The sequence below is a fragment of the Nitrospirota bacterium genome, assembly GCA_020846775.1.
Lineage (GTDB): Bacteria > Nitrospirota > 9FT-COMBO-42-15 > HDB-SIOI813 > HDB-SIOI813 > RBG-16-43-11.
On the sequence record JADLDG010000034.1, the window covers coordinates 1 to 184,016 of the forward strand.

169 protein-coding genes and 1 pseudogene are annotated in these 184,016 nt (G+C 46.0%); 73 read left to right on the top strand and 97 right to left on the bottom strand.

Annotated features, from left to right (window positions below; translation table 11 throughout):
* The 9 genes and pseudogenes from IT392_04850 to IT392_04890 form a co-directional block, all read right to left on the bottom strand.
* A pseudogene (locus tag IT392_04850) lies at positions 1 to 98 on the bottom strand (NADP-dependent isocitrate dehydrogenase).
* 164 nt (positions 99 to 262) lie between these two features.
* The gene (locus tag IT392_04855) at positions 263 to 562 is read right to left on the bottom strand and encodes a metal-sulfur cluster assembly factor (GenBank protein ID MCC6543815.1); all 300 of its coding nucleotides are present in this window, start codon (positions 560 to 562) and stop codon (positions 263 to 265) included.
* 11 nt (positions 563 to 573) lie between these two features.
* Entirely contained in the window at positions 574 to 1,845 is a 1,272-nt protein-coding gene (locus IT392_04860) for a hypothetical protein (protein ID MCC6543816.1), read from the bottom strand.
* A 12-nt stretch (positions 1,846 to 1,857) separates the two neighbouring features.
* Positions 1,858 to 2,385 (bottom strand): DUF2249 domain-containing protein, encoded by a 528-nt coding sequence (locus tag IT392_04865; protein MCC6543817.1) that lies wholly within the window; start codon positions 2,383 to 2,385, stop codon positions 1,858 to 1,860.
* A gap of 12 nt (positions 2,386 to 2,397) precedes the next feature.
* Positions 2,398 to 2,640 carry a DUF2249 domain-containing protein gene (locus IT392_04870; protein ID MCC6543818.1) on the bottom strand — a complete coding sequence of 81 codons (243 nt, stop codon included), beginning with the start codon at positions 2,638 to 2,640 and terminating at the stop codon, positions 2,398 to 2,400.
* A 14-nt stretch (positions 2,641 to 2,654) separates the two neighbouring features.
* Complete coding sequence (locus IT392_04875) at positions 2,655 to 2,843, bottom strand: DUF542 domain-containing protein (GenBank protein MCC6543819.1); 189 nt, start codon at positions 2,841 to 2,843, stop codon at positions 2,655 to 2,657.
* A gap of 66 nt (positions 2,844 to 2,909) precedes the next feature.
* Positions 2,910 to 3,602, bottom strand: coding sequence for a Crp/Fnr family transcriptional regulator (locus tag IT392_04880; GenBank protein MCC6543820.1), 693 nt, complete (start codon positions 3,600 to 3,602; stop codon positions 2,910 to 2,912).
* A gap of 293 nt (positions 3,603 to 3,895) precedes the next feature.
* A complete protein-coding gene (locus tag IT392_04885) occupies positions 3,896 to 4,036 on the bottom strand; it encodes a hypothetical protein (protein MCC6543821.1) in 141 nt (46 codons plus the stop codon).
* Positions 4,037 to 4,371: 335 nt separating this feature from the next.
* Positions 4,372 to 6,288: an aconitate hydratase gene (locus IT392_04890; GenBank protein ID MCC6543822.1), complete on the bottom strand. Its 1,917-nt coding sequence runs from the start codon at positions 6,286 to 6,288 to the stop codon at positions 4,372 to 4,374.
* Between the two features lie 372 nt (positions 6,289 to 6,660).
* Between IT392_04890 and IT392_04895 the strand changes: the two genes are divergently transcribed.
* The 5 genes from IT392_04895 (at position 6,661) to IT392_04915 (ending at position 12,832) form a co-directional block, all read left to right on the top strand.
* The gene (locus IT392_04895; GenBank protein MCC6543823.1) at positions 6,661 to 9,186 is read left to right on the top strand and encodes a DNA internalization-related competence protein ComEC/Rec2; all 2,526 of its coding nucleotides are present in this window, start codon (positions 6,661 to 6,663) and stop codon (positions 9,184 to 9,186) included.
* Positions 9,173 to 10,783: a Flp pilus assembly complex ATPase component TadA gene (gene tadA, locus IT392_04900; GenBank protein ID MCC6543824.1), complete on the top strand. Its 1,611-nt coding sequence runs from the start codon at positions 9,173 to 9,175 to the stop codon at positions 10,781 to 10,783. Before IT392_04895 ends, tadA begins: the two co-directional genes overlap by 14 nt.
* A gap of 38 nt (positions 10,784 to 10,821) precedes the next feature.
* On the top strand, positions 10,822 to 11,643 hold the full coding sequence (locus IT392_04905) for a hypothetical protein (protein MCC6543825.1): 822 nt from the start codon (positions 10,822 to 10,824) through the stop codon (positions 11,641 to 11,643).
* 4 nt (positions 11,644 to 11,647) lie between these two features.
* The gene (locus IT392_04910) at positions 11,648 to 12,121 is read left to right on the top strand and encodes a DUF4149 domain-containing protein (GenBank protein MCC6543826.1); all 474 of its coding nucleotides are present in this window, start codon (positions 11,648 to 11,650) and stop codon (positions 12,119 to 12,121) included.
* A gap of 165 nt (positions 12,122 to 12,286) precedes the next feature.
* Positions 12,287 to 12,832 (top strand): peptidyl-prolyl cis-trans isomerase, encoded by a 546-nt coding sequence (locus IT392_04915; protein MCC6543827.1) that lies wholly within the window; start codon positions 12,287 to 12,289, stop codon positions 12,830 to 12,832.
* A gap of 36 nt (positions 12,833 to 12,868) precedes the next feature.
* Here the strand turns inward: IT392_04915 and IT392_04920 are convergent, their stop codons facing one another.
* Genes IT392_04920 through IT392_04930 form a run of 3 tightly spaced genes read right to left on the bottom strand, consistent with a single transcriptional unit; the run spans position 12,869 to position 15,301 of the window.
* Positions 12,869 to 14,458, bottom strand: coding sequence for an Ig-like domain-containing protein (locus tag IT392_04920; GenBank protein ID MCC6543828.1), 1,590 nt, complete (start codon positions 14,456 to 14,458; stop codon positions 12,869 to 12,871).
* Between the two features lie 47 nt (positions 14,459 to 14,505).
* Complete coding sequence (locus tag IT392_04925) at positions 14,506 to 14,832, bottom strand: hypothetical protein (GenBank protein MCC6543829.1); 327 nt, start codon at positions 14,830 to 14,832, stop codon at positions 14,506 to 14,508.
* On the bottom strand, positions 14,819 to 15,301 hold the full coding sequence (locus tag IT392_04930; protein MCC6543830.1) for a hypothetical protein: 483 nt from the start codon (positions 15,299 to 15,301) through the stop codon (positions 14,819 to 14,821). Before IT392_04930 ends, IT392_04925 begins: the two co-directional genes overlap by 14 nt.
* Before the next feature lie 191 nt (positions 15,302 to 15,492).
* On the opposite strand from IT392_04930, the gene IT392_04935 reads away from it, so the two are divergent.
* On the top strand, positions 15,493 to 15,951 hold the full coding sequence (locus IT392_04935; protein ID MCC6543831.1) for a hypothetical protein: 459 nt from the start codon (positions 15,493 to 15,495) through the stop codon (positions 15,949 to 15,951).
* An 89-nt stretch (positions 15,952 to 16,040) separates the two neighbouring features.
* Here the strand turns inward: IT392_04935 and IT392_04940 are convergent, their stop codons facing one another.
* Together IT392_04940 and IT392_04945 are read right to left on the bottom strand one after the other, a co-directional pair.
* Entirely contained in the window at positions 16,041 to 16,625 is a 585-nt protein-coding gene (locus tag IT392_04940) for a hypothetical protein (protein ID MCC6543832.1), read from the bottom strand.
* Positions 16,626 to 16,832: 207 nt separating this feature from the next.
* The gene (locus IT392_04945) at positions 16,833 to 17,552 is read right to left on the bottom strand and encodes an NAD-dependent deacylase (GenBank protein MCC6543833.1); all 720 of its coding nucleotides are present in this window, start codon (positions 17,550 to 17,552) and stop codon (positions 16,833 to 16,835) included.
* 126 nt (positions 17,553 to 17,678) lie between these two features.
* On the opposite strand from IT392_04945, the gene IT392_04950 reads away from it, so the two are divergent.
* A complete protein-coding gene (locus IT392_04950) occupies positions 17,679 to 18,137 on the top strand; it encodes a YhcH/YjgK/YiaL family protein (protein MCC6543834.1) in 459 nt (152 codons plus the stop codon).
* A 62-nt stretch (positions 18,138 to 18,199) separates the two neighbouring features.
* Here IT392_04950 and IT392_04955 read toward each other — a convergent pair whose 3' ends face one another.
* Positions 18,200 to 21,322 carry an MFS transporter gene (locus IT392_04955; GenBank protein ID MCC6543835.1) on the bottom strand — a complete coding sequence of 1,041 codons (3,123 nt, stop codon included), beginning with the start codon at positions 21,320 to 21,322 and terminating at the stop codon, positions 18,200 to 18,202.
* A 183-nt stretch (positions 21,323 to 21,505) separates the two neighbouring features.
* On the opposite strand from IT392_04955, the gene IT392_04960 reads away from it, so the two are divergent.
* The 4 genes from IT392_04960 to IT392_04975 all read left to right on the top strand — a co-directional run bounded on the left by IT392_04960 (position 21,506) and on the right by IT392_04975 (position 24,787).
* Entirely contained in the window at positions 21,506 to 21,739 is a 234-nt protein-coding gene (locus IT392_04960) for a NifU family protein (GenBank protein ID MCC6543836.1), read from the top strand.
* A 94-nt stretch (positions 21,740 to 21,833) separates the two neighbouring features.
* The gene (locus IT392_04965) at positions 21,834 to 22,955 is read left to right on the top strand and encodes an aminopeptidase (protein ID MCC6543837.1); all 1,122 of its coding nucleotides are present in this window, start codon (positions 21,834 to 21,836) and stop codon (positions 22,953 to 22,955) included.
* Complete coding sequence (gene thiC / locus IT392_04970) at positions 22,945 to 24,270, top strand: phosphomethylpyrimidine synthase ThiC (GenBank protein ID MCC6543838.1); 1,326 nt, start codon at positions 22,945 to 22,947, stop codon at positions 24,268 to 24,270. The genes IT392_04965 and thiC overlap by 11 nt, the downstream gene beginning before the upstream one ends.
* A gap of 46 nt (positions 24,271 to 24,316) precedes the next feature.
* Positions 24,317 to 24,787 (top strand): hypothetical protein, encoded by a 471-nt coding sequence (locus IT392_04975; protein ID MCC6543839.1) that lies wholly within the window; start codon positions 24,317 to 24,319, stop codon positions 24,785 to 24,787.
* A 65-nt stretch (positions 24,788 to 24,852) separates the two neighbouring features.
* On the opposite strand, the gene IT392_04980 is transcribed toward IT392_04975, so the two are convergent.
* The 10 genes from IT392_04980 to IT392_05025 form a co-directional block, all read right to left on the bottom strand.
* Positions 24,853 to 26,166, bottom strand: coding sequence for a (Fe-S)-binding protein (locus tag IT392_04980; protein ID MCC6543840.1), 1,314 nt, complete (start codon positions 26,164 to 26,166; stop codon positions 24,853 to 24,855).
* 41 nt (positions 26,167 to 26,207) lie between these two features.
* Entirely contained in the window at positions 26,208 to 27,584 is a 1,377-nt protein-coding gene (locus IT392_04985) for an FAD-binding protein (protein ID MCC6543841.1), read from the bottom strand.
* 212 nt (positions 27,585 to 27,796) lie between these two features.
* Entirely contained in the window at positions 27,797 to 29,221 is a 1,425-nt protein-coding gene (locus IT392_04990; protein MCC6543842.1) for a sigma 54-interacting transcriptional regulator, read from the bottom strand.
* A gap of 179 nt (positions 29,222 to 29,400) precedes the next feature.
* The gene (locus IT392_04995; GenBank protein MCC6543843.1) at positions 29,401 to 29,583 is read right to left on the bottom strand and encodes a hypothetical protein; all 183 of its coding nucleotides are present in this window, start codon (positions 29,581 to 29,583) and stop codon (positions 29,401 to 29,403) included.
* Positions 29,584 to 30,019: 436 nt separating this feature from the next.
* The gene (locus IT392_05000) at positions 30,020 to 30,919 is read right to left on the bottom strand and encodes a polysaccharide deacetylase family protein (protein MCC6543844.1); all 900 of its coding nucleotides are present in this window, start codon (positions 30,917 to 30,919) and stop codon (positions 30,020 to 30,022) included.
* Positions 30,916 to 33,582: a DEAD/DEAH box helicase family protein gene (locus IT392_05005; protein MCC6543845.1), complete on the bottom strand. Its 2,667-nt coding sequence runs from the start codon at positions 33,580 to 33,582 to the stop codon at positions 30,916 to 30,918. The genes IT392_05000 and IT392_05005 overlap by 4 nt, the downstream gene beginning before the upstream one ends.
* Before the next feature lie 103 nt (positions 33,583 to 33,685).
* Entirely contained in the window at positions 33,686 to 35,353 is a 1,668-nt protein-coding gene (locus IT392_05010; protein MCC6543846.1) for a site-specific DNA-methyltransferase, read from the bottom strand.
* A 12-nt stretch (positions 35,354 to 35,365) separates the two neighbouring features.
* Complete coding sequence (locus IT392_05015) at positions 35,366 to 35,506, bottom strand: hypothetical protein (GenBank protein ID MCC6543847.1); 141 nt, start codon at positions 35,504 to 35,506, stop codon at positions 35,366 to 35,368.
* Between the two features lie 95 nt (positions 35,507 to 35,601).
* Positions 35,602 to 36,711, bottom strand: a complete 1,110-nt coding sequence (locus tag IT392_05020) for a hypothetical protein (GenBank protein ID MCC6543848.1) — start codon at positions 36,709 to 36,711, stop codon at positions 35,602 to 35,604.
* A 265-nt stretch (positions 36,712 to 36,976) separates the two neighbouring features.
* The gene (locus IT392_05025) at positions 36,977 to 39,844 is read right to left on the bottom strand and encodes a DEAD/DEAH box helicase family protein (GenBank protein MCC6543849.1); all 2,868 of its coding nucleotides are present in this window, start codon (positions 39,842 to 39,844) and stop codon (positions 36,977 to 36,979) included.
* A 180-nt stretch (positions 39,845 to 40,024) separates the two neighbouring features.
* Between IT392_05025 and IT392_05030 the strand changes: the two genes are divergently transcribed.
* On the top strand, positions 40,025 to 40,780 hold the full coding sequence (locus IT392_05030) for a Fic family protein (GenBank protein MCC6543850.1): 756 nt from the start codon (positions 40,025 to 40,027) through the stop codon (positions 40,778 to 40,780).
* Positions 40,781 to 41,610: 830 nt separating this feature from the next.
* Here the strand turns inward: IT392_05030 and IT392_05035 are convergent.
* Both IT392_05035 and IT392_05040 read right to left on the bottom strand, forming a co-directional pair.
* Positions 41,611 to 43,047, bottom strand: coding sequence for an AsmA family protein (locus IT392_05035; GenBank protein ID MCC6543851.1), 1,437 nt, complete (start codon positions 43,045 to 43,047; stop codon positions 41,611 to 41,613).
* Between the two features lie 118 nt (positions 43,048 to 43,165).
* Positions 43,166 to 43,783: a hypothetical protein gene (locus tag IT392_05040; GenBank protein ID MCC6543852.1), complete on the bottom strand. Its 618-nt coding sequence runs from the start codon at positions 43,781 to 43,783 to the stop codon at positions 43,166 to 43,168.
* Positions 43,784 to 44,239: 456 nt separating this feature from the next.
* Between IT392_05040 and IT392_05045 the strand changes: the two genes are divergently transcribed.
* From IT392_05045 to IT392_05065, 5 genes are all read left to right on the top strand, one after another.
* Positions 44,240 to 44,425 carry a CsbD family protein gene (locus tag IT392_05045; GenBank protein MCC6543853.1) on the top strand — a complete coding sequence of 62 codons (186 nt, stop codon included), beginning with the start codon at positions 44,240 to 44,242 and terminating at the stop codon, positions 44,423 to 44,425.
* Between the two features lie 32 nt (positions 44,426 to 44,457).
* Positions 44,458 to 45,219, top strand: coding sequence for a BON domain-containing protein (locus IT392_05050; GenBank protein ID MCC6543854.1), 762 nt, complete (start codon positions 44,458 to 44,460; stop codon positions 45,217 to 45,219).
* A gap of 96 nt (positions 45,220 to 45,315) precedes the next feature.
* Positions 45,316 to 45,468 carry a lmo0937 family membrane protein gene (locus tag IT392_05055; protein MCC6543855.1) on the top strand — a complete coding sequence of 51 codons (153 nt, stop codon included), beginning with the start codon at positions 45,316 to 45,318 and terminating at the stop codon, positions 45,466 to 45,468.
* 144 nt (positions 45,469 to 45,612) lie between these two features.
* Positions 45,613 to 45,960: a hypothetical protein gene (locus tag IT392_05060; protein MCC6543856.1), complete on the top strand. Its 348-nt coding sequence runs from the start codon at positions 45,613 to 45,615 to the stop codon at positions 45,958 to 45,960.
* The gene (locus IT392_05065) at positions 45,957 to 46,139 is read left to right on the top strand and encodes a DUF3185 domain-containing protein (GenBank protein ID MCC6543857.1); all 183 of its coding nucleotides are present in this window, start codon (positions 45,957 to 45,959) and stop codon (positions 46,137 to 46,139) included. The genes IT392_05060 and IT392_05065 overlap by 4 nt, the downstream gene beginning before the upstream one ends.
* Before the next feature lie 74 nt (positions 46,140 to 46,213).
* Here IT392_05065 and IT392_05070 read toward each other — a convergent pair whose 3' ends face one another.
* The 4 genes from IT392_05070 to IT392_05085 all read right to left on the bottom strand — a co-directional run bounded on the left by IT392_05070 (position 46,214) and on the right by IT392_05085 (position 52,100).
* Positions 46,214 to 47,719, bottom strand: a complete 1,506-nt coding sequence (locus IT392_05070) for a TldD/PmbA family protein (protein MCC6543858.1) — start codon at positions 47,717 to 47,719, stop codon at positions 46,214 to 46,216.
* Between the two features lie 39 nt (positions 47,720 to 47,758).
* A complete protein-coding gene (locus tag IT392_05075; protein MCC6543859.1) occupies positions 47,759 to 49,300 on the bottom strand; it encodes a TldD/PmbA family protein in 1,542 nt (513 codons plus the stop codon).
* A gap of 48 nt (positions 49,301 to 49,348) precedes the next feature.
* Positions 49,349 to 50,275, bottom strand: coding sequence for a thioredoxin-disulfide reductase (trxB, locus tag IT392_05080; protein ID MCC6543860.1), 927 nt, complete (start codon positions 50,273 to 50,275; stop codon positions 49,349 to 49,351).
* Between the two features lie 181 nt (positions 50,276 to 50,456).
* The gene (locus IT392_05085) at positions 50,457 to 52,100 is read right to left on the bottom strand and encodes a GAF domain-containing protein (GenBank protein ID MCC6543861.1); all 1,644 of its coding nucleotides are present in this window, start codon (positions 52,098 to 52,100) and stop codon (positions 50,457 to 50,459) included.
* Between the two features lie 184 nt (positions 52,101 to 52,284).
* Between IT392_05085 and IT392_05090 the strand changes: the two genes are divergently transcribed.
* Positions 52,285 to 54,858 carry a response regulator gene (locus tag IT392_05090; protein ID MCC6543862.1) on the top strand — a complete coding sequence of 858 codons (2,574 nt, stop codon included), beginning with the start codon at positions 52,285 to 52,287 and terminating at the stop codon, positions 54,856 to 54,858.
* Positions 54,859 to 54,898: 40 nt separating this feature from the next.
* Here the strand turns inward: IT392_05090 and nuoB are convergent, their stop codons facing one another.
* From nuoB to IT392_05125, 7 genes are all read right to left on the bottom strand, one after another.
* On the bottom strand, positions 54,899 to 55,405 hold the full coding sequence (nuoB, locus tag IT392_05095) for an NADH-quinone oxidoreductase subunit NuoB (GenBank protein ID MCC6543863.1): 507 nt from the start codon (positions 55,403 to 55,405) through the stop codon (positions 54,899 to 54,901).
* A 51-nt stretch (positions 55,406 to 55,456) separates the two neighbouring features.
* Positions 55,457 to 57,034 carry an NADH-quinone oxidoreductase subunit C gene (locus IT392_05100; GenBank protein MCC6543864.1) on the bottom strand — a complete coding sequence of 526 codons (1,578 nt, stop codon included), beginning with the start codon at positions 57,032 to 57,034 and terminating at the stop codon, positions 55,457 to 55,459.
* Between the two features lie 56 nt (positions 57,035 to 57,090).
* A complete protein-coding gene (locus IT392_05105; GenBank protein MCC6543865.1) occupies positions 57,091 to 58,539 on the bottom strand; it encodes a hydrogenase 4 subunit F in 1,449 nt (482 codons plus the stop codon).
* An 82-nt stretch (positions 58,540 to 58,621) separates the two neighbouring features.
* On the bottom strand, positions 58,622 to 59,287 hold the full coding sequence (locus tag IT392_05110) for a formate hydrogenlyase (protein MCC6543866.1): 666 nt from the start codon (positions 59,285 to 59,287) through the stop codon (positions 58,622 to 58,624).
* A gap of 25 nt (positions 59,288 to 59,312) precedes the next feature.
* Entirely contained in the window at positions 59,313 to 60,263 is a 951-nt protein-coding gene (locus tag IT392_05115) for an NADH-quinone oxidoreductase subunit H (protein MCC6543867.1), read from the bottom strand.
* A complete protein-coding gene (hyfB, locus tag IT392_05120; protein ID MCC6543868.1) occupies positions 60,260 to 62,302 on the bottom strand; it encodes a hydrogenase 4 subunit B in 2,043 nt (680 codons plus the stop codon). The genes IT392_05115 and hyfB overlap by 4 nt, the downstream gene beginning before the upstream one ends.
* Before the next feature lies 1 nt (position 62,303).
* A complete protein-coding gene (locus tag IT392_05125; GenBank protein ID MCC6543869.1) occupies positions 62,304 to 62,849 on the bottom strand; it encodes a cupin domain-containing protein in 546 nt (181 codons plus the stop codon).
* A gap of 139 nt (positions 62,850 to 62,988) precedes the next feature.
* On the opposite strand from IT392_05125, the gene IT392_05130 reads away from it, so the two are divergent.
* Positions 62,989 to 63,132 (top strand): hypothetical protein, encoded by a 144-nt coding sequence (locus IT392_05130; GenBank protein MCC6543870.1) that lies wholly within the window; start codon positions 62,989 to 62,991, stop codon positions 63,130 to 63,132.
* On the opposite strand, the gene IT392_05135 is transcribed toward IT392_05130, so the two are convergent.
* The 5 genes from IT392_05135 to IT392_05155 all read right to left on the bottom strand — a co-directional run bounded on the left by IT392_05135 (position 63,116) and on the right by IT392_05155 (position 69,345).
* Entirely contained in the window at positions 63,116 to 63,796 is a 681-nt protein-coding gene (locus IT392_05135) for an HIRAN domain-containing protein (protein MCC6543871.1), read from the bottom strand. The genes IT392_05130 and IT392_05135 overlap by 17 nt on opposite strands.
* A 229-nt stretch (positions 63,797 to 64,025) precedes the next feature.
* Entirely contained in the window at positions 64,026 to 66,719 is a 2,694-nt protein-coding gene (locus IT392_05140) for a DEAD/DEAH box helicase family protein (GenBank protein MCC6543872.1), read from the bottom strand.
* Entirely contained in the window at positions 66,719 to 67,534 is an 816-nt protein-coding gene (locus IT392_05145) for a KilA-N domain-containing protein (protein MCC6543873.1), read from the bottom strand. Before IT392_05145 ends, IT392_05140 begins: the two co-directional genes overlap by 1 nt.
* An 84-nt stretch (positions 67,535 to 67,618) precedes the next feature.
* Positions 67,619 to 68,866, bottom strand: coding sequence for a site-specific DNA-methyltransferase (locus tag IT392_05150; GenBank protein ID MCC6543874.1), 1,248 nt, complete (start codon positions 68,864 to 68,866; stop codon positions 67,619 to 67,621).
* Complete coding sequence (locus tag IT392_05155; protein MCC6543875.1) at positions 68,842 to 69,345, bottom strand: SEC-C domain-containing protein; 504 nt, start codon at positions 69,343 to 69,345, stop codon at positions 68,842 to 68,844. The genes IT392_05150 and IT392_05155 overlap by 25 nt, the downstream gene beginning before the upstream one ends.
* Before the next feature lie 266 nt (positions 69,346 to 69,611).
* Here IT392_05155 and IT392_05160 point away from each other — a divergent pair, with 266 nt between their 5' ends.
* On the top strand, positions 69,612 to 70,331 hold the full coding sequence (locus tag IT392_05160) for a PEP-CTERM sorting domain-containing protein (GenBank protein ID MCC6543876.1): 720 nt from the start codon (positions 69,612 to 69,614) through the stop codon (positions 70,329 to 70,331).
* Here the strand turns inward: IT392_05160 and bcsS are convergent.
* The 4 genes from bcsS to IT392_05180 form a co-directional block, all read right to left on the bottom strand.
* Complete coding sequence (bcsS, locus tag IT392_05165; GenBank protein ID MCC6543877.1) at positions 70,328 to 71,086, bottom strand: cellulose biosynthesis protein BcsS; 759 nt, start codon at positions 71,084 to 71,086, stop codon at positions 70,328 to 70,330. The genes IT392_05160 and bcsS overlap by 4 nt on opposite strands.
* Positions 71,087 to 71,136: 50 nt before the next feature.
* On the bottom strand, positions 71,137 to 72,057 hold the full coding sequence (locus tag IT392_05170) for a hypothetical protein (GenBank protein ID MCC6543878.1): 921 nt from the start codon (positions 72,055 to 72,057) through the stop codon (positions 71,137 to 71,139).
* A complete protein-coding gene (locus tag IT392_05175; GenBank protein ID MCC6543879.1) occupies positions 72,047 to 73,870 on the bottom strand; it encodes a glycosyltransferase in 1,824 nt (607 codons plus the stop codon). The genes IT392_05170 and IT392_05175 overlap by 11 nt, the downstream gene beginning before the upstream one ends.
* Before the next feature lie 246 nt (positions 73,871 to 74,116).
* Positions 74,117 to 75,928 (bottom strand): L,D-transpeptidase family protein, encoded by a 1,812-nt coding sequence (locus IT392_05180; GenBank protein MCC6543880.1) that lies wholly within the window; start codon positions 75,926 to 75,928, stop codon positions 74,117 to 74,119.
* On the opposite strand from IT392_05180, the gene IT392_05185 reads away from it, so the two are divergent.
* The 3 genes from IT392_05185 to IT392_05195 all read left to right on the top strand — a co-directional run bounded on the left by IT392_05185 (position 75,920) and on the right by IT392_05195 (position 78,407).
* Complete coding sequence (locus tag IT392_05185) at positions 75,920 to 76,477, top strand: DUF882 domain-containing protein (GenBank protein ID MCC6543881.1); 558 nt, start codon at positions 75,920 to 75,922, stop codon at positions 76,475 to 76,477. The genes IT392_05180 and IT392_05185 overlap by 9 nt on opposite strands.
* A 117-nt stretch (positions 76,478 to 76,594) precedes the next feature.
* On the top strand, positions 76,595 to 78,058 hold the full coding sequence (pyk, locus tag IT392_05190) for a pyruvate kinase (GenBank protein ID MCC6543882.1): 1,464 nt from the start codon (positions 76,595 to 76,597) through the stop codon (positions 78,056 to 78,058).
* A gap of 178 nt (positions 78,059 to 78,236) precedes the next feature.
* Positions 78,237 to 78,407: a hypothetical protein gene (locus tag IT392_05195; protein MCC6543883.1), complete on the top strand. Its 171-nt coding sequence runs from the start codon at positions 78,237 to 78,239 to the stop codon at positions 78,405 to 78,407.
* A 3-nt stretch (positions 78,408 to 78,410) separates the two neighbouring features.
* Here the strand turns inward: IT392_05195 and IT392_05200 are convergent, their stop codons facing one another.
* Complete coding sequence (locus IT392_05200; GenBank protein MCC6543884.1) at positions 78,411 to 80,006, bottom strand: dehydrogenase; 1,596 nt, start codon at positions 80,004 to 80,006, stop codon at positions 78,411 to 78,413.
* Between the two features lie 136 nt (positions 80,007 to 80,142).
* On the opposite strand from IT392_05200, the gene IT392_05205 reads away from it, so the two are divergent.
* Entirely contained in the window at positions 80,143 to 80,538 is a 396-nt protein-coding gene (locus IT392_05205; protein MCC6543885.1) for a VOC family protein, read from the top strand.
* Positions 80,539 to 80,547: 9 nt separating this feature from the next.
* Here IT392_05205 and IT392_05210 read toward each other — a convergent pair whose 3' ends face one another.
* The 5 genes from IT392_05210 to IT392_05230 form a co-directional block, all read right to left on the bottom strand.
* Positions 80,548 to 80,883, bottom strand: a complete 336-nt coding sequence (locus IT392_05210) for a cytochrome c (protein MCC6543886.1) — start codon at positions 80,881 to 80,883, stop codon at positions 80,548 to 80,550.
* A gap of 142 nt (positions 80,884 to 81,025) precedes the next feature.
* On the bottom strand, positions 81,026 to 81,748 hold the full coding sequence (locus IT392_05215; GenBank protein MCC6543887.1) for an ABC transporter ATP-binding protein: 723 nt from the start codon (positions 81,746 to 81,748) through the stop codon (positions 81,026 to 81,028).
* A gap of 1 nt (position 81,749) precedes the next feature.
* Positions 81,750 to 82,952, bottom strand: coding sequence for an ABC transporter permease (locus IT392_05220; GenBank protein MCC6543888.1), 1,203 nt, complete (start codon positions 82,950 to 82,952; stop codon positions 81,750 to 81,752).
* The gene (locus IT392_05225; protein MCC6543889.1) at positions 82,949 to 84,142 is read right to left on the bottom strand and encodes an efflux RND transporter periplasmic adaptor subunit; all 1,194 of its coding nucleotides are present in this window, start codon (positions 84,140 to 84,142) and stop codon (positions 82,949 to 82,951) included. The genes IT392_05220 and IT392_05225 overlap by 4 nt, the downstream gene beginning before the upstream one ends.
* Positions 84,142 to 84,747, bottom strand: coding sequence for a TetR/AcrR family transcriptional regulator (locus IT392_05230; protein MCC6543890.1), 606 nt, complete (start codon positions 84,745 to 84,747; stop codon positions 84,142 to 84,144). The genes IT392_05225 and IT392_05230 overlap by 1 nt, the downstream gene beginning before the upstream one ends.
* Before the next feature lie 324 nt (positions 84,748 to 85,071).
* On the opposite strand from IT392_05230, the gene IT392_05235 reads away from it, so the two are divergent.
* From IT392_05235 to IT392_05260, 6 genes are all read left to right on the top strand, one after another.
* Positions 85,072 to 85,527 (top strand): hypothetical protein, encoded by a 456-nt coding sequence (locus IT392_05235; GenBank protein ID MCC6543891.1) that lies wholly within the window; start codon positions 85,072 to 85,074, stop codon positions 85,525 to 85,527.
* A 64-nt stretch (positions 85,528 to 85,591) separates the two neighbouring features.
* Complete coding sequence (locus IT392_05240) at positions 85,592 to 85,939, top strand: hypothetical protein (GenBank protein ID MCC6543892.1); 348 nt, start codon at positions 85,592 to 85,594, stop codon at positions 85,937 to 85,939.
* Positions 85,940 to 86,069: 130 nt separating this feature from the next.
* Positions 86,070 to 87,233, top strand: a complete 1,164-nt coding sequence (sucC, locus tag IT392_05245; GenBank protein ID MCC6543893.1) for an ADP-forming succinate--CoA ligase subunit beta — start codon at positions 86,070 to 86,072, stop codon at positions 87,231 to 87,233.
* A gap of 48 nt (positions 87,234 to 87,281) precedes the next feature.
* Positions 87,282 to 88,154 (top strand): succinate--CoA ligase subunit alpha, encoded by an 873-nt coding sequence (gene sucD, locus IT392_05250; protein MCC6543894.1) that lies wholly within the window; start codon positions 87,282 to 87,284, stop codon positions 88,152 to 88,154.
* Positions 88,155 to 88,484: 330 nt separating this feature from the next.
* Entirely contained in the window at positions 88,485 to 90,788 is a 2,304-nt protein-coding gene (locus IT392_05255) for a vitamin B12-dependent ribonucleotide reductase (GenBank protein MCC6543895.1), read from the top strand.
* A 71-nt stretch (positions 90,789 to 90,859) separates the two neighbouring features.
* On the top strand, positions 90,860 to 91,696 hold the full coding sequence (locus IT392_05260) for a radical SAM protein (protein MCC6543896.1): 837 nt from the start codon (positions 90,860 to 90,862) through the stop codon (positions 91,694 to 91,696).
* Here the strand turns inward: IT392_05260 and IT392_05265 are convergent.
* The 4 genes from IT392_05265 to IT392_05280 form a co-directional block, all read right to left on the bottom strand.
* A complete protein-coding gene (locus IT392_05265; protein ID MCC6543897.1) occupies positions 91,693 to 92,145 on the bottom strand; it encodes a hypothetical protein in 453 nt (150 codons plus the stop codon). The two genes, IT392_05260 and IT392_05265, sit on opposite strands and share 4 nt — an antisense overlap.
* Before the next feature lie 54 nt (positions 92,146 to 92,199).
* Positions 92,200 to 93,300: a hypothetical protein gene (locus IT392_05270; protein MCC6543898.1), complete on the bottom strand. Its 1,101-nt coding sequence runs from the start codon at positions 93,298 to 93,300 to the stop codon at positions 92,200 to 92,202.
* Between the two features lie 152 nt (positions 93,301 to 93,452).
* Complete coding sequence (locus IT392_05275) at positions 93,453 to 95,513, bottom strand: thioredoxin domain-containing protein (GenBank protein MCC6543899.1); 2,061 nt, start codon at positions 95,511 to 95,513, stop codon at positions 93,453 to 93,455.
* Positions 95,514 to 95,522: 9 nt separating this feature from the next.
* Positions 95,523 to 96,530, bottom strand: a complete 1,008-nt coding sequence (locus IT392_05280) for an AI-2E family transporter (protein ID MCC6543900.1) — start codon at positions 96,528 to 96,530, stop codon at positions 95,523 to 95,525.
* A 259-nt stretch (positions 96,531 to 96,789) separates the two neighbouring features.
* On the opposite strand from IT392_05280, the gene IT392_05285 reads away from it, so the two are divergent.
* The 17 genes from IT392_05285 to IT392_05365 all read left to right on the top strand — a co-directional run bounded on the left by IT392_05285 (position 96,790) and on the right by IT392_05365 (position 113,357).
* Positions 96,790 to 98,139: a cytochrome c biogenesis protein ResB gene (locus tag IT392_05285; protein ID MCC6543901.1), complete on the top strand. Its 1,350-nt coding sequence runs from the start codon at positions 96,790 to 96,792 to the stop codon at positions 98,137 to 98,139.
* Positions 98,140 to 98,188: 49 nt separating this feature from the next.
* Positions 98,189 to 98,929 (top strand): sulfite exporter TauE/SafE family protein, encoded by a 741-nt coding sequence (locus IT392_05290; protein ID MCC6543902.1) that lies wholly within the window; start codon positions 98,189 to 98,191, stop codon positions 98,927 to 98,929.
* Between the two features lie 90 nt (positions 98,930 to 99,019).
* Positions 99,020 to 100,189: a geranylgeranyl reductase family protein gene (locus IT392_05295; protein MCC6543903.1), complete on the top strand. Its 1,170-nt coding sequence runs from the start codon at positions 99,020 to 99,022 to the stop codon at positions 100,187 to 100,189.
* A 2-nt stretch (positions 100,190 to 100,191) separates the two neighbouring features.
* A complete protein-coding gene (ccmA, locus tag IT392_05300) occupies positions 100,192 to 100,872 on the top strand; it encodes a heme ABC exporter ATP-binding protein CcmA (GenBank protein MCC6543904.1) in 681 nt (226 codons plus the stop codon).
* A complete protein-coding gene (locus IT392_05305) occupies positions 100,859 to 101,536 on the top strand; it encodes a heme exporter protein CcmB (GenBank protein ID MCC6543905.1) in 678 nt (225 codons plus the stop codon). The genes ccmA and IT392_05305 overlap by 14 nt, the downstream gene beginning before the upstream one ends.
* Before the next feature lie 5 nt (positions 101,537 to 101,541).
* A complete protein-coding gene (ccsA, locus tag IT392_05310) occupies positions 101,542 to 102,249 on the top strand; it encodes a cytochrome c biogenesis protein CcsA (GenBank protein MCC6543906.1) in 708 nt (235 codons plus the stop codon).
* Positions 102,250 to 102,257: 8 nt separating this feature from the next.
* Positions 102,258 to 102,764: a cytochrome c maturation protein CcmE gene (locus IT392_05315; GenBank protein ID MCC6543907.1), complete on the top strand. Its 507-nt coding sequence runs from the start codon at positions 102,258 to 102,260 to the stop codon at positions 102,762 to 102,764.
* Positions 102,751 to 103,203: a cytochrome c maturation protein CcmE gene (locus IT392_05320; GenBank protein ID MCC6543908.1), complete on the top strand. Its 453-nt coding sequence runs from the start codon at positions 102,751 to 102,753 to the stop codon at positions 103,201 to 103,203. Before IT392_05315 ends, IT392_05320 begins: the two co-directional genes overlap by 14 nt.
* A gap of 30 nt (positions 103,204 to 103,233) precedes the next feature.
* Complete coding sequence (locus IT392_05325) at positions 103,234 to 105,186, top strand: heme lyase CcmF/NrfE family subunit (GenBank protein MCC6543909.1); 1,953 nt, start codon at positions 103,234 to 103,236, stop codon at positions 105,184 to 105,186.
* Entirely contained in the window at positions 105,186 to 105,731 is a 546-nt protein-coding gene (locus IT392_05330) for a redoxin domain-containing protein (GenBank protein ID MCC6543910.1), read from the top strand. The genes IT392_05325 and IT392_05330 overlap by 1 nt, the downstream gene beginning before the upstream one ends.
* Before the next feature lie 5 nt (positions 105,732 to 105,736).
* Entirely contained in the window at positions 105,737 to 106,210 is a 474-nt protein-coding gene (locus IT392_05335) for a cytochrome c-type biogenesis protein CcmH (GenBank protein ID MCC6543911.1), read from the top strand.
* A gap of 25 nt (positions 106,211 to 106,235) precedes the next feature.
* On the top strand, positions 106,236 to 107,177 hold the full coding sequence (locus IT392_05340) for a tetratricopeptide repeat protein (GenBank protein ID MCC6543912.1): 942 nt from the start codon (positions 106,236 to 106,238) through the stop codon (positions 107,175 to 107,177).
* Complete coding sequence (locus IT392_05345) at positions 107,178 to 108,308, top strand: site-2 protease family protein (GenBank protein ID MCC6543913.1); 1,131 nt, start codon at positions 107,178 to 107,180, stop codon at positions 108,306 to 108,308. It abuts the gene before it with no gap.
* A 46-nt stretch (positions 108,309 to 108,354) separates the two neighbouring features.
* Positions 108,355 to 109,842, top strand: a complete 1,488-nt coding sequence (gene glgA, locus IT392_05350) for a glycogen synthase GlgA (protein ID MCC6543914.1) — start codon at positions 108,355 to 108,357, stop codon at positions 109,840 to 109,842.
* Positions 109,839 to 110,867 carry a 6-phosphofructokinase gene (locus IT392_05355; GenBank protein ID MCC6543915.1) on the top strand — a complete coding sequence of 343 codons (1,029 nt, stop codon included), beginning with the start codon at positions 109,839 to 109,841 and terminating at the stop codon, positions 110,865 to 110,867. Before glgA ends, IT392_05355 begins: the two co-directional genes overlap by 4 nt.
* Positions 110,867 to 111,148, top strand: a complete 282-nt coding sequence (locus IT392_05360; protein ID MCC6543916.1) for an acylphosphatase — start codon at positions 110,867 to 110,869, stop codon at positions 111,146 to 111,148. The genes IT392_05355 and IT392_05360 overlap by 1 nt, the downstream gene beginning before the upstream one ends.
* 19 nt (positions 111,149 to 111,167) lie before the next feature.
* Positions 111,168 to 113,357, top strand: a complete 2,190-nt coding sequence (locus IT392_05365) for a DUF1926 domain-containing protein (GenBank protein MCC6543917.1) — start codon at positions 111,168 to 111,170, stop codon at positions 113,355 to 113,357.
* Positions 113,358 to 113,385: 28 nt separating this feature from the next.
* Here the strand turns inward: IT392_05365 and IT392_05370 are convergent, their stop codons facing one another.
* From IT392_05370 to IT392_05465, 20 genes are all read right to left on the bottom strand, one after another.
* Positions 113,386 to 114,552, bottom strand: coding sequence for a putative glycoside hydrolase (locus IT392_05370; protein MCC6543918.1), 1,167 nt, complete (start codon positions 114,550 to 114,552; stop codon positions 113,386 to 113,388).
* A gap of 119 nt (positions 114,553 to 114,671) precedes the next feature.
* The gene (locus IT392_05375; GenBank protein ID MCC6543919.1) at positions 114,672 to 114,944 is read right to left on the bottom strand and encodes a 30S ribosomal protein S18; all 273 of its coding nucleotides are present in this window, start codon (positions 114,942 to 114,944) and stop codon (positions 114,672 to 114,674) included.
* A 17-nt stretch (positions 114,945 to 114,961) separates the two neighbouring features.
* Positions 114,962 to 115,387: a single-stranded DNA-binding protein gene (locus IT392_05380; GenBank protein MCC6543920.1), complete on the bottom strand. Its 426-nt coding sequence runs from the start codon at positions 115,385 to 115,387 to the stop codon at positions 114,962 to 114,964.
* An 81-nt stretch (positions 115,388 to 115,468) separates the two neighbouring features.
* Entirely contained in the window at positions 115,469 to 115,837 is a 369-nt protein-coding gene (rpsF, locus tag IT392_05385) for a 30S ribosomal protein S6 (GenBank protein ID MCC6543921.1), read from the bottom strand.
* Between the two features lie 96 nt (positions 115,838 to 115,933).
* Positions 115,934 to 116,953, bottom strand: a complete 1,020-nt coding sequence (locus IT392_05390) for an RnfABCDGE type electron transport complex subunit B (protein ID MCC6543922.1) — start codon at positions 116,951 to 116,953, stop codon at positions 115,934 to 115,936.
* A 94-nt stretch (positions 116,954 to 117,047) separates the two neighbouring features.
* The gene (gene rsxA, locus IT392_05395; GenBank protein MCC6543923.1) at positions 117,048 to 117,635 is read right to left on the bottom strand and encodes an electron transport complex subunit RsxA; all 588 of its coding nucleotides are present in this window, start codon (positions 117,633 to 117,635) and stop codon (positions 117,048 to 117,050) included.
* 2 nt (positions 117,636 to 117,637) lie between these two features.
* Positions 117,638 to 118,318, bottom strand: coding sequence for an electron transport complex subunit E (locus tag IT392_05400; GenBank protein ID MCC6543924.1), 681 nt, complete (start codon positions 118,316 to 118,318; stop codon positions 117,638 to 117,640).
* A 7-nt stretch (positions 118,319 to 118,325) separates the two neighbouring features.
* Entirely contained in the window at positions 118,326 to 118,904 is a 579-nt protein-coding gene (locus IT392_05405; GenBank protein MCC6543925.1) for an RnfABCDGE type electron transport complex subunit G, read from the bottom strand.
* Positions 118,905 to 118,911: 7 nt separating this feature from the next.
* On the bottom strand, positions 118,912 to 119,955 hold the full coding sequence (locus tag IT392_05410) for an RnfABCDGE type electron transport complex subunit D (GenBank protein MCC6543926.1): 1,044 nt from the start codon (positions 119,953 to 119,955) through the stop codon (positions 118,912 to 118,914).
* A 26-nt stretch (positions 119,956 to 119,981) separates the two neighbouring features.
* A complete protein-coding gene (gene rsxC, locus IT392_05415; protein ID MCC6543927.1) occupies positions 119,982 to 121,301 on the bottom strand; it encodes an electron transport complex subunit RsxC in 1,320 nt (439 codons plus the stop codon).
* 73 nt (positions 121,302 to 121,374) lie between these two features.
* Positions 121,375 to 121,842, bottom strand: a complete 468-nt coding sequence (gene nrdR / locus IT392_05420) for a transcriptional repressor NrdR (GenBank protein MCC6543928.1) — start codon at positions 121,840 to 121,842, stop codon at positions 121,375 to 121,377.
* 12 nt (positions 121,843 to 121,854) lie between these two features.
* The gene (locus IT392_05425) at positions 121,855 to 123,087 is read right to left on the bottom strand and encodes a serine hydroxymethyltransferase (protein ID MCC6543929.1); all 1,233 of its coding nucleotides are present in this window, start codon (positions 123,085 to 123,087) and stop codon (positions 121,855 to 121,857) included.
* A gap of 14 nt (positions 123,088 to 123,101) precedes the next feature.
* Positions 123,102 to 123,566 (bottom strand): ribose 5-phosphate isomerase B, encoded by a 465-nt coding sequence (gene rpiB, locus IT392_05430; GenBank protein MCC6543930.1) that lies wholly within the window; start codon positions 123,564 to 123,566, stop codon positions 123,102 to 123,104.
* A gap of 97 nt (positions 123,567 to 123,663) precedes the next feature.
* Positions 123,664 to 124,527 carry a class I SAM-dependent methyltransferase gene (locus tag IT392_05435; protein ID MCC6543931.1) on the bottom strand — a complete coding sequence of 288 codons (864 nt, stop codon included), beginning with the start codon at positions 124,525 to 124,527 and terminating at the stop codon, positions 123,664 to 123,666.
* 22 nt (positions 124,528 to 124,549) lie between these two features.
* Positions 124,550 to 126,157, bottom strand: coding sequence for a hypothetical protein (locus IT392_05440; GenBank protein ID MCC6543932.1), 1,608 nt, complete (start codon positions 126,155 to 126,157; stop codon positions 124,550 to 124,552).
* An 8-nt stretch (positions 126,158 to 126,165) separates the two neighbouring features.
* Positions 126,166 to 127,005 (bottom strand): alpha/beta hydrolase, encoded by an 840-nt coding sequence (locus tag IT392_05445; GenBank protein ID MCC6543933.1) that lies wholly within the window; start codon positions 127,003 to 127,005, stop codon positions 126,166 to 126,168.
* 35 nt (positions 127,006 to 127,040) lie between these two features.
* Positions 127,041 to 127,514, bottom strand: coding sequence for a YbaK/EbsC family protein (locus IT392_05450; GenBank protein ID MCC6543934.1), 474 nt, complete (start codon positions 127,512 to 127,514; stop codon positions 127,041 to 127,043).
* 41 nt (positions 127,515 to 127,555) lie between these two features.
* Entirely contained in the window at positions 127,556 to 128,008 is a 453-nt protein-coding gene (locus tag IT392_05455) for a MarR family transcriptional regulator (protein MCC6543935.1), read from the bottom strand.
* Between the two features lie 59 nt (positions 128,009 to 128,067).
* Positions 128,068 to 131,229: an efflux RND transporter permease subunit gene (locus IT392_05460; protein ID MCC6543936.1), complete on the bottom strand. Its 3,162-nt coding sequence runs from the start codon at positions 131,227 to 131,229 to the stop codon at positions 128,068 to 128,070.
* A 12-nt stretch (positions 131,230 to 131,241) separates the two neighbouring features.
* Positions 131,242 to 132,459 (bottom strand): efflux RND transporter periplasmic adaptor subunit, encoded by a 1,218-nt coding sequence (locus IT392_05465; GenBank protein ID MCC6543937.1) that lies wholly within the window; start codon positions 132,457 to 132,459, stop codon positions 131,242 to 131,244.
* A 274-nt stretch (positions 132,460 to 132,733) separates the two neighbouring features.
* Here IT392_05465 and uvrA point away from each other — a divergent pair, with 274 nt between their 5' ends.
* Positions 132,734 to 135,583, top strand: coding sequence for an excinuclease ABC subunit UvrA (uvrA, locus tag IT392_05470; GenBank protein MCC6543938.1), 2,850 nt, complete (start codon positions 132,734 to 132,736; stop codon positions 135,581 to 135,583).
* A 15-nt stretch (positions 135,584 to 135,598) separates the two neighbouring features.
* Here the strand turns inward: uvrA and cydB are convergent, their stop codons facing one another.
* Together cydB and IT392_05480 are read right to left on the bottom strand one after the other, a co-directional pair.
* Positions 135,599 to 136,618: a cytochrome d ubiquinol oxidase subunit II gene (cydB, locus tag IT392_05475; protein ID MCC6543939.1), complete on the bottom strand. Its 1,020-nt coding sequence runs from the start codon at positions 136,616 to 136,618 to the stop codon at positions 135,599 to 135,601.
* Entirely contained in the window at positions 136,609 to 137,916 is a 1,308-nt protein-coding gene (locus IT392_05480; GenBank protein MCC6543940.1) for a cytochrome ubiquinol oxidase subunit I, read from the bottom strand. The genes cydB and IT392_05480 overlap by 10 nt, the downstream gene beginning before the upstream one ends.
* Positions 137,917 to 138,061: 145 nt before the next feature.
* On the opposite strand from IT392_05480, the gene IT392_05485 reads away from it, so the two are divergent.
* The 3 genes from IT392_05485 to IT392_05495 all read left to right on the top strand — a co-directional run bounded on the left by IT392_05485 (position 138,062) and on the right by IT392_05495 (position 139,871).
* Positions 138,062 to 138,388, top strand: a complete 327-nt coding sequence (locus IT392_05485; GenBank protein MCC6543941.1) for a DMT family protein — start codon at positions 138,062 to 138,064, stop codon at positions 138,386 to 138,388.
* A 107-nt stretch (positions 138,389 to 138,495) separates the two neighbouring features.
* Positions 138,496 to 138,858 (top strand): zinc ribbon domain-containing protein, encoded by a 363-nt coding sequence (locus tag IT392_05490; protein MCC6543942.1) that lies wholly within the window; start codon positions 138,496 to 138,498, stop codon positions 138,856 to 138,858.
* A gap of 17 nt (positions 138,859 to 138,875) precedes the next feature.
* Positions 138,876 to 139,871, top strand: coding sequence for a ribonuclease Z (locus IT392_05495; GenBank protein MCC6543943.1), 996 nt, complete (start codon positions 138,876 to 138,878; stop codon positions 139,869 to 139,871).
* 32 nt (positions 139,872 to 139,903) lie between these two features.
* Here the strand turns inward: IT392_05495 and ribA are convergent, their stop codons facing one another.
* From ribA to IT392_05510, 3 genes are read right to left on the bottom strand one after another with little or no spacing between them, the layout of a single operon-like run.
* A complete protein-coding gene (gene ribA, locus IT392_05500; GenBank protein MCC6543944.1) occupies positions 139,904 to 140,650 on the bottom strand; it encodes a GTP cyclohydrolase II in 747 nt (248 codons plus the stop codon).
* A gap of 24 nt (positions 140,651 to 140,674) precedes the next feature.
* Positions 140,675 to 141,511: an MBL fold metallo-hydrolase gene (locus IT392_05505; GenBank protein MCC6543945.1), complete on the bottom strand. Its 837-nt coding sequence runs from the start codon at positions 141,509 to 141,511 to the stop codon at positions 140,675 to 140,677.
* Between the two features lie 21 nt (positions 141,512 to 141,532).
* A complete protein-coding gene (locus tag IT392_05510; protein ID MCC6543946.1) occupies positions 141,533 to 142,381 on the bottom strand; it encodes a tRNA (adenine-N1)-methyltransferase in 849 nt (282 codons plus the stop codon).
* A 145-nt stretch (positions 142,382 to 142,526) separates the two neighbouring features.
* Between IT392_05510 and IT392_05515 the strand changes: the two genes are divergently transcribed.
* Positions 142,527 to 145,448, top strand: a complete 2,922-nt coding sequence (locus IT392_05515; protein MCC6543947.1) for a GAF domain-containing protein — start codon at positions 142,527 to 142,529, stop codon at positions 145,446 to 145,448.
* A 3-nt stretch (positions 145,449 to 145,451) separates the two neighbouring features.
* On the opposite strand, the gene IT392_05520 is transcribed toward IT392_05515, so the two are convergent.
* From IT392_05520 to def, 7 genes are all read right to left on the bottom strand, one after another.
* Entirely contained in the window at positions 145,452 to 145,997 is a 546-nt protein-coding gene (locus IT392_05520) for a cytochrome c3 family protein (GenBank protein ID MCC6543948.1), read from the bottom strand.
* Positions 145,963 to 146,382 carry a hypothetical protein gene (locus IT392_05525; protein MCC6543949.1) on the bottom strand — a complete coding sequence of 140 codons (420 nt, stop codon included), beginning with the start codon at positions 146,380 to 146,382 and terminating at the stop codon, positions 145,963 to 145,965. Before IT392_05525 ends, IT392_05520 begins: the two co-directional genes overlap by 35 nt.
* 29 nt (positions 146,383 to 146,411) lie before the next feature.
* Positions 146,412 to 147,218: a cytochrome c3 family protein gene (locus IT392_05530; GenBank protein ID MCC6543950.1), complete on the bottom strand. Its 807-nt coding sequence runs from the start codon at positions 147,216 to 147,218 to the stop codon at positions 146,412 to 146,414.
* Positions 147,219 to 147,293: 75 nt separating this feature from the next.
* Positions 147,294 to 147,668: a cytochrome c3 family protein gene (locus tag IT392_05535; GenBank protein MCC6543951.1), complete on the bottom strand. Its 375-nt coding sequence runs from the start codon at positions 147,666 to 147,668 to the stop codon at positions 147,294 to 147,296.
* 129 nt (positions 147,669 to 147,797) lie between these two features.
* Entirely contained in the window at positions 147,798 to 148,652 is an 855-nt protein-coding gene (htpX, locus tag IT392_05540; GenBank protein ID MCC6543952.1) for a zinc metalloprotease HtpX, read from the bottom strand.
* A gap of 141 nt (positions 148,653 to 148,793) precedes the next feature.
* On the bottom strand, positions 148,794 to 149,747 hold the full coding sequence (locus IT392_05545; GenBank protein MCC6543953.1) for a methionyl-tRNA formyltransferase: 954 nt from the start codon (positions 149,745 to 149,747) through the stop codon (positions 148,794 to 148,796).
* Between the two features lie 6 nt (positions 149,748 to 149,753).
* Positions 149,754 to 150,290 (bottom strand): peptide deformylase, encoded by a 537-nt coding sequence (gene def / locus IT392_05550; protein MCC6543954.1) that lies wholly within the window; start codon positions 150,288 to 150,290, stop codon positions 149,754 to 149,756.
* A gap of 215 nt (positions 150,291 to 150,505) precedes the next feature.
* Here def and IT392_05555 point away from each other — a divergent pair, with 215 nt between their 5' ends.
* Positions 150,506 to 150,979, top strand: coding sequence for a TlpA family protein disulfide reductase (locus tag IT392_05555; protein ID MCC6543955.1), 474 nt, complete (start codon positions 150,506 to 150,508; stop codon positions 150,977 to 150,979).
* 43 nt (positions 150,980 to 151,022) lie between these two features.
* Here the strand turns inward: IT392_05555 and lpdA are convergent, their stop codons facing one another.
* Positions 151,023 to 152,423 (bottom strand): dihydrolipoyl dehydrogenase, encoded by a 1,401-nt coding sequence (gene lpdA / locus IT392_05560; protein ID MCC6543956.1) that lies wholly within the window; start codon positions 152,421 to 152,423, stop codon positions 151,023 to 151,025.
* Between the two features lie 89 nt (positions 152,424 to 152,512).
* Between lpdA and IT392_05565 the strand changes: the two genes are divergently transcribed.
* The gene (locus tag IT392_05565) at positions 152,513 to 153,202 is read left to right on the top strand and encodes a response regulator transcription factor (protein MCC6543957.1); all 690 of its coding nucleotides are present in this window, start codon (positions 152,513 to 152,515) and stop codon (positions 153,200 to 153,202) included.
* Between the two features lie 161 nt (positions 153,203 to 153,363).
* Positions 153,364 to 154,374, top strand: a complete 1,011-nt coding sequence (locus tag IT392_05570) for an ATP-binding protein (protein MCC6543958.1) — start codon at positions 153,364 to 153,366, stop codon at positions 154,372 to 154,374.
* 19 nt (positions 154,375 to 154,393) lie between these two features.
* On the opposite strand, the gene IT392_05575 is transcribed toward IT392_05570, so the two are convergent.
* Positions 154,394 to 156,640 carry a beta-propeller domain-containing protein gene (locus IT392_05575; protein ID MCC6543959.1) on the bottom strand — a complete coding sequence of 749 codons (2,247 nt, stop codon included), beginning with the start codon at positions 156,638 to 156,640 and terminating at the stop codon, positions 154,394 to 154,396.
* 135 nt (positions 156,641 to 156,775) lie between these two features.
* Between IT392_05575 and IT392_05580 the strand changes: the two genes are divergently transcribed.
* The 3 genes from IT392_05580 (at position 156,776) to IT392_05590 (ending at position 158,245) form a co-directional block, all read left to right on the top strand.
* The gene (locus IT392_05580; protein MCC6543960.1) at positions 156,776 to 157,459 is read left to right on the top strand and encodes a DsbA family protein; all 684 of its coding nucleotides are present in this window, start codon (positions 156,776 to 156,778) and stop codon (positions 157,457 to 157,459) included.
* Between the two features lie 6 nt (positions 157,460 to 157,465).
* Entirely contained in the window at positions 157,466 to 157,960 is a 495-nt protein-coding gene (locus tag IT392_05585) for a DoxX family membrane protein (GenBank protein MCC6543961.1), read from the top strand.
* A 93-nt stretch (positions 157,961 to 158,053) separates the two neighbouring features.
* A complete protein-coding gene (locus IT392_05590; GenBank protein MCC6543962.1) occupies positions 158,054 to 158,245 on the top strand; it encodes a hypothetical protein in 192 nt (63 codons plus the stop codon).
* Between the two features lie 142 nt (positions 158,246 to 158,387).
* On the opposite strand, the gene IT392_05595 is transcribed toward IT392_05590, so the two are convergent.
* A complete protein-coding gene (locus tag IT392_05595) occupies positions 158,388 to 159,407 on the bottom strand; it encodes a Fic family protein (GenBank protein MCC6543963.1) in 1,020 nt (339 codons plus the stop codon).
* Positions 159,408 to 159,475: 68 nt separating this feature from the next.
* Here IT392_05595 and IT392_05600 point away from each other — a divergent pair, with 68 nt between their 5' ends.
* A complete protein-coding gene (locus tag IT392_05600) occupies positions 159,476 to 159,583 on the top strand; it encodes a hypothetical protein (GenBank protein MCC6543964.1) in 108 nt (35 codons plus the stop codon).
* Between the two features lie 7 nt (positions 159,584 to 159,590).
* Here IT392_05600 and IT392_05605 read toward each other — a convergent pair whose 3' ends face one another.
* On the bottom strand, positions 159,591 to 160,271 hold the full coding sequence (locus IT392_05605; GenBank protein MCC6543965.1) for an SOS response-associated peptidase: 681 nt from the start codon (positions 160,269 to 160,271) through the stop codon (positions 159,591 to 159,593).
* Between the two features lie 307 nt (positions 160,272 to 160,578).
* Between IT392_05605 and IT392_05610 the strand changes: the two genes are divergently transcribed.
* The 3 genes from IT392_05610 (at position 160,579) to IT392_05620 (ending at position 161,852) form a co-directional block, all read left to right on the top strand.
* On the top strand, positions 160,579 to 160,863 hold the full coding sequence (locus tag IT392_05610) for a BrnT family toxin (protein ID MCC6543966.1): 285 nt from the start codon (positions 160,579 to 160,581) through the stop codon (positions 160,861 to 160,863).
* Positions 160,860 to 161,120, top strand: a complete 261-nt coding sequence (locus IT392_05615; protein ID MCC6543967.1) for a BrnA antitoxin family protein — start codon at positions 160,860 to 160,862, stop codon at positions 161,118 to 161,120. Before IT392_05610 ends, IT392_05615 begins: the two co-directional genes overlap by 4 nt.
* 471 nt (positions 161,121 to 161,591) lie before the next feature.
* On the top strand, positions 161,592 to 161,852 hold the full coding sequence (locus tag IT392_05620) for a BrnA antitoxin family protein (protein ID MCC6543968.1): 261 nt from the start codon (positions 161,592 to 161,594) through the stop codon (positions 161,850 to 161,852).
* 334 nt (positions 161,853 to 162,186) lie between these two features.
* On the opposite strand, the gene IT392_05625 is transcribed toward IT392_05620, so the two are convergent.
* From IT392_05625 to IT392_05635, 3 genes are all read right to left on the bottom strand, one after another.
* Entirely contained in the window at positions 162,187 to 162,660 is a 474-nt protein-coding gene (locus tag IT392_05625; protein MCC6543969.1) for a hypothetical protein, read from the bottom strand.
* Entirely contained in the window at positions 162,596 to 163,315 is a 720-nt protein-coding gene (locus IT392_05630) for a DUF433 domain-containing protein (protein MCC6543970.1), read from the bottom strand. Before IT392_05630 ends, IT392_05625 begins: the two co-directional genes overlap by 65 nt.
* Before the next feature lie 166 nt (positions 163,316 to 163,481).
* On the bottom strand, positions 163,482 to 164,105 hold the full coding sequence (locus IT392_05635; protein ID MCC6543971.1) for a hypothetical protein: 624 nt from the start codon (positions 164,103 to 164,105) through the stop codon (positions 163,482 to 163,484).
* A gap of 52 nt (positions 164,106 to 164,157) precedes the next feature.
* Here IT392_05635 and IT392_05640 point away from each other — a divergent pair, with 52 nt between their 5' ends.
* From IT392_05640 to IT392_05690, 11 genes are all read left to right on the top strand, one after another.
* Positions 164,158 to 164,388, top strand: coding sequence for a hypothetical protein (locus IT392_05640; protein MCC6543972.1), 231 nt, complete (start codon positions 164,158 to 164,160; stop codon positions 164,386 to 164,388).
* Between the two features lie 160 nt (positions 164,389 to 164,548).
* The gene (locus IT392_05645; GenBank protein ID MCC6543973.1) at positions 164,549 to 165,349 is read left to right on the top strand and encodes a hypothetical protein; all 801 of its coding nucleotides are present in this window, start codon (positions 164,549 to 164,551) and stop codon (positions 165,347 to 165,349) included.
* Positions 165,350 to 165,907: a DUF1788 domain-containing protein gene (locus tag IT392_05650; GenBank protein MCC6543974.1), complete on the top strand. Its 558-nt coding sequence runs from the start codon at positions 165,350 to 165,352 to the stop codon at positions 165,905 to 165,907.
* Positions 165,908 to 165,914: 7 nt separating this feature from the next.
* The gene (gene brxC, locus IT392_05655) at positions 165,915 to 169,346 is read left to right on the top strand and encodes a BREX system P-loop protein BrxC (GenBank protein ID MCC6543975.1); all 3,432 of its coding nucleotides are present in this window, start codon (positions 165,915 to 165,917) and stop codon (positions 169,344 to 169,346) included.
* Between the two features lie 11 nt (positions 169,347 to 169,357).
* The gene (locus IT392_05660) at positions 169,358 to 170,539 is read left to right on the top strand and encodes an AAA family ATPase (GenBank protein MCC6543976.1); all 1,182 of its coding nucleotides are present in this window, start codon (positions 169,358 to 169,360) and stop codon (positions 170,537 to 170,539) included.
* Positions 170,536 to 171,180, top strand: a complete 645-nt coding sequence (locus IT392_05665) for a DUF4276 family protein (GenBank protein MCC6543977.1) — start codon at positions 170,536 to 170,538, stop codon at positions 171,178 to 171,180. Before IT392_05660 ends, IT392_05665 begins: the two co-directional genes overlap by 4 nt.
* Before the next feature lies 1 nt (position 171,181).
* Positions 171,182 to 174,670, top strand: a complete 3,489-nt coding sequence (locus IT392_05670; protein MCC6543978.1) for an N-6 DNA methylase — start codon at positions 171,182 to 171,184, stop codon at positions 174,668 to 174,670.
* The gene (gene pglZ / locus IT392_05675) at positions 174,670 to 177,003 is read left to right on the top strand and encodes a BREX-1 system phosphatase PglZ type B (protein MCC6543979.1); all 2,334 of its coding nucleotides are present in this window, start codon (positions 174,670 to 174,672) and stop codon (positions 177,001 to 177,003) included. The genes IT392_05670 and pglZ overlap by 1 nt, the downstream gene beginning before the upstream one ends.
* Before the next feature lie 2 nt (positions 177,004 to 177,005).
* Complete coding sequence (gene brxL, locus IT392_05680; GenBank protein MCC6543980.1) at positions 177,006 to 179,060, top strand: BREX system Lon protease-like protein BrxL; 2,055 nt, start codon at positions 177,006 to 177,008, stop codon at positions 179,058 to 179,060.
* Positions 179,061 to 179,096: 36 nt separating this feature from the next.
* On the top strand, positions 179,097 to 182,945 hold the full coding sequence (locus tag IT392_05685) for a tetratricopeptide repeat protein (GenBank protein MCC6543981.1): 3,849 nt from the start codon (positions 179,097 to 179,099) through the stop codon (positions 182,943 to 182,945).
* 100 nt (positions 182,946 to 183,045) lie between these two features.
* Positions 183,046 to 183,525 carry a hypothetical protein gene (locus tag IT392_05690; protein ID MCC6543982.1) on the top strand — a complete coding sequence of 160 codons (480 nt, stop codon included), beginning with the start codon at positions 183,046 to 183,048 and terminating at the stop codon, positions 183,523 to 183,525.
* A 118-nt stretch (positions 183,526 to 183,643) separates the two neighbouring features.
* On the opposite strand, the gene IT392_05695 is transcribed toward IT392_05690, so the two are convergent.
* Positions 183,644 to 183,940, bottom strand: coding sequence for a nucleotidyltransferase family protein (locus IT392_05695; GenBank protein ID MCC6543983.1), 297 nt, complete (start codon positions 183,938 to 183,940; stop codon positions 183,644 to 183,646).
* Positions 183,941 to 184,016 lie beyond the last annotated feature (76 nt).

A 184,016-nucleotide genomic window follows, 5' to 3' on the forward strand; every position in this document is an offset into this window, starting at 1 on the left:
ACCACCCCGGCTGCCTTCGTAAATGCCTGTACTATAGGCAACAGCGAATACGTAGCAAGAGCCGGCGCCTCATCTGTCTTTGTCCACATAATCTTTGCTTCTTGTCTTGTCATGACTTCCTCCTCTTTGCCAATAGTGATCAGGAAATATTTTTTTTAATAACGATAATACAATAACAAAAGAAGCTACATGTTTCAATCATTATTTTATTTTTTTAATGGGGGAAATGAAAGGTTTCTTATGAAAACATCATGAGTAAAAACTATTTCCAACCGAGCTGCTTCCGGGCCCAGTCGCTGATCCGTTCAGGAGTCCATGGAGGATCCCATACCAGGTCAACCTTAACGTTTGATACGCCTTCAAGCTGTCTCACAGCATCCTCTGCCCCTCTCGATATACTTTCATGTAGAGGACATCCTGCTGTGGTCATGGTCATCTTGATGACTACATCGCCACTATCAAGCTTTACATCGTAAATAAGTCCCAGGTCAACTATGTTAATACCTATTTCAGGGTCAATGACATGTTTCAATGCGGTTAATATAAGCTGTTCAGAAAGCATTTATATCCGTCCTATTTACGTGTAAATACCGTCAGCATATTATAGCCAAACAAAAGCGATGCAACAAATGTTATAGTTAAGCCAACTCCTAATATCATCTGATTCTCCAGGTATAAACCGACGATTACGTTCGGAACACCAATATTTATAAGCCAGAACTGGATGTTGCCAACCTTCTCGGAAAACATGTCTTTAAGAAGAGGCACCTTTTCCTTTCCGACCTTATCACTGTATTTGTGAAACCAGACCAGGAATGGGACAATCTTGTACATCATACCGATCATCAATAATGTAATACAACCAAACAACACGGTAAATCCATATATAAGTATTATACGCTGACGTATATCAGGAGATATATTAATTAACGAGATAATGACTCCAAGCACAGCAGCTAATGGTATATATGCATACGATAACATAGCGTGGCGAAGACCTATATCCAACGCCTTTCTCATTCGGCCTTTCATTATGATCACAACCTGATAAGAGAACATAATCAGACCTGCTAAAATAAACAGTGTGCTGTAAAAAGGTCTGTGCGAAAGAAACTCGACAATAATACCAATAATGCCAAGATTAACCAGCGAGAATGCGGTCCATCCAGGCCAGGTCCTGTATGAATATGATAGAGTAAACATTGGGAGGAGTTTGTATGACACCCCCATGATAATCATGGAAAACCACCCGCCGAATCCTATGGCCGCATGCAAAGCAAGGTAGTTCAGGTGGTTGCTCTTTATAAAGGGCATACTCAGGTTAAATCCAAGGAATAAACCTATGGAGGCAACGATGGTCAGGTAGACTATCGCAGCAATAATATGGGCTATTGTAATATTAATACTCTTTACCTTACGTAAGGTCAGGGCAACATTTATAACGAACAGGAGGATAGCGGAAAAGGCTATGCCTGCAGCCCAGGCCATCCCGCCTCCCTTCGTAGCAAAGAACCAGAAATGACCTGCAATAGTTACGACAGCCAGGACATAAAACCACAGACCCCATTTTGCAATCCAAACGCTGAAGAGGGATGTTTCAAGTATTACAGGCACAAGTTGCGTCATTGCACCCATTATAATCAGAGTGGCCCATCCAAGAACAGCTATATGTGCAAACGACAGGATTTTAGGCTGAAAATGGAATCCGGAAATATAACCTGAACTCAACAGCATAAGCCCATTTAAGAATATAAGGGTTATTGTAGCTATGATGAAGTAGAGGCGCACAACCTTAAATGGCGGTGTAAAAGGTGTCGCTATACTACCTGGAAATGAAGTACTCATGAACGTATTTACCTACCCCTTCTTTGTAATCCTGACCTTGTAATATCCCTCTTGTATCTTTTCTGAAGATGCCTGAAACCCAAGGTGCTCGAGCTTGTCATAAAGCATAACAGGTTCGCGGTGATGATGTACGAGCAGGGTGGAATTCTTACCAACCTGTGGAAGCAGCTCAAGTATCTTTACCATAGGCTCCGGCGGTTCGAGGCCCCGGACGTCAATCTCAATGGTCTTTTGCTCTTCAGAGGCAGATTCTTCATTCCCGGCAATTTTGCCTGCCGGGGCCCCTGTTTCGCCTTTGTAAAAGTAAATATGCCATAATCCATTTATCTGTTCTGTTTTGTGATCATAGCCCTTCATCTGCAATACTGTATACAATGGCACCGGTTCGAAAACGATAACCAGGTGTAACACCTGATCATCGCTCATACTGCCAAGTGTCTTTATTATGAGGTTGAACGGGTCCCTGCCGGCATCTAATTCAGGTCGCACATCCAGATCTACAATCTTTTCCTTTGGTAAACTTTTCAGTTTCTCTATCATTCTAATTATCTCCTATTGTTTTTTTTCTATTTCCACCTTCCATATCTCCGGCCCCTGCGCGATATACTTCCATCCATATTTGCCCTGCCTCTCAAACTCAAACTGATACTTAAGCGGCACCGGGTCATGATCATTAATAATCAGTAATATTTCACCCGGATTCAGGCTGTCAAATGTCTGAAATATCCGTGGATGCTTATCCCTCGGTGGTATAACCCTTACGTCAAGTTCTACAATCTTTTTTTCTGTTTGCATTTTCTACCTCCTTATTATATTACACATTGATCAAGAGCCTTCATTAAGTCATCCAGGACAGCCTTATCTTCCCTGGCTGCCTGTTCAAGGCTTCTGTTTCCGCCACAACAGGCATCTATGTTAAACGTGGTAAATATACCGACACTCTTAGGGTAGAGTTTCAACACCTGATTGACTGTCATCTCTTTAGTTATTCCCGGCATCTCATTACCTCCTTGTATTATAGAATTTAACAGTAAGACTGATAATTCACAATGATATATATCATACTAATTATCACTTTCTTGTCCGATGATCTCCTGGAGTCTGTCAGGCTTGAGGATAGTAATTCCACTTTTTGCTGTCTCTATGACCCCCTCCTTCTGGAATCTGCTCATTACCCTTATGGTGGTCTCTATTGTGGTTCCAACCATACTTGCTATATCCTTACGAGTCAGGTGCAGATTAATACTCTTCCCACGGTCTTTATCAGTCATATTGGCAAGTTTCAAAAGAGTGGCTGCAATCCTTTTTTCTACCCTGGCAGTCAGAGCCGCCTCAATCCGTTCTACGAACTCTCGTTGTTTCCTGCCCATAGTCAGAAGGAACTTGGCAGCAACCTCAGGCATTGTTTCAAGGATTTCAAAACAGTGAGTATGGTGAAACTTAATAACTGTAGTTTTTCCCACGGTAAGCGCAGATGCGGGGTATGGCCTCCTGTCAAACACTGCAACCTCACCAAACGTATCCCCGGCCTTGAACATGTGCATTATTATCTCTTTACCATCTTCTGCCTGCTTTATTGCCTTAATATTCCCCTCTTTAACTATACAAAACCAATCCGGTGAGTCTCCTTCATAGAAGACATATTCACCATTATTATAGATAAACTCCTGTGCCATGTTGGATATTCCGGTTAGGTCTGTATCCGAGAGTGAAGAAAACATCGGAAGGTTTTTTAGAAATTCTTTTTTGGAAGTCATAATCTCAGAGATAAAGCGATAATCTTATGACAGATTATATCCCGTTCTTATCTGAAATGGAAGTCAATATATGTGAGGGATAATAAATCCTGTGTATCAGGAACTAAAGTCGACAGCGTCAGAAGTGGTCTTTTCATTATCCGGACTGTATTCAAGGTGTGAAATTATTTTTTGAATTAGAGAGTTCTTCTCATCTTCAGTCATTGTAACAAATAGAGGACTCAAACTGAGTGTTTCTTCTATATGATCATCCAAACTTTCATCTCCTTAAAAAATACGGTGAACGATCTACATCAGGCATTACCGGAAAATGGTTGAATATAAAAGGGCACGTCTTTAGTCACACCGACAATCTTTTCAATTATCGCCAAAGTATCCTGAGTCGGCAAATGCATTTCAACACTTAATATATACGTCCTGATAATTTCATTCATGACCTTCATCCCCCAGTCTTAGTTGCATATGGTATTATTTTGCATTTTGTATGCCATATCAAGAAAAACAGTTACGTTTGGGCAGCACTCTATAACCTATTGATATTATAGAATATACAAAAATATAGACAGAGACGGATGTCAGGGTTCGTTGAGTTGAGTACGTGTAGAAATGGAAACAAATGTTATAAAGTGTGTAGAAATCGTATCCTCCATAATAATTGTGTAATTACTACACAAAAAAGATGGGGAACAACTGCTGTGCAGTTTGTCCCCCATTCAACATGCATAGAAAGGTACATCAATTGATAACCGCTGGTACTGGTCTTTGCCCTCTAAATCATGGCAAGGGCTCCACCAGCCTTAAGCATAGGGATGTCCTTCTCTGAAAATGCCGGTTTAAGTTTGATCTCTGTTCCTCCATTTACAACCAGAGTAAGCAGCTCAGACGATATGTCAGATGTATTCAACGTGACCTTATCTCCCTGCTTAATTTTTCCGTAATCTTCAGGATTGGCAAATGTAAGAGGAAGGATACCAAAATTAATAAGGTTTGCAAGATGTATCCTGGCAAATGAGGTTGTAATTACTGCCTTGACCCCGAGAAACATGGGGCAAAGTCCTGCGTGTTCACGACTGGAACCCTGTCCGTAGTTTTCACCCCCCACAATAAATCCATAACCTCCACTGTCACGCAATGCCTCTGCACGGCTCGCAAATGTAGGGTCAACCTGCACAAATGTTGCCTTGCGTGCGTACTCAGGAACATTAGACCTGAGCGGCAGGTATTTTCCGGCAGGCTGAATATGATCAGTTGTTATATTGTCTCCAAGATAGAGCAGCACCTCACCAGAGATTTTATCCGGCAGAGGTCTGAATTCAGGAAGAGGGGCAATATTGGGTCCACGAATAATCTTCACCTGTTTTGCAGCTTCTTCAGTATATGGAGGGATAATCATCCTGTCATCTATAACCGGAGATGTTATTTTAATCACAGGGGCCTTTCCCAGAGTCCTGGGATCTGTCATTACGGCTGTTAATGCGCATGCCCCTGCAACCTCAGGACTAACCAAATATGCCTTAGCCGACTTCGTACCTGTTCTACCGGCGAAATTTCTGTTAAAGGTCCTGACAGTCACTCCACCACTTGGCGGCGCACCGCCCTGCCCTATACATGGGCCGCAAGTTGCCTCCAGTATCCTGACCCCGGCTGCAATGAGCATGGATAAATGCCCTGACTTCTCAATCTGTTGATAAACAGCACGGGATCCGGGAGAAACTGTAACTGAGACATTAGGATTTACGACCTTACCATTTAGTATCTCTGCAAATATTGCCAGATCACGGAAAGAACTATTGGTACAACTGCCGACGGCAACCTGGTCAACTTTCATACCGGCAAGTTCTTCTACTGTTTTTACATCTCCCGGACTTGGATCAACAGCCAGCAGCGGGACTAATGACGACAGGTCAATTTCTATAGTATCGCTGTAAACAGCATCCTTATCAGCAGACAGAGCTACATACTGATCACCGCGACCCTGACTCTCAAGCCATGCCTTAGTCACCTCATCACTTGGAAACACTGACGTGGTTGCACCGGTTTCAGCGCCCATATTAGTAATCGTGGCACGTTCAGGAACAGCAAGTGTCGCGACTCCCGGCCCGGAATATTCAAAGACCTTCCCAACCCCGCCTTTTACACCAACACGCCTTAATAGCTCAAGGATTACATCCTTGGCGGAAACCCATTCAGGCAATTTCCCTGTAAGCCGAACATTTACAACTTCAGGCATCTTCAGGCCAAACGGCTTCCCCGCCATAGCGAATGCCACGTCAAGACCACCCGCACCTATCGCAATCTGCCCGACACCTCCTCCGGTAGGGGTATGGCTGTCCGAGCCTAACAGGGTCGTTCCAGGAACTCCGAAACGTTCCATGTGAATCTGGTGACAGATACCATTACCAGGACGGGAGAAGTAAATCCCGTGTTTTGCAGCTATGCTCTGGAGAAACAGGTGATCATCAGGGTTCATATAATCCTGCTGTAATGTGTTATGGTCAACATAACTTACCGACAGCTTTGTCTTTACCCTTGGTACACCCATAGCCTCAAACTGAAGATATGCCATTGTACCTGTTGCGTCCTGGGTCAACGTCTGATCAATCCTGACAGATATTGACTTGCCAGCCTCCATACTGCCGGAGACCAAATGCTCCTGTATGATTTTTTGGGTAAGATTTGCTCCCATTTCATTCTCCTTTCTAAATTATACAAAATAGTTTATACGGGTTTAAATAACGAGGGGAATTTATGTTGTCAAATACCTGATACTGCACCCCCTTAACCTTAAGAGCCAAGGGAATTTAAGTATATTTAATAAAGGCAGATGTGTCAATATTTTTTTTACAGCGTTTTAGCCATTTTATGACTCCATTTTAGTCCCTTGACAATGACTTTTCATAGACTATATTTAATTTTATAGACCTGCAAAAAAAGTCCTTTCCCGGACCATCATTATTACATGCCTGACATTTGCCTGACATTTGCCTGACATTTGATGGACCCGTTAAACAAATCAATTAATTGTAAGTTCCATACGAACTATTTTGAAGGTATATTCATGCGACAGCCGCTCGTTATCATTACACTTTTCTATATCTATGGCATTGCCACCGCTGACCTGTTCCATTATTTCCCAATCAGCACAATGACAATTACCGTCCTGGTTCTTATAACCATCTCCGGCATCAACAGATACAGGGGGAAACCACTTCTTGTCCCCATACTAATTATGGTGACGGCAATTTCTTTTGGTTTCTCATATACGATTTACATGGAAAGAATCCCTGCCAACGACATTTCTAATTTTGCAAGTGGTGAAAAAATGACCATTACTGGAACAGTATCCGAGCCTGCAACACATTATTCACAAAGAGTTGTGGCAACCCTGAAGTCAGCGACGATACGAAAGGAGAATCACGAAGTGCCTGCAAGCGGAATGATCAGACTCACAATTTATGACCCTGAAACAGAGCTGGACTATGGCAATGAAATAAGATTCACAGGAAGACTTAAAAATATCCGCGGTTTTAAGAATCCATGCATGTTTGATTATGCAAATTATGTGTCTCGTAAAGGTATCAGGGCAGGGGCAAGCTCTGGCAAAAAAGAGGCGATTATCATAACCGGAGAAGCCGGTAACCCGATTATGAAAAAGATATACCGGTGGAGAGAGGAAATCCGCCTGTCCATCATCCATGGGCTTTCATTCCAGTCATCCGCTGTACTTCAGGCAATGATAATCGGGGCAACCGGTGACCTGACCCCTGAGTTGAGGGATAAATTTACAGCGGCAGGAGTCACCCACATACTCTCCATTTCAGGTTCTCATCTGGGTTTCGTTACATTCCTTGCCTTTTTCCTCACCAGATGCTTATTCACCCATTTACCTCACAGTTTATTCCTGCGAATGACCTTATATACAACCCCGTCAAAGATATCGGCAATTGCAACGATACCCCCGATAATCTTTTATTCGGTTCTATCAGGAGGAGAAACTGCCACAATAAGATCCCTGATCATGGCGATTGTCTTCTTGCTGGCCATCCTCATTGAAAGAGATGACGACCCGGTATGCACATTGGCAATGGCAGCCTTGCTTGTCCTAATCTGGGATCCGCAGGGATTATTTGATATATCGTTCCAATTATCATACACCGCAGTCTTATCCATGATTATAACTGTCAGCAGATACAATGACACAGGCGATGGAAAGGTTATCACAAAATGGCATAAGGTATGGCAGAGGAAGTTAATGCTTCTACTGCTGCTTACATTCAGCGCCACTGTCTCTACAACACCTATAGTCACACATTATTTCAATCAGATAACCTGGGCTGGTCTTCTGTCAAACATGATAATAATACCGTATGCTGGATTTACTATTGTACCCATTGGCCTTTTTACCAGCTGTCTTGGACTGATCCTGAATGTTGATGTAATCCCGCTTGCAAAATTTAACGAAATCCTTCTGACCCTTTTCCTGAAGATGACAGACATATTTGCAGGCCTCCCCTTTTCTGTCATACATACCCCTTCACCTGACATCATCTTCATCTTTTTTTCTTATCTGCTCCTTATTTCACTCTTCTACCTGAAACAAAGATGGGCAAAGATCACGTTATTAATCTCACTATTTCTAATTGCCGTTTTAATAGCCGGGCGGATGTTCAGCAAACCCGATAAAGAAATGATGCGCGTTACATTCCTTGATGTCGGGCAGGGAGACTCGGCCATTATAGAGTTTCCAGGCCGGAAGTTTATGGTAGTAGATGGCGGAGGAACCTTCAGTGACACATTCGATATAGGCAGAGCGGTGGTTGCTCCATATCTCTGGAACAAGGGAATACGAAGTATTGATTACATGGTACTTTCACACCCACAGAGAGACCATGTTGGAGGGCTAATATACTTACTGGATCAATTTCACGTCAGTGAGGTCTGGAGCAATGGAATAACCAGCCCTGCAACATATTTATTTGACAGGAGAATCAGGGAAAAGGGGATAAGACATCTGAAGGTAAATAATAATATGGAGCAGAAAACAATAGGGGGATGCAGTGTACAGATTCTTAATCCTCCTCCAGACATTTCAGGTTTTCAGACTGAAAATTCCAGATTGATTAATGATCTCTCTGTTGTTATGAAGATTACATGTAACGACAACTCTATTTTATTAACAGGGGACATTGAGAAAGAACAGATCAGAAAAATGGATGCAGGCAGGACGATTCTCAGGAGCAATATAATTAAGGTCCCCCATCACGGGGCACGGGGTTCCGTAGACAGCAATTTTATATCATACGTAAGACCGGACATTGCAGTTATATCGGCCGGATATCAGAACTCATACCACCATCCCTCTGCTGAAGCAATTTCTTTATACAAGAGGGCTGGTACGGCTATTTACCGCACTGATTTGGATGGAGCAATAATAGTGAAATCAAGTAATGGAAGAAATGATGTCATAACTTACTACGACACTCTCTTAAAGAAAGTTTCCTCAGACAGGGTGACATCAATACTATTCTCAGAATTTATAAATATTAAAAAAGCGATTGGAGGATATTGCAATGGGGGCTTATAAAAGGATCGGAGAACTGCTTGAACAGGTCGGGATAATAAGCATTGACTCCATAGATAAGGTACTCGCCGAACAAAATGGCGCTCACTTGAGATTCGGAGAAATTCTCATTTGCAAAGGACTGGCATCCGAGGATGACATAGCAAAAACACTCTCAATACAGCATGGGCTTAAATATTATGATGTGCGTAATCTCGCTGTCATGCCTGATGTTCTCTTGCTCGTTCCTGAAGATTTGGCAAAGCGGCATTCCGTACTGCCGGTATGCATAAAGGACAAGACCCTCCACATAATTACACCTGATCCCCTGGACATGGACGCTGTCAAAGAGATTGAATTCTTCAGTGGAATGAAGATAAAAACCCTTATAGGGTCAAGGTCTGCAATAACCGAAGCCATCAGATATCACTACAGGTTCGAATCATCCGTCTCAGAGTTTAAAGGATTGGCATCGCCCTCAGGAAATATCCCGGCGCCGGAAACCGGCGGCAAATCCGCACCGATTATCAGACTGGTAAACATGCTTCTTTCAGAGGCCGTTGAAAACAGGGCCAGTGACATACATATAGAGCCTTCCGGAGATTCTGTTGCTATACGGTACAGGATTGACGGAGCCCTGCTGGAGAAGACACGGATTCATTCAGGGATTCATGGTCCATTGACATCACGCCTTAAGATCCTCGCACGATTAAACATCGCAGAGAGGAGGCTTCCTCAGGACGGGGGTTTCAGATTAAGGCTTCTGGAAAGGGAGATTGATGTTCGGATTTCAACACTTCCGGTAACCGGTGGTGAAAAGACGGTAATTAGAATCCTTGATAACACGCAGACTACAGTATCGTTAGAGAACCTTGGCTTATCTCAACATGAATACAGCACGATTCAGAGTCTGATTAATAGAAAGAAAGGGATTATCCTGGTAACCGGCCCAACCGGAAGCGGTAAAACAACAACCCTTTACGCAATCATAAACAGGATTAAGTCCGGCATGCTCAATATTGTTACAGTGGAGGACCCCGTTGAATATAAGATACCCGGCATTAATCAGGTACATGCCAGGTCGGATATCGGCCTGACATTTGCCAGAAGCCTGAGATCCATCTTACGCCAGGACCCTGACGTTATATTGATAGGCGAGATCCGCGACGAAGAAACTGCTGCCATTGCTTTCAGGGCGGCCATGACAGGACATCTCGTACTAAGCACACTTCATACGAACGATTCCGTGTCAGCGATTACAAGGCTCAGTGATATAGGTATACCGGGACATATTATGGCATCCACTATTATCGGCATTGTTGCTCAGCGGCTGGTCAGGAAATTATGCCCGCATTGCGGCAGAGACGGTAATACGCAGGCCGCATGCTATTACTGCAACAGGACAGGCTTTCTTGGAAGAACCGGCATCTTTGAAATATTTACCATCACACCTGCCGTAAGGGAACACATAGTATCAGGTGGCACAGAAACGTCAGTTCGAAAGGCGGCAGCAGAATCCGGGATGATGAATCTATTTAACGATGCAACGGCTAAAGTGAGGCAGGGCATAACTACTGAGGAGGAAGTCTACCGAGTCATTGACGCCGCAGTTTTATTGTAAATCTGTCAATATTGGTTAAACTCTGCTATTATGAATTCATGCAGTTATCTCCAAAGCAGTGGATAGATGTCTTGCAGGAAATCGGCAAATGCCTTCTTGAGAGAATTCCCCAAATAGCCGGCAGTGCAGATGCCTCAGTCAGTCTCGGGCGCGGTGCAAGCGGCGATCATACATTTCTTATTGATGAAACAGCAGAAAAAACTATAATAGAGAAATTGGAAAAGACATGCGTTAAAGGACCCGGGTTTACCCTGATATCCGAAGAATGCGGCATTAAACAATACGGAGAAGACAGTAACATAGTCATACTGGTTGACCCTATTGACGGAAGCAATAATGCAAAAAGAGGTGTGCCCTACTATGCCGTTTCTATTGCAGTCCTTAATGGGAAAAGGCTCGAGGACCTTGTTGCCGGATATGTCCTGGATGTGTCATCAGGCAAAGAATACTGGGCTATAAAGGGTGAGGGCGCCTGGTACAATGGGAAAAGGATTGAATGTCGAGGCAGTGAAGGGTTGGAGATGGTAGCGTATGAGGCTTCTGTTCCAAGGAAGGACATTGACAGGATACTCCCGGTACTCAGATCTGCAATGAAGGTGAGGTGTCTCGGGGCCACAGCCCTTGACCTTGCTATTATGGCAAATGATGCTATTGATCTCCTGCTTGTCGCCACACCGGCAAGAAGTTTCGATTTCGCTGCTGGAATGCTCATACTTCAGGAAGCAGGCGGCATTATTACAGATATGGACGGAGGAGATATCAACCGGATTAATGCAGGGCTCGAACGTACAGTACCGCTCATAGCGGCTGCGAACAAGAAACTGCATAAGCAGGCAGTTGAACTATTAAAGTTATCTTAAAGCTATGATTATTTTATTAAGATTTCTGCATCTGCTGTCGTTGGTAGTATGGATCGGGGGAATGATTTTCCTTGTCGTTATAGGCGCCCCAAGTATATTCAAGGTGTTACCAAGAGAAAGCGCCGGTGATGTTCTCGGCGAAATATTTCCCAAATACTGGATAATGGGTTATTTATGTGGCGGCACTGCCCTCGCAACTGTAATCTTGTTGTCATTTAAAGAGCATCTGTTTCCATGGGGCAAGATCGGACTCCTGATCCTGATGACTGTCCTGACACTCTATCTTGGGCTTGTTGAGGCTTCAAGGGCCAGAGAAGTGAGGCTCCAGATCAGGGCTGAAGAAGACACCGTCAGAAGAGAAACCCTTAAGAAGGAATTTAAAGTCCTTCACAGGAAGTCGGTTGCCCTGAATGCTGTAATACTGATATGCGGGTTGATTGTATTATTTCTTATGACAGATTATAAGGAACCATTTTAATATTTCCTGTAAGTGTTGCATTTTGAGCGGCAATAGTTCTGACATCACAGTCAATGCTCCCGTATGCACTTGCATTTTCTGCCGGCGCTATGATATAAACAATCTTTAATATGAAAGGAGAAGTATATGCAGTTTTCTATCTTAAGTTTAATTATTGCAGCATCAATGGTCATGATGGTAGTATCCGGAGAAGCTGATGCAGAGGACAGGAACCCGGTTGTACTGATGGAGACATCAGCTGGGAACATCAAGATTGAGTTAGACCAGAAAAATGCACCGGTAAGCGTAAATAATTTTCTGTCATATGTGGATGACAAGTTCTACGACGGGACGATATTTCACCGTGTCATATCAAATTTCATGATCCAGGGTGGCGGATTTACTCCGGATATGCAGCAGAAGCCAACAAAGGCACAAATAAAAAATGAGGCCGGCAACGGTTTAAAGAATAAGAGGGGTACCATCTCCATGGCAAGGACAATGGTAGTAGACAGCGCAACGGCCCAATTCTTTATAAATGTCGTAGATAACGACTTCCTGGATCACCGGGATACATCGCCTCAGGGTTTCGGTTACGCGGTGTTCGGCAAGGTACTGGAAGGAATGGATGTGGTTGACAAAATAAAGGGTGTAAAGACAGGCACTAAGATGGGATTCGGCGATGTCCCTGTGGAGACCGTTGTAATAAAATCTGTAAGAAGGGCAAAATAACCACCTGCTCCCCTTCGAAAAAGTGGGAGAAGCATTTCAAAATACCCCGGCAGATACATTCCCGGCATTATCAACTGCACATACGCGGTAATAGTATGTTGTCCCGCTGATCAATCCTGAATGGATATATGATGTTTCAGGGCCTGAATAAATTTGAGTCCCGCTCGAGCACGAATCTGGTATACCGTTGGTGCTATATACAAGCTTATATACACCTATCCCGCTGGTGACATCGGCGAAACCGCTCCAGCTTAATGAGGACTGCCCGACCCCTGCCGTAACAGTTAACATACCATCAACCGGAGGTGTAGAATCAAGTAATATATCATCTACGAAAAAACTTGTCCTGTTGCCATTGCTTTCTTCGAACCATGCGAAGACGACCTTAAAACCGTCTCCTGGCGGAAGTATCCATAACCTTGAGGACGTGTAAGGCTCCCATGATGAACATGCTGGTGTGTTACTTATGCACATTTGGGAAATGCCTACAGGAGAAGTTGATAAAAGCAACAGATTAACGTCTGTTGAGGCAGTAAAAAAAGCTTTATCGTTAATGATGACAGAACCTGAAGGTGGATTTGTATCAATTAATACTGGCGCTGAAGCAACCTCGACAGACTCAGGACTCTCTCCGAAACCATTGCCTGCTGTCACTACGTAAAAATAGTTTTTCCCATTAATAAGATTTGTGTTTGTGTATGAGGGCGATGTAATTCCAGATATCTTTGTGCCTGTAGTCTTCGTAACCCCCGTGTTTTCAGCCCGGTAGACGTTGTAAAATGAAGCTGCCGGCACTGCATCCCAGGCAATCTTGATCTGGCTGTTACCTGAAGCCGCAATTAAACCGGCAGGCGCCTCAGGTATCGTGCCTGGTAAAGGCTGGTCCTCAGTTGTAAACCGCCATTCGTAGACTGACGCCATCTTTTTGCCTGCCATATCTTCAATATCCGTTGTTAGAGTTGCGGTGTAAGTGGTTGAGTAAGAGAGAATGCCTGAAGGATGAAACTCTGCACGCCCTCTAGTTGAGTCGTAAACCACAGAACCGTTCACGGTAGTTGCGCCATTATTAAGTCTAAATGTCGAGTCATTAATAGATGATGCAGCCATCTTTTCGCTGAATGCAGCGATTATTGTACTGGTTGCAGGGACACCAGTTGCTTCTGGCTTTGGATTAGTTGAGTCTACAAACGGCGGTGTATTATCATCTCCGATGTACGTCATTGATATCAAACCTGCAGACGTTTCCACTCCTGACATAACACTTATACCACTTTTTTCGCCTCTCCAGGCATTTGGAATTCCAGTGACGGTCCCCGTTATTCTTATGGTATAGTCAGCTCCGGCCGGAACGTTTTGAATAATACCGGCGTGGAGTTCACATGACCAGTCTCCCGCGGCTATCTCCACCCCTGACTTATTTACCACCCTTACATTAATGTGTGTTATACCGTAGTCCATGCAGATATTGACAGATGTCGCTGCTGCAGCACGAGACATAGTTACAGGGCGTGAAAGTTGTAATTTGAAAGAGATGGAACCGGTGTCAGATGATGGATATTGATTGCTGCCGCAGGCGGTCAGGAAGATTAACAGGATGATATAATATGGGATTATTTTAAACTTCACTTTGTTAAAGGTTCTTTCATTAGCACAATTCTCAAGGTCATGTATTATTACCAGCTCACGTTAATACTGCCAGTGCCGCCTCCGTTATTTCCTCCGCCACTTCCTCCTCCGCTCCCTGCGACAGCTACGATGCCGACGATGGCTGCAATACCGGCAACTGCCCACAGCCATTTATTGCCGCCTTTCCCTGATGTTGCTTTCTCTGTCTCACCCGACATGTCCTTTTCAGGCGTGCCAACGGATTCAGGAAGGTGGGTTGTAATATTGTCCCGGGAAGAGAGGATTATTTCACCGGAGAAGGATGATTTAGGAAAATTGAAGATTATTATTATCAGAATCATGCTTGCTGCAAATATCTTTTTAACGTACCTCATCTGCCTTCTCATTCCGTATTGTAAAACCCTTTTGTATAATCAGGGTGCCGTCAAGATAAACCCTGATCTGCCACTCTCCCGGGGAGTATGATGCCTTGTCACCCCGGATTGATAACCTGTGCCATGCAACCACTTCTTCCCTGTACCTCCCTTTTGAGGCGCTCATGACATAATCACCTGAGGAGGTATAGATATCTCCTTTGGGGCCGACCCATTCCCACCTGAGTCTGTGCTCACCTGTCAGGTTCTTAAACTTGACGTATGAGATAGCCTCTGTGTCTTCTGTAGAAAATGTAAGGGTCGGTTCTATTGGCACTGCAGTGGTGTCTTTTACATACAGCCTCCTTGTCAGGGTTGCTTCGGCAAACTTCATGTTTGGGGCGGTTGCTATGTCTTTCTTAGCAGTGGCGCAGGCGAAAATCATGGGAGAAATTAATATTAATATGAAAAATGTGCTTAACCTCTTCATTTATGGACGTAGTAAAGACCTCTGCAATAAGAATGGATTTGACGATTTTAAGCACATAGACTAACCATTGTCAACGGTTCATTTTATTTTAGTTAGGAAAATCCTGTATTATGTGATATGATGTCAGTTGAAATCATATCAGATGTATAACTCTTAACCCCGGTCTGTAATTAAACAGGAAGGATACACCTATGAGCAATGATTATTCGGTCAGTGGAAATGTTGATGGATGGTGCACAAAATGTAAACTGGTATTAGCCCACACAATAATGGCTATGGCTAACAATTTGCCGGTAAAAGTCAAATGTAACACTTGCAACAGTGCACACAAGTTTCGGGCAAAACAATCCGGCATAAGCAAACCAAAATCGGCAAAATCAAAAAGCCCTGCCCGTAAAGTTAAGACTCAGGAGGCAAATTACAACGATTACATGTCCAGGTTATCAGATTATGATCTAACCAGGGTTAAGATTTATAGTATGGATGGAAATTATAAAAAAGATGAGATTATTGAACATTTCAAGTTCGGGGTCGGAATAGTTTTATCATTGATTCAAACTAATAAGATAGAAATGCTTTTTAAGGATGGTCCCAGAATCCTTGTTCACAATACCGCGTTGGGTTTAAATCAAAACTATTTGGCAACATAAATAGTTGCCATTTTTAGTCACCGCCATACATTAGGTATTTGAGTAGCTGACTTGGTTCAGTAGCAATATCTGTTTGCGCTATTGCCGCACTACTTCTTCATCTCTTCTGCTTCGAGCTGATCAAATGCCTTATCAGCATTCTTACGCACGAAGTCGCGAAGATCGCGATTAAGCTCTTTCGCCTTATCCAAACTTTTCTTGAAATTATTAATGTCCAGTCTCGCAAGGGCGTACATAGTCCCATTTGAGGGGTCTTTCCAGTGGTCAATAATCATTACGCCACTGAGAGTTACTGCAGAAAAGGTCTTTACAGCATGTTCGATGTACAGTCCCCCGGATGCAGCCTCGCTTTCGGTACCTGTTGTTCCGACAGTAGTAGACTCCATATAATTACGAATGATAGAAGCGGTATAGGTCTCGAATACCTTACCGATCTCAACACGTGCCATGTTCTCTGCCGTTGTCCTGGCAATGGATTTATTTTTAATACCATTTACAGAACCAACACCATATAAGACTTTTTTTTCTGAATCTTTAAATACAACGCTCCCATGAGTTATCCATCCGGGAGATATAACCTCCGTCGGCAACTTTTTTGCACAACCGGATATACAAGGCATTCCCAGAATAACAACGATAAACCCGGCATACATGCAGCGTTTTATCATTCCCATGCTAAATCCCCCTGTACTTTATTTTCTATAACGATTTCTGATCTATCATGACAAGCGCCTGTGAAAGAACCGGCACAACTATTAAAGTCTTTATGTCTAACCTCATTGAATTTATTACTAATGACGTGACTCTTCAAAGATGAGATTATGCTATGGATACTGCGTAATATTACTAGACTGCACCGGCACTGTCAATGTACGTGGGCATCATATTAACCCGGGCAGAACCTCTGAGGCACGGCCGGCAAGGACTTCATCTGCAAAAGATGAATTCGGAGTTTTTTCAGGATTTATCTCAACTATGTACGCACCTGAGCTCCTGGCGGCATATGCAAATGATGCGGCTGGCCGAACAACCCCTGATGTGCCGATAACAAGAAGTATCTCACATGAGTGCAGGGCATCCATACTGCGGTCAATATCGTCTGGATTCAGGGATTCTCCAAACCAGACTATATGTGGACGCAGGAGTCCCTGGCAATGAATACAGTGAGGCAATATTTCAATCGGCACATCGTAATTGTCTGACAAGTCCTCACAGACAGTACACCTTGTCCTCCATATGTTTCCATGCATCTCAATAATATTGGCTGAACCTGCCTTGCCATGCAGGCCGTCAACATTCTGCGTGATCAGGGTAAATCCCTTTGCCCTTTTTTCCATTTCAGCAAGGGCATAATGCGCAGGATTGGGATACTTCGATGAAATAATCTCCCTGCGCCAATTGTACCACTCCCATACAAGCCGCGGATTGTCCCTGAACGCCTGTGGTGTGGCAAGGTCTTCGGCCCTGAAGTTACGCCAGAGTCCATCCTTACCACGAAATGTTGGGACACCGCTATCAGCAGAAATACCTGCACCTGTAAGCACTGCTATAGAAGATGAATGGGCTATGTGTGATTTAATACTGTTTATCTTTTCCAACATCGCGCGAGTCCTGCCTTTGTCCTGCAGCTATTAATATGCCTTCACCTTTTTACATCATCATTATATACTAAATAAGAGGAGAGGGAGTTGTAAATAACAGAGACTGATAAATGCGGGGATTATGATATGATCGTTACAGATATCAGGCATATCGCTCATCAGATTTCAATGTCATCAGCTCTTAAAATGGCAATTGATTTTCTGCAAGAACCGGACATTCATGACCTCGCTGACGGCAGGGTGAACATAGACGGACAACATGTGTTTGCCCTTGTCCAGCGTTATGAGACCATAATTGCAGACATCCCCAGATTTGAATACCATAGGGCATTTATGGATATTCAATATATCGTATCCGGAGAGGAGATTATAGGCTGGGCCCCGGCCGGACGAATGGTGGTTACAGAGTTATATAACTCTGAGCAAGACATCTGCTTTGGTATAGTTCCGAAGGGGGAAATAACACCTGTCTATCTTCAGGCAGGGCAATTGGCAATACTCTACCCGGAAGATAGTCATGCGCCTAAGTTAGCCGCAGGTTCACCATCCCAGGTTACAAAGATTGTTGTTAAAGTCGCGGTATGACACGGCATTCCTAACTGCCTGTTTGATTGTCTACCTGCTTCGATATGCCGGATCATCTATCTCTATTTTGCTGAACGTTGTATACTGTTTTTTATGGTAATAAAACCATCAGAGTCTATAACGGCTATATCACCGGTAACGTACCAACCGTCTCTCATTTCCTCTTCTCTATATCCTGCTCTGCGGTCCGCCTTAATGCCCTGCCCCAGGTAGCCCATCATCTGTCCCGGCCCTTTAACAAGCAATATCCCCTCTTTACCAGACGGGAGATCTGCGCCGGTATCAACATCAACCACCTTTACTGCAACTCCCGGCAGGGGATGTCCGGCAGTTCCTGGTTTGTTGCCTGTTTGACTTATATCTCCATGTACTATATCAGGTGTATTAACCGAAACAACCGGCCCCATCTCTGTAGAACCATACCCTTCCAATAAATCGAGTCCAAATTTTTCTCTGAACTCAACTGCAATGGATTCATGCAGCTTCTCTCCCGCGACCACAGCATATCGTAATGTCGAAAACTCCTCCCGTGTGCATTTGTCAATATATGAAGAACAATAAGCTGGAGTACTGATAAGTATCGTAGCCTTATGCCTTGACACCATTTCACCAATAGTACCGGCCTCCATAGGATTTGAGTGATAGGCCACACCAAACCCTGTAATAAGCGGGAACCATACCGTAGCAGTTACACCAATGGAAAGAAATAATGGCAAAACACCTATCAGGCGATCTTCTTTAGTCAGATTGAAAACCTGGTCAATACCTTCAATATTTGAGATGATATTATGATGAGACAGCATGATCCCTTTAGGAATCCCAGTATTGCCGCCTGCAAATATTAAATATGCAAGATCATCGGGCATTGATTTACCATGATTGATGTATATGTTAAGGAACCTTAAAGGGAATAATCTGCCAACCGCTGCTGTGAAGATCTTTCTGAACGTTGATACGCCTCCCATCAGGTCTTCGAGAAAGACCATTCCTTCCATCTCTTTCATCCCGGCCTTCTCCAGGAACAACCGCGAAGTCAGGATTGTTTTTATACCGCTTTGTCTGATGGATGACGCAATAGCATCCTTGCCTGCTGTGTAATTCAGATTTACCACTGACTTTCCAGCCATTAATGCAGCGACATTCGCCAGCGCTCCACCTACAGATGCCGGCAGCATAATCCCTGCCGCAGACACTCCGCGGCAATGCCTTCTTATCAAACGGGAAAGCAGCAGACTTCCGGTCAGGGTCTTTCCATACGTAAGCTCCTCACCGTCTGAATCAGCCATGCAGAATGAGGCCCAATTATTTCTTGCAGTTCTTACGAATCGCAGGTGAAGCAAATCAAGCCGGTTCCTGCGATATTTGACAGCTGCGGCTCCAAGCTCAGTGGTCGCCTGCCGTACTTCACGAGCAGTAGCATTTGAAGCAAGCGGTTTGCCAAAAGACACTGTAACAGTACGGAATATGCCTTCAGGCAACTTATAAAAGAATCTGCTCCCCCTGAAACTGAAAATACTCCCCCATACCCTGTCGAGATGAACTGGAATAACAGGGACATCCAGTCCCTCTGCAATCTTCTCGAGACCCCTCTTAAATGGACGAATATTGCCCGTCCTGCTGATCTCACCCTCTGCGAATATACAGACGACATTTCCATTAATCAGCTCGTTTCGGGCCTGTTCAATCGCTCGTACAATATCTCTCCTGTTATTGGGAGACAGCGGTATTGCCTTCATCAAACGAAAAAACCACTGGAGCGATTCTATATCATAATAATCCCTCGCAATTATAAACCTTATAAACCCCGGAACCGATGCTCCAATGAAAAACGGGTCTGCAAACGATACGTGGTTGCTTACCAGAATGGCTGGTCCCCTTACGGGAATATTTTCTTCCCCGACAATCCGTATCCTGTAGACAGTATGTGTGAGTATATAGAGCAAAAAACGGATCAGGAAATCAGGAAGCTCACCGATTATTATCGCTGTTATTGCAAAAGAGAAGACGCCGGCAATAAGTGCAATCCAGTCAGCGCCTATGCCGATCAGATCCCTTAATAACCACAGGATACCTGAAGCCATAAGAACTCCAAGGGTATTTACAAGATTATTAGCCGCGATCATGCGGCCCTTTTCCTGTGGACCGCTTTTCTGCTGGAGCAATGCATTAAGGGGGACGACAAACACACCTCCGGAGAATCCCAGGAATATAAGGCAAACTGCTGACATGGCAAATGATGAGAGAGAAAAAGAGAGAAGGATCGCGAATAATCCCATACCTAGTGAACCAAGTGGAACAAGACCGGCCTCTATCCTGTCGCCTGAGAGCCTGCCTGCAAGAATACTTCCCGCGCCCATACCGATTGCGAGGAATGTTACGAGTATACCAATCCACTTATCATCAAGTCTCATAATCTCTTTACCAATAAGAAGTATATCCATCTGCAGGAGCGCGCCGATGAACCAGAGATATGAGATCCCAATCACTGTCATAAAGAGGAGTTTATTATGGTACAGACGACTAAGGCCAATAGATATCTCTCCCCACGGGCTAATGCGAAAGGCATTTTTTGCTCCTGACGAAGGAACCCTCGGGATACCAAAACTGGTACAGATGCCTGTAAATGCTGTAACTATGACAAGAATACCAATCCATCCAATGCTGTCTTTCCAAATACCGAAGATCATCCCTCCTATGGCAGTCCCCATAATAATCGCAAGGAATGTACTCATCTCCAGCAGGCCGTTGGCCCTCGAAAGTTCTTTGTCCGGAAGCATTTCAGGGATAATCCCATACTTGGCAGGACTGAAAAAGGTTGACTGCAGCGCCATCAGGAACAAGACAACAAGCATAAAGTCAATACGGCCTGACCATAATGCAAAGAGCGCCAACCCCATGGCAACAATCTCAAAACTCTTGGTAACAATAAGTACACTGCGCTTACTGAATACATCTGCTATATGTCCTGCGTAACCGGAAAACAGGATAAATGGAAGAATGAACACAGCCCCTGCAAGTGAGAGGTAGGCACTCCCTCCATTACCTCCTCTTGTCGCAGCTTCAACAGCAAACAGAGAAACAACCATCTTGTAGATGTTATCATTGAAGGCACCGAGGAATTGAGTCCAGAGGAACGATTGGAAACCGAAATTTTTCAGAAGATCTGTGTATTTGCCGGAGGACATGATGTATCTATGCTTTCTCTACCAGTTTAGAAAGATCTTGGCAACCTGGTTCACTGTTTTATTAATCAAAATCCCCCATTACCCCCTTTAACAAGGGTAAATTGGGGGATTATTTGCAGTTGCAAATTACTACATGTTACTGTATTATAAACAAAATAGCAAAACATAGGAGGAGGTAATTTAATGGAGACAACAATTGATCAGACAAGGGTAGAGGAAGTCCTTGCCATGATACGGCCTGCCCTTCAGCGAGACGGCGGGGACATACAACTTGTGGGTATTGAAGGGGCTACTGTAAAAGTTCGCCTGGTAGGCGCATGTTCCGGCTGCCCAAGCTCCACATATACGCTGAAACTGGGTGTAGAAAGACAACTTAAGGCAATGATCCCTGAGATAGAAGAAGTAATCTCAGTATAAAGCCAGATTAAAAGGGGACGGTTCTGTTTGTTTGCGTTAATTTCTTTACAAATAAACAGAACCGTCCCCTTTTACGTGCAGAAATAAATGTATAATGGATAAGGCTATAGAAAAACTCTTCAGCATCAATATGGGCATTCATAAAGGTGAAAGTGTGCTCGTATTTACCGACCATATGCAGGAGGGGCGTCTTGTTCCTAAGGAAATGGACAGATGCCGCCGCCTTGAAAATGCCGCTGAACGTGTGGCTGAACTTTCTGCTAAACTCACATCAACACAATTCTACAAATACGATTCACTTCCCAATAATGGATATGAACCGCCTGAACCTGTCTGGCTGATGGCATTTGGTAACAAGGCAGTTAAGGAATTACGAACCAGCGGCATACTTGAACGATTGATAGCAAAAAAGGCGATTGACGGTGATATTGAAAAGGCATTCGAAATATTATCTCCATATAAGGATGATATGGTTAATGTTGTTATTGGTATGGCTAATTTCTCAACCAGCCATACAAGATTCAGGCATCTCCTGACAAAGATAAGCGGGGCACGTTACGCAAGCATGCCTATGTTTGATCCTGACATGTTTGCCGGCCCGATGGATGTTGACTGGAATATCGTCAAAAAACGTACAGAAAAGATCGCCGGCCTTATCACAGATGCAGAATCAGTTATCATGAAATGTCCACTCGGTACAGACTTACGATTGAGTGTAAGCGGCAGGGGTGGATTTGCTGACACAGGGATTATAACCGGAAAGGGAAGCTTCGGGAACCTGCCTGCCGGCGAGGTATACGTTGCCCCTTTAGAAGGGACGTCTGAAGGGGTCATGGTATTGGAATGGTCCACAACAAGAAAACTTTCCCCGCCTGTTACCCTTACCGTTAAAGCAGGCAATGTAGTAAATGTTGACGGGGACCATGAATTTGTAAAGTATCTTGAAAATATTTTCAAAGTGAGCCCAACGGCATCAAATATTGCAGAACTCGGCATCGGGACAAATGATAAGGCATCGAGACCCGACAATATCCTGGAGGCTGAGAAGATACTCGGTACAACACACATTGCACTTGGCGACAACACCACCTTTGGCGGAAAGACAAGCGCCAATTTCCATGAAGACTACGTATTCTTTTCTCCTACCCTTGTCCTTGAATATAAGGATGGGAGGAGTGAAACTATCATAGATAAGGGAACACTATATGAGAAGTAACTGGATTAAACCCCGCATCGGTAAAGACAACGTAACGCAGATGCATTATGCAAGAATAGGCATCATCACAGAGGAGATGCGTCACGTTGCTGCTGTGGAGGGTCTTGAGCCTGAGCTTATCCGCTCAGAGATCGCCGATGGACGTTTTATCATACCTGCCAACATATACCATCCTAACCTTGAGCCAATGGGTATAGGCATTGCCGCAAGGTGTAAGATTAATGCCAATATCGGCAACTCTTCACTCAGCTCCTCAGTAGGCGAGGAGCTTGAAAAGCTTAATCTTTGCGTCAAGTACGGGGCAGATGCCGTAATGGATTTAAGCACAGGGAAACATATCCACGAGATCCGTGAGGCGATGATACATAACAGTCCTATACCATTAGGGACCGTCCCAATCTATGAAGTACTTGAAAGGGTTAACGAGATACATGAACTTACCATAGATGACCTGCTCGATATAATTGAGATTCAGGCAAAACAGGGTGTAGACTTCATGACGGTACATTGCGGACTACTTCATGAGTTCCTTCCAATGGCGGCAAAGCGCCATATGGGGATCGTAAGCCGCGGTGGTGCAATCATGGCCCAGTGGATGGCTTATCATAATAAGCAGAATCCTCTTTATACACACTTTGACCGTATTCTTGAGATATGTAAAAGATATGATGTAAGCCTCAGCCTTGGCGATGGCCTGAGACCCGGCTGCCTTGCTGATGCAAGCGATGAGGCACAGTTTGCAGAGCTGTCAGTACTTGGCGAACTTACGTTGAAGGCATGGGAGGAAGACGTCCAGGTCATGATAGAGGGACCGGGACACATACCGTTAGATCAGATAGAGATGAACGTAAAAAAAGAGATAGAGCTGTGTCATGGGGCGCCATTCTATGTGCTGGGTCCTATTGTAACTGACATTGCACCGGGTTACGATCATATAACATCAGCAATCGGAGCTACCGTAGCCGCCACAGCCGGCGCTGCCATACTATGCTATGTGACTCCCAAAGAACACCTTGGTCTTCCTAATCTTGAGGATGTAAAAAATGGGATAGTGGCATACAAGATAGCAGCTCACGCAGCAGACATTGCCCGTCACAGGAAGGGAGCAAGGGACAGGGACGATGAGATATCAAAGGCACGGTTTGCCTTTGACTGGAACCGTCAGTTTGAACTGTCTTTAGACCCTGAAACTGCAAGGGCTATGCACGATGAAACCCTGCCACAGCCCTCTTACAAAGATGCGTCCTTTTGCTCAATGTGCGGACCAAAGTTCTGCTCGATGAAATTATATCAGGAAGTACCATCAAAGGCATAAGATTTCGTAACAATTTAAAAGTGCTTAACAAAGGGAGAATCTAATTATGAAAAAAGTAAATAAAAAAGTTGCAACTGTGCTGGTTGAAGTATACACAGCTGAGGTAGGCGCAGTTGGTATATACATGGACCAGCACACTAAATGTGCTGGCAAAGGCTATAAGAAAATTGCAGATATGCTCAAAGAGGATGCTGTTGATGAAATGAAGCATGCAGAGAAACTTGCCGAGCGAATCCTTTTTCTGGGCGCTGAAGTAACCTATCAAAAACACATGGTACCCGACATGGAACAGAAAGAAATCATTGACATGGTTAAGACTAATATCAATATAGAGATCGAGGCAATAGACAGACTGAATTCCGGAATCTCAACCTGCTTCTCAGAGAGAGATAACGGAAGCAGGCTGCTGCTTGAAGAAATTCTGAAGGATGAAGAAGATCACCTCGATAAATTAGAGATTATTTATGACAATATTAAGAAGTTTGGAGATCGGTATGTAGTATCACACCTGATATAGTGTCTACGGTTAAATAGGGACAGCGACTATTTATTTGGAACCAAATAAATAGTCGCTGTCCCTATTTAACCCATCCTCTCTGCAATCAATTCAACAATATGTTTGACCTCAACCTTGGCATTAATCTTGTGTAGTCCATCCTTTAGTTGTACCATGCACCCGGGACATGCAGTGGCTGCAATCTCAGCGCCAGTTCCTTTTATATCCTCGGCCTTGAGCATATTTATCTCAGTAGAAAGCTCATAGTTAGTAATACTGAAACTCCCTCCGAGCCCGCAGCACCTGCACGGGTGTTTCATCTCTTTTATATCGAATCCCGCTGTTTCAATAAGTTCACGGGGCTCATCCTTAATACCAAGCCCCCTGCGCAGATGACATGGATCATGATAGGTGACAACAGCCCCGCCTTCTGATGTATTCAGTCCTGACATTGAAGCAGGCAACTTCAATTCATTAACCAGCAAGTCTGTAATGTCTCGTACCTTACTGCAGAAGGCATCCACACGCATTTTCATTTCAGTGCCTTCATCCTCAAGTAGTTTCCTGAATTTGTTTTTTAGTCCATCTGTGCATGTTGCACATGCTGTAGTAATAAAATCAAGGTCATGTGATTCAAATACCTCAAGGTTTTTCAGCGCCAACGCCTTCGCATCCTCAAAGTCTCCCATACTGGTGGCAGGCATACCGCAACAGGTCTGGCCAGACGGGACCACTACTGCAGCACCGGCCTTTTCCAGCACTTTAAGTGATGCTAAACCGATATCCGGCATTACGTAATTTATGAGACAACCTGCAAAGAAGCCGACCCTTGAGGTTTTTGCTGCTGATGACCCCGCTCTCACTCCTTCGAACTCTCCCAGGACAGGACTTTCTTCCGTAACAATATCAAGAAAGAACCTCTTTGCAAGAGGCGGGACGAGTCTCTCGTCCGTAATATAAGGAAGCGGCAGCCTGCGCTGTAAACCACCGGTATTTGACACATCTTTGAAAACAACCCTTTGAGCAATAGATGCAAGCTTAAGGGTCTTTCCAACAAAGCCATCAGGCTCCCTCAACCCCTTCATGATTGCTGATGTTATGAGAGGCACCCCCCTGTCATTTATTACCTCTGCCCGTGCCGCCATAATAATTTCAGGAACAGGAATGCTGTTCGGACAACTCTGCTGACATGCCCCGCAGAGCAGGCACTCTGATATATGTTTTACAAACGTGTCGGATAACCCAATATCCCCACTGATATATGCATCAATAAGAGTGAGCTTCCCCCTTGCGCTCGCAGTCTCCCTCCCCAGAGTAATAAGCGTGGGACATGTACTTCTGCATGTACCACAACGAACGCACATGGAAAGCTCTCGAATGTAATCAGCAAGTTTCTTCATATAATAATGTTACCTCAATCACGTCATTTCCCACTCATTGCTTATGCAAAGATCTTCCCGGGATTCAATATTCCTTTCGGGTCAAGCACTCCCTTTATCTTCTTCATCACTTCAACAGCAACCGGATGAAGCTCCATCCCTGAATAAACCCTCCTGGTAATACCTATCCCCTGCTCACCTGAGATAGAACCTCCAAGCCTTACGGTCAGGCCCATTATTTCATCAGCTGCCTCCTCAGCCCTTCCAACCTCCTCAACATTATTCTTATCCAGCAATATATTTACATGAATGTTACCCTCGCCAGCGTGGCCGAAACATGCGATAACAATGCCCTTCCCTCTCTCAATATTCCTAACTGCCTGCAGGAACTCAGAGACCGAACTCAGCGGGACAACTATGTCGTGAACTATCTTATCCGGCCTAATGTTTGCAAGAGAAGGGGAGATTGCCCTCCTCAACCACCATATGTCTTTCACCTCCTTCTTGGATGTAACCCTCCGTACATTTACTGCCCCTTCCCTGAGACAGATATCACTAACCGCCCCGGACCTTCGTTCTAACGACTCTATTTCACCATCAATTTCTATCAATAAAACAGCACCGTTATCAGTTTGAAAATCAAATCTGTCACTTTCCCTTGTACATTTAACTGATGCCATGTCCATAAATTCAACAGCAGACGGTTTGACACCAGAACCCATAATCTCAACTACAGCATTTCCAGCTGCACACTCATTATCGAAGATTGCAAGTATCGTATTGACAAACCTGGGAAATGGAAGGAGTCTCAGGGTTGCCTTCGTTACGATGCCAAGTGTCCCCTCAGAACCAACGATAAGGCGAGTGAGATCATAACCTGTTACACCCTTTACGGTCTGAGTACCTGTCTCCATTTTCTCACCGGTTGGCAGCACCACCTCAAGCCCTAAGACATAATCGCGAGTAACACCATACTTTACAGACCTCGGCCCGCCGGAACAGTTCGCAATATTTCCTCCAATTGTGCAGTACCTCATACTCGTCGGCTCAGACGGAAAGAAAAGGCCGGACTTACCAAGCTCCATCTGCAGTTCGAAATTCACAACACCGGGTTCAACAACAGCAATGAGATTCTTAGTGTCAATCCTAAGTATCCTTCGCATCCGCTCAAGAGACAGGACAACCCCTCCACTGATCGGGATACTCCCTCCGGAAAGACCTGTACCAGCGCCTCTCGGAGTGACATTAAACCTCTCCGTATTTGCAAGACTGAGAACCTTTGAAACCTCTTCAGAATCAGACGGGAATACTACAGCATCAGGAAGGAATATTTGCTTCGTCGCGTCACAGGCATAGCATAATCTATCCTCTTTTGAGGTCAGGACATTATCACTACCTGCTATATTCTTCAAACTTCTTATTACTGACTCTGACAACATAACATATTCATTATATCATGCCATCAGGGCAAGAACTATTTCTTGTGTGCAAAGAATCAAACACCACAGCTTATATCAAAGATTTTACCTATTAAATTGATGCTATAATGAGTGAAAATGCCTATTTCCGGAAGTAATTTCCCTTTTAAATCAGAAGGATAGCGTGGTCCGACCCCTAAGAGGAGACCCTAAGAGAAGAGAAAAGAAACAGACTAAAGATTTTCTTTCCCAATATCAAGCGCCTTCAGCTTTCTCCACAGCGTAGTTCTGCTCATATTCAGCCTTCTGGCACACTCCAGATAATTCCAGTTGGTCTCAATAAGGAGACGGATGACAAACTCTCTCTCCAATTCTCTGAGGGGGTCATGTTTATTTATAACCTTATCAATGATGCTCTTGTTTTGAATATCCTTAGGAAGGTGTTCGGGATTAATAGTCGCCCCATGACATCTGATAACGGCATATTCTATAATATGTTCAAGTTCCCTGATGTTTCCGGGATAATGATACTCCATAAGAAACTCCATTGCAGCGGGAGAAACATTCCCCACCTTAGCACCCATCTCCGTGTTAAACTTTTCTATAAAATGTTTTAAAAGGAGCGGAATATCATCTTTTCTTTCCCGCAACGGTGGGACCAGTACAGGCACTACCTTTAGTCTGTAATAAAGGTCTTCCCTGAATTCGCCCTTTTCTACAGCAAGTCTCAGGTCTTTATTAGTAGCGGCAATCACCCTGACATCTACCCTTATTGTCTTTGAATCACCAACCCGTTCTAATTCCCCCTCCTGAAGCACCCTTAAGAGTTTTATCTGAGTATGGAGGGCAACATCTCCGATCTCATCCAGAAAAATGGTCCCCTGATTTGCCAGCTCAAACCTTCCGGTCTTATCTGTTATTGCACCGGTAAAAGCACCTTTGACATGCCCGAAGAGTTCACTCTCCAGCAGGCCTTCAGAAAGGACAGCACAGGTTGCCTTAACAAACGGTCTGTTGTTTCTTGGAGAATGCAGATGTATGGCATTTGCTATTAACTCCTTTCCTGTTCCTGTTTCTCCTTCGATAAGAACAGTTGCCTTTGTAGGGGCTACTTCCCGTATCAACTCATAGACTTCATGCATGCGCTGGTCTTTCCCAATGATGTTCTCAAAGGAATACTTATTCTTGAGTTCATTATGCAACTCTTTAATAATCGTAATGTCCCTGAACGTCTCTATGCCTCCGATAATTTCATTATTGCCATCCCTGAGCAGAGCCGTATTGATGCTGAGAAAAAGTTTTCGCCCCTTTCTTTCAAAGAAAGTTTCATAGTTATAGACAGGCTCTCCCGTCTCTAAAGTTGTGTTGATCAGACAACCAATGGTGCAACCCGGATGTGAAATAACCTCATTGCACTTTTTATCACCTATAATGGACTCCATGTCCGGCCGCCCTAACATCTCTTCTGCAGCACGGTTGATAAAAAGGATCCGATGGTCCAGCCCTATGACCACTATACCATCTGCGATGCTGTTTAATATTGTCTCGCTATTAACGTCAAGATACCGCTGGACACTTGCGGCATTAGGAAGGATACCTGCAATACTATCAAGGATGGCATCGCTTGATATCTTAGATGGGCTGTCTTCTCTGTTCATATTACTATTATATGCCATCTTTCCAACAGGAACAAATTTGCCGGGAAAATGCTGCCACTATATGATCCGGATGCAGCAAAATAAAAAAGAGTATGAACATCCTGCCGCCTGAAAATAAAAACCCCCCATGAGTGGTATGCTTATGAGGGGCTGCCATGCAAAACTATGCAAAACAAAACTTACCAGAGGAGAAAATAGGCGGCAACTAACATCCCTATTGAAATAATTGCACCAACTGAGACACCAGAGATATATAAATCTCTCTTCTCTATATCCACTTTATTTAATTCTTTTTTTGTCCCGTCCACATGACTGTTGTTGATGTGATTTAAGCCATGATGGAAAGTATGAGTCGTTTCCATGTTAAACACCCCCTTCCAGAAGTTAATAGACCCTTTTGGGTCCCTCATTTGCATCCCTTATGCTTAATATATATTTCAAAAGGCATGCCATTTAATAACAAATATTTTTCATGTGTAATACATTGATTTCATTAATAAAAACAAGACAAGACAAAAGAGCTAAAAATATGACATCGTTTCAATTATGAAACAAATAAGAATAGTACTCCTTAGCATTACATTAACTATCAAATAGTTATAGTATTTTTCCAATTCTGAAACATTTTCATATTTGAAACATACAAACTTCATTTAAAAGCACATAATATTCACCATTTGGTAGAGCAACTGGGGCAGACCACACGGCAGCGGCAAGAGTATTCGTGGTATTTTAAACATGCTGTCATTTAAGATTCCGACTTTCAACATCTTCGTTACTTAGTGACGCCAAGCCACTCTATTGACTTGTAAACCTCTCTTCCACATGTTCATCAAAATACTGCAACCAGTAACTAAGCTCCCGTTCAACAGCCTGAATCCGTGGTATGCGGAGCGGGTCAAAGGATTTGTGGAATGGAGGGACTGCCGGGCCGCCTGTTACCATCATCACGCCTTTATGCCTGTATGATACACCCTCATATGTACCGTTCAGCAGGGTGCTTGTGTCCTTCGGATAAATCCCCATGGGAAGGGAAAGTGATTTGACCTCGTAGCCCGGCACCGCCTCCTGTATCGCCTTGACAGCAAGCGCAAGCTGACGGCGCACACCTTCGGGGCTCTGTTTTGACAGCGTTGCATGCCATAAGGTGTGATTGCCGATTTCAAAGCCTTTGCGCACCAGGTAGCGGAGCTTCTCCTGTGTATATTCAGGCTGGTTAAAAAGCTTATTTGGCGGGTCAGCCGCAGGCAGGACGTAGAAGACTGCCGCTAATCCAAAATCGGGATGTTTTGCATGGAATGATTCAAGTATGCCCACTGCACAGTCAGGATCCACCTTATAACCGCTATTTCCATCAGAAAGAAACCTGAGCTGTCCCGGTGATGAATCATCGAAGGTCAGGATAAGCGGCGTCTTTCCATTCCCAACCCGGATACGGCCTTCCAGAAAATCGTCCATCCGTGTCAGCTGGTAGCCTTTCTCATAGAACCTCTGCAGGTCTTTCCTGAAATTCTCAGGCGTCCGTGTCCAGCGGGACTCAGGATAGTCAATCTTATGGTATTCAAGGATCATGACCTTGCCTTTATTATCAGATGGAAGAGATTCAGACATGACTGATGATGGATTAACAGTAGATACAACCTGAATGATAAATATGATACTCAGAATCTTATGAATAAGATGTGCTCTGATTTTCACGTCTCACATGCCCTCACCAAATAATTGAAACTCATGTTAGCCTGAACAATGTTATGTGGTATAAGGACATACTTCCACTGCTTGCCGCTGTTTTGCGACGTGAACTCAGTGGCATATTTGCAGTGTTGCAGAGCCGCCTGACTTTTTTCTTGAACATCCTGGTCATCTATGGCGCCCTCTTTCTTTGTCTCCACCATATAAATAGTGTCTACCGTCTCAACGATAAAGTCAGGATTGTATTGCTTGGAGTTATGCCTCCAGTAGATGTGAAACTGCCTCTGAGCCGGTCTCATCCATTTTAATACCGCCGCTTCATTTTCCAGGATGATGGCAAAGTCCTTTTCTGTCTTGGAGTCGAATTTATAAAGATTATGACAGGCCTTTCTGAATCCGCAGAAAACCTTGCCCGGGATTGCACTTGTTGGAGTTATGGTATCGGTATAATGATGTATGCTGTCCTTTGTATATTTGGAGAAATTGTGTTCTTCAATTTTTGTAAAAGGTTTTACAACCGGTTGTTCAAAGCCTGTCGTCTCACAATAGAAATGCACCATTAACTGGGAATAGATATACCGTCCTATCTCTTTCTTGTGATATTGGACGACATTTAAAATCTGATCAGCTCCCAGCCAGGACTGAAACTTCTCAATGGCCTGTCCAGTCAACTTGAACAACAGCTCCGACTGTTCATCGTAGTTTATTTCAGGGTAGTTCATAAGCTCATTCACAATGATACGTTCCGGGACATCAGGAATAATTCTGCCCCTACCTATAACAATGTCAACACTATTTTCCTGCTCCCTCAGTTTCCTGATGAGAATCTCCTCTGAGACAGGTTGATAATTCAGGTTGTTCGTGTCCAGATCAAAATCCCTGAAACCCGATCTTATCTCACCGGATTGCTGGATGGTTATTCTCGGGATTTCAATAATGTTCTTTGCAAACTCATCCACAATCATTTCATAGGTATTCTCTGCATCCTTTATCATTTCTGCAGCAAACATTACCTGCTGCGGCGAGCTTGCCAGGCTCTCCCTTATCTTCTCAATGGCCATCTCCTTAATTTCTTCCTTCTTCAATCCATTAACACTTGTCACTTTATTGTTAAGCTCCGGAAGCATGTAGAGAATGGCCTTTTGAACATCGAGACTTATCTGCGCCCGCTGTTTCTCTTCCGGCCCTGCAATGGAGTCAATTACTTTCTGCTGCTCCTCAATCTTTTTCTCAACCAATGGGACGGACGTAATGACTTCTTTAGTATGGCTTAATTCTTCCGCATCAATGGTAATGATATTTTCTTTTCTGATGATTGAATCGGGCCTGTTAGCAGCATCAATAATCTCCTGAAACCTGTCATGGGCAACAATAGTGAGCTTGTCAACCTTGTCATGACCTGTCCTCTTTCCATAAGGAAGGCGCAGTCCCCTGCCGATCGTCTGTTCTCTCAGAGTAGTTGAGGCCGCCGTCCTCAAAGGAATTATGGTATAGAGGTTTGTAACATCCCACCCCTCTTTGAGCATATTCACATGAATAACAATCTCTATCCTGTTGTCAGGACTTTCCAAAGAGAGCAGACGATCAATGTTCTCATCTTTCTCATCCCCGCTCTGATTCGAATGGATTTCCATAACCTTATCCTCATAGTGCCCCTCAAAGAAAGCGCTTGATACTATAAGCTCTCTTAACCTGCCGGCATGTTCCGTATCTTTGGCAACCACCAGCACAAATGGCTTTACTACCGGCATTCTGTGATCCCGTGCAAAGATATCCAAAGCAACCTTTGTATCCTCATGGATCCGGATACCGTCTTCAAGCTTGATCCTGTCCAAATCCTCAGGTGAATACTGGCCCGGATCAAAATCTTTGCGGGTAGCCACTGCCGGCTCTTTAACAAAGCCGTCCCGGATAGCCTTAGCAAGAGAATATTCATATACCACATTCTTAAATTTTACCGCCCCTCCGCTTCGTTCAACCTGCGGGGTTGCCGTAAGCTCCAGACCTAAAATGGGGTTCAACTCATTGATAACCTCCATGCCCCTGTCTGCACGGTAGTGATGGGATTCGTCCATAAGCAGGACAAGGTCATCAAGGCCGGAGAGGTAGTTGAAATACGAGTATCCCAAATATTCCGACAGCCTTTTGATACGAGGGAGCTTCCCGCCCCTCATCTCTGAGTTTATCTTGGAGATATTAAAGACATTAATCCTTATCTCCTGCTCCCTGAAAAGGTCACCAATGGAGTTGTAATTATCGCCGGTAACGATTACAGGATTGTTGTGGACAAACTCTCCGATCCCCTGAAATACATACTTGGGACAGGTGGTATTGGAAAAATCCACAATGAGCTTATTGTAAATAGTCAGGTTCGGGGCAAGGACAAAGAAGTTTCTAAAACCCTTGGCAAGGTAGAGATAAGCGATAAATGCCCCCATAAGCCGTGTCTTGCCGACACCGGTTGCCAGTGCGAAGCAGATAGAAGGGAAGCTCCTTTCAAAATCGGTACAGACAGGATAGGCGCTCCTGACCTTTTCAAGCTCTGCAGATAAATCGCAGTTTTTTTGAAGGGCTAAACTGTCCATAAGCCCTGCCAGTATATTCAGGCTCCCCTCCTGCGGAGGCCGCAGGCTCAGGCGGTTTTTAATGGAGCTGGCAATGCGGTTCATTTAGTTATTACCCTCTTTATTACCCTCTTTTAGAGGTAATACCCTATTAAAAACTGGATGGTCTTCATGACTAGTCATCCCCGCTAATTTATTCTTCCCGGACTTATTCTTCATTAATCTCTTCTTCAACAAAAAGCTCCCCCTGTGTCTTGTCTTTAACCTTGCGTACAGGTTTCTGCTGTACCTTAACCGGCTCAGGTTGCGGTTCATTTTCATCAACCGGCATATTGACAATATTCAGGCTGTAATCCTCTTTCCCAAATTCACAGCGGCCCAGGAGCATCTTTGGGATTTTCCTTACGGTAATGTTCAGGTGTCTGCTCTCACAAGCCTTTGAGAAGGACTTGCAGCAGATCAGCAGGCTCTGATCAGGCTGCATCTCGTCATGAATCTTATCGAGAAACTCAACAGTGACGAAGTTTGTGGTTGTAAAGATATAATCCTTCTCCGTTGACCTCCCCTGCTTCCAGTAGATCTGCTCATCAGGGGAGTATTTAAAGCTCTCATGCTTTGCCATTGCAGCGGCCAGCATGTCGGCATTATACCGTTCATCAATCACCCAGCTGCCGTGTTTATCCTCTTTAAGCAGACTTGGGGCAAGATAATAATATTTGAAACCACCACCGCCCTGCCAGGTTACGGCCTTGGATATTCCACCCTGATCTGTACCATCAACAACCTTTTTCAAACGCGGCAGGCAATGGGTGTGGCAGTGCTCACCAAGCTCAATGCCTATCCAACTGCGCTTCATCTTATGGGCAACGGCGGCGGAAGTGCCGGAGCCAAGAAAGGAGTCAAGGACAAGATCGCCCTCGTTGGTAGCTAAGGTAAGAATACGCTGGATAAGGCGTTCAGGTTTGGGGGTAGAGAAAACATCCTCGCTATTAAATGTCTTTATCTCACGCTTTGCCTCTTGATTATCACCAACATCAGTTCTGTGCCAAATAGTTTTAGAGACAGTTCCTACTTGTACTTCCGTTAAAAAACGTTTGATTGAGGGCACACTATTACCATCTCGTCCAAACCAAATCCTATTATCTTTGACCATCTCTTCATATTTTTCTTTTGAAATAACCCAACATCTACTTTCTGGAGGATTAACAATGCGACCAGAAGACAGGGTAACAGGATAGTCCGTTGCAGCTGTATATGTTTTTACTGACATATCACTCGATTTCCACAGGCCTCTCGGATCATTGTCAGGGTTTTTATAGCGGGCATTCATCTCCTCTGTTCTCGGCAAGAGATTCGGTCTCCATGTCTCTTTGTTCTTTGCATATACCAGAATATGGTCGTGGCTATCAGACAACCATTTTGCATCATTCTGCGGAGAATATTTCTTTTCCCATATAACATTATTTACAAAATTCTTTCTTCCAAAAACCTCATCACACAACACCTTCAGATAATGACTCTCATCGTCATCAATAGAAATCCAGAGTGTTCCGTCATTGCTCAACAGCCTGTGCAGCATCTCAATCCTCGGCCTTATCAGACTCAGCCATATTGAATGCTCCAGCCCGTCATCATAATGCTCAAAGGCATTGCCGGTATTATAAGGCGGATCAATATAGACACACTTAATCTTCCCTGCAAAATCCTGCTCAAGCGCCTTGAGGGCAAGGAGATTGTCACCCTGAATAAGCATATTATCAGTATTCCTGTCACCGAAGGACTTTTCAGTGTCTTCAATAAGAATCCTCGGCTCCAGCTTCGGCTGGTTCTCCTTGCCTATCCATGTTAGTTCGAGTTTTTGGTTTTTGTTGGACATCATCCTGATTATTTACTCCTCCAACTGTCTTTTCAATTCTTCCTTGCTTGGCAGATACAACTGGCATTTATGTGCGAATGTTTGCTCATTGTTCACCAGCAAGGTTATTTCAACCAGAGCCTTCTTCTTATCTTTGCACAAAATGATACCAATTGTCCTGTTTTCATCTTCTGCCTTGACGTTGTGGAGAGGGTCTTTATATCAAATAATTTACGATTCGTTTGAGGGTTACTTGTTATTGCCATTGGTCAATCCTTTACTATCTCCCAATGCCCGCCTTTGTCAGGGCCGACACGTTTGAGAACTTTTTTTGATTTCAGTTTTGCAAGATTATTTTCCACTGCTGTCGTGCTTATTCTAAGCGTCGCAGCAAGTTCTGGTATTGTTACGAACTTATTCCTATCAATAATTCCTAATACCTTTCTTTCATTTTGACCCAACTTTTGACCCAACTTTTTCACCCAACTTTCCTGGGTAGTCTCGTTGGTTATATCTTCCTCCTCTTTCTTTACTTCACTCCCTGTGGGCCGTTTAAAGACAATCGTATAAAAGCCGCTTTGCCGGATCTTTGGTAGCGGAAGTCCTGCTGCGGCCATTGCCTCTCTCATCCGCCTGATTCCGGTACCTGCCAGTTCAACCTTGTCCATACGGAAAAAGAGGTCTGCAATGCGCTCGTTTCTCCGAACAGAAATTTTTCCGAAGTCTTTCTTCTGATGCCACGGGAATACGCCTGGATTTATAATCTCCACCCTGTCATCAGATACTTCGACCATAAGACTCGTGCCCCGCACACTATAATCACGATGGATTATAGCGTTGGCAATCGCCTCCCGCAAGGCCTCAAATGGTATCTCATAGATGTCTTTACGATTCACGCCTTTTATCTCGCTACGGAGGTTCAAATGTTTCATAAGGAAAAACACGGCTGCATTGAACTGGGTAAGAAGGTCGTCCTGCACATCCTGCCTGTCATAGATGTGTATACGGTCTACCCCTTTGAATGCAATCAATGTCATCTGCGCCTGGACAATCAACCTGCGCGGCTCCTTGGCAAAAAAGAGGACACCGGCATTGGTAATCCCGTTACCCTCTGCAATGTTCAGGCTTGTCAGGATGTCACGAGGCACTATTTTACGTATGCTGATGTCTGCCTCTTTCAGGAAGTTCCGGATCTTTTCCTTTGAGATGTTGTCCCACGTTGCATCTTTATTGATCTTATCCTCAAAAGGCACTGTCTCATTCTCCTGGAACATTAATCTCAATTCATGGTTTGTCATCTTTTGTGTTGTGCCATCAAGCCTTCTGAAATAGCCGGAGCTGCAGCTATTCAGTATTCCTACTTTATTGATATCCGTCATTTAGTCAATATCCTCTTCTATACTATCGCCCATTTTATTAGCCTTTAAGTTCCTCATGTGATGCCCGCAGGGGAAAATATTACTAATAACTTATTTCAGGACAAACGAGTAAAAATGTCTTATCTTTCAAATAGTAATAATTCCCTGTTCTCTGTCTATTCTAATTATTTCTAATAGTTTCTAATAATTTCTAAGCCAAAACCCATGAAGAATTTCTATCCGAACCAATGTTTCTTATGGCCTTATCCATTCTTGCCCGGTTCTATTATAACAATCTCCATCGTATTGTAAACATAACATCACGTGATATTTTCTGTTTCAATCTTGCCTCAATCTCGCTTATCAGGTTTTCCTTTTTGCTATCCACTTCATCCTGCGCCTGATAGAGATTCTGCCGCAGCGTATTTCTCTTCTTCTCCATTTCCTTGATTTCCCTCTGGGCAGCGACCTTTTCCTCAAGTTTGAGAATCTTCCTGGACTCGGTTTTTCTGGTTTTTATTTCTTTGTCAAGTTCTTTCAATTCAATTTCGAGGCTGTTTTTAACATCCTCTGCCCATTTATCGAGCTTTTCTATTTCCGAATCGAAAAAACCGGCATTACGGCCGACATTCCTTTGCAGGATGTCCTCCTGTTGTTTGCCGGCTAACACTTCCAATGTCCTCATTACATCTCCAGAGATCTCGCCTTGAATGGGTTTTATTGTGGCCGGCAGAGAAAAGAATCTCTGACACTGTTCTACATCCAGAGCCATGCCGTCATCTGTCATACCGCAAAATAAAATGTCGTTTTCGATTTCAAACGACTCGATTGTAAGATCACTAACAGACAACCAACCAGTCTTGCCGATTAATGGCTCCAATATGCCGATCTTCCTCTGCGTCCCTGAGTAATCAAATACTAATTCCTGACAATCCAGTGCAGAGGACTTACATCTTTCAATAATACGCTGTGCAAGGGGGTGGCCGAACCTGTAGATGTTAGCGTCTTCAATGTTCTTCCCTATTCTGTATGGTCCGGGATGGATGACCTCGCCAGGAAAGGGATTCTGCCGCAGTGTAAAGGAGTGCCCGTTATCGGCAAAGTCGGCATAGGGTTCAAGATAATATTTTGTGAGTTCCCAGAGCCAGTTTTCGTATTTGGAAATATACTCCCTGCTCTCCTCAAGATTCATCCGGAGTTTTTCATGCACCTCTTCATCGAAGTTCTCAAGGAGGTTCCGGCGCGTGAGCCGCATGGATCCGTCTATTTGGGGTTCAAGCTCCTTCTGAAGGGTATCAAAGGCGGCCTGTATCTCATCCTCTGTCCGGCATTGCTGATAGATCTGTGCAATCCGCTTCTCAAAGTCAACACCGGACTCGATGCTCCCCAGGACCTCATCGCTTGCGCCAAAGACGCCTTCGAAGAGTTTGAATTTTTCAGCGAGAAGCTGGTATACCCTCTGGTCTGCGGCATTCTTCTTATTGAGGAAGTTCACAACCACCACATCGTGCTTTTGTCCGTAACGATGGCATCTCCCTATCCTCTGTTCAATCCGCTGAGGATTCCACGGGAGGTCATAATTTACAACAAGAGAGCAAAATTGCAGATTAATCCCTTCGGCGGCCGCTTCGGTAGCAATCATGATCACCGCTTCATCCCTGAAGTAGTCCACGATAGCAGCCCGCATGTCCGCACTCTTTGAGCCTGTAATCCTGTCCGTGCCCTGGTGCCTTTCTATCCATCGTTTATAAATCTCCTGAGATTTTGGATCACTGTTTGATCCGTTGAACAGGACAATGCTCCCCTTGTAATCCGTATCTTCAAGAATGCTTGCAAGATATTTCTGAGTTCTGGTTGATTCAGTGAATATAATGGCCTTTTTACTGCCACCACGTTTCTCAGCTTCGGCAAAACCGGCTTTCAACGCAGTGATAAGAACCTCTCCCTTGGAGTTCCTCCGGATAGACCTGGCCAGTTCGTAGAATTCTTTCAACGACCGGCTTTCCTCCCGAATGGACTTTATTTCTTCTGGAGTATAGATCTTTAATTCTTCACCGCTTTCATCCTCTTCTGTCCATTCATCCTTCAACTCCTCATATTCTTCAAAGTTCTCAGAAATAGCGGACTCTAAAATCAGAGGTTCACATTCTTCAATAACTGCATCAAGCTTGTGTGCCAGGGCTTCGAGTGTCCCTGAAATGGCATAGGTAGAAGAGGCAAGGAGCTTACGCAAGATCAGCGTCATCAACTGTCTCTGACTTGCCGGTAATGCGTAAAGGTTAGGTCTTTGAAGGTATTCAGATACCATGTCATAGAGCATCTGTTCACTTTCCGTTGGATGGAACTCCTGTGTAATTGGAATCCTGTTGGTATATTTCACATACTCCAATACCTGTCTTCTGAGTGTCCGCTTGCAGACAGGGTAAAGACGCGCCTTCAGGTCATCAAAGTTGTCATCATTCGTCAGCCTGGCAAACTGACTTTTAAAGCTCTTCAGATCGCCAAAGGTATAGTCATCAATAATACTCACGAGACCGTAGAGTTCCAGCAGGGAATTTTGAAGCGGGGTTGCAGTTAAAAGAAGCTTTGGAGAATGGGCAACGGCAGTTTTAATGGCACTGGCAATCTTATTGGTATTCTTATAAACATTTCGCAAGTGATGGGCCTCATCAATAACCACCAGGTCCCAATTGACCAGCTTGATATAGGCATCCTTTGACCTGGCAAAGTGGTAAGAACAGATAATGACTTCATTCTGATGAAATGGATTCAGATTGCCTTTCCTGATTTCTTCGTTGAAGGATTTCGTTTCAAGGATACAGGAAGGGAGGAAAAACTTATCTGCCAGTTCCTGATTCCATTGTTTCCTGAGGCTGGAGGGGACTATAATAAGTATCCTTCTATTCCGTTCAGCCCATTTCTGAGAAAGGACGATACCGGCCTCTATGGTCTTGCCAAGGCCAACCTCATCTGCCAGAATTGCTCCTTTGGATAAGGGTGAACGAAAGGCAAATAAGGCGGCTTCTACCTGATGGGGATTTAGATCAACCTGTGCATCAGACAAAGAGGCGGCAAGCTTCTGCAGGCTGTCAGAAGAATATTGCCTTGTCAGTTCATACGCAAAGTATTTGGCGTGGTAAGATGTTATAGGCATTTATTCCAGGTCTGTTTTTGCCCATCATCTTACCATTGATGGACGAAAAAGTCATGAGACAGGCAGGAAATAGAAAACAAATAAAATCAAAATTGACTTGATATGATCTTAGTGGATTGATAATATGAAGTGGTCAATGTCAGCATCATAGGCAAATGGGGACAAAATGGCAGGCGTTAGATGAGTGAGACATATAAAGAGATATTGGGGAAAGTTGATGCCATTAAGTCTGCCCTTGACTGCTATCGTCCCTTTCCTGAACATGTCGTTCAACAACTAAGGAATTATTACCGCATTGGTCTGACCTATACATCCAATGCCATAGAAGGGAACACCCTGACAGAGTCAGAGACCAGGGTTGTCATTGAGGATGGACTAACCATAGGCGGGAAGTCCATAAGAGAACATTCTGAGGCTATTGGACATGCAAGGGCCTATGACCATATTTATTCCCTCCTGAACAAGGCGTTGTCTGAGAAAGATGTCCTGTATCTTCACAGGCTTTTTTTTCAGCAGATAGAACCGGGTGACGCCGGAAAGTACCGGCAGAGGAATGTCATAATTACAGGGAATGATTTCCTGCCTCCTGATTATCGTGAGATTTCCGGGTTAATGAAAAGGCATGTTGAAAATCTGAACAGAGTCCAGACAGATCAACACCCGCTTGAATGGGCTGGCGACCTGCACTCTGAGTTTGAATCCATTCATCCCTTCATTGATGGCAATGGAAGGGTCGGAAGACTTTTATTGAGTATATTAACTATGAAGAATGGATACTGCCCTGTGATTATTCCTCCAATAAGAAGGGCAGCGTATATAGCGGCGTTGCAAAAGGCAAATAAAGGAGACCTGTCTATGATAAGGACTTTCATTCTTAGTGTTGTCCATGAAGAGATGAAGTCATTAAATAGACTCGTTACAAGTCTCGTTCAGTGAGGAAGGGGCAATACGCTCAATATGTCTTGTACAGCCTGTCAACTTGACAATGGGGAGTACCTTACTCACAATAAGACAGCAATAATAAGAACAAAAGAGGGTAGAAGATGAAAAAAAATGAAACTTTCAAACATGAAGACTTTGTGGATAGTCGGCTTTGTAGAGGCTTTATCCTTAGGCTACTCCTGCGCTTGCTTCTGCAGCCAACGCTTCTGCAACGTCGGTATATTTTTGCTGTGAGTTAGAATTACAATCTCGTCGCCTATGCGGAGTGTTGTTTCTTCATGCGCATGTGAAAACTTGCCATCACGGTAATAGCAGATGACCTCGAATTGCTCATCGCGAATGCTCGTCTCGACTCGCTTGAATCCGAGGGAGCGGCCGACCAGGCTGGCAATGACGTTGGCCTGGTAGCTATCGGTCAAGCAGAACAGGAAGTCGGTGGCCTGCCAGCCGAGGCTCTATGACGGCGTGTTTCGGCAGGCAGGTCCGCAGAAGCATCGAGAAGATAAGTACCAGTGCCCGAAATACTTGCAGACCACACGAAACCGGACAGCGTACCTGAGTTCTGTTGCCTGATTAACCATAAATGGATGCCGTCTCCTCACGCTGCAGGGCATCTTTCAATCGAATGACATCTTCCTTGTTGACATCCCTATTCCGCTCAAGTGCGACACTCATTCCGGTAAGGTTGACCACCACTTCATATTATCAATCCACCTAAATCATATCAAGTCAATATTAATTTCTTTGTCCTCTATTCTGCATCACCGGAAGTTCTCTTTTTGACGCCTGTAACGTAGTATGTTACGGTTTCATGGGGATACTGGTTAGGGTGGTCCGACCCCATCGAAGCCCTGCAACGTCCCCTGGTAAATGACATCGCATTTGCCCCCTTTGAGCATCTCGTAAGATTTGGATGCGAGCGAGATGGCCGGACCTATGAGCGAAAGGAAGATATTCGGCTTGTCTATCTGTGGTTTATTGAAACTACCGTGTATCCTCTGGCTGTAAGTGGCGCACCCGTTGTCGTTGAGCACGGCAACCGTTACGTCCTCGAACCTGTCGTGGACGAAATCGAGCTTTCCATTAAGTGCGACACGGTTTTTTCTTGTGATAAAGGCCACGTCTTCGGCTTCAGCTATGCCGTTCCTGACTTTCCAGTCTGAGACAAGTTTTAATATCGTGCTCGTTCCCCCCAGGGACTCCATGTAGGCTCTCCCGAAATCGTAGCCCTTTGTAATCACCGTACCCATTGGGCCCACGACAAAGAATGCTCCCAGGTCTACCAGATTGAAGTTCTGGCTCTTTTCGTACTTATTCAGCATACGGTCTATGTCAAGGCTTGCGAGAGAGAGGTTATTTCCCCGGATCGAGACATCTCCATGGGCACTCCTCGTGAGCTCATTTGAGGTGTTTCCCTTCATTGCGAGGTGCAATTTCATATCCATTTCGCCATGTATCGTTTGTTTCTGATTAAACGTCCCAAGAACCTCTTCGAAACGGAATTTTGTGAGCGCAAGGTCAATCGAGTATTCCCGGCTTTCGCCTGACATCATACCTTTGATGCTCCCTTTGCAGTCACCGCCAAAGATCCTCATAGTAAAGGGGGATGCCTCTAACTTCCCTTTGCGGACATTCATGTCAGCTCGAATATCAGAGATCCTCAACTCTTGTTCTTTCATTTCTTCGCATGACAAATGTCCATCGAAGGATAGGGCGCCAAAAGATTCTCCCCAGCCTGAAGAGAGGTCCTGGATCGAAAGGTCGCAGTTTTTCGCCTCGGTTTTTCCCCCCGATTTTACGTCTAAGTACGTGGCATGCCCCCTCACGATAAGGATTTTCTCCATTTCAAAGGGACCCATGGGGGCAGGCTTCTTCTCTGTTGTTTCAAAATTAAAGCGCCCGTCTCTGTCTCTGGTGATGAACAAGCTGGGGGTAACGAACCTGAGCTGTCGTATGAGTACTTTCCGCCTGATAAGAGGCAGCAGTCTTAATTTAATATGCGCCTCTTTTGCCGAGGCAACAACTGTCCCATTGTTCTGTATAATAATATCTTCAAGAGATATTCCTACACCCGGGAATAACGAGAGCTTCATTTTGCCGTTCACAAGGACATTCATCCCCGTGGCAGTGGAAGCCGCCGCCTCTATGCGGGGTTTGTAAGAGTTCATGTCGAAGGTAAGCAGGAAGGCGACCGCAGCCAGGACAACAGCCGCTCCACTGACGCCAAGGATAAAAAGTATTTTTTTCGTCTTCGATTTCACCTGTCTTTGTCCTATCAACGATATCAGCGTTACCCCTTTGACCTCGCTCCCCTCTCACTGCATCCACAAATTCCTGTTGCCGATTTATTCCGCTTCCCTGTGCGATCATATATAATGCCTACCTCAGTAATTTCTGGTCAGCCATCGCCTTCACCATGACACCGATATAGGATTTAATTTGATTCTGATCAGAGCCAAGGATCTCCGTTTCAGATGAGGCGGACCAGATCAGCTTGTCTTTACCTGCGTCATAAAGGTTGATTTCCATGACAGCGTATTCGTCCTCCGCCATATAACCTGGTGAGTACACAGCCTGCGAGCCATACCCGTAATAGTCGCGCCAATTGCTGTAATAGGACTGCGGATAAGATGAGATCCCCGGAATATAGGTGTGCACTGTCTTTTTGCTCGCCAGCCTCGCAATGAGCACTGCATCGGCTCCCTGTTCCTTCATCTTCGCAGCGATGGCCGAATTATCACCCTGCTTTTCATCAGGCATAACAGTATAACTCGCAACGGCATCCGTCCCCCTGGCCATGAGCTGCCGGACAAACTCGTCCTCAAAAATTCTTTTATTTACCGGCTTCTTGGCTACCCCTATGATCATGATCTTATGGGGCTTCCCCTTATACAACGGGTCCTTCCATGCCGAGGTAAGCTTTGTAGTGGCACATGCCGCGATGAGCATTGTTATGAGTATCCCAAAACCAATTGAGACTTGCAAAGTCCGCTTCATTGTTCGTTTCGCTCCTTCATGCATATAGATAATTTATCTTTCCAACCAAGCAGGACTTAGGACTATCGAGGATTATCGAAAATTAGTACTCATTTTACTCTCCGGTATCCACCTCGTCAAGGATAGTTTTTTAATTGTGCCCATCAACACATAACTCTTCATAAAGCTTAAAAATGAGGGCTTTCAGGTTAATAAAGAAACCGTATCCTCTGTATTTTCGTTTAAATAATTACCACAACATACTTGCAGTTCCATTATCATCGTGCTATTGTAGAAATAATACTTCGATAAGACGCTCAAAAACCATCCAATCCTGGATGCGTCAATCATCAATGTTATCACAACAATTTTCACAGATTCAAAAGTGTTCAAGGAGGGGACACGTATGAACACACACAGAGAGCAGATAATTGAACAAAATAAACCACATGGAGGAATAGGGAACTTAATTACATAATGAACAAACTGACATTCAAGGGTACATGGAATGAAGTGCAGGGCAAGCTCAAGAAGAAGTATGGCCAGCTTACGGACGATGATCTTGTTTACGCGGAAGGGAAGCATGACGAGTTGCTTGGCCGGCTGCAAAAAAAGCTGGGCAAGGCGGAGGATGAAGTCCGCCAGATTATCGCCGATCTGTAAGCTGTAATAATTAACTAAAAGGAGACGAAGCAATGAAAATTAAAATAAAATATTATGCAGTACTATTAGTGGTTGTGGTTGCGATGCTGGCGGCAAACGTGCCTGTGCACGCGTCCACGATGGATGACCGCATCGAATCATCTGCCAGGAAGTCGTATGTATTCAAGACCTACCTTAAGGGTGATGATATTAAAATCAAATCTGATGATGGCGTCGTCATCTTGACAGGGACTGTCTCCGAAGAATCCCACAAGTCATTGGCTTTTGAGACTGTGTCGAATCTGCCAGGGGTCAAAAGCGTGGATAACAGGTTGGTAGTCAAAGGTGAATACCCCGCTGAGAAGTCGGATGCGTGGATCACTATGAAATTGAAAACCACGCTATTGTTCCATAGGAGCGTAAGCGCCATGACGGAGGTTGAGACCAAAGACGGTATTGTGACACTGAAAGGTGAGGCCGATAATCAGGCACAAAAGGACCTGACGACCGAATACGCCAGGGATATTGATGGGGTTAAAGATGTCAATAATGTAATGACTGTGTCAAAGGCATCTAAAAAGACTAGCGATATCGTAATTGATAAGATTGATGATGCATCCATCACCGCTCAGGCGAAGATGTCTCTGCTGTTCCATCGCTCGACCAGCGCCGTCAACACCAAGGTTGAGACGAAGAATGGCGTGGTTACGTTATATGGGAAGGCCAGTAACGCTGCCGAAAAGAACCTGGTCACCAAACTGGTAAACGACATAACAGGTGTTAAGAGCGTAAACAACCGGATGACAATCGAGTAGTAAGAGCCTATGAACACGTATACTTCTGGACAGTTGCCGGCTGGTGCAGGTTTGCCGGCCGGCAGCTAACCGGCAGTGATCTGAAAGGAGGATCATATGTTGTGGACGATAGCTGTTATACTTATCATTTTGTGGATACTGGGTCTGGTAAGCAGTTACACCATGGGAGGGTTTATTCACCTCCTGCTGGTAATTGCCATAATCGTGGTGCTGTTTAACATCATTCAGGGGCGCAAACCTTTTGGATAATTTTAAGCACATCTCCTTAGTTTTTTTATCCTTTAATTAAAACATGTCAACGCAACCGATAAACCTGTTAACAGAAAAATCTCATCCTGCTGCCTTAACCTCAGAAAACCAAATTCATAGTACGTTTACCGGAGGAACTATATCATGAAACATCGAAAAAAAGCATTCAACGTTTTCATTGTTATGCTTATTTCAAGTGGCTTGATCGCTCTAAGCAGTTGTGCCTTTGCACAGGGCAGCATCACGAGCGAGGTGATCATCACGGCAAAAGATGTAAATACGGGTGTGTTGACAGGAACAGATACGACTGATACTTTGGGTAACTATTCATATGACAATATCCCGGAACTGGATGTGATTGAGATCTCTGAATGGAACCCTAATCGTACAGTAATGATGGCTGTGGTCGAAAAAGGGTGGTTGCATAACAAGTCCGGTGTGCTGACACCGCTCGGCGACACCCGGTTCGGCGCTACAGGAGGCACAAAGTGAAAATAAATACACTGCTTGCAATCATCCTCATCGCTATAGGGATCGTGGCCTTTGCATATCAGGGCATCACCTACACGACCAGAGGGCAGGTCGTAGATATCGGTCCCCTTCACATGACGGCTGAGAGGACGAGAACTATCCCGCTGCCGCCGATAGCTGACACAAAGCATGCAGAATGAGCAGCGTCTCTCCCGATAAGAGATCGGATATATCCCGATCTCCTACGAGATATATTAAAGATGAAATGGAAGGTCTATCCTCCTATGGAAAAGAGGGTGATATCCTGGACAGCTATTTCCGGTGAATAGATAACCTCCGGGGAGCCCCAGAGGAGAACTGGTTTTATGTCTTTGGTAGTCCCGATAACCTGATTTAAGAGGCTGCGGATATTATCGGCGATCCTGATGCTGTTTGGTTTTAACGGCTCTGTTATCTTTCCGCCTTCTATAAGGTATGAATCACCAATCACTGTGCATGTGAAATCACCGGCAAGGAGGCCGTTTATCGGATAGGTGTACCAGATACGTCCTATATAGATGCCGTCTCCAATCATGCGTACAAGTTCGTCTGATGGAACTGCACCTGATGTCTCTACTATGACATTTGTGGGAACGATAGATGGTTTGCCCCTGAAAGATCTCAGCATGGATTCCCCTGTCCGGAAGCCATTGCGGGGTAAAAGAGCATTTGCGATGTCTGCCGGGTCAGCGCCTATCTTATCTCTGGCGGAACTGTCATGTAAGACCTTATTCCTGTAATAGTTGTTTGATAAATAGCCTGTAAGCAGACCATCTTTTATTAATTCAGTCCTGCCGGTAGATAGTCCCTCGCACGTAAATCTCCGGCTCATGGGATAGCCGCTGAGTGACCCGTCATCATAAATGGAGATCCTGCTGTCTGCCACGGCTGTCCCATATCTTCCGCTGAATGCAGAACTTGCGGCATCTACAACAGCGAGGTTAAGAGATGGCAATACGATGTTGCCAAGGAGGTCTGCAACAGGCTGTGGGCCCAGTATCAGCTTGTATTTTCCTGACGGCACCCGGCGGCCATTCCTTGACTTTATGGCGCTCATGGCAGCCCTGATACCTGCATTCTCAGGGACAAACTCACCGAGATTCATCCCAACCTCATATCCGCTTCCCTTTGCATTATCAGCCTCTATCATCGTAGTAATATATGCAGAGGCACTGGCGGCTTCATCACAGGCTATTATACCTGTTGTTGATGCTATCGCCATCTTCTCCTGTACAATGCTTACATCCCCCCCAATGATCACTGAATCCATAATATTATGTTCCCGGAATGTCTTGACCGCCCCTTCGAGTGCCTTCCACCCAAGAAACACAAGCCCCTCATCTCCGAGGATCATCAGTTCAGGGTCTTCATAATCAGGGTCCATTACCGGAGAACCTGATGGGGTTGGAAGGAAATGGAAATCAGGGTCATCTACTGCTGACATCCTTGCCTTCTCCACTGCCTCTTTTACACCTTCAATAGAGATATCAGCGGTCTGACTTCCGAAGCCTATTTTTTTTCTGTCTCCATCCTTGAAAACGACCTGGACGCCTATGCCATATGATAATGTGGACTTGGGCTCTTCTATTCCGTTACATGGGATAGAGGATGTAAAGTTTATGCGGGTTAGCAGATGGGAGATAGTGCTTACAAAGACCTCGGCCTCGGCTACATCAGGAAGGCTCTGTATGTATGTAAGGCCGTTTGATGCTGTTTCTTTTAATTTAGCTACTGGTAACATTATAGACCCACAATTAAAACACCCATCATATACTGGCCATCAACTTCCACCGACTATCCTTGCCCTGCCCCTCAATGTAGGCCCGCCGTTTCCGAGCCTTTTTGTCTGCATCGGCTGGCCCTTGCCGCAATTTGCTATGGGGTATATTTTAAAGTCATTGCCGACTGCATCAATACTCATAAGGTAACTCATACTGTCAGCGCTGATCCCGCCTCCCCGGAATAATTCTGTAATCTCACCACGATGTATCCTGTATGTCTTTATAGCAGACATTGAAAAATTCTCTCTCGACTCAGAGATTGATGGAGTGTGCATACCCCACAGATAGTAGCCGTCACTAATATCACCTATAATCTTTTTAGGGTCAGTTTTACCATTTGCAAATACAGTCGTAGACATGCGGATTAAGGGCACCAGTGATGCATCTGTTGCCATATAAGAACCATTGGGGCTCATACCGAGTAAAGATGCCGTCTGCCTGCTGTTCATAAAGCCCCTGAGCACCCCGTTTTCCATATGAATAACCTTTCTGCCCTTTGTCCCTTCATCATCGTATACATAGTGACCATAACCAGGCAGTGCCGGGTCTGAATATGTTGTTATCAGTGGAGATGCCACCTGTTTTCCTATGTAGTTTTCATTTAGACCTCTATAAAACCAACTCCTTCCTGCATAGGCAGTCTCATATTTCAATACCCTGTCTGCCTCCATCGGATGACCTATTATCTCGTGAGAAAGGAGTGTATTAAAATAAGGGTCAGTGACCACTATCACCTCTTTTTCTGTAGTCTTGAGCACCTTTGCATCAGACAGGGCGGCAGCATCCCCTGCAACACGCATAGAGAAATCAAGAAGGTTCATCTCCATTGCGTTTTCACCGCCGCTGACTGCCTCCCATCCCCTCTGATCTCCTATATATTCATAAAGTTCCTGCTGTCCCTCTTTGCCTGAGGCTACGACATAGACATTGCCCTGACTATATGCATAATACTGATCTATAAGGGCACCTTCGGTGTTTATAAATAATGTTCCAAGATTTTGTGTATATGCAGTGACATCATTAAACTTTATGGCAGATATCCCCCTGACGCTTTTTGATGCATCTTCAACAAATAAAAGAATATCCTGAGGAGAAACTGATTTGGGAGATATCTTAAAGACCGCAGGTATTGTATCTCTGTGAATTTCTATATTCGCGAGTTCTGTGCTGTAGAGTATGTTGTCAAGGCCTGCAATTGAGTCGGCAACCCTGCTTTTATGCTTACTGTTTGCTGCTGCCCGTGCATGGGCGTGGTTTAAACCTTCTTTTATAAGGTCATTAATTCGGTGCAAATCTCTAATACTGAAGATACTTCCATAGTAACCCGGGGCCTTTTTTCCCCTCCCCGCTATTACCCGTATGCCAAAGGAACCCCCTTCATCCCTGCCAGCGGACTTGGGCTTTCCATCTTCAGCAGAGGCCCAGCGGGTATCGTTCAGCTCGATGCGGATATCAGCATATTGGCAGTCAGACAGGCTGCGGGCGTATGAAGTAAAGAACTCGCTGATTTGATGTTTCAGATTACCAATGTTATCTATCAATTCACAGTCCTCTTTGCTTCACTCGAATATCAATTTCTGTTATCCGTTTTATCCTTCCAGATAACGTTCAGCATCAATAGCTGCCATGCACCCCATGCCTGCGGCAGTTATCGCCTGCCTGTAATATGGGTCTGCCACATCTCCTGCGGCAAAGACTCCCGGTATGTTTGTATATGTCCGTTCTTTAAGCACTATGTAACCCTGGTCATCAAGATCAATCGTGCCTGCGAAAAGCTTTGTATTGGGCGTATGACCTATTGCTATGAATACACCATCACAGTGGATATCAGTCACTGCACCACTCTTGACATTTTTAAGCCTTATCCCTCTGACATGCCCGACATCCACACCAAGGATTTCTTCAACAACTGAGTCCCAGATAAATGACAGCTTCTCATTTTTTGATGCCTTCTCCTGCAATATCCTTGATGCCCTCAATTGGTCCCGTCTGTGGACCAAACTCACTTTATTGGCAAATTTAGTCAGGAAAACTGCCTCTTCAACCGCAGTATCTCCGCCACCGACTACCACTACATCTTTCCCTTTAAAGAAAAATCCGTCACATGTAGCACACCCTGAAACACCGCTCCCGCGCAGCTTGCTCTCGGACTCTAAACCGAGCCACCTTGCTGCAGCCCCTGTGGCTATAATGATGGTTTTAGCCCTGTAGGAGGCATCACCTATATTAACAGTAAACGGAGGATTTGAGAAATCTACTGACGTTACATCTCCTGAGACGAACTCAGTCTCAAAACGTTCAGCCTGTTTTTTCATATCCATGACGAGCTCTGGGCCCATTATACCATCAGGAAAACCAGGATAGTTATCCACGTCAGTAGTAATGGTCAGCTGACCTCCCGTCTGCGGACCTTCTATCACAATCGGCTTTAAGTCCGCCCTTGCAGCATAAATAGCCGCAGTAAGACCAGCAGGGCCGGACCCTATAATTATTACATTTCGAATGTCGTTACTCATACTCCTCCTTTTCCATACTTGCTCAAATATTACGGTACGGGCCTCTTCCCTGAGTATCCATCTGCTGCAGACGTCGCTCGCCCTGAATAAAAAACAGCTCAGGACTTATTTATAATAGATTGTTGCTGATACTGTCAAGCTTGCAACTTAACAAACTTTAATATACAGAAGGATTTTCCCATCAACTTTTACCCGTTCCTTCAGGGAGTGTAAATGTAAAGGCGCTTCCCTTTCCGTATACGCTTTCTGCTGACAACCCTCCACCAAGGTGTTGTGCAATCTTATATGATATATAAAGCCCAAGCCCTGTACCTTCTATTACAGGCATGTTTTCATATCGTATTTTGCTGAATGACTTAAAAAGGCTTCCCATGTCCTCAGGTTTAATTCCGATGCCTGTATCCCGGAAACTTAAACTGATGTTTCCATTTGCTTCTGCTACATCAATCTCTATTCCACCATGGTCTGTAAATTTTATTGCATTGCTCAGGAGATTATTCAGAACCTGCCTTACCCTTTTCTCATCAGTTCTGATTATGAGTTTCTCTGGCGCCTTAATATTCAGGCTAAGCCCTTTTTGTTCTAATTCATTGTTGAATGACATGATAACTTCATTTAAAAGACGGGAGATATCAATGTCCACTGGATTTAGTTCCACTCTGTCAGATTCAATCTTGCTGATATCTATCACGTCATTTATCAAATCGAGGAGGTGATTCGCACTCTTCTTGACAATGGAGAGTTGTTTTCTTTGCTCCGTTGTGATATCACCTGTCAGGCCCTGGAGTATAATTCCTGTGAAACCTATTATGGAGTTGAGCGGAGTCCTTAACTCATGGCTCATGCTGGCGATAAAAATGCTTTTCAGGCGGTCAAGTTCCTTAAGTCTTATGTTTGCCCTTTCCAAATCTGCCGTACGCTCTGCAACCTTCTCTTCCAGCTTTTCAGAATGATTTAAAATGTTTGTGTATAGTCTTGCATTTTCTATAGACAGAGATATCTGTGAAGTAATTGTCTCAAGCAGATGAATGCTTCTCTCAGTTGGCTTCCTGTCAGTCCTTGTGAATACGCACAAAACCCCGAGGCAAATATCATCTCTTATTACAGGAAAAGCTGCATGAAAGCGGATATCATCTGCCAAAGCGGCTTCAAGTGTTGAAAAAGAATGGACCTCATCCCTGTTCCGGAGTATCAATGGCCTTTTGTCACGGGCAGCTGAACCGCAGAGGCAGTCACCAACCTTGATGCGGTGTGACGTCAGGTCTTTGATCATGTCTTCAGAGGCATTCCTCTGAGCACCAAGGCTTAATGAACCGTCAGGTTCGAGAAGGCAAAAGGTTCCACCCTCAAGACCGGCAATGGCAAGGGCTTCGTCTAAAACCCTCTGCAGTATATCGTATACGTCCATGGTACTCGAACATGTTGCAATAACCCTGTTGATAGTACGGAGCTCCTGCTCACTTTCACGTAAACTTACTTCTGTCTTCTTTCTCTCTGTTATATCCTGGTAAAATATGGTAATACCATCCGGTGATGAGTAAATTCGGTTTTCAAACCATCGGTCCCAGGGGGGGTAGTATTCTTCGATCCGAATGTTTATCTGTTTTTCCATCGCATTATGGTATGCCTTGTAGAATGGCTGGTCTATGCCTTCAGGAAATTCAGTCCATATATGCTTTCCAATGAGGTCTTCAGGTTTTCTTCCAAGCATCTCAGCCCCGAGCTTGTTTACATAGATGTAATTCCAGTTTTTATCAAGGGCGACAATGCCATCGCTCATGCGCTCTAAGATATCATACAGCTGTTGTTTGCTAAGGTCTTTCATCTGAAAATCCCTGTATGCTTGAATTGTTATTCATTATTGCCTGTGTTATTATAGCAAATTAATAGCTGCTAATACCATGCAAAGCTGCAAAAACCCGATTGGCATTAGATTACTTTGATATGGGTGCAGCAGTAGTTATTTCCATCCTGTAATTCAAAGGTTTATCGCAGCAGGAGGTTTAACAATGATCAAAATCCTCATCGTTGACGACAACCAGCCGGATCTCTATATGCTTGAAACTCTTCTTAAGGGATACGGATATGAGATAGAAACCGCTTCTAATGGTGTTGAGGCCCTTGCTAAGGCCAGGCTCAGCCCTCCTGCATTAGTCATCTCCGATATCCTGATGCATGAAATGGATGGATTCGCGCTTTGCAGACAATGGAAGCAGGATCCAACCCTGAACAGGATACCCTTCGTTTTTTACACGGCGACATATACTGACTCGCGGGATGAAGAGTTTGCATTTTCCCTTGGAGCAGAGAAGTTCATCGTAAAGCCAGCTGACCCTAAGGCGTTTGCAGACATAATAAGGGATGTCATTTTGCAATATAAGCAAGGCAAGCTTGTCAGCACTGTAAGGATTGCAAGGGCTGAGAAGGATTTAAACAGGATGTACAATGAGACACTTGTCAGGAAGCTCGAAGATAAGATGGGACAGATTGAAGCGGCAAACCAACTCCTGAAAGAAGAGGTTGCTAAGAGAACCAGAACAGAAAAAGAAATCAACCTCCTTTATGGGATGACAAAGGAAATTGTTACCAGTAAAGATTTCCGCTCTGCTTTAGAAGTAGTTTTAAGAGAGGTGTGCAATGTAATTGGCTGGGATTACGGAGAGGCATGGCTGCCATCTGAAGATGGGACAACACTTGTATACTGCGACTCATGTCATTGCAATCTCACTGCCTCCATGGAATTTGAGACATTAAGCAAAAAACATGTTTTTGAGAAAGGCGCCGGCTTGCCAGGGAGTATATGGTCAAAAGGGGAAATTGAGTGGATAACGGATGTGACAAGTGAGTCGCAGAAACTGTTCATCAGGAAGGATATCGCAAGGGAAACTGGCATTAAAACAGCATTAGGCATTCCAATTATAAGCGGAGATGACTGTCTTGCAGTATTAGTTTTCTTTTCTGCTGCGATTAAGAAAAGGGAAGACCGTACAATAGAACTTGTCACTACAGTCGCTTCACAGCTTAGTTTGATAATTAGTCAAAAAAAGGCAGAAGAGGAAATACGCAGGCGGAATTCTGAACTTTCCCTTCTGACGCAGGTAATCGAACAGACCATTGAGAGTGTAATCATTACTGACACTGATGGTGTTATAGTATATGTCAATCCCACCTTCGAAAGGATTACAGGTTACAGAAGGAGTGAAGTTATTGGCAGGACGCCCGGTATAATCAAGAGTGGAGAGCATGATGACAGTTTTTTCAGGGATATGTGGGCAACTATCAAGTCAGGAAAGATATGGCGAGGGCAAATAGTCAATTTGCGAAAAGATGGAACACGTTATGTTGATGAATCTACAATTATTCCTGTTAGGGATGATAAAGGGACGATTGTAAACTTTGCCGGCATACAACAAGATGTCACACTTGCATTCCAAATTGAAGAGCAATACCGGCAGATGCAGAAGATGGAGGCTATAGGGCATCTGACCGCAGGCATTGCCCATGATTTCAATAATATAATGACTGCTCTTAATGGTTATGCCGAGTTGCTTCAGATGCGATTTCCTCAGGACGACCCCCGTCAGGAGCTGTTGAACAATATTATATATTCCGGTGATCAGGCAACGAACCTGATTCAGCAGCTGCTTGCATTCAGCCGCAGGCAGGTCATTGAGCCGAGAGTACTTAACTTAAACAACCTCATAAACAATATGAGCAAGATGCTGAAACGCCTTGTGGGGGAACAAGTCCAGCTCAAGACTATTCTGTCTCAGGATTTGTGGAATATCGAGTCGGATCCAACACAGATTGAACAGGTTATAATCAATCTTGCAATTAATGCCCGTGATGCAATGCCCGATGGCGGACAACTGACCATTGATACGTCCAACATTGTTTTGGATGATGATTATGTATCTACTCATATTGAAACAAGTAAGGGAGATTATGTAATGCTTGCGATTTATGATACTGGCCAGGGCATGGCAAAGAACGTCGTCTCTCACATCTTTGAACCTTTTTTTACTACAAAGGAAATCGGCAAGGGCACCGGGCTCGGGCTTTCCACAGTCTATGGAATTGTTAAGCAAAACAACGGCAGTATCTGGGTCTACAGTGAGGAAGGATATGGTACTACTTTCAAGATATTTCTTCCCCGTGCAAAAGGTCCTCTATGTGAGATATCAGCAGCATCTGCTGCAGGGGAATTTCCGGGGGGAGATGAAACAATCCTTGTTGCTGAAGATGATGATAGGGTCAGAGAGATGGTGTCGCAGATTTTACTGGCCTATGGATATAAAGTTCTTGCAGCAAAGGATGGACATGAAGCAATGCAGTTGTCTAACATGCATTTCGGAGACATTCATCTTCTGTTGACCGATGTTATTATGCCCGGAGTGACAGGAAAGATATTGTCTGAACAGATAGTAAGGACCAGGCCAGGAATTAAATCCCTGTTCATGTCAGGTTATACTGCTGACATGATAGGACTCCAGATGCTCAGGGCAGCAAACCTGCCGCTAATACAAAAACCTTTCAATGCAGGTGAATTGTTACGTAAGATCAGGGATATACTGGACAAATAACTATGAAAGACATCCTGCAGGCAGACCGTCCGAATCGGGATTAACGGATAACTCGCAGGATGCCCCTGAGAAGATCTGCTGGTTTTGGAGGACAGCCCTTGATATAGGCGTCTACCCTGAGGACCTTTCCTATGCCTCCGAGGGATGCATAGCCTTCACCAAAGATTCCGCCGTCATATCCGCAATCTCCCACAGCAACGACGAACTTCGGCGGAGGCATTGCATTGTATGTCCTCTTTAAGGCAATCTCCATGTTTCGGGTAGCAGGGCCTGTGACCAAAAGCATATCGGCAAATCTTGGTGAGGCTGTAAAATGGATGCCGAACCGCTCACAATTGTAGACGGGGTTATTCATGGCCTGGAGCTCCAGTTCGCAGGCATTACATGAGCCGGCATCTACTGCCCGGATGGTGAGGCTCCTATGGAAACACCGCCTTATGGCCTCTTCCAGTTCTTGCCCTACTACTTGTATCTCTTCTTCCACTCCTGTCGGCAGAGGTTCTGTGACGATGCCTGTTCTGAATATCTGATGCAGGATTTTTAGCATAACTTTTAGTACCCATCCTCATCCTTGACCTCTCCCTGAGGGAGAGGGAATTTAGAGATCGTTTCCGGAATATGATTGATTGAAGCTCTTGTTACACACCGGAAAATCAGGGACGATATTACCGTGGATCGCAAGTTCCAGTGCAAGCCAGTTTACACTTGAGGGGTCTCTTACCATGCAGCGGTTTATCTCCCCTTTTGGGCCAGACTGGAGCCAGTAGACGATCTCTCCCCGCCATCCCTCGACAACTGCAAACCCTGAACACTCCTTCGAAGGCGGATCAAAACGACCGTTGGTTATACCTTCCGGGATGCCTTCTAATATTTCACCAATAATACGAAAGGATTCTCTAATCTCTTCAATCCTTACCCATACCCGGGCATGAATATCACCTGATCTCAAGACCGTCATCCTGGGAATAATGCGGTCATATGGAGGAAAAGGTGTCTGGATGCGGCAGTCCAATCCTATCCCGCTGGCACGCGCAGCAAAGCCAACTACACCAAGCTCTCTTGCATCATCAGTCAACAGAATCCCTGCATCCCTTACCCTGTCTTCGAGTGAAGAATTTTCATCATAGATTATAACCAGTCTTTCGAGTTCTTTCCTTATGCAGTCTATCTCTCTCAGGATTTCTTCTTTCCCTTCTGCAGTTATGTCAACAGCCGCCCCGCCCGGAAGGATTTTATCCATCATTAATCTGTGACCGAAGAGCTTATCATTTGTTTTCAATACAGTCTCTCTGAGTATGGAAAACTGATAAAGCAGGAACGAAAACGCCACATCATTACAGATGGCTCCGATATCACCCAAGTGGTTTGCAATCCTCTCCATCTCCAGCAACAGCGCCCGAATCCATAGGGCTCGCTCCTGCGGGACAAACCCGGACATGGCCTCGAGGGCCATGCAGTAAGCAAGTGTATGAGCCACTGTAGTATCTCCGGATACACGGCCTGCCAGTCTGGCTCCATCCAGCCAGGTGAGGGACTCAAATCTCTTTTCTATCCCCTTGTGTACATAGCCAAGCCTCTCTTCCAGGTGGAGGATGTCCTCTCCTACTGCCTGAAAGCGGAAATGACCTGGTTCGATGATACCGGCATGAACAGGACCGACAGCTATTTCATAAACCCCTTCACCTTCTGCCCTGATCCACTGATATTCCCCCTTCACCCGCTGCATCGGCACAGAAGGATCAAACCCTTTCCTCAAAGGATATGCATCCTCCGGCCAGTCCTCGTGTTTTATCCATGGCCTCGTGTCAGGGTGGCCGGCAGGGATAACCCCCATGAGGCTTCTCATCTGGCGTTCAAAGCGGGAGGCAGCTGCAAATATCCCGGTAAGGCTTGGGAATGTTGGATCATCAATAGGAATGCGGCAACTGACTATGATGTATTCAGAGTCGAGTGCATAACATGTGTAGATTCCGAACCCTCTGATGGGACCCATCCCTGTTTCGTCTGTTGCCCATTCTGCAACAAGCCTTGCGCCGGACTTTTTCATTTCCTTTGCCGCTTCTAAAAACCTTTCCCTTGGAATATGAAAAGATGGGACAGTGGCCGGATAGTGACAAACATCCTTTAAGGCATCTGGACCAAGCACTCCTGTTATAATTTTTTCTAAACTTTCCATATTATCCTTCGTCCGGAAACAGCGCCTGCCTGTCTTTGCTACATTGCAATCATTGCTTATTTTAACAACTCCACGGCCGTATGAAACCATTGAGACAGAAAATTCGGCATATATAATCCTATTACAAGTACAAGCGCCAGGTGCAGCACAACCGGGATGTGGGCGGCCTTAAGAATATGCTGTTTTGGCGGCTGATGGCCGGAAACCATTGGCTGGATACGCCGGAATATAGCAGCGAAGGCAACACCCAGACCCAGAAGAAGAAAAGGCATCAGGTATGGCGCATCTTTCATCGTTGCTGTCAGGATCAGAAACTCGCTCGTGAATACACCGAAAGGCGGCATTCCAACAATAGCCATAACGCCCAGGAGAAGCCCCCATCCCACAAGAGGGTTTCCACGAACCAGCCCCTTTATTTTGCTCATCTCCTGAGTATCATGCATCTGTGCCGCATGCCCCACTGTAAAAAAGATAGAAGACTTGGTAAGGCTGTGGACCAGCATATGAAGCAAGGCCCCGAAGGTTGCAACTGGCCCCCCAAGGCCGAAGGCAAACGTTGCGATACCCATATGTTCGATAGAAGAGTATGCGAACATCCTCTTGATGTCCTTCTGGCGAAGGAGCGAAAAAGCGGAAACTATAATTGAAAGGATGCCGAAACCCATCATTATATTACCTGCCAGGTTTGTACCGAGAGATCCATCCACTAATACCTTGCACCTTACCAGCGCATAGAGTGCAATGTTTAACAGGAGGCCCGAGAGTACTGCCGAGATCGGTGTAGGACCTTCGCTGTGGGCATCGGGAAGCCAGTTGTGAAGCGGCACAAGCCCTACCTTTGTCCCGTATCCCACCATAAGAAACACGAATGCCAATTGCAGGACTGTAGGTTCAAGCTGCCCGCTCACAAAGCTCAGGTTAGTCCAAAGCAATGCCTCTCCTCCCTCACCAAGGACCCTCTCAGCCGCAAAATAAAGCAGTACCGTTCCGAAAAGTGCAAGTGCAATCCCCACACCGCAGAGGATAAAATATTTCCATGCCGCCTCTATTGCTGTGGGCGTCCTGTATAGAGATACGAGAAGTACCGTGGAAAGGGTTGCAAGTTCCATTGCAATCCAGAGGACACCAAGATTGTTGGTTAAAAGACAGAGCAGCATCGCGAAAATGAAGAGCTGGAACATCGCATGATAGAAGCGCATACCCCAGTGGCCGACACGGCCATGCGCCCTCTCTGTTCTCATATATCTCCTGCTGAAGATAGCGGTAGTCATGGAAACGAATGTCGTCAGCACAACAAGATAAACATTAAATTCATCAATGAAGAAAAACTTCCTCCCGGCCATAAACGATCCGTCAATATAGACCTGTCTGGCGAGGGCAATGCTGACTGCAAAAGTTGCTAATGAACAGACAATGTTTATCTCAGGGGCATACTTCCTGTCCCCCACAAAGGCCAGGATAGCGGCAGCTATTAAAGATACACCTAATAAAAGTAAAATAGTCATAATAACGTTACCTAATCCCGGGCAGTTAAATAGAATTAAATAGGTTAAATAAGATAAATAGGCGCTGTCCCTATTTAACTGCTCAGTCCTCCTCTTTCAGTCTTGCCATCTGTTCCACATCAAGGCTTTCAAAGGTAGTTCTTATATGGAAAAAGAATATGCCGAAAATGAACGCAGCAATCAATATATCCAGGGCAACGCCAAGTTCCACTACCAGCGGCATACCGTAAGTTGCGCTCGTCGCAGCAAAGAACAATCCGTTTTCCATGGCAAGGAAGCCTATTATCTGGGTAACAGCATGCTTCCGGGTAATCATCATCAGAAGCCCAAGCATTACGGTCGCCAGGGCCACAGAAATAGTCGAACGGGTAACAAGGGTTGACAACTCACGGATGGGCGAAGTCAGATGATATGAGAAGATAACGATTGCGATTCCTATCAGCATAGTGCTGGGGATATTGATAACCGTCTCAACTTCCTTGTGAATCTGTAACCGGATTATAAGCAAATGGAGAATATACGGGAGTGCGATGACCTTAAGAATCAGCGTAAGAACAGACGATATATAAAGATGGTGTTGTCCCGCAACATACCCGACTACTGCGGTACTGATCGAAAGAAATAGTCCCTGCCACGCAAAGATGTGCAGGAGGCCGTATATCCTTCTTTGGGCAAGGAGACCAAAGGAGGTCAGGAGTATCATCGCCGCCAGTACACTATTTAGTTGTGCAGCAACATTTACTGACATATCAAACTGCCCATTGTATCAACCATCATTCCAGCATATAGAAAGAGAGCATCCCAAGTGTTGCAAACAGGAAGGCGCTCCCTAAAAACTCGGGAACCCTGAAAAACCTCATCTTTGCAAAACCGGTTTCTATCAACACAAGACCGATCCCTGCTAAACACAGCTTCACTGCCAGAACTAAAAAAGCTATCGGAACGAAGGTTAAATCCCCTCTCCCGGCAATCCCCCATGGAAAGAATGCAGCAATTCCCATCACCACAAAAAGGTAAAGCTTCATCATCCCTGCCCATTCCATGAGGGCTAAGTATCTTCCCGAGTACTCCAGTATCATCGCTTCATGAATCATCGTTAACTCAAGGTGAGTAGCCGGATTATCTACAGGTATCCTTCCTGTCTCCGCTAATGAAATGAAGATGAATGCAAGCAGTGCAAATGCAAGAGAAGGCCTCAGGTTAAGATCACCATGTGCAATAACCTGAACCATCTGCGAAAGAGACGTTGACTTACTGGCAAGCGAAACTGTAAATACAGCCATCAGCATGGCAGGTTCAGCAAGGGATGCTATAGTCATCTCCCGGCTTGACCCCATCCCGCCAAAGGCAGTGCCTATGTCCATGCCAGCCAGAGCGGTAAAAAATCTCGACATGGCAAAAAGGGAGACGATAGCTATTACATCTGCTGTAGTGGACAAGGGAAGATCTACAGACAGTACAGGTATTATAGCACCGATCAAAACAGTGAAACCGAATATGAGATAGGGTGTAACCCTGAATATCCAGGATGCATTTTCAGCGAGAACGATGTCTTTGTGAAAGAGCTTTATCAAATCCCGGTAAGGCTGAAATATACCGGCTGTAGTCCGTCCCTGAAACCAGCACTTTAATGTTCTCACCCACCCTATGAACACAGGTGCAGCAGTAAAGAGCAATAATATCTGTATGACTTCTAATATATATGAAGAAAGCATTTCGCTCATCTTAAAAGCACCAATAATATGATGATCGTAGCAAATGAATATATGAGGTATACCTGAATACGCCCTTTCTGCAATTTTCCTGTCTTTCTGGATATCCAGAAAGAGGCGTCAGCAACTGGTTTATACAGCCACCCCCAAAAGCGGTCCCTGGTCTTCAGTGAATAACCAATACTCTTAATAAATGCCTTATGACCGGAAAGATATTTCAGTTCTTTCCGCTCACGAATACGAAAATAGTATCCGAATATCCTCCTGACCGGCATGGAGAATGCTGCTGCCGTATACTGCATCCTCGGGGTCACTTTCTCAAAACCGCAGTCCCATAAAGGTCCCGTATGGATGGTTTTTCTGCGGGCATGAAGGAAGATATATACCAGGGCCACTACCCCCACCAGACCAAGTAAGACAATAGGTCCTGAGTAGGATGCCCTCTCATGGGAAATAGGGGTAAGCCACATCCACCCGAATGCACCTGCAGATTCAGACAGCTCTCCACCGACATATCCGGCAGCAATAATGTCCATCCAGCGGATCATGGCCGTTGGAAAGATACCGAGGCATAGACATGCAATTGCAGTCATCCCCATACCAATCCTCATGAACCAGTCTACCTCATTGATTTTCACCTGATGCTGGCCTCTCCAGTTTCCAAGAAATGTAACACCGTACGCCTTGACAAAGCACATTGCGGCGAGTGCAGCGGTAAGCGCCAGTAATGCGGCTCCCATAGGAATCAGGAAATTGAGAAGTGCGCTCGGGAGGGCCGGCGAAAGCAGGAACGCCTGAAACATAAGCCACTCGGAGACAAATCCGTTAAAAGGAGGAAGGGCTGATATGGATATACACCCTATCAGGAAGATGGCAGAGGTCCAGGGCATAAGGTGAATAAGCCCCCCCATCTTTTCCATGTTGCGCTCATGGGTTGCATGAAGAACAGCACCTGCCCCCATGAAGAGAAGACCTTTAAACATGGCATGATTGAATGTATGATACAGCCCCGCAGTAAGTGCAAGGGCTGAGAGAACAGGCCTGTCGTATGATGCAAAGGTCATGGAAAGTCCAATAGCGACCAGAATAATACCGATATTCTCCACTGAAGAGTAGGCAAGCAGTTTTTTGAGATCCTGCTGCTGCAGGGCAAAAAGAATCCCAAGCAGCGCTGATACCAGACCCAGGATCAATACTACTGCACCCCACCACCAGGGGAAATCCCTGATCAGGTCAAAGGTGACCCGGATAATCCCATATACAGCAGTCTTCAACATAATGCCGCTCATCAGTGCAGACACGTTGGAAGGCGCCACTGGATGTGCCTCAGGCAGCCAAACGTGCAAAGGTATAACACCGGCCTTTGCCGAAAATCCAAAGAAAGCAAGAAAAAACGTGAGCGCCGCCCAATGGGGAGGGTATACGGCATGACGCATGGCATCAAAGGTATATCCGCTGAAACTTCCGAATCCGTTTGAAAAACCTGCCATCAGACCAAAGGATAGAAGTATGGCAAGCGCCCCCACATGGGCTATGACCAGGTAGAGGAATGCAGCCCTCCTGTTCTCTGTCCTCTCATCCTCAAACATTACAAGGAAGTATGAAGCAGCCGCCATAACCTCCCAGGAGATCAGAAAGAAAAATGCATCATCCGCCAGTACCACCATTAACATGCCTGCGAGGAAGAGAGAGTAGAAGATGGTAAGGCTTGTCACAGGCCTGTGCCCTATAAAACCCTTTACATAACCTATAGAATAGATAGAAACGATAAATCCAAGGGCCCCGATCAGGGTAAGAAAGAATCCCGACAGGGGGTCGAGCCGCATATGAAACGGAAGGTCGGGGAGACCCAACAATATAATATAAGACTCTATTATCCCGGACCGCACCGTCCAGATACCGGCGATGAGAGCTAAAAACGAGGCGATGGATGTCAAAGAAAATACAGAATATACCAACATCCTCTGGTGCCGGAAAAAGAATAGTGCACATATCAACACTGAGAATAATATAAATAGAGATGTTGATATTAAAGTAAATGGTGAAATCATATCAAGCCCCTGGAATCACCAACATGATTATTGCCTCTTTACTTCCGACATTCTCCCATTTGTGCGGCCTCGTTGAGTTAAAATAGACACTATCCCCCTTACCAAGGGTGAATTCTTTACTGTCAAGGATGAACCTGACCTTACCGCTGATGAGGATTCCAAACTCCTCACCGTGATGTGAAGAATATGGGTGTTCACCGCTTTCTCCACCAACTTCGAGTGTTAGCATGAACGGTTCTATCTTTTTTTTACTCAACTGATGGGCAAGCGGCTGGATGATGGCCTTTGACCCCTGGCTGTATATCTTCTTCCTCTCGGACTTTCTGATGACGACACTGTCTTCTCTGAAGGGATCATCGAAAAAATATGTAATGTGTACATTTAGGGCGTTGGCGATATTTTCCAGAGATGCAATGGAAGGTGAACCTTGTCCCAACTCAAGTTGAGAAAGGAAGCTGGCAGAGAGGCTGGTCTTCTCACCGAGGTCCCGAAGAGAAAGTCTTGCATCCTCTCTGAGCTTCTTGATCTTGTTGCCGAGGTTAATCATCTGATAGAGATGATTTATTTACGCTTAATATTTACAATTGTCAAGTTATATTTGACACCGGTAATGTATCATAGCTCATATCATAAAAAGGAATGGTGTAGACTATGGAAATTTTCTAACAGACAGGCTTATAGATAGAATGAGCCATGAACTGGTGGGCGTTATAATAGATCTGAAAGATCTGGCCGCAAAGGTTCAGTTGAAAAACAGACTGGACGCAGGCGATCCTGTAGAGTATTTAACTCCATGCTTTAAAAAAGAGAGTTTTATTCGGCGATTATAATCTTCAGCAAAATAGAGTTAACCACGCCGTTAACATCAAAATTCTTGACCTGTACCTTAACATTATTTCCCTTTTCTAACGCTTCGGCAATGGTCTGCGAATGCACCCTCTTGATATATCCAATTTGTTCGCCATTGTATAAAACCTTAACAGCATAGGGATCGTAGAGGTTATCTGGCTCACGCTCAAGCTGAAGTTCTGCTCCGGCAGGAATTGACCTTAACTTGTGGTCTTCGGCATGGTAGACAAAACCGGCCAGTTCTGTTAAAAACTGATTTGGCCGCTTTACCTTATGTGGATCAATAAATTCAAAATTATCGGTGCGCAGCTTTCCACCGGTAATAGCAAGCAAATCAAAATCACTGATATCAGAATTCCTGATTTCCCAGTAATTCAGCAAGTCAATGAAATCTGCCCGTGACCTGGCCGGTAAGCGCATTACAAACGGGTCAATGGCATTGAGAGAATATTCCTTGTCCAATTCAGGAAACGCCGGATATCCATTAAACCCCAGCCTCCTGGCCTCTTCCAGATCATGACCCGGAATATAACGAAAGGAATATTCTCCTGTTGACTTTTCCGTCAATTCAGCCACTATATACCGCTTGCTGTGGTCAGTCGCCTGCCATGACAAATAAATTGTTCGTTCTTCTAACGTAATCATAATTGAAATTCCTGCCTTAATAAATCTCGGCGCATGCAAATGATGTTCATCATTCTATCACAAACGTCTAAAAGCGTTTCGATCTGCTGATAACACTGGTCATTGTCATCCCATTCATGCGTATTTATCATCCATATGCGCGCAAAGTGATCAACATTAATACATTAGTAGTTCATATATCTACCAGGCTCACTGGCGCAACGTCAGGCGCGTCCGGTGCAGCGCCTTGTTATATTTTCTCTTTGTATTCCCTGAAGCCATCAACCAATTGCCGGAATGAGGCGGGCTTGTATTTCTCAAAGCTCTCTTCGTCCACGTAAACAAAGTCATAGGTCACATTCGACTGCACCCGGTTGATGTCCTCGCACCATTGCCGCAGCCGCTCCATCTTGAGAGGAACGTCGAGGTCTTCCTGTCCCTTGGTCTCTACAATGACAATTCGTGTGGCGGATAGCTTAACCATAAAGTCCGGGTAATAGTTGGAGATGTCGCCATCCGCGTTCACATAGTCCAGCTTGAAATGCACCGCCAGATAGTTTTTAGCGTAGGAAACCACATCGTCGCAGTCTTCAAGAAAACGGGCGAACAGCAGTTCAAACTGGCTGTCCCCGATGATGCGGTTAAAGACACTCTTTTTCGGGACGAGGTAGCCCTGATCCCTGGCCACAAAGGGGCGTGTCTGCCGCAGCTTGATGGTATCGCGGATTTCGGCGTCGCCTTTGTCCTGCACGGTGAGAGCATTGATCGCCTTTTTGAAGGTCTCGATCAAGGTTTTGGTAGCAGCCAGTTCTGACAGATTGCGCAGGGTGTTGGGGCTTTCCAGGTCTACCGGCCGCCGGTCAAACAACTGGTCCTGAATAAACGCCTTGACCCTGCCATACAGCACATCATAGCCGCTGACCAGCCGCAAGTCCTTCATCATAGTCTGTGCGAAGTAGCCGATCACACTGCGATAATCGGCAATGCCCGCCGTGTCGAGGATGGTGGTATGCGTCACCTCGCCGGTGGTGATGTCCTTGAAGACAATCTCCCGCTGCTCCTCTTCGCTGAACTGCCGGTAGACCACTCGCTGATGCCCCTGCGCACCCACATCTATCGCGCCAAGGTTCTTGTATTCCCGGTAGACGCGGGGGGTCAGCACCGGGATTTCTATATCCAGCGCGTTGATATCTTTCTTCTCGTTCTCCTTATCAACCTCCACAACCAGCGGCGTTTTAGCCTGCGTGCCTTCACCCATCGGCTTGCGCTCCAGCACCACGCCTTCCGCCTGGATGGATTCCACAAAATCCATAAAGGCATTCGTGCCGACCACGCTGACATATTCTTCCAGGCCGCCGTGGTACATCTTGCGCAAACCGCGACCCAGGGTTTGTTCCGGCAGGATGTTACTCTGGGCGGAATAGGCGCGCAGACCGACAATGGTGGTGACGTTGCGCACATCCCAGCCCTCTTTGAGAACCATCACCGAGATGATGGCCTTGTAGGGGCTGTCAATCCCATCAATCGCGTTGGCTTGATCGCGCAGCTTGTTCAACTCTTCTTTGCTCTTGCCTGACGATGATTCAGAAATCTCGCCGTTGCTCTTGGTGTGAATCACCAGCACGGCGTCTTTCAGGTCGGGGTAGTGACCTTCGAGGTATTCGGCCACGTCGTCGCAGTTGCGGGTGTCGTCGGTCATCACGAACAGGATGGCTTTCTTGCCCATCTTTTCATGTTCGGCATACGCCTTGCGCCACTCGATCACGCCCAGGTGAATATAGTCGGTGTACTTCTCGGTGTACCTGGCGCTCTGGCGCTCCACCAGTTTGGCGCGGCTGGGGGCGTCGGGCAGGACAGGATGCTTGACGACATTTTGTTTGATGGCCTCCACCAGCGGGTAATCGGCGATGGTCTGCACGAAAATCGCGCCGTTGTTGTACCTGGGCGTAGCGGTTACGTCCACTTGCAGAGAGAGCGCGGACCCTTTTTGCTTCAGCCGGTTGTGGATGTCCTCGATAGATTTGAACCATGCCATGCGCGGATCGTGAATATGGTGCGCCTCGTCGTTGAGCACCACGAGCTCATCAATATCACGCACAATCATGCCCAAGTCCACCTTGGAGTCGGTGGTCGTGCCGCTGGGCCGCCTGCCGAGAAAATAATCCATCGTGTCTTCATCATCAGGCGATGCGGGAATGTCGTCTCCGGCATAGACGCGGTGGATATTGGTCAGGAAGATATTGCCCGTGGGCCGAGTGATGCGCACGTCGTCCTGTACGTGCAGTGTCAGTTGAAAATCGTCTCGCCAGTTGCGTCCGTCCACGCCATTGTCCGGCAAGACCGGGTCGTCTTTCAAAAAGATACGCAGACCCTGAAAATCCTTATAGATGCGGTCCAGCACGATGATGTTGGGCGCAATCACCAGAAAGTTGCGCGCAAGCTGCGACTCCGGCTCATATAACTTGTGGTAAAAGCTCCATGCCAGCACCAGGCTAAGCACCTTCGTCTTGCCTGTGCCGGTCGCCATTTTCACCACAAAGCGCCGCCAGGTCTCGTCAAACATTCCTGTGGAGACCGCTCCGCTACTGTCGAAGCGCATCAGGTCGTACTTGTCCTGCACTCCCACCACGTCATAGAGGTATATAATCGTTTCCAGCGCCTCTCGCTGGGCAAAGTAATACTGGAACCCGGCCATTGTGCCGTCGGTCTGGGGCAGCAGGTGCGGGGTATTGAACCAGTAGTTGAGCAGGCTCTTGCTCGTGTTCGTTGCCCCCACGTAGCCGCTGTCCCGCCACTCCTTCACCTTCCGGCGCAGTTGCGGTACTAAGGGCGGCATCAGCTTTTCAGAACTGGACTCCCGCAGGGCTTCATCCGCCGGAAACCAGCGGATGGCCGGGTCGAGGATGGCGTGGGGCGATTCGGGAAAGTTGGGATGGAGCGCCATTATTTGTTCCCCGCTTCAAGGCGCCTGATTCCTGTGTCGTTTGTCAGAAGCCTCATCTGCTGGATTGCGATCTGGTTCAACTTGCAGAGCCGCTCTGCCTGTGGTGTCTTTTCCTGGATGAAAAGGGCATTGAGATTTTCCAGATTAGAGAGGCAAACGAGCTGCGACACATTCGCGTAGTCTCGAATATTGCCCTTCTGGCCCGGATGGCTGTCGCGCCATTGCTGGGCGGTCATGCCGAATAGAGCCATGTTCAGGACATCCGCCTCCGAGGCGTAGATCAGGTCCGTCTGGCGCAGAGTGAGTTTCGGCGGGATCAAGTTCTCCTTGACGGCATCGGTATGAATCCGGTAGTTTATTTTGGTCAGATTCCGCCGGATATCCCAGCCCAGTTGCTTCCGCTCTTCGTCCTTTAGGCGCTGGAACTCCATGATAAGGTACAGCTTAAACTGCGGGGATAACCACGAGGCAAATTCAAAGGCAATATCACGATGGGCAAATGTTCCCCCACCATAACGTCCTGATTTTGAGAAAAACCCGATGGCCTGTGTTGCATCAATCCATTTACGCGGCGTCAGATTAAAACTATTCAGACCAGCTTGGCTTTTAAAGGTTACGAATTCGTTACTGTTAAAACGCGGGTTGTGCAATTCCTCCCATATTCCTATGAACTCCAAGGTGTTGCGATTACGCATCCAGCTATAAATCATCGTATCATCACCAAAGTTTTTGACCATATCTGTCAACGAAATATAATCCTGTTCGTTTTTCTGATAATAGGCGATTGCTGCTCCGAGAACCGTTACTTTATCCATTTTGTCATCCTTCACATGTTAATCCAAACCCCTCGAATTCGAGGGGTTTAAAATCCGGATTGTTCAGTACATGGATCTCCTCCATTATTTCTTACCTCCCACGGTCACTTCAACAATGGTCATCGTGTCGTTGCCGAAGATGTCCACCACCTTGACCGCCATCTTGCGCCGCCCCGGAGGGCATTCGTGAAAGACGCTGGTCAGTTCCAGCGAGCGGTTCTTCCTGGTGCGGAAGGATTGCCACTCGTTTTCAAAGATGTAATCCCCGGTCCAGCGCTCTTCCCATTCGCCGCCCTGCCCTGAGCTTGTCGAAGGGTCGTTCTTCACGCGCACGATCTCGCGCTTGCTCTCAAAGTTGAAATCTACCGACCAGTAATCAATCCAGTCTGTCCACTTTTTTGTGAGCACCTCGCGGCTGACGATGCCCTTAGCGTTCTTGCTCACCTTCACGATCTGCCCCTTCTCCACCACTATCTTGCTGGCCTTGTCCTTGAGCGTCGCCTCCGCGTTGGCGATTGAATCCTGAGAATAAAAGACTGAAAAGTCGGTCAGCTCCACCGCCACACTGTTCTTCTTGATGTGCGGCTTGACCTCGATAGCCGCTACATCGTGAAAGACCACCTGATTCTTTTCCACCGCCCGCTTGTCGAACACCTCGGCAGGGATGTACTTGGGGGCGATGTCAATGCCCTTGGCGCGGGCTTCGTCCAGCACATTGGGAAAGAGCCCCATCTCGAATTCGAAACCCAGTATGTCCACGCGAGTGATGTGCTTCTGACGGCATTCCAGAATCACCTCTTCCACGAACAGGCGCGTCACCGGCAGGTTGACCGGTCCCACCGCCACCAGCCGCCCGGCCTTCTTGCCATGGAAGGTGGCAAAGCCGTCGGTCTTTTCGGCGCGGTAGGCGCGCAGGATCAGGTCAACGAAAGCGGCTTCCTTTTCCGCCAGTTGCTTTTGCTGTTCCGCCTCGCGCAGGTTGGGGTTGACGCCGATGTAATGCTGGCGCTCGTACTTGCCCAGGTTGAGGATCTCAAAGGCGCGGTAGTCCTTGCCTTCGGCTTTCAACTGCCGCTGAACGCCGATCAGCCGCTTGCGAGTGGTGTGGATGGCAAACTTGCCCAGGTCGCTGACGATCCACTTGCGCCCCAATTTCTCAGCCACAGCGGCGGTGGTGCCGGAGCCGCAGAAGAAGTCTGCGACGAGATCACCTTCGTTGGAGGAAGCTTTGATGATCCGTTCGAGCAGGGCTTCGGGCTTTTGGGTGGCGTAGCCAGCAGCTTCCTTTGCCTGAGAGTTTATAGAGTTCAGGTCATCCCAAATGTCTTGCACGGGAACACCTGGCATCTCGTCAAGATAGCGTTTATAGCGCGGTACGGCTCCTTCGCTCGGTTGAACAATCCTGCCCTCTTCGTATAGCTCCTGCATTCGTTTCTGGGAGTAACGCCAATCCCGTCCTGCTTCCTGAACGAAGACAATTCCCGGTGTTCTTTTTTTATCCCATCATCTGTAAAGGTTACGATAAATTCAACCTGGCCGACTTCATCTGCGGGGCCGCCTTTCTTTGTTTCCAGGATCTCAAAGGCATGCCACTCTGCACTCTCTGCCCAGTCCCGGGTGCTTTTTTCGTCATAGTCCGACCGGAAATCGGGATGGAGGGATGTAAAGATATACCCCATCTCTTTTTTGACGTATGCGCTGTACCGAGAACGCATAAGTTGTTCAGCGGTTAATGCAGGCCGCTCTGCCTTTATCAAAGGCCGGCAGCATTCAGCATAAGCGATATTAGAACCGCAGGGGCAGAGATCCATGTTTAACTCCTTATAAAATAATGAATGCTTTCCATTCAGCCGTCGCCTGGAATTTGTTTTTTCGAGGGTATAGTAACAGGATGATTTTTGGGTGTCAACAGAGCATTACCAATCAAAAACTCCCTTGACACCTCAGATTTTGTAGATTAGGATAACGCTGGTTTTTGATTTTCCTATAGAATTATTAACTCCCCTGTACTGGAAAAAGAATCGCAACTCTGATACATTTGTTGTGATTCAATCAAGATATAAGGAAGGATTTGATCATGTTTAGAATATACCAAAAAATAATCTTAATCGTAATGACTTCCTTTCTTTCAACGGGCATGGCAACCGGACTCGCCTTTGGAAATTTGATTACCCTCACACTGGATGCCAAAGAAGATGCTGGTATATTCCCCGGGCAGGCGGCCTATCTCAGGTTCGTAGCAGAAAATGATGTAAATAATGTACTTCTTACAGTTTTACCGTCCACAAACCTGCCATTCACTTCCGCTTCCTATCATGACTATGCATTCAATCAGGGGCTCAGCAACTGGTTAATTGAATCTGCCGGAAACATATGGTCATCTGATCAAATTATAGGAGAATCTCTGACAGGTCTGCAGGCCGGGATCTACCGGATGTCCCCGTCAGGCGGGGCCTATCAATATGATTCTTTTGGATGGAGCCCCGACACGGATGATCAGAAATGGCGGTGGGAAATGCATATCCAGGCTATAAACGGCCTGAATATAAATGATTATATACTCGGGTCCACCAACCCTTTTGACACCACGGACGCTGCCTTCAATGCAGCATCTGGAAGTTTTCTTGACGTTCATATGGATGAGGGAGGATCGTTGAGGTTTTGGATCTGGGACGACAACTCTATTGACAATACCGGGTCGCTTTCTGTAAAAGTTACGGCCATTCCAGAACCAGCAACAATACTGCTCCTCAGCCTCGGTCTGGCAACTATTGCGGGAATCAGAAAATACTCCTAAAATCCCTTATAAATCTCCAATCCCCCATAGGCTCCACTCCCGAAGGTTGAATCTCGCTTTAACCCGCTGCGTACAGCAACAGAAGTCCTCCAGGATATTTGAAACAGCTCCAGAATCAAACCGCCCCCCTCCTGATGAAAATCTGAATTTCGACCATAGAACTGCTCCACCCCGGCATTTAATGTATACATTTTATTGAAGTCCAGATTAGTTATCTGCTGTTTAATCCGCAGCCTTTCATAAACAAAATTGCTTGTGCCGCTGAAACTCGCACTGGCGTTCAAACTCGTTCTGCTGGAAAACCACGTGTCATATTCCCCCTGAAGTGTTCCAGCCACGCTGCTGCCTCTGACACTGGCACTTTGGTCATCAGGGTTTAGCGTAGTATTCCTAAACTCTACACCCCCGAAAAATCCTATCATTGATTGACCCCATAATAGTTTGATTCCTGCAGCCGGTGATATGCCCGGCGAGTTCGCTTTAATCAGCCTGTCGCCTGAGTAATACTTATAAGTCAGGAAACTGGGAACTATCCTACCGGAGAAAGAAATCGTTTTATTAATACTTTGGGTCATGTCCATTCCCATGTACGAAAACCCCTGTCCGCGACCATCAATTTCACCGCCGGCAAATGTCGAAAATCCCGCAGCAAAAACAAAAGGACAACAGAAACAAGTTGCTAAAATAGAACCACATAGAATGCCCCTGAGGACGGCCCTGATTTGCCTGACAATAAAAGTGGTTTCACGCCTCATTTCAAATCCTTTTTAGATCACTTTCACGCCCATTTGTCAGCCCACGGGGCTTATGAGGGTTCATTAGTAAAGGGGACCCAGTTCTTTTTAAAAGAGAATACACTATGCTGCGAAGATTCGATGCGCCAATCGCATTCCTTGTTGACATTAAACCACACAAGCGCCTTAGTTCGGCAGAATCTGTCCTTTAAAGTCTCAAAAGCCTCCTTGATCCACACGCTTTTATCCCCGTCTTCTTCCGCACATCCCATTTCGGCAATCATGAACGACTTATCAGGGGCCAGTTGAATCAGCCGGTTATACCCATTCTGAAAAATCTCCCGGAAACTCTGCCAGCTTGACCATTCCCGACTCGTCCCCCAATTATAACCATCCAAACCCACCCAATCGACTTCCTCGCCTCCCGGAAAATATTGCCCGATTTCATTACCGGCTTCTTCAGGCACTGAGTGAGCATATGGAGACCACACCCAGATTAATCTGTCATTCTGGGCCTCTCTGAAAATAGACCGGATATAACGCCAGGTTTCGATATATTTTTCCGGCGTATTACCGTTGACTTTCCCACACCAGGGATACCAGTTACCATTCATTTCATGCATCGGTCTAAAAAAGATCGGGCTTTGAACCTTTTTCAGATCGAGCGCCCAGTTCCAGATATAACCATCATATTTCCCGCTCAGTATAGCTGAGAGGGAATATTCCGGTTGATCCTCAGGCCTTTTTTCGTCAGACAATTTCTCTGGCCACCAGGGCTCCCAGGTTATTATGGGAACAAATCCACACTGTATGACCTTATTAATTCCTGCAAGATCCGGCCTTCCGTTTCCAGGCCCCCATGCTGTATAAAAAGAGAGGATCTGAATATTCTTCTCCAATACCAATTGATATTCAAGGGCCTTATGTGGAGCAGAATGTAAATTATCCGGAAGATAAAGCCCCAGCCATGGTCCTGCAGCTTTAATTTCCAATGAGATTCTCTTTAACAACCTTCTCATGCGCCTGGACAGAATGTCCGACTGGTTCAGGAATTGGTCTGATTACCGGAATGTCCGGTTTTTCCAGGCTCCCCGTTCTCAGAACCTTAAGATGGAGCCTGCTAAAAAACTGATCCCTTCCAGCCGTATCCCAGAAAGTAAAAAATATAAGGACGGTAAGAGAAAGTATAACCGTAAAGCTCAGCTCCTTCGTCTGATAGAGGAAAGAAGGTGATCGTAACTCTTTTGACGTATCCTCATCCGGCCACTTATGTGTTCTAACCGCCGCCAGACAAATTCCGCTCATGGTCCATATAGACCAGACTGCCCAGACAGAATTCAGCAGGTAAAAATCCCACCCTATATTTCGGGCAAAGAACCCATAACCAATTGAGAATAAAGCAAGAAGAATGACCCCCAATTGAGGAATCAACGTTATCCAGGGAGTTTTGGATTTTGCTGGTCCAATGTGCTTGTCATTCACACGATACGCAGGCTTCTTTTTTCTGGAACGAATGGCAATCCATGCAGCCTGTATAAAGACAGGGAAGAGTCCTGTCCACATCTGGAAGGGTTTCATGTAAGGGGTCGGATAGTTGAGTACCCCATAGGCCAGGGACATGGCAATAAAATAAAAAAACCTGTGAAGGACATATGAAGGCACTGGAGCAGACAAGACAAATTCCTGTGTGAGCAGTGCCAAAAAGGGGGTTATGAAAAAAAAGGGCATTATAAAAGCTGCAACTAAGTACACAAAGCCTAAATGAAAGTATTGAAGTTTTTGTTTAAAGGTCAATCCCTTGTGAAGAAAAGGGTTGTCCCAGAAGAGAATACGCAGGGAATCAGCAGCCCACTGTTTGCGCTGGTTGTAAACACCATAGATATCTATGGGAGCAGTGCCCTTGGTTAAAGGATAATTGTAATAGACTGACCGCCAGCCGCGTTCATGCAACAGCATAGAGGTATGGACATCTTCAACCAGATTCCATGTACTGAATCCACCTATATCCTGCAGGGCTGTCCTTCTGTATATAACACCCGAACCACAGGAGAATGCTGCATTATCATTGTCTTTCCCGCTTTGCATAACGTTATAAAAAATACGGTCTGAATTGCCGAATGGGTCTGAGACGGGGACTGTAAAATCCTGTTTGGTCTGAACGAATGCAATTTTCGGAATCTTGAAATAGCCGATCAGATGGTTGACAATCTGAGGGTGAGGAACCTGATCAGCATCCAATACAAGGATCAGGTCTCCATCAGTCCGCTGAAATGCATAGTTCAGGTTTCCTGCCTTGGCGTCACTGTGATCTTCTCTGGCAAAATAAATGCAGCCGCTTGCTTCTGCAAGTTTCTTATATTGCTCATTCTCTTTATCATCAAGAAGGTGTATACGTTTATTTTGGAAATCTATCTTAAGCGCTGCTTCTACCGTTTTCCTGACTAACTCAGCGGGTTCTCCGGCAACAGGAATAAATACATCAACAGAAAAGACCCCTTCTAAACCTACCCCTTCAGGGGCGTGGAATCTCAGAAACCATGCATTAAAGGCGAAAAAGGAGAACAGTACCAATCCTGTTAATTCGGCAAGAAAAAATGGGAAAGAATAATACCAGGCATCCCAGTTGATGTGCTGCCAGTGCCAAACGAGGTAGATAACTCCGAGGGCTATGCTGACGATTGTCAATAATTGCCCGGCTACACGTCTCCTGCGATCTTCTTTTTCAAGATACCGAAGATGTTTTCCGGACCCCGAGACATCAGAGCACCATTTTTTGATTGCCCGAAAGATCCCGTTCGTCAACATGTCAAAATATGTTTTCTCATACGATAAGCAGCGGATAAAAGATTCTCACCTGAAATAGTCTCCCTGAAATCGCAGGAGGATGTACATCCCGTGATATTTAGTTTCTTACAAACAACAAGAGATAAGGATATATACCATTCAAATGGAATTTAAAATATCAGAAGTCATGTAATTAATCAAGGCATTTAAGGAGCAGGAACTTAAGATGCAATGCGAGTATGTGTTTATTAAGCAGACCGGCAAACATCAACCCTTGGGAGGTTTCTCAAGCATGGCTTTCGCAAGTTTTGCATCACGACCGTAAATATCATTTCTAAATTGCACCACCCCGTCTTCATCCATCCATGCAGTCCAGTATAGGATATGAACCGGTACAGGCGTCGACAACCAGACACTCTTTTCTTTTCCGCTTCCAATATCCTCCATTATATTTTCATTTTTCCATTTAGGATCATTGCGAAGAATATATTCTGCAAGCTCAACAGGTTGCTGGATGCGGATGCATCCTGAGCTGAAGGTTCGCACGTTCTTTGCAAACAATTCCCTGGACGGCGTGTCGTGAAGATAAACATTGAACTTGTTTGGAAACATAAACTTAATCCTGCCAAGTGCATTATCGGGACCGGGGTCCTGCCTGAACCTGTAGGGAAAGTTTCTGGTATTTATTCTTTTCCAGTCTACATTATCCGGTTCAATTACCTTTGAATCAGCGCCATAACCCTGAAATACACTCATATTGTTCTTTGTCAGATAAGCAGGGTCCTTTCGGATTGATGGCACTATATCTCTTACGGCTAAACTCGCAGGTACATACCAGTATGGATTAAGTACAAGGTAGGTCATGCTGCCGGTAAACACAGGGGTCCGTCTATACTCTTTGCCCACTATAACCCGCATATTCATGATGAGCTCATCATTTTCAAATACATCTAATTCAAAGTTGGCTATGTTGACAAGGATAAAGCGCATCCCTAAATCATTAGGCAGCCACCGCCACCGTTCCATGTTCAATTCGATCTGTTGAATGCGCTTTTTAACAGGGACATTCAAGGCGGCCAGGGTTTTGATTCCAACAACTCCGTCTAAGTCCAGCCCATGCCTCTTCTGAAATCTTAGAACCCCCTCTTCTAAGGCATCATCAAAAAGATCTCCGTTGTCCTGATAAGACTGGTCTATATCCCCTGCAATTATAAGCCTTTGCCGCAGCATAAATATGCGTTCACCTCGATCTCCTTTTTTCATAACAGGGCCTGAAGGCAAGGTTGGCCAGCCGCCTTGCGAAGATATTCTTTTATAAACAGCCAGGATCATTTGCAGACCTGCATATCCTGACTGAACAGGCAAAAGCCCCTTCAATGACTTCTCAACCTGCCTTGAATCAAGAGCACTTTGAAGTACCTCCGTAAGATCAATTTCCTTTTGTGCAGCATTCCATTTCGGGTCCAGGGTCTCGGGGTTTATGCTTCCTGCCCATAAATGGGAGCCATAAACAAGAAATGCGTCAGAAAGGAGTAGATCAAGGTCTACCAGCTTGTAAGGGTTGAGAGGCAGCTTTTTCCCGTAATCTTTCCTAACCTCACTCAACATTTTCTCCAGCTTTTTTAAATGATAATTTTCCGGCCGGAGCCCCTCTTGTCCTGCTTCACTGATCATCCTGACAAGGTCATCCGCCTGAGAGTAAAGCAGTCCGTTTTCATCAGTCCATGCCGGCTTGTAGTTCCTTTTTTCATAAAAAAGCGGTAATATTGTCGAAGAACATATGACATCATCTCCAATAACTATCTCCGGAGGAACACCACCGGCCTCAATTCGATTTCGCAGAATCTCACTCAACTGCCCTGAATTATCCACGGCATAGGAATCTGATATTCCCGCAATCCCGGGATAAAGCCCTATATATAGAACTATGTTTATAATTATCCAGAAACGTAACCTCATTTTAATATGATATAACAACTCTTCCGGGCTTTCAAATCCGGAGCTGATATACTGCTGGTTTGTTTTGCCCCGGTTTGACCAATACACTTCTTTTCTGTTATTATCTTCAGCATGCTTCATCAGTTTCTGGATCGCAGGACATTTTTGAAGGCTTCATTGGTCGGGGCATTTCTCCTCTTCAGCGGCTCGGCCTTTCCGGAAAAGCTGTATGCAGCCAAACCGATTGAGAGTAATCTCCAGCTCTACAATATCCATACGAAGGAACGTCTGGATGTCTGTTACCGGGACCCATCGGGAAATTATGACCCTGAGGCGCTTAACAAACTGAATTACTTCTTACGCTGTCACCATACCCAGGAGGTGATCCAAATGGATAAACGGGTCATAGAGTTTATTAATAAGGTGGATAAGCAATTTGGAGGCGGCAATGAGATTCACATAATCTCCGGTTTCCGGTCTCCTGAGTACAATAATCTGCTTATCCAGGAGGGTCGAAATGTCGCAAAAAACAGCCTTCACTTACTGGGCAAGGCGATTGATATTCAATTTCCCAATATTCCATTAAATGACGTTAGGCAAGCCGCCCTTAATCTAAGACTTGGTGGTGTAGGTTATTACCCTGATTCCGGCTTTGTTCATATAGACTCAGGAAGATTCAGGTCCTGGTGAGAACAGACTTTTTCTGAAAATCATTTATTGACGTAAGTCCAAGGTCAGTATAGTACCCGCTTTCGCTTTCATACCGGGGATGCAAATGCAGGGGTGATTACATAATAAGGTGAGGGCGTGAAATTACCTAACCACAAAACCAAGATAGTATGCACAATCGGGCCGGCCTCCCGTTCAGAAACCGTCCTTGAGGAATTGATGATGCGCGGCATGAATGTCGCCAGACTCAATTTTTCTCATGGCACTGTCGAGGGACACCGGGAAGACATAAGGCGTATACGTTTGACCGCATCAAAATCAGGCCGATCATGCATGATCCTCGCCGATCTCCCCGGCCCCAAAATCCGTATTGGCAAACTGGCTGGCGATTCGCTGTTGCTTAAAAAAGGCGACCGGACGACTCTGACCACAAAGGATGTTCCTGGTACTGCTGAACGCATCCCGGTTAATTATACGAGATTACCGGAGAGTGTTTCTCAGGGCAGCGTTATCTACCTGAATGACGGGTTTATTCAATTACAGGTTGAGGAGATTACCACAGATGAGGTTGTCTGCAAGGTTGTTATAGGCGGACCATTACTCTCCCATAAGGGATTGAACCTTCCGGGTGCAAAAATATTCATAGAAACAGTAACAGACAGAGATCTCCAGTTTGTTGATTTTGCCTTGAAAGAGGGGGTTGATGCATTCGGCGTATCATTTGTAGAAAAGGCAGATGATATCCATAAGGTCAGGGACTTTGCGAGGGAAAGAGGCAAGCCGGTCCACGTGGTCGCAAAAATCGAGAGGCTGGAGGCAATCGGGAATATTGATGAAATCCTTGATGCAGCAGACGCAATTATGATAGCCCGTGGAGATCTGGGTGTCCAGATTCCGGTACAGGATGTCCCTGCTGTCCAGAAAAAGCTTATTCGTAAAGCCAATCTGATGGGACGTCCGGTGATCACTGCTACGCAGATGCTGTTATCCATGACAGAGAATATCCGCCCGACCCGGGCAGAGACATCGGATGTGGCAAACGCTATCCTTGACGGCACTGACGCAGTAATGCTGTCTGAAGAAACGAGCATCGGGAAATACCCTGTTGAGTCAGTAGACATGATGGCCAGAATAGCATTATCCATTGAACGGGAGGCACGGGGCTCCGACCTGCGTGAATACTACAGGGTCCGGCTTGGAAATAGACAGTCGCACATAGCGGATGTCATTTCGTTTAGTGTGGTTGAAGCAGTTCAGGCCCTCGACGTTCGCTGCATCATTACACCCACTCAAAATGGAAACACTCCCCGAAGTATCTCCAGGTTCAAACCCGATTGCTGGACACTTGCCTTCAGCAGAAGCGAAGAGACTCAGAGATTTCTTAATCTTTCTTCTGGGGTTTTTCCTGTCTTGATGGGTAATGACAACGATTATTCGCATGAGGGGATTATGAGGTTCATTGGAGAATCGGGATTAGTGGTTGAAAATGACAACATAATAGTAGCAGAGGATATATCACAAGACAGCGTTGACGGCACAGACTCAATTAGAATAATCCGGTTCAAACAGGTTAAGGATGGGAATAGTGGAGGAAATAAGTGAAAACAATTATTACTCTGACGATGAACGCTGCAATTGACAAGAGTTCCAGCATGGAACATGTCATTGCAGAACATAAACTGTAATGGCATGCCTTCACAGATAGCGGGATTACGCCGCTGGGGGTCCCAGGAGACTCAAGACATCTGGTCGTGACAGACAGTGATGAACATGATGAAGGATGAAAGAATCTGTCAACATGCTCTCCAAAGAACAGAAAATTGCACAGGTTGCCAGGCTGGTAAAGACCGAAACCGGATATGAGCTCACGCAAAGCATTAACAGATACGACAGAAGGCCATTCACTCTGGTAGACATACTTCAGCCCTGCGTAACATTTAACAAGCTGTAGTACTCAGGAAATTAAATCACTCGCGCGCACAGCCTTAATAGCATCAGCAGCCGAACTTACTATACCGCCTGTATACCCGGAACCTTCGCCTATAGGGTACAGGTTTTTTACATTTACTGACTCATATTTATTAGTGCGTTTAATTCTAACCGGGGAGGACGTTCGTGTCTCTGCACCTAACAATATTGCGTGCCCTGATACAAACAGTGGATAATCCTCTTCCCAACTTTTAAATGCATTTAAAAGAGCTTCTGAAATAAAGCCTGGAAAGATGGCTCTCATATCAGCAGCAACGGCCCCCATCTTAAACGAATTTCTATTTAAATTAACAGAGATCTTGCCGGATAAAAAATCTAACAGATTCTGCGCAGGTACATCCCATCTTCCTCCTCCTGCATTAAAGGCCTTTTGCTCTATATCCCTCTGGAACACTATACCAGCCAATGGATCTGTTGATTTATAGTCATCGGTATGACAGGTTACAACAAGGGCTGAATTTGAAAATTCTAAAGACCTGGTAGAATAGCTCATGCCGTTAACAACCATCATACCATTCTCAGATGATGCATTTATTACCTCACCTCCGGGGCACATGCAGAATGTATAAACCCCGCGTCCTGCCTTCCTATTGGTGTAGTTTAATGAATAGGCAGCAGCGCCTATACCGGGGAAATCCTTATACTTATTTCCATACCTTATAAGATTAACAGCATCAGCAGGATGCTCTATTCTTACTCCCACTAAGACAGGCTTCTGCTCAATAGCAATGCCTCTTTTGTGAAACATCTTAAATGAGTCCCGGGCAGAATGCCCCATAGCAAGATAGAGAGTTGAAGTATGATATTCCTTCTCCCCGTTTATTACCACACCCGAGACTTTATCGCCTGATATCAGGATGTCAGTTACTCTTGAGCCATAATGTATCTCGCCGCCTCTTTCAAGGATATAGTCCCTTATATTACGAACGATTCTGCACAAAACGTCTGTCCCGAGATGGGGCTTTCTTACGTAGCCAATCTCTTCAGGGGCGCCAAATTTAATAAAGGTATCCAGCACCCGGTTTATATATTTTGAATTATTCGTCCTGGAAAACAGCTTGCCATCAGAGTATAAGCCCGCGCCCCCTTCACCAAACTGAATATTTGATTCAGTGTCCAACACCCTTTCTCTATTAAATCTTTGAACATCAATGTGGCGGTCTTCAATTTTCTTGCCCATTTCAAATATCAGAGGTTTAATCCCATATTCAATAAGCTCGAGGGCTGCGAACATCCCTGCAGGACCAAAACCTGCTATTACCGGCCTCTCTTTGCTGTTTATTGGGGTCTTCCTTTCTGTTCTTATCTCTGCAATTGATTCTGGTGATTCCGGGTATACAGGAAGGTTTTCCTTGTTGTCGAAGAGATCATGAGTAGTGACTACTATTGAAAGCTGGTAATAGAACTGATCTTTACAACTTGTATCAAGTGATTTATTCAGGATTTTTACGAACCTTATATCCTGTTCGCTAATCTTCAGCCTTTGTGAAGCGGCCCTTAGATATTCATCCATACCGTCTTTTTCAACGGGTATCCGCAAACTGCTTATTATTAAATCCAGGAAACTCCCCTATCTCTATTAGTTATTAATGCGGCAATTAAAATGATGATATAATTTATATGCAGACACCGCAAGGGGGAGGGAAAATGATCTTGCTTCTTTACATCCCCCTGCATAACGTGTTAGTTTTATAGAAATGATTAAAAAACTGCTGCACACACGAATGCGTGTTAATGACATGGATGAGACCCTGCGCTTTTATGTTGATGTCCTGGGACTAACTATCGAGAATCGCAAACGTTCCCCGCGCGGATCAGAGCTGGTCTTTCTAACTGTTCCAAACAGTGAAGAGGTTATAGAGATATGTTCATTTCCTGCGGGTGGAAAAGTCGAGGTGCCGGAGGACCTTGTGCATCTGGCCTTCGAAGTGGACGACCTCGATCAGATGATCATTCACTTCAGGGAGAAGGGCGTCCCGATTACCGATGGCCCGACAGTTACATCATCAGGCACCCGGCTCTGTTTTATCGAGGCACCGGATAAGTACGAGGTCGAATTGATCGAACGGCCAGGGAAGAGTGTACCGATTTAAGGTTCATAATCAGGGCGCAGCGTAAAAATGTTCCGCGAAAGATTTGCGAAAATCCTGATGGCAGCCGTAGCACGCCTTTTGAAGTTCCTGGAAAGCGGCAATTACCGCCAAACCATCCTGCTTTGCGGCTGCCTGCCCCAGAGACTTCGCAGCTTCGTGCGTCACATCGTCATACCCTTTGAATTTGCCCATGCTGCTGCCCATAAATCCCATGATGCGCGCCTTTTCCGACATTGGCGGTTGCGGATGGTCTGCAATCAATGGCGCAGTTTTCTCTACTAATGCCCAGTCCTCCCGTGAAATGCCATCGGTTACGACCTGCATATTGCTTCCGAGATCTTTCATGATACCGCGCAGAGCGAGCTGTTTTGTTGACTGCTGACCGGTTTCGGCCACTGTCACGCTGTTTGCCGTAATTAAGAACAGTCCTGCGGCCAGGATTAATGTTTTAATACTTTTTGCTTTCATCGCTTCTTTCCTCCTTGAGTTAATTTGTGTTTTCACTGATCTCCCGCCCTTCTCCCTCTTCCTCTTCGGTGCGGCCGTCACGGATGTGGTAGATTCGCTTGAAAGTCGGGATGATCTTCTCATCATGCGTGACGACAATAATGGCGGTCTCGTATTGCCGGGCCATTTGATTGAGAATGCGGATCACAGATAATGCACGCTCACTGTCTAGAGGCGCTGTTGGTTCATCGGCAAGTATTATCGGCGGCCGGTTGACCAAAGCCCGGGCAATAGCCACCCGCTGTTGTTCGCCGCCGGAGAGCTGCGACGGCATTGCCCTCGCACGATGTGCCACACCCAGCGCTTCGAGCAGTTCGATGGCCCGCTGACGGGATTCGCTATTGGATCTTCCGGCCAGCATAGGCAGCAATGCAACGTTGTCGGTAACGTCGAGAAACGGGATCAGGTACGGTGATTGAAAGACAAATCCGATCTTGTCACGACGCAGTGCCCGCAGGTCGCGGATCTTCCACCCTTTATCGTAGATCACTACGCCACCCAGGGTTATATGCCCGTCAGTCGGTTCGATTACAGCACCAAGACATTTCAGCAGGGTACTTTTGCCGGAACCCGAAGGACCTACCAGCCCTACTACTTCGCCGGGAGCGACCTGCATATCCACACCCTTGAGGGCGTCAACGGCTGTCTCACCCTCTCCATAGCGTTTCCGCAATCCCCTGATTAGAATCCCTGTTGTATGAATATCAGCCACCGATAGCCTCCGCCGGGTCCACCCTGAGTGCAGCACGGATGGCCAGTATACTTGCCAGGGCACAAATTACCACAACTGCGGCGAAGCCCTGTACAGCATCCCATGGTTCGAGCAGGACATATTTCGGGAATATCGGCGCCCAGAAAGTAGCAGAGATCTTCCCGACTACAAAACCGATTATTCCAAGACCTATCGCCTGCTGAAGTATCATCATAGCAATTGTACGATTCCTGGTGCCAATAAGCTTAAGCACCGCAATCTCACGGATTTTTCCCAATGTCAGTGTGTATATTATGAACGCAACAATGGCAGCGCTGACTATGGCAAGTATAACAAGAAACATACCGATCTGCCTGGACGATGTAGCGATCAACTTTCCTACCAGGATTCCCTCCATCTGATCACGGGTGTAGACCTGGAGCCTCATCCAGCGTCGGATGGGGTCTGCCACCTCCTCTGAAGTGTAGCCTGGAGCGATCTGCACAAGCACGGCATTAACATATGGATTGGTGCTCTGAGAGGCAATCACCGCATCTGTCAGGCCCGGCGCTGCCGGGTTATTGAAGGCAGGGTTTGCCTCAGTGCGTCGGCGCTGCCCGATGATGGCGTCGTTGTCCTTAAGAAACTGGGCCGCCTGCGCATCCTTCAGCGGGATGAACACCATCGGGTCACCGCTGGAAGACACCATGCGCCTGGTAAGCCCGACGACCGTGTAGAGGTCACGACGGATCTGGATGCGGTCACCGGTTTTGAATCCCGTTGAAATATCGGCCACGGCCTCATAGTGTCCACGCGTTATATGTCGTCCGGAAACAAGATAGGGGGGCTGTCCCGGTTCGCCGGGGCCGCCTGGCACGACTCCGACTACCATGGAGCGTACATCTGTCTCTCCCCGGCGCACCTGCATAGTCAGGTATGTGATGTTTGCTGCGCGCGCCACACCGGATATTCCGAGAATGCTGCGATAGATATCGTCATTCAGACTGGACGATTCAGCGTACGGACCCAGGGTGTCTTTTTGAACTACCCACAGGTCAGCTCCACTGTTGTCGAGAAGCGCTTTGGCATCGTCTATCATACCACGGTAGACTCCGGCCATGGTCAGGGTCACTCCGATCAGCAACCCCAGCCCCACACCTGTGAAGACGAACTTTCCCCAGGAATGCATTATATCCCGTCCGGCGAGATTTATCATAATGTCACTCCTGGAAGTCGCTCTACAACTTTGATGCGGCTGCCGGCTTTCAGTGCCTTATGGCTATAAACCACCACGCGATCGCCGGCACTCAATCCTTCAAGAATCTGCATCCGGCCATCCAGGTCTGTCGCACCAACCCTGACAGGGGCGAAGCGCAGACCACCGTCTTCTACAATCCAGACACCAATACTTCCGTTAACCCGCTGCATACTCGCATTAGGTACTATTGGCGAGGACGGTATCTCCGGCAGGGCAACGGAGACCTCAGCCAATTCACCAAGAGGCGGCAGCGGCACCGGCAACGTATCAAACACTACTTTTGCCAATACCTCCTCAGTCACGGAATCGGCCAGAGGTTCTACCAGAAGCACTTTTCCGGACATGACCTGTCCAGCCTGCGAGCGAAGCACGATACGGGCAGGAAGTCCGGATCGCAGACCAGAGGAGTTAAGCTGATTGAAACGAACATTGATCCACAGAGACTTTGGATTGATCACTTCCACAACAGGCTGCCCTGCTACCACAGTAGAACCTGGATCAGCATAACGTGCAGTAACCAATCCATCCACATGTGAGACCAGACGGAGATTGGTGCGCTGCTTGACAATACCAGCCCGGTCAGCCAGGCCGCGTGCCAATTCCTGACGTGCAGCATCCAGATTTGCACGTGCTGAAGCGAGACCGGCCTCAGCCACCTGTCGTTCCTGTCGCCGGGCCTCAAGCGCCTCCTCGCTTACTGATTGTGAGAGCATCAGTTTTTCATAACGCTGCGTCTGGGCGTCGGCATATGTAAAACGGGCCGTGTTGTCGCGTACCTGGGCTTCTGCTGCCAGCACTGAAGCCTCTGCCTGCTTAAGAGCGGCATCCTGTGCAGTTACGCGGTCGTCGAGATCCACCGGATCCATTTCACCAAGTAATTGACCGGCACGGATCCTGTCGCCAATATTAACGTTTACCTGTTTAACCCTTCCTGAGATCGTAGGACCTATCCTGTAGGTATACTTGGATTCAATCGTACCAATGCCGAAAAGGGCCGGGGAAATGGAACGGTTTTCAACAGTAGTTACAGTCACAGGCACCGGGGCAAGCGGCCCTGAACGGAGAGCTACATATATTAACATTGCAAGCAGCGAAACTATCACTGCAATCAAGGCCAGTTTTTGTGCACTTATCGGCATTTTCATCATCATATCCCCCCAATACCACGGCTAAATATGGCGAACACCCCCGGGGCTTCAGCCCGCATGCGATGGAAATCCCCGGTCAGCAGAGACTGCATGACCAGGCCCTGCAACATCCCGATAAACAGAGAGACAGCGGCCATTGTATCAACATCCTGAGACAGTTCTCCCTGCGATTTACCTTTTTCGATCAGTATCCCCAGACGCTCACCGTAACGTATGAGCAGTGTTTGTACTATGCGCCTGGCAGGCGTGTCTTCTGCATGCTGCAGTTCACCAAACAGGATCCTTGGGACCCCCGGATGCCTTACTACGAAATCAATATGAGTCATGAACATGGCTTCCAAAGCTGCAAGAGGGGACGCGGCTGCCTGTACTGCCTTCTCTGTCCGGGCTGACAGCCGCGCTGCTACCCACTCCATCACCGCCTGCCAGATTGAGTCTTTACTCGGAAAGTGGCGGAATATTGCCCCCTGTGTCAGATTCATTCGTTTGGCAATGGCCGCGGTAGTAATGTCATTAGGATTCTGTTCAGCGGCCAGTTCGACCACGGCCTCTACTGTTACTGCCCGACGTTCATCCGCCCGAAGGTGCTTAGAGTTTGCCTGCATATATACCTCCATGATAGTAATTACTTACTATCTTATAACGCATATCACACTATGTCAAGTATAAGCAAAACTTCATCCGAAAACAGCGCCTTCCCATTGCGTCCCGCTGTCATCCCGAACCATGTGCTGAACTCGTTTCAGTATTGTTCAGGGATCTCCTGACCCTGCTGCATTAGTGATCCTGAAATAAATTCAGGATGACATGACTGACATTTTCATTGTTAAGTAATCTCGTCTCCTCAATATCAGGATATATTTCATTTTGCTTTGGTTTGTGTTAATTTGATATTAATTTTTCATTAAACATACAAGGAGGATTCGGTTATGGAAGAGGGCGAAGAGAATAAGTCCGCTTTATTAAAAAGTCTTAACTTTATGTTTAACATAGCCGACCATGTCATACTTGTAATCATAGCAGTGGGTATAATCTACCTGGCCGCACGTCTGATATTCGACGCCTATTACGATGCCCTCATGTTATGGACCGCGCACACCATACCGCACCTCTTAAGTGAAATGATGTTTGCGCTGATCACCATGGAACTTTTCAGGCAGGTGTGGCGTCAGATAAATAAGCACGAGTTTTCACTTAATCCGTACCTTTATATCGGTTTTATCGCAAGTATCAGAGGGCTGCTGCTTACTCAGATGGCAATCTCCATGGATGATGTCCTGTGGGATCAGGGAACCATCCAGATGGTGGTCCACGGGGTCATACTCCTGATCCTGGTCGTTTGCTATATCTTGTACAATAAGCAGAAGTTACCTGAAAAAAGTTAAGCATCCCTGGTGGGAGTTTTAAGCAATAAAACGGGCTTGAAACCTAATTTTGAGATGACTTATAATGAAAATAATCGGTGACCTGCAAAATAGATTATGGTTTCAAAGAGGAATGACCACTGTCTTCTTCTTGGGTATGACTTTTCTTGCCGTTACCCTTCTTGCGACTGGTTGCGATAATCCGCAACCAGTCCCTGAGCCCGACTCTCCTCCGGCTCTCCTCTACAAGGAAAAATGTAATATATGCCACCCTGCTTACCATCCACAAACACATACATCTCTCGGATGGAAAAAGGTCATTCCAAGAATGGAGAAAAATGCGGAGGCCACGGGCATGGGGACTCTTTTATCTGAAGAGGAGAGGTCAATAATACTCAACTATCTGGTTAAGCATTCAAGAAAAGGATACTAACTTATCTGACTTTATTTGAAATATATTTGACATATCCGAGGCATTCTCCCCTTGATTTATTCCCGCACAAATGATAATATTTGCCCTCATTACTCCCCATAATAAATGGGGGAAAGCAAGAGGGTATAATATGAATATTCATGAATTTCAGGCAAAGTCACTTTTTTCGCAGTACGGAATACCGGTTCCTTTTGGTAAGGCTGTATATTCTGTAGATGAGGCTGTGCAATGTGCCGAGGAAATCAAGTCGGAGGTAGTCGTTATCAAGGCACAGATCCATGCAGGAGGAAGGGGAAAGGCCGGAGGCGTTAAACTTGCCAAAGACAAGAAGGATGTAGGACAGATCGCAGGAGAAATCCTCGGGAAGGTACTTGTAACTCATCAGACTGGACCTGAGGGAAGGTGCGTAAGAAAGCTGTTAGTTGAAGAGGGCGTCAATATTGAGAAGGAGCTTTACCTTAGCCTTCTGGTTGACCGCACCTACAGCCGTCCTGTCTTTATCACTAGCCTTGAAGGTGGTATGGAGATAGAAGAGGTTGCAGCTAAGACACCCGAGAAGGTCATTAAGGAATATATTGACCCTTGTGTCGGATTCCAGCAGTTCAATGGGCGCAATATGGCATTCAAACTTGGATTGACGCCGGATGTTATTAAACAATTTGTTTCTATGGCAGGCAGACTATACAAACTCTTTGTGGATAAGGGGGCTTCATTGGTAGAGATAAACCCGCTTGTCATCACCAAGGATAACAGGCTAATTGCTCTGGATGCAAAAATAAGTTTTGATGATAATGCACTATTCAGGAACGAAGATGTAAAGGCGTTCCGTGACCTTGATGAGGAAGAGGAACTTGAGATAGAGGCGTCCAAACATGGACTGAATTATGTAAAGTTAGACGGCGCAATTGGCTGTATGGTAAACGGGGCCGGACTTGCTATGGCAACTATGGACGTTATCAAACTCGCAGGAAGCGAACCTGCAAACTTTCTTGACGTAGGAGGCGGTGCATCTAAAGAAACGGTAAAGCACGCATTTCAGATACTCCTGGCAGATAACAATGTTAAAGGTGTGTTCGTCAACATATTCGGCGGTATAGTGCGCTGTGAAAGGATCGCCGGTGGTATCCTTGAAGCGGCAAAAGATGTGAAACTAACGGTGCCACTTGTTGTAAGGCTTGACGGGACAAATGCAACGGAAGGACTCGAAATGCTTCGCAGTTCCGGTTTGAACCTTGAAGTCGCTTCAAACATATGGGAAGGTGCACAGAAGATAGTAAAGTTGGTAAGTAACTAAATTAGCAGCGCAGATATTAATGGGCGGCGCAGCGGGGGTGAAACATTCATGAGCATTCTGGTTAATAAATCTACGAGATTAATGGTTCAGGGAATCACAGGCAAGGAAGGGTCGTTCCACACCAGTGCATGCCTGGAATATGGGACTAATATAGTTGCAGGAGTTACCCCAGGCAAGGGTGGAATTGATTTTGAGGGTGTACCTGTATTCAATACTGTCAGTGAGGCGGTGTCGGAAACTAAACCCAACGTGTCTATGATCTTTGTCCCTCCGGGATTTGCTGGAGATGCGATAATGGAATCTGTTGATGCAGGGATTCCGCTTGTAGTCTGTATTACGGAGGGGATTCCTGTGAACGATATGGTACAGGTAAAGAGATTCATGGCAGGTAAGAACAGCAGACTTATCGGACCTAATTGCCCCGGCATCATAACCCCTGAAGAATGCAAAATTGGAATAATGCCCGGCTTCATCCATAAAAAGGGAAGGGTTGGCGTGATATCAAGGAGCGGCACACTCACTTATGAGGCAGTGTGGCAGGTCACAAAGGCGGGACTTGGGCAGTCAACATGCATCGGCATAGGCGGAGACCCTGTCAACGGCACAAACTTCATAGACCTTCTGGAAATGTTCGAAAAAGACAAGGAGACAGATGCGGTAGTGATGATAGGAGAGATCGGAGGAGATGCTGAGGAGCGTGCAGCAGATTTTATTAAGAGCAATGTATCAAAACCTGTCATAGGTTTTATTGCAGGGATAACAGCCCCCCCTGGAAGGCGTATGGGTCACGCAGGCGCAATTATCTCCGGCGGTAAAGGGACTGCATCGGAGAAAATGGCAGCTATGGAGAAGGCAGGTATCAATGTTGTAAGAAATCCGGCCCTGTTGGGTCAGTCCGTAGCAGAGGCCCTTAAAAAATAGTCGTAATAACAAGCCCTTTACTGTTTATTGCAGCATATTTTTCAACAGCTAATCAACATATTTCCCCCACCTTTTTCACCATAAATCCACAAAATAGCGGGCATAGATCGAAAAAAACTCACAACATATAGATATTTCTCCTTGACAAAGATTTTATATAGATGTAGACTTATTTCGTTTTTACGATTTAACTTTATCAACTAATCTTGCACACCTCCGTAGAAGCATAATTTCTGAAAAAGGTGTAAAATCATAATAGATATTTGAGATTTACGAAGCTATAACTATTATTCAATAATTATTAAAATTTAACCTTACAGGAGGACTCTTATGCCCACAAGAGAGGTTTTAACCCCGACATTTTCCCAGAACGCAATCAAAGTCCTTGAGAAACGCTACCTTGCGAAAAATGACAAAGGACAGGTGATGGAAACACCTGCAGAGATGTTCAGGAGGGTAGCAAGGAATATTGCCCAGGCAGACTTCATATATGACAATAATGCTGATGCTGCAAGGAGTGAGGAGATATTCTATCAGTTAATGACTAAAAAAGAATTTCTGCCAAACTCTCCTACACTTATGAATGCAGGGAGGGAGCTTCAGCAATTATCAGCATGTTTTGTCCTTCCAATAGAGGATTCTATGGAAGGTATTTTTGAATCAGTAAAGCAGGCTGCGATCATACACAAGTCAGGCGGGGGAACAGGTTTTTCATTCTCAAGGCTGAGACCAAAAAACGATGTGGTTCGTACAACTGGCGGTGTTGCCTCAGGGCCTATCTCTTTCATGAAAGTCTTTAATCATGCAACTGAGGCCGTGAAACAGGGGGGTACAAGACGCGGGGCGAACATGGGTATCCTGAGGGTAGATCATCCGGATATACTCGAATTTATAGATTGCAAGATTAATGAGAGTGATGTGACTAACTTCAATATAAGTGTCGCCATAACAGACAGGTTCATGGAGGCTGTAGCGAAAGACGAGTTGTATGACCTTCTTAGTCCAAGGACCGGAGAGCCGGTATCGAAACTTCGGGCCAGGGAGGTATTCGATAAGATTGCCAATAATGCCTGGAAGAATGGTGAACCCGGGCTTTTTTTCATTGATACGACCAACAGGACCAATCCGACCCCGCATGCAGGCGGTATAGAGGCCACTAACCCGTGCGGTGAACAGCCCCTTATCCCGTATGAGTCATGTAACCTCGGAAGTATAAACCTTGAAGTTCATGTCACACATATGGATGGTCGTGCTGTAGTTGACTGGGAAAAGCTTGAAAGGACTATCCGCACCTCTGTCCACTTTCTTGACAATGTAATTGACATGAACCACTACCCTATCAAGAAGATTGAAGAGGTGACAAAGGCAAACCGCAAGATCGGACTCGGCGTGATGGGTTTTGCCAGGATGCTCTACAAGCTCGGAATTCCTTATGATTCTTCAAAAGGGATAGACTGCGCACGTAATGTAATGCAGTTTATCAGGGATATAGGCCACAGTGAGTCGGAGAGGATGTCAGAGAGGCGCGGGGTATTCCCTAACTGGAAAGGCTCTGTCTACGAAAAGCAGGGCAGGAGGCTCAGGAATGCCTATATCACAACAGTAGCCCCGACAGGGACACTTAGTATGATTGCAGACACGTCAGGAGGGTGCGAACCTGAATTCAGCCTTATCTGGTACAAAAATGTCATGGGTGGAGAACACCTCCCGTATGCACAGGAGACATTTATAGACATAGCCAGGTCTGAGGGCTTCTGGAGCGAAGAACTTCTTGATAAGATCATAGCCAACCATGGCTCTGTAAGAGGGCTTACCGAAGTGCCGGCAATGTGGCAGGCCATATTTGCCACGGCCCATGACATTTCCTCTGAATGGCACGTAAGGATGCAGGCTGCTTTTCAGGAATATACAGACAGCGCAGTCTCAAAGACCATTAATATGCCTGTAACAGCCACCGTAGATGATGTAAAAGATGCTTACATCCTCGCATATAAACTAGGGTGTAAGGGAATAACTGTCTACAGGGATGGCAGCAGATCAGAGCAGGTAATGAATGTTGGCAAGAGCCAGGACAAGAGTAAAGCAGATCCAAACATTAAACAGACCCCGGAAATTGAAAAACAGGTGCCAGGTAAGGACAACAGGCCATCTCATCCCACTATAGAGCCGCGGCCAAGACCAAAGACCATCACAGGCGTTACAAATAAGATGAAGACATCCTGCGGCGACCTCTATGTTACAGTGAATGAAGATGAAAACGGAAGACCATTTGAGGTTTTCTGCAATATGGGCAAGGCAGGCGGGTGTGAAGCCTCCCAGAATGAGGCTATTGGAAGACTTATATCCCTTGCATTCAGGAGCGGTGTGTCGCCGCAATCAATAATCAGACAGTTGATTGGTATCAGGTGTAACCAGCCCTATGGCCTTGGTAAAAACATAATCCACTCGTGCGCAGATGCAATTTCCAAGGCAGTTCTTGAGTACATGATAACTAAACAGGGAGATACGGACAAAGAAATGAGCGTCGAGTTCGACAGGCGCATTGGCTCCGCATGCCCGGACTGCGGCTGCGAGATGGAATTTTCTGAAGGGTGTGAGAAGTGTCATTTCTGCGGACATAGTAAGTGCTATTAAATTAGTCAATATATGTTACAACAAAGCATGCAGACTTGACACCCCTTATCCTCAGGGGCTATTCTGATGATATGCTGTACACGGATCACAGCCGTACATTTGCAAACAACAAGTATGTTTATCCAGTACTTTCGAGGAGGTCAAAGGGAATATCGGTAGGCATAAACCTGAATCCTGACAGGGTGTGCAACTTTAACTGTGTCTATTGTCAGGTGGACCGAACCCGCCAAATCCAGCATGCAAAGGTAGACATAAAACGTATTGGCTCCGAGTTGAAGGAGACTATTGATTCGGTTATCTCAAAGAGGCTGTTTACAATGTCTCCCTTTGACAAGACGCCGCTTGAATTAAGACACCTTTCAGATATCGCACTCTCGGGAGATGCCGAGCCGACTACCTTTACAAACTTCTATGAAGTTGTTGAGGAAATAATAAGGATAAAGGAGAATGACCTGAAGCTTGTGCTGATCACAAACGCCTCGTGCCTTAACCGTTTACGGGTACAGGAAGCAATAGACTTAATGTACAGCTACAATGGCGAGGTTTGGGCAAAACTTGACGCAGGCAGTGAGAATTACTTTCACAAGATATCTCAAAGTCATATCCCATTGAATGATATCCTTGGAAATATAATTATGACTGCAAGGAAGCACCCGGTTGTTATACAGAGCTGCTTTAACAGGCTTGCAGGCACTCTGCCATCTCATGATGAAATAAGTTTGTATTGCAGCAGACTTAAAGAAATCCTCGATTACGGCGGGATGATACGACTCGTGCAGTTATACACAGTAGCACGCCCTCCTGCTGAAGAATTCGTCACTCATCTATCAGAGAATGAATTGAATTTAATTGCTCAGAAGGTAAGGGAAACAACAGGCCTTCCTGCAGAGGTCTTTCCTTCCAGTTAATTCCCAACCTCGATCTTCAATAAAACCTTTACCCCCGAATCACCCCTGATATCGTCTTCCCAAACATAACCAATAGCCCCGGCAGTCTGGCTGATCGCCTGGATAATCTCGCTGGGCGTACCCTTAGCTGTAGGCGGAGTCACCCCTTCCTGAAAAAACTTCTTTATCCAGTATGCCTTATATCCATCAACACTGCTGCTTATAACTTTCTCAATAAACCTTTTCTTTATTGCCTCATCCCTTTGCTCCATAGGTTTGATCTTCACGCCGCCCTCTGATGTTTTTTCCCCAAGATAAATGTGTTTTACTGCAGATGCAGAGATTGAGTTCATTGGAAAATATGGATGTGCAATTATGGCAATTTCCCTCGCATTGGCGCTGGCAAATAAAGTGCCTGAAAATAGTAATGTGATAACCACCATCACAAAACCGAATTTAGCATATTTCATTTATACCCTCCTGTTTAAAGAATCTGATATCTCAGACATGAAACATCAGATTCACTAAAACGCAAGCGCCCACTGTACAGCATATTCACTCCAATCTGAATCTTTATTATTAATGGCATTCTTTTCATTAATGATATCCCTGTACTCAACTTTTACAGAGCTCCTGTAGTTGATGTTGTAGCGGAGACCTGCGGTCAGCTTCTCAGTATCAACGGCCCCAAGCGAAATAACATAAGGGTCATTATCTTTTACCTGCAGGTTCTCGTACATAACATACGGCACCCACTTGTCTGTAACTGCGTAGGTGACTAAACCGTAGTATGCTCTGGAATCATACTTCTTGCTATCCTGTTCGTTCTTATTTTCAATTGTAAAATATTCACCTGAAAGGTTAAGATTACCTGTTGAGTAAATTAAAAACCCCCCGAATATGGTCTGGTCTGCATTAACGGAGACAGGTAATGCAGCTGAGTCGTCACTCATTACTTTTGCTATATGACCTGAGACACCAACCTTCAGCCCATCCACGACTGCCGGTGATATGGCTGCATTAAAAGCCACAGCCTTTCCTATATTATTATCAGAAGTATTATTAGGATACAGGACATTGGTTTCTCCCTCTTTCGGTCCTGTAATCTTTGACCCATTCCCGATCATAAGATCATATGTAACAGCGCCAATTCCTGTCTTGACACGACCTACCAGGTCTGCCCCTACAACGTGCGTAGGAAGGATACCTCCGTGGTCATCGAACTTAAGGAAGACCGGCCTTTTTATTGTCGGCTGAAGCTGAACACCATGATGATATGCAGTATTCCAGAACCCAAGAGGTGCATGAAATCTGCCTACTCGAAGTTTCACCTCATCACTAAAGGTATACCCAATAGTGAGCCTCTCCAAGTCCACCTCATCTCCGTTTTCAACTATCATCTCAAACAATATGTCAATGTCATCAATGGACTGAGCTAAATAAAGGTCAAGGGTACCAAAGTTAAAGTCTCCATTTCTATACTCTTTGTCTTTGCGATTATTGCCCTCACTACTTTTTGTGAATGAAACATCTGCAAATCCATTCAGCTCAAATGCATAGCTGGCAGATATACCCGCAATACAAATGGCTGTAAAAAATGACAGCACCTGCAAAATCCTTTTCATTCTTATACCCCCTCCCTTTTAATCATAAATGGACTGACAGAATTTACGTTGATGAGGAATCATTGAAGTCTGATAATATGTGTATTTCTTGTAGCACAATAAGCATAATAGTTGCAACAATAAAATATTATTATGCATAATACCCAACTGCCTCACAAAAACTGCCGGTCTGCCTCTTCAGGTTCTGTAATGGGCTCACTACAAGTAAAATCCTTACATACATAGACAGTGACCATCCCATTCTTTTGACCCTTACCTTTGGAAAACTGAGGCAGGCATTTATTATCTCCGGCTGTCTCATCCACTATATATATGACCATGTCAGGGATATATGCATTACCTATTTTCCTCAGCATCATCTTTGTACTTTCACTGTCTTTATTTCCAACAATCGTAACCTCCGTTGCACCTGCAATACAAAACATGGCAGAGGAAAGTATTGAAGCATAATTGAAGGGGGCTGATTTAGCCTCGTTGTAATAAAGTCGTAAAACCTCTTCCGCCTGTGCCTTATACTCGCTATTGTCTCTGTATGCTGAAAGCCTCAGCAGATTCATGGCGGCAACTCCATTGCCTGATGGTATTGATTGATCAGTGCCTGTTTTAAGCCTGTGAAAAAGCCTGTCAGGATCAGCCTCCGCACTATAGAACCCGCCGTTGTCAGCATCACTGAATATCTCAATCATGGAGTTCGTCAATTCCCCTGCCCATTTCAGATACCTGTCATCAAAGGTTACCTCAAACATATCAATCAGAGCAGATGCAAGAAAAGCATAGTCATCCAGATTGCCATTGATCTTTGCTGCCCCATCCTTCCAGACATGAAGCAGCCTGGCCCCGGGTAACCAGAGATTGGACATTAGAAAATCAACCGATTTCACGGCCGCATCAAGATACTGTCCCCGGCCAGTCGTCCTGAAGGCATCAATAAAGGCCGATATTGCCAGCCCATTCCAGCTTGCCAGGATCTTTGAATCTTTAAAAGGCCTCACTCTGCCCCCTCTGTGTGCGAGGAGTTTTTTCCTGCCTTCCGCAATTATTTTCAGCAGTTCGTCATCCGGCCTGTCGAATTCATGAGCAATGGCCTTGAATCCCCTGTCAATATGCAATATATTCTTTCCGTCATAGTTACCCTCATCCGTTACCCCATAATATCTCATCACAATTTCCTGATCCTTACCAAGGACGGCAACCATCTCGTCCCTGGACCACACATAATATTTCCCTTCATCACCTTCGCTGTCAGCATCCTCGGATGAGTAGAACCCTCCATCAGGATGATACATGTCGCGAAGGAGATATTGAAGGGTCTCTTCAGCAATCCGCAGGTAAAAAGGGTCCCTGGTAACTTTAAAGACATCCAGATAAACCCTTGAAAGTATAGCGTTGTCATACAACATTTTCTCAAAATGAGGAATCAGCCATCTTTCATCAACCGAGTAGCGGTGAAATCCGCCGCCCAGCTGGTCGTATATGCCGCCCTCCGCCATATGGCGCAGTGAGTCTTCTATCACCTCAAGTGCAGGGTTTTCTTTACTTCTTTTGTAGTATTTAAGCAGTAACGATAGCTGTAATCCCCCTGGAAACTTCGGGGCTGAACCAAAGCCGCCATGTGATGGATCATAGTCCCGGAGAATGGTCGCGGCTGCATTTACCACCTCGGAAATATTCATACCATTAACAGCAGACATCTTTTTATTAAGCCTGTTTAACGCCCCCTTCAAATCTTCGATTGTATTTTCCAATGCCCATTTCCTATCCCTGTATGCTTCAGATACTGCGGCAAGGACATCAGGGAACGCCTGCTGTCCATATCTTTCTACAGGCGGAAAGTATGTACCCCCGAAGAATGGCTTCCTCTCTGGTGTGAGAAAGACCGTCAGCGGCCATCCGCCTCCCCTGCCAAGGATTTGTACTGCATACTGATATATTTCATCTATGTCAGGCATCTCTTCCCTGTCAACCTTAATACTCACAAAATCCCTGTTCATTAATTCCGCTATCTCTGCATTCTCGAACGACTCTCTCTCCATTACATGACACCAGTGGCATGCGGAATATCCTATGCTCAGGAGGATTGGTTTACCTTCTGCTTCGGCCTTCTGAAAGGCCTCATCTCCCCACGGATACCAGTCTACTGGATTATGGGCATGTTGAAGAAGATACGGGCTTGTTTCATTGATCAGCCTGTTTGTGTATTTATGTTGAGCCATAGATTGCCTTTATGCCTCCATTCCTGAATATTTCTCAAACAACCTTAACATAAGGGCAAGAAGCAATGGCCCCAGGAAAACCCCTAAAAGACCAAAAGCCGACATGCCCCCGACTATCCCGATAAATGAGAGGACAACATGAAAACCAAGCCTCTTGCTTATAAAATAGGGTCTCAGGATATTATCTATCATACCAACTGCAAGCAGGCCCCATATAATGAGAAAGACCCCTTTACCTATCATACCATAATAGATGAGATAGATGGCAGCAGGACCCCATACAAGGGCAGTCCCTGCAAACGGGATGATCGCCAGGATGAACATGACAGCGCCAAACAGCACCGGCGCAGGAAGACCTGTGATCCAGAAGCCGAATCCACCCAGAACACCCTGCAGCATTGCAGTAAAGATAACACCATATATAACAGCGCTGATGACTCCGCCGGTTTCTCTGACGAACACGTCAATATCTTCAGCCGGTATAAGTGCGGAATTTCTGAGCTTTTCTATGAAACTCTCTCCGTCACGGAAGATAAAATATAATATCATGACAGTAAAAGCCATCTGAAAGATGACAGACAGGGCATTGCCGCCTACAGATCCGGCATAACTGACCAAGACCTTACCAACGTCGTCAACACTTGCTATTAATTTCTGCCTCAAACTGTCGTCATGAAAAGGGATAAGATGTGATAACCGGTTAAGGATCAGAGGCATCTGTGGGTAGATCTTTTCATAAACATTAGTTATCTGTGTCACAAGAGACATCAACAGAAACGCAGAAGGGACAAGAAAAAAAAGGAGCACACCGACGACAGCGATAAGAGAACTCAGCGAACCTCTGCCTCCAAGCCAGTAACGAATCTTTTTATTTACAGGCCAAAAGGTCACTCCTGCAATAGCCGCCCAAATGATAGACTCATAAAACGGCTTAAAGACTTCGTGTGCACCATATAATATGAGGACTACAATGGCAACAAATATTATAAGGGCAATTCTTTTACGGCTTATCTTCACGGAACCTCCTTATGATGTCAAAAGTAGGGTAGCAGATGCAATTTGAAATTACAATTACTTGTCCCGTTGATCCCAGGCATCACAAAAGGTCAAGAATATCCGGAATGATAGGAGGAAAAGACAGGAGACGATATATTCGAGTAATCTCTTATTACAATATTTTGCATCATGTCTCTTTATCTTGACAATAGATATGGCATGGTTTATGCTCCCTTTAATGTTTTCTTTGCTCTATATAAAAGGCGTATAGTATACATACGTGAGGACAATATATAACTTCTTCAGTTCTATCAAATTAGCTATTGCGATCTTTCTCATATTAGCCTCAGGTTCGATTGCAGGGACGCTGATTGAACAGAATTTAAGTCCGGAACAATACATAACACGCTACGGTGAAAATTGGTACAAATGGATACATGCCGTCAGCCTGTCAGATGTTTACCATAGCTGGTGGTTCTCTGGCATGCTTGTTCTTCTTGCAGTAAACCTTGCCGTCTGCTTCTCAAAGAGAGTCCCTTCAATCTGGCGTGCATATTCGTCAGTAGACTGTGATTTTACCCATAATCTTGTCCTGAACTTTAAGCATAACACTATTATTCCATTTCAGGGTGATATGGATGATGCAGGAAGGAAAGTAGAAGCGTCCCTGAAAGGGAGAAAATATAAACTCTGGCTTGGGAAAAAATATGGAAACATCTCCATGTTTGCTTCAAAGGGGGCCATTGGCAGATTGGGACCTGTCATCAGTCATATCAGCATATTCCTTATTCTTATCGGGGCTGCTTTAAGCAGCGCAATAGGTTTCAGAGGCTACATTCCTGTTTTTGAAGGGGTACCTGTACGTGTCCCTGAGGGCAACTTCACTATTATCCTTAACAAATTCTGGATTGACTACTATGAAAATGGTATGATTAAAGATTACTTCAGCAGCCTGTCAATTTTAGATAAAGGGGAAATTGTACTGACCAAGACAATACAGGTAAATGATCCACTGCAGTACAAGGGCTTCCGGTTCTATCAAAGCAGTTACGGAACTGCACGGGACCGCGCAGACAAGCTTTTCATGCGCATCACTGACAGGGAAAATGGAGGCACTGTAGCCGATGCCGCTCTGGATTTCAGAAAGGAAAAAGAAATCAAGGGGACAGACCTGAGATTATATGCAAGTAATTTCACTGGCAATTTTGAATCTGATTCCGGCAACAAAGAAATATTTGCCAAATCTGCCAAATCCGAAGATCATGAAAATCCTGCGGTGCAGATTGATATTTATGAAGGTGGAAAATTAATATCAAGCCCCTGGATATTCTATAAATTCCCTGATATGTTTCCTGTTAAGGGTTCAAAATACAACTTCATCCTTTCAGGTTATACATCACCTCATTATTCCGGCCTTCAGATAGCCAAAGATCCTGGCGTTAACATAGTCTGGGCTGGAAGCGGCCTGCTTATGCTTGGGCTTTATTTATCTTTTTTCATATTTCACTGGAGGATCTGGATCATGATAGAACCATATGAAGAGAACGCCCTGATCTATATAGGTGGAATAGCGAACAAAGATACGCTTGGCTTTGAAAAAGAAATGGAAAGCATATTGAGACATTTATGAAAAACTTTATACTAATTAATTCCGGACAATTTACCAGGGAGGCTAAGTAATGGATTATTCCAATATCTCTATCTTTGTCGCATTTTCAGCAGGCTTTCTTTCTTTTGTTTCTCCCTGTGTCCTACCCCTCGTACCTTCTTTTGTTACCTACATAACAGGTCTGACATTCGAAGATATTACATCTGCCAAAGATAAATCAAAGGTAAGGTATATAACAATCACAAATTCACTTGCCTTCATTGGAGGGTTTTCTTCTGTTTTTGTACTTCTCGGTGCATCAGCAACATTTTTAGGAGAGACATTACTTGCTTATCAGAACATTATTCAGAAAATCGGAGGAGTACTTATCGTACTTTTGGGGCTGTACATAATGGGGGTCATCAAATTAAACTTCCTGTCCTCTCAGAAAAAATTCCATATAGAAAACAAACCAGCCGGATTTATAGGTTCTTTCCTTGTTGGGATGGCATTCGCTGCAGGATGGACACCATGTGTCGGTCCTATATTAGGCTCCATTCTCCTTTATGCAAGTACTACAGGTTCAATGGCAAAGGGGATGGGACTCCTGGCAGTATACTCTCTCGGACTTGGCGTGCCTTTTTTTATTTCAGCCCTGGCCATCAACACATTCATAGCAACCTTTAAGGTTGTGACCCGATACATGAAATGGATAAACATCATTAGCGGGGCCTTCCTGATATTGATAGGTATAATGATATTTACTGACTCTTTTTCATTCATTTCTACATGGTTTCAAAAATATGGAATAGGGTGGAGTATTGAATTATAAAGCCAGGATTAACCAATAATAGATCTGTTTGATTTTTTAATATTAAATATTTGTTTTTTGATTTATAATATTTAAATTTTTATCATCCTTATGCCAAACTACGACGTCATAGTAGCAGGTTCCGGACCTGCCGGTGCCACGACTGCACACAGGCTTGCAAAGGCAGGACTAAGTGTCCTGATCCTTGAAAAGGACGAGCTTCCGAGATACAAACCATGCGGCGGAGGCATTTCTTTAAAGATAAACCGCATCCTTGACATAGATATTAAAGATTTTGTCGAGGCAACGGTCAGCGGCGCCTACTTCAGTTATGGTCAGAAAGAGAGCACCCTGCTTATGTCTGAACAACCGGTGGCGTATATGGTAATGCGCGACAAGCTTGACGCTCACATAACCTATGAAGCTGTAAAGGCGGGGGCATCCCTTCTTACAGGTAAAAAGGTAGAAGGTATTGCTGCTGCAAAAGATGGATATGAGGTCTTTACAAAGAATGAGGTCTTTACATGCCGGTATGTAGTCGGGGCTGATGGCGTCAACGGGGCTGCAAGAAGGTTTATGTATCCAAATACCATTCGTACTATAGCCGCATCAATAGAGGCAGAGATAGAGGTCGAACAGTCTGTCATTGACAAGCATTCCAATTATGTACATATTGATTTCGGGGTCATACCTTATGGTTATGCATGGGTCTTTCCAAAAAAAAACATGTTATCTGTCGGTATAGCCGGATTTAAAGGTGTAGTTAAAAGACCCAAAGATTTTTTTGATAAATTTATTAAAGGACATGACACACTGTCCGGTATAACTGGCTTTAAATATAAAGGATATCCACTGCCGCTATTCAGAAAGCAGCAGGTCCTTACAAAGGGTGGGGTCATACTGACAGGAGATGCAGGTAATCTGGTAGACCCATTTTTTGGCGAGGGGATCTATTATGCCATCAGGAGTGCACAGCTTGCATCTTCCGTTATTTATGACAGTATCCGCAATGGGAGCAGCGATCTCGGCAGATACGATAAGCTTCTGAGCAACGAGTTCTATCCTGAGTTCAGGGCTGCCCAGAAAGTCTCTCTATTCGTTTATTCGTGCCCAAGAATTTGGTATGACATCCTGACAGAGAGGCCTGAGCTCGCAGAAAAATATTTCAATGTCCTGCGCGGCAACAACAGTTATGAAAACTTTTTAAAGGAACTAAAGTCCATCGGCGGCTCACTTGTGAAGACAGCGATCAAGAAGAGCATCGTACGTTTATTTAATTAGTAATGATGAAAGCCATACAGTGTATTTCCATTTCCAAGTCATACCGGCATTACGAGGTACTTAAAGAGATAACCCTTGAAATCAACTCAGGTGAATGCTATGCAATGTTCGGCCCAAATGGGGCAGGAAAAACAACCCTTCTCAGGATACTGGCCACTGTCCACCGTCCTTCAGCCGGTCAATTCTTAATGGCAGGTTACGATGGAGTCCGGGAGAAAATTAAGGTACGGGAGGCCGTCTTCCTTATCGCTCACGGATCATATCTGTATGACGACCTGAATGCTATCGAAAATATCCGCTTTGCCATAGGGCTCCGCGGGAAAAACCGGCCGGACCAGGAGATAAAGCTTGCCCTTGACCGTGTGGGGATTGGCGCCTTCTCAGAACTCAAGACCCGTTACTTTTCTGCAGGGATGAAGAAGCGTTTGTCTATTGCAAAATCAATGCTCACAAACCCAAAGATACTTTTAATGGACGAACCTTACGCCTCTCTGGATGAGAAGGGGCAGCAAATGGTCAATCATTATCTTCGGGAGGTAACAGAATCAGGTGGTACTGTTTTTATGACTACCCACGACCGGGCCAGAACTGCTGAGGTAGCTCACCGGGTCGGTGTCCTCACCCAGGGAAGTCTCAGGGAAATACCGGCACTACAGTTAAAAGAGTCCCATGATATTTTTTAGAGTTATCCGATGGATCGTATGGAAAGACCTTTTAAGTGAGATCAGGAGCCGTGAGAATATCTCATCCATGTTCTTTTTTGCACTCATTATCATCCTGATCTTCAGCTTAAGCCTTTCAATGGATACAGAGATGGTAAAAGAGATGATACCAGGGATCCTCTGGATTGCCTTCAGTTTTACCGGGATCATCGGCCTTGGAAAGTCTTTCCTCGTAGAGACGCAGAACGACTGTATGGAGAACCTGCTGATGGCCCCAATCCCGAAAGGGGCTGTCTACCTTGGGAAACTTCTGGGAAATTTTCTCTTCATGCTGGTGGTCGAGATCATAATCTTTCCCCTGTTCGTTATTTTTTTTAATCTCGACATTTTTGGACAGATCCCCATGATTATGTTAATATGTTTCCTCGGCACACTGGGTCTGGCGGCCATGGGAACCCTGCTATCGGCCATGACGGTTCAAATCAAGGCGCGTGAAGTGATGTTCCCTCTGATGCTCCTCCCCCTCGTTGTTCCGGTGATTATCGGTGCAGTTGAGGCTACAAAGGGGGCAATAAATGCCGACCCGCTGAAACTGTATCAGCAATGGATCCAGTTACTGGCAGTATTCGACCTTGTTTTTCTGATCGTGTCGTACTGGCTGTTTGAATTTATCCTGGAGGATTAGGTATTATGCACAAATTGATAAAATGGATGCGGCGTCTCGAGGGCTGGTTTGGACTTGCCGCAGGCATTTTCTTAATAGTTGGATTGTATATGGCTCTGGTTACATCCCCACCGGATTACTATCAGGGGGAAGTCGTAAGGATCATGTATATTCATGTCCCCTTTGCCCAGACTTCACTCCTTGCTTATCTTGTCCTCTTCATAGGAAGCCTCTGGTATCTTTGGAAGAAGGACCCTGTAGTTGACAATCTCAACCATGCAGCTGCCGGTGTGGGGGCATTTTTCACAATCGGGGAACTGTTAACCGGTTCCATATGGGGGAAACCGGCATGGAATACCTGGTGGACATGGGACGCCCGGCTGACCTCGGCCCTTGTCCTTCTCCTGATCCTGATGGCCTATCTGATGCTTCGTATGTTTATGGATGATCATGTGAAAGAGGCCAGATATGCCGCTATCGTGGCCATTATAGGTTTTGTGGATCTCCCTATTGTCTATTTCTCAGTTGAGTGGTGGAGGACCATTCACCAGCCGCTCTCAGTTTCTCAAAGGGGATTGGCCATCTCACAGGAAATCTTAATACCATTGATTGTCATGACTATCGGATTCTATCTGCTCTTTACGTATATGGTCATGGTCCGGACCAGAATGCTCTATCTGGGACACCTCCTTGAAGCCAAGAAAGGAAGGCTTCTAAGCCAGGCGCACCTATGAGCAGGGGAATGTCTTCGTTCTACATTCGATGGGGGGTTTTACTCCTCGTCACATCCATGATCGCATTTCTGGGGTTCCAAAGATATCAAAGGGATGTGGCCAGTCTGACCCCTGATCAACTATTGGAAAACCCGACACCTGATAAAACAAGGGTAATGGGGATTATCCAGGGAGGTACCCTGACAAGGGAACATGACAGTAACAGGGCTTATTTTCTTCTTCAGGGGGAAAATAAGACATTGCCGGTCAGGTATGAGGGACATGACACTGATACGCTGAGGGATCTCAAAGTCATAGTAGTTACCGGACATATAAATTCCGTTACAGCAGAGTTCGACGGGGAATCTGTTTCACTCATTCCAAATTACGGCTTTGTGACAGTCGCCTATTTGTTAGGTATCCTGCCGACCCTCTTCTTCCTCTTCCTGATGGAGCGAAAACTTCGTCTACTGTATACAGAGGTAAAAGAAGCCAAACTTTATGAACCGGAGGCAATAGACTTTGACAAAGAGTAAAAAAATCGGCATAGGTATTAGCATTCTGATTATTGCCGGGGCTATAGGATATCTGGCTCTGGGGAACTTCGGGGAAAATCTGATCTATTTTTACACCCCGTCGGAAGTCCGCTCCCTCTCCCCTGATTATTACGGAAAAAAAGTGCGTGTAGGCGGGATGGTCGTAAATGGAAGTCTTAAGGTTGTCCCCAATACGCTCCGTATGAACTTTGAGTTGACTGACGGGGCTGAAACGATACCGGTTACATTTGAAGGGGTACCTCCTGATCTGTTCAAAGAAGGGACCGGTGCCGTGGTTGAGGGTTACTGGGATTCCGGCAATGTCTTTAAATCCAACATGATCATGGCCAAGCATTCAGAAGACTACATGCCTATAGAGATGAAACGGGCCGGCGTGGAAATGCCAAAGAAGGACATGATAAAATCGTTGCAACCATAGACAATTTATGACACCATGGAAGTATAAAGTATGATAATAGAAATTGGTTATTTCGCAGTTATTGCTGCACTCGTGGTCTCCATTGCCGGAATTCTCGCTCCATTGATCGGCCTTAAAACAGGAAATCCGGCATGGATCCGGGCCGGACGCCAGGCCGTAACCGCTAATTTTATCCTGATTTCATTAGGATGCGGTTCACTTATATACTCCTTTCTGTTACGTGACTTCTCGGTAAAATATGTTGTCATGAATTCTAACAGCCGGTTGCCGGTCTTTTATACTGTAGCTGCACTGTGGGGTGGACATGAGGGATCTCTCCTTTTCTGGGCATGGATACTGGCTGCCTTCGCAACCCTGGCTGCCTGGATACACTGGAAGTCTCACCCGGAAACCATGCCCTACCTGCTGGCGATTGAGTCATCTCTGACAGTCGGATTTCTGGCGCTAATCATCTTCTTGTCGAGCCCTTTTGAACGCGTCTTTCCAGCCCTTGCCGAGGGGATGGACTTAAACCCCCTGCTTCAGGACCCAGGCATGGTTTTTCATCCCCCGTTTCTTTACCTCGGCTACGTCGGTTTCTCCATACCATTTTCATTTGCCCTGGCGGCCCTGCTTTCCGGCAGGTTGGGAGAAGAATGGATACGTGCAACCCATCGCTGGACCCTATTTTCATGGATCATGTTGACATTCGGGATTATTATGGGAGGCTACTGGGCCTATTATGAATTGGGATGGGGAGGCTACTGGGCCTGGGACCCTGTGGAGAATGCCTCATTTATGCCATGGCTGGTCGGGACGGCATTTCTGCACTCCGTCATGGTGCAGGAGAAACGAAAGATGTTCAAGGTGTGGAACCTCTTTCTGATTATTGTCACCTTCTCTTTATCACTCTTAGGGACTTTTCTTGTCCGAAGCGGCATTCTCTCATCTGTCCATGCATTTGCAAACGATCCGGGACGGGGGGTTTATATCCTGATCTTCATGTCTACAGTGCTTATACTTTCGTTCGGCATTCTTATAATACGTTCTAATAAGCTTAAGGTCAAAATCGAGATGGACTCCGTCATCTCGCGGGAGTCAGCATATCTGTTCAATAACCTGTTTTTTCTGATAGCAACTGCCACTGTCTTCCTCGGGACGCTTTACCCCCTCCTCGTTGACACACTGTACGGGACAAAGGTGACAGTCGGCGCTCCTTACTACAACAAGGTTTTTCTGCCGATTGTTCTGATTATCCTTATACTTATGGGAATAGCCCCGATGATAGCCTGGCGTAAGGCATCAATGGAAAACCTCCGGAAGAACTTCCTGGTTCCAGTGATAGCCGCCCTGGCTGGTACGGTGATCTCCGCCATAATTGGCATCCGGCAGATTTATCCCCTGGCAGCAGCTTTCATCGTCTTTTTTGTCGCGGCAACCATCATATCTGACCTGTATAAAAACAGCTCCTACTGGGCAAGCCACTCCGGGACCAGTCTGCTGACCGGTATTTGGAAGGCATGGTATCATAATCAGAGGCGTTACGGTGGACTGGTAACCCATATAGGTGTCCTGGTGATGATACTCGGGATAATAGGATCATCTGCATACAAATTGGAAAAAACGATTATTTTGAAACCCGGAGATGAGTTTTCACTCGGACACTACTCCTATAAGTTTCAGGGACTCCAGGATGTTCAGGGGATCAACTGGGAGGGTGCGGAGGCCCTTTTCAACGTCTATGAGGGAAATAACTTCATAGCAGAGATGCGGCCTCAAAAAAGGCGTTATTCAGGCGGGTCTCAAATGCCGACCACCGAGGCTGCTATTTATCCTCGTCACATGGGCGATCTCTACCTGTCCATGACTGATATAACGCAGGATGGATGGATCACAGTAATGGCCTTCCAGAACCCCCTGATCCACTGGATATGGTATGGCGGTGGAATAATGGGACTTGGAGTCGTTCTGATTCTCTTCAAGAGAAAAAGGAGGGAATCGTAATGAAAGGGTGGCATGTCGCAACTATAGTTGCGCTCATCGGAATAATCGGGCTCTTTTACGCAGGACTTGGTCGTGATCCAAGAAACATCCCCACTGTCCTTGTTGGAACAGCGGCCCCATCCTTCTCAGGTCCGAATGTACAGAGCGGAGAAATCCTTTCATTTGACTCATACAAAGGAAAGATTATTGTTCTTAATTTCTGGGCCTCCTGGTGTCAGGAATGCCGGCTGGAGCATCAGAACCTGCTGGCAATTAACGGAGAATTCAGGAATTATCCTGACTTTGTAATGCTCGGGATAGATTACCAGGATCAGCCCGGGGACGCTAATGGTTTTCTCAATTCCTTCGGTAGTTCATATCCTCACATAAGGGACATCAAGGGTACCATTGCGATTGATTATGGGGTTTATGGTGTCCCTGAAACGTTTATTATAGACAGCAAGGGGATCATACGTTTCAAATATGTAGGACCAATCATTGGACCGGTCTATTCTCAGGTGACGGAGAAAATCATCCGGCCACTGTTAGAGGGTAAGGAGCTTTAAAGATTATGATAAAAGCTATATGGGTCATATCCTTTCTACTATTTTTTACGCATGCAGGCATTCTTCCGGCAGAGATACGGGATGAAACCTCTCTCGATGCAAGGACCCGGGATGTGTCAAAGACACTGAGGTGTACGGTTTGCCAGAATGAATCTATCTGGGACTCCAAGGCCGACCTGGCAAAGCAGATGCGTGAGGTAGTCCGTGAGCGCCTTGCACAGGGACAAAGCGAGGAAGAGATTCAGGCTTACTTCCGGAGCCGGTATGGAGACTATATCCTGCTTGAGCCCAGAAAATCGGGGATGAACTGGCTTCTTTGGGCTGGCCCTTTCGTCCTCTTTGCTGTTGGAGGATTAATCCTCTACCTGGTTGTGCGCCGCTGGGTCGCTCAGACACCAACTACACGCATGGAAGATCTCCCTCCCCTTGATGATGAACATAAGAAGCGAATCGAGGAGGAGTTAAAATCTTTCGAATAGTATTATTAGAGGAGGTTGACTTAATATGTTCGTCGTCATAGCTGCGGTAATAGTAATAGTCGCAGTGTTGTTTATTGCCTGGCCGCTCTTCCGTAAGGGTTCAAGTCCGCTCTCTCAAGGGATGGATACTGCCGGCAGAGAGGAATCCATTGACCTTGAAACGGAAAAACAGAATATCCTCGAATCTCTCACAGACCTCGAGTCTGACCGGCAGGGAGGCAAGCTCACACAGGCTGACTATGAACGTCTTAAAGACATTGATGAACACCGTCTGGCTGGAATCCTTGATATGATTGACAGCGCTGCTGCTGCAGCAAAAATATCTGCAAGGCATCAGACAGGTACAGGCTCCACAGAACAGGCACCCCGCTTCCGGACTATGAACATAGCGGGCTTCCTCCTCTTGACCGCCCTTGTGATAGGCGGCTCCTCCGGAATTTACTATTACCAGAATGTCAAGACTCAGAATCAAAATCAGGAAGCCATGATGGAAAATCAGGGGGATCCCTCTATGGATGGCGCGGCCAATCCTCTTGAGATGGTAGCACAACTGGAGCGCAAACTGAGACAAAATCCGGATGATCTGCAGGGGCAGATAATGGCCGGCCGTTCCTACATGACAATTGATCGTCCTGAAGATGCACGGAAGGCATGGAACAAGGTAATCGAACTCGATCCTGCCAATGTTGAGGCTCACTATAGTCTGGGCTATCTCCTGATCCAGACCGCTGACGCCGGAACCCCGCAAAACTTTGAAAAGGCCATAGGTCATCTCGATGCAGCGCTATTGCTCTCCCCTGGACTGCCGGCTGCACTTTACTACAAAGGGCTTGCCCTCACCCACCTGAAAAAGTATGATGAGGCGGAAAGCAACTGGAACAGCGCCCTTCATGGCCTTCCACCAGGCAGCGAAGATGCGGAATTCGTAAAGGATGCCCTTAGAAAACTAAAGAACGGAAAGCGGTAGATGTTTACATCCGGATTCAAAATCTTCAGGGTACTGGGGATACCCATTTACATCAACTACACCTGGTTTATCGTCTTCTCCCTTGTGGTATACACACTGGCAGTGAGCTACTTCCCTTATCTTGGTCCGTACTATGAGCCGTCTGTCAGGTGGATTATGGCATTTATTGCGGCGATACTACTCTTTTCATCCATTCTTCTCCACGAACTGTCTCATTCTTATGTAGCGCAGAGACAGGGTATAAAGATTAAGAGCATAACACTGTTTGTCTTCGGCGGCATAGCCCAGATGGTTGGAGAGAGCCGCTCACCCGGAGGCGAGATGAAGATAGCTGCGGCAGGCCCTGCCTTAAGCCTGTTTATCTCGGGTATATTCTGGACAATAGTATTCGTATTCAAACGCGGCATGGCAACATCACCTGTACTGGCAATCTCTTATTTTCTTGCGTACACCAACATGATACTTGCTGTATTCAATCTTATACCGGGCTTCCCTCTGGATGGCGGAAGGATGCTCAGGGCATTCATATGGAAACGTTCCAACAATCTGAATAAAGCAACACTTATCACGAGCCGGATTGGCAAGGGGTTTGCTCTCCTGCTGATAGTCGGAGGACTATGGAATATCCTTCAGGGGGTGTTTATCAGCGGACTGTGGATGATATTCGTAGGGATGTTCCTGCAGCAGGCTGCAGATCAGGGCTACAGACAGACAGTCCTTAACCGCACACTGTCATCAGTCAAGATCCGGGATATTATGGTCTCGCCGGCTATAGTAGTTAATAACGATGTGACCCTGGACCACATTGTCAATGATTTCTTCTTCCGTTATCGTTATAACAGTTTTCCGGTTGTTTCCGGAGATGTTTTAGCCGGTATCATATCTTTTCATGACATAAAGCTTGTAGAAAAAGAAAAGTGGCCTTATACTATTGTGCAGGATATAATGCACAAGGAGATTAACGCCTTTACTATCTCACCTGAGAGCGGAGCGCTTGAAGCCCTTGATAAGATGATTGACACACACAGCGGCAGGCTTGTAGTGACTGAGAACGGACATATTGCCGGCATGATAAGTCAGCGTGATATTATGCATATGCTGAAGATGAAGGCAGACCTGGGGACAGCATAATTCCCGGCCTGTCATTTTTTTAGTCATCCTGGAGGTAGTTCTTCAAGTGAAAAAAAAACTGACCATTCTATATTGCACGCCTGAAGTCACCCCATTCTCAAAGACAGGCGGACTTGGAGATGTTGCCGGAAGCCTGCCCAGGGCACTTTCTTCTGCAGGCTGTGATGTCCGGATTATTACACCCAAATATGCAGGGATCAGCGACTCAACATATAAGTTAAAGAAGGTAATAGACAACATACCTGTAAGAATCGGAACCCGGGAGGAAGCAGGAGGCCTTTATGAAGGGAAACTACCCGGCAGCAAGGTACCTGTCTATTTCGTAAGCAGCAGCAAATACTTCCTCAGAAAAGACCTCTACCAGGAAAATGGCAAGGACTATGATGACAACCTTGAGCGGTTCTCCTTTTTCTCAATGATGGCGCTGCATTCTATGGGATATATGGGATGTCAGCCTGACATTATACACTGCAATGACTGGCAGACTGCGTTAATACCAGTATATTTAAAGACAGTAATGAAGGCAATGGATATTGGTACCCTTTTTACAATCCATAACATCGGATATCAGGGCCTGTTTAAAAGGGAACAACTCCCCATAACAGGTCTTGACTGGAAACTTTTCAATATCAAAGGCCTTGAATATTTTGGACAGATAAATTTACTTAAAGGAGGCATCATCTATTCCGATATTGTAACCACAGTTAGTCCTTCATACAGCAGGGAGATCCAAACTGAAGAGTATGGCTGCGGACTCGAGGGGGTGCTTCAGGAACGGAGAAAGGACCTCTACGGTATAATTAATGGCGTTGATTATGATGAGTGGGATCCTTCACAAGACAATCACATATCTGTAAATTACAGCATCAAGACAATCGGGCGCAAGAAAGAGTGCAAGAAAGAACTGCAGAAGAAGTGCGGTCTGCCGGTTAAAGACAAGCCATTGATAGGTATGGTATCGAGATTAGACGACCATAAGGGTTACGACATCCTTGCAGAAATAATGGATGAATTAATGCAGCTTGATGTCCAGATGGTAATGCTGGGCACAGGAAAGGCAAAATATCAGGATCTGTTCAAGAAGTATGAAAAGAAATATCCTGACAAGCTCTCTCTTAATCTTTTTTTTGATAATACATTAGCACACATGATAGAGGCCGGCTCAGATTTATTCCTTATACCTTCAAAATATGAGCCATGCGGACTCAGTCAGCTCTATAGTTTAAAATACGGAACTATACCGGTAGCGCATAAGACAGGCGGCCTTTCAGATACGATAACTGACTTTGTCCCTTCGGCTGTCGCAGATAATAAAGCTACAGGTTTTTTGTTCAGCCACTACAGCCCTGATGATCTGTTAAAGGCTGTACTGCTGTCACTGTATGTATATGAAGATAAGGCAACATGGAAAAAACTCGTCACAACCGGAATGAAAGCGGATTATTCATGGACACAACCTGCCAGGGAATATATCAGGCTCTATGAAAAATTGATAATCCAGGTACCCAAACACAAAAAAGGAGGATTTATATGAACATAGGCATTCTCACGGGTGGAGGTGATTGTCCAGGGCTTAACTCGGTTATCAGGGCAGTCGTAAGAAAGACATCTCAGCTGGGACATCATGTAATAGGAATCAGGGACGGTTGGAAGGGCCTGATTGAACTTAACTATACGGAGCTTAACAAGGAGTCTGTCTCAGGGATACTCCATCTGGGCGGCACAATACTTGGGACATCAAGGACAAATCCCTTTGCCAAAGAAGGCGCTCCGCAGAAGGTTATTGATAACATGAAAAAATTAGGGCTGGATGCCCTGGTTGCCATCGGCGGCGATGATACCCTGGGTGTAGCCTATAAACTCTATGGCATGGGCATCAACACCATAGGTGTGCCCAAGACCATAGATAATGACCTTTCAGCCACTGATTTTACATTCGGTTTCGACTCTGCTGTAAACATAGTCATGAATGCCCTCGACAATCTTCATAGTACGGCAGAATCACACCACAGGGTATTAGTGGTAGAGGTAATGGGAAGACATGCAGGATGGATTGCCACATACGGGGGACTTGCCGGCGGAGCTGACTACATACTTATTCCTGAGAATCCGTTCACTATTGATGAAGTATGTGATAGCATAAAGAGGAGGCAGGCATCCGGACGTAAATTCAGTATTATCGTTGCTGCGGAGGGGGCATTACTGGAAAAATCAGAAGAAGTAATCACTAAGGATGCCAAGAAAGATGCCTTCGGACATGTTATGCTCGGCGGTATAGGGAAGTTTTTATGTACGGAAATTGAAAAAAAGACAGGCGCTGAGTGCAGGGATGTAGTCCTCGGACACCTACAGCGCGGTGGAAGCCCGACTGCGTTTGACAGGATTCTGGCCACGCGTTATGGGATTGCTGCAGTTGATCTTATAGAAAAAAAGGATTTTGGAAAGATGGTGGCGCTGAGGGGGAACCAGATAGTGGCAGTCAGCCTTGAAGAAGGTGTGCAGAGGGCAAAGACTGTAGATATGGACATCTACGATATTGCTAAGACATTTTTCGGCTGATGAAGAGCAGGGTGCACCTATTCATAAATGGCACCGTACAGGGTGTCAACTACAGAGACTCAGCCAGACAGGTTGCACAATCCTTAGGAATAACCGGTTATGTAAGAAACCTGCATGACGGACGCGTAGAGTTAGTAGCTGAGGGAGAAAAAGATTCTGTTGATACCTTAATCAAGTGGTGCCGTAAGGGCCCTCCTGCGGCATTAGTCGTCTCAATTGATATAGAATACGAAAACCACAAAGATGAATTTGATCTGTTCTGTGTGAAGAGATCAAATTAAATATTATGGGAGTCATTACTTGAGAAAAATTAATTTCGCTATGGCATTGCATTTTCACCAGCCGGTTGACAACTTTGACAGCGTGTTTAAAGAGGCATATGAAAAAAGTTATAAGCCATTCATAGATGTCCTTGAAAAGTATCCGAATATAAAGGTTACCCTGCACTACTCAGGAAGCCTGCTTGAATGGATAGAGTCCAATCGGCCTGAGCTCGTAAAGAGAATCGGTGACCTGGCAGCAGGCGGTCAGGCAGAGATTATGACCGGAGGATTCTATGAACCAATATTATGCGTAATACCCCGTCGCGACGCTGTTGGTCAGATCAGCATGCTGACGGAATATATAAAAAACAAATTCCACTCTGAGGCTGAAGGATTGTGGCTTACAGAAAGGATATGGGAGCCTCATCTGCCGAGCCTGCTGCATGATTCCGGCATTAAGTATCTGATTATAGACGATATCCATTTCCGTTATGCCGGACTTTCTGAAAGCGAGCTCCATGGCTATTATTCAACAGAGGACGAAGGCAAGGTGGTTTTCCTGTTTCCATCCAGTGAGAAGCTGCGGTATTCAATCCCTTTCAGAGAAGTAGATGAAACTGTAGATTATCTTAAAAGTGTTGCAACTGAAGAGGGTGATCGTATTCTTGTATATGGTGACGATGGAGAGAAATTCGGTCTGTGGCCGGACACATATAACTGGGTATATAATGAGAGGTGGCTTGAACGTTTTTTTGAAGCCCTAAGCAGGGAATCTTCATGGATAAACCTCACGACTGTAGGTGAGGCTTTAAAAAAGATCCGGCCCAGCGGACGGGTATACATACCAACTGCATCCTACAGGGAAATGATGGAATGGGCGCTGCCGAGTGAAAGCGGAGTTCATTTTTTAAATGTTCTTCAGGAGATACGAAACAACGGTAAAGAAGGTTATTATGCACCGTTCATCCGCGGAGGCTTCTGGCGTAATTTCCTTGAAAAGTACCCTGAATCCAACAACATGCATAAGAAGATGCTGAGGGTCAGCAATAAGGTTTCAGAAATCACAAATGGCAGTGGTAAACCTTTAAGCCCAGGCGATATCGGAAGGAGCGTTGCAAGGAATGGGGATGGCCTTCCTCCTGACATTTACGAGGCATACATGGAGTTATGGCGAGGTCAGGTAAATTGCCCATACTGGCACGGAATCTTCGGCGGGTTATACCTGGGACATCTAAGATCAGCAGTTTACAGGCATCTCATCAGGGCAGAACGTATCGCAGATGATTCAAGACATGGACAAACCAACTGGATAGAATCTGAAATTTATGATTTCGATTGCGATGGGAGTGATGAGATATTAGTAACTAATCCGGCTATTTCCCTGGTCGTTGACTCCCATAAAGGGGGGATGATTACTGAATTTGACTACAGGCCTGCATCATTTAATATTCTCAATACACTTGCAAGAAGACCTGAAGTCTATCACCAAAAAATACTTTCATCGAATGATCATGGGCACAGTGAGGGCGCTCCTTCATCCATACACGATATATCAAGATTTAAAGAAGCTGACCTCCATCTTCATCTGCATTATGACAGTTACCGCAGGGGTATGTTGATAGATCACTTATTCTGCAGGGATACCTCACTGGAGTCTGTAATGCAGAACAGACATACGGATATTGGAAGATTTCCATATGCCCATTATAACTCTTCAGTACAGGATGTCAGGAATGGGAAAAATATCATTCTTGAGGGAGATGGGATTATAGATGGAGCGAAGATATCTATAACAAAGAATATAAGAATGGAGGATGCAAGTCCTGATCTTGAGATCAATTATTCGATAAAGCATGCATCAGGTGGGCCTCTGGAAATATGGTTCGGCCCTGAATTCAATTTTTCCATGCTTGACGGAAGAACGGACATCTGCAGGTATTACACTGAAGGCGGTTATATCGAAGATGCACGTCAGTCAAGCAGAGGCGAGATCAAGGATGTTTCATCCTTCGGAATAGAAAACAAACTAATATCAACCAAAATCGGACTCTCCTTCTCTGAATCCTGCACGCTCTGGAGATTTCCAGTTGAGACAGTCTCCCAGTCTGAAAGTGGCTTTGAGAAAGAATACCAGAGTTCTGTACTAATCCCAAACTGGAAATTCAAACTGGAAGAAGGCGGTGTGTGGAGTGTCACGATAAGACTTACCCTGCGGGAGATTCAATAATATTTGTTACAACGGTTACCTCAGTCATTTATGAACCCCTTGTCTGAGAGAGAAGAGCGTTCTTTGTATATCGGACCGACGGATTCCACAAAAGCCATTCTTTAATACCGAGGTCATTTGCAGCCCTGATCTGGGCCCTGACCTCTTCAGCTCCGTATGATGGATAGCCAAGAGAAAAATCCTGCAGCCAGGGCCTGATCTTATCCCGTATCATTGCTTCGTCCTGTGACTGGTCTACTGATTTCCTTATTGCATCCCTTAAAGAGAGTTTAATTATATCGTATGGAGCATTGTTCGGGTTCTGGTACCCATAGGACCCCTTCCAGTAATGTGACGGATATATCATTGGTGATATATAATCAACCCTGTCTATCAACTCCTTGAAATTCTGCCCTATACCAACATCATCCCTCAGAGTGGTAAGGCCGAATACATCAACGGACAGCTTTACTTTATAGGGTGAGAGCCTCCTGCCCGCCTCCTCCACAAAAGACGAGATAACCGAAACAGCCTTATCCTCATCATGTCCCTCAGGATACAGTATATCTTTCAGTGGACCATCGCTGGGAAACCTTATGTAGTCAAATTGTATCTCATCAAAACCTCGGCGGGCCGCATCTTCTGCAAGGCTGAGGTTATAATCCCACACTTCTTTAGAATAAGGGCTGGTAAATGCATCACCCTTGTAATCCCTCCACAGACCATTCGTAGCCTTGTTTTTTATGGCTAAATCTGGCCGTTTTTCTGCCAGGTAGGTATCCTTGAAGAGGACAATACGGGCAATTTTGTATATATTGTGTCTCTTACACTCCACTATTACACCATCCAAGTTTCTTATCCTCTTCTGTATTGACCCTGAAGACCTGGCAAGAGGGACATCCGCGTCGTAAGCAATTCTACCATCCGTCTCTTTCAGGTCAATGACAATGGTATTAAGTTCAGTATCGTCAATTAGTTTAATAAGATCAGGAAAGTATCTCCTGTCTCCTGTTATCCAGCTTGTAACATGAATCCCCTTAACCTCAGGCTTTTCAACCCTTAGGGAAGCAGGATACGGCAGCGTTCTGACAGAGTTCTGTTCCTGTAACTCCATTGGACGACTTGATGTGATATAGTGAGAATCAGGTAAATATTCGGAAACTGCAAAGGCGAAGGATATTAATAATGACGCCCCTAAGATCAGATAATTCCACATTGACTTCAGTCCTCAGACGACTAACGTGATGAAACAGGGCGAAGTGTGATTGCCTTTCTGTCTTCATCGGCTAATCATACTGAAGTCTGAAGTCGCTACGGGTATTGATCTCCTTCTTACTAACCTCTCTCAGTAAAAGGTATTAGAGCAATATTTCGGGCACGCTTTATAGCGGTGTTAAGCTCCCTCTGATGCGCTGCGCACACTCCGGATATCCGACGCGGCATAATTTTCCCTCTGTCAGAGATATAACCCCGCAACGTTTGTAAGTCTTTATAGTCTATCACAGGGACCTTATCAGTGCAAAACCTGCAGACCTTGCGTCTGTAATAAGGTTTAAACTCCCTGTCTTCCCGATCACCACGATCACTTCGATCACGACGTTCTGCCATTATTTCTCCTTTTCATATTAAAATGGTGTTTCATCATCTACAACATCATTAAATGCTCCGCCCGAACCGGACCCGCCCCCCTCTTCGGTTACATAATCATGAGGGACAGAACCCTGGCGTTTTGGCATAAATTGAACACTCTGAGCCACAACTTCCATTCTGCTTCTCTTCTGACCGTCTTCTGTCTCCCAACGCCTTTGCTGCAATCTCCCGTCAATAAGGACCGAATCCCCCTTATTAACATACTGACTGCAACTCTCTGCCTGTTTTCCAAATACTACAATGTCTATATAACATACTTCATCCTTTATATCCCCTCCCTGCTTGAAACGGCGGTTCACAGCAAGTGAAAAGTTTGCAACAGCAGTCCCATTAGGGGTATAACGGATCTCAGGGTCCTTGGTAAGATTCCCCAGGAGAATTACCTTGTTGAATCCGCTCATTGAACTTCCCTCCATTCATACGTGCAGAGTGCAGAATGCGGAATTGAAATTCATTCCCGATTCCGCATTCCTGGTTCCGCATTAAACAGTGCTTCCTTCTTCTTTTTCTATGGCAGTTTTTTCAGCAGAGGCTGCGGCCTCCTTCTTCTTTAACTGCTCTATCTCCTTCTTATTTAATTTAACAGTAAGGAATTTTATAACATTATCATCAATCCTGTAGTTCCTCTCAAGCTCGGCATTAATGTCACCCTTTCCCTGGAATCGAAGGAGTATATAGACCCCCCTCTTTTCCTTTGCTACCTCATAGGCAAGTTTTTTCTTCCCCCAGTTTTCAGTAGCAAGAAGCTCGGCGCCCTGTTTTACGATGCCTTCCATCTTGCCTGCTATCTTCTGGATATCCTCGTCGCTGACTGAGGACTTCAGGATAAATATAGACTCATATATGTTCAATGTTTTTTCACCTCCTTCCGGGTTAAATAGCCCTGTTTAAAAAAACAGAGCAAGGAGAACTGGTATGATTATACTTTTATAATACGTCTGTATTAATTAAGCAGCTCTTATTACCCTCTCCTTCTGTATATTTTCCTTTGGCTGAGAAGAGAGCATCTCTATAACCCTTGGCGGGCATTTGTCAGCACATATTGTACAACCTATACATTTGACCGGATCAACCAAATGCAGCTGTTTTGATTCACCTGTTATCGCATCAACCGGACATACCTTCTTGCATATAAGACAGCCTATGCATTCTTCATGAATAAACGCAACCTCTCTGACAGGAATAAGGTCAGATATAATATTCGTCGGACACACTGGGACACACAGCCCGCATCCGGTACATTTGTCATAATCTATGCGGGCGAGGAAGCTGTCAATTGTTATAGCATCATATGGACATACCTTATCGCACTTGTTGCAGGCGATACATCCGACGCTGCATACCTTCTTTGTATCAGCGCCTTTATCCAGCGACCGGCAGAAGATATGCACATCTTTATTTTCAGGAACAAGTTCAAGAAGATTCTTAGGACATGGAGGAATACACAATCCGCACCCTGTGCATTTATCATCTATGATAACCGGGAGTCCGTTCTTGCTCATATACATTGCATCAAAGGGGCATGCCTTCACACAGCTTGCAAGACCCAGACAACCGTAAACACAGCTCTTTGACCCGCCTGATATGAGGACAGCGGCGTTGCAATCCTGTATGCCATGATACTCAAATTTCTCTGCAGCCTCCTGTTGTCCGCCCAGGCAGTAGACCCGGGCAAGCATTCGCTCCGGCATCTCCGGGGCATCAACACCCATTACGGCAGAGATCTTCTTTGCTATTGATGCACCGCCTGGCGGACACCCGCTGACAGGGGCCTTGCCTTCAGCAACAGCCATTGCAAAGCCCATACATCCGGGATAACCGCATGCCCCGCAATTTGCATGAGGCAGAAAACTATCAATCTCGGCTACCTTAGGGTCAATTTCAACGGCAAATTTCCTTGCAGCAATCCCAAGCCCCAGACTTGCCAGTGCACCCATTGCACCCATTGTAATGATAGCCTCTAACATATTAAACTTCTCCCGATTTCATGATATAGCGTTAACGATTTGAACCTTTAACCATATATTATAAACTATTCCGTGTTATCAGGGCAACTTCTTTCTACTTCACCAATCCCGCAAATCCCAGAAATGCAAGAGACATCAGACCTGCAGTAACAAGTGAGATTGGCGTACCCTGTAACACGTTTGGAATTCTTGAATGAACCGTGTGTTCGCGTATTCCAGCCATTAACAAAAGTGCAACAGTAAACCCTATAGAAGCACCTACTGCAAAGAAAAGCATTGGAAAGAAGTCCATATCCTTCTGAACAACAAGCAATGCTACACCCAGAACTGCACAATTTGTCGTAATTAATGGGAGAAAAATACCCAGTGAATTATATAGTGCCGGGCTTGTCTTACGGATAACCATCTCCACGAATTGCACCAGTGTCGCAATGACAAGAATAAACACTATTGTTCTAAGGAACACAAGATCAAACGGTACCAGCACAAACTTTTCTATCAGCCATGAACAAAGGGCTGCCAGCGTCATTACGAAAATCACAGCCATTCCCATGCCTATGCTTGTCTCAATCTTCGAGGAAACACCGAGGAATGGACATATGCCGAGAAATCGCGCCAATACGAAGTTTGTTACAAAGATTGTACTGACCAGTATGAGTAATATTTCAACTACATTGTCCATCCCTATTTCCTTCCCTTCCTCTTCTCTTCTATCATATTCGCGAAAGCAACTAAGATGCCCAGGCCGATAAATGCGCCAGGTGGTAATATCATTACTATCATAGGTTGATACTCATAGTGAAATAATCCCATGATACCCGTAAGTACAGGAATATCAAACCATGTCCCATTACCAAGTATCTCTCTTACAGATCCGAGTAAAATCAGAACAAGTGTAAATCCCATCCCCATACCAAGTCCGTCTGCAGCCGACCTGATAATCGTATTCTTTGATGCAAATGCCTCTGCCCTGGCAAGAACGATACAATTCACTACAATAAGCGGAATGAATATACCTAAGGCATCATGCAGCTCAGGAGTAAACGCAGCCATCATAAGGTCAATTATTGTAACAAAGGATGCTATAACAATAATGAAGGCCGGTATCCTTATCATGTCGGGGATCACTTTTCTCAACACTGAGATCATAATATTAGAGCCGACAAGGACCAGCATAGTCGCGGCCCCCATGCCGACACCATTCGTTGCCGACGTGGTTACGGCCAGGGTGGGACACGTACCAAGGACAAGACGGAACAGCGGTATCTCTTCCCACAAACCCCTGATAAAATCACCGCTAATTTCTTTTACATTGATAACTGATGAGCCGCTGATCTGCTGAACATCAGCAATCTCAGTAGACATCGCATCCCTATCCGCCATTACTATGCTCCCTTTCGTAAATTTCCAACCCCTTTTTTACAGCGTTGACAACCGCCCGCGGGGATATGGTGGCACCACTGAACTGATCTATTTCTCCACCATCTTTCTTCACTGCAAGCCTTTGACCATCGTCAAGGGATCGCCCTTTAAACTGGTTCCTCCACTCTTCCTTCTGAATCCTGTTTCCTAAACCAGGTGTCTCTTTATGGCTTATGATCTCAATTCCGGATATCCTGTCATCAGACCCAATGCCCATCAATATAGATATATCTCCTGCATAACCATCAGGGGCAATTACCTGAAATGCAGTACCAACCGGCTTATCATCCATTTTACCTTTATAAAATTTTATCTTGACATCTCTGCCCTTCTTGTCCTGACCAACAACAACATCTGCAGCCTCCTTGTCAATGTCATTGTTGAATGCAGGCAGGACAGCCTTAAGGGCGCTGATTGTTTTAATGCGTTCCTGTTCCGCAATCGGGCCTTTCGTAATATCATCAACCTTGGCCAAAGCCGCGGCTGCAATCAAACAAAAAAGTGTCAGAACTATTATGAGTCGCGCCATATTTCTTCTACCTGCTACCTGCCTTTATTGCACCATACCTCACCGGCCGCAAGTATCTGTCAATCAGAGGTGATACTATATTCATCAATACAATTGCAAAGGAGACACCTTCAGGATACCCGCCCCACATCCTGATTATTACAGTTATGAGGCCGCAGCCAAAACCAAAGAGCAATTGCCCCTTCAGTGTCACTGGACATGTTACCATATCAGTAGCCATAAAAAAAGCCCCGATGATCAGACTGCCAGTAAACAGATGAAAGACAGGATTAACATATTTGGACGGGTCTATCATCCAGAATATACCGCTGAATATCATAACTGTACCTATCATACTGACCGGTATGTGCCATGTTATATACTGTTTGTAAATAAGATACGCGGCGCCAATAAGGAGGGCTATCGCCGACACCTCTCCTATAGACCCACCTAAATTCCCTATAAACGCATCCCAGATATTAAGCTCTGCTGCCTTGCCTATACCCTTGCCTGTCAGCCTGGCCACCTGCAGTTTTCCGAGCGGTGTAGCGCCGGTACTGGCATCTATACCTGAAAAGAGTGGGCTTGGCATCGGCCAGGTTGTCATTTGAAGCGGAAAGGCTATGAGAAGAAACACCCTCGACATGAGGGCAGGATTGAAGGGGTTAAATCCAAGTCCTCCGTAAAGCTGTTTACATATTATTATTGCAAAAAAACCACCTATCACTGACACCCACCACGGGGAACCGGGTGGCAAGGTCAACCCAATGAGAAGACCTGTGACTGCAGCGCTTCCATCTGTAACCGTACTCTTTACCCCGCTCAGTTTCTGATAAATTGCCTCCGCAGCCATTGTGGAACATACTGATACTATCAGGACATAGAGTGCACTCAGTCCAAAGAAGTAAAGCCCTGCCAGTGATGCAGGCGCCAATGAGAGGACAACAGTCCACATAATTCTCTCAATGGAGTCCGGGCTGAGCTGATGCGGTGATGACGTTAGAATGAGCTTTGGGACAGGCTCTTCTGATTTCCCCTTTTTATCTTCCTGTTCTACCGCTGCCTCTGCCATTTCAATCTATTTAAGCGGCTGCATTATTATGCAACCTTGCTCTTTGCCTTTCTCATCTCTGCTTTAATGTAGCGGATTTGCTGCACTATCGGCCTTCTCGAAGGACAGACATATGTACAGCAGCCGCATTCAATACAATCCAGCACATGATACTCCTCTGCATCCTTAGGTTTGCCAGCCTCTCCGAGGATGCTGTACATATTTGGCAATAAACGGATCGGACATGCCTGCACACACCTTCCGCACCTGATGCAAGCACGAAAGTCCTCCAAAACCACATCACCTTTTGGTATAATTAGTATCCCTGATGTCCCTTTGAGTATTGGTACAAGCATGGAATACTGGGCAATTCCCATCATCGGTCCGCCGAAAAGTATCTTGCCCGGCTCACCGGCAAGCCCTCCACACTCAGCTATCACATGCTCAAGCAGGGTCCCTACCGGTATCCTGAAATTACCCCGTCTGTTTATCCCATTACCGGTAACTGTTACAATGCGTTCAACAAGAGGAACTCCATACCTGACTGCGTTATAAACAGCAGCGGCAGTCCCGACATTCTGAACTACAATACCTACATCCATAGGAAGCCCCCCTGAAGGGACCTCTTTGCCTGTTACACTCTTTATAAGCTGCTTCTCAGCCCCCTGAGGATACTTCTTCTCCAAAGAAATCACCTTTATATTTGTACCAGTTGCAGACTGATTAATTGCCTTAATTGCTCCAGGCTTGTCATTTTCAATACCAATATATCCGTCTCTTACACCCATTATGTGCATAAGAATCTTCATCCCTTCGATCACTTCCATTGATTTCTCAACCATAAGCCTGTCATCAGAGGTCAGGAAGGGTTCGCACTCTGCACCATTGAGTATAACTGCTGTAATTTTTTTCTCTTGCGGAGGGCTTAATTTGACATGAGTCGGGAATGTAGCACCACCCATCCCCACAATCCCGGCTCCGAGTATGATACCTTTCAAGTCCTTAGGGTCTGCGTTAAGGTAGTTACTGTTTTCTTTCAGGGAATCAATGAGTTCATCTTTTCCGTCAGACTCGATCACGATTGAGTTAGACTGATTTCCTGACGGGTGTGGAAACCTGCCTATGGCCACAACTTTACCGGAGACAGGGCTGTGGACCGGGGAGGAGACAAAACCCTTAGCCTCCCCCACCTTCTGATATTTTTTAACGAGATCACCTATCTTTACAAGAGATTCACACGGGGCGCCTATATGCTGTGACAATGGGATCACGACCTTGGAAGGCGGCTTTATTTCTGAGATAGGGATGGAAGATGTCTCACTCTTCCTATCTATTGGATGTATACCTTCTCCGGCTATTGTCCACATAACTAAAAAAAACTGTATTTGTCAGGCATCATTAGAATACTCATACTTGCCGCCTGATATTTGCTTCCTATTGTCAACCCTTTTTATTCCTGTCCTTAAGGATGTCGCTCAACTCTTCCATGAACTGATTTATATCCTTAAACTCTCTGTAGACCGAGGCAAACCGCACATAAGCTACTTCATCAAGACCATGAAGCTCCCTCATCACTTCTTCCCCTATCATTGTACTCGGCAGCTCTTTTTCTCCGCTCTCCTGAACCTTTTTCTCTATCCTGGAGACCGAGTCTTCGAGGGCATCCATGCCTACTGGTCTCTTCTCACAGGCCTTTTTAAGACCCGACAGGATCTTGTTCCTGTCAAACACCTCACGCCGGCCATCTTTTTTTACTACAACCGGAAGGACATCTTCAACATGCTCGTAAGTGGTAAATCTCCTCCTGCACCTGAGGCACTCCCTCCTGCGCCGGATAGAACTCCCTTCCTTACCCTCTCTTGAATCAACTACCTTATCCTCAATATGTCCGCAGAAGGGACATTTCATAAAAACTCCTTATCAATATACCGGAAACATCTTGCACAAATCTCCTACAGCGCTTCGCACTTCACTATAGACCTTCTCGTCTCCAATATTGCTGAGAACCTTGTCTATAAACCCTGCTATCTTATCCATCTCCCCTTCTTTCATACCTCTTGTTGTTACTGCCGGCGTGCCTATCCTGACACCGCTCGTTACCATCGGAGGTTTATCATCAAAGGGAACGGCATTCTTATTTAACGTTATTCCTGATACATCCAACGCTGTCTCTGCATCTTTGCCTGTAAGGCCCTTATTTCTTAGATCAACAAGCATCAGGTGATTGTCTGTTCCACCTGATACAAGGTTGTATCCCCTTTTAACCAGGCCTTCAGCAAGACACCTTGCGTTTTTTACAACCTGCTCCTGATAACCCTTGAATTCTGGTGAAAGCGCCTCCTTGAAGGCAACTGCCTTGGCAGCTATAACATGCATCAGGGGCCCTCCCTGAATCCCGGGGAATATACTCTTGTCAATCAACTTTGCATGCTCTGCCCTGCACATAATCATCCCGCCCCTTGGACCCCTTAATGTCTTATGTGTAGTTGTAGTAACAAAATCACTATGGGGGAAAGGGCTTGGATGAACTCCTGCTGCTACCAGGCCTGCAATATGTGCAATGTCTGCCAGCGTATAGGCGCCTGCTTCTTTGGCTATAGCCTGGAATGCCTGAAAATCAATGGTCCTTGCATAGGCGCTTGCACCTATAACTATTATCTTAGGCCTTCTTTCTATTGCAAGTCTTCTAACTTCATCGTAATCAATTGTCCCTGTCTCCCGTCCAACCCCATAGCTGACAACATTATAGAAGATGCCGGAGAAATTTACCTTACTTCCATGTGTCAAATGCCCGCCATGTGCAAGGTCCATCCCCACGATCGTATCACCTGGTTTTAGGACGGCAAAATATACGGCCATATTGGCCTGTGACCCTGAGTGAGGTTGAACATTTACATGTTCAGCGCCGAAAATAGTCTTCGCCCTTGAGATGGCAAGGTCTTCCACGACATCCACATATTCACACCCGCCGTAATACCGTTTATGCGGATAACCCTCGGCATATTTATTAGTCATCACACAGCCCTGTGCTTCAAGCACTGCCTTGCTTGCATAATTCTCTGATGCAATAAGGAGTATATGGTTATTCTCCCTCCTTATCTCATTCTGAATCGCCTCAAAGACCTCAGGATCCTTATTTCGTAAATCCGACATCCTAATATTCCTCTCTATCCATTCTTTCTTCTGTTGAATATACCCTTTTCTATTTCGCTTATCTTATCCAGTCTCCGCTGATGCCTGCCGCCCTCAAAATCTGTCGTGAGCCACGCACCCACCATCAGCAGGGCCACTTCCATATCCAATACCCTGCCTCCAAGAACCAGGATATTTGCATCATTATGTAATCTGCTCATCCTCGCAGTAAACAAATCATGGCATAAGGCTGCCCTGACACCAGGAAACTTATTAGCTACAATTGACATCCCGATGCCTGTGCCGCAGGATAATATCCCCCTCTCTGCAACACCTTTAGAGACAGCATCTGCAACCTTAATCCCGTAGTCAGGATAATCTACTGATTCAGGATTATCCACACCGTAATCTGTTACCTCTAATCCCTTCTCCTTAAGTAATTCAACTATCTTTTCCTTAAGGCTGCAACCCCCATGATCCGATGCAATCGCTATTTTCATTTTTAATGACAGGTATCCCTTTTTTTCCTAACAGGAGATTAGGGTCATTAATACTACCCTATACCGTTATTTAACGTCAAGTGAATTTTTGGAGTGATTATCGCGCTGATGGTTTCCTGGCAGCAACCACCCTGAATACCATAGGCAGGGCTATCTTGTCTCCGCATTTATACTTACTTACAGCATTCATGATCTCGACGTCAACAACCTCTTTTTGCTCCTTCGTAAGTCTTGCAAACAGGGGCTGGAGCGGGGCGGCCATATCTTTTAAATTGGCAAGGTATTCTTCTGCCGAATCAAAAAAAGACTCGCCTGAGACTTCCTCATCTGCCAGACCTGACAGTCCGGCGGAACCCGCCATCCCAAGGAGGTCACCTTGTTTTGCAAGCCTGAATATGCCAGGCTGATCCGGTGCAGGAGTTGGTATTTCAACGAACTTCTTCAACACCTCTACCGGTATCCTGACAAATGGATTCTTGTCCGGAGTAGACCATACTGCAGCCGATAGATAACCTCCGTTTTTCAACACCCTTGATATCTCATTCAATGCAGCATGGACATCAGGTAAAAACATAAGGCAAAAACGGCTGATAACAGCATCAAATGAGGCGGTCTCATAAGGCAGTGAAGATACATCATTTGCGTGAAATGAAATATTCTTTACCCCTGCCCCTTCTGCCTTCCTCCTGGCTGCTGCCAGCATGTTCGACGACAGATCAAGCCCTACTACCGCCCCCCTGTCGCCAACAGCCTGTGCTGCAAGTATTGACGGGCATCCCGTGCCGCACCCAAGATCAAGCACTTGTTGACCAGGGGAAATCCTCGCGTCTCCAATCAAACGGTAGCTGACAAAAGACATACTCTGTTCAAGGTTCTTATCCCATTTCTCCCACGCCGGCGCTACGCGGTCCCAGTTCTGGCGCTGTGTTTCTATGAATTTTTTTGTATCATCAGATGACATAGTCTACCTCCATAATCCCCCATTATTCGACAGAGAAGTATACATCATTCGGACTTGCCGTTGTTGACAACTGAGTGTTGCGGTAATCTGTCCAGATGACGTATGCCTTTCCATCTGCCACAGATATGCCCGGTTTCTCATGCCATGCCAGTCCACTAACACTATCTCCTGCATCATCATTAACTATCCGGTTGGTTGTAAAACCTGTACCGTCACTGCTCTTTGCAAAATATATATCTTTTACCCCATTTCGCCAATCATCCCATACAACATAGATATTGGAATCATCAGCAGCGATTGCAGGATATGCTGCACCGCCGAAGAAACCTGAGCTGACGCTATCAGTAACAGACAGTGTCGTATTTATCAGCGAGAGTGTCCCCCCGTCTACAATTGCAAGGTCAATGTCGTACGAATTAATTACCTCACTCACAAATTTAGGTTCAGTTATCAGTGCCCTCTGCCATACGATATATACCTCGCAAACAGGATCTCCTGGTGTATTACAAACAGGATCAACCGCTATTGATGGAACCCTTGCATTGTAGCCAGATGTCAATCCAATATCCAGTGAAACCCCTGGAATCCCACTGCTAATCTTTTTGAGCTTTATGCGGGTCGGGATGGATGGAAACTGCACTAGTTCTTCACCCAGGTCTTCCCATACGACATAGGCAGAACCAGCCGGGTCCATAGCTACTGACGGCCGTCTCCCTGCTAATGAAAGATACGCCCCGGCAGAAAAGGTGCTCCCAAGATTAATGCTCCAGGCATAATATATGGCCGGATAATTATCGCCACTATAATCCCTGTGCTCCCATGTTATATATATTTCATCAGAGTTTATAGCAATAGATGGAGAGGTATCGTAATCAAGGTTTCCTGTTGTATCGGCGTTGATCTTCTTTATTGACTCAAAACCAGAGACTCTGTCATATTTTCTGAACAGGATATCAGCGTCACCCTGCCCCCTGTCCTCCCATGTAATATATATATTTCCGGAGCTATCTGCGGCTATTGCCGGCGAGAACTGCTCTCCCAGTGACGAGCTGTCAACAAGTACCGGCAAATCAAAACTACTGCCGCCATTAATGCTCCTGGTAAAATAAGCCTTGTACAAGCCCGACGAATTATCAGACCATACGACATAGACCCTTACAGTCCCTGTATCTGCATCTTTAAATACCGCAATATTTTTTTGTCCTGAGGAGTATGTGTTCGCCCTTGATATTCCAGGGTTATAATTGGCGGTTAATCTCATGTTCGCATTAAAGGTTGTCAGGAAGGCTATAGCGCTTGCAGATGTGCCGGTTGTATCAGCAGCCCGTATAACAACCTTCTCAGGCGCTGCTGCAGCATCCGCTGGCGCTGTATATTTACCGTCACTATCTATTGTGCCAACCACATTTTCATTGCCGCCGGGGATGCCGTTTACGCTCCATGCAGCCGCTGTCCCTGCAGGAGTAACAGAAAACCCTTTAGTGTCACCAAGAGTTATGACTGCAGAACGTGGAGAGACAGTGATTATTGACTCTTTATCATTATGCGTTGCACAACCTGACAACGTAAGCAGCAACAGACATATAAACAAGACAATATTGAATCTGAAATCGAAGGTTTTATAAGTCACCCATCCTCTCATTCCGGACCATCCATTCTATCATCCTGAATCGTCTCCTCCACAAACTTTTCAATGGCAAACAGGGTCTTGTCCCTCTCCTCATAAAATCCCATATGCCCGACACCACTCAATATCAAAACCTCAGCATGTCCGGGTTTCATAATCAGCGGCAGCATTTTATCCGGTGGAATAAGCAGGTCATCCCTGCCTATGATAAAAAGAACCGGATACGCTGCGCCTTCAAGCACATGCTGACGGTCCTTCCTGTCACGCATCCCTGCAAGTGCCGCAATGAGACCATCCTCGGGGATGACCATTGCAGCCGACAGCGTCTTTCCCACCTGCCCCTTCATCTTAATCACATTTGCAGGTGCATACATCTTAGGGATCAACCCCTCCAGAAATGCCTTCTTATCCTTCTTCACCGCCTCAATTGCCTTATCCCTGTCCCGCCTCTTTTCCTCCGGATCTGCCATGGCCGTTGAGTGGAAAAGACAAAGCCCTTTTACCTTCTCCGGGAATAGCTCTGCAAAGGCAAGTGCAGTATATCCCCCCATTGAATGACCAACCACAGTACATCTCTCCACCCCTGCGGACTTGAGAACCGCAGCAGCGCTCTCAGCCTGCATTTCCATTGTATTTATAAATTCACCGGAGCTGTTTCTTACAGCGGGAGGCGAGCTCTTCCCATGACCCAACAGGTCTGGCGTAATAACCCTGAATCTTCTGGACAGGTTGTCACGAAAATAGTCCCATATTTCAGATGATTCACAAAAGCCATGCAGTAAAAGGAGTACATCGCCCTTGCCCTCATCATTGTAATGTATCCTGAAATCTTTGTAGGTGGTCTCTTTCATGCGTAAGGCAGATTATACCACACTGAAAGGGATTTTCAATGCAGATGCTCTGCAAATTCTGCTACCTTTGGCCTGACTATATTATCATAGTCTGTGTAATCCATTACCACTATCTCATAATGATTGCCGGCATTAAAATAAATCTGATCATCTTCTGCGAGTGACTTGTCAACATAGGTCTCAATATCGTAGAGATTTCCAAACGGAGGTTCAGCCCCTGCCTCACAATCCGGGAAGATTGTCTTAAATTCCTCTTCCAAGGCAAGCCGCAAGTCCGTTTCGCTCAAGATATTTTTCAACTTTCTGAAATCCATCCTGCAGCTTGCCGGCATAACTGTCATAATGTACCGCTCCTTCGCCTTGACCATCACAACCTTCGCCATGTTTTTCCCGGATACATGCATTGACTCAGCTATTTCCTGAGCAGTATAAACCTCCTGATGTTTAATTGTATTATAAATGACATTATTCTTCTTCAAGACCGCCTCTACCCTTTCAACAATTGCCATGGCGCACCTCCTTAAACTGTGAATCCCTCGAACTGCATTGATCATCCATTCGAAACAATTCTACGAAGATAAAGCTTCAAGCGTGTGACATCCGTTCTGCTGAAATTATTTAACAGCTCATTCATGACATTTATTGAAACTTCCGGAAGATGAGGGAAAATTTTCATACCCTCGTCGGTAAGGCTGAGATTTACAAGTCTCCTGTCAACCTTTGACCGATCTCTCTTTACCAAATGCTTAGATTCCAACCGATCCAAAGTGCGCGTTATGGATCCCATATCGCAGTCAACCATATACGCAAGCTCTGCAGCAAACTTGCATCTTCCGCTGCCTATCAGCATCAATATCTTCCATTGAGCGGGAGTAGCTTCAGGACACTTTTTCTTAAGTTCCGACGCTAAGGCCCGCTCAAATCTTAAGAATGCAAGCGAGATTAGAAAGCCTACGCTCTCATCCATCTTGTAGTTTCCCAGGGTATAATGAGTTGCTTTCATATGGTCTCCAGATTCTGCTGTGAGCAATTAAAGTCAGATCCAGCAATTTTTGTAATTTATCATTCCTCCGCAGCATCAACGTCAGGCGCTTTCGCTCTCCCTTTATATTTTCCCCTGCCAAACAACCGTGAGACCATCACAAAGAAGAAGGGAATAAATAACAGGTCTATGAAAGTAGCCGAAAGCAGCCCGCCGGTGACGGCGGTGCCGATAGCGTTCTGGGCCGCGGCCCCTGCTCCGCGGGTCAGGGCCAGCGGCAGGGTGCCGAAGAAGAAGGCAAGAGAGGTCATTATGACGGGACGCAGCCTGATCTTCACCGCAGTCAGAGTGGCCTCAACCAGCTCATGCCCCTGCACAAGCTGCCCCTTGATGAACTGGATAATCAGTATAGCGTTCTTTGTGGAAAGCCCAATGGTGGTGAGCAGACCGATCTGCAGATAGATGTCATTGGGCAGTCCCCGAATCGTAACAACGGTAACCGCCCCAACCAGGCCTAAAGGGAGCATCAGCAGATTGACAAAGGGAATGGTCCAGCTCTCATACAAAGCGGCCACGGAGAGGAACACTACCAGAAGCGAGATGGCGTAGAGCGCCGGGGCCTGAGCGCCTGCCTTCTTTTCCTCATAAGAGAGGCCGGTCCATTCGTAGCCTATCCCTGGCGGCAGTTGGGCCGCCATTTTTTCCATTTCAGTCATAGCCTCGCCGGTACTCACCCCGGGCGCTGCCTGTCCCATGATCTCTACGGATGGTATGCCGTTATACCGCTCCAGACGGGGAGAGCCGTACAGCCAATGGGCCTTAGAAAAGGCCGAGAACGGCACCATATCTCCGTTTATGTTTCTTACATACCAGTTGTTGATATCCCTCGGGAGCATCCTGTAACTGGCGTCTGCCTGGAGAAATACCTTCTTTACCCGGCCGTTCTGAATAAAGTCGTTTACGTAGACACTGCCCCATGCAGTGGTCAGAACGCTATTGATGTCGGCCAGGGACAACCCAAGGGCGCCGGCCTTCACATCATCTATATCAAGCTTGAACTGGGGTGAGTCATCCTGGCCGTTGGGCCGCACAGCCATCACTTTCGGGTTTTTCATGGCCATGCCCAGGAGCTGGTTGCGGACCTCCATCAGCCTGTCATGTCCCAGGTTGCCACGGTCCTGCAGTTGAAGATCAAAACCACTGGCCTGCCCCAGTTCCGCAACCGCCGGAGGTGAAAAAGCAAAGACCAGACCGTCCCGGATCTGCGAAAATGCCTTCATAGCCCGGCCGGCAATGGCAGGCGCCTTCAGATCAGGAGTCGGCCGCAGCTTCCAGTCTTTTAGTTTTACAAAGGCGATCCCCATATTCTGGCCCCTGCCGGCAAAGCTGAACCCGGCAACGGTGATTATACCTTCTACTGTCTTGCTCTCCTGTTCAAGAAAATGCCGCTCCATCTGGCGCATCACCTTGATGGTGCGCTCCTGTGTGGCGCCGGCAGGAAGCTGAATCTGGCAGACAATGAATCCCTGGTCCTCATCCGGAAGGAAGGAGGTTGGAAGCCGCAGGAAAAAGAATGCCATAGCCGCAACGATCGCGCCGTACAGCACCAGGTAACGCACCGGCTTACCGAAGGAGCGGCCCACGATACGTTCATACAGCGCCCTGCTGCGCTCAAACGCGTTGTTGAACTGGCGGAAAAACCAGCTAAACCAGCTGGCTGCGCCGGCGTGATGCCCTTTTTCGGCCGTCTTGAGCAGAGTGGCGCAGAGCGCTGGTGTCAGGATCATGGCAACCAGCACGGAGAGGATCATAGCGGAGATAATAGTTATCGAAAACTGGCGGTAGATGACTCCAGTCGATCCTCCAAAAAAGGCCATGGGCAGAAAGACCGCCGTCAGTACTGTGGCAATGCCCCAGAGGGCGCTTGTAATCTGCCCCATGGATTTGATCGTGGCGTCATGGGGAGATAACCCTTCCTCGAGCATTATCCTCTCCACGTTCTCCACCACAACAATGGCGTCGTCCACCAGAAGACCTATAACAATCACCAGGGCGAACATGGTCAGCGTATTGATAGAAAAACCGGCGGCCGCCAGGACGCCCATGGTGCCGAGCAGCACAACCGGCACCGCGATGGTTGGGATCAGGGTGCTCCTGATGTTCTGGAGGAATAGGAACATGATGATAAAGACCAGGAAAACAGCCTCGATCAGGGTCTCTACGACTCCCTTGATCGAGATCTCAATGAACGGCGTGGTATCGTAGGGATAGACCACCTTCATACCGGCAGGAAAGTATTGCGACAACTCCTCCATCTTGGCCTTGATCCGGTTTCCCGTTTCGAGGGCATTGGCGCCCGCCGAGAGACGGACTGCCATTCCGCCCACCGGTTTTCCGTTGTAAAATGACTGGATATCGTAGTTTTCAGTGCCTATCCTGCTCTCGGCCACATCCCTGAGCCTTACCGTCGAACCGTCGGGGTTGGTGCGCAGGATAACAGCGTCAAACTGCTCCGGGGTCTGGAGCAGTGTACGGGCCGTGATAGGGGCGTTCAACTGTTGTCCCGCAGAGGCGGGTGTGCCGCCGAACTGGCCTGCCGAAATCTGGGCATTCTGAGCCTCCAGCGCCGCTATCACATCACCGGTTGTCAGCCTGTAATTACTCAGCCTGGCAGGATCCAGCCATATCCGCATGGCATTCTGAGTGCCGAACATCTGCAGTTCGCCTACTCCTTCCAGCCGGCTGATAATATCCTGGACGTTCGAGACCAGGTAGTCGGTCAGTGCGCTGCGGTCCATGGAGCCGTCTTCCGACACAAGCCCGACGATTATCAGGAAGTTCCTGGTTGACTTGACCACCTGTATCCCTTGCCGCTGCACAATCTGAGGCAGAAGCGGCACAGCCAGTTGCAGCTTGTTCTGCACCTGCACCTGGGCTATGTTAGGGTCGGTGCCTGCCTTGAAGGTCAGGTTGATCGCCACGGCTCCGCTTGAGTCACTGCTGGAAGACATGTAGATCAGGTTGTCTATGCCGTTGAGCTTTTGCTCGATCAACTGCGTAACCGTATCCTGCACAGTCTGGGCCGAAGCACCAGGATACGAGGCATTAATGGTAATCTGAGGCGGTGCGATGGGAGGATACTGGGCAACCGGCAGCGTCATGATCGCCAGAAAACCCGCAAGCATAACCATGATCGCGATCACTATTGCAAAGATGGGCCGATTTATGAAGAATCTGGGCATGAAACGCCTCCTTTATTTATTTACTGCTGTTTTCGGCGTATCAACAGGGCTGGCATCAGCCTTGCTGTCGAATGCAAGGGCCTTTACCGGCGTTCCCGGGCGCGCCTTCTGTAATCCTTCGACGATGACACGATCACCTGCTTTCAGTCCTTCGCTGACCAACCATTTGTCTCCTACAGTCCGGACGACCTTGATGACCCGGGGTTCCACCTTTTCTTCGCTTCCGACAACCAGGACCATGGCATCTCCGGCCGGATTGCGCGTAACACCCCTCTGGGGAACCAGAATCGCATGCTCATTGACACCCTCCTCCAGGACAGCCCTGACAAACATGCCGGGCAGCAACGTCCGCTTCGGATTCGGAAAGATCGCCCGCAGCGTGATGGATCCGGTACTCTGGTCCACTGTAACTTCTGAAAACTTCAGGGTGCCGGGCAATGGATAGACACTGCCGTCCTCCAGAAGCAACTTGACCCGTGTCCGTGCAGTCCCGTCGCTTTTCAACGCACCGCTGGCCAGGCTTTGCTTCAGACGAAGCAGATCGGTGCTGGATTGAGTGACGTCCACATACATGGTGTCAAGCTGTTGGATGGTAGCCAGTGCAGCAGGCTGACTGGCGGTTACCAGAGCGCCGTCCGTAACCGATGAGCGACCGATTCGTCCGGAGATAGGTGCGGTTACCTTCGTATAGGACAGGTTTATACGCGCCGATTCAACAGCGGCCCTGGCAGACTCCACATCGGCCTCTGCCTGATTGAACGCTGCGCCTGCATCATCATAGTCCTGCTGACTGATCACATTTAATGCAATGAGTTCCTTGTAACGCTCGGCCTTAAGCCTGGCGGGGGTGAGATTGGCCTCAGCCCTCGCAAGCGCTGCCTTTGCGCTATCGTAGAACGCCTGGTAGGTGGCAGGGGCGATCTGGTAGAGCAGATCTCCAGCCTTGACATCCGCACCTTCGGTAAACAGGCGTTTCTGGATGATGCCGCTGACCTGGGGCCGCACTTCTGCAATAAGGTAGGCGGAGGTTCGACCATGAAGTTCCGTGGTAAGTGCCACCCTTTGCGTCCGTATTGTAACAACACCCACCTCGGGTGGCCCGGCCGGCGGCATTGTGGCTGCCTTGTCCCCTTTATTACATCCGGCCAGCGTCAGGGTCACAACTACAATTCCAGCCAGGATAATACCGGCCTTGCAACATTTCTTGATGTATATCTCAATAAATCTCATGCTTCAATCCTCCGTCTCAGTAATATGAATATGTTAAACTATTTGTCTTTGTGCCTTGTTGGCAAGCTTTTCAGCAAGTTAAACGGATTAACGCATAGTTGGTCCTCAATCATAGATTTCAGAATATCTGCATCATTTATTATTGTCAAGACAATAACTGCCTGAACAATATTGTCTGAAAAAGATTGAAAAAATGGATCACGTGCAATCGCAATGCATTTAAATATGCTATAATATTCTGTTAAGTTTACTATCAATAATTATTTTCAATATCATGAGCAGCAAGTATCTTATCATCCAGGGCGCCAGGCAAAACAATCTCAAGAACATTAACCTGTCAATTCCCCACAATAAGGTTACTGTAATAACAGGGATTAGCGGGTCAGGCAAGTCATCCCTTGCCTTTGACACCATATTTGCAGAGGGTCAGTGGCGCTATATCGAGTCACTCTCATCTTATTCAAGGATGTTCATAGAAAAAATAGACAGACCTGATGTTGATGCTATAAGAAATATCAGGCCTGCCATTGCCATCGAGCAGAAAAACAGCGTCAGGTCGTCACGATCAACTGCAGGAACAGCAACAGAGATTTATGACTACCTTCGGCTTTTATTTGCAAAGGCCGGCAGGGTCGTCTGTCCGGTGTGTAATATTGATGTCCGGTCGTATAATCCTTCCGCTGTCTTAAGCAAGTTAATGGATAATTATGACGGCCAGAGGGCTTTCATCCTTTCTCCATTAATCATAGCTGATGAAGTTGTTTCCAATACGAAAAACAAAAAACCGGTGAAGACCAATAAGAACCGGGTGTCAAACAAGGAGGCATTAAACACCCTCCTCGGCAATCTTGCAGGGAGGGGATTTTTCAGGTTCAAGTCGGGGGACGAGATATTTACCCTTCCCGGTGAACTCCCTTCAGGTATAGAAGAACATTATTCAAAAGGTGATGTACATACTGTCATTGACCGTATATCTATTAATCCGGAAAGCCGCAAGAGGATATCTGATTCTATTGAACTTGCATTCAGGGAAGGCGGGGGAAGTATTCTCATAGATATTATTGGGCGTGAGACCCTGAGGTTCGACACTAAATTCAAGTGTCATAAATGTGATACCGTTTTTAAGAAACCCGAACCACTCCTTTTCTCATTCAATCATCCGGTCGGGGCCTGCACCCAATGCAAGGGTTTCGGAGATATACTCCAGTATGATGAAGACCTCATAGTTCCGGACAAGCACCTCACACTTGAAGATGGTGCAATAGAACCATGGACCAAACCTGCCTATACCTGGTGGCAGGAACAGTTTTTAACTGCAGCAGAAAAACAGGGCATAGACAAGTCCAAACCTTATAATAAACTCTCACAGGATGAGAAAGACAAGCTGTTCAAAGGTACCCCTGATTTCAAAGGCATTAATGACTTCTTCTCATACCTTGAAGGAAAGCGCTATAAGCTTCACGTAAGGGTATTCATCAGCCGCTACAGGAGCCCTTCCAGATGCCCATCCTGCAAGGGGGCAAGGCTTAGGCCAGAGGCCCTTAATGTAAGGATAGGAGATGCAGGGGAAGGAAAAGGTATAAATATACAGGAGATCTGCGATATGCCTGTAAGCGGGCTTTACAAATGGTTCTCGTCCCTGAAGCTGACTCAGTTCGAAGAAGATGTAGCAAAAGATATAAAAAAACAGATAGAGATGAAGATAGGTTTTCTCATAAAGATCGGCCTCGATTATCTGACCCTTAATCGTCAGACAAGAACGCTTTCCGGTGGTGAATCTCAGAGAATAAACCTGTCAAATCAACTTGGATCAAGACTTGTAGGCACACTCTATGTACTCGATGAACCAAGCATCGGTCTTCATGCAAGGGATACCGGCATGCTTGCAGATATAGTGCAGGAGATTGCAGAGTCGGGCAACACGGTGATCGTTGTTGAGCACGACAAGACCATGATAGAGTCCGGAGATTACATTGTAGAGATGGGACCAGGAGGCGGAGAGAACGGCGGAGAGGTGGTTTTTTCAGACAATAAAGATAAATTCAGGAAATCTGACTGTCTTACTGCACGATATATCCGCGGTGAGAAGTATATACGACTGCCATCTGTAAGAAGGGCGGGGAGCGGAAAGTTTCTCATATTAAGCGGGGCACGGGAACATAACCTGAAGGATATCACGCTGAAGATACCTCTTCGAACCCTTACATGTATAACAGGCGTCTCCGGTTCAGGCAAAAGCACATTGATTCAGGACACCCTCTACAGGGCAATCGCCCGTGTCTTCAGGCTTAATTTCGAGAAGATGGGGAAGTTTGAGCGGCTTTATGGAGCAGAGCACCTGCGGGGCACAAGACTGATTGACCAGAAACCAATAGGCAGGACTCCAAGGTCAAACCCTATTACCTACATCAAGGGATTTGATGTTATCAGAAAACTATTCGCATCACAGAGGGAGGCACGGACTGCGGGACTAACGCCCTCTGCGTTTTCATTCAACACCAAAGGCGGGCGGTGTGAGTCATGTCAGGGAAGCGGCTATCAACGTCTCGAGATGTATTTCTTTGAAGACCTTTATGTTACCTGTGATAAGTGTGAGGGAGAGCGCTACAGGCCGGAGGTACTGAAGATCAGATATAAGGGAATGAATATAAGTGACATACTAAAGATGACAATAAGCGAGGCAGAAATCTTCTTTACTAATGAGGACTCCCTCAGGGACAACCTCCATCTGCTTAACGAGGTGGGACTTGGTTATCTGAGGCTCGGGCAACCTGCAACCACATTATCCGGCGGCGAGGCGCAGAGATTAAAGATATGCAGTGAGATATGGAGAAGGGATGCAAGAGACATCTTATACCTTTTAGATGAACCGACAACAGGATTGCACTTTGATGACATAAGAAAACTCCTCAATGTCTTCAACCTCCTTGTGGAGAGGGGGAACACAGTCGTTGTCATAGAGCACAACATGGATGTGATAAAGTCTGCAGATTACATAGTGGACCTCGGACCGGAGGGCGGCGAAAATGGCGGGGAGATTGTGGCAGAAGGGACACCTGAGGAGGTAGCTGAGTGCAATAAATCATATACCGGCAGGTTCCTTAAAGAGTGCCTTCCGATATAGGACTCAATTATTCTGTCATTCATAACCTTCATCCTGCAGCACGACCTTTCCCCTGAATACACGATTAATTAAGACCGCATACACGGTAATAATTGGAAGGGCGATCAGTGCAATAATCAGCATTACCTTTAATGTGTACGGTCCTGCTGACGCGTTATAGGCAGTCAGATTATAAAGCGGATTAATAGTTGATGGAAGCATATCCGGAAAGAGGGTCAGTCCAAGCAGACACATTATTGAAACAATCATTACTGCAGAGGTTGTAAATGCCCTGCCATATTGACCGCGTCTGTTTGCGAAAGGTAGATAAATAATGGATGCAAGATTTATTATTGCGAGAGGGATTAACAGTGGTTTGTTTACCAGGCCTTCAAACATATCCGGTAATGAGTAAACAGTGACTGCAATTGCAGAGGAATAGAGGATTATAAAGACAACCCATGCAGTAAACAGGAGCCTCTTTACCCTTTGAAGATACAGGCCGTCAGCCTTTAATGTCAAATATACCGCACCGTGCATGGTAAACAGGGCCAGGACAAGTATACCGGTAAAAACAGAAAATGTATTGAACAGCGGCAATGACTGTATGGCAACAATATGCCCCTCATCAACAGGCAATCCCTGGAGGATATTGCCGAGCATAATGCCAAACAATACAGCTGTCGAAAGACTTCCTATCCCAAAGCCCCAATCCCAGAACCTTTTCCAGCCTTCGGATATTGCCTTATTACGAATCTCGATAGATAAGGCCCTTAAGATTAATGAAAACATCAGGAGAAAAAATAAAATATAGAATGCACTCAGGACTGTAGCGTAGACAACAGGAAAAACAGCGAACAGGGCCCCGCCTTCTGTTACAAGCCAGACCTCATTGCCATCCCAGAGTGGACCTATAGCACTGATATTAACACGCCTCTCATGTTCATCCCTTGCGAACAGGTGTAAGAACCCTACCCCCAGGTCATAACCATCAAGTATGGTGTAAACTGTAATAAGAAAGCCAATCAACAGGAACCATACCATGTTCAGGTCCATTTATTTATCTCCCTCCTGACAAGATAAACGTATAATCCGCCAATAAGTGTATACAGGATAACAAACATACTAAGTGTAAATAATACATTTGCAGCCGGTAAATTTATGGTCGCACCTGCTGCTGTTTTCATGACCCTGTAGATAATCCAGGGCTGCCGCCCAACCTCAGCGGCGATCCATCCAAGCTGGGAGGCAATAATCGGGAGCGGCATAGACCAGACAAGTAATCGCAGAAATTTCTTTGAATTAAACAGTCTACCGCGATAGAGTTTAATGACACCGTACAGTGTCAGAATAATAAAATATATACCAAGTATCACCATCGTGCGAAATGCAATAAATGGAATAAGCCTGGGGGGCAACTCATCCGGAGGAAATTCTTTAACACCCTTAATCACTGCACTTGCATCACTAAATGTAATAAGGCTCAGGAGACCGGGAATCTTTACCGCCCATTTAAGCTCATCCTGACCATTCGTCGGAATCCCGAATAAAACAAAAGGGGCATATGCCCGGGTCTCTTCTACAGCCTCAAGGACGGCAAACTTCTCCGGCTGAGTAAGGGCAACCTGTTTTGCGTGTTCATGACCAATGGGCATAACCTGAAGCACTGTTAAGATAAGACCCGCAATGATGGAGTACTTCAGCAACTTTCGTGCAGCATCAACCTTCCTGTTCTTAAGAAGCAGATATGATGAAATCCCTGCTACAAAAAAAGTCCCGGAAATAAATGTTGCATCCATTGTATGAAAATACCGCTGTAATGTTGACGGGTTAAATATAACTTCACTGAAGTCCGTCAACACCACCCTTCCATCCTTAATAACAAATCCCGCAGGTGTCTGCTGCCACGAGTTCGCCGCCAGTATCCAGAAGGCAGAAATAGTAGAAGCTGCGGCAACCATAAATATGGACAGCAGGTGTATTGTGCGCGGCACCTTATTCCTCCCGAATAAATAGAGACCGAGAAAGAAGGCTTCAATCATAAAGGCAATAAGCCCTTCTGCAGCAAGCAAAGGACCAAATACGTCACCGGAGAACTTTGAAAACGCTGACCAGTTCATACCTATCTGGAACTCCATGACTATACCTGTGGCAGTACCTGTTACAAATGTAATGGCAAACAGCCTGCTGAAAAATTTTGCTGCCTCAAGATAAACCTCTCCATCTCTTAGTCTCCAGCCAAGCAGCTCAATGACTACAAGCCACCAGGCCAATCCAATACTAATGGATACAAAGATGAAATGAAACGAGATCGTCAGAAAGAATTGAAGACGGGATAAAATGACAACATCCAATAAGAATTTCTCCTGTCATGTATCATCACTTTTTTAACATACAAAGCCCTTTGACGACCCTTGCCTTCATATTAACATATTGTGGAAAAAGGGACAGGATATTTAAACATTTTTTATAAATTGTGTTACAATAACGACCCGGAAAATGACAACGGTAATCCTGTTAACTATATCCAATATATTCATGACTATCGCATGGTATGGTCACCTTAAATATAAAGACACTGCACTCTGGAAGGTCATACTAATCAGCTGGCTTATCGCTTTTCTTGAATACTGTTTCCAGGTCCCGGCAAACCGTATAGGACATCATGATTTCTCTGCCGCACAGTTAAAGACTATTCAGGAGGTGATAACCCTCATCGTCTTTTCAGTCTTTTCAATCTTATATCTTAAGGAAGAGTTCAGGTGGAATTATGCAGTGGGATTTCTTTTTATGATAGGGGCGGTCTTTTTTATTTTCAAAAAATAACCGGGGAGATTTGGCATTCCCAATATGATGGGATATTCAGACTCCTGTCAATGGAGTACATGGACATTTGATAATTCCATATCAGAAATGATATTATAAATTGCATCATGCCAATTTATGAATACAAATGCAACAATTGTCGGAAGAAGGTGACAGTTCTTCTCTTGAACCGGTCGTCTCAGGAGCCTGTTTGCATGCATTGCGGCAGTAATGAACTGACACGTCTTTTCTCCCGATTTGCAGCTCCCAAGTCTGAGGAGGCACGGCTTGAATCACTGGCTGATCCCGGCAAGTGGGGTGATATTGATGAGAACAATCCAGCCAGCGTTGCAAAATTCATGAAAAAGATGGGTAAGGAATTTGGTGATGAACTTGGAGAGGACTTTGAGCAGGAGGTTGAATCTGCTGTTGAAGAGGCATCTCTGGGAGAAGATGGTTCTCCTGACTCCCCGATTCCGGACCTGTCATGAACTTATAAACCTGCCTTATGAAGCCCCTATTACATGCCTCTTTAATAAACGGCCCTTTTGATGATCCGGGTCTCTATATTGATATAATGTGGGACAGACGGGCACTGCTGTTTGATGCAGGAGATGTCTCACGGCTTAATGCATCTCAATTGCTGAAGGTTTCCGACATCTTTGTATCTCACACTCATATGGACCACTTCATTGGATTTGATAGTATCTTAAGGACTGTCCTGAACCGGGATAAGACAATGAGAATTTTCGGTCCGACAGGGATCACTGACTGTATTGAAGGCAAGTTGAGGGGTTATACGTGGAACCTGACAAAAGATTATCTTCTCGTTCTTAGAATTACCGAGGTAAACGCCGGAATTTTAAAAATGACTGAGTTCCACGCAAGAGATGGTTTCAGACGGCGTGACTTAAGCAACAAACCTTTTTCCGGGATTATTTTAGATGAAGATATGCTTACAGTATATTGCGCGTCTCTTGATCATAAAATTACTTCGCTTGCATTTGCCCTGAAAGAAAGATTTCACATCAATATAGACAGGGAAAAACTTGATCGTCTGAACCTTCCGGTTGGCCCGTGGCTCAGGAGCTTCAAGCAGGCACTATGGGAAGGAGCTCCTGACAGCGAGAGGATTAAGATAACCGGAAGCGATGCTGAAGATGGCAGCCGGACCTTCACCTTAGGTGAATTAGCAGACAAGATTACAACAATCACAGAGGGACAGAAGTTATCCTATATTGTTGATGCAGTCTATAATTCAGAAAATGAGGAAAAGATCATATCGCTCTCAAGAGATTCGGATATCATGTATTGTGAAGCGGCATTTCTTGATAAAGACAGTGGGATAGCATCGGAACGGTTTCATCTTACCGCTAAACAGGCTGGTCAGCTGGCTCAGAAGGCATGCGTTAAAGAGCTGGTTATCTTTCACTTCTCGCCTCGGTATAGAGACAATCCTGATGAAATATATAAAGAGGCTATGCAGGCATTCCGGGGGGCTTAGTTTTTAATCCACTTCATTACCCCGTTTAACGATTATCTTATTTTTCGTTTTTTGAAAACCGGGATATCCATCTGTTCCTGGAAACGGCCTGCTACCCCTTCCAGGAGATGCCCCAACTTCTTCTCCTTTGTCTCAAGATAGAAGCGGTTGTGTTTATTTGGAGAGATAATTAATGGTATTCTCTCTGTCACCTCAACACCATACTGTTTAAGCTCTGCAATCTTCTGAGGATTGTTTGTCATAAGCCGGACTGATTTTATCTTCAGAGACTTTATGATGTGCGCTGCAACACTATACTCCCTTTCATCATCATGAAAACCAAGTGCGATATTTGCCTCTCTGGTATCAAGACCTTCTTCCTGAAGGGCATAAGCCCTAACCTTGTTTGCAAGTCCAATACCCCGGCCTTCCTGCCTCAGGTAAATCAACACCCCCATCTTCATCCTGCCGATAGCCCTGAGCGCAGTAACAAGCTGGTCCTGGCAATCACACCTGAGCGAACCAAACACATCGCCGGTCACACACTCTGAATGCAGTCTGACAACCACATCTTCCTGTTCCACAACTTTTCCATGAATAACTGCGGCATGCTCTTTGTTGTCCATGTTATTGGAAAACGCCGCTACCTGAAACTGCCCATATCGCGATGGCAGATTAGCCATGGATTCTATCCTGACACAAATCTTATCACGGCCTATTCCGCAGCATTCATGGTCTTTGTTTTCATCCAGAAGGTCTTTGATGTCTTTCTTCGACAATCCAGTAATTGAGTCCTTCATTTTATGAGCGCCTTTCATCATGATTTAAAAGAACGGGTTATGCTCCGATTCCTCTGCAACTGTAGTAGCGGGACCATGTCCGGGAAAGATTCTAACCCCTTCATTCAGGGATAAGATTTTTTCTCTCACTTTTTTTAATAGTGTGCTGTACCCGTCACAACTGAAAGGTCTGCCTATGGAACCTGCAAAGAGGGTGTCTCCTGAAAAACAGTAATCCCTGGTAGTATAGCATGTACTTCCACCGGTATGCCCTGGTGTTGAAACAGCCTTAATGGAATATCTTCCTGTCTTAAAATCCATACCATCCTTTACTATGCATCCGTTTTTCTTCATATCGTCCGTTAAACCTTCAGATGCTTCTCCATAAGGTATACATATTTTCGCACCCGAAGAATGAAAAATCTCTCTTAACCCGCCAATGTGATCAGAGTGACAATGTGTCAGGAAGATATATCGCAACTCTGATCCTATGTCCTTCAAATATCTTAAGACAGTCCTGCTGTCATTTGCAGTGTCAAATAGTGCCGCCTCCCTTGCAACACTGTCATAGAGGAAGTAACCGTTAACTTTATATGATCCTATTGAACCGGAGACAACAATAACATCAGATACGAGCTCCTGCGAATAAACACGGGGATACCACTTTCCTGAGGCTATCCCATAAAGCTTCTCAGGGTCGAGACCGAGAACAGCGGCAATAGTTCCTGATTCTTCTTCAGAAGGTCTGTATCCGTATGACTCCATATCTTCCAATACAGAAACAGCTAATCCGGACATGTCAGCTGCCTGTCTTATGGTCAGTCCAAGACCTGTCCGTGCCTTTTGAATAATGTCACCAAACTCGTCTTCTAACGGTTCCATGATAACTTGAAAGACCCACCCTCACCCTCCCCTCTCCACGAAGGAGAGGGAATTTTCATCAAGCTCCGGTTCATGATGGTTCACCCGCAAATCCTTTGTAAACACTACTTTTCTTGCAGTTGTTATAAAACCAGTATGAGCAACCATTCTGTGATCCGGTCTTACGCTATTGTCCTCTACATGCCAGGTCCTGAACAGTGTCTCGCTTGTCTCAATATGAATAAAATTACCCGATTCCTTCAATGTCCGTACCACTGTCGAGACCTGCAGTATGGTGGGCAGATAACAGAGGAAGATGCCGCCATTTCTTAATGTTTGTACTGCATGCGGCACAACCCTCCATGGCTCCGGAAGGTCTAAGATTATCCTGTCTACACCTTCCTCCTCTATGCCATTGTAAATGTCCTGCTCTCTGATTATCAGATTATTGGTCTTTCCATTATAAAGCTGTATGTTTTCAAATGCCCTCTTGCTAAAATCTTCTCTTACTTCATATGAAATTACAACACCCGACTCTCCGACAGCCCTGAGCAATGCCATAGTTAATGCCCCTGAACCAATACCAGCCTCAACCACTGTGGCCGAAGGGTATATATCCCCGCAAATCAGGATCGTCCCTATGTCTTTAGGATATATTACCTGAGCCCCGCGCGGCATCTTAAGGATGTATTCTGAAAGGGTTGGTCTCAGGACTATAAATTTACTCCCCCTTGATAATGTAACTGTAGTTCCATCCTCCTGGCCAATAATGTCATCGTGAGGAATCTTCTCTCCACTAAACTGAAACACCTTGCCTCTGCAAAGTAAGAGGGGATATTGTCTCCCTTTTCTATCAATAAAATGAACCCGGTCTCCATCGCAAAACTTCATATCAGCATTATCATAACTGAACATAGATTAGATTGCAATTATGCATTGCACGATAACAGGAGGTTCCGGACCCATAATTGCCTATAACATGGAATTTTGTTAGTATAGCAATTGCTGGCACCTTTTAAATTCGGAGCAGAGAGATATGACTGATGAATCCGGTAAAACCGCAGAGAAACTTGACACAGACTTACTAAGCCTTGAGATATTGAGTGAAATCAGCAGGATCGCCCATTCAACTCTTGAACTCAAAGAGAGATTGAATGCCATAGTCAACACAACAGCAGTGAAGATGGGGGTTGACTGCTGTTATGTCTCGTTATTGGAAAAGGATGAGATAAGCCTGACACTAAAAGCTGCAAGGGGACTTGATTCCAGCGCAATTGATAAAGTCATTCTAAAAGTTGGAGAGGGTGTAAACGGCTGGGTCGCTAAAGAAATGACGCCTGTAGCCCTGAGAGATGCACATGCTGACCCCAGGTTCAAGTTCATCGCTGAGACAGGAGAGGAGAAATACAGGTCCATGCTTGCGGTCCCGCTGACTGTTCAGGGGAAATGCACCGGGGTACTCACAGTCCAGACCATTGACCCTAAAGATTACCTGGAAGACGAGATAATCCTGCTGACAACAATCGCGCGCGAGGTAGGGGGGATAATCAGAAATGCCCAACTCTATCAGGATATGAATCACAGGCTGCTTGAACTTACATCATTATATGAAATGGGTCAGGCTATCACATCTACACTGGATCTGGATACGATATTAAAAGTAATTATAAAAAACAGCGTCTACGTTATCAGGGCTAAGGGCGGCGTCTTGAGGCTGCTTGAACCTGAGACAAACAGACTGGTGGTTAAAGCATATTGCATGCCTGAGGAAGATGCAACAAAGTTAAAAGACCTGGATATAGGGGAAGGCATAGCTGGCACGATTGCAGCTAATGAGGCCCCTCTGTTGATACCGGACATACAGTCCGCACCCGAATTCAGGGAAATCAACCGGGTAGTGGCATCCACCATGCTTGGTGTACCGCTCAAGTCGAAGGACAGGATTATTGGAACGATTACTCTGTATGATAAATTGCCCGAGACAGCGGAGGGATCTGCAAATTTTACACATGAAGACCAGCAGCTGCTTACCACTATTGCAAGCCAGGCCTCTATCGCCATAGAAAATGCTAAGCTTTATAATCAGACATTAAATAATGCCAGAGAAATGGAGACACTTTTTTCTCTATCAAAAGGGCTTACATCAGTACTGGATCTCCACTTTGTACTCGATTCTGTCCTCAGGATGATAAGCGAGTTACTGGATGCAGATTTTGGAATCCTGACTCTGTATGATGAGGATACAAATGAGCTTGTTACCAAGTCAGTTCACGGCGCTGATCACTCTATTATACCCCGATTAAGATTCAAACTTGGGGATGGAACCACAGGTTGGATCGGTGAACATAAAGAGAGCATGATGCTGGACAAAGTTGATGACAACGACCCGAAGATGGCTATTGTACATCTTAGAAATCTAATGGGTGTACCTTTATTAGTAAAAGACCGTCTTATAGGAACAATAGAAATTGCAAACAAGAGTACCTCACCGGGATTCTCGGCATCAAATCTGATGTTTCTCGCCACATTTGCCGGACATGCCTCCGTGGCAATAGAAAATGCCCGGCTTTATGATCAGACAAAGCGGCTGGCCGAGGAAAACATAAAGAGGGTTATGGAATTATCCATATTACATGAAATTAGCAGTACCCTTGGGACCACACTGGAGCTGGACAAACTGCTTCATATCATACTTACCGGCGTTACCATAGGAGGAGGACTGGGATTCAACAGGGCAATATTATTTCTCTATGATGAAAGGACAAATATGCTTCGGGGGGTGCTTGGAATTGGACCTGACAGCGGCGAAGAGGCACACATGATGTGGAGCAGCCAGCCTTCTTCCGGCAGTCTCAGGGACCGGATATTAAGCGATGATGATATGGCAATACACAAGGCATCCAACATTAATAAGCTGGCAACCAGCATTGAAGTGCCAATTGAGGGCGGCACAAGCGTACTTGCTAAAACAGTCCTTAATAAACAGGGTTACATTATAACAAACGCCCATGACGACCCGCGCGTGCTTCCGGCCTTACGCGATATTATAGGAACAGAGAGCTTTGCTACTGCCCCGTTAATGGCAAAAGGCAAGGTTATAGGCGCAATCTTCGTGGATAACTTATTCACGAAAAAACCAATAACTGAGGACGACATGAGATTCCTTATGATGTTCGCTAATCAGGCAGGTTTAACCATCGAGAATGCGCTTATATATTCCAACCTTGAGGAAACCAATAAAAGCCTGCGGGAGGCTCAGGAAAAATTGATTCAGCAGGAGAAGATGGCTGCATTAGGTGAAATGGCCACAAGTATGGCACATGAAATCAGAAATCCCCTTGTTTCTATAGGAGGCTTCGCAAGGCGCCTTAAGGATAAACCTGTTTCAGGGGATAAGGTAAAGAAATACTCGGAGATCATTTACGAAGAAGTAAGCCGGCTTGAACGAATACTTCAGGAAATATTGGCATTTGCGAGGGAATCCAGGCCTGCATTTGTTGCAACCAACATAAATAAGGTTATTGACGACGTCTTTACACTGTATAAGGATACCTTGAGTTCAAAAGGCATCAGGGTTAAGACTAATATATCACAAGATATGCCTTTAATATCTGCAGACCCCCAGCAGCTTAAGCAGGTTTTCATTAATCTTTTTGCAAACGCCGAGCAGGCTATGGATGAAACCGGCGGTGAGCTGTTAATTGAATCAAGGCTGTCTAATCAGATGCCCCCTGAACTTATTGTAGAGATAAGCAATAGCGGCCCTTCAATACCTCATGACATAATGGCAAATATCTTCAACCCGTTCTTCACTACCAAATCGTCAGGGACAGGCCTTGGTCTGGCTATTGTTCACAGGATAATAGACAGTCATAAAGGTAAGATTCATGTGAAAAACCGTTCAACCCCGGGCGATGGGGTTACTTTTATGATATCATTACCCGTAGATATCAGGTAGGTATTATCTCTTTGGTTTTGAATGACATCGGGTGCAGTTTGAAAGAGGAAAGGCGACAATACCGTGGCATCTGCCGCAGAATTGTCCCTCTTCAATCTTCTTCATCGTTACTTTATTTGCGCCAGCCTGCATTATGAATATCTTTGGATGACAGTTATTGCACCCAAGCCACTCTGTGTGCGGGTAATGCGGGTATACAACATCAGGCAAATCGCCTTTTACCTTAAATATTATATCGAGATCTATAACAGGTGTGGTAGGTTTCCTAGGATCCAGAGAATCCTGCGGCTTAATAGTACCCTGCCTCAGAGACTTGACCCAGTCAATATTCCCATTGTTGTCTTTCGGCAATATCTGGAGTGGGATTGCCTGTTCCTGCTGGCCTTTTGGCTTTGGCGACGATTCTTTTATCTGCTGCGCATATAACAGTGATGATGAAAATAGATATAAAGTTATAAGCAGAAGACTGGATGGGAAAAATATCCGGCAGAGCCAGTGAGACATTCCGAAACTGTTATTCAGTCTTTTCAGGAGGTGTCTGGTCTGCATCCTCAGCAATTACTGCCCCCATCATGACATAATGAATATAGCAAAAGTATGGATACTCCCCTGACTTCTTGAATGTGTGACTCCATGATCCGCCTGGCGGAATTGGCGCAGAAGAAAGTTCTTTATCATTTGTTCCCTGGCCTGGTATGCTTGCGATAGGATGACTTCTATCGTCCTCATTAATCCATTTAACTGTATCACCGGTCTTGATCTTCAACAGGGCAGGATCAAATTTATCTTTCCCTCTCGGTATTTTGACCTCATGAACTACGGAACTTCCTGCTGGAGCTGAACTATTGTTATCAGCAGCTGACACAATTTCCAGATACGAGAACCCTGTTATAATTACAAACAGAATAATTATTCTTGAAGCAGATCGTAACAAAGCGATTCTCCTGAAATTATATCTGACATTTAGCGGCCTGTTTTAGCAGTCTCCTTAGGCTTAACGTGACATCTGCTGCAATCTGTCAGTGGAAAAGCGACCCTGTTATGGCATCTTCCGCAGTATTCTCCTGCAGCTATCTTCGCCATTGTCATCTCCGGGTTACCGCCAGCCTTCATCTGGAATATAGATGTGTGGCAATTTGTACAGCCCAGCCATAAGGTATGTACATAATGAGGATAAACAACATCTGCCATAAATTTACTCTTGGTCTGTATAACAATATCAAGATTGAATGGAGGCGCTGCCATCGCCCCTGGTTCAAGTGAGTCCAATGGTTTAATATTGCCATTCTTTATAGCTGCCGCCCAGTTCACCAACCCATATTGGTCCTTCGGCAATCTGGCCAGTTCCATAGCAGCCGGATGTTCCATTTGACCCATCTTCTCTGCATCTCCGGCAACAGCGGATGGATCGCCTGTCCCTGCAATAACTCCGCGGGAACTTAAATATATTAGAAGAGACGGATCTATGTTTTTATATTGAGCAGGTATCTTCTGTCCTGAAGCAGGGGCAGTTGATTTGACTGCAGGTGTCTGCTGAGCAAGTTCTACAGGGGGCGGTGCCGGCGCTGGTGCCGCAGCAGTTTCCGGCGCTGGAGTAGTTTCAACTACGGCAGGTTCTGCAGAAGGGGCTGCCTCAGTTTGTTCGGGCGGTGCTTCAATTCCTGCTGCATTTTCCTTTAGACCCAATTGCGAACATGACGCAGCGATAATTACAACAATTGATAAAATTACAGCAGATATTAAATACCTCAGATTTTTCTTGCACCTCATTATAAAGCCCCCCTCCCTCAACTTGATGGGGATATATCACTTTTCAGGATAAAAGTGGTTCTATCCACCAATTCGTTATTTCAAGAATCCCCGGGCCTCCGGGATTACAACAGTACTTGCACCGGAATGACATCTGTCACAGTAAATTGGCGCCCATGCAATTTTACCATTGTGGCATTTACCACAATACTCGCCCTGTATGATCTTCTGCATATTAATATCATTGGAACCCTGTCTCATAAGAAATATCTCTTCATGGCACACCTTACACTTGAATCTGATACGATGGAACCAGTGCGGGAACACTACTGGAGGCATACCTGCCTGCTCTGCGTATCTGTTCAAGGTAAGGTCGCCATATTCAGCTTGTGCCGGCGTTAGATCAACAAAGGCAAGAATAGCGAGGACAAAGGTTGAAATGAGGATACTGACTATGACTTTCTTTTTCATCGGTTACCACTCCTTTTCTAAATTTCAAATTTGAAATTTGAAATAACTTATCACATCAGGGTGTAAAGGTTCTTACCATAGAAAACGAAGGTTTGTCAACATAAATATTTCCTGGCGCTGTTGTTTGCTTTATCTTCTGCCTGCGATGGCCTCGAGACGTGCAATACGTTCCTCGATTGGCGGATGCGTGGAAAAGAGAGATAACATCCCGCCGCCTGTAAGCGGACTGACTATAAACATGTGTGCTGTGGCCGGGTTAGCGTTCATTGGAATCCGGCGTGAACCTGCCTGAAGCTTCTTCAAAGCCCCCGCTAATGACAGGGGATTACCACATATAGCAGCACCACTTTCGTCCGCCCTGTATTCACGAGACCGTGAAATAGCCATCTGGATTAACATGGCAGCTATTGGCGCCAGGATCATGACCGCTATAGCAATTACTGATCCAAACGGACTTCGGTCCTCATTATCCCTGCGTCCTCCTCCAAACATCAGTCCCCATGAGGCAATATGGCTTAAATAACTTATAGATCCTGCTATAGTAGCAGCCACCGTGCTGATTAATATGTCACGATTTTTTATATGGGAAAGTTCGTGAGCAACTACTCCTGCCAACTCGTCTCTTGAAAGCAGACTTAGAATCCCTGTCGTAACTGCTACTGCAGAATGTTCCGGATTCCTGCCGGTTGCAAAGGCATTAGGAGCAGGGTTTTCCATGATATATACCTTGGGCATCGGAAGACCGGCCCTCATTGCAAGCTCCCTGATCACGCCGTATAACTCAGGCAATTCTTTTTCAGTGACCTGCCTTGCCTTATACATGGCAAGAACAATCCTGTCGCTGAACCAGTATGCCCCGATATTCATAACACCTGCCATTACAAGTGCAATGGCAGCCCCGTTCTGCCCTCCCAGGATAGAACCTATAAATATGAACAGGACTGAAAGAACAGCTAAGAAAAAGGTTGTTTTTAATGTATTGATGTTCACTTACTTGCCCCTCCGGATTATGCAGCCTGACCTGAATATTATAAGCACCCAATGCGGTACAGTCAACTTCACCAGATAACAGCCGGGGCGACTGACTTTATGTTCCGTTCACATGGCCCCGGCCTAATACATTGTTCAGCCGACCATGCTGTTATTCAGAATTATTCCCGCACTGACTGCGTGTCCCCTGAGATATTCCCCCGCAGCCATCCTCTTTTTACCCTCTGACTGCATCTCTGTAATTCTTAAGGCTGCGTCTCCGGTCTTAACGACTATGCCATCAGGTCCGGCTTCTATAATCTCGCCTGGTGCTGATAGCGGGGAACAGTTTCCCAGTATAACCGCCCTCCATATCATCCATCTTGTCCCATTATAATATGTAAATGTCCCTGGCCACGGGTCAAATGCCCTTATCCTGTTATATATGTTCTCTGCGTTATCATTCCATTTTATCAGGCCATCCTCTTTCCGGATAACAGGAACATATGTTGCACTCTCATGCTGCTGAGGCACAGAAACTATTTCTCCCTTGTCCAGTCCGTCGAGTGTCTTCAAAAGAAGTTCAGCGCCTTTCACTGTCATCTTAAGGCCAAGACTGCCTGATGTGTCATCCCTTTCTATATCAATCCGTTCCTGGAGCAATATATCCCCGGCATCCAGTTCCGGAGTCATCAACATAGTGGTAACTCCGGTATAGCTCCTTCCGTCCAATATTGCATACTGTATAGGAGATGCACCGCGATATTCCGGCAGAAGGGATGCATGAACATTTACCGGACACTTCTTTGGTATTTGTAATATTTCGACAGGGATTATCCTGCCATATGCAACCACAACCAAATAGTCAGGCTCTGCGGACCTAATCATATCAGAGAATGAGGAGTCAGAGAGCTTCTTCGGCTGGAGCACAGGTATCCCCTGCAGCAGGGCATACTCCTTAACAGGAGACTGCGTAAGTTTATGGCCTCTACCTTTTGGTTTATCACTCTGAGTTACTACAGATACGACATTTCGTCCGCTGTTTATGACAGCTTTAAGAAATGGTACACTTATCGAGGGGGTCCCCATAAAAATGACCCTGGAAGTCATTCTGCCTTATAACCTTCCCGACATTTCGGCCCTTTGCTGGCGCTCGCGTTTTTTCATTCTTCTGAGAAACAGCCCTCTCTTGAGACTACTGAGATGATCTATGAACAATACGCCGTTTATGTGATCTATTTCGTGTTGAAAAACCCTTGCAAGAAGACCCTCTGCTGTTATTTCCATGCTGTTTCCATCCATGTCATTTCCCTTTACAGTTACAATCTCAGATCTGACTACCGACTCTCTGAAATCAGGGACACTAAGACAGCCCTCTTCCCCTTTCACCTCACCTTCTTTGAAGGTAATAACAGGATTAATAAAAACAGAATAATTTATAAGAGGTCCCTCGGATGAAAGTCCTGGGTCATAAATAAAGAGGCGTACAGGTTCACCCACCTGGACAGCGGCAAGACCAAGTCCCGGTATTGCATCCAGGGTATCCTTCATATCCTGGATAAGCCTTCGTAAATTATCATCCCATTTTTCTACCCGCCGGCTCATCTGACGGAGTATCGGGTCAGGATATTCTCTGATCCCACGCACAGACATTATAGAGTCCTCCTAACTTTCACTCTAACACCTGACACCTTAAAAATCAAGCTGATGCATGACAGATTATATGTAAATTCCCTTTCTAAATCATCAAAGTATATAAGCAACACATTTGATCAATCTGTCGTCTCTTTACTTTTCTGACATTTCTATTAATAATAGATTATAATAAGAAGGAGATCACTATGCAGAAAAAATTATTTGCAATAACTATGTTGTTGAGCTTTATCCTTTCATTGGGCACAGCCCTTGCCGCGTCTGTACCATTAGCCGGTGACAGGGCCCCTGAGTTTACCCTTAAATCCATTACAGGCGAAAGCGTATCGCTGTCTCAGTACAAAGGTTCAGTGATTGTACTGGGCCTGTTCCACATCTGTGAACCGTGCATGATTCAGGCGACACAGATGCAAAAACTTCTGAATGAGGGGCAGTCAAAAGCCGTATTCCTTGGGATTAATACTGCAGGAGACTCTGAGGAAGATGTCAGGTCCTACCTCAACCAATTTGAGACAAGGATAACCTTCTCTTATCTGTTAGACCCTGCACGGGATATCAATAAGAAATATTTCCAGAGGCTTATGCCTACTGTCCTCGTAATTGATGGCAACGGGATCATCAGATACAGGGGGTCCTCAACACCCGCGGCCCTGCTTCTATCAGAGATAAAAAAAGCGACTGCGAAATAGAGAGAAGTTACTCGGCCGGGATACAAAGCCGGCAGTTCTGACTTTAAATGTGGATTGCATTTCCTTCGACCAGATGCGCAGCTTCCTTTATTACCTCAGACAGTGTGGGGTGGGGAAATATCACATGAGAAATATCTGATGCCACAGCTTCAAGAGACATCGCTATGGAAAGTCCGCCGATAAGCTCTGATACTTCAGGCCCTATCATGTGAACACCGAGTATCTCACCGTTTTTTTTATCTGCAACTATCTTGACAAATCCACCCTCATCATCACCTGATATTATGGCCTTGCTGCTTGCAGTAAAGGGGAATTTGGCAGTCTTAACTTCGTATCCCCTCTCCTCTGCATCCTTCACTGTAAATCCGATACTGGCAACCTGAGGATTCGAATAATTCACCCTGGGGACTAAAGGGATCTTTATTGCCGGGGCCTCTTTCCCTGCAATGTGGAGAGCAACCAGAATCCCTTCCTGAGATGCCTTGTGCGCTAACAGAGGCGGACCTGCCAGGTCTCCAATGGCATAAATCCCTGCCTTAGACGTTTCATATCTTTCATTGACCTTAACGAATCCGTTCTGAAGCTCTATGCCGAGTTCTTCTATACCTGTATTGGCAGTTACAGGTCTTCTGCCCAGGGCAACAAGCATCCTGTCAGCCGTAAGCGTCTCACCCCTCCCGTCTTTCCCTTTAACACCGGCGTGAACCTTTCCATCTATAACCTTGACATTCTCAAGCGTGGTCTCAACCAGTATCTTTACCCCCCTTTTTACCATGGTACGCTTGAGTACAGTACTGATGTCGCGCTCCTCAAACGGCAGGATTGAATCTTTCATCTCAATGATAGCAACCTCCGTGCCGAGGGTATTAAAGAACCCGGCGAACTCAACACCAATATCCCCGCCGCCGGCAATAATCAAAGAAGAAGGCAGATCCTCCATTTGAAGGAGCTCATCGCTTGTAACAACATACCTGTCATCAAAAGGCATCCATGAAGGCCTCATTGTGCATGACCCTGTAGCAAGAATGACATTATTACTCTGAATCCCGCCAATCACTTTTCCGCCTTTTATTAATACCACCTTACCAGGAGCTGAAATTCGGCCTTCCGCTTCTATTACCTCAACCCCGTACTTCCTTAACAGCATCTTTACACCGTTGTGAAGTCTGGTTACAACAGCATCTTTTCTTCTGACAATCTGAAGAAAATCAAAACCGACTTTTTCAGATGTAATCCCGTACTCCTGAGACTTTTTAAAAAGGTGATACAGATGTGCAGAATGAAGAAGAGACTTGGTCGGGATACACCCCCTGTGCAGGCATGTTCCTCCTGCCTTATCCCTTTCAATGAGACATGTCTTCAGGCCCAGCTGTGCCGCCTTAATAGCGGCAACGTAACCGCCGGGGCCGCCCCCTATTACAGCTATATCATACATTTTGTCCAACGCATCTCCCCCATTAATGACTTTACAAATAATTCATGCTTTTGTAACATGATGGTAACAAAAAGATGTTATTTTTACAAACATAATACATGGTGAGTTTACGGGTGAAGCAAACTATCTTAGTAGTAGACGATGAGAACGATATATTGACACTTCTTAAGTATAACCTGGAGAAGGCCGGCTTTAATGTCTTATCTTCCCAGGACGGACCTGAGGCTGTTAGTACTGCGGCAAAGAAACGGCCTGACCTGATTATCCTTGACATTATGCTGCCAAGCATGGAAGGGACAGAGGTTTGCGGGGTACTTAAAAACCGTGAAACCACACGCGATATCCCTATCATAATGCTGACTGCAAAGGGTGATGAAATAGATCGTATTGTAGGTTTCGAGCTTGGCGCTGATGATTACATTATCAAGCCATTCAGCCCCAGGGAACTGGTGTTACGCGTTAAAGCAGTCTTGAAAAGGGGACAGGAAAAGGAGATCAAGGTCATCAAGGCCGGCCCTGTCAGTATAGATATAGGCAAGTCCACGGCAAGTGTTGATGGGAGGATATTGAGCCTTACTGCCACAGAGTACAAATTGCTTGTGGAACTTGCCAGGTCCCCAGGAAGGGTCCTTACCCGGGAGGTTCTGCTCGACCGGGTATGGGGCGAAGGATGTTTCGTCATTGACAGGACAGTGGACACACATATGACAAGGCTGCGGGAAAAACTCGGAGATTACGGCAGCTTTATTGAAACCGTACGTGGTTTTGGATACAGATTCAGGGAATAGTTAACTGTGTGCAATGAGAAGAATGGGTTTGTGAGGTTATTTTTGTATGAACTGTCATGAGCCGCGGGCTCGCAAAGTGGCATGAAAATCAGCGGGACATGAATGTCCCGCCTATCGCTGCGATAGACGGGGTTTTCTAACCCCGTCGTAGGGATTTTAGAGTGAAGCTATTAGAAGCCATAGTTAGAGAGATGGAGATAGGGGTGCTTGTTATTGACTCAGAAAAAAACATCCTCTTCACCAACCCCTTTTTTAAAGATTCCTTTCTGATGAGAGGGAGTGCATACGGGCAGAAAGTCTCAGATATACTTGGAGACAATAGCGTTCTCGATGCAATAGACAAAACACTTAGATCCAAAGACGCCACTCCTGGAAAGGTTATTATGGAGGGACAGAATGGGAATGTCCTTGAGGTACGACTGGTCCACTTTGTCGAAGAAACCATAAGGGGGCTGATAGGTTTTTTTCGCGACATTACAGAAGAAAAGAGGGTGGAAGCCATTAAGCGTGACTTCGTGGCTAATGTAAGCCATGAGCTGAGGACACCCCTGGCAAGCATAAAGGGATATGCAGAGACGCTGCTTGACGGTGCTATGAAGGACAGCGATATCCTTGATAAATTTCTCTCGATAATTGACAAACACGCAAACAGGATGACCGCCCTGATAGACGACCTCCTGATATTATCAAAGCTTGAATCACAGCAGATGCCGCTTAACCTCGAGGAAGTTGATATACAAGGATTAATTCAGGGTGTAATTCACAGCCTTGAAAAAAACGCCAGAGACAAGGGGTTGAAGTTAGTCGGTAATATTCAAAAAGATATACCTAAGATTATGAGCGACAAGGTGCGCCTTGAACAGGTTATAGTCAATCTAATTGACAATGCAGTTAAGTATACAAACCATGGTGAAGTCAGGTTGAATGCATTCATAGATGGCGAGACCTTGAGAGTGGATGTAGAAGACACCGGAACAGGCATCCCGGAAAAGGATTTAGCAAGGATATTCGAAAGATTTTATCGCGTAGACAAGGGCAGAAGCAGAGACCTTGGCGGCACCGGCCTCGGCCTCGCAATAGTAAAGCACATAATACAGGCCCATAACGGTAAGATTTGGGTGCACAGTCTGCCAGGCAAAGGCACGACATTTTCATTTTCAATACCGTTCTGACCTGACAATTCCCTTCAGGTTATTTTGGGCCTTCCGGATTCGATGGATCTGACCACAAGGCGGACCAGACCCTGCCCTCATGAATGAAATGCGCACTGTCATTTAAGATCAGGGCCCTGTCGCTGCCGTAGCCGTAATCGTAGACATTGTCATCGGATCGTTCTTCGGCAATCAATTGACCTGACTGCGTGAAACCTCTCTTTCCCTGTAGAGCGATATCAAAAAGATACAGGGCCGTATGAGTCCAATCATAATAATCCCATGGGTTCCCTGACATGTTTATGCTTAATGTATTATGGAGTCTTACAGGCAGCGCAACACGCGCCGGCTTTCCATCAACCGGAGGTATATAGGCAAAGGCATGATGATCCATCAAAGCATCCGTATCTGTCCCTCGCCGGCCGATCACTATGCTGTCCAACTCTACTGGTTTTGCAGGGTCCTGAACATCAAAGAGGGAGAGTTTCAACCCCTGGTACCAGGCCCCTCGACCATCGCCCGACCCTCCAGGACCATTATCGGGAATTGCATCCTTTCCGATACCGAGAAGCAGATTTTCACTTATTGGATGGAGAAATTCCGAATAACCTTTAATCTCAATCTCACCTGCAATATGGGGGGCCGCAGGGTCCTTTAAATCAATTACATAGAGCGGGTCCGTGATCCGGAATGTCACCAGATAGGCCCTGTCACCAAGGAAGCGTGCGGCATAAAGCCTCTCTCCCGGCTTCCCGATTGGTTCAGGATTCGCTTCATTCGGCAGGCGGGAGACCTCCACTAGACGTTCCTCTTCTCTGGTTTCTGATTCTTTCAATACAGTCAACATTGTTTGTGCACTGTCGTTCCAAGTCTCACCCAGAGAAGTGACGATTCGAAGGTATCCGTCCTTTTCACCCATTCGGAACGACTTCTTGTCCTGCTCCCATCCGAGATGCCCGGGAACAACACCTGAGCCTCTGTAAACCGGCTCAGCAGCCTCCAGAGAAAACTTATGCAAATCTGTCTTCACCTCAGGGCTCGAGTATGCAACCGTCATCCTATTGGTACTTGAAAAGCTCAGTTCATTACCGCTGAATAAAGGCATCGGTGCATAGCGATAGCGTGTCGTTGCCAGATAGATGGACTGCGGAGAGACATAGACCGACTCCGCCTGCCCAACTATACAGTTTGACCTTGGCGTTTGGGGTGATGCGAGGTCTATCGCCGTAATCGTAATGATGTCAGGCGTAGAAACATCCTCACCCGGCGTTGGCGGCAGGTAACAATTCTCCGGGGTCACCAGATCCGTCTTTTCATTATCATCAATCCTGATATCCGGCAACAGGTCTGAAAGAGAAGTGCCTGCCAGAAGAGCGGCATTGCTCTGTTTTTCCTTTTCCGTTCCAGGATATAATTTATAGCCTTCAATATAGGGGGTGTACCGTGAAACAATATAAATAATATCACCTATGCGGCGGCTTGCAATCAGATAACCGTCGAATGACATGTTAGCCAGACCCGCAGGTTTGGACGGATCACTTACATCGAACAGTTCTAAAGTAGTCTTGCCGCTTCTCCAGTTCCAGGGCATAAACCAGAACTCCATTGGGGTACCGGAGCTTCCAGTGCCTATAACCGCAAGGAGGTCAGTGGGCCCTTCATCACGGCCTGTCACCAGATAGAGACTATCTACCATTGAGGAGTCAGACAAACTGATCTTTGCTAATTCCGATGATGCCGGCGGGGAATCAGAAAGCTCCATTATCCTGACCTTATTGGCGTTTTCCCTATAGAAAGAGTCGTCTATACCGGACGATCCGCTAAATAAACCTGTATCATCAAGCGCAGTCATTCCCTCCATGAATCCGTAATAGGTGTAGGGACTCTTAACTGCCAAAAAAAGATGCCGCCCGTCGGTCTTTATCAGGTCCGCCTCATCTACTCCTGACTCCTGCAAATTGGTTGACGAAAATTCAGGCTGTGAGCTATCAGGAGAAGTCTTCACTTCCTGCCCTGACATAGTATTTGTGACGACGTTTACCTGCGTATCTGTAAAAATGACACCGCCTGAAGACATATCAAGGGACTGTTTCTTAATAGCCTCCTTGAGATATGTTTCCATAGCAGGAGGAGACACGAAACGGGCCAGTGAGTATTGGTAGTCTCGATCACCGGTAAGTTCATCGGTACCTACATGCCTGCCTGAATCATCACTGCTGACAGACCCGCAGCCAGAGGTTATGGTAAGAATAATTACAATTGCCGCAAGCCAGTTGACAGGTTTCATAATCTGATTCCATTATATCCTTCCAGCAATCTGTTGACAACTCAGGGGATCTTTATAAAAGCAATTTAGTAAGGTTGACACCCCCCCTCCTTTCTGATAATCTTTGCCAGGAAGCGACGATCTCACTGAAAATTCATGGGAAAAAGATCTCAGAAGCCCGCAGTACAAAAACCAAACCGAAGCAGGAGGGCTAAACGCCGTTCCTGGATAGCTGCAGGAATCCTTATAGCAATCATCCTGACTGGATACCTCTTATCCCGCATACCGGAGATTGGATCCACCTACGGTGAGGGAGATCCGGTCAAGGGAGCCGCTAAGGCCAGGGTCAGGATCGTGGAATACAGCGACTTCCAATGCCCGGCATGCAGGAATGCCCAGGGGGCATTAAAACAAATAATTGAAGAATATGGAGAGAAGGTACAGATCATCTTTAATGACTTTCCGCTTGTCTCAAACCACCCAAATGCCCTTCCGGCTGCAGAGGCCGCCCAATGTGCCTATGTTCAAAACAGGTTCTGGGAGTATCATGACCTCCTCTTCGAGAGACAGGATATCTGGGCCCCGACGACCGATCCGCAGCCATATTTCCTGGATTACGCTAAGGAAACAGGACTTAACATAGAACAGTTCACCCGGTGCACTGAAAACCGGGAAACCAAAAAGGCCGTCAGCACGGATATGAAAGAAGGGGAATCCCTCCGTATCCGCTCAACCCCCACTTTTTTTATCAACGATACCCGCTTAGTCGGCCAGGCGACCTACAACAACTTCAAGGATGCTATTGACTCTCAATTAGGCAGAGGGAATAAGGGAGAATAAGCCTGTATGGCCTTATGGGGAAACTTGAGATGGATTAGTAATCCCATCCTCCTTCTAACGATCCGTCTTCTTTTCGGCGCTTTTTTCATTTTCACAGGCGTGTTGAAACTGATGGAACCCCGTGCGGAATTTGAGGCCGTAATCCGTGCTTATCAGATCTTTCCGGCAGCCGTTATCCCATGGATCTCTCTTACTCTCCCCTGGATAGAATTAACGGTGGGGACCTGTCTCGCCCTCGGATTCCTGACAACAATCGCCGCCTGGATGGCCGGGGCAACTCTGCTGGGGTTCACCCTGGCATTAGGCTACACAGTGGTCATGGGAATCAACCTGGAGGACTGCGGCTGTTTCGGGTCTATCGGGTTTAAACAGAGTGGTTCCACTGCCTTTATCCGAAACCTGATCCTCCTTACCCTGTACGTCCCAATTCTCCTATATCCAGCACAGGCATGGAGTCTCGACGCATTTTTAGAGAAGGAACATGTTAATATTGATTCATGAGCGTAATCATCAGAGAAGTTAAGGATTAATGCAATAAAAACACTCCATGACAGTGGTATCAGGACATACGCCTTTATAGGACCAGTGCTCCCTATGAATCCTGATGCCCTTATAGAAAGGCTGCGCCCCCATGCTGACAGCGTTATTATTGACGGGATGAACGATACCTCAAAGACAATGCAAATATACAGAAAGATGAACCTGACCAAATGGCTTGACAGGGGTTTTACAGACGATGTTATTATGAGATTGAAGAATGGCTTTGAATATGTAATCCCTCTGTAAAAAGTTAAGGATGTGAGCATCCACTGGAGATCCGGGTGGTGGACGGGAAGTTCACAGACCTGAAAAAGGCAAAGATGCTGGCATTTAAGGAAGACAAATCGCTCAGCGCCCTGATACGGGAATCGCTTGAGGAGAAGAAGACCTATGGGAGACGGTATGTCGTGGCCCTTGTTTGTCCTTCCCGGATAACGAGTCCTGAATCTGTTAACGGCTTGATGATCTGCCCGATACGAGCCCTTGTCAGTGAGAAGGCCTTTTCTATATCAGGGGATTTGACGCGGCCCTTGTCCCTCAAGAAACGCAGGATATCCTCCTGCCTTTTTGTAAGCACCATGTGGGGGGCCTGGACCGAAATGCTTAACCCGATGATCCGCTCTTTTACCTTTTGAAGTGTCCTTATCACGCCCTCTGCCACATATTCGAGCCAGTAACCAAGGTCATCGTCAAGGTCCCGTGCCTGCTGGATCTTCTGGTAGTAGCGCTGCCTGTCCTGTTCGAAAAATTCGTCGAGTGCAAATAGATGATGGGTATCAAAACCTCCGGAGTAAAACAGCCAAATAGCAAGGGCCCTTGATATGCGCCCGTTACCGTCAGCGAAGGGGTGAATCGAGACGAGGCGGTGATGGGCAATAGCACCTGCTATTATGGGATGCAGGGCTTCCGAGCCCGTAGAGTTTATCCATTCGAGGAGTTCCAGAGTAAGTGGTTTGGCCTTATCAGGCGGTGGAGGCGAATAGACTGCAATTCCACGGTGGTTTACTATCCGATTGGGCCTGGTTTTATAATGTCCCGATTTATCGTCTGAGAGGATTTTCCGGGTCAGAAGCCGGTGCAGGTGTAAAAGGTCAGACTCCCTGATCAGTGCGCCGGACTTCCTGCCCCATATCCAGTGCATGGCCGCAAGCGCATTGAGTATCTCCTGTTTATCCGTTGTCGTCGCACCAGTCTCTTCTCCCCGTGCGATGGCTGCCACCTCAGGAAGCGTCAGGGGGTTTCCCTCTATGGCCGTAGTGGAATGGGCCAATCGTGCCGCAGTCTCACGTTGAAGGACCGGCAGCCACGAGACATCCACCACAGCAGAGTTGATCCATACCCTGATCTCAGTTGCAAGAGTGACCAGGCGGAGGAGTTCCGGGCTTATATCAAAATGCGGCTTATACATACCGGCCATGATAGCAGTTATGTAAAGTTTATGTCAAGGCTTTCGTAAAGTACCATATCTTGTTTCTCATCAGGCTGCCGTCCTCACTTCTTGAGCGGATCAAGGTAGAAGCCAATAAGAGGGATGTACCTTACCAATCGCTGATCAAAGTTTGGCTTGCGGAGAGGGTGGGATAATCGCCTGTCACCCAGCTTCTAATTCCTGATAGCTCTTAATATTATCAGGCGAATCATTCCCTGGAGAATTTACTACCGTTGACACACGATATGCTTCCATGTTTTCTGAATCATAAGGAGTAAGTAAAGGCAGTATCCTTCTTTCATCCTGAATGTCCGGGTTAAGCCATTCTGAACGGCTGTCTTCGGGAATGATAACCGGCATTCTGTTGTGAATTGGTTCCAGTAAAGAATTAGCGTTGGTCGTGATGATAGTGCCGGTACATATAAGGCTATCATCAGGAGTCTGCCAGTAACTATATAGCCCTGCAAAGCCAAAGGGCCTGCCGGACTTAAGATGTATATAATATGGTTTCTTTTCTTTGCCAACCTTTTCCCACTCATAGAATCCATCTGCAACAACAAGGCAGCGGTGCCTCCGGATGGCGGATTTAAAGATCGGTTTTTCTGATAGTGTCTCAGCCCGTGCATTTATCATCTTGTAACCTATATGCATGTCTTTTGCCCATGGTGGGATAAAACCCCACCTGCACTTGATAAGTTTACGGTCTCCCTCAAAAAGGACTATGAGGATTTCCTGCGATGGGGCAATATTATAGGCCGGGCTAAATGCCATATCCCCCGGATCAACGGAAAATTCCAGGGCTATTTTACGTATTGAACTGAATATAACGAAACGTCCGCACATGTGGATTAATCCCAAGTCTACTATATAAAGAATTCAATATCTCTTTTTCAAATTATCTCATATGTTAAAAAATGCTGCTATAAAAAAACAGCGATGTTATAATGATTTTGGGTCTGGGTCGGGGTCGGACCAAGCCAACTCATTTATTTAATTCATGAAATAGATTTTTATTACAGCATTTAAAGCCTTAGATGACCATTTTAACCCCGAAAAACCTCTATTTAAGGTAAACAGGGTTCACATAGAATTGCTGCTGTTTTCCTTCTGGCGTTGACGACTATAAGTATATTATGGTAATATACTAGACATGATTGACCTTCAGAAAATAGAAGGCTTCGACTGGGACGCAGGAAATGCCAGGAAAAGTGAAAAACACGGGGTCACTCAGACAGAGGCTGAACAGATCTTCTTCAATGAACCATTGTTAATGCTTCATGACGAAAAACACAGCCACTCTGAATCGAGGTTTCACGCCCTCGGTAAAATCAGTGATGGAAGACTTCTGCACATAACGTTCACTCTGAGATCTGAAGGCACTAAAATCCGGGTGATATCCGCCCGGGATATGCATTACAGGGAGAAAATCCTATGAAACCAAAACTGAAACCAATCCCTAAATTTAAATCTGAGAAAGCAGAACGGAAATTCTGGGAGACCCATGACTCGGCAGAATATCTGGACTGGTCGAAGGCTGTAGAGGCCCGCTTACCCAATCTGAAGTCTTCCACACAGGCTATTTCCATCAGGCTGCCGGCCTCACTTCTTGAGCGGATCAAGATAGAAGCCAATAAGAGGGATGTACCTTACCAATCGCTGATTAAAATTTGGCTCGCGGAGAGGGTGGGATAATTTCGGTGAATTATTCGACGCGACTGAGGACGCACCACGGATTGTCATCGGAGTAATCTTCAGTATGTCTCATAAGCCTCGTAAGCAATCGTTAAGAACTCACCTAAATCTTGTGGGGTTATTATAGACTCTATTGCAAAATCATACATCCGGATATTAACATCAATGACCTCTTATATTTCCTCATCCACATACTCTTTCCCATAGCCCCAAACCGGCCCCGTGTCCCAAATAAAAGGTGATCTGGTAAAAGTCGCTACAAAATAAAATGCAGTTACGGCATATAAATATTCTCATTATGCCACTCAATGAATTTTATTGCCGGGCTGTCTGAATCGTTCCTGGGAAGATTGATCAGATGCTTGCCATGTAAGGCATAGTATTCTTGTCCGGAATTCGGACTCAGATCTGAAGGCACAAAAATCCGGGTGATATCCGCCCGGGATATGCATTACAAGGAGAGAAAATCCTATGAAACCAAAACTGAAACCCATCCCTAAATTTAAATCTGAGAAGGCAGAACGGAAATTCTGGGAGACCCATGACTCGACCGAATATCTGGACTGGTCAAAGGCTGTAGAAGCCCGCTTACCCAATCTGAAGTCTTCCACACAGCCTATTTCCATCAGGCTGCCGGCCTCACTTCTTGAGCGGATCAAGATAGAAGCCAATAAGAGGGATGTACCTTACCAATCGCTGATCATAATTTGGCTAGCGGAGAAGGTGGGATAATAGCCTGTCACCCAGCGTTTAATTCCTGATAGCGCTTATGTTAAAATAATCACCTGTGCCCATTCCCTGTGAAAGAATCTGAATATGGAAGAGAAGGGCAAGAAGTAGCTTACCTCGTAAGCAACCGGTAAGAAATCACCTGAGTCTTGCGGAGTTATAATGGAGTCTTTTGCAAAATCATTCATCCGGCATTAACATTTTTTTATACTCTGGGAGGTATCGGCTTTATGGTGCCGGGCGTACATCCGCGATAGTAGTTATGTCATATTACCATAGACGTTTCGTGAACTGCTCAATTGAGTGATCAGAAGGATATATTGGATTCAATATTTGTTCAAGAATTGTTATTTCTATCTGGGAAGACATCAAGGCAGTTAATTTTACCGCTCCTTGTAATTGTAGCAATAAACGGAGGATGATTTTTCTTTGCGAATCTGATAATCGCAGGTAGTGATTTAACAAAAATATCTGCCATTTGTTGTCCAGTAAGATTTTTTGCTGTTAGAATAAATACCCCCACTTTTGATTCTTGTAAGACGGTACGTTCAATACTTCGGTATCTGATTCTTTCATCCTTCGTTATAACTATCCACCCCTGCCTTCCAACTTCTGAAAGCCATGTCTGATCGTTTGTATCTGGAGAAAAATGATCATCATGAATCTCAACTTTGGCGCCGGCCTGACGAAATGCTGAGGAAATGACATTTTTTCCTAATGATCTATCAATGAATAAGACAAAGTTTTCAGGCTGCCTGAGGGTAGAGTTCGCATCGTATTGCTTCTTCGATCTGGACTTTCTGGATACCATAATCTTTTGCTAATTCGTTAATTGATTCTCCTGCCTTATACCGTTCTGCTATAATTAACGTTGGAATACCCGTTCCTGCCAAGACAGGTCTGCCAAAGGAAGTTTTGGGGTCAATGACAACCGTTTTTGGTTCTTCATAATCTTGTCTTCGTGTAAACAGATATAGTCGTACCGGCAAACCGTCCGGCCCCCTTTCAATGCGGCTAAGATGAGCCCTTAGCAGATCCATAATTGCAAGTTGACCCTCTCTTGAAATACTTACCAATTGACCATATTTTTCTATAAAAAGATCTAATCCGTCAGTTACAAACGTATTATCAGTCAGGGGATGTTTCGAAGGAAAATGTCTTCCTAAATAAGCCAGCGCCTTTCTGACCTTATTTAAAGAAATATTATGTTTCCTTCGTATAGCATTAAGAATATGAGCCTCCACTAAATTATTAAATGATAGAAGCAGATAAGGTGAAATCTGTGCAGGATAAATAATGGGTTTAAAAAACTTCTTTTTCTTTCTTTCTAAATAATGACGCCCCACCACCCAGGACCGGAGAGTTGAAACAGGCATGCAAAGATAATGGGCAGCCTCTGTAAGGCTATACGAAGGCAGCTCACGGGGTTCATGTTTATACTGGCTATTCGAATTATTTTTGGACATATCTCTCCTTCCTATTTAACCTTCGTCTATTATTAATGTCAAGAAAAAAGGATGCAGTTCAGGATGGTAAAAAAAACATGTTCATTTGTTTCTATGATAAAATGGACTTGCGGTGAATTATCCGACGCGACTGAGGACTCATCAAGGATTGACATCGGAGTAATCTTCAGTATGCCTCATAAGCCTCGTAAGCAATCGTTAAGAACTCACCTAAATCTTGTGGAGTTATTATAGACTCTATTGCAAAATCATACATCCGGATATTGACATCAATGACCTTTTTTATTTCCTCATCCACATACTCTTCCCCATAGCCCCAACCGGCCCCATGTCCCGAATAAAGGGTGATCTGGTAAAAGTCTATGCCTTGTTTCTCTAATGCCCTGTCTATTGACAGGGTCGGGGGACAACCTGCAAACCTGCTGTTACCCAATATATCAATTATTACCCGGATATCATTTTCCTGAGATAAGGTCAAATAAAATTCTCTTTCAAGCATCCAGCCTATTGCAGAACAACTCAACGTTCCTTTAAAGAAGGCATATCTTCCATCAGAAAGGACAAAGGTTAATGACCTCGTTAGCATCTGGCCTATTACCCACTCTGTTTCCGGTTTTGACTCCGGGGAGTAGTCATAGCCACTGGCCTCAAGACAGCTATGAATAACCGGCCAGAATCTTTTTTTGAGAAGATCGTTTAGAGGTTTCTTTACATCCGGTTTTTCAAGTATGACAAAATCACTTGATTTACGGGGCTTCATTGCTTCTTTTAAAATCCAATCCTGTTTCATTTGCCGCTCTCCATAATAATATACTGGACATTATATACTGGCTCATCAGGTCTTGCTGAATTTGAACCGTTACTCATCTTCAAATCCATGGCTGGTAAACTTCAGTGTCCGGGCGTTTTGGGTATCCGCGGACGGCCCGGCCAACAGCCATTCGTATGCCGGCTGTAAAGTAATATCGGGCGGCGCGTTGTCAGGCGCACCTTCGCGCGTCAGGGTCAGAAGAAGCTTGCGCGCCCCTGGCATGCACTCCGCCATATGGCCGGCTGCAATGCTGACGAGCTGATTGATGCGGCTTACATCCTCACGTGCGAGACCGGTTATGGAACCGTCGTCAGCCACACCCGGCATGTTGATATATTTTATAAATTTATATGGCCGGCAAATATGCCGGCCACATAAATTTACTCATTGACATTTTCGCTTAGGTTAAATATAATCCCTGCATGAACTTAGTATCTGGACAATTTTCCCCCTCATCAGGCCCGGCCCCTACCGCTGAAAAATCTGGATTTCGCTTCGGCGATAAAGGGACACATACCAGTCGCACCATTATGTTCGAGGAGCTTTCTACCCTTCTAAAATGTACTAGCCCAACATCTTCTCGTTCAGACTATACCACACACATCATCGAACAGAACTGTCTTGCAAAGAGCACTGCGGCAACTCGCCGTCTTACTAATCAACGACTTGGCGAGCTCTATGCCCTGAATAATTTAGTTCCGATCTTTAGGGTTTTGCGACATCTCTGGGCTATGGATGAAAGCGCCCGAAGGCTTCTTGCCCTCACATGTGCCCTTGCCCGTGACCCTCTGTTAGCTGCCTCAGCGCCAGTGATCATGTCATTATCTGAAGGGAGAGAATTTCTAAGAGATCCTCTGAAGGAAGCCATAAAAAACCATGTTGGTGACCGGTTGAAGGAGACGATCATTGACAAAGTTGTTCGTAACATTGCAAGTTCATGGTCTCAGTCCGGACACCTTGAAGGACGCACATTCAAGAAACGAAGACGTGTTGAGCCGCGTGCTGTGAACATTGCTTACTCACTTTTCATGGGATACATGGCTGGTTTTCGCGGTCAGGAACTCTTTTCATCCGGATGGATCACTGTGCTTGACTGTACCCCATCGGCTGCCATGGAATTAGCGCTGGATGCAAAGCGCATGGGACTTATTGATATGAGGACTGCAGGCGGGGTAATTGAGCTTAACCTTTCACGGCTCGATCCAAAGGGAGGGACAGGATAGATGGGGAAAATTGAAGAGCTAGCTGAAAAATACAGCAGGCATATATCACTTCCGTGGCAGCAGACAATATCCGGGGCACAGCGTATCATCATTATTGTCTATGACAAAGAGCTTGAACGCACGCTTCGCTCCCGGAAGAGTGCATTCGAAAATGCGACCAAAGAGACAGGCCATAAGTGGTTTGAGGTAGACATTACTAGGGCATTTGCGCTATGGATGTTTGGTGACGAATATCGGGAGGCCTATTTTGAAGCTCCGGAAGATTTGGAGCTCAAGCTGGAGGCGGAGTTTGCTCAATATGTCGCAGATCAGATCATTGCCTGCCTTGACATGCCTGATGCAGACACTACTTCTGTAGTGGCTGTTTACGGTGCAGGCTCGTTGTTCGGCCTCGCACGTGTTTCGGAGGTACTTAAGTTGATCGAGCATAGAATAAAAGGAAGGCTCGTCGTCTTTTTCCCCGGTCATTTTGAGGACAATAACTACCGTTTGCTCGATGCCCGTGACGGATGGAATTATATGGCAATACCAATATCTTTGCATGGAGGAGGTGCTTAACATGAAGTTGCAGATAAAAGATGTCCTCGAGAGAGATCCTTCAACCCAGCCCCTTGTCAACCAGGGGCAATCACGCATTGATGCTACAGAAGAACTCAAAGGCGAACTCCAGACATTTGTCTGCGAAGGACAATATGCAAAAGGCATTCAGCTCATCGTCAACGCATATCTCTATAACACTGAAAAGCCGAGCCAGCAGGCCGCATGGGTCAGCGGTTTCTTTGGGAGCGGAAAGTCGCACCTTCTAAAAATGCTTACCCACCTGTGGCAGGACACCCCATTTCCAGATGGGTCTACTGCACGGTCTCTTGTGCCGTTCCTCCCCTCTGATTTACAGGACCTTTTTCGCGAGCTTGATACTGCCGGCAAAAGAACGGGCGGGATTATCGCAGCAGCAGGATCTTTGCCCAGTGGTATCGCTGATCAGGTCAGGCTCACAGTCCTTGGTGTTCTCCTTGCTGCAACAGGATTACCAAAGTCATATCCGCAAGCGAGATTCTGTCTGTGGCTTTATGCCAACGGACATTATGAAGATGTAAGAAGGGCGGTTGAAGGGGCTGGAAAGGATTTTGATCGGGAATTGAACAATCTCTATGTAAGTCCCGTGCTTTCTTTGGCCATAACCAACTTAATTCCAGGATTTGCGAATAGTGAGGCCGAGGCAAAACAACTTATCAAGGCCAATTTCCAACCACAGACTACTGACATTACCACTGAGCAATTTCTCGCTGTCGCCAAAGAGGCTCTGCTACGTGTAGGCAAGAATGGAAAGATGCCATGCACGATCCTTGTGCTTGATGAGGTGCAGCAGTATATCGGTCAATCCACTGATCGCTCGGTACTTATAACCGAAGTTGCCGAAGCGGTGTCAAAGCAGATGGACAGTCATGTCATGATTGTTGCTGCTGGCCAGAGCGCCCTGACCGACATCCCTCTCCTGCAAAAATTAATGGATCGCTTTACCATCAGGATTCCGCTTTCCGATGCGGAGGTTGAGACCGTGACCCGTAAGGTCCTTCTGCTCAAGAAGGCAAATACCGCTTCCAGTGTGAAGAAAATACTGGAAGACCATGCCGGTGAGGTATCCCGCCAGTTGCAGGGCACAGGCGTCGGTGAGGTATCAGAAGACCGCAGATATATTGTGGATGACTATCCCCTGTTGCCTGTACGGAGACGATTCTGGGAACACTGCTTCCGCCAGATAGATGCCGCCGGAACACACAGTCAGCTTCGTTCTCAACTTCGCATAGTTCACGACGCTGTCGCGAGGATTGCATCCAAAGACCTGGGAACAGTTGTCACCGGAGATGAATTATTCAGCGCACTTGCCCCTGAGATGGTTAATACCGGAGTACTCCTCCGCGAGATCAACGAGCGGATTATTCAGGTGGGCAGAGATTACGGTCCTTTGGCGCAGAGGATCTGCGGCCTGATCTTCCTTATCTGGCAGGTAAAACGTGATGGCATGGCTGATATCGGCGTCCGGGCCGCTAAAGACCATATCGCCGATCTTCTCGTAGATGATCTATGTGCTGACAATGGGAAACTCCGCAATGACGTTGAGGGCATACTGCTGCAGCTATCTGATAAAGGGCTTCTCATGAAAATTGGCGATGAATATCGGCTTCAAACCCGCGAGGGAAGCGAATGGGATGCCGAGTTCAGGAGCCGCCAGGCAAAACTGACCAATGACGATGCAGCAATCCAGTTCCAGCGCGATCAACTCCTCTATGCAGAGGCTGATAAGATTATTCGTGGGATCACCCTGATACATGGCGCGGCAAAAGAGGCGCGCCAGATGATAATATCAAGGGACCAGACCCCGCCGCCGGCAGACGGCACGACTGTCCCTGTCTGGATTCGGGACGGCTGGTCATCATCTGATAAAGATATGCGCACAGCAGCCCAGGGTGCAGGCACTGACAGTCCCCTCATCTTTGTATTTATTCAACGCCAATCTGCGGATGACCTTCGCCGTCTTATCGTTGAAGCCGAAGCTGCTCAGTTGACACTCCATGCACGAGGCAACCCTTCAAGTGATGAGGGCATCGAGGCCCGGCGCAGTATGGAGAGCCGCCGCTTAAAAGCTGCGGCAGATAGGGATGCGCTTGTGCGCGAGATAGTTTCAGTGGCAAAAGTATATCAGGGCGGTGGTAGCGAGCTGCTGCAGATCTCTCTCGATTCGCGCATCAAGGCTGCGGCAGAGGCGTCACTCATAAGACTCTTCCCGCGCTTCAAGGAGGCGGATTCCCCAGCATGGGAGAGTGTCATAAAGCGTGCGCGAGGCGGCGCAGATCAGCCTTTTCAACCTGCAGGACATACTGACGCGACAGAGAAGCACCCCGTCTGCCAGCAGGTACTTGCCACAATCGGGGCAGGTAAGACCGGGAGTGAGATCAGAAAAGCCCTCTCTTCAGCGCCCTTCGGATGGTCAAAGGACGCAATTGATGCCGCCCTTATATCGCTTCACCGCTCCGAGCATTTGGAAGCAATGTTGAACGGAGCTAAAGTTGCACCGGGTCAGCTTGATCAAAACAAGATCCCCAAGACAGAGTTTCGACTTCAGCAGATAATTATATCTGTGCAGGAACGTCTGATTTTAAGGGGAATATTTACAGAGCTTGGCATACAGTGCAAAAGCGGTGAGGAATCCGCGAAGGCCCCGGATTTTCTTGCTGCCGTTATTGCACTCGCCCGCACGGCCGGAGGAGACACCCCACTGCCTCTGCCGCCTTCAGTTACGGAGATTGAAGACATTCATCGCCTTGTTGGCAACGAGCAACTGCAGGGCATCATAAATAAGGCTGACGACTTCAAGAAATTAATCAAAGAGTGGCGAGCGCTTGCTGAGCTTAATAAGCAGCGAATGCCGTCATGGATCCTCGTTGAGCGCCTTGAGAAACATTCACGAGACTTCTCCGGAGTTAAGGAGCATTCTGAAAAAATAGCAGCTATCCGTGAGCAGAGATTACTGCTCCAGCATACTGATCCGGTTTCTCCTGTTCGTGCAACGCTTGCCGGCTTACTCCGGGAAGAGTTCACAAAACTCTATTCAGCTTATGAAGAGGCATATCAAAAGGCCTTTGCAGAACTCTCGTTAAATGACCTGTGGAATCGTTTGAACCAGTCAGATCAGGAGGCGATAATCGAAGATGTCGGACTGTTGTCCCCTGTAAGGCCTGATGTCTCAAAAGACGATTCGCTTGTTATCCAGCTTGATACAAAACCCTTGTCAGGTGTCCGCACTGAAATAGCTGTGCTGCCTGCCCTCGTTGCACAGGCTATTGAGCAGGCTGCAAAGATGCTGGAGCCTAAAGTCCGCACCATTGCTATTGAAAAAACAACACTTCTTTCTGAGGACGATGTCAACGCATGGGTCGAGCGACAGAGGGCTGCGTTGATCGAAGCCGTTAAAAAAGGCCCGGTTCTTATAAAATAAGGAGGTAACTTATGCCATTCCTATCATCGTTACGCTTAGATGGATTTCTTTCATTTGCCCCAGGGTCCGAGGCGATCCCTCTGACCCCGCTTAATGTTTTAATTGGTCCTAATGGGTCAGGAAAATCCAATCTTATAGAAGCTATTGAATTGCTGCATGCCACACCTGCTGCATTTGCAAATGCCATTCGCGACGGTGGCGGGCCACAGGAATGGCTCTGGAAAGGCAAAGGAAATAGCCCCGGTGCGACAATCGAGGCATTGCTCCATCCGAGTGGGAAAATTCCTGGTCTTCGCTACCGCCTCAGCTTCACAGCATCTGCTCAACGAACGGAAGTTACGGACGAGGTTCTCGAAAACATCAAAAAGACCCAGTCAACGGCAAAGGATGTCGTCTTCTATTATCGCTATCAAGGTGGTCGGCCAGTCATCAATGTGAAGGAATCAGCTAAAAAACGTGCAGAACGTCATATAGAGCGCCAAAGCCTTATACCTGATGAATCGGTATTATCCCAGCGCAAAGACCCGGACCTCTACCCTGAACTGACATGGGTCGGCCGGCAGTTCGGTCGCATTCAGACATTTCGGGAGTGGAGTTTTGGTCGTTATGCAGGACTCCGCCAACCCCAACCCGCTGATTTATCAGTGGATAATCTTTTGCCGGATTCACGTAATCTTGGGCTAATCCTCAATCAGCTTGATCTCACAGATAAGGGTACAGAGTTCAATCGCCTGCTCAACCGTTTCCTTCCACGTTACCAGCGCCTCAGTACCTCTGTTCAGGGAGGAACCGTGCAGTTTTACCTTCACGAACAGGGATTCAAATCACCAGTTCCTGCAACGCGTTTATCGGACGGAACTATTCGTTTTCTGGCAATGCTTGCGCTGTTACTTTTCCCTGACCCACCGCCACTCATCTGCATTGAAGAACCCGAACTAGGGCTGCATCCTGATGCATTGTCGCTTCTTGCAGATCTGATGGTTGACGCCAGCACTCGTACACAGCTCATTGTAACTACTCATTCAGATGCCCTTGTTTCGGCATTAACCGAAGAGGCGGATTCGGTATTGATCTGCGAACATACAGGCGGTACGGTTTTGCGAAGAGTTGAATCTGATAAGCTTCGTCACTGGCTCGACAAGTATAGTCTTGGCGAGGTCTGGCGTATCGGGGAGTTAGGAGGCAATCCATGAGCGGTATTGCCATTTATGTAGAAGGTGGAGGCGACTACACTCACCAGAAGGCAGAGCTGCGTAAAGGGCTTGATGTATTGCTAAAAGCTCAGAAAGATGCGGCCAGGTTACGAAAGATAGGATGGAAGCTGGTACCCTGCGGGGGACGTAATTCTGCTTACGGTGCCTTTATCAGTTCATTGCGTACTGATGCCGAGGCAATCAATGTGCTGCTTGTAGATTCAGAAGCAGGACTTACTAATGAAACAACTGACACGGAACGCAATGCACGTGAGCGCATTGCTCATTTGACCCAGCGTGACGGATGGGACCTTACAACATCAGAACCGGATAGGGTTCATCTCATGGTTCAGTGCATGGAGGCATGGATCGTTGCAGATCCCGATGCGCTGTCTCAGTTTTACGGACCGCGGTTCGCCCGCAATGTCTTGCCTACCCGCCGGAATCTTGAGGATGAGCCAAAACCGGACATCTATGAGAAACTCGCAAGGGCAACCAGAAATACTCAGAAAGGTGAGTACAAAAAGATCAAACATGCAAGCAAGCTGCTTGAACGTATTGATTCGTCAAAAGTAGTTCAACGCTGCCCTCACTTCTCAACCTTTACACAATGGCTTGATCAGGCAATTGGAGGCGCATAGTTTGAACACACTATCAAAAGGGCTTCGCAGGACCCTCGAAAACACGGTCAAAGAGGCACGGAGTGTTGCAGAGGAGGGTGCGAGAAAGGCTATTGAAAGCCTTGCGGTACACCATCACGAGCCGTGGACAGGGCTTACGCTGGAGCAGCGCACACTCCGCAACAGGCTCCGTGCTCATGGCCGCCAGGTCGGCGACAAACGCGATGAACGCCGTGGCACACAGGCGATTGATCGCCTTGTGAGTGAGTGTGCTTATGAGCACTGGCACCGCATGCTCTTTGCCCGTTTCCTTGCCGAAAACAACCTTCTGATCGAACCCTCAACAGGTGTTGCCATTACGCTGCAGGAATGTCAGGAGCTGGCCCGTGAGCGGAGTGAAGACTGGCTGGAGCTGGCCAGCAGTTTTGCAGAGGGTATGCTGCCCCAAATATTCAGGCAGGACGATCCGGTACTTGATGTCACATTGCCGCAAGAGACGCGATCAAAACTTGAGAGTATGCTCGAGGCCCTTCCCTCAGCTGTCTTCCTTGCAGACGACAGCCTCGGATGGGTCTACCAGTTCTGGCAGGCTGAAAAGAAGGACGCGGTCAACCGCTCTGAGAAGAAGATCGGAGCTGATGAGCTGCCGGCGGTAACACAGCTTTTTACGGAAGACTATATGGTTTTATTTCTTCTTCACAATACGCTCGGCGCGTGGTGGGCCGGAAAGGTGCTTGCAGCAAAGCCGGAAATGGCTCTCTCGGCAAAGAGTGAGGATGAACTACGCGCTGCCTGTGCAGTAGGCGATATAAAGTGGGAATATTTACGTTTCATAAAATCCCCTCTCCCTCAGGGAGAGGGTCAGGGTGAGGGTGGGGTTGAATTGTGGCGGCCCGCAGCCGGCACTTTTAACGGATGGCCCAAAGCAGCAAAGGACATTACCATGCTCGACCCCTGCATGGGCAGCGGCCACTTCCTCGTCTTTGCCTTACCGATACTCGTTGCCTTTAGAATGGCTGAGGAAGGACTTTCAGAGGCTGCTGCAATTGATGCGGTTCTCCGCGACAATCTTTTTGGTCTTGAGATTGATGCCCGTTGCACCCAGATAGCGGCCTTCAACCTTGCACTGGCATCTTGGCGTCGGGTTGGCTACCGCCAGCTCCCGAGACTAAACCTTGCCTGCTCTGGGTTGTCTATAGGTGTTAGCAAGACAGAATGGGAAAGACTCGCTGAACGTGCTGCGGCGGCTTCACCTGTACCGCCTGAACAGAATCTTTTTGAAACCAAAGACAATCTTTTTTCCGCGCGTATAAGAGAAGGCTTGTTACGACTTTATGACCTGTTTGCTCAGGCGCCAACTCTCGGGAGTCTCATTAACCCACGGAGTTTAGGGGGGACACTGTTCGCCGCTGATTTCGCCCAGCTTGAACCGGTCTTCAGTGACATTCTTCGTGCAACGCATACTGACGAGTTGGCTGAAATGGCAGTCGCTGCGCAGGGGATGGCAAAAGCGGCAGAGATCCTATCTGGCCAGTTCACATTGGTGGCTACAAATGTTCCTTATCTTGGGCGCGGGAAACAAGACGAAATGCTTAAGGAATATTGTGAGAGAGTTCATCCGTACGCGAAAGCTGATATTGCCACATGTTTTGTCGAACGGTGTCATAAATTTTGCACAGCTGGTGGTAGTGCTTCTCTGGTTACACCTCAGAACTGGTTATTTCTTGGCAGTTACAGAAAACTGCGAGAAGCACTACTCAAGACTTCATATCTTAAAGCACTTGGGATACTAGGCCCAAGAAGTTTCGAGACTATCAGTGGCGAGGTTGTAAATGTTGTATTAATTACATTCATAAACAAACTGCCTAATCTCAATGACGTTTTTATTGGATTGAACGCCAACGATGCCATCAATCCGGCTGCGAAAGCAGAAGTACTTATTAGTGGTTCAATGACTATTCTTACTCAAACTGATCAGCTTAGAAATCCTGATTTCAGAATAACCACATCGCCCCCTGCAATTATGCCGTCATTATCAAATTATGCTAATGTATTCGTTGGTTTTCAAAATGGCGACTCACCCCACTGGATTCGTGGTTTCTGGGAGCAAGCGATATTCGATACGGGCTGGGATCTTTTTCATGCTACGCCAGAGCAGGCTGGCTATTTTGAGGGCTTAGATTCTGCAATCAAATGGGACTTCGGATCTGGAGAGCTTGCTTCCAGCGAACAAGTATTCGTAAAAGGTCGCGAGGCTTGGGGACGAAGAGGCGTATTATGTCGTCAGACACAACCTTGGCCTACATCACTTTATATTGGTAGCCTATATGATCAGAGCAGTTCAGTAATTGTCCCGATAGAAGATAAGTTACTTTTGCCAATCTATTGCTTTGTATCGAGTGGAGATTTTCGCATTTCAATGCTCTCGATTGCCAATGCAATGAAGTTTACCAATTCAACTTTTGTGAAAGTACCTTTCGATCTTGCACACTGGCAAAAGGTTGCAGCAGAGAAATATCCGGATGGTTTACCAAAGCCTTCCTCTGACGATCCAACTCAGTGGATTTTCGATGGTCATTCGAAGGGCTCCTTGCACCCTCTTCAAGTCGCAGTTGCCCGTCTCATCGGCTACCAGTGGCCCCGGCAGACAGGATCAAGTTTCATGGACTGTCCTGCACTTGGTCCGGACGGACTCGAAAAACATGCTGATACAGATGGCATTGTCTGCCTCACCCCGCTCCGCGGCGAAGCTCCGGCTGATCAACGGCTGATTGCTCTACTTGCCGATGCGTTTGGTGCCGAGTGGTCTGCCGGCAAACTCGCCAGTCTTCTCGCTGAAGTCGGGTTCGAGGGTAAGACCCTGGATGACTGGTTGCGGGATGACTTCTTTGAACAGCACTGTACCCTCTTTCATCAGAGGCCATTCATCTGGCACATCTGGGACGGCCGGCGTGATGGCTTTCATGCCCTCTTCAATTATCACAAACTTTCATCACCTAACAGAGAAGGCAAACGTACACTGGAGACGCTTATTTACACATATCTCGGTGACTGGATTGACCGTCAAAAGGCTGATCAGAAGGTCGGTGTCGAAGGAGCTGATGGCCGGGTAGCGGCTGCAATGCTTCTCAAAGATGAACTTGAAAATATTCTGACTGGTGAACCTCCTTATGACATCTTCGTCCGCTGGAAGCCGCTGCATAAGCAGGCCATTGGCTGGGAGCCGGACATCAACGACGGTGTCCGTCTCAATATCCGCCCCTTCATGACAGCCAAACCCCTGGGAGCTCGAGCGAAAGGCGCATGCATCCTGCGCACAACACCGAAGATCAAATGGGAAAAAGACCGCGGCAAAGAGCCGCATAGAAGTAAAGATGACTTCCCATGGTTCTGGAGCTGGGATGGGCAGGCACAGGACTTCACCGGCGGCAGAGATTTCGACGGCAACCGCTGGAACGATCTTCACTATTCAGTAGCCTTTAAACAGGCTGCACGGGCAAGGAAGAAATAATGATGACATCTGACACATCATTCGCAAATATGATTGATTGCTTGAAGAAATCTCTAGCGGCTGCCTTTCGTACGCCGGAGGGCGTTGAAGCGCCTGCAGCACTCCTATGGACTGACGCAGAAAGTCAATGGCAGCCGATTATTTCAGCCTTGCGAGCTGAGATGACATATGTCTATACGTTAGGCCCGTATGAGCCTGCTGAAAACAGGGGGCCGGCGATCTGGCTTAGATGCATCGTGGATAGGACGCTGCCGAATGTTGCTCCCCCGGTCGGCACTGCGCCTGTCATCTATCTTCCGGGTGTCTCTCGCCAGGACCTCCGTGCAGGGGCCGACTGCCCTGCTCACCTCATGCCTCTTGTCGAGCTTCAGTACCGGGGTTCGTTGTGGCATCATAAGAACGGCCGCGACTGGTCTGTGATGGCCTTTCTTATCTCTGAGGATGGTCTCGGTCTTGATGTGGCACAGGATATGCGGACACAGGAGGCAATGTTGCGTGCACTGCCACAGCTTGCAAAAGAGCCGCTTGAGCATCTGCGAGGGCATCGTCTGGAGGCAGAAGACTTTGACCGCCTGACTGTCGGTGATCCAGTTCACGACATCCTCGGTTGGATGAATGATGAGAGAACGTTCAGGGGAAATTGTAATGATGCTCGGTGGGAGGCATTCAGGAGCGTTTGTACAGGGCAGTTTGGCTTTGACCCTGATGTGCATGGGATATCCCATGCGGCAGAGGCGCTAGTTTATGAAACTGGAAAGTGGGACCACGTATGGCAGCGGTTTTCGGAAGCCCCACGACTCTATCCCGGTATGGTACGTGCTTTAAGGGATGTGTATCCCCGGCAGGGTCTGTTTGATTTTTCATCACGGAGGCCGGAAGCGAATGCAAGCGCCGAGGAGCAACTTCGGACAAAACTATCCGAGATAGCTCAGCAACCTCCACAGGATGCATGTGACAACATCCTCAGGCTCGAACAGGAGCATGGCTCGCGCCGGTCGTGGGTATGGGCTCAGTTAGGAGAGAGCCCGCTTGCGGTTGTTCTTGAACCGTTGTCACGCCTGGCAAAGAACGCACGTTCACCTCTTGGTGGTTCAAATGTAGCAGCGATCTCTGCTGATTATGCTTCACATGGATGGCTTTGTGACAAGGCCGCTGTTGATGCGATTGCCGTGGCAAAAAGCGCTGATGCCGACATAATTTACAATGTCATAGCTGCTGTTTATACTCCATGGCTTGATCGCTCTGCAAGGAGATTTCAGGAATTGATCGTGGCTGACGAAAGAGCGTTCCGCAAATTGATAAAACCGGTTGATGCAGAGCGCGAAACATGTATTCTCTTTGTTGATGGCCTGCGCTACGATATCGCCGGAAGTTTGCAGGCGGTGCTCGAGAGCCGGGGAATGCAGGTCAAGTTAGGACATCGGATAGTGCCTCCACCAACAGTTACTGCAACGACCAAGCCTTTAGCATCACCAGTGCATGGTGGCTGTGTTGGGGACAACACGTCAGGAGAGGATTTTACCCCACTTCTTGCTACTAAAAAACAGCCGGCGACAACAGCCAGGATACGCGACGAGTTAATGAGTCAAGGGGTACAGGTCTTTATGTTCCCTGAAATAGGAAGCCCTGCCAATGCTAAAAATGGCGGTTGGACAGAGATCGGATCAATTGATGAGATAGGCCACAAGATGCAGTTAAGACTGGCCGGGCATTTGGCAGATGAAATCGAAACTATTGCTGACAGAGTCGAGGCGCTGTTAACCGTTGGCTGGCAGTATGTGCGGCTTGTCACAGATCATGGATGGCTCCTGGTGCCGGGAGGATTGCCAAAGGTTGACCTGCCTAAATACCTGACTGCCACCAGATGGACACGCTGTACAGTATTGAAGGGAGAAGCTAAACCAGAAATGCCTGTAGTTCCGTGGTATTGGAACCAACAGGTTATGATTGCATCCGCACCGGGAATCCATGCATTCTTTACAAACGTGGAATATGCACATGGAGGGATTAGCCCGCAGGAATGCGTTGTACCAGACATGACGGTTTCTTTCGGCACAAAAACGGCCAACGCAAAGATAGTTGACGTCCAGTGGCGTGGCATGCGATGCCGCATAAAGGTAGAAACGAATGTAGAAGGTTTAAGTGTGGACCTGCGGTTCCATACTAAACAGGCAGGCACATCAATTGCGCATGCATTAAAGCAATTGGATCAGAACGGGGAGGCTAGCCTTGCCGTTGAAGATGATAAATATGAAGGGGCTGCGGCGGTGGTGGTCGTAATTGATAAGAGCGGTCAGGTGCTTGTCAGCAGACCGACTCAGATAGGAGAATAATTATGAGCATGGAAATGGATCATCTTGATAAACTGGCAGCGTCGGTGTTTGATGGATATCTGGTGCGAAAGGACCTGGTCAGAAAATATGCGCGTCAGTATCCGGTACCGACGTATGTGGTGGAGTTTCTTCTGGGCCGTTACTGCGCAAGTACGAACGAACAGGAGATAATGGAAGGTCTGCAGATCGTCGAAAAACAGTTGAAGGACAGGACTGTCCGCACTGGCGAAGAAGAACTTTTTAAGGCGAGGGCAAAGGAGACCGGATCAGTCAAGATCATAGATATCATAAAGGCCCGACTGGATGCCAAAAACGACTGTTACCTTGCCGAGCTTCCGAGCCTGATGCTTCGCGATGTTCGCATTGAAGATCAGTTTGTTCGCGATAATGAGCGTATGCTGACAGACGGATTTTATGCGGAGGTGACCCTAACGTATGATGGTGTAATCGCCCAGCAGCAGGGTGGCCGGCCATTCAAGATCGAGGCACTGAGGCCTATTCAGATGTCAAAGGCAGATGTTCTCGAGAGCCTAGCAAAGGGCCGGCATGCCTTTACGAGTAAGGAATGGGTGTATTTCCTGATTCGTTCCATAGGCTTGGAGCCACAGGCGTTTGACGACAAGGCCTTAAGGGTGACCCTACTCCGGATGATATCCTTTGTCGAACGCAATTATAACTTTGTTGAACTTGGTCCGCGGGGTACCGGTAAGAGCCATCTGTTCCAGCAAATATCACCTTATTCCCATCTTATCTCAGGTGGCAAGGCAACAGTTGCAAAGATGTTTGTAAACAACTCCACAGGTCAGCGCGGTCTGGTCTGCCAGTATGATGTCGTTTGTTTTGACGAGGTTTCTGGCATCTCATTCGATCAGAAAGACGGCGTGAATATCATGAAAGGGTACATGTCAGCCGGCCAGTTCAGCCGTGGTAAAGAGAATATTCGCGCGGACGGAAGCATCGTGATGGTTGGCAACCTTGATGTTGATATCCAGCAACAGCAACGGATTGACCATCTCCTAAGCCCTCTGCCGCAAGAGATGAGAAGCGACACGGCATTCATGGACCGCCTCCATGCCTATGCACCAGGATGGGATTTCCCGAAGCTGAACCCCAATGAACATCTCACTGATCACTTTGGATTAGTCAGTGACTTCCTGAGCGAGTGCTGGAGTCGTTTGCGAACAGGCAATCGTCTTTCTGTCCTGCAGGGTCGGATCTATTGGGGCGGCGCCCTGAGCGGCCGCGATATTGAAGCGGTTAACAAGACAACGAGTGGATTGCTCAAGCTCATGTTTCCTGATCCTGATATGCCTGTGTCTGATGATGATATTGAATGGATTGTCCGGTTGGCACTTGAATCACGCAGACGAATAAAAGAACAGCAGAGGCGGGTATTCAAGAGCGAGTTCAGAAATACCCATTTCAGCTACACACTCGGCCCTGACGGCATTGAACAATTCGTTTCGACACCGGAGCTGCATAGCGACGAGGCGATAGAGAGCGATCCTCTGCCTCCTGGTCAGGTATGGGCTGTAAGCCCGGGGGCATCTGAAACCGGGCCGGGATTATATCGTGTTGAAGTTACCTGTGGTCCAGGCAGCGGGGTCAGGATTCTGAACCAGCCGACTCCGCCGTCATTCCGCGAAAGCGTGAGAGTCGGAGAGCAGAATCTTTACGTTCGGGCGAAAGAACTTGTAGGAGACAGAAATCCACGTGAAGAGGAGTTTTCGATTCAGATGCGCGCAATGGACGCGGACAAGTCAGGTCAGGGATTAGGATTACCAGTACTTGTTGCTTTTTGCGGGGCATTGCTTGGCAGAAACACCCGCGGAGGAACGATTGTGGTTGGGGCGCTCAATCTCGGAGGATCCATTGAGATAGTACCGAATGCTGTACGTATTGCAGAGCTTGCGGTTGATAAACAGACACAGACGCTTCTCATGCCCGTCTCAGCGCGCCGCCAGTTAAATGATCTTCCAGATGATCTCTGGACAAAGATCAGCATTGAGTTCTACAAGGATGCACAGGATGCCGTCTTTAAAGCGTTGATTGAATGAGGTGCCTCTCTTTCTAAATTTATAAGAGGAAACAGTATGCCTGACCCTATGACAGCTTCATCTATTCTGTTTAAGATTGCTACAGCCATTCTCACTGATATAGTCAAAAGAGGATTAGCCAATATTGTCAAGGAAGATTATATAGCAAGAGCAATCGAAGCAACTGTAAAGAAATTCCCCGACTTTGACGGACTTGATTACACGTTAAAATCTCTCTGCACCAGTAATGAATTTGAAGATCTTCTGAATGAACTTAAAAACGGTCACAAAAATATTTCTGGCGATGACATTGTAGCTGTGTTCATAAATGACAGTGGTTTCTTTGTCGGAATCAAAACAGAAGACTACGCCCTCAAAATACTGGCAACACTGGCTGAGACGATTGATCACGAGATCTATCGTTCCGACGATGGGATAGTTCACCTTGCAAATAGAATCGAGGTTTTGCATGGAGAGGATCGGGAAAAGGAGGAGAAAACGGATGAGAAAATTGTTCAGTTATTAACAGAAATTAAAGAAGATATCAGCAGACCTCAGTTGCCTCTTCCTTCAGACAATATTGACACTGTGCCGGAATTCAAAGAAAGGATACTGCACTCTAAAATAGATGTTGCCCGAGATCTTCTTCAAAAAGGGAAGTCGTTAAGTGCAAAAAGCATTTTGCAGGAATTGCGAAATGAGGCAGAAAAACAAGGCGCATCGCAGGATATATACTTTAGAATTGCAACAAATCTCGGCGCTTGTGCCCTTGATGTTAATGATAAGCTGACTGCAATAATTGAATTCAATAGAGCGCTCGAATATCATTCTGAAAACCCAAAAGCTCTGGCGAACTGTGCCCTTGCGAAATTCATAGATAACAAGCCGCTGGAGGCCCTTGAGTTGATTATTAGGGCAAGGGAACGTGCCAAGAATGATTCACTATCCACTTGTGTTTTTCTACAGGCATTAGATGTTCTTGGAAGGGATCAGGAAATAGAAGATCTCCTAACTGCGGAGACATGGATCCATGAGAACAAAATATGTTTATTTGCATTAGGTGACATTAACCTTAGAAAGGGAAATTATGACAAGGCCGAGCAATATCTCAGAAAATCAGTAGAGTTGGATACCAGTAATGCTGCGGCTTACGAATTATTAGGTCTTTCAATATTTCTTCCTATTCAGCATCAATTACAGTCTTGCCTACCATTGTTTAGGACACTGCCGGAAAATATTATTAAAAAACTCAATGAGATAGATGACATTATGTCTACGGCCATTGAGTTGGCTAAAGACTGCGAGTCTCGAATCAAGTTGCATGAAATATATATAAATCGGGCTGGAGTGCGCGGTATCCTTGGCAGATATGATGATGCCCTTAAAGATTGTGATTATGTATTGATAGAAGACCAGGCAAATAGAGTTGCGCTACAAAATAAAGGACGAATTATGCTCGGCGTGAGTCAGTACGCGGAGGCAATAGACTGTTTTAAAAAAGCATGGGATCCCAATATCCAGATACCATTAGTGCATGCATACATGGAAAGCAAAAGATTCGATGATGCTCTGAACCTGCTCGAAATGCTGTGGAAAACAGAGACTGATGAATCCAGGCAGATTATGGTTACCGATCTGCTGTTGCAGGTCTACCATGAATTGAATAATTTTGATAAAGTGCGCGAGTTAATGCAGGCGGTCTCATCCAGATGGCCCAATAACGCAGAAGCCCTTGGGGTCATTAGTCACCAATATCGGCGAGAAGGTTCCATAGAAGTGGCAATTGACTGCATGGAAAAAGCACTGCTGATTGCAAATGATGTTCAGCGTGATTGGCTGTATTATCAACTTGCAAATTTATATTTTGATCAGAGGGAATATGGTAAATCCGCAAAAATATACAGCCATATTGCTAACACTGCTGTTAACAATATGCTTACTCAGAGGTATGTGTCAGCACTCTATAATGCTGGAGAGTACCGGGAAGCATTAACCATTGCTCGGGATCTCAGATTGAAAAATAGTGGTCAGCCAATTCCCTTTATCTCAGAAATTGAGACATTTATACTTGAATACATTGAAGATTTTGCTGCTGCTAAGAAATTACTAAGAGAGCTGAGCCTTATTGAACCGGCCAAAATTAAGCATAAGTTGAGATTGGCTTTTATAAATATACACACAGGAAATGATGATGACGCTAAAATAATTCTCGACAAGATTTCAATCAATGAACTGCGGGATGATGCTGATGCGCTAATGAGTACAGCGCAAGCCCGCGCTCGTCTGCAAATGTCTGATGCGTTACTTTTTGGATATAAAGCACGCTGTACTGCTCCACAAAACGCGGACATTCAATTTGCATATTTATGCCTGTTTTTTGGTCCGTTAGCCAGCAATATCAGCATTGCCGAGCCGGCTGCAGTTGACATTGATTCTGTGGTCTACTTACAAAGGGTAGACATACAAACAGACGGCAGTGCCGCTGTTCATCCTGGCGAAAAGCCTAAAGTCTGTATCATAACTGATGAGGAGCATAATAACCTTCGAGCACTTAAGCTTCCGTCATCTTCTTCTCTTGCTGACAGACTTATAGGTAAGCGCAAAGAAGATATCGTAAGTTTGAAAGAAGGTCCTTACGAAGTCTTGGATTATAAGGTTACGGATATCCGCAATAAGTATCTGTATGCAGCTCATGAGATTATGCAGGATTTTAGCACCTTGTTTCCTGATAACCCTTCTTTTCACAGAATTGATATAAAGGATCATGATTTTTCTAAATTCTTTGAATCAATTGATTCCAGGCACGAAACAGTAAATAGAGCAATAAAGGCCTACAGAAATAACCCAATATCTCTCGGGACATTAGCACATTTAACTGGGTCAAATATCATTGATATCATGGCGGGGATGTGGCAAATTGATGACGGTATCATTGTTGCTTCACAAGGGGTTCCGGAAATAACTGAGAAAGAATTAGAAATGATCCGCTCAGCGGATAAAATCCTTCTTGATTTGTCATCACTGTATACTCTGGCAATGCTGAATCTGCTTGATAAGATTCCGGTCAGGTTCAAACAGATATTTGTTCCTCAGGCAGTACTTGACGATATCATGTACCTGATTCTAATGAAAACGTCCGAGACTGGCCCGAGCATGGTAGTTGGGAAAGAAGGGGATCATTATGTTCGTAGTGATATAACACCCGAAGATATCAGAAAATCGCGCGAATTCCTGCAGAAGATGGTTGACTTTATAGAATTGAGGGCAGATATTATACCGTCCACTGCCGTCTTCTCCCTTGGAAAGACGAGAGTAGAGGAGCTTGAAAACCTGTTTGGAAAGAGCTCCATTGCAGCCATTTCTGCAGCAAAAGAATGTGAGGCAATGCTTTACAGTGATGACCTCTATCTGCGCATATATGCAGAAAGGGATTGGGGTGTAAAAGGAACTTGGACTCAGACAATTCTTCAGTGCCTGGCTGAGGAGAGCATAATTACCGAAGATGAATACCATCGTGCTGTTGTCACGTTGGCAATTGCCAGATACTCATTTGTTTCTATAAACGCAGATACAATTTTGTGGTCATTAGAGCAAAATGGAATGGCGAATACATTTGAAACAGAACGGGTATTTGAAATACTGCATGGCCCTACATGCAGTGAAGATTCTGCCGTAGTTACATCATCCCTATTAGTCCGCAAACTATGGCTTGGCAATTTCCTAATTGGACATAAATTACAAGTCCTGGATATGACTTTGGAAGCCTTAATCGCAGGAAGAAAACGTACGGCTGTACTGAAAAAGTTCAAGGTAGGGTTACAGATTACTTTTAAGTTACTTCCCTTGAGCGCTCAAGAGGTTATAAAATATATTGAGATATGGGAGCGTCACATAATTTTAGATTGAAGAACAGATGTTGCAGCGTAAGTTTCGAGAACCACATATATAAATTTTATCTGACCAGAAGAGGGAGGTTGAGGTATTATGTAATATAGCCGCATCTGAAATGCTCCTTCCAGGGGATCACTTCAATGTAAGACTGAACGCATATGGTCTTTTCCTTAGTTATGTGCTTCCATTGTCTGAACTGTTTTTGGCCTCAAAGAGCGCTGTTATCATAAAGATGGTCAGCAGTGGAATTAAGGTCTGTGCAGCGGTCTTTCTTGAGCCGGGGCACAGGAAGTATGAAAGCATGCGGGGGGCTGATACGGCTCCTAAGATGAGGGTTGTTTATACGGTACCCTCTCCCGGATTCAGATATTTTATTCCGCACAATAAATCTGTCCCGGATGATTCATGTGTTTACAGGGTGGTGGGAACTAGTGAGATCGCAAATGGTACTGAGGATTGGAAGATACCCGGGCAGCCGGTTTATCACGTTGAGGCGATGTACTTGCCGCCGCTTGATGGTAATGACCTTACGCCGAGGGCTGTAGCTCTGCTGATGCCGATTCCATTCTCCTCCCAGGTATCGGGGAGGGACTAATCTGCTGCCATATTGTGGTTATAGTCTTAAGATAGTTCAAGAAGGACTCCTCTATGAAGCGACCGTTAATTTTCATGTGACGGAGGTATGTCCTGAACGAATAGTTTGTAATCACGTTTCATATATTGACTACCTCTTTCAAAATAACGCCCTTCAGTTCAGGCCTTATTGCCCTTTTTCTCACTAAATCCACTTTCCTGTTCAAGAGCTCCTTCAGGTAATCTTCCAGATCAATAAGCTGATAAACATCGGGAGTGTCCTTAAATTCTACCAATATATCCACATCACTACTCTTCCTCTGCTCACCCCGCGCAAAGGAGCCAAAGACGCCAATTTCTTTAACCTTATATTTCTTGCAGATCTCTTTTTTATGTTCCTTTAAGATTTTTGTAATTTCCTGAAGTGTCTTTTCCATAGGTATCACCTGACTAAATAAATTGACCTTAACTCTTTATTTCACCGCTATTCACAATATACCGGACTTTCTCTAC

Bases quoted from the DNA above. Each gene is read 5' to 3' on its own strand.
- ribA (MCC6543944.1), bottom strand. From the start codon at position 140,650: ATGAAGGACTCAATTACTGGATTGTCGAAGAAAGACATCAAAGACCTT.
- IT392_04870 (MCC6543818.1), bottom strand. From the start codon at position 2,640: ATGCAAACAGAAAAAAAGATTGTAGAACTTGACGTAAGGGTTATACCA.
- IT392_04975 (MCC6543839.1), top strand. From the start codon at position 24,317: ATGAAAAAAGTAAATAAAAAAGTTGCAACTGTGCTGGTTGAAGTATAC.
- IT392_04910 (MCC6543826.1), top strand. From the start codon at position 11,648: ATGATTATTTTATTAAGATTTCTGCATCTGCTGTCGTTGGTAGTATGG.
- sucD (MCC6543894.1), top strand. From the start codon at position 87,282: ATGAGCATTCTGGTTAATAAATCTACGAGATTAATGGTTCAGGGAATC.
- IT392_05535 (MCC6543951.1), bottom strand. From the start codon at position 147,668: ATGAAAAAGAAAGTCATAGTCAGTATCCTCATTTCAACCTTTGTCCTC.
- IT392_04865 (MCC6543817.1), bottom strand. From the start codon at position 2,385: ATGATAGAGAAACTGAAAAGTTTACCAAAGGAAAAGATTGTAGATCTG.
- IT392_04885 (MCC6543821.1), bottom strand. From the start codon at position 4,036: ATGAATGAAATTATCAGGACGTATATATTAAGTGTTGAAATGCATTTG.
- cydB (MCC6543939.1), bottom strand. From the start codon at position 136,618: ATGGACCTGAACATGGTATGGTTCCTGTTGATTGGCTTTCTTATTACA.
- rpiB (MCC6543930.1), bottom strand. From the start codon at position 123,566: ATGAAAATAGCGATTGCATCGGATCATGGGGGTTGCAGCCTTAAGGAA.
- IT392_05345 (MCC6543913.1), top strand. From the start codon at position 107,178: ATGTTTACATCCGGATTCAAAATCTTCAGGGTACTGGGGATACCCATT.
- nrdR (MCC6543928.1), bottom strand. From the start codon at position 121,842: ATGAAATGTCCCTTCTGCGGACATATTGAGGATAAGGTAGTTGATTCA.
- IT392_05590 (MCC6543962.1), top strand. From the start codon at position 158,054: ATGAATCCTGATGCCCTTATAGAAAGGCTGCGCCCCCATGCTGACAGC.
- IT392_05400 (MCC6543924.1), bottom strand. From the start codon at position 118,318: ATGTCTACTGAGATTGCTGATGTTCAGCAGATCAGCGGCTCATCAGTT.
- IT392_05255 (MCC6543895.1), top strand. From the start codon at position 88,485: ATGCCCACAAGAGAGGTTTTAACCCCGACATTTTCCCAGAACGCAATC.
- IT392_05025 (MCC6543849.1), bottom strand. From the start codon at position 39,844: ATGCCTATAACATCTTACCACGCCAAATACTTTGCGTATGAACTGACA.
- IT392_05130 (MCC6543870.1), top strand. From the start codon at position 62,989: ATGAGCCATGAACTGGTGGGCGTTATAATAGATCTGAAAGATCTGGCC.
- IT392_05465 (MCC6543937.1), bottom strand. From the start codon at position 132,459: ATGAGATTTATTGAGATATACATCAAGAAATGTTGCAAGGCCGGTATT.
- IT392_05355 (MCC6543915.1), top strand. From the start codon at position 109,839: ATGAACATAGGCATTCTCACGGGTGGAGGTGATTGTCCAGGGCTTAAC.
- IT392_05290 (MCC6543902.1), top strand. From the start codon at position 98,189: ATGGATTATTCCAATATCTCTATCTTTGTCGCATTTTCAGCAGGCTTT.
- IT392_05305 (MCC6543905.1), top strand. From the start codon at position 100,859: ATGATATTTTTTAGAGTTATCCGATGGATCGTATGGAAAGACCTTTTA.
- IT392_05090 (MCC6543862.1), top strand. From the start codon at position 52,285: ATGATCAAAATCCTCATCGTTGACGACAACCAGCCGGATCTCTATATG.
- IT392_05235 (MCC6543891.1), top strand. From the start codon at position 85,072: ATGGAAGAGGGCGAAGAGAATAAGTCCGCTTTATTAAAAAGTCTTAAC.
- IT392_04985 (MCC6543841.1), bottom strand. From the start codon at position 27,584: ATGTTGTCAGAGTCAGTAATAAGAAGTTTGAAGAATATAGCAGGTAGT.
- IT392_05510 (MCC6543946.1), bottom strand. From the start codon at position 142,381: ATGAAGTTTTGCGATGGAGACCGGGTTCATTTTATTGATAGAAAAGGG.
- IT392_05390 (MCC6543922.1), bottom strand. From the start codon at position 116,953: ATGTTAGAGGCTATCATTACAATGGGTGCAATGGGTGCACTGGCAAGT.
- IT392_05610 (MCC6543966.1), top strand. From the start codon at position 160,579: ATGATTGACCTTCAGAAAATAGAAGGCTTCGACTGGGACGCAGGAAAT.
- IT392_04940 (MCC6543832.1), bottom strand. From the start codon at position 16,625: ATGGGAATGATAAAACGCTGCATGTATGCCGGGTTTATCGTTGTTATT.
- IT392_05180 (MCC6543880.1), bottom strand. From the start codon at position 75,928: ATGAAGCATGCTGAAGATAATAACAGAAAAGAAGTGTATTGGTCAAAC.
- IT392_05630 (MCC6543970.1), bottom strand. From the start codon at position 163,315: ATGTCCAAAAATAATTCGAATAGCCAGTATAAACATGAACCCCGTGAG.
- IT392_05645 (MCC6543973.1), top strand. From the start codon at position 164,549: ATGAACTTAGTATCTGGACAATTTTCCCCCTCATCAGGCCCGGCCCCT.
- IT392_05530 (MCC6543950.1), bottom strand. From the start codon at position 147,218: ATGAGGTGCAAGAAAAATCTGAGGTATTTAATATCTGCTGTAATTTTA.
- pglZ (MCC6543979.1), top strand. From the start codon at position 174,670: ATGATGACATCTGACACATCATTCGCAAATATGATTGATTGCTTGAAG.
- brxL (MCC6543980.1), top strand. From the start codon at position 177,006: ATGAGCATGGAAATGGATCATCTTGATAAACTGGCAGCGTCGGTGTTT.
- IT392_05010 (MCC6543846.1), bottom strand. From the start codon at position 35,353: ATGTCCAACAAAAACCAAAAACTCGAACTAACATGGATAGGCAAGGAG.
- IT392_05205 (MCC6543885.1), top strand. From the start codon at position 80,143: ATGATTAAAAAACTGCTGCACACACGAATGCGTGTTAATGACATGGAT.
- IT392_05050 (MCC6543854.1), top strand. From the start codon at position 44,458: ATGAAAATTAAAATAAAATATTATGCAGTACTATTAGTGGTTGTGGTT.
- IT392_05110 (MCC6543866.1), bottom strand. From the start codon at position 59,287: ATGTCAGTAAATGTTGCTGCACAACTAAATAGTGTACTGGCGGCGATG.
- hyfB (MCC6543868.1), bottom strand. From the start codon at position 62,302: ATGATTTCACCATTTACTTTAATATCAACATCTCTATTTATATTATTC.
- IT392_05520 (MCC6543948.1), bottom strand. From the start codon at position 145,997: ATGCAGACCAGACACCTCCTGAAAAGACTGAATAACAGTTTCGGAATG.
- IT392_05685 (MCC6543981.1), top strand. From the start codon at position 179,097: ATGCCTGACCCTATGACAGCTTCATCTATTCTGTTTAAGATTGCTACA.
- def (MCC6543954.1), bottom strand. From the start codon at position 150,290: ATGTCTGTGCGTGGGATCAGAGAATATCCTGACCCGATACTCCGTCAG.
- IT392_05030 (MCC6543850.1), top strand. From the start codon at position 40,025: ATGAGTGAGACATATAAAGAGATATTGGGGAAAGTTGATGCCATTAAG.
- IT392_05070 (MCC6543858.1), bottom strand. From the start codon at position 47,719: ATGTTACCAGTAGCTAAATTAAAAGAAACAGCATCAAACGGCCTTACA.
- rsxC (MCC6543927.1), bottom strand. From the start codon at position 121,301: ATGTGGACAATAGCCGGAGAAGGTATACATCCAATAGATAGGAAGAGT.
- ccmA (MCC6543904.1), top strand. From the start codon at position 100,192: ATGATGAAAGCCATACAGTGTATTTCCATTTCCAAGTCATACCGGCAT.
- IT392_04915 (MCC6543827.1), top strand. From the start codon at position 12,287: ATGGTCATGATGGTAGTATCCGGAGAAGCTGATGCAGAGGACAGGAAC.
- IT392_05650 (MCC6543974.1), top strand. From the start codon at position 165,350: ATGGGGAAAATTGAAGAGCTAGCTGAAAAATACAGCAGGCATATATCA.
- IT392_05450 (MCC6543934.1), bottom strand. From the start codon at position 127,514: ATGGCAATTGTTGAAAGGGTAGAGGCGGTCTTGAAGAAGAATAATGTC.
- IT392_05145 (MCC6543873.1), bottom strand. From the start codon at position 67,534: ATGGATAAAGTAACGGTTCTCGGAGCAGCAATCGCCTATTATCAGAAA.
- IT392_04895 (MCC6543823.1), top strand. From the start codon at position 6,661: ATGCGACAGCCGCTCGTTATCATTACACTTTTCTATATCTATGGCATT.
- IT392_05295 (MCC6543903.1), top strand. From the start codon at position 99,020: ATGCCAAACTACGACGTCATAGTAGCAGGTTCCGGACCTGCCGGTGCC.
- IT392_04880 (MCC6543820.1), bottom strand. From the start codon at position 3,602: ATGACTTCCAAAAAAGAATTTCTAAAAAACCTTCCGATGTTTTCTTCA.
- IT392_05460 (MCC6543936.1), bottom strand. From the start codon at position 131,229: ATGCCCAGATTCTTCATAAATCGGCCCATCTTTGCAATAGTGATCGCG.
- IT392_05485 (MCC6543941.1), top strand. From the start codon at position 138,062: ATGACAACGGTAATCCTGTTAACTATATCCAATATATTCATGACTATC.
- IT392_04935 (MCC6543831.1), top strand. From the start codon at position 15,493: ATGAGCAATGATTATTCGGTCAGTGGAAATGTTGATGGATGGTGCACA.
- IT392_05175 (MCC6543879.1), bottom strand. From the start codon at position 73,870: ATGTTGACGAACGGGATCTTTCGGGCAATCAAAAAATGGTGCTCTGAT.
- IT392_05335 (MCC6543911.1), top strand. From the start codon at position 105,737: ATGATAAAAGCTATATGGGTCATATCCTTTCTACTATTTTTTACGCAT.
- IT392_05225 (MCC6543889.1), bottom strand. From the start codon at position 84,142: ATGATGAAAATGCCGATAAGTGCACAAAAACTGGCCTTGATTGCAGTG.
- IT392_05595 (MCC6543963.1), bottom strand. From the start codon at position 159,407: ATGTATAAGCCGCATTTTGATATAAGCCCGGAACTCCTCCGCCTGGTC.
- IT392_05505 (MCC6543945.1), bottom strand. From the start codon at position 141,511: ATGGAACCGTTAGAAGACGAGTTTGGTGACATTATTCAAAAGGCACGG.
- IT392_05455 (MCC6543935.1), bottom strand. From the start codon at position 128,008: ATGAAAGCAACTCATTATACCCTGGGAAACTACAAGATGGATGAGAGC.
- IT392_05665 (MCC6543977.1), top strand. From the start codon at position 170,536: ATGAGCGGTATTGCCATTTATGTAGAAGGTGGAGGCGACTACACTCAC.
- thiC (MCC6543838.1), top strand. From the start codon at position 22,945: ATGAGAAGTAACTGGATTAAACCCCGCATCGGTAAAGACAACGTAACG.
- IT392_05135 (MCC6543871.1), bottom strand. From the start codon at position 63,796: ATGATTACGTTAGAAGAACGAACAATTTATTTGTCATGGCAGGCGACT.
- IT392_04960 (MCC6543836.1), top strand. From the start codon at position 21,506: ATGGAGACAACAATTGATCAGACAAGGGTAGAGGAAGTCCTTGCCATG.
- IT392_05695 (MCC6543983.1), bottom strand. From the start codon at position 183,940: ATGGAAAAGACACTTCAGGAAATTACAAAAATCTTAAAGGAACATAAA.
- IT392_05565 (MCC6543957.1), top strand. From the start codon at position 152,513: ATGGTGAGTTTACGGGTGAAGCAAACTATCTTAGTAGTAGACGATGAG.
- IT392_04990 (MCC6543842.1), bottom strand. From the start codon at position 29,221: ATGAACAGAGAAGACAGCCCATCTAAGATATCAAGCGATGCCATCCTT.
- IT392_05100 (MCC6543864.1), bottom strand. From the start codon at position 57,034: ATGGAAAGTTTAGAAAAAATTATAACAGGAGTGCTTGGTCCAGATGCC.
- IT392_05020 (MCC6543848.1), bottom strand. From the start codon at position 36,711: ATGACGGATATCAATAAAGTAGGAATACTGAATAGCTGCAGCTCCGGC.
- IT392_05340 (MCC6543912.1), top strand. From the start codon at position 106,236: ATGTTCGTCGTCATAGCTGCGGTAATAGTAATAGTCGCAGTGTTGTTT.
- IT392_05515 (MCC6543947.1), top strand. From the start codon at position 142,527: ATGACTGATGAATCCGGTAAAACCGCAGAGAAACTTGACACAGACTTA.
- IT392_05435 (MCC6543931.1), bottom strand. From the start codon at position 124,527: ATGTCATCTGATGATACAAAAAAATTCATAGAAACACAGCGCCAGAAC.
- IT392_05545 (MCC6543953.1), bottom strand. From the start codon at position 149,747: ATGACTTCCAGGGTCATTTTTATGGGGACCCCCTCGATAAGTGTACCA.
- IT392_04905 (MCC6543825.1), top strand. From the start codon at position 10,822: ATGCAGTTATCTCCAAAGCAGTGGATAGATGTCTTGCAGGAAATCGGC.
- IT392_04860 (MCC6543816.1), bottom strand. From the start codon at position 1,845: ATGAGTACTTCATTTCCAGGTAGTATAGCGACACCTTTTACACCGCCA.
- IT392_05005 (MCC6543845.1), bottom strand. From the start codon at position 33,582: ATGAACCGCATTGCCAGCTCCATTAAAAACCGCCTGAGCCTGCGGCCT.
- IT392_05125 (MCC6543869.1), bottom strand. From the start codon at position 62,849: ATGATTAACCTCGGCAACAAGATCAAGAAGCTCAGAGAGGATGCAAGA.
- IT392_05315 (MCC6543907.1), top strand. From the start codon at position 102,258: ATGTCTTCGTTCTACATTCGATGGGGGGTTTTACTCCTCGTCACATCC.
- IT392_05575 (MCC6543959.1), bottom strand. From the start codon at position 156,640: ATGAAACCTGTCAACTGGCTTGCGGCAATTGTAATTATTCTTACCATA.
- IT392_05325 (MCC6543909.1), top strand. From the start codon at position 103,234: ATGATAATAGAAATTGGTTATTTCGCAGTTATTGCTGCACTCGTGGTC.
- IT392_05445 (MCC6543933.1), bottom strand. From the start codon at position 127,005: ATGAAAGAGACCACCTACAAAGATTTCAGGATACATTACAATGATGAG.
- IT392_04890 (MCC6543822.1), bottom strand. From the start codon at position 6,288: ATGGGAGCAAATCTTACCCAAAAAATCATACAGGAGCATTTGGTCTCC.
- IT392_05620 (MCC6543968.1), top strand. From the start codon at position 161,592: ATGAAACCAAAACTGAAACCCATCCCTAAATTTAAATCTGAGAAGGCA.
- IT392_05105 (MCC6543865.1), bottom strand. From the start codon at position 58,539: ATGACTATTTTACTTTTATTAGGTGTATCTTTAATAGCTGCCGCTATC.
- IT392_05660 (MCC6543976.1), top strand. From the start codon at position 169,358: ATGCCATTCCTATCATCGTTACGCTTAGATGGATTTCTTTCATTTGCC.
- IT392_05580 (MCC6543960.1), top strand. From the start codon at position 156,776: ATGGGAAAAAGATCTCAGAAGCCCGCAGTACAAAAACCAAACCGAAGC.
- IT392_05375 (MCC6543919.1), bottom strand. From the start codon at position 114,944: ATGGCAGAACGTCGTGATCGAAGTGATCGTGGTGATCGGGAAGACAGG.
- IT392_04980 (MCC6543840.1), bottom strand. From the start codon at position 26,166: ATGAAGAAACTTGCTGATTACATTCGAGAGCTTTCCATGTGCGTTCGT.
- IT392_05370 (MCC6543918.1), bottom strand. From the start codon at position 114,552: ATGTGGAATTATCTGATCTTAGGGGCGTCATTATTAATATCCTTCGCC.
- IT392_05490 (MCC6543942.1), top strand. From the start codon at position 138,496: ATGCCAATTTATGAATACAAATGCAACAATTGTCGGAAGAAGGTGACA.
- sucC (MCC6543893.1), top strand. From the start codon at position 86,070: ATGAATATTCATGAATTTCAGGCAAAGTCACTTTTTTCGCAGTACGGA.
- IT392_05330 (MCC6543910.1), top strand. From the start codon at position 105,186: ATGAAAGGGTGGCATGTCGCAACTATAGTTGCGCTCATCGGAATAATC.
- uvrA (MCC6543938.1), top strand. From the start codon at position 132,734: ATGAGCAGCAAGTATCTTATCATCCAGGGCGCCAGGCAAAACAATCTC.
- IT392_04925 (MCC6543829.1), bottom strand. From the start codon at position 14,832: ATGAGGTACGTTAAAAAGATATTTGCAGCAAGCATGATTCTGATAATA.
- IT392_05405 (MCC6543925.1), bottom strand. From the start codon at position 118,904: ATGGCGCGACTCATAATAGTTCTGACACTTTTTTGTTTGATTGCAGCC.
- IT392_05155 (MCC6543875.1), bottom strand. From the start codon at position 69,345: ATGGATCTCTGCCCCTGCGGTTCTAATATCGCTTATGCTGAATGCTGC.
- IT392_05045 (MCC6543853.1), top strand. From the start codon at position 44,240: ATGAACAAACTGACATTCAAGGGTACATGGAATGAAGTGCAGGGCAAG.
- IT392_05055 (MCC6543855.1), top strand. From the start codon at position 45,316: ATGTTGTGGACGATAGCTGTTATACTTATCATTTTGTGGATACTGGGT.
- IT392_05615 (MCC6543967.1), top strand. From the start codon at position 160,860: ATGAAACCAAAACTGAAACCAATCCCTAAATTTAAATCTGAGAAAGCA.
- IT392_04855 (MCC6543815.1), bottom strand. From the start codon at position 562: ATGCTTTCTGAACAGCTTATATTAACCGCATTGAAACATGTCATTGAC.
- IT392_05260 (MCC6543896.1), top strand. From the start codon at position 90,860: ATGCTGTACACGGATCACAGCCGTACATTTGCAAACAACAAGTATGTT.
- IT392_04950 (MCC6543834.1), top strand. From the start codon at position 17,679: ATGATCGTTACAGATATCAGGCATATCGCTCATCAGATTTCAATGTCA.
- IT392_05380 (MCC6543920.1), bottom strand. From the start codon at position 115,387: ATGAGCGGATTCAACAAGGTAATTCTCCTGGGGAATCTTACCAAGGAC.
- IT392_05495 (MCC6543943.1), top strand. From the start codon at position 138,876: ATGAAGCCCCTATTACATGCCTCTTTAATAAACGGCCCTTTTGATGAT.
- IT392_05360 (MCC6543916.1), top strand. From the start codon at position 110,867: ATGAAGAGCAGGGTGCACCTATTCATAAATGGCACCGTACAGGGTGTC.
- IT392_05605 (MCC6543965.1), bottom strand. From the start codon at position 160,271: ATGTGCGGACGTTTCGTTATATTCAGTTCAATACGTAAAATAGCCCTG.
- IT392_05690 (MCC6543982.1), top strand. From the start codon at position 183,046: ATGCTCCTTCCAGGGGATCACTTCAATGTAAGACTGAACGCATATGGT.
- IT392_04955 (MCC6543835.1), bottom strand. From the start codon at position 21,322: ATGTCCTCCGGCAAATACACAGATCTTCTGAAAAATTTCGGTTTCCAA.
- IT392_05555 (MCC6543955.1), top strand. From the start codon at position 150,506: ATGTTGTTGAGCTTTATCCTTTCATTGGGCACAGCCCTTGCCGCGTCT.
- IT392_04965 (MCC6543837.1), top strand. From the start codon at position 21,834: ATGGATAAGGCTATAGAAAAACTCTTCAGCATCAATATGGGCATTCAT.
- IT392_05115 (MCC6543867.1), bottom strand. From the start codon at position 60,263: ATGAGCGAAATGCTTTCTTCATATATATTAGAAGTCATACAGATATTA.
- IT392_05240 (MCC6543892.1), top strand. From the start codon at position 85,592: ATGAAAATAATCGGTGACCTGCAAAATAGATTATGGTTTCAAAGAGGA.
- ccsA (MCC6543906.1), top strand. From the start codon at position 101,542: ATGCACAAATTGATAAAATGGATGCGGCGTCTCGAGGGCTGGTTTGGA.
- rsxA (MCC6543923.1), bottom strand. From the start codon at position 117,635: ATGGACAATGTAGTTGAAATATTACTCATACTGGTCAGTACAATCTTT.
- IT392_05140 (MCC6543872.1), bottom strand. From the start codon at position 66,719: ATGGCGCTCCATCCCAACTTTCCCGAATCGCCCCACGCCATCCTCGAC.
- IT392_05585 (MCC6543961.1), top strand. From the start codon at position 157,466: ATGGCCTTATGGGGAAACTTGAGATGGATTAGTAATCCCATCCTCCTT.
- IT392_04930 (MCC6543830.1), bottom strand. From the start codon at position 15,301: ATGAAGAGGTTAAGCACATTTTTCATATTAATATTAATTTCTCCCATG.
- IT392_05635 (MCC6543971.1), bottom strand. From the start codon at position 164,105: ATGAAACAGGATTGGATTTTAAAAGAAGCAATGAAGCCCCGTAAATCA.
- IT392_05425 (MCC6543929.1), bottom strand. From the start codon at position 123,087: ATGTCGGATTTACGAAATAAGGATCCTGAGGTCTTTGAGGCGATTCAG.
- IT392_05060 (MCC6543856.1), top strand. From the start codon at position 45,613: ATGAAACATCGAAAAAAAGCATTCAACGTTTTCATTGTTATGCTTATT.
- bcsS (MCC6543877.1), bottom strand. From the start codon at position 71,086: ATGAGGCGTGAAACCACTTTTATTGTCAGGCAAATCAGGGCCGTCCTC.
- IT392_05160 (MCC6543876.1), top strand. From the start codon at position 69,612: ATGTTTAGAATATACCAAAAAATAATCTTAATCGTAATGACTTCCTTT.
- IT392_05275 (MCC6543899.1), bottom strand. From the start codon at position 95,513: ATGGCTCAACATAAATACACAAACAGGCTGATCAATGAAACAAGCCCG.
- nuoB (MCC6543863.1), bottom strand. From the start codon at position 55,405: ATGCTAAAAATCCTGCATCAGATATTCAGAACAGGCATCGTCACAGAA.
- IT392_05040 (MCC6543852.1), bottom strand. From the start codon at position 43,783: ATGAAGCGGACTTTGCAAGTCTCAATTGGTTTTGGGATACTCATAACA.
- IT392_05270 (MCC6543898.1), bottom strand. From the start codon at position 93,300: ATGAAAAGGATTTTGCAGGTGCTGTCATTTTTTACAGCCATTTGTATT.
- IT392_05195 (MCC6543883.1), top strand. From the start codon at position 78,237: ATGAAAGAATCTGTCAACATGCTCTCCAAAGAACAGAAAATTGCACAG.
- IT392_05625 (MCC6543969.1), bottom strand. From the start codon at position 162,660: ATGGTATCCAGAAAGTCCAGATCGAAGAAGCAATACGATGCGAACTCT.
- tadA (MCC6543824.1), top strand. From the start codon at position 9,173: ATGGGGGCTTATAAAAGGATCGGAGAACTGCTTGAACAGGTCGGGATA.
- IT392_05410 (MCC6543926.1), bottom strand. From the start codon at position 119,955: ATGGCAGAGGCAGCGGTAGAACAGGAAGATAAAAAGGGGAAATCAGAA.
- IT392_04875 (MCC6543819.1), bottom strand. From the start codon at position 2,843: ATGCCGGGAATAACTAAAGAGATGACAGTCAATCAGGTGTTGAAACTC.
- IT392_05085 (MCC6543861.1), bottom strand. From the start codon at position 52,100: ATGAAAGACCTTAGCAAACAACAGCTGTATGATATCTTAGAGCGCATG.
- IT392_04995 (MCC6543843.1), bottom strand. From the start codon at position 29,583: ATGGAAACGACTCATACTTTCCATCATGGCTTAAATCACATCAACAAC.
- IT392_05210 (MCC6543886.1), bottom strand. From the start codon at position 80,883: ATGAAAGATCTCGGAAGCAATATGCAGGTCGTAACCGATGGCATTTCA.
- IT392_05230 (MCC6543890.1), bottom strand. From the start codon at position 84,747: ATGCAGGCAAACTCTAAGCACCTTCGGGCGGATGAACGTCGGGCAGTA.
- IT392_05220 (MCC6543888.1), bottom strand. From the start codon at position 82,952: ATGATAAATCTCGCCGGACGGGATATAATGCATTCCTGGGGAAAGTTC.
- trxB (MCC6543860.1), bottom strand. From the start codon at position 50,275: ATGAGTAACGACATTCGAAATGTAATAATTATAGGGTCCGGCCCTGCT.
- IT392_04945 (MCC6543833.1), bottom strand. From the start codon at position 17,552: ATGTTGGAAAAGATAAACAGTATTAAATCACACATAGCCCATTCATCT.
- IT392_05265 (MCC6543897.1), bottom strand. From the start codon at position 92,145: ATGAAATATGCTAAATTCGGTTTTGTGATGGTGGTTATCACATTACTA.
- IT392_05185 (MCC6543881.1), top strand. From the start codon at position 75,920: ATGCTTCATCAGTTTCTGGATCGCAGGACATTTTTGAAGGCTTCATTG.